Annotated in this window: 203 protein-coding genes, 3 tRNA genes and 2 pseudogenes (1 of these 208 cut by a window edge); 87 read left to right on the plus strand and 121 right to left on the minus strand. The window is 62.6% G+C overall.

Features of this window, described 5'->3' with window-relative positions; all coding sequences use genetic code 11:
- Positions 1-933, minus strand: the 5' portion of a protein-coding gene (locus ACR3EK_RS11270) for a Hint domain-containing protein (RefSeq protein ID WP_480633406.1). Its footprint begins 204 nt before the window's first position; only the first 933 of its 1,137 coding nucleotides appear in the window; its start codon is at positions 931-933; its stop codon lies beyond the left edge, outside the window.
- Between the two features lie 156 nt (positions 934-1,089).
- The gene (gene meaB, locus ACR3EK_RS11275) at positions 1,090-2,067 is read right to left on the minus strand and encodes a methylmalonyl Co-A mutase-associated GTPase MeaB (protein WP_480633407.1); all 978 of its coding nucleotides are present in this window, start codon (positions 2,065-2,067) and stop codon (positions 1,090-1,092) included.
- A 126-nt stretch (positions 2,068-2,193) separates the two neighbouring features.
- Between meaB and hrpB the strand changes: the two genes are divergently transcribed.
- Complete coding sequence (hrpB, locus tag ACR3EK_RS11280; protein ID WP_480633408.1) at positions 2,194-4,644, plus strand: ATP-dependent helicase HrpB; 2,451 nt, start codon at positions 2,194-2,196, stop codon at positions 4,642-4,644.
- A 71-nt stretch (positions 4,645-4,715) separates the two neighbouring features.
- The gene (locus ACR3EK_RS11285) at positions 4,716-5,171 is read left to right on the plus strand and encodes an NUDIX hydrolase (RefSeq protein WP_170366625.1); all 456 of its coding nucleotides are present in this window, start codon (positions 4,716-4,718) and stop codon (positions 5,169-5,171) included.
- On the opposite strand, the gene ACR3EK_RS11290 is transcribed toward ACR3EK_RS11285, so the two are convergent.
- The 3 genes from ACR3EK_RS11290 to ACR3EK_RS11300 form a co-directional block, all read right to left on the minus strand.
- The gene (locus ACR3EK_RS11290; protein ID WP_480633409.1) at positions 5,168-6,163 is read right to left on the minus strand and encodes a 2-dehydropantoate 2-reductase; all 996 of its coding nucleotides are present in this window, start codon (positions 6,161-6,163) and stop codon (positions 5,168-5,170) included. The genes ACR3EK_RS11285 and ACR3EK_RS11290 overlap by 4 nt on opposite strands.
- Before the next feature lie 78 nt (positions 6,164-6,241).
- Positions 6,242-7,204, minus strand: coding sequence for a pirin family protein (locus tag ACR3EK_RS11295; RefSeq protein WP_170417657.1), 963 nt, complete (start codon positions 7,202-7,204; stop codon positions 6,242-6,244).
- Between the two features lie 102 nt (positions 7,205-7,306).
- Positions 7,307-8,149 (minus strand): phytanoyl-CoA dioxygenase family protein, encoded by an 843-nt coding sequence (locus ACR3EK_RS11300; protein ID WP_480633410.1) that lies wholly within the window; start codon positions 8,147-8,149, stop codon positions 7,307-7,309.
- Between the two features lie 205 nt (positions 8,150-8,354).
- Between ACR3EK_RS11300 and ACR3EK_RS11305 the strand changes: the two genes are divergently transcribed.
- Together ACR3EK_RS11305 and ACR3EK_RS11310 are read left to right on the plus strand one after the other, a co-directional pair.
- A complete protein-coding gene (locus ACR3EK_RS11305) occupies positions 8,355-8,843 on the plus strand; it encodes a twin-arginine translocation pathway signal (protein WP_480633411.1) in 489 nt (162 codons plus the stop codon).
- Between the two features lie 5 nt (positions 8,844-8,848).
- Positions 8,849-9,454, plus strand: a complete 606-nt coding sequence (locus ACR3EK_RS11310; protein WP_480633412.1) for a ferric reductase-like transmembrane domain-containing protein — start codon at positions 8,849-8,851, stop codon at positions 9,452-9,454.
- A 14-nt stretch (positions 9,455-9,468) separates the two neighbouring features.
- On the opposite strand, the gene ACR3EK_RS11315 is transcribed toward ACR3EK_RS11310, so the two are convergent.
- The 3 genes from ACR3EK_RS11315 to ACR3EK_RS11325 form a co-directional block, all read right to left on the minus strand.
- Positions 9,469-9,813, minus strand: a complete 345-nt coding sequence (locus ACR3EK_RS11315) for a 5-carboxymethyl-2-hydroxymuconate Delta-isomerase (RefSeq protein WP_480633413.1) — start codon at positions 9,811-9,813, stop codon at positions 9,469-9,471.
- A gap of 57 nt (positions 9,814-9,870) precedes the next feature.
- Positions 9,871-10,797, minus strand: a complete 927-nt coding sequence (gene argF / locus ACR3EK_RS11320) for an ornithine carbamoyltransferase (protein WP_480633414.1) — start codon at positions 10,795-10,797, stop codon at positions 9,871-9,873.
- A 68-nt stretch (positions 10,798-10,865) separates the two neighbouring features.
- On the minus strand, positions 10,866-12,053 hold the full coding sequence (locus tag ACR3EK_RS11325; protein WP_480633415.1) for an acetylornithine transaminase: 1,188 nt from the start codon (positions 12,051-12,053) through the stop codon (positions 10,866-10,868).
- 306 nt (positions 12,054-12,359) lie between these two features.
- Between ACR3EK_RS11325 and ACR3EK_RS11330 the strand changes: the two genes are divergently transcribed.
- A complete protein-coding gene (locus ACR3EK_RS11330; RefSeq protein ID WP_480633416.1) occupies positions 12,360-13,244 on the plus strand; it encodes a DMT family transporter in 885 nt (294 codons plus the stop codon).
- Positions 13,245-13,351: 107 nt separating this feature from the next.
- A complete protein-coding gene (locus ACR3EK_RS11335) occupies positions 13,352-14,587 on the plus strand; it encodes an MFS transporter (protein WP_480633417.1) in 1,236 nt (411 codons plus the stop codon).
- Here the strand turns inward: ACR3EK_RS11335 and ACR3EK_RS11340 are convergent.
- Positions 14,584-15,387, minus strand: coding sequence for an ABC transporter permease (locus tag ACR3EK_RS11340; RefSeq protein ID WP_170435250.1), 804 nt, complete (start codon positions 15,385-15,387; stop codon positions 14,584-14,586). The two genes, ACR3EK_RS11335 and ACR3EK_RS11340, sit on opposite strands and share 4 nt — an antisense overlap.
- A 126-nt stretch (positions 15,388-15,513) precedes the next feature.
- Here ACR3EK_RS11340 and ACR3EK_RS11345 point away from each other — a divergent pair, with 126 nt between their 5' ends.
- Positions 15,514-16,092, plus strand: a complete 579-nt coding sequence (locus ACR3EK_RS11345; RefSeq protein ID WP_005977688.1) for a GcrA family cell cycle regulator — start codon at positions 15,514-15,516, stop codon at positions 16,090-16,092.
- Positions 16,093-16,097: 5 nt separating this feature from the next.
- Positions 16,098-16,742: an NUDIX hydrolase gene (locus ACR3EK_RS11350; protein ID WP_480633418.1), complete on the plus strand. Its 645-nt coding sequence runs from the start codon at positions 16,098-16,100 to the stop codon at positions 16,740-16,742.
- 3 nt (positions 16,743-16,745) lie between these two features.
- Here the strand turns inward: ACR3EK_RS11350 and ACR3EK_RS11355 are convergent, their stop codons facing one another.
- Together ACR3EK_RS11355 and ACR3EK_RS11360 are read right to left on the minus strand one after the other, a co-directional pair.
- Positions 16,746-17,825, minus strand: a complete 1,080-nt coding sequence (locus tag ACR3EK_RS11355; RefSeq protein ID WP_480633419.1) for a DUF2235 domain-containing protein — start codon at positions 17,823-17,825, stop codon at positions 16,746-16,748.
- Positions 17,803-20,094: a xanthine dehydrogenase family protein molybdopterin-binding subunit gene (locus ACR3EK_RS11360; RefSeq protein ID WP_480633420.1), complete on the minus strand. Its 2,292-nt coding sequence runs from the start codon at positions 20,092-20,094 to the stop codon at positions 17,803-17,805. Before ACR3EK_RS11360 ends, ACR3EK_RS11355 begins: the two co-directional genes overlap by 23 nt.
- Before the next feature lie 145 nt (positions 20,095-20,239).
- Here ACR3EK_RS11360 and ACR3EK_RS11365 point away from each other — a divergent pair, with 145 nt between their 5' ends.
- Together ACR3EK_RS11365 and ACR3EK_RS11370 are read left to right on the plus strand one after the other, a co-directional pair.
- Positions 20,240-23,401 (plus strand): valine--tRNA ligase, encoded by a 3,162-nt coding sequence (locus ACR3EK_RS11365; protein ID WP_480633421.1) that lies wholly within the window; start codon positions 20,240-20,242, stop codon positions 23,399-23,401.
- 125 nt (positions 23,402-23,526) lie between these two features.
- Entirely contained in the window at positions 23,527-24,693 is a 1,167-nt protein-coding gene (locus tag ACR3EK_RS11370) for a benzoate/H(+) symporter BenE family transporter (RefSeq protein WP_480633422.1), read from the plus strand.
- A 27-nt stretch (positions 24,694-24,720) separates the two neighbouring features.
- On the opposite strand, the gene ACR3EK_RS11375 is transcribed toward ACR3EK_RS11370, so the two are convergent.
- Positions 24,721-25,503, minus strand: a complete 783-nt coding sequence (locus tag ACR3EK_RS11375) for a crotonase/enoyl-CoA hydratase family protein (protein ID WP_480633423.1) — start codon at positions 25,501-25,503, stop codon at positions 24,721-24,723.
- Positions 25,504-25,647: 144 nt separating this feature from the next.
- Here ACR3EK_RS11375 and ACR3EK_RS11380 point away from each other — a divergent pair, with 144 nt between their 5' ends.
- Positions 25,648-26,757, plus strand: a complete 1,110-nt coding sequence (locus ACR3EK_RS11380) for a pyridoxal phosphate-dependent aminotransferase (RefSeq protein ID WP_170372072.1) — start codon at positions 25,648-25,650, stop codon at positions 26,755-26,757.
- On the opposite strand, the gene ACR3EK_RS11385 is transcribed toward ACR3EK_RS11380, so the two are convergent.
- The 6 genes from ACR3EK_RS11385 to ACR3EK_RS11410 form a co-directional block, all read right to left on the minus strand.
- On the minus strand, positions 26,754-27,944 hold the full coding sequence (locus tag ACR3EK_RS11385; protein WP_480633424.1) for a pyridoxal-phosphate-dependent aminotransferase family protein: 1,191 nt from the start codon (positions 27,942-27,944) through the stop codon (positions 26,754-26,756). The genes ACR3EK_RS11380 and ACR3EK_RS11385 overlap by 4 nt on opposite strands.
- Before the next feature lie 52 nt (positions 27,945-27,996).
- Positions 27,997-28,632 (minus strand): bifunctional 4-hydroxy-2-oxoglutarate aldolase/2-dehydro-3-deoxy-phosphogluconate aldolase, encoded by a 636-nt coding sequence (gene eda, locus ACR3EK_RS11390; RefSeq protein ID WP_170358240.1) that lies wholly within the window; start codon positions 28,630-28,632, stop codon positions 27,997-27,999.
- A gap of 4 nt (positions 28,633-28,636) precedes the next feature.
- Positions 28,637-30,442 carry a phosphogluconate dehydratase gene (gene edd / locus ACR3EK_RS11395; protein WP_170358238.1) on the minus strand — a complete coding sequence of 602 codons (1,806 nt, stop codon included), beginning with the start codon at positions 30,440-30,442 and terminating at the stop codon, positions 28,637-28,639.
- 1 nt (position 30,443) lies between these two features.
- Positions 30,444-31,889 (minus strand): glucose-6-phosphate dehydrogenase, encoded by a 1,446-nt coding sequence (gene zwf / locus ACR3EK_RS11400; protein ID WP_480633425.1) that lies wholly within the window; start codon positions 31,887-31,889, stop codon positions 30,444-30,446.
- Positions 31,890-32,035: 146 nt separating this feature from the next.
- Complete coding sequence (ptsP, locus tag ACR3EK_RS11405) at positions 32,036-34,279, minus strand: phosphoenolpyruvate--protein phosphotransferase (protein WP_093962727.1); 2,244 nt, start codon at positions 34,277-34,279, stop codon at positions 32,036-32,038.
- 46 nt (positions 34,280-34,325) lie between these two features.
- Positions 34,326-35,564 carry an aspartate kinase gene (locus ACR3EK_RS11410; RefSeq protein WP_170337962.1) on the minus strand — a complete coding sequence of 413 codons (1,239 nt, stop codon included), beginning with the start codon at positions 35,562-35,564 and terminating at the stop codon, positions 34,326-34,328.
- 166 nt (positions 35,565-35,730) lie between these two features.
- On the opposite strand from ACR3EK_RS11410, the gene ACR3EK_RS11415 reads away from it, so the two are divergent.
- The gene (locus ACR3EK_RS11415; protein WP_480633426.1) at positions 35,731-36,087 is read left to right on the plus strand and encodes a hypothetical protein; all 357 of its coding nucleotides are present in this window, start codon (positions 35,731-35,733) and stop codon (positions 36,085-36,087) included.
- Here ACR3EK_RS11415 and ACR3EK_RS11420 read toward each other — a convergent pair.
- The 5 genes from ACR3EK_RS11420 to ACR3EK_RS11440 all read right to left on the minus strand — a co-directional run bounded on the left by ACR3EK_RS11420 (position 36,081) and on the right by ACR3EK_RS11440 (position 39,127).
- Complete coding sequence (locus tag ACR3EK_RS11420) at positions 36,081-36,719, minus strand: SDR family oxidoreductase (RefSeq protein ID WP_480633427.1); 639 nt, start codon at positions 36,717-36,719, stop codon at positions 36,081-36,083. The genes ACR3EK_RS11415 and ACR3EK_RS11420 overlap by 7 nt on opposite strands.
- Before the next feature lie 3 nt (positions 36,720-36,722).
- Positions 36,723-37,178 carry a DUF1178 family protein gene (locus tag ACR3EK_RS11425; RefSeq protein ID WP_480633428.1) on the minus strand — a complete coding sequence of 152 codons (456 nt, stop codon included), beginning with the start codon at positions 37,176-37,178 and terminating at the stop codon, positions 36,723-36,725.
- Between the two features lie 72 nt (positions 37,179-37,250).
- The gene (locus ACR3EK_RS11430; protein WP_170443499.1) at positions 37,251-37,715 is read right to left on the minus strand and encodes an NUDIX hydrolase; all 465 of its coding nucleotides are present in this window, start codon (positions 37,713-37,715) and stop codon (positions 37,251-37,253) included.
- 113 nt (positions 37,716-37,828) lie between these two features.
- Entirely contained in the window at positions 37,829-38,578 is a 750-nt protein-coding gene (locus tag ACR3EK_RS11435) for an EcsC family protein (RefSeq protein WP_170337952.1), read from the minus strand.
- Positions 38,579-38,632: 54 nt separating this feature from the next.
- A complete protein-coding gene (locus tag ACR3EK_RS11440; RefSeq protein ID WP_480633429.1) occupies positions 38,633-39,127 on the minus strand; it encodes a GNAT family N-acetyltransferase in 495 nt (164 codons plus the stop codon).
- A gap of 72 nt (positions 39,128-39,199) precedes the next feature.
- Here ACR3EK_RS11440 and ACR3EK_RS11445 point away from each other — a divergent pair, with 72 nt between their 5' ends.
- On the plus strand, positions 39,200-39,805 hold the full coding sequence (locus ACR3EK_RS11445) for a flavin reductase family protein (protein ID WP_480633430.1): 606 nt from the start codon (positions 39,200-39,202) through the stop codon (positions 39,803-39,805).
- A gap of 57 nt (positions 39,806-39,862) precedes the next feature.
- Here ACR3EK_RS11445 and ACR3EK_RS11450 read toward each other — a convergent pair whose 3' ends face one another.
- Positions 39,863-41,497: a SulP family inorganic anion transporter gene (locus ACR3EK_RS11450; protein ID WP_480633431.1), complete on the minus strand. Its 1,635-nt coding sequence runs from the start codon at positions 41,495-41,497 to the stop codon at positions 39,863-39,865.
- Positions 41,498-41,713: 216 nt separating this feature from the next.
- On the opposite strand from ACR3EK_RS11450, the gene ACR3EK_RS11455 reads away from it, so the two are divergent.
- Both ACR3EK_RS11455 and ACR3EK_RS11460 read left to right on the plus strand, forming a co-directional pair.
- The gene (locus ACR3EK_RS11455; RefSeq protein WP_480633432.1) at positions 41,714-42,586 is read left to right on the plus strand and encodes an S-methyl-5'-thioadenosine phosphorylase; all 873 of its coding nucleotides are present in this window, start codon (positions 41,714-41,716) and stop codon (positions 42,584-42,586) included.
- Positions 42,587-42,647: 61 nt separating this feature from the next.
- Positions 42,648-43,277, plus strand: a complete 630-nt coding sequence (locus ACR3EK_RS11460; RefSeq protein ID WP_480633433.1) for a LysE family translocator — start codon at positions 42,648-42,650, stop codon at positions 43,275-43,277.
- A gap of 6 nt (positions 43,278-43,283) precedes the next feature.
- Here the strand turns inward: ACR3EK_RS11460 and ACR3EK_RS11465 are convergent, their stop codons facing one another.
- Positions 43,284-43,457 carry a hypothetical protein gene (locus ACR3EK_RS11465; RefSeq protein WP_222457049.1) on the minus strand — a complete coding sequence of 58 codons (174 nt, stop codon included), beginning with the start codon at positions 43,455-43,457 and terminating at the stop codon, positions 43,284-43,286.
- Between the two features lie 209 nt (positions 43,458-43,666).
- Here ACR3EK_RS11465 and ACR3EK_RS11470 point away from each other — a divergent pair, with 209 nt between their 5' ends.
- On the plus strand, positions 43,667-44,206 hold the full coding sequence (locus ACR3EK_RS11470; RefSeq protein WP_170337941.1) for an adenine phosphoribosyltransferase: 540 nt from the start codon (positions 43,667-43,669) through the stop codon (positions 44,204-44,206).
- 169 nt (positions 44,207-44,375) lie between these two features.
- The gene (locus ACR3EK_RS11475) at positions 44,376-44,858 is read left to right on the plus strand and encodes a fasciclin domain-containing protein (RefSeq protein WP_093962740.1); all 483 of its coding nucleotides are present in this window, start codon (positions 44,376-44,378) and stop codon (positions 44,856-44,858) included.
- A gap of 38 nt (positions 44,859-44,896) precedes the next feature.
- Here ACR3EK_RS11475 and ACR3EK_RS11480 read toward each other — a convergent pair whose 3' ends face one another.
- The 11 genes from ACR3EK_RS11480 to coxB form a co-directional block, all read right to left on the minus strand.
- Positions 44,897-46,315 (minus strand): FAD-binding oxidoreductase, encoded by a 1,419-nt coding sequence (locus ACR3EK_RS11480; protein ID WP_480633434.1) that lies wholly within the window; start codon positions 46,313-46,315, stop codon positions 44,897-44,899.
- 38 nt (positions 46,316-46,353) lie between these two features.
- Positions 46,354-47,172 (minus strand): MBL fold metallo-hydrolase, encoded by an 819-nt coding sequence (locus ACR3EK_RS11485; RefSeq protein WP_480633435.1) that lies wholly within the window; start codon positions 47,170-47,172, stop codon positions 46,354-46,356.
- Between the two features lie 91 nt (positions 47,173-47,263).
- Entirely contained in the window at positions 47,264-47,848 is a 585-nt protein-coding gene (locus ACR3EK_RS11490) for a GNAT family N-acetyltransferase (RefSeq protein WP_093962743.1), read from the minus strand.
- Positions 47,848-49,110 carry a M16 family metallopeptidase gene (locus tag ACR3EK_RS11495; protein WP_170599168.1) on the minus strand — a complete coding sequence of 421 codons (1,263 nt, stop codon included), beginning with the start codon at positions 49,108-49,110 and terminating at the stop codon, positions 47,848-47,850. The genes ACR3EK_RS11490 and ACR3EK_RS11495 overlap by 1 nt, the downstream gene beginning before the upstream one ends.
- Positions 49,107-50,495 carry a threonine synthase gene (gene thrC / locus ACR3EK_RS11500; RefSeq protein ID WP_480633436.1) on the minus strand — a complete coding sequence of 463 codons (1,389 nt, stop codon included), beginning with the start codon at positions 50,493-50,495 and terminating at the stop codon, positions 49,107-49,109. The genes ACR3EK_RS11495 and thrC overlap by 4 nt, the downstream gene beginning before the upstream one ends.
- Positions 50,492-51,169: an SURF1 family protein gene (locus tag ACR3EK_RS11505; RefSeq protein ID WP_480633437.1), complete on the minus strand. Its 678-nt coding sequence runs from the start codon at positions 51,167-51,169 to the stop codon at positions 50,492-50,494. The genes thrC and ACR3EK_RS11505 overlap by 4 nt, the downstream gene beginning before the upstream one ends.
- Positions 51,170-51,342: 173 nt before the next feature.
- Complete coding sequence (locus ACR3EK_RS11510) at positions 51,343-52,158, minus strand: cytochrome c oxidase subunit 3 (protein ID WP_093962747.1); 816 nt, start codon at positions 52,156-52,158, stop codon at positions 51,343-51,345.
- 22 nt (positions 52,159-52,180) lie between these two features.
- Positions 52,181-52,756 (minus strand): cytochrome c oxidase assembly protein, encoded by a 576-nt coding sequence (locus ACR3EK_RS11515; protein ID WP_093962748.1) that lies wholly within the window; start codon positions 52,754-52,756, stop codon positions 52,181-52,183.
- Positions 52,756-52,917, minus strand: a complete 162-nt coding sequence (locus tag ACR3EK_RS11520) for a hypothetical protein (RefSeq protein ID WP_170337538.1) — start codon at positions 52,915-52,917, stop codon at positions 52,756-52,758. The genes ACR3EK_RS11515 and ACR3EK_RS11520 overlap by 1 nt, the downstream gene beginning before the upstream one ends.
- The gene (cyoE, locus tag ACR3EK_RS11525; RefSeq protein ID WP_093962749.1) at positions 52,914-53,870 is read right to left on the minus strand and encodes a heme o synthase; all 957 of its coding nucleotides are present in this window, start codon (positions 53,868-53,870) and stop codon (positions 52,914-52,916) included. The genes ACR3EK_RS11520 and cyoE overlap by 4 nt, the downstream gene beginning before the upstream one ends.
- Positions 53,871-53,952: 82 nt before the next feature.
- Positions 53,953-54,864 (minus strand): cytochrome c oxidase subunit II, encoded by a 912-nt coding sequence (gene coxB / locus ACR3EK_RS11530; protein ID WP_480633438.1) that lies wholly within the window; start codon positions 54,862-54,864, stop codon positions 53,953-53,955.
- A 176-nt stretch (positions 54,865-55,040) separates the two neighbouring features.
- Here coxB and tldD point away from each other — a divergent pair, with 176 nt between their 5' ends.
- The 5 genes from tldD (at position 55,041) to ACR3EK_RS11555 (ending at position 62,031) form a co-directional block, all read left to right on the plus strand.
- Positions 55,041-56,462 (plus strand): metalloprotease TldD, encoded by a 1,422-nt coding sequence (gene tldD, locus ACR3EK_RS11535; protein ID WP_170358198.1) that lies wholly within the window; start codon positions 55,041-55,043, stop codon positions 56,460-56,462.
- A 228-nt stretch (positions 56,463-56,690) separates the two neighbouring features.
- The gene (dprA, locus tag ACR3EK_RS11540) at positions 56,691-57,821 is read left to right on the plus strand and encodes a DNA-processing protein DprA (RefSeq protein ID WP_480633439.1); all 1,131 of its coding nucleotides are present in this window, start codon (positions 56,691-56,693) and stop codon (positions 57,819-57,821) included.
- A gap of 149 nt (positions 57,822-57,970) precedes the next feature.
- Positions 57,971-60,586, plus strand: coding sequence for a type I DNA topoisomerase (gene topA / locus ACR3EK_RS11545; protein ID WP_480633440.1), 2,616 nt, complete (start codon positions 57,971-57,973; stop codon positions 60,584-60,586).
- 114 nt (positions 60,587-60,700) lie between these two features.
- Positions 60,701-61,405 carry a CoA transferase subunit A gene (locus ACR3EK_RS11550; protein WP_480633441.1) on the plus strand — a complete coding sequence of 235 codons (705 nt, stop codon included), beginning with the start codon at positions 60,701-60,703 and terminating at the stop codon, positions 61,403-61,405.
- Complete coding sequence (locus tag ACR3EK_RS11555; protein ID WP_170401756.1) at positions 61,405-62,031, plus strand: CoA transferase subunit B; 627 nt, start codon at positions 61,405-61,407, stop codon at positions 62,029-62,031. The genes ACR3EK_RS11550 and ACR3EK_RS11555 overlap by 1 nt, the downstream gene beginning before the upstream one ends.
- Positions 62,032-62,081: 50 nt before the next feature.
- Here ACR3EK_RS11555 and ACR3EK_RS11560 read toward each other — a convergent pair whose 3' ends face one another.
- The gene (locus tag ACR3EK_RS11560) at positions 62,082-62,948 is read right to left on the minus strand and encodes a lytic transglycosylase domain-containing protein (RefSeq protein ID WP_170371003.1); all 867 of its coding nucleotides are present in this window, start codon (positions 62,946-62,948) and stop codon (positions 62,082-62,084) included.
- Between the two features lie 353 nt (positions 62,949-63,301).
- On the opposite strand from ACR3EK_RS11560, the gene ACR3EK_RS11565 reads away from it, so the two are divergent.
- From ACR3EK_RS11565 to pdeM, 15 genes are all read left to right on the plus strand, one after another.
- Positions 63,302-63,532, plus strand: a complete 231-nt coding sequence (locus tag ACR3EK_RS11565) for a Flp family type IVb pilin (protein WP_170362941.1) — start codon at positions 63,302-63,304, stop codon at positions 63,530-63,532.
- 256 nt (positions 63,533-63,788) lie between these two features.
- Positions 63,789-64,034, plus strand: a complete 246-nt coding sequence (locus ACR3EK_RS11570) for a hypothetical protein (protein WP_480633442.1) — start codon at positions 63,789-63,791, stop codon at positions 64,032-64,034.
- Positions 64,035-64,312: 278 nt separating this feature from the next.
- The gene (gene cpaB / locus ACR3EK_RS11575; RefSeq protein WP_170337530.1) at positions 64,313-65,194 is read left to right on the plus strand and encodes a Flp pilus assembly protein CpaB; all 882 of its coding nucleotides are present in this window, start codon (positions 64,313-64,315) and stop codon (positions 65,192-65,194) included.
- 196 nt (positions 65,195-65,390) lie between these two features.
- Entirely contained in the window at positions 65,391-66,797 is a 1,407-nt protein-coding gene (locus ACR3EK_RS11580; protein ID WP_170362937.1) for a type II and III secretion system protein family protein, read from the plus strand.
- 16 nt (positions 66,798-66,813) lie between these two features.
- Complete coding sequence (locus tag ACR3EK_RS11585) at positions 66,814-67,443, plus strand: OmpA family protein (protein WP_170401745.1); 630 nt, start codon at positions 66,814-66,816, stop codon at positions 67,441-67,443.
- A gap of 197 nt (positions 67,444-67,640) precedes the next feature.
- Positions 67,641-68,876 (plus strand): CpaE/TadZ family protein, encoded by a 1,236-nt coding sequence (locus tag ACR3EK_RS11590; RefSeq protein ID WP_093962757.1) that lies wholly within the window; start codon positions 67,641-67,643, stop codon positions 68,874-68,876.
- Between the two features lie 27 nt (positions 68,877-68,903).
- The gene (locus tag ACR3EK_RS11595) at positions 68,904-70,355 is read left to right on the plus strand and encodes a TadA family conjugal transfer-associated ATPase (protein ID WP_170362933.1); all 1,452 of its coding nucleotides are present in this window, start codon (positions 68,904-68,906) and stop codon (positions 70,353-70,355) included.
- 11 nt (positions 70,356-70,366) lie between these two features.
- The gene (locus ACR3EK_RS11600) at positions 70,367-71,335 is read left to right on the plus strand and encodes a type II secretion system F family protein (protein ID WP_170362931.1); all 969 of its coding nucleotides are present in this window, start codon (positions 70,367-70,369) and stop codon (positions 71,333-71,335) included.
- A 10-nt stretch (positions 71,336-71,345) separates the two neighbouring features.
- Entirely contained in the window at positions 71,346-72,329 is a 984-nt protein-coding gene (locus tag ACR3EK_RS11605; RefSeq protein WP_480633443.1) for a type II secretion system F family protein, read from the plus strand.
- Between the two features lie 49 nt (positions 72,330-72,378).
- Positions 72,379-72,915: a tetratricopeptide repeat protein gene (locus ACR3EK_RS11610; protein WP_480633444.1), complete on the plus strand. Its 537-nt coding sequence runs from the start codon at positions 72,379-72,381 to the stop codon at positions 72,913-72,915.
- A 29-nt stretch (positions 72,916-72,944) separates the two neighbouring features.
- Positions 72,945-73,796: a tetratricopeptide repeat protein gene (locus tag ACR3EK_RS11615; protein ID WP_170358176.1), complete on the plus strand. Its 852-nt coding sequence runs from the start codon at positions 72,945-72,947 to the stop codon at positions 73,794-73,796.
- Positions 73,797-73,799: 3 nt separating this feature from the next.
- Complete coding sequence (locus tag ACR3EK_RS11620) at positions 73,800-74,345, plus strand: prepilin peptidase (RefSeq protein WP_170368829.1); 546 nt, start codon at positions 73,800-73,802, stop codon at positions 74,343-74,345.
- A 117-nt stretch (positions 74,346-74,462) separates the two neighbouring features.
- A complete protein-coding gene (locus ACR3EK_RS11625) occupies positions 74,463-75,770 on the plus strand; it encodes a P-loop NTPase family protein (RefSeq protein WP_093962764.1) in 1,308 nt (435 codons plus the stop codon).
- A gap of 52 nt (positions 75,771-75,822) precedes the next feature.
- Complete coding sequence (locus tag ACR3EK_RS11630) at positions 75,823-78,234, plus strand: ligase-associated DNA damage response DEXH box helicase (RefSeq protein WP_480633445.1); 2,412 nt, start codon at positions 75,823-75,825, stop codon at positions 78,232-78,234.
- A 44-nt stretch (positions 78,235-78,278) separates the two neighbouring features.
- Entirely contained in the window at positions 78,279-78,941 is a 663-nt protein-coding gene (pdeM, locus tag ACR3EK_RS11635) for a ligase-associated DNA damage response endonuclease PdeM (protein WP_480633446.1), read from the plus strand.
- Positions 78,942-78,953: 12 nt separating this feature from the next.
- Here the strand turns inward: pdeM and ACR3EK_RS11640 are convergent, their stop codons facing one another.
- The 18 genes from ACR3EK_RS11640 to ruvC all read right to left on the minus strand — a co-directional run bounded on the left by ACR3EK_RS11640 (position 78,954) and on the right by ruvC (position 95,352).
- Complete coding sequence (locus tag ACR3EK_RS11640) at positions 78,954-79,817, minus strand: LytTR family DNA-binding domain-containing protein (RefSeq protein WP_480633447.1); 864 nt, start codon at positions 79,815-79,817, stop codon at positions 78,954-78,956.
- A 79-nt stretch (positions 79,818-79,896) separates the two neighbouring features.
- Complete coding sequence (gene folD, locus ACR3EK_RS11645) at positions 79,897-80,787, minus strand: bifunctional methylenetetrahydrofolate dehydrogenase/methenyltetrahydrofolate cyclohydrolase FolD (protein WP_093962767.1); 891 nt, start codon at positions 80,785-80,787, stop codon at positions 79,897-79,899.
- A 53-nt stretch (positions 80,788-80,840) separates the two neighbouring features.
- Entirely contained in the window at positions 80,841-81,146 is a 306-nt protein-coding gene (locus tag ACR3EK_RS11650; RefSeq protein WP_170337522.1) for a chorismate mutase, read from the minus strand.
- Positions 81,147-81,203: 57 nt separating this feature from the next.
- The gene (locus ACR3EK_RS11655) at positions 81,204-82,880 is read right to left on the minus strand and encodes a formate--tetrahydrofolate ligase (RefSeq protein WP_170390652.1); all 1,677 of its coding nucleotides are present in this window, start codon (positions 82,878-82,880) and stop codon (positions 81,204-81,206) included.
- A gap of 144 nt (positions 82,881-83,024) precedes the next feature.
- A complete protein-coding gene (locus ACR3EK_RS11660) occupies positions 83,025-83,621 on the minus strand; it encodes an MOSC domain-containing protein (RefSeq protein ID WP_480633448.1) in 597 nt (198 codons plus the stop codon).
- A gap of 107 nt (positions 83,622-83,728) precedes the next feature.
- Entirely contained in the window at positions 83,729-85,645 is a 1,917-nt protein-coding gene (ftsH, locus tag ACR3EK_RS11665; RefSeq protein WP_093962771.1) for an ATP-dependent zinc metalloprotease FtsH, read from the minus strand.
- Between the two features lie 76 nt (positions 85,646-85,721).
- A complete protein-coding gene (gene tilS / locus ACR3EK_RS11670; protein ID WP_480633449.1) occupies positions 85,722-86,921 on the minus strand; it encodes a tRNA lysidine(34) synthetase TilS in 1,200 nt (399 codons plus the stop codon).
- A gap of 50 nt (positions 86,922-86,971) precedes the next feature.
- Complete coding sequence (gene ybgF / locus ACR3EK_RS11675) at positions 86,972-87,802, minus strand: tol-pal system protein YbgF (protein WP_480633450.1); 831 nt, start codon at positions 87,800-87,802, stop codon at positions 86,972-86,974.
- A 4-nt stretch (positions 87,803-87,806) separates the two neighbouring features.
- On the minus strand, positions 87,807-88,310 hold the full coding sequence (pal, locus tag ACR3EK_RS11680; protein ID WP_093962774.1) for a peptidoglycan-associated lipoprotein Pal: 504 nt from the start codon (positions 88,308-88,310) through the stop codon (positions 87,807-87,809).
- An 87-nt stretch (positions 88,311-88,397) separates the two neighbouring features.
- Positions 88,398-89,717 (minus strand): Tol-Pal system beta propeller repeat protein TolB, encoded by a 1,320-nt coding sequence (tolB, locus tag ACR3EK_RS11685; protein WP_093962775.1) that lies wholly within the window; start codon positions 89,715-89,717, stop codon positions 88,398-88,400.
- A complete protein-coding gene (locus ACR3EK_RS11690) occupies positions 89,714-90,805 on the minus strand; it encodes an energy transducer TonB (RefSeq protein ID WP_480633451.1) in 1,092 nt (363 codons plus the stop codon). Before ACR3EK_RS11690 ends, tolB begins: the two co-directional genes overlap by 4 nt.
- Positions 90,806-90,814: 9 nt before the next feature.
- On the minus strand, positions 90,815-91,291 hold the full coding sequence (gene tolR / locus ACR3EK_RS11695; protein WP_170337881.1) for a protein TolR: 477 nt from the start codon (positions 91,289-91,291) through the stop codon (positions 90,815-90,817).
- A gap of 1 nt (position 91,292) precedes the next feature.
- Positions 91,293-91,988 carry a protein TolQ gene (tolQ, locus tag ACR3EK_RS11700; RefSeq protein WP_093962778.1) on the minus strand — a complete coding sequence of 232 codons (696 nt, stop codon included), beginning with the start codon at positions 91,986-91,988 and terminating at the stop codon, positions 91,293-91,295.
- A gap of 108 nt (positions 91,989-92,096) precedes the next feature.
- Positions 92,097-92,480 carry a tol-pal system-associated acyl-CoA thioesterase gene (gene ybgC / locus ACR3EK_RS11705; protein ID WP_093962779.1) on the minus strand — a complete coding sequence of 128 codons (384 nt, stop codon included), beginning with the start codon at positions 92,478-92,480 and terminating at the stop codon, positions 92,097-92,099.
- On the minus strand, positions 92,477-93,100 hold the full coding sequence (locus ACR3EK_RS11710) for a hypothetical protein (protein ID WP_480633452.1): 624 nt from the start codon (positions 93,098-93,100) through the stop codon (positions 92,477-92,479). Before ACR3EK_RS11710 ends, ybgC begins: the two co-directional genes overlap by 4 nt.
- A gap of 62 nt (positions 93,101-93,162) precedes the next feature.
- Entirely contained in the window at positions 93,163-94,182 is a 1,020-nt protein-coding gene (ruvB, locus tag ACR3EK_RS11715; protein ID WP_149775762.1) for a Holliday junction branch migration DNA helicase RuvB, read from the minus strand.
- A gap of 4 nt (positions 94,183-94,186) precedes the next feature.
- Positions 94,187-94,858, minus strand: coding sequence for a Holliday junction branch migration protein RuvA (gene ruvA / locus ACR3EK_RS11720; RefSeq protein WP_170358156.1), 672 nt, complete (start codon positions 94,856-94,858; stop codon positions 94,187-94,189).
- Positions 94,855-95,352, minus strand: a complete 498-nt coding sequence (gene ruvC / locus ACR3EK_RS11725) for a crossover junction endodeoxyribonuclease RuvC (RefSeq protein ID WP_149775764.1) — start codon at positions 95,350-95,352, stop codon at positions 94,855-94,857. Before ruvC ends, ruvA begins: the two co-directional genes overlap by 4 nt.
- A gap of 333 nt (positions 95,353-95,685) precedes the next feature.
- On the opposite strand from ruvC, the gene ACR3EK_RS11730 reads away from it, so the two are divergent.
- On the plus strand, positions 95,686-95,907 hold the full coding sequence (locus ACR3EK_RS11730; protein WP_093962786.1) for a DUF1127 domain-containing protein: 222 nt from the start codon (positions 95,686-95,688) through the stop codon (positions 95,905-95,907).
- A gap of 106 nt (positions 95,908-96,013) precedes the next feature.
- Here ACR3EK_RS11730 and ACR3EK_RS11735 read toward each other — a convergent pair whose 3' ends face one another.
- The 4 genes from ACR3EK_RS11735 to ACR3EK_RS11750 form a co-directional block, all read right to left on the minus strand.
- Positions 96,014-96,358 (minus strand): hypothetical protein, encoded by a 345-nt coding sequence (locus tag ACR3EK_RS11735; protein WP_170366671.1) that lies wholly within the window; start codon positions 96,356-96,358, stop codon positions 96,014-96,016.
- Between the two features lie 98 nt (positions 96,359-96,456).
- Complete coding sequence (locus tag ACR3EK_RS11740; protein ID WP_480633453.1) at positions 96,457-97,335, minus strand: 50S ribosomal protein L11 methyltransferase; 879 nt, start codon at positions 97,333-97,335, stop codon at positions 96,457-96,459.
- Between the two features lie 68 nt (positions 97,336-97,403).
- The gene (locus ACR3EK_RS11745; protein WP_480633454.1) at positions 97,404-98,636 is read right to left on the minus strand and encodes an MFS transporter; all 1,233 of its coding nucleotides are present in this window, start codon (positions 98,634-98,636) and stop codon (positions 97,404-97,406) included.
- 77 nt (positions 98,637-98,713) lie between these two features.
- On the minus strand, positions 98,714-100,909 hold the full coding sequence (locus ACR3EK_RS11750) for a primosomal protein N' (RefSeq protein ID WP_480633455.1): 2,196 nt from the start codon (positions 100,907-100,909) through the stop codon (positions 98,714-98,716).
- 91 nt (positions 100,910-101,000) lie between these two features.
- Between ACR3EK_RS11750 and fsa the strand changes: the two genes are divergently transcribed.
- The 4 genes from fsa to ACR3EK_RS11770 all read left to right on the plus strand — a co-directional run bounded on the left by fsa (position 101,001) and on the right by ACR3EK_RS11770 (position 104,270).
- On the plus strand, positions 101,001-101,654 hold the full coding sequence (fsa, locus tag ACR3EK_RS11755) for a fructose-6-phosphate aldolase (protein WP_170337507.1): 654 nt from the start codon (positions 101,001-101,003) through the stop codon (positions 101,652-101,654).
- A 203-nt stretch (positions 101,655-101,857) separates the two neighbouring features.
- On the plus strand, positions 101,858-102,565 hold the full coding sequence (locus ACR3EK_RS11760) for a DUF484 family protein (protein ID WP_170358146.1): 708 nt from the start codon (positions 101,858-101,860) through the stop codon (positions 102,563-102,565).
- Positions 102,562-103,482, plus strand: coding sequence for a tyrosine recombinase XerC (locus tag ACR3EK_RS11765; RefSeq protein WP_170390661.1), 921 nt, complete (start codon positions 102,562-102,564; stop codon positions 103,480-103,482). The genes ACR3EK_RS11760 and ACR3EK_RS11765 overlap by 4 nt, the downstream gene beginning before the upstream one ends.
- Before the next feature lie 92 nt (positions 103,483-103,574).
- Complete coding sequence (locus ACR3EK_RS11770) at positions 103,575-104,270, plus strand: CDP-alcohol phosphatidyltransferase family protein (protein WP_093962794.1); 696 nt, start codon at positions 103,575-103,577, stop codon at positions 104,268-104,270.
- Between the two features lie 30 nt (positions 104,271-104,300).
- On the opposite strand, the gene ACR3EK_RS11775 is transcribed toward ACR3EK_RS11770, so the two are convergent.
- The 8 genes from ACR3EK_RS11775 to ACR3EK_RS11810 all read right to left on the minus strand — a co-directional run bounded on the left by ACR3EK_RS11775 (position 104,301) and on the right by ACR3EK_RS11810 (position 114,919).
- Positions 104,301-104,768 (minus strand): hypothetical protein, encoded by a 468-nt coding sequence (locus tag ACR3EK_RS11775; RefSeq protein ID WP_170337856.1) that lies wholly within the window; start codon positions 104,766-104,768, stop codon positions 104,301-104,303.
- Between the two features lie 76 nt (positions 104,769-104,844).
- On the minus strand, positions 104,845-105,300 hold the full coding sequence (locus ACR3EK_RS11780; protein WP_170435340.1) for a methylated-DNA--[protein]-cysteine S-methyltransferase: 456 nt from the start codon (positions 105,298-105,300) through the stop codon (positions 104,845-104,847).
- A gap of 83 nt (positions 105,301-105,383) precedes the next feature.
- Positions 105,384-108,302, minus strand: coding sequence for an isoleucine--tRNA ligase (ileS, locus tag ACR3EK_RS11785; protein ID WP_480633456.1), 2,919 nt, complete (start codon positions 108,300-108,302; stop codon positions 105,384-105,386).
- A gap of 166 nt (positions 108,303-108,468) precedes the next feature.
- Positions 108,469-111,195 (minus strand): DUF2339 domain-containing protein, encoded by a 2,727-nt coding sequence (locus ACR3EK_RS11790; RefSeq protein WP_480633457.1) that lies wholly within the window; start codon positions 111,193-111,195, stop codon positions 108,469-108,471.
- Positions 111,196-111,302: 107 nt separating this feature from the next.
- Positions 111,303-112,013 carry a VIT1/CCC1 transporter family protein gene (locus tag ACR3EK_RS11795; RefSeq protein ID WP_480633458.1) on the minus strand — a complete coding sequence of 237 codons (711 nt, stop codon included), beginning with the start codon at positions 112,011-112,013 and terminating at the stop codon, positions 111,303-111,305.
- Between the two features lie 60 nt (positions 112,014-112,073).
- Entirely contained in the window at positions 112,074-113,063 is a 990-nt protein-coding gene (locus tag ACR3EK_RS11800; protein ID WP_480633459.1) for a YcjF family protein, read from the minus strand.
- 3 nt (positions 113,064-113,066) lie between these two features.
- Positions 113,067-113,510, minus strand: coding sequence for an N-acetyltransferase family protein (locus tag ACR3EK_RS11805; RefSeq protein WP_480633460.1), 444 nt, complete (start codon positions 113,508-113,510; stop codon positions 113,067-113,069).
- Positions 113,507-114,919, minus strand: coding sequence for a YcjX family GTP-binding protein (locus tag ACR3EK_RS11810; RefSeq protein WP_480633461.1), 1,413 nt, complete (start codon positions 114,917-114,919; stop codon positions 113,507-113,509). The genes ACR3EK_RS11805 and ACR3EK_RS11810 overlap by 4 nt, the downstream gene beginning before the upstream one ends.
- Before the next feature lie 112 nt (positions 114,920-115,031).
- On the opposite strand from ACR3EK_RS11810, the gene truA reads away from it, so the two are divergent.
- A complete protein-coding gene (gene truA, locus ACR3EK_RS11815; protein ID WP_170358129.1) occupies positions 115,032-115,799 on the plus strand; it encodes a tRNA pseudouridine(38-40) synthase TruA in 768 nt (255 codons plus the stop codon).
- 2 nt (positions 115,800-115,801) lie between these two features.
- Here truA and ACR3EK_RS11820 read toward each other — a convergent pair whose 3' ends face one another.
- The 4 genes from ACR3EK_RS11820 to ACR3EK_RS11835 all read right to left on the minus strand — a co-directional run bounded on the left by ACR3EK_RS11820 (position 115,802) and on the right by ACR3EK_RS11835 (position 119,487).
- Positions 115,802-116,734 carry a nickel/cobalt transporter gene (locus ACR3EK_RS11820; protein ID WP_480633462.1) on the minus strand — a complete coding sequence of 311 codons (933 nt, stop codon included), beginning with the start codon at positions 116,732-116,734 and terminating at the stop codon, positions 115,802-115,804.
- Complete coding sequence (locus tag ACR3EK_RS11825) at positions 116,719-117,366, minus strand: DUF1007 family protein (protein ID WP_480633463.1); 648 nt, start codon at positions 117,364-117,366, stop codon at positions 116,719-116,721. The genes ACR3EK_RS11820 and ACR3EK_RS11825 overlap by 16 nt, the downstream gene beginning before the upstream one ends.
- Positions 117,367-117,434: 68 nt before the next feature.
- A complete protein-coding gene (locus ACR3EK_RS11830; RefSeq protein ID WP_254429346.1) occupies positions 117,435-118,250 on the minus strand; it encodes a thioesterase family protein in 816 nt (271 codons plus the stop codon).
- Position 118,251: 1 nt separating this feature from the next.
- Complete coding sequence (locus ACR3EK_RS11835) at positions 118,252-119,487, minus strand: acyl-CoA dehydrogenase family protein (RefSeq protein WP_480633464.1); 1,236 nt, start codon at positions 119,485-119,487, stop codon at positions 118,252-118,254.
- A gap of 129 nt (positions 119,488-119,616) precedes the next feature.
- On the opposite strand from ACR3EK_RS11835, the gene ACR3EK_RS11840 reads away from it, so the two are divergent.
- Entirely contained in the window at positions 119,617-120,552 is a 936-nt protein-coding gene (locus ACR3EK_RS11840; RefSeq protein WP_480633465.1) for a 2-hydroxyacid dehydrogenase, read from the plus strand.
- A 7-nt stretch (positions 120,553-120,559) separates the two neighbouring features.
- Here ACR3EK_RS11840 and ACR3EK_RS11845 read toward each other — a convergent pair whose 3' ends face one another.
- Positions 120,560-120,916: a hypothetical protein gene (locus ACR3EK_RS11845; RefSeq protein ID WP_480633466.1), complete on the minus strand. Its 357-nt coding sequence runs from the start codon at positions 120,914-120,916 to the stop codon at positions 120,560-120,562.
- Between the two features lie 177 nt (positions 120,917-121,093).
- On the opposite strand from ACR3EK_RS11845, the gene ACR3EK_RS11850 reads away from it, so the two are divergent.
- The 3 genes from ACR3EK_RS11850 to ACR3EK_RS11860 all read left to right on the plus strand — a co-directional run bounded on the left by ACR3EK_RS11850 (position 121,094) and on the right by ACR3EK_RS11860 (position 123,406).
- Entirely contained in the window at positions 121,094-121,927 is an 834-nt protein-coding gene (locus tag ACR3EK_RS11850) for a bifunctional allantoicase/(S)-ureidoglycine aminohydrolase (RefSeq protein ID WP_260063421.1), read from the plus strand.
- Between the two features lie 111 nt (positions 121,928-122,038).
- Positions 122,039-122,362 (plus strand): hypothetical protein, encoded by a 324-nt coding sequence (locus ACR3EK_RS11855; RefSeq protein WP_170337821.1) that lies wholly within the window; start codon positions 122,039-122,041, stop codon positions 122,360-122,362.
- A 54-nt stretch (positions 122,363-122,416) separates the two neighbouring features.
- The gene (locus ACR3EK_RS11860; protein WP_170435366.1) at positions 122,417-123,406 is read left to right on the plus strand and encodes a type I glyceraldehyde-3-phosphate dehydrogenase; all 990 of its coding nucleotides are present in this window, start codon (positions 122,417-122,419) and stop codon (positions 123,404-123,406) included.
- A gap of 40 nt (positions 123,407-123,446) precedes the next feature.
- Here ACR3EK_RS11860 and ACR3EK_RS11865 read toward each other — a convergent pair whose 3' ends face one another.
- The 3 genes from ACR3EK_RS11865 to puuE all read right to left on the minus strand — a co-directional run bounded on the left by ACR3EK_RS11865 (position 123,447) and on the right by puuE (position 126,844).
- Positions 123,447-124,874, minus strand: a complete 1,428-nt coding sequence (locus tag ACR3EK_RS11865) for a uracil-xanthine permease family protein (protein ID WP_480633467.1) — start codon at positions 124,872-124,874, stop codon at positions 123,447-123,449.
- A gap of 66 nt (positions 124,875-124,940) precedes the next feature.
- Positions 124,941-125,429 carry an ureidoglycolate lyase gene (locus ACR3EK_RS11870; RefSeq protein ID WP_480633468.1) on the minus strand — a complete coding sequence of 163 codons (489 nt, stop codon included), beginning with the start codon at positions 125,427-125,429 and terminating at the stop codon, positions 124,941-124,943.
- Positions 125,426-126,844, minus strand: a complete 1,419-nt coding sequence (gene puuE, locus ACR3EK_RS11875) for an allantoinase PuuE (RefSeq protein WP_480633469.1) — start codon at positions 126,842-126,844, stop codon at positions 125,426-125,428. Before puuE ends, ACR3EK_RS11870 begins: the two co-directional genes overlap by 4 nt.
- A gap of 202 nt (positions 126,845-127,046) precedes the next feature.
- On the opposite strand from puuE, the gene uraH reads away from it, so the two are divergent.
- On the plus strand, positions 127,047-127,403 hold the full coding sequence (uraH, locus tag ACR3EK_RS11880; RefSeq protein ID WP_170337485.1) for a hydroxyisourate hydrolase: 357 nt from the start codon (positions 127,047-127,049) through the stop codon (positions 127,401-127,403).
- 4 nt (positions 127,404-127,407) lie between these two features.
- On the opposite strand, the gene ACR3EK_RS11885 is transcribed toward uraH, so the two are convergent.
- Complete coding sequence (locus ACR3EK_RS11885) at positions 127,408-128,322, minus strand: LysR family transcriptional regulator (RefSeq protein WP_093963045.1); 915 nt, start codon at positions 128,320-128,322, stop codon at positions 127,408-127,410.
- 95 nt (positions 128,323-128,417) lie between these two features.
- Between ACR3EK_RS11885 and ACR3EK_RS11890 the strand changes: the two genes are divergently transcribed.
- From ACR3EK_RS11890 to ACR3EK_RS11900, 3 genes are all read left to right on the plus strand, one after another.
- Complete coding sequence (locus tag ACR3EK_RS11890) at positions 128,418-129,641, plus strand: urate hydroxylase PuuD (protein WP_170366689.1); 1,224 nt, start codon at positions 128,418-128,420, stop codon at positions 129,639-129,641.
- Between the two features lie 232 nt (positions 129,642-129,873).
- Positions 129,874-131,601 carry an autotransporter assembly complex protein TamA gene (locus ACR3EK_RS11895; protein WP_480633470.1) on the plus strand — a complete coding sequence of 576 codons (1,728 nt, stop codon included), beginning with the start codon at positions 129,874-129,876 and terminating at the stop codon, positions 131,599-131,601.
- Positions 131,598-135,689, plus strand: a complete 4,092-nt coding sequence (locus tag ACR3EK_RS11900; protein ID WP_480633471.1) for a translocation/assembly module TamB domain-containing protein — start codon at positions 131,598-131,600, stop codon at positions 135,687-135,689. The genes ACR3EK_RS11895 and ACR3EK_RS11900 overlap by 4 nt, the downstream gene beginning before the upstream one ends.
- A gap of 20 nt (positions 135,690-135,709) precedes the next feature.
- Here ACR3EK_RS11900 and dnaE read toward each other — a convergent pair whose 3' ends face one another.
- Positions 135,710-139,210, minus strand: a complete 3,501-nt coding sequence (gene dnaE, locus ACR3EK_RS11905; RefSeq protein WP_480633472.1) for a DNA polymerase III subunit alpha — start codon at positions 139,208-139,210, stop codon at positions 135,710-135,712.
- Between the two features lie 345 nt (positions 139,211-139,555).
- Here dnaE and xdhA point away from each other — a divergent pair, with 345 nt between their 5' ends.
- The 7 genes from xdhA (at position 139,556) to ACR3EK_RS11940 (ending at position 148,939) form a co-directional block, all read left to right on the plus strand.
- On the plus strand, positions 139,556-140,917 hold the full coding sequence (gene xdhA / locus ACR3EK_RS11910) for a xanthine dehydrogenase small subunit (protein WP_480633473.1): 1,362 nt from the start codon (positions 139,556-139,558) through the stop codon (positions 140,915-140,917).
- Positions 140,914-143,316: a xanthine dehydrogenase molybdopterin binding subunit gene (xdhB, locus tag ACR3EK_RS11915; RefSeq protein ID WP_480633474.1), complete on the plus strand. Its 2,403-nt coding sequence runs from the start codon at positions 140,914-140,916 to the stop codon at positions 143,314-143,316. The genes xdhA and xdhB overlap by 4 nt, the downstream gene beginning before the upstream one ends.
- Complete coding sequence (xdhC, locus tag ACR3EK_RS11920; protein ID WP_480633475.1) at positions 143,316-144,251, plus strand: xanthine dehydrogenase accessory protein XdhC; 936 nt, start codon at positions 143,316-143,318, stop codon at positions 144,249-144,251. Before xdhB ends, xdhC begins: the two co-directional genes overlap by 1 nt.
- Positions 144,248-145,765, plus strand: coding sequence for an ABC transporter ATP-binding protein (locus ACR3EK_RS11925; RefSeq protein ID WP_170370916.1), 1,518 nt, complete (start codon positions 144,248-144,250; stop codon positions 145,763-145,765). Before xdhC ends, ACR3EK_RS11925 begins: the two co-directional genes overlap by 4 nt.
- A gap of 62 nt (positions 145,766-145,827) precedes the next feature.
- Positions 145,828-146,910, plus strand: coding sequence for an ABC transporter permease (locus ACR3EK_RS11930; RefSeq protein ID WP_170337792.1), 1,083 nt, complete (start codon positions 145,828-145,830; stop codon positions 146,908-146,910).
- Between the two features lie 2 nt (positions 146,911-146,912).
- Positions 146,913-147,833 carry an ABC transporter permease gene (locus ACR3EK_RS11935; protein WP_170337474.1) on the plus strand — a complete coding sequence of 307 codons (921 nt, stop codon included), beginning with the start codon at positions 146,913-146,915 and terminating at the stop codon, positions 147,831-147,833.
- 32 nt (positions 147,834-147,865) lie between these two features.
- Positions 147,866-148,939: a BMP family ABC transporter substrate-binding protein gene (locus tag ACR3EK_RS11940; protein WP_170337473.1), complete on the plus strand. Its 1,074-nt coding sequence runs from the start codon at positions 147,866-147,868 to the stop codon at positions 148,937-148,939.
- A gap of 53 nt (positions 148,940-148,992) precedes the next feature.
- Here the strand turns inward: ACR3EK_RS11940 and ACR3EK_RS11945 are convergent, their stop codons facing one another.
- From ACR3EK_RS11945 to ACR3EK_RS11955, 3 genes are all read right to left on the minus strand, one after another.
- Positions 148,993-149,613, minus strand: a complete 621-nt coding sequence (locus tag ACR3EK_RS11945) for a CDP-alcohol phosphatidyltransferase family protein (RefSeq protein WP_170358096.1) — start codon at positions 149,611-149,613, stop codon at positions 148,993-148,995.
- 70 nt (positions 149,614-149,683) lie between these two features.
- On the minus strand, positions 149,684-150,916 hold the full coding sequence (locus ACR3EK_RS11950) for an HlyD family secretion protein (protein WP_480633476.1): 1,233 nt from the start codon (positions 150,914-150,916) through the stop codon (positions 149,684-149,686).
- 3 nt (positions 150,917-150,919) lie between these two features.
- Positions 150,920-151,321 carry a hypothetical protein gene (locus tag ACR3EK_RS11955; protein ID WP_409233602.1) on the minus strand — a complete coding sequence of 134 codons (402 nt, stop codon included), beginning with the start codon at positions 151,319-151,321 and terminating at the stop codon, positions 150,920-150,922.
- A 126-nt stretch (positions 151,322-151,447) separates the two neighbouring features.
- Here ACR3EK_RS11955 and ACR3EK_RS11960 point away from each other — a divergent pair, with 126 nt between their 5' ends.
- The 4 genes from ACR3EK_RS11960 to ACR3EK_RS11975 all read left to right on the plus strand — a co-directional run bounded on the left by ACR3EK_RS11960 (position 151,448) and on the right by ACR3EK_RS11975 (position 154,508).
- Positions 151,448-152,389 carry an aldo/keto reductase gene (locus ACR3EK_RS11960; RefSeq protein ID WP_260063433.1) on the plus strand — a complete coding sequence of 314 codons (942 nt, stop codon included), beginning with the start codon at positions 151,448-151,450 and terminating at the stop codon, positions 152,387-152,389.
- A complete protein-coding gene (locus tag ACR3EK_RS11965; protein ID WP_480633477.1) occupies positions 152,386-153,450 on the plus strand; it encodes an NAD(P)/FAD-dependent oxidoreductase in 1,065 nt (354 codons plus the stop codon). The genes ACR3EK_RS11960 and ACR3EK_RS11965 overlap by 4 nt, the downstream gene beginning before the upstream one ends.
- The gene (locus ACR3EK_RS11970; RefSeq protein WP_260063435.1) at positions 153,450-154,103 is read left to right on the plus strand and encodes a class I SAM-dependent methyltransferase; all 654 of its coding nucleotides are present in this window, start codon (positions 153,450-153,452) and stop codon (positions 154,101-154,103) included. The genes ACR3EK_RS11965 and ACR3EK_RS11970 overlap by 1 nt, the downstream gene beginning before the upstream one ends.
- Positions 154,104-154,172: 69 nt before the next feature.
- Positions 154,173-154,508 carry a carboxymuconolactone decarboxylase family protein gene (locus ACR3EK_RS11975; protein WP_170337780.1) on the plus strand — a complete coding sequence of 112 codons (336 nt, stop codon included), beginning with the start codon at positions 154,173-154,175 and terminating at the stop codon, positions 154,506-154,508.
- Between the two features lie 40 nt (positions 154,509-154,548).
- On the opposite strand, the gene ACR3EK_RS11980 is transcribed toward ACR3EK_RS11975, so the two are convergent.
- The 4 genes from ACR3EK_RS11980 to ACR3EK_RS11995 all read right to left on the minus strand — a co-directional run bounded on the left by ACR3EK_RS11980 (position 154,549) and on the right by ACR3EK_RS11995 (position 161,637).
- Positions 154,549-157,056: a GcvT family protein gene (locus tag ACR3EK_RS11980; protein ID WP_480633478.1), complete on the minus strand. Its 2,508-nt coding sequence runs from the start codon at positions 157,054-157,056 to the stop codon at positions 154,549-154,551.
- 176 nt (positions 157,057-157,232) lie between these two features.
- Entirely contained in the window at positions 157,233-158,630 is a 1,398-nt protein-coding gene (locus ACR3EK_RS11985) for an FAD-binding oxidoreductase (protein ID WP_480633479.1), read from the minus strand.
- 88 nt (positions 158,631-158,718) lie between these two features.
- Positions 158,719-160,512 carry a gamma-glutamyltransferase gene (gene ggt / locus ACR3EK_RS11990; RefSeq protein ID WP_480633480.1) on the minus strand — a complete coding sequence of 598 codons (1,794 nt, stop codon included), beginning with the start codon at positions 160,510-160,512 and terminating at the stop codon, positions 158,719-158,721.
- Between the two features lie 138 nt (positions 160,513-160,650).
- A complete protein-coding gene (locus ACR3EK_RS11995; RefSeq protein WP_170339979.1) occupies positions 160,651-161,637 on the minus strand; it encodes a 2-hydroxyacid dehydrogenase in 987 nt (328 codons plus the stop codon).
- Positions 161,638-161,819: 182 nt separating this feature from the next.
- Here ACR3EK_RS11995 and ACR3EK_RS12000 point away from each other — a divergent pair, with 182 nt between their 5' ends.
- Positions 161,820-162,293 (plus strand): SH3 domain-containing protein, encoded by a 474-nt coding sequence (locus tag ACR3EK_RS12000; RefSeq protein WP_260066315.1) that lies wholly within the window; start codon positions 161,820-161,822, stop codon positions 162,291-162,293.
- Between the two features lie 9 nt (positions 162,294-162,302).
- Here the strand turns inward: ACR3EK_RS12000 and ACR3EK_RS12005 are convergent, their stop codons facing one another.
- The gene (locus ACR3EK_RS12005; RefSeq protein WP_480633481.1) at positions 162,303-163,211 is read right to left on the minus strand and encodes a haloalkane dehalogenase; all 909 of its coding nucleotides are present in this window, start codon (positions 163,209-163,211) and stop codon (positions 162,303-162,305) included.
- Between the two features lie 89 nt (positions 163,212-163,300).
- On the opposite strand from ACR3EK_RS12005, the gene ACR3EK_RS12010 reads away from it, so the two are divergent.
- The 3 genes from ACR3EK_RS12010 to ACR3EK_RS12020 all read left to right on the plus strand — a co-directional run bounded on the left by ACR3EK_RS12010 (position 163,301) and on the right by ACR3EK_RS12020 (position 166,125).
- Complete coding sequence (locus ACR3EK_RS12010; RefSeq protein WP_480633482.1) at positions 163,301-164,290, plus strand: NADPH:quinone reductase; 990 nt, start codon at positions 163,301-163,303, stop codon at positions 164,288-164,290.
- A 91-nt stretch (positions 164,291-164,381) separates the two neighbouring features.
- Positions 164,382-164,456: transfer RNA gene (locus ACR3EK_RS12015), tRNA-Gln, on the plus strand.
- 238 nt (positions 164,457-164,694) lie between these two features.
- Entirely contained in the window at positions 164,695-166,125 is a 1,431-nt protein-coding gene (locus ACR3EK_RS12020) for a hypothetical protein (RefSeq protein ID WP_480633483.1), read from the plus strand.
- A gap of 4 nt (positions 166,126-166,129) precedes the next feature.
- On the opposite strand, the gene ACR3EK_RS12025 is transcribed toward ACR3EK_RS12020, so the two are convergent.
- Positions 166,130-167,479 (minus strand): exonuclease domain-containing protein, encoded by a 1,350-nt coding sequence (locus ACR3EK_RS12025; protein ID WP_480633484.1) that lies wholly within the window; start codon positions 167,477-167,479, stop codon positions 166,130-166,132.
- Between the two features lie 902 nt (positions 167,480-168,381).
- On the opposite strand from ACR3EK_RS12025, the gene ACR3EK_RS12030 reads away from it, so the two are divergent.
- The 3 genes from ACR3EK_RS12030 (at position 168,382) to ACR3EK_RS12040 (ending at position 171,925) form a co-directional block, all read left to right on the plus strand.
- The gene (locus ACR3EK_RS12030; protein WP_480633485.1) at positions 168,382-170,073 is read left to right on the plus strand and encodes a reverse transcriptase domain-containing protein; all 1,692 of its coding nucleotides are present in this window, start codon (positions 168,382-168,384) and stop codon (positions 170,071-170,073) included.
- 303 nt (positions 170,074-170,376) lie between these two features.
- Positions 170,377-170,568 carry a hypothetical protein gene (locus ACR3EK_RS12035; protein WP_480633486.1) on the plus strand — a complete coding sequence of 64 codons (192 nt, stop codon included), beginning with the start codon at positions 170,377-170,379 and terminating at the stop codon, positions 170,566-170,568.
- Positions 170,569-170,605: 37 nt separating this feature from the next.
- Positions 170,606-171,925 carry a DUF6538 domain-containing protein gene (locus ACR3EK_RS12040; RefSeq protein ID WP_480633487.1) on the plus strand — a complete coding sequence of 440 codons (1,320 nt, stop codon included), beginning with the start codon at positions 170,606-170,608 and terminating at the stop codon, positions 171,923-171,925.
- 351 nt (positions 171,926-172,276) lie between these two features.
- On the opposite strand, the gene ACR3EK_RS12045 is transcribed toward ACR3EK_RS12040, so the two are convergent.
- Entirely contained in the window at positions 172,277-174,382 is a 2,106-nt protein-coding gene (locus ACR3EK_RS12045; protein ID WP_480633488.1) for an alkyl/aryl-sulfatase, read from the minus strand.
- 798 nt (positions 174,383-175,180) lie between these two features.
- On the opposite strand from ACR3EK_RS12045, the gene ACR3EK_RS12050 reads away from it, so the two are divergent.
- On the plus strand, positions 175,181-175,534 hold the full coding sequence (locus tag ACR3EK_RS12050; RefSeq protein WP_480633489.1) for a hypothetical protein: 354 nt from the start codon (positions 175,181-175,183) through the stop codon (positions 175,532-175,534).
- Between the two features lie 888 nt (positions 175,535-176,422).
- Positions 176,423-176,575: pseudogene (locus ACR3EK_RS12055) on the plus strand (transposase); the annotation flags it as partial.
- Between the two features lie 175 nt (positions 176,576-176,750).
- Here ACR3EK_RS12055 and ACR3EK_RS12060 read toward each other — a convergent pair.
- Complete coding sequence (locus tag ACR3EK_RS12060; RefSeq protein ID WP_480633490.1) at positions 176,751-180,719, minus strand: AAA family ATPase; 3,969 nt, start codon at positions 180,717-180,719, stop codon at positions 176,751-176,753.
- 404 nt (positions 180,720-181,123) lie between these two features.
- Between ACR3EK_RS12060 and ACR3EK_RS12065 the strand changes: the two genes are divergently transcribed.
- Entirely contained in the window at positions 181,124-186,877 is a 5,754-nt protein-coding gene (locus ACR3EK_RS12065; RefSeq protein ID WP_480633491.1) for an alpha/beta fold hydrolase, read from the plus strand.
- A 548-nt stretch (positions 186,878-187,425) separates the two neighbouring features.
- Entirely contained in the window at positions 187,426-188,010 is a 585-nt protein-coding gene (locus tag ACR3EK_RS12070) for a site-specific integrase (RefSeq protein WP_480633492.1), read from the plus strand.
- On the opposite strand, the pseudogene ACR3EK_RS12075 reads toward ACR3EK_RS12070, so the two are convergent.
- The 7 genes and pseudogenes from ACR3EK_RS12075 to ACR3EK_RS12105 all read right to left on the minus strand — a co-directional run.
- A pseudogene (locus ACR3EK_RS12075) lies at positions 187,937-188,176 on the minus strand (DUF6538 domain-containing protein); the annotation flags it as partial. The gene ACR3EK_RS12070 and the pseudogene ACR3EK_RS12075 sit on opposite strands and share 74 nt — an antisense overlap.
- Before the next feature lie 97 nt (positions 188,177-188,273).
- Positions 188,274-188,348 (minus strand) — tRNA-Phe (locus ACR3EK_RS12080).
- 79 nt (positions 188,349-188,427) lie between these two features.
- Positions 188,428-188,610 carry a DNA gyrase inhibitor YacG gene (locus ACR3EK_RS12085; protein ID WP_170337460.1) on the minus strand — a complete coding sequence of 61 codons (183 nt, stop codon included), beginning with the start codon at positions 188,608-188,610 and terminating at the stop codon, positions 188,428-188,430.
- Positions 188,607-189,629: a ribonuclease E/G gene (locus ACR3EK_RS12090; protein ID WP_480633493.1), complete on the minus strand. Its 1,023-nt coding sequence runs from the start codon at positions 189,627-189,629 to the stop codon at positions 188,607-188,609. Before ACR3EK_RS12090 ends, ACR3EK_RS12085 begins: the two co-directional genes overlap by 4 nt.
- On the minus strand, positions 189,626-190,204 hold the full coding sequence (locus ACR3EK_RS12095; RefSeq protein ID WP_480633494.1) for a Maf family protein: 579 nt from the start codon (positions 190,202-190,204) through the stop codon (positions 189,626-189,628). Before ACR3EK_RS12095 ends, ACR3EK_RS12090 begins: the two co-directional genes overlap by 4 nt.
- A gap of 11 nt (positions 190,205-190,215) precedes the next feature.
- Complete coding sequence (infA, locus tag ACR3EK_RS12100) at positions 190,216-190,434, minus strand: translation initiation factor IF-1 (RefSeq protein ID WP_005978431.1); 219 nt, start codon at positions 190,432-190,434, stop codon at positions 190,216-190,218.
- A gap of 87 nt (positions 190,435-190,521) precedes the next feature.
- The gene (locus ACR3EK_RS12105; protein ID WP_480633495.1) at positions 190,522-191,397 is read right to left on the minus strand and encodes a carbon-nitrogen hydrolase family protein; all 876 of its coding nucleotides are present in this window, start codon (positions 191,395-191,397) and stop codon (positions 190,522-190,524) included.
- Positions 191,398-191,748: 351 nt separating this feature from the next.
- Here ACR3EK_RS12105 and ACR3EK_RS12110 point away from each other — a divergent pair, with 351 nt between their 5' ends.
- On the plus strand, positions 191,749-192,768 hold the full coding sequence (locus ACR3EK_RS12110; protein WP_480633496.1) for a S41 family peptidase: 1,020 nt from the start codon (positions 191,749-191,751) through the stop codon (positions 192,766-192,768).
- A gap of 55 nt (positions 192,769-192,823) precedes the next feature.
- On the opposite strand, the gene ACR3EK_RS12115 is transcribed toward ACR3EK_RS12110, so the two are convergent.
- The 10 genes from ACR3EK_RS12115 to ACR3EK_RS12160 form a co-directional block, all read right to left on the minus strand.
- On the minus strand, positions 192,824-193,417 hold the full coding sequence (locus ACR3EK_RS12115; RefSeq protein ID WP_480633497.1) for a GNAT family N-acetyltransferase: 594 nt from the start codon (positions 193,415-193,417) through the stop codon (positions 192,824-192,826).
- Entirely contained in the window at positions 193,410-193,808 is a 399-nt protein-coding gene (locus tag ACR3EK_RS12120; protein ID WP_480633498.1) for a ketosteroid isomerase-related protein, read from the minus strand. Before ACR3EK_RS12120 ends, ACR3EK_RS12115 begins: the two co-directional genes overlap by 8 nt.
- Positions 193,805-194,263, minus strand: a complete 459-nt coding sequence (locus ACR3EK_RS12125; RefSeq protein WP_480633499.1) for an arsenate-mycothiol transferase ArsC — start codon at positions 194,261-194,263, stop codon at positions 193,805-193,807. Before ACR3EK_RS12125 ends, ACR3EK_RS12120 begins: the two co-directional genes overlap by 4 nt.
- Positions 194,264-194,266: 3 nt before the next feature.
- Entirely contained in the window at positions 194,267-194,746 is a 480-nt protein-coding gene (locus ACR3EK_RS12130) for a UPF0262 family protein (protein WP_093962859.1), read from the minus strand.
- Positions 194,747-194,829: 83 nt separating this feature from the next.
- Complete coding sequence (locus tag ACR3EK_RS12135; protein ID WP_480633500.1) at positions 194,830-195,627, minus strand: glycosyltransferase family 32 protein; 798 nt, start codon at positions 195,625-195,627, stop codon at positions 194,830-194,832.
- Between the two features lie 128 nt (positions 195,628-195,755).
- Positions 195,756-197,057, minus strand: coding sequence for a histidinol dehydrogenase (hisD, locus tag ACR3EK_RS12140; RefSeq protein ID WP_480633501.1), 1,302 nt, complete (start codon positions 197,055-197,057; stop codon positions 195,756-195,758).
- A gap of 58 nt (positions 197,058-197,115) precedes the next feature.
- Positions 197,116-197,637, minus strand: coding sequence for a GNAT family N-acetyltransferase (locus tag ACR3EK_RS12145; RefSeq protein WP_480633502.1), 522 nt, complete (start codon positions 197,635-197,637; stop codon positions 197,116-197,118).
- A 1-nt stretch (position 197,638) separates the two neighbouring features.
- Complete coding sequence (locus ACR3EK_RS12150) at positions 197,639-198,115, minus strand: DUF2948 family protein (RefSeq protein ID WP_170362799.1); 477 nt, start codon at positions 198,113-198,115, stop codon at positions 197,639-197,641.
- Positions 198,115-199,380: a UDP-N-acetylglucosamine 1-carboxyvinyltransferase gene (gene murA / locus ACR3EK_RS12155; RefSeq protein WP_480633503.1), complete on the minus strand. Its 1,266-nt coding sequence runs from the start codon at positions 199,378-199,380 to the stop codon at positions 198,115-198,117. The genes ACR3EK_RS12150 and murA overlap by 1 nt, the downstream gene beginning before the upstream one ends.
- Positions 199,381-199,386: 6 nt before the next feature.
- The gene (locus ACR3EK_RS12160) at positions 199,387-199,542 is read right to left on the minus strand and encodes a hypothetical protein (protein WP_170337448.1); all 156 of its coding nucleotides are present in this window, start codon (positions 199,540-199,542) and stop codon (positions 199,387-199,389) included.
- 83 nt (positions 199,543-199,625) lie between these two features.
- Between ACR3EK_RS12160 and ACR3EK_RS12165 the strand changes: the two genes are divergently transcribed.
- Positions 199,626-199,700 (plus strand) — tRNA-Thr (locus ACR3EK_RS12165).
- A 275-nt stretch (positions 199,701-199,975) separates the two neighbouring features.
- Here the strand turns inward: ACR3EK_RS12165 and ACR3EK_RS12170 are convergent.
- From ACR3EK_RS12170 to ACR3EK_RS12190, 5 genes are all read right to left on the minus strand, one after another.
- On the minus strand, positions 199,976-200,221 hold the full coding sequence (locus ACR3EK_RS12170; RefSeq protein ID WP_040633350.1) for a MoaD/ThiS family protein: 246 nt from the start codon (positions 200,219-200,221) through the stop codon (positions 199,976-199,978).
- On the minus strand, positions 200,214-202,469 hold the full coding sequence (locus ACR3EK_RS12175; protein WP_480633504.1) for a xanthine dehydrogenase family protein molybdopterin-binding subunit: 2,256 nt from the start codon (positions 202,467-202,469) through the stop codon (positions 200,214-200,216). Before ACR3EK_RS12175 ends, ACR3EK_RS12170 begins: the two co-directional genes overlap by 8 nt.
- Complete coding sequence (locus ACR3EK_RS12180; protein WP_170392348.1) at positions 202,469-202,948, minus strand: (2Fe-2S)-binding protein; 480 nt, start codon at positions 202,946-202,948, stop codon at positions 202,469-202,471. The genes ACR3EK_RS12175 and ACR3EK_RS12180 overlap by 1 nt, the downstream gene beginning before the upstream one ends.
- Positions 202,945-203,811 carry an FAD binding domain-containing protein gene (locus tag ACR3EK_RS12185; protein WP_480633505.1) on the minus strand — a complete coding sequence of 289 codons (867 nt, stop codon included), beginning with the start codon at positions 203,809-203,811 and terminating at the stop codon, positions 202,945-202,947. Before ACR3EK_RS12185 ends, ACR3EK_RS12180 begins: the two co-directional genes overlap by 4 nt.
- 126 nt (positions 203,812-203,937) lie before the next feature.
- Entirely contained in the window at positions 203,938-207,150 is a 3,213-nt protein-coding gene (locus tag ACR3EK_RS12190) for a reductive dehalogenase (protein WP_480633506.1), read from the minus strand.
- 75 nt (positions 207,151-207,225) lie between these two features.
- Here ACR3EK_RS12190 and ACR3EK_RS12195 point away from each other — a divergent pair, with 75 nt between their 5' ends.
- Positions 207,226-208,128 carry a LysR family transcriptional regulator gene (locus tag ACR3EK_RS12195; RefSeq protein ID WP_480633507.1) on the plus strand — a complete coding sequence of 301 codons (903 nt, stop codon included), beginning with the start codon at positions 207,226-207,228 and terminating at the stop codon, positions 208,126-208,128.
- Here the strand turns inward: ACR3EK_RS12195 and ACR3EK_RS12200 are convergent.
- Positions 208,119-208,970 (minus strand): LysR substrate-binding domain-containing protein, encoded by an 852-nt coding sequence (locus ACR3EK_RS12200; protein ID WP_480633508.1) that lies wholly within the window; start codon positions 208,968-208,970, stop codon positions 208,119-208,121. The genes ACR3EK_RS12195 and ACR3EK_RS12200 overlap by 10 nt on opposite strands.
- Positions 208,971-209,074: 104 nt before the next feature.
- On the opposite strand from ACR3EK_RS12200, the gene ACR3EK_RS12205 reads away from it, so the two are divergent.
- A complete protein-coding gene (locus ACR3EK_RS12205; RefSeq protein WP_480633509.1) occupies positions 209,075-209,779 on the plus strand; it encodes an SDR family oxidoreductase in 705 nt (234 codons plus the stop codon).
- Positions 209,780-209,783: 4 nt separating this feature from the next.
- On the opposite strand, the gene ACR3EK_RS12210 is transcribed toward ACR3EK_RS12205, so the two are convergent.
- Genes ACR3EK_RS12210 through ACR3EK_RS12225 form a run of 4 tightly spaced genes read right to left on the minus strand, consistent with a single transcriptional unit; the run spans position 209,784 to position 215,506 of the window.
- The gene (locus tag ACR3EK_RS12210; protein WP_480633510.1) at positions 209,784-211,058 is read right to left on the minus strand and encodes an NAD(P)/FAD-dependent oxidoreductase; all 1,275 of its coding nucleotides are present in this window, start codon (positions 211,056-211,058) and stop codon (positions 209,784-209,786) included.
- 42 nt (positions 211,059-211,100) lie between these two features.
- Positions 211,101-212,135, minus strand: a complete 1,035-nt coding sequence (locus ACR3EK_RS12215) for an ACP S-malonyltransferase (protein ID WP_170522514.1) — start codon at positions 212,133-212,135, stop codon at positions 211,101-211,103.
- Entirely contained in the window at positions 212,132-214,321 is a 2,190-nt protein-coding gene (locus ACR3EK_RS12220) for a dehydrogenase E1 component subunit alpha/beta (protein ID WP_480633511.1), read from the minus strand. Before ACR3EK_RS12220 ends, ACR3EK_RS12215 begins: the two co-directional genes overlap by 4 nt.
- 18 nt (positions 214,322-214,339) lie before the next feature.
- Positions 214,340-215,506, minus strand: a complete 1,167-nt coding sequence (locus ACR3EK_RS12225; RefSeq protein ID WP_480633512.1) for a pyridoxal phosphate-dependent aminotransferase — start codon at positions 215,504-215,506, stop codon at positions 214,340-214,342.
- A 98-nt stretch (positions 215,507-215,604) separates the two neighbouring features.
- Between ACR3EK_RS12225 and ACR3EK_RS12230 the strand changes: the two genes are divergently transcribed.
- Complete coding sequence (locus ACR3EK_RS12230; RefSeq protein WP_480634024.1) at positions 215,605-216,489, plus strand: LysR substrate-binding domain-containing protein; 885 nt, start codon at positions 215,605-215,607, stop codon at positions 216,487-216,489.
- A 101-nt stretch (positions 216,490-216,590) separates the two neighbouring features.
- On the opposite strand, the gene ACR3EK_RS12235 is transcribed toward ACR3EK_RS12230, so the two are convergent.
- The 3 genes from ACR3EK_RS12235 to ACR3EK_RS12245 all read right to left on the minus strand — a co-directional run bounded on the left by ACR3EK_RS12235 (position 216,591) and on the right by ACR3EK_RS12245 (position 219,259).
- Positions 216,591-217,748 carry an acyl-CoA dehydrogenase family protein gene (locus ACR3EK_RS12235; protein WP_170337679.1) on the minus strand — a complete coding sequence of 386 codons (1,158 nt, stop codon included), beginning with the start codon at positions 217,746-217,748 and terminating at the stop codon, positions 216,591-216,593.
- Positions 217,749-217,856: 108 nt separating this feature from the next.
- The gene (locus ACR3EK_RS12240) at positions 217,857-218,648 is read right to left on the minus strand and encodes a TIGR03084 family metal-binding protein (protein ID WP_480633513.1); all 792 of its coding nucleotides are present in this window, start codon (positions 218,646-218,648) and stop codon (positions 217,857-217,859) included.
- Positions 218,649-218,695: 47 nt separating this feature from the next.
- Entirely contained in the window at positions 218,696-219,259 is a 564-nt protein-coding gene (locus ACR3EK_RS12245; RefSeq protein ID WP_170442315.1) for a TetR/AcrR family transcriptional regulator, read from the minus strand.
- A gap of 304 nt (positions 219,260-219,563) precedes the next feature.
- Between ACR3EK_RS12245 and ACR3EK_RS12250 the strand changes: the two genes are divergently transcribed.
- Genes ACR3EK_RS12250 through ACR3EK_RS12260 form a run of 3 tightly spaced genes read left to right on the plus strand, consistent with a single transcriptional unit; the run spans position 219,564 to position 220,952 of the window.
- Entirely contained in the window at positions 219,564-220,028 is a 465-nt protein-coding gene (locus tag ACR3EK_RS12250; RefSeq protein ID WP_170447033.1) for a nuclear transport factor 2 family protein, read from the plus strand.
- Positions 220,029-220,041: 13 nt separating this feature from the next.
- A complete protein-coding gene (locus ACR3EK_RS12255; RefSeq protein ID WP_480633514.1) occupies positions 220,042-220,656 on the plus strand; it encodes a pyridoxamine 5'-phosphate oxidase family protein in 615 nt (204 codons plus the stop codon).
- Between the two features lie 47 nt (positions 220,657-220,703).
- Positions 220,704-220,952 (plus strand): hypothetical protein, encoded by a 249-nt coding sequence (locus ACR3EK_RS12260; protein WP_480633515.1) that lies wholly within the window; start codon positions 220,704-220,706, stop codon positions 220,950-220,952.
- A gap of 51 nt (positions 220,953-221,003) precedes the next feature.
- On the opposite strand, the gene ACR3EK_RS12265 is transcribed toward ACR3EK_RS12260, so the two are convergent.
- Complete coding sequence (locus tag ACR3EK_RS12265; protein WP_480633516.1) at positions 221,004-221,678, minus strand: TetR/AcrR family transcriptional regulator; 675 nt, start codon at positions 221,676-221,678, stop codon at positions 221,004-221,006.
- A gap of 64 nt (positions 221,679-221,742) precedes the next feature.
- Here ACR3EK_RS12265 and ACR3EK_RS12270 point away from each other — a divergent pair, with 64 nt between their 5' ends.
- The 6 genes from ACR3EK_RS12270 (at position 221,743) to ACR3EK_RS12295 (ending at position 229,813) form a co-directional block, all read left to right on the plus strand.
- On the plus strand, positions 221,743-223,059 hold the full coding sequence (locus tag ACR3EK_RS12270) for a flavin-containing monooxygenase (RefSeq protein ID WP_480633517.1): 1,317 nt from the start codon (positions 221,743-221,745) through the stop codon (positions 223,057-223,059).
- Positions 223,056-223,958, plus strand: a complete 903-nt coding sequence (locus tag ACR3EK_RS12275; protein WP_170337661.1) for a bile acid:sodium symporter family protein — start codon at positions 223,056-223,058, stop codon at positions 223,956-223,958. The genes ACR3EK_RS12270 and ACR3EK_RS12275 overlap by 4 nt, the downstream gene beginning before the upstream one ends.
- A complete protein-coding gene (locus ACR3EK_RS12280; protein ID WP_480633518.1) occupies positions 223,955-224,887 on the plus strand; it encodes an SDR family oxidoreductase in 933 nt (310 codons plus the stop codon). Before ACR3EK_RS12275 ends, ACR3EK_RS12280 begins: the two co-directional genes overlap by 4 nt.
- Positions 224,884-225,642 carry an SDR family NAD(P)-dependent oxidoreductase gene (locus tag ACR3EK_RS12285; RefSeq protein WP_480633519.1) on the plus strand — a complete coding sequence of 253 codons (759 nt, stop codon included), beginning with the start codon at positions 224,884-224,886 and terminating at the stop codon, positions 225,640-225,642. The genes ACR3EK_RS12280 and ACR3EK_RS12285 overlap by 4 nt, the downstream gene beginning before the upstream one ends.
- Positions 225,643-225,775: 133 nt before the next feature.
- The gene (locus ACR3EK_RS12290; protein WP_260063491.1) at positions 225,776-226,648 is read left to right on the plus strand and encodes an NAD(P)-dependent oxidoreductase; all 873 of its coding nucleotides are present in this window, start codon (positions 225,776-225,778) and stop codon (positions 226,646-226,648) included.
- A 99-nt stretch (positions 226,649-226,747) separates the two neighbouring features.
- Positions 226,748-229,813: an aminotransferase class III-fold pyridoxal phosphate-dependent enzyme gene (locus ACR3EK_RS12295; RefSeq protein WP_480633520.1), complete on the plus strand. Its 3,066-nt coding sequence runs from the start codon at positions 226,748-226,750 to the stop codon at positions 229,811-229,813.
- Positions 229,814-229,856: 43 nt separating this feature from the next.
- On the opposite strand, the gene ACR3EK_RS12300 is transcribed toward ACR3EK_RS12295, so the two are convergent.
- Both ACR3EK_RS12300 and hemP read right to left on the minus strand, forming a co-directional pair.
- Positions 229,857-230,333 carry a hypothetical protein gene (locus ACR3EK_RS12300; RefSeq protein ID WP_170337651.1) on the minus strand — a complete coding sequence of 159 codons (477 nt, stop codon included), beginning with the start codon at positions 230,331-230,333 and terminating at the stop codon, positions 229,857-229,859.
- Positions 230,330-230,497, minus strand: a complete 168-nt coding sequence (gene hemP / locus ACR3EK_RS12305; protein ID WP_005978533.1) for a hemin uptake protein HemP — start codon at positions 230,495-230,497, stop codon at positions 230,330-230,332. Before hemP ends, ACR3EK_RS12300 begins: the two co-directional genes overlap by 4 nt.
- Between the last annotated feature and the right edge of the window lie 189 nt (positions 230,498-230,686).

Genomic DNA, 230,686 nt, shown 5'->3' on the forward strand with positions numbered 1-230,686 from the left:
CGCGGATTCGGCAAACAGGATCTCGTGCCGATCGAACAGCAGATGGAAGTACTCGATGCTGTCGACCGTACAATCTACGAAGATCCCCGGCAGCGCCGTCAGCTTGATCGCGGGAATCAGAACTTGATACTGGCCGAACATGCGTTGCGCGATGCGAGAACTGACCATCATACGGTGCTGGCGGGAAACCAACAGGTCCCGCGTGGGCAGCCCTGCCCCCAAAGCGCCGGCGCAAATACGAACGGGGCGCAGTTTCGGATTGGCCCTCAGATCAATCGCATCGAACCTGCGCCGACCGATCCAGCGGATGGATTGGTTGCCGCTCTGGGCCGTACAGATCAGGTCACCGGTGCACAGGTCTTGCACCTGTACCGGACCGCGGGCAGTCAGAATGTTCGTGCCAGCGGTAAAACACGGAACGCCGGATCCGTTTTCAAATGCGGAATAGGTGACCGTGATGCCCGACGGCAGGGTGAAACTGCCGCTGGTCAACGAATAGCTGGTGCCGGCGGACACGGTGAATGTCCCGAATGAGCTGTCGTTAACCACGGTTCCTGCGGGCAGGTTCAGCGTGTCGGTACCACTGCCACCGCGCACGTCGCCGGACACGCTGGTGCTGCGGAAGTTCAGAACATCATTTCCGCCGCCCAGACGGATATTACCAATGACCGAGCCTTGCAGCGTGACCGTGTCGTCGTCTGATCCGGCTCTTACCTGACCGCCGATCGTGCTGCCGATCACCGTGATCGTATCGATCCCGGCATTTCCACGGACACTGCCAGAGATGGTACTGTTGGTGACAGTGATGATGTCGTTGCCTCCGCGCGCGCGGATATCATCAATCGGCGTACCCTGAGTGGTGCCATTCAGCGTACCGTTGTCATTGGTGACATCGATATCGTCGTCGCCGTTTGCCCCAAAGATATCGGGCATAAGAGGCGGGTCCTGTCTCTCCGCTTGGTCACGGCAAGTCAGCTGCGCTCCGGTTTTTCTATGTGCTGGGCGCCACAACCAAGGATTTCACCTGCACTCAGGCTACAGAACTCTTGGGCGTTGCGCCAAGTTTTCCTGTCCGCGCGGGCAATGGTGTTACCCGGATGCAAGAGTCCGCAACATCCGCTCGGCCGCCACCGAGGGGCTGAGCCGCCCAGAACCGACCTCGGCGCCCAGCCGGTCCATCTCGGACCGGGCCTGCGGGGTCTCCAGTTTGGCCAGCAGCGCATGACGCACCTCCTGGTCGAACCAGTAGCGGGCCTGTTCGGCGCGGTTGGCGTCCCAATGGTCATTCTGTTTGCGCCAATCGGCCAAGGCCTGCATTTCGGCCCAGGCCTGGTCCAAGCCGTGTTCCTCGACCGCTGAAACGGTCATCGCCTTGGGAAAGCCCTCGGGGTCCTGCGGGCGTTTGCGCAGCAGGCGCAGCGCCCCGGCATAGTCGGCGCAGGTGCGGGTAGCGGTGGCTTTCAGGTCGCCGTCGGCCTTGTTCACAAGGATCATGTCGGCCATCTCCATGATGCCGCGCTTGACGCCCTGCAATTCATCCCCGCCGGCCGGGGCCAGCAGCAGCAGGAACAGGTCGGACATTTCCGACACCACGGTTTCCGACTGACCCACGCCCACGGTTTCAATCAGCACCACGTCGAACCCGGCCGCCTCGCACAGGGCGATGGCCTCGCGCGAGCGACGGGCGACGCCGCCCAGGTGGCTCTGGCTGGGTGAGGGGCGGATGAAGGCGTTCGGCTCGCGGCTGAGGCGTTCCATCCGGGTCTTGTCGCCCAGGATCGAGCCGCCCGACCGGGCCGAGCTGGGATCGACCGCCAGAACCGCCACCCGCAGCCCCTGCCCGATCAGCATCATGCCGAAGCTTTCGATGAAGGTGGATTTGCCCACCCCCGGCGTTCCCGACAACCCGATGCGCAGCGCCTGCCGCCCGGCACCCGACAGCGCCTCGAGCAGCTGCGCCGTCTGGGCGCGGTGATCGGCGCGGGTGCTTTCGACAAGGGTGATCGCGCGGGCCAGCGCCCGGCGGTCGCCTTTGAGGATCCTGTCGGCAAGCTCGGCTGTGGTCATGGGTGGGGTCCTTCGTCGAAATCTGCCCTAGATGACGGGGATGGGCCGGGTTTGTCCAGTACCGCCGGGCGCGGGATTTGACGCAGGCGTTCTGGACCTTGGCCGGGGCTTTGGCGATAAGACGGCATGACCCGTCTACCGATCGACGATGCCCTGCCCGACCTGATCGCCGCGCTGCGCGCGCGCGGCCGCGCCGTTCTGCAGGCTCCGCCCGGCGCCGGCAAGACCACGCGCGTGCCGCTCGCGATGTGCGACGCCGGCCTGTGCGACGGGCGCATCGTGATGCTGGAACCGCGGCGGCTGGCCGCCCGCGCCGCCGCCGAACGCATGGCCGAGACACTGGGCGAACCTGTTGGCCAGACCGTCGGCTATCGGGTGCGGGGCGAGGCGAAAGTGTCGAAATCCACCCGGATCGAGGTCGTGACCGAAGGCATCCTGACCCGGATGCTGCAATCCGAACCCGATCTGCCGGGCGTTGGGGCGGTAATTTTCGACGAATTCCACGAACGTTCTTTGAACGCCGATCTGGGGCTGGCCCTGTGCCTCGAGGTCGCCGGCGCGCTGCGCGACGACCTGATCCTGCTGGCGATGTCGGCCACGCTGGATGCCGATCCGGTGGCGCGGTTGATGGACGCGCCGCTGGTGACATCCGAGGGGCGCAGTTTTCCGGTTCAGACCCGCTGGCTGGACCGCCCGCTTGGCCTCCAGACGCGGCGGCTGAACGCGTTGATCGACCTGGTGGTTCAAGCCGAGCGCGAGACCCGCGCCACCGGCGGCGGCATTCTGGCGTTCCTGCCGGGCGAAGGCGAAATCCGCCGGGCCGAGGCCGCGCTGTCCGGGCGGCTGCCCGGCGATTGCGCGATCCGGCCCTTGTTCGGCGCCCTGCACTTTGCCGCCCAGCGCGCCGCCCTTGCGCCGGCTGAGACCGGGCGCAAGGTGGTGCTGGCCACCTCGATCGCCGAGACCTCGCTGACCATTCCGGACATTCGGGTGGTGGTGGACATGGGTCAGGCCCGCCGCGCGCGGTTCGATCCGGGCTCGGGCATGTCGCGGCTGGTGACCGAGCGCGTCACCCGCGCCGAGGCGACCCAGCGCGCGGGCCGCGCAGGCCGCGTGGCCGAAGGGCTGTGCTATCGCCTGTGGTCGAAGGGTGAGGAAGGCGCCCTGCCCGCCTTTCCGCCCGCCGAAATCGAAGCCGCCGACCTGACCGGCCTTGCGCTGGAACTGGCCCTGTGGGGGGCCGAGCCGCAGGATCTGGCCTTTCTGACACCCCCGCCCGAGGGGGCGCTGGCCGAGGCGCGCGCGCTGCTGCGGATGCTGGGCGCGCTGGACGGCAAGGGCCGGATCACCGACCATGGCCGCGCATTGGCTGGCCTGCCGCTGCATCCGCGGCTGGGGCACATGCTGGTCACGGCCGGCGCGCAGGCCGCCCCGCTTGCCGCCCTGATGGCAGAGCGCGACCCGTTGAAGGGCGCACCGGTGGACCTGTCGCTGCGGCTCGAGGCGCTGCGCGATCCGCGCGCCTATCAGCGCAACCGGGTTTGGCCCGCCAATCCCGGCGTTCTGGACCGGATCCGGTCCGAGGCGAAACGGCTACGCGGCCAGATCAAGACCGAAGGCGACCCGCTGAGCCCGGCGGCGATGGCCGCGCTGGCCTATCCCGACCGGGTCGGCCAGCGGCGAAAGGGCGACGCGCCACGCTATGTGCTGTCGGGCGGCAAGGGTGTGGTGATGGACCCCGGCGACCCGCTGGCCCCCGCGCCGTATCTGGTGGCCATCGACACGGACGGCAACCCGCGCGAGGCCCGGCTGCGCATGGCCGCGCAAATCTCTGAGGCCGAGATCCGGGCGTTGTTCGCCGACCAGATCGAATGGGGCGAGACCTGCGCCTGGTCGAAACGGGACCGTCGGGTGGTGGCCCGGCGGCAGGAACGGTTCGGGGTGCTGGTGCTGGATGACCGCATCTGGAAGGACGTGCCCGACGAGTCCGTGGCCCACGCGATGCTGGACGGCGTGCGCGATCTGGGCCTGCGGCTGGACGGCAAGGCCGCGCGATTTGCCGCGCGGGTCGAGCTGGTGCGGGCGGCGGGCGTCGACCTGCCGGACTTTTCAGAAAACGGGCTGATGGACACGCTTGAGGACTGGCTGCTGCCGATGCTGACCGGCGTTCGCACCGCTGAGGATTGGAAGCGGTTCGACCTGCTGCCCGCCCTTCAGGCGCGGCAGAGTTGGGACCAGATGCAGGAACTGGACCGCCGCGCGCCCCCGGCCTTCGTCACGCCGCTGGGGCGCAAGGTTCCGATCGACTATGGCAAGGCGGTGCCCGAGATCGCGGTTCGCCTGCAGGAGATGTTCGGGGTCACCCAGCACCCTATTGTGGGCGGCGAGCCGCTGAAGATCACCCTGCTGTCCCCTGCGCAACGCCCGATCCAGATCACCCGCGACTTGCCTGGGTTCTGGGCCGGGTCCTATGCCGATGTGCGCAAGGACATGCGCGCGCAATACCCCAAGCACCCCTGGCCCGAGGACCCGACCCAGGCCGACCCGACCCTGCGGGCCAAACGCAGGGGTGCTTGAATACCGTCTGTCAGATTGATATCTCTCGCCGTCTGGAAGGCAGAACAACAAAAAAACGGCAGGCACCCGCAATGACATGGCTGCACAAATTCTGGGAGGGGGTTCTGAAACCCCTGTTTCAGCGTCCGCGCCTCGTGCAGTTCGCGGCGCTGTGTACCCGTGGCGATGACCCCGATACGCAGGTGCTGCTGGTTACCAGCCGCGACACCGGGCGGTGGATCATCCCCAAGGGCTGGCCAATTGACGGGCTGAACGGGGCCCAAGCCGCAGCGCAGGAGGCCTGGGAAGAGGCCGGCGTGCGCACCGCCGAGGTCGATCCAGAGCCGGTCGGCAGCTACTGCTACGGCAAGGTCCGCAAAAGTGGCGTGATCGATCCGGTCTGCACCACGGTATATCGGCTGCGGGTCACCGAACTGGCCGATGAATTTCCCGAAATGCACGAACGCACCCGCGAGTGGGTCTCGCCGCAAGAGGCGTCCGAACGGGTCCATGAACCAGAGCTGAAAAAGCTGCTGTTGCGGATCTAACCGCCGGCACCGCTCAGCCCGGCACGGATCTGATCGGGGGTCAGCGGACCCGTCTCGCCCCGCGTGATCAGCGCTGCCAACCGGTCGCAGATCGGGGTCGGCGTGCCGGTTTCGCGGCCCAGGCGAATGATCTCACCCTGCAGGCTGTCAATTTCGGTCGGACGACCGGCATCCAGATCATAGGCCATCGAGGTGCGCGCGGCGGGGTCGATCGTCAGCATCCGCGCCGCGATGCGCGAAAACAGCGGCGTGGGCAGGCGCAGGATATGCGGCGTCATCCAGGCCGGCAGCGGCGTGGTCGAGGCCACGGGATGCCCGGAGGCGGCCAGAACCGCCAGCGCCTCGGCCATCTGATCGGCCATCAGGCGGCGCCAGTCGCGGTTCAATAGCTGTTCGCGCAGGGTCAGGCCCGACAGCGCGTTCAGAGCATTGTTGAGGTTGATGACCAGCTTGCCCCATTGCACCGCCTCGATCCCGTCGGTTTCGGTGACGGGCAGATCGGGCGAGGACAAGCGGCGGGCCAGCGCGCCGGGGCCGGACTGGATCACGATGTCGCCGGATGTCGCGCGATGCCAGGTGGCCGGACCGGCAGGCACCACGTTGAACGGCACCATCCCGGCGCGTACGTCCCGCCCAGGCAGCGCGGTGCGCAGGGTGCGCGCGTTTTCCATACCGTTCTGCCACGAAATGACCGGGGCCGCGGCCGGGGCGTGCGCGGCGATCAGGCGGGCCATCTCGGCGGTGGCGCCGGTTTTCACCGTGACCAGAACCAGATCGGCGTCGGACAGGCAGGCAGGGTCATCGGACAGGGTCAGACGGCCGGCGGGGATCGTTTTGCGCAGGCCCGAATAGTCCGTCGCGGTCAGCCCATTCTGCCGGATCGGATCCAGCACCCGCGCCCGGCCCAGCAGCGTAACGTCATGCCCGGCATCGGCCAGCAGGCCCCCGCAATAGCATCCGATGCTGCCCGCGCCCGCGATCACAAGTTTCATGCCGTCCCCTTCCCGTTTGCCGCCAAGGATCGCCGGGATCCCTCGGGCAGGCAAGCCGGGCGAGCGCTGACGTGACGTTCAGCGCGCGCGCCGGGGCTTGGTGCGTTCCAGTTCCGGGGTGATCGGAATGAACTCGTCCTCGTCCCCCGGCGGCAGGTGGAAGGCGCCGTTGGCCCAATCGGCGGATTTCCATTCGCGGATCGCCGTTTCGATCTTGTCCTTCGAAGACGAGACGAAGTTCCACCAGATATACCGATCCTCATTCATCGTGGCCCCGCCCAGCAGCATCAGCCGCGCCCCCGCCGGCCCGGCCGTCACCGACAGGCGGTCACCCGGGCGGAAGACCATCATGCGGCCTTCCTCGAACCGGTCACCCGCGATCTCGACCGAGCCCTGGGTGACGTAGACGCCCCGATCCTCGTGATCGTCGGGCAGCGGAAAGGCGGCGCCGGGGTCCAGTTGCACGTCCAGATAGAAGGTTTCCGACAGCATCGTGACCGGGCTGGTTTCCCCATAGGCCGAGCCAAGGATCAGCCGGGCGCTGACACCGGCATCCTGAATATGCGGCAACGCGGCCTGTTTGTGGTGTTCGAAATCGGGGGCCATGTCTTCGTGCGCTTCGGGCAGCGCGATCCAGGTCTGGATGCCGAACAGGCTGTGCCGCTTGGCGCGGGTTTCGGCGCTGGTGCGTTCGGAATGAGTGACGCCGCGGCCCGCGACCATCCAGTTGACCTCGCCGGGATAGATCATCTGATGAGTGCCGAGGCTGTCGCGATGTTCAAATTCGCCCTGGTACAGGTAAGTAACCGTGCCCAGCCCGATATGCGGATGCGGGCGAACGTCGATGCCGCCATCGGTGATGAACTCGGCCGGTCCCATCTGGTCGAAAAAGATGAAGGGCCCCACCAACTGGCGCTTGACCGAGGGCAGCGCGCGGCGCACCTCGAAGCCGCCCAGATCACGGGCGCGCGGGATGATCAGGGTTTCCAGCGCCGAACCTTCGCTGACGCATTCGGGGCTGTGGGTGGGGTTCCAGCTCATGTCGGCCTCCAATCCGGTGCGGCGGGATGTTCACCCTTGTCAATCTAGCGCAAAATACCAGCGGACAAAGTGCATCTACGCACAGACAGGCTGCGCCCCGGATCAGTCCTGTGCGCGGGGCCAGAGTTGCGGAAAAAACGGGCCGGCGATCCGGTCGCCCTCGGCATAGCCGGCGGCCTCAAATTGCGCCCGCTCCTCCTTGGCCCAATCGCCGCGATACCGGATCACCCCGTCCGGCCCGGTCATGCGCAGGGTGAAGCGGCGCACGGTTTCCGTGGGCGTGACCGAGGACAGCCCCCCGTGCAGCGTGCGCATGTCAAAATAGATGCAGTCGCCCAGATCCAAATCCCATTGCAGCAGGTCATAAGCGCCGGGATCGGCATTCACGTCCGGTGGCGGGTGATAGGTGCGGCCTGCAACCTGAGTGGGTTCATAACTGGGGTGCCCGTCGGCGAACCGCACCCGCATGAACAGCTTGTCCCACAGGTGCGAGCCGCGCACGAAAGCGATCCCGTTGTCCTTGCTGACCGGTTCAAGCGGCAGCCACAGCACGCACATCGAGCCTTCGAAATCGAAATAGGACAGGTCCTGATGGAATGGCGGGCGCGAGGTCGATCCGGCCTCGCGCAGGAACCAGTTGTCCATCACCAGATTGATCGACGCGGCGCCCAGCAATTCGGAAGCGATTGGCGCACAAGGCGAGTTGCGAACGAATTCCTCGAACTGGGGGATCTTGCTCCAGGCCCAGTAGTCCTCGAGATAGGCCGGCGCGTCCGGGTCCTTGGTGTGGCGGGTGAAGTTCTCGGTCGGGGTCCGCAGATCGGCGTCGATGCCCGCGCGCAGCAACTCGAGCCAGTCGGCGCTGAATTTCTGGCGCAGCACCACCGCACCATCGCGGCGGAAGGCGGAGATTTCATCCTTGGTCAGCAGGCTGGCATCTGTCATCGGCTCCCCCCTTGGTGACGCAGGGAAAAGGATCGCACCCGAATGGCGCAGGCGTCAAAGACTTTTGCGGCCTCGTTGCGTTTCACGCGCTTTTGTCCGCAGGTCGGCCGGATTTTGCCCGGAACGCTCGGAATGAACCGCGATCGTGCTATTCTTCCACTGTGGCGGTTGGAACAGCTGCCGGGTCAGCACAGGAGAGGTTTCGATGCCCGGAGATTCAGTGAACCGAAGAACCATGTTGGTGGCCGGTACCGCTCTGGTCGCCACGGCCGGCAGCGGCCTGATCCTGCCCGCGCGGGCCAGTGGGTTGGCGCCTACCCCGTCGATGCGGGGCGGATCGAACAACTACCGCCCGGGCGCGCCGATCGTGGACCGGATCGGCGGCGGCGGTTTCTGGATGACCGGCACAGTACGGCGGGCCGGCGACGGCGCGCCCCTGCCCGGTCAGCGCATCCAGGTCTGGGCGCACACAACCGAAGGCCACGAGCGCGACCCGCAAAGCCACGGCGCCACCCTGACCGATGCGAACGGAGAATTCCGGCTGGAGATGCCGCAGATCGTGCCGGCCTTTGGTCAGCCGCACGGACATCTGGCCTATGACAGCGGCGAATTCGAGACCGTCTTCCTGCGCCCGATCATGTCCAGTGCGCGCGACAAGACCCTCGCCGCGCATTTCGTTCTGCAACCGGTCTGAACCACGTGCCGCGCCCGGGCGTCCTTGCGGTCTGGCTGGCGCTGATCGCTGCCATCGCGGTTCCCGTGGTGGTGGCGGGGTTCAGCCCGTATCTGGCCTGGCGCAGCCCGATCTATATCGCTGCAGGCTTCGCCGGGATCATCGGGTTGGGATTGCTGCTGATACAGCCGCTGCTGGCTGCGCGCGTGTTGCCGGGACTGACCGCGATGAACAACCGTATAGTGCACCGCTGGGTCGGGATCACCCTGATCGCCATGATTGTCCTACATGTGGGCGGACTGTGGATCACGAGCCCCCCGGATGTGGTGGATGCCCTGCTGTTCCGGTCCCCCACCCCGTTCTCGGCCTGGGGCGTGGCGGCCATGTGGGCAGCGTTCGCCGCCGTTGTGTTGGCCGCGTTGCGCAGCCGGCTGGGATGGCGGTTCCGCCTTTGGCGGTTGGCCCATGCCAGTCTTGCGCTTGTGACCATCCTAGGCACGGTCGTTCATGCCCTGCTGATCGAGGGCGCAATGGAAACCGTCACCAAGGCCACATTGTGCGGGCTTGTATTATTCGCCTGCGTCGGGGCGTTGATCAGATTGCAGGTCTGGGTCGTGAAACCGCGGGGTTAAGCGACGGGCGCACGTCAGGTCGCCAGGCGCTTGGCGTAGGTGGCGCGGTTCATCTCTACATCCCGCACCGTGATGCTGCCCACCGTCGGCGCAGCGGCGGTCAAAACATCCAGAATGATCGCGTTCAATTCGGCTCGTGTCTGTTCATCCCGTCCCTGCATCAGCAACAGAGAGGCATGGATGAAGGTCTGCGGCTCGGTCCCGATGAAGGAATACGGGATCGGCATCGCGCGAATTTTCAGCGTTGGTGCGTCAAACTCCTGATGCGCGGCGAGGACCGTATAGAGTTCTTCGCATATGGCTTGAAAATCATGCGATTGCTCAAGTCCGGCTGAAAATTCCAAGACGACGTGCGGCATGAGAGCCTCCGGGATTGAAAGAGAACCAGAGGCTCCCGTTGGATTTCTGAGGGGGCTTCAGACGCCCAAACACCAGCGCATCACCGCCTTCTGCGCGTGCAGGCGGTTTTCGGCCTCGTCAAAGATCACCGAGTTCGGCCCGTCCATCACCTCGGAGGTCGCTTCCTCTTCGCGGTGGGCGGGCAGGCAGTGCATGAACAGGGCGTCGGGCTTGGCATGGGACATGAGTTCTGCGTTGACCTGATAGGGCCGCAGCAGGTTGTGCCGACGTTCCTTCGCGGATTGGGAATCGTGCATTGAAACCCAGGTGTCGGCCACAACCAGATCGGCGCCTTCGACGGCCTTGTACGGATCGCGCTCGATCACGATCTTCGAGCCCTTCTGGCGGGCGAAACCCATGAACTCTTCCTCGGGGTCGAACTGGGCGGGGCCGGTGAAGGTCAGGTCAAACGCGAACTGGCCCGCCGCGTGCAGGAACGAGGCGCAGACATTGTTGCCGTCCCCCGTCCAGACCACCTTTTTCCCGGCGATGGGGCCGCGGTGTTCTTCATAGGTCAGCACGTCGGCCATGATCTGGCAGGGATGGGTGCGGTCGGTCAGGCCGTTGATCACCGGCACGTCCGAGTATTCGGCCATCTCGGTCAGGATGGTTTCGTCGAAGGTGCGGATCATGATCATGTCGACATAGCGCGACAGCACGCGGGCGGTGTCGGCGATGGTTTCGCCATGGCCCAGCTGCATGTCCTTGCCTGACAGCACCATGGTCTGACCGCCCATCTGGCGCACGCCCACATCGAAAGAAACGCGGGTCCGGGTCGAAGGTTTTTCGAAGATCAGCGCCACCATGCGGCCGGCCAGCGGCTGTTCGTCGTCGGGCGCGGCCTTGGGACGGCCCAACCGGGCCTGCTTCATCGCGCCGGCCTGGTCGATCATCGACCGCAGCGCGGCGGCGTCGGTTTTGTGGATATCAAGGAAATGGTTCATGTCGGTTCGCTTTTTCACTGTCGGTTGCCGGGGGGCACCGCCCCCGGCGTATTCGGGAATAGGGGGCGTCAGGCCGAGGCGAGTTGGCCTTGAACCTGCCGGGCGGCTTTCTCGAGGCGTATCTGGGCCTGGGCAATGTCATCCTCGGTCAGGGTCAGCGGCGGCAGCAGGCGGATCACGTTGTCGGCCGCGGGCACGGTGATGACTTCGTTGTCATAACCGGCCGCGACAACATCGGTGTTGGGCGCTTTGCATTTCAAGCCCAGCATCAGGCCGGATCCGCGGACCTCTTCGAACACGTCGGGGTGATCGGCGACTAGGCCCTCGAGCTTTTGGCGTAGCAGACCCGCCTTTCGGTTGACGCCGTCCAGGAAGGCCGGGGTTGCCACGTGGTCCAGAACCGCGCAGCCCACCGCGCAGCCCAGCGGGTTGCCGCCATAGGTCGACCCATGGGTGCCCGCGGTCATGCCGCTGGCGGCCGCTTCGGTAGCCAGCACCGCACCTAACGGGAAGCCGCCACCGATACCCTTGGCCGCCATCATGATGTCGGGCGTGATGCCTGCCCATTCATGGGCAAAGAGTTTCCCGGTCCGGCCGACGCCGCACTGCACCTCGTCGAGGATCAGCAGCAGGCCGTTGTCGTCGCAGATCTGGCGCAGGGCCTTGAGTTCGACATCGGGGACGGGGCGGATGCCGCCCTCGCCCTGGATCGGCTCGATCATGATCGCGGCGGTCTTGTCGCTGATCGCGTTGGTCACACCGTCCAGATCGCCGAAGGCGACATGCACGAACCCCGGCAGCAGCGGGCCGAACCCCTTGGTCATTTTCTCGGACCCGGCAGCGGCGATGCCCGCTGAAGAACGCCCATGGAAAGACCCATCAAACGTGATGATCTCCACCCGCTCGGGTTGCCCCTGATCGTAGAAGTATTTGCGGGCCATCTTGACCGCCAATTCGCAGGACTCGGTGCCCGAATTGGTGAAGAACACCGTGTCGGCAAAGGTCAGATCCACCAGCTTGTCGGCCAGCGCCTGCTGCTGCGGGATCTGGTACAGGTTCGACACGTGCCACAGCGCGTGCGCCTGTTCAGTCAAGGCCCCGACCAGTGCCGGGTGGGCATGGCCCAGCGCATTCACCGCAATCCCCGCGCCTAGATCAAGGAAACGTCGGCCGTCCGCCTCGGTCAGCCAGGCGCCTTCGCCCTTAACGAAGGTCAGCGGAGCACGATTGTAGGTCGGCAGAACGGACGGGATCATCGGATCATCCTTTTTGGAAAACTTGAACCCAGTGACTGAAACACTGAGACCGGGTTCGTCAACAGATTTGGTGAGAGATGCGCGGATTTGGGTCGCGCGCGCAGGATCAAACGGGCCGGTTACGCGGTGATGCGTCGGCGTCGGAGCGGCAGGATATGCGCGAGTTTGATCATGGGTGCCCGTATAGCGGGGCCAACCCAGTGTGGAAAGGCAAAATGTATCCGCCCATGGATTTTTTGCAGGCGCGGGTCGGGCGCCTTGCAATTCGGGCTTGTCATTTCTCTTACGCTGGCGCACCGATGGCCCATGTTCTCACCACAAGCCCACAACCCTGCCCTGGCAGCCGTACTTATCTTCTGCGCCAGCGCTTTCATCGCGGGCACGACATTGCTGGCCAAAGCTCTGGGCACCGAGACACTGGGCCCGCCCCTGCACCCGATGCAGATCAGCCATGGCCGGTTCCTGTTCGCATTTGTGGTCATCGTGGCAGCGGTTGGCGTTCTGCGTCCCCAACTACGGCGTCCCCACTGGGGCCTGCATGTCGGACGCACCAGCTTCGGGTGGACTGGCATTACTCTGATGTTCGCGTCGGTCGCCTATATCCCCATAGCCGATGCCACGGCGATATCGTTTCTGAACCCTGTTTTCGCGATGGTTCTGGCCATTCCTCTGCTGAAAGAGACCGTAGGGCCTTGGCGCTGGTTGGCGGCGGCGGTGGCTTTGACGGGGGCCATCATCCTGCTGCGCCCGACCCCCGACAGCTTTCAACCCGCGGCTCTGCTGGCCTTGGCGGCGGCGGCAGTGATCGGGATGGAACTGATCTTCATCAAAAAGCTGTCTGGCCGCGAGAGCCCCATCCAGATCCTGCTCATCAACAATGCCATGGGCTTGACGATTGCCAGCATCGCGGTCGCAACCGTCTGGCAGCCACCATCGCCCGCTCAGTGGGCGGCTTTGGCCGGCATTGGTTTTCTGATGGCTTGCGCGCAGGCCTGCTTCGTCAATGGAATGGCCCGGGCAGATGCCTCGTTCGTAGCGCCAATCAGCTATGCAACGCTGATATTCGCCGCGCTTTATGACTTTGCGGTGTTCCGGGTCGTTCCGGATTGGGTCAGTTTGCTGGGCTCAGGGGTGATTCTAACCGGAGCGCTGATCCTTGTCTGGCGCGAGGCCCAAGCCAGACGCCGCTAGAATTTTTTTCTACGGCCTTGTCCGCAGGCGACCCCGATGTCGCAAACTCTCATGAAACCGACACCGCATGACGCACCCTGAATGCGGTTGGTTAGAGAGATTGCCCGATGCACGAACGCCGAATCCCGGAATGGGTCCGTCATGCGCCCGCGCCCTCCGTTCGCAAGTTCGGAATACTTGCCGGGTTCGAGGCCGTGGTTCGCGGCATCCTGATTTCCGTATTCCCCTTGGTGATGTACCGGGCCATGGGCGACGCCGGGTCCGTCTCGCTCGTTTACTTTCTGGTCGGCCTCGTTTCGTTATTGGCCGGACTGATGGTGCCGCTCCTGATCCGCTATGTTCCGCGGCGATGGGCCTACACAGCCGGCTGCGTTATGTTCATCACCGGCGCTCTGCTGGCCATCGACGGCAGCCCCGAGGCCGTGATCGGAGCACTTGCGCTGAACACCGTGGCCGCGGTGGTGACCTTTATCTGCTTCAACGCCTACGTTTTGGACTACATCAGCAAGATCGAGCTCGGCCGCTGCGAAACAAGCCGGATGTTCTACAGCGCGCTGGGTTGGACAGCGGGGCCTATGGCAGGTGTGATGTTGATGGAATTATGGGCGCCGGCCCCTTTCGTCATCAGCGCGGCCGCCGCCATTGGTATGCTGATCATGTTCTGGGCCATGCGCTTAGGGAACGGCAAACTGATTACCAAGGCCAGGAGGGCAACGAAAAATCCGCTGTCTTTTCTACCACGGTTCTTTGCCCAACCACGGCTGGTGGCCGGGTATCTGTTTGCCATGATCCGGTCGTGTGGCTGGTGGATCTATGTGGTCTACCTTCCGATTTTCGCCATCGAAAACGGGTTGGGTGAGCAATTGGGCGGCACGCTTTTGTCAGCCACGAACGCCATGCTGTTTGCTGCCCCCCTGATTCTGCGCTGGGTCCAAAACCGGTCTCTGCGCAGCGCCGTGCGAACGGGCTTCGCCGCCTGCGCCACATGTTTTCTGTTGGCTGCATTTCTCTCGGGCTGGCCGGTGGCATCGGTCGTCGCACTGGTCATGGGGTCAATCTGGTTGATCGTGCTGGACATTTGTGCCGGTCTGCCATTCCTGATGGCGGTGAAGCCGTCCGAGCGGACAGAGATGTCCGCAATCTATTCCAGCTATCGCGACGTTTCGGGAATTCTGACACCGGGCTTTGCCGCCTTGGTGTTGCTGGCGACACCGGTGGCTGGTGTTTTTGCAGCAGGTGGGTTTGCACTGCTGGGCGCCTGGTCCGTGGCCGCGCGACTGCATCCGCGGCTGGGACGCCCACGCGTGCCTCTACAGCCCGGTTCGTTGTCCGAAGCTGCCTAGGCCTTCAAACGGTAACCGGTCCGCAGCATTTGCCAGATGACGGCGCAGATCAGCAGGGTCGACAGCAAACAGACGGCCATCCCCAACATCGGGTTGCTGTCCGACACGCCGATCATGCCGTATCGCAATCCGTCGATCAGGTAGAAAACGGGGTTCATGTGGCTGATCCTGTTCAGCAACGGCGGCAACGCGTCGACCGAGTAGAAGGTGCCGGACAGAAACGCCAACGGAGTAACGATGAAGTTGGTGATGGCGGCCATCTGATCGAACTTGTTGGCGAAGACCCCTGCCAGTAGGCCCAGCGCGCCCATGAACGCACCCCCAAGAATGACGAAAACCAAGGCCAGCGCGGGATGCTGCGGCATCAGCCCCAAGCCAAGCGCCAGCGCAGCGGCCAGCATCAACGCGATCAGCACACCCCGTGCGATGCCGCCCGCCAGATAGCCCAGCAAAATCTCGAGCGGGGACAGCGGCGGCATCAGGGTATCGACGATGTTGCCCTGCACTTTCGAGATCACCATCGAGGACGAAGTGTTGGCGAAGGCGTTCTGAATCACCGTCATCATCATGATCCCGGGCGCCAGGAATGTCAGGAAGGGCACGCCCATGACATCCGGTCGCCCCGGGCCGACGGCAATGTTGAAGATCAGCAGGAACAGCCCCGCTGTGACCAGAGGCGCCAGCAGGGTCTGCGTCCAGACCGCCAGGAAGCGCAGGGTTTCGCGCTGGGCCAGTGTCCACAACCCCATCCAGTTGACCGCTCCGAAACGGCGCATGTCCTGATCCGCGAGATTCTGCATTCCTGCCCCCAATCTGATTCGATGACCGCTTGTAACTCGGCCCGCAGTGATTAGAATAGGGCGCTGAGACGAATTCCGAAGGCGGCCCGTGACCGAGGCCGCTTTCCCGCTTTTGAAAGGCTACCCATGTCCTGGACAGACGAGCGCGTTGAACTGCTCAAGAAAATGTGGGGCGAAGGCCAGTCGGCCAGCCAGATCGCCAAGGAACTGGGCGGGGTCACCCGCAATGCGGTGATCGGCAAGGTCCATCGCCTGGGCCTGTCGAACCGGACCGCCGGCGCCGCACCGGCCAAGGCCGAGCCCAAGGAAAAACCGGCCCCCGCACCCAAGGCCGAGGCCAAGCCCAAACCCGCCCCCAAGACCGAACCGGCTCGCCCTGCAGCAGCCGCGCCGGCCGCCGAGGCAAAGCCGGCCACGCCGCCGCGCCGCCAGATCATTCCGGCCGGCCAGCCGCTGCCGCCGCAGCCCTCGGCCAATGAGATCAGCCCCGAGGCACTGGCCAAGGTCAACGAGGTCGAGAAGAAGGCCAAGAAGCTGACCCTGATGGAACTGACCGAAAAGACCTGCAAATGGCCCGTGGGCGATCCGGCCACGGATGATTTCTGGTTCTGCGGTCTGCCGGCCGAGCCGGGCAAACCCTATTGCGAGGCGCATGTGGGCGTCGCCTTCCAACCCATGAGCTCGCGCCGCGACCGGCGTCGTTGAGGCCCATGCCCCAGGATCCGACAGCGATGGAGGATACCTGGCTGGCCCGGGCCAAACGGCTTTTGGCGCTGGCCGAAACCGGCCAGCATTTCACCACCGATCCGTTCGACCGCGAACGCTATGACGAGATCGCCGGAATGGCCCGCGCGATGCTGGCCGATCTGGGTCGGGTGCCTTTGTCACAGATCGAAATGGCGATGCCTGCCCACTCGGGCGGATACGCAACACCCAGCATCGACATCCGCGCCGCCGTAATTCGCAACGGCGGTATCCTGCTGGTACGGGAACGCAGCGACGGGTTGTGGGCGATGCCTGGCGGTTTTGCCGATATCGGCAGCTCTCCGTCGGAGAACATCGAACGCGAAGTCTTGGAGGAAGCCGGTCTGCGTGTCGCGGCGCAGACACTCTATGCCGTACGCCACAAGGCACGGCATCCCTACCCGGCAGATACACGGGATTTCTACAAACTGTTCTTCCTGTGTAGCCCTTTCGATGCCGCCACCCCGATACCGGGCCCCGAAACCAGCGAAGCGGCGTTTTTCGCCCCGGATGCGTTGCCGGACCTGTCCCTGACACGCAATCTGGAAAAAGACATCCACGATGCGTTTCAAGCGAACGGCAAGTCATCCAGCCCGGCGATGTTTGACTGACCGCTACTGCGCCGGGTGCGAATGTGGTCCTGCCGGCAGGTGCACCCATTTGGGCAGTTCGTCGGGCGAAACCGAGACATGCAGGCGTTCGGACGGGTCCTGACCTACGGTGCGATGCTTGCGCAGCAGGAAGATCTTGCCCCACCCCCGCCACGTCCCGACCGACGGTGCATGGGGATCAGTGGGAAAGCGGTTGCGCCAGTCTTCAGGCAGCGGCAGACCATGCAACTCGGCCTTGTCGAGCATCCACACCAGCGAAATGTTGGCCAGCGGTCGCGCGGGCTCGAACCCGCTGAGTTGCCCCCCGACGTCACCATGCGTGCCGCGGAACCAGACCTGTTCGCAGTGGCCGCGGAAATCCGGCGCGGTCGCCCAAAGAACTGGCGTGAAGACCTCTCGCGTTTCATCCAACGCCAGCGCATGATACCCGTGCCGGGTGGACGGCCCGAGGTGGTGGTTGTGAAATGAATGCCGCTCTTCGGCCATGCGCCACAGCAGCGGCAGGCGCAGTCCCAATGCCTTGACCGTGTCCCAGACGCCGATCATCTCAACTTCGACGCCGTCGTGGCAGAAATTCCGGCGAAAGTCCTGTGCGGCCTGCCCACCCGGGTTGCACTCATAATGCCGGTAGGCCTGCTTGATGTTGCGCTCGGTCGCATGCTCGGCCTGCAGCAGCCCGATCATATCGATGACGCCGGCAAGGCTGCGCACACCATAGGCGCCGCGGGAATAGCCGATGAAGTAGATCCGATCGCCGGGCTTGTACCGCGAGGCAAGATAGCCGTAGGCCCTGCGGATCTGGCGGTTGATCCCCCGCCCCATCATCACGTCCAGCGTGGATTTCCAGCTCTCCCATTGCACGCCCGCTTCATAGAAGACCGAGACCTGATTGCCCATTTCACAGCACAGCCGAAAGGTCTGGCCGGCATGGGTCTCGAACCCGGGCTCCAAGGTCGACATCGTTCCGTCCAGGATGATGACATGACTGATGGGTTCGCGGTGGCGCGTTTCGGCGGAATGCTCGGACCGCAGGGGGCGGCCGAGCCATCCAAGTATCTTCTTACCGAACCGCGACAGTACCATTCGACAACAATTCCCAAACCTTGACCGGAGTGAACGGCATGTCCGCCTGCCGCACCCCATGATCCCAGAGCGCATCCTGCACCGCATTTGCAACCGCGGCCAATGCGCCAACGGTGCCTGCCTCGCCGCATCCTTTCATTCCCATGGGGTTGGCGGTCGACGGAACCGGCGCCGAGGTAAACCTAATCATGGGTATGTCAGCGGCGCGCGGCAAGGCGTAATCCATGAACGTTGCCGTGAGCAACTGCCCCTCACCATCATGCACCACGTGCTCGCACAGCGCCTGGCCGATGCCCTGGGCCACCCCGCCATGCACCTGCCCTTCGGCCAGCATGGGGTTGATGAGATTGCCGAAATCATCGACGACCGTATAGCGGTCGACCGTCGTCGTGCCGGTTTCCGGGTCGATCACGATCTCGGCAACATGGGCGCCGTTGGGATAGCTGCGCGCCTTGAGCCGCGTGCGGGCCTCGTGCTGCAGTAGGTCGGTGCGGCCGTCAGCGCGGGCCATCTCGGCCGCTTCGATCAGCGTGGGCGTCAGGTTCGACCCCGGCGCGCGAAAGGTTTCATGGTCGAAGGTCACATCGCTTTCCTCGACCCCCATTTTATCCGCCAGATAGGGCCTGAATGCGGCAATCATCTGGTCAATCGTGACCAGCGTCGCCGCGCTTTGCACCGTGACCGAGCGTGACCCGCCGGTGCCGCCGCCCTGCGCCATGCGGTCGCTGTCACCCTGCACGACCCGGATCCGGTCGGTCGGAATTCCCGTCTGATCCGACAGGAACTGGGCATAGACCGTCTCATGGCCCTGCCCGTTCGATTGCGTCCCGACATAAAGGTTCACGGTTCCGTCCTGACAGAATTCGACTTTTGCGCCTTCGGAAGGGTCACCCAGAATGCTTTCGATATAATAACAGAGCCCCTGCCCCCGGATCAGGCCGCGTTCGGCGTCGGCGGCCTTGCGCGCGGCGAAACCGGCGGTCTGTTCGGCGGCGCGGGACAGAACCAATCCGAAATCGCCCACATCATAGGTTTCACCGGTGGCCGAGACATAGGGAAAAGCCTCGGGCCGGATGAAGTTACGGCGGCGCAGTTCCCACGGGTCGACGCCCAGTTCCCGCGCGGCGCGGTCCATCGCGCGTTCCAGCACATAGATCGCCTCGGGTCGGCCGGCACCGCGATAGGCATCGACCTGAGTGGTGTTGGTATAAAACCCCTCGACCCGCAGATAGGTTTTCTGCACGTCATAGACGCCGGGCAGCACGCATTTGAACAGGTTGGTCTGGATCGCCTGACCGAAATGGCTGTTGTAGGCGCCCAGGTTGCAGCGGCTGTGGACCCGGTAGGCGGTGATGCGAAGATCCTCGTCAAAGGCCAGCTCGGCCAGCGAGGTCAGGTCGCGCCCGTGGTGGTCGGACAACATCGCCTCGGTCCGGTCCGACATCCAGTGCACGGGCTGGCCCAGTTGCATCGCCGCCACCGCGACCGAGAAATACTCGGGATACGGCATCGCCTTCATGCCGAACCCGCCGCCTACGTCTGGCGTGGTGACATGGACGGCCTGCGGATCCAGCCGCAGCTTGTCGGCAAGCTGCGCCTTCATCCCCCAGACGCCCTGCCCGCCATAGCTGAAATGCAGCCGCCCATCGGACCAGACCGCATTGCAGCCGCGCGGCTCAATCGAGTTCACGATCACCCGGTTGTCGGCCACCTGCAGCGACACCACGTGGGCGGCGGCGTCAAAGGCGGCCTGGGTCGCGGCCTCGTCGCCCACGGCCCAGTCAAAGGCGCGGTTGTCGGGGGCCGCGGGGTGCAGCGGTTCACCACCCGGCGCAAGGTCCAGCTTGGCGGGGCGGTCGGCGGTGTCCATCCAGATCAGTTCGGCGGCGTCGCGGGCCTGCGCCGGGGTCTCTGCCACGACCATCGCCACCGGCTCGCCGACGAAGCGCACCCGGTCGCGGGCCAGCATGTGGCGCGGGGGATTGGCGGCACGGCCGCCGTCGCGGTTGACAAGGATCGTGGCGCTCAGCACCGGGTCGATTCCGGCGGCGATCAAGTCATCGATGGTCAGCACCAGCCGCACGCCGGGCGCGGCGCGGGCGGCGTCGAGGTCCAGCCCGGTGATGTCGCCATGCGCCACTGGGCTGCGAAAGAACACCGCGTGCAGCGCGCCGGGTGGCACTGTATCGTCCATGTAGCGCCCCTGCCCGGTCAGGAACCGCTGATCCTCGGTCCGGGTGACCGGTTGGCTCTTGCCGAACTTTTCCATGACGCGCCCCTTTCACTGCCTCAGACCGCGACCCTAGCCTTGATGCGGCGGATGTCCAGTGCGCGGGGTGCTTGGCCCTTTCCCTTCCCTCCACCATTCGCTATTGCAGGCGCTGACCCAAGATCGATGACGCAGGACGCACCCGATGGCGATGGACAAGACATTCAACGCGGCCGAGGCCGAGGCCCGGATCTACAAGGCCTGGGAACAGGCCGGAGCCTTTAAGGCAGGCGCGAACAAGTCGCGCGACGAAAGCTTTTGCATCATGATCCCGCCGCCGAACGTGACCGGCGCGCTGCATGTGGGGCATGCGTTCAACAACACCCTGCAGGACATTCTGACCCGCTGGCACCGGATGCGCGGGTTCGACACATTGTGGCAGCCCGGGCAGGACCATGCCGGCATCGCCACGCAGATGCAGGTCGAGAAGATGCTCGCCGCCACGCAACAACCCAGCCGGAACGAACTGGGCCGTGAGAAGTTCCTTGAGAAAGTCTGGGAGTGGAAGGGCGAATACGGCGGCACCATCATCGAGCAGCTGAAACGCCTCGGCTCTTCGTGCGACTGGTCGCGCAACGCCTTCACCATGGCCGGTGCGGCCGGCGACCCGCGCACGGGCCACGAAAACAGCCCCAACTTCCATGACGCGGTCATCAAGGTCTTTGTCGACATGTACGACAAGGGCCTGATCTACCGCGGCAAGCGGCTGGTCAACTGGGACCCGCATTTCGAGACCGCGATCTCGGATCTCGAGGTCGAGAATATCGAAGTCGCCGGCCATATGTGGCACTTCAAGTACCCGCTGGCCGGGGGCGAGACCTACACCTATGTCGAAAAGGACGAGGACGGGAACATCGTGCTCGAGGAAGAGCGCGATTATATCTCGATCGCCACGACCCGCCCCGAAACCATGCTGGGCGACGGCGCGGTTGCCGTGCACCCGTCGGACGAACGCTATGCGCCGATCGTCGGCAAGCTGTGCGAAATCCCGGTGGGCCCGAAAGAGCATCGCCGCCAGATCCCGATCATCACCGACGAATACCCCGACCCGAATTTCGGCTCGGGCGCGGTGAAGATCACCGGCGCGCATGACTTCAACGACTATCAGGTAGCCAAGCGCGGCAAGATCCCGATGTACCGCCTGATGGACACGCGCGGCCACATGCGGGCCGACGGCGCGCCCTACGCGGACGAAGCCGCCAAGGCCCAGGAATATGCCCGCGGGCGCGAATTCACCGAAAACGAGATCGACGCGATCAACCTGGTGCCCGACCATCTGCGCGGCCTGGACCGGTTCGAGGCGCGCGCCAAGGTGGTCGAAGAGATCACCGCCGAAGGCCTGGCCGTGATGACCCGCGCGGACGATCCGCGCCTGGGATCGAGCGCGCTGAAACCCGATGCCGAGGGCGCCGACGCGCTGGTGCCGCTGGTCGAGAGCAAACCGATCATGCAGCCCTTCGGCGACCGCTCGAAGGTGGTGATCGAGCCGATGCTGACCGATCAGTGGTTCGTTGAGACGTCAAAGATCGTGGGCCCCGCGCTGGACGCGGTGCGCGACGGCCGGGTCAAGATCATCCCGGAATCGGGCGAAAAGACCTATTACCACTGGCTGGAAAACATCGAGCCCTGGTGCATCAGCCGCCAGCTGTGGTGGGGGCATCAGATTCCGGTTTGGTACGGGCTGGACCTGTCGGCCGAGGATTTCAAGGATGACGAAAACGACGGCGAGCTGGACCTGGTCGAACTGGGCCGGTTGCTGAACGAAGGCGGCATGCTGCACCGGGGCGCGGTCATGGAGTGCGCCGCCAGCTTCGAAGACGTTACCGGAAAATTCCTGGATGACAATGCCGACATTCCCAGCCCGCTCAGCCACGCCACGGTGATCGAGGTGGCCGACAAGCACGAGGCGATCCACCGGTTCGCCGAAAGCCTGGCGCAATACGCGATCGACCGCGACCCGACCAAGCTGGTCTATCCGGTCTGGCGCGATCCGGATGTGCTGGACACCTGGTTCTCGTCCGGCCTGTGGCCCATCGGCACGCTGGGCTGGCCCGAACAGACCGAGGAGTTGCAGCGCTACTTCCCCACCGATGTCCTGATCACCGGGTTCGACATCCTATTCTTCTGGGTCGCCCGGATGATGATGATGCAGCTGGCCGTGGTGAACGAAATTCCGTTCCACACCGTCTATCTGCACCAGCTCGTCCGCGACGAGAAGGGCAAGAAGATGTCCAAGACCACCGGCAACGTCATCGACCCGCTGGAAATCGTGGACGAGTTCGGCGCCGACGCGCTGCGCTTTACCAACGCGTCGATGGCGGCCATCGGCGGCGTCCTGAAACTGTCGCGCGAGCGCATCACCGGCTATCGCAACTTTGGCACCAAGCTGTGGAACGCCGTCCGCTTTGCCGAGATGAACGAGGTCTTTACCGACGCCGTGCCGCAACTGGACGTGGCCGAGTTGCAGCCTAAGGCCGCCGTGAACCGCTGGATCATCGGCGAAACCGCCCGCGTCCGGGAAGAGGTCGACTCGGCGCTGGAGAGCTATCGCTTCAATGACGCGGCCAATGCGCTTTATGCCTTTGTCTGGGGAAAGGTCTGTGACTGGTACGTGGAATTGTCCAAACCGCTGCTGCAGGGCGACGATGCCGAGGCCCAGGCCGAGACCCGCGCCACCATGCGCTGGGTTCTGGACCAATGCCTGATCCTGCTGCACCCGATCATGCCCTTCATCACCGAAGAGCTGTGGGGCCTGACCGGCGCGCGACCCAAGATGCTGGTGCATGCCGACTGGCCAACCTATGCTGCCGCCGATCTGGTCGATTCCGACGCGGATCGCGAGATGAACTGGGTGATCTCGGTGATCGAGAACACCCGCTCGGCCCGCGCCCAGATGCGCGTTCCGGCGGGCCTGTACGTGCCGATGCTGGTGACCGAGATCGACGCCCACGGCCAGGCCGCCTGGGACCGGAACGAGGCGCTGATCAAGCGGCTGGCCCGGATCGACAGCCTGACCAAGGCCGATACACTGCCCAAGGGCACGATCTCGATCGCGGCGCCCGGCGCGTCCTTTGGCCTGCCGCTGGCCGACATCATCGACATCGTTGCCGAGAAGGAACGTCTGGAAAAAGCCAAGGGCAAACTGGCCAAGGAACTGGGCGGTCTGCGCGGGCGTCTCAACAACCCCAAATTCGTGGCGTCGGCCCCGGAAGAGGTGGTGGAAGAGGCCAAGGCCAACCTCGCCGCCCGCGAAGAGGAAGAGGCCCGCATCAACGAGGCGCTGGCCCGACTGGCCGAGATCGCCTGATTCGTCAGCCCTCCGCAGATTGACGAAACCCCGCCGCGCACGTCCGGCGGGGTTTTTTGCACCCGCCCCTGTTCACCGGGCCAAACGGTTGCTAGCAATCTCGGGACCAATCCACCGAGGCCTCCATGTCCAGACCCATTCCGCCGATGCAGACCGTTTCAACCGGGCTGGTCGTGGCCGTAGTCGGCTTTTTCAGTTCCTTTCCGATTGTCCTGCAGGGGCTGGACGCCATGGGCGCCTCGGGGCCGCAGGCGGCATCGGGGCTGATGATGGCCGCCCTTGCCATGGGGCTGGCGGCGATCGCACTCAGCCTGTGGTACCGCCAACCGATCAGCGTGGCCTGGTCCACGCCCGGTGCGGCGCTGCTGGCGGTTTCGGCCGCGCCGGCCGCGGGTTTCTCGGGTGCCATCGGCGCGTTCCTGTTTGCGGGTGCGCTGACCGTGCTGGCCGGAATGTGGCGCCCGCTGGGACGGTTGGCGGCGGCGATTCCCACCACGCTGGCGCAGGCGATGCTGGGCGGAGTGCTGCTGCCGCTGTGCATCGTCCCGTTTCAGGCCGCGGTCAAGATCCCCTGGCAGGCCCTGCCGGTGATCCTGACCTGGTTCATCGCCGGACATGTGCACAGACTGCTGGCGGTCCCCGCCGCCGTGCTGGCCGCCGCGCTGGTCGTCGTTCTGTTCTCTGACGGACCGTCTGTGCGCCCCGACCACCTGCTGGCCGCGCCGGTCTGGACCACGCCCACATTCTCGGTGGCGTCGATGATCGGCATCGGGGTGCCGCTGTTCGTGGTCACGATGGCCACGCAGAACATACCCGGCATCGCGGTGATGCGCAGCTTTGGCTATGCCCCGGTCGCAGGGCGGCTGTTCTCGGCCGTGGGCGGGGCCAGCATCCTGTCGGCCCCCTTCGGCGCGCCGGCGACCTGCCTTGCGGCCATCACCGCCGCCATGTGCTCGAACGAGGACAGCCACCCCGACCGGGATCAGCGCTATTGGTCCGCGGTCATGGCCGGAGTGTTCTATTGCCTGTTCGGGGTATTCGCCGTGGCCATCACCGGATTTGCCGCCCATGCCGATCCGATGCTGATGGGCACGTTGACCGGCGTCGCACTGATCGGGGTCATGGCCAATGCCACCTTCGCCGCGCTCGAGGTTCCGGCCGAGCGCGAAGCCGCGATCCTGACCTTTGCCATCACCGCCTCGGGCATCACCGTGTTTGGCCTGGGCGCGGCGGTCTGGGGTCTGCTGGCAGGCGGCATCGCCTACGGGGTGACGACGCGCCTGCGGGGCTGAGTTCGATCTGGCCGCGGCCCGCGAGGGTTACTTGAACTCGGGCTTGCGGCCCTGCATCTGGGCCATCACCACTTCCATCTGGTCGGGTTTGCCGATCAATTCGACCTGTTCGGCGGATTCGGCCAGCAGAACTTCGGCGCGCGACTTGGTTTCGGCCACCTCGATCAGGCGTTTGGCGGCGCGGATGGCCGAGGGGCTCCTGCCCGCGATATCCTCGGCCAGTGCGATGGCTTCGGTCAGCGGATCATCCGACAGGCTGGTGACCAGCCCCCAATCGGTGGCCTGGGCGGCACCGATGGGCCGCGCGGTATAGGTCAGCAGGCGCAGCACGTCGGACCGTACCAGTTTCGGCAACAGGACCATGCCGCCCATGTCGGGGACGATGCCCCATTTCATCTCCATCACGGCCAGCTTGGCATCGGGATGGGCAATGCGGATATCGGCACCCAGCGCGATCTGCAGTCCACCGCCATAGGCCACGCCCTGAATGGCGCAGATCACCGGCACCGGCACGCGGCGCCAGATCAGCGCCAGCTCCTGCATCTCATTCGCGTCGTCATGGCTGCGGGTCATCAGCCACTCGGTCGGGTCCTTGTGCGCCATGGCCGCGAAGCTGGCCATGTCGAGGCCCGCGCAGAAGCTTTTGCCCTCGCCCGACAGCACCACGGCACGGGCGTCCGAGGCAGCGACCTCTTGCCCCGCTGCCAAGATTGCCTTGATCATCGCATCATCCAGCGCGTTCATCTTGTCGCCGCGGGTCAGGGTGACATGGGCGATGTGGTTCCTGTATTCGACTGATACGCGCGCCATCTGGGCCTCCGGGTTTGATGTTCCGGGCAAACCATGCCCCGAAACCCGCAGCCGACGCCAGCCCGACGTGAGGGCAGATCGGCGCGGACGCCCCGGCCACATGCAAGGCTTGCCCCGGCCATGCCCTTGGGATTATCTGCGCCCATGACCGGACCCAGATACACCCCGCTTGCCCAATCCCTGCCCGCAACCGTGCCCTTCGTCGGCCCCGAGACGCAGGAGCGTCAGCGCGGCGCGCCCTTCGTGGCCCGGCTGGGCGCAAACGAGAGCGTGTTCGGCCCCTCGCCTCGCGCGATCGAGGCGATGCGGCAGGCCGCTGACGGCATCTGGATGTATGGCGACCCAGAGAACCACGATCTGCGCCATGCGCTGGCCGATCATCACGGGATCAGCCCCGACAACATCGTGGTCGGCGAAGGCATCGACGGGCTGCTGGGCTATCTGGTGCGCCTGATGGTCGGTCCGGGCGATGCGGTCGTGACCTCGGACGGGGCCTATCCCACCTTCAACTACCACGTCGCGGGCTATGGCGGGACGATCCACAAGGTGCCTTATGCCAACGATCACGAGGACCCGGCCGCCCTGTTCGCCAAGGCAGCCGAGGTCGGCGCCAAGCTGGTCTATCTGGCCAACCCGGACAACCCGATGGGCAGTTGGCATCGCGGCACGGACATCGTCGCGGCGATGGACGCTCTGCCGGACGGCTGTCTGCTGGTTTTGGACGAGGCTTACGTGGAATGCGCGCCCGTCGGCACCGCCGCGCCGGTCGCGGCGGATGATCCGCGCGTGATCCGGATGCGCACCTTTTCCAAGGTCTACGGCATGGCCGGCGCGCGGGTCGGCTATGCGATCGGAGCGCCCGGGTTGATCTCGGCCTTCAACAAGGTGCGCAACCATTTCGGCATGAACCGCATGGCGCAGGCCGGGGCGCTGGCCGCCCTGCACGATCAGGACTGGCTGACGCAGGTACAAGCACAGATCGCCTCGGCCTGCGACCGGATCGGCGCGATCGCGCGTGACAACGGGTTGGCCCCGCTGCCCTCGGCCACCAATTTCGTGGCGATCGACTGCGGGCGCGACGGAGCATTTGCCAAGGCGGTGCTGGATGCGCTGGTGGCGCAGGGGATCTTCGTGCGGATGCCATTTGCAGCCCCGCAGAACCGCTGCATCCGCGTCAGTTGCGGCACCGAAGCCGACCTGAACGCCTTTGCCGCCGCCCTGCCGCAGGCGCTGGCGGCCGCGCGCAGCGCCTAGCCCGCCAGAACCGCCGCAGCAGCCTCGAGCGCGCCGGACCCGCGCGGGATCTCCAACGCGGCCATGGCGGTTTCGATGCCGCCCAACAGGCCCATGACCATGTGACCGTTCAGATGGCCCATGTGGCCCAACCGGAAACACGACTCCTCGTCCGCCATGCCCAGCCCGATGCCCAGGGTCAGGCCCAGGTGCCGCTCGGTATAGCTGCGCAGGGGCGTGCCGCGACCCTCGGTCAGGCGCAGGGCGGTGACGGCATGGCTGCGATGCGCGCGATCGCCGACGTTCAGGTGCAGCGCCCCTCCCTCGGCCCAGACCTCGCAGGCGGCCCAGACGGCCTGTGCCAGCTGCGCATGGCGGGCCCAGACCTGCTCAATCCCCTCGGCATGGATCAGATCAAGGGCGGCGCGCAGGCCGTACAGGTGGTGCGTCGGCGCGGTGCCGCCGAAATATTGATAGAACCAGTCGGGCTCTGATCGCGGCTGCCAGTCCCAATAGCCCGAAACGCGCGGCATCGCGGCCCGTTTGGCCTTGGCCCGGTCGTTGAAGAACACGAAGGACATGCCCGCCGGGGTCATCAGCCCCTTTTGGCAGGCGGTGACCATGACATCGACGCCCCAGTCATCCATCTCGAACCGATCGCAGCCCAGCGAGGCGATGCAATCCGCCATCAGCAATGCCGGGTGGTTCAGATCGTCCAGCAACGCCCGCAGCGCCGGAATGTCGTTGCGGATCGAGCTGGACGTGTCCACGTGCACCGCAAGAACCGCCTTGATCCGGTGGTCGGCATCAGCCCGCAGGGCCTGCGCGATCCGGTCCATATCCCACGGGTCGGAGGGGCCGAAATCGATCAACTCGACCTTGACGCCCAGACGCTCGGCCATTTCCGCCCAGCCATGGGTGAACCGCCCCGAAGCCGGAGCCAGCACGGTTTCCCCCGGCGCCAGAACGTTGGACAGCGCCGCCTCCCACGCGCCGTGGCCGTTGGCGATGTAGATCGCCACCTCGTGCCGGGTACGGGCCACGCGGCGCAGGTCGGCCGTCAGGTCGGGCATCATCTCGACCAGTTCACCGGCATAGATATTGGGCGACGGGCGGTGCATCGCCTGCAGCACCGCGTCCGGAATCACGGAAGGGCCCGGAATGGCCAGATAATTTCGCCCTTGGGCGAAGGAAATACTGTCTGTCATGTGGATCAACCTGCCTGCAATGGCGCCCACCCTAGCGCCCGGCCCGGCAAGGTCAATCCATCAGGGCGGCCGCCTCACGTGCAAGGGCTTCGATCCCCGCCCAGTCGCCCTGCGCCACCATCTGTTTCGGCGCGACCCAACTGCCGCCCGCGCAGATCACGTTGGGCAGGGACAGGTAGTCGCGCGCGTTGGCGGGCGACACGCCGCCCGTCGGGCAGAAGGTTATCTGCGGCAGCGGCGCGCCGATCGCCTTGAGCGCAGGCGCCCCGCCCGAGGCTTCGGCCGGGAAGAACTTCAGCATGTCATAGCCCTGCTCGAGCAGGCGCATCGCCTCGGTCGCGGTGGCCGCGCCGGGCAGCAGCGGCAGGCCCTCGGCCTCGCAGGCGGCGATCAGGGCATCGGTGGCCCCGGGCGATACGCCGAACTGCGCGCCCGCCTCTTTTGCGGCGCGGACATCGTCGGGCGTGACCAGCGTGCCGGCCCCCACGACCCCGCCGGGCACCTGCACCATGGCGCGGATCGCGTCCAGCGCCGCGGGCGTGCGCAAGGTTACTTCGAGCGCAGGCAGGCCACCGGCCACCAGTGCCTCGGCCAGCGGGCGGGCATGGGCGGCGTCATCGACGACCAGAACCGGGACGATGGGCGCCAATGCGCAGATCTCGCGGGTACGTTGGGTTTTTGCGGACATAGGTTCAGGCTCCGAAAATGCTGGCACCGGCATCGGCCGAGCCGACGGCGTTGCGGAACGTGGTGAACAGGTCGCGGCCCACCCCGTATTGATGCGCCGAAAGATCGGCGGTGGCGACGGGGCGCTCCAGCACGCCGGGGGTCAGGATTTCAAGCTGGCCCCGCACCGCATCGACCCGCAGCAGGTCGCCATCGCGCAGCTTGGCGACCGGGCCACCATCCAGCGCCTCGGGGCAGACATGGATCGCCGCGGGCACTTTGCCCGAGGCCCCAGACATGCGGCCATCGGTCACCAGCGCCACCTTCTGCCCGCGCCCCTGCAGGATCGACAGGATCGGGGTCAGCGAGTGCAGTTCGGGCATACCATTGGCCTTGGGCCCCTGAAAGCGGACCACGACGATGACATCATCGGTGAACTCGCCCGCCTTGAACGCGGCCTTGACCTCGTCCTGGTCGTGGAAGACGCGAACCGGGGCCTCGACCACCTGGTGTTCGGGGGCCACGGCCGAGACCTTCATCACTCCGGTGCCCAGATTTCCGCTCAGGCGCGACAGGCCGCCGGTGGGCTGGAACGGGTCATTGGCCGGGCGCAGAATCTTTTCGTTCAGGCTGTGGCCTGCGCCGTCCTCCCAGATCAGCGCGCCATCGATCAGCTTGGGTTCTTGCGTGTAATGATGCAGCCCCTGCCCCGCCACGGTCAGCGTGTCGGGATGCAGCAGGCCTTCATCCAGCAACGTGCCGATGGTGTAGCCCAGTCCTCCCGCCGCATGGAAATGGTTCACGTCGGCCAGACCGTTGGGATAGACCCGCGCGACCAGGGGCACGACGCCCGAGATGTCCGAGAAATCCTGCCAGTCCAGCACGATGCCCCCGGCACGGGCCATGGCGATCAGGTGGATCAGCAGGTTGGTCGAGCCACCCGTGGCCATCAGCCCCACGATACCGTTCACGAAGGCGCGTTCGTCGAGGATCTGGCACACTGGCGTGTAATTGTTACCCAGCGCGCTGAGCGACAGGGCACGGCGGGCGCCCTCCTCGGTCAACGCATCGCGCAGGGGCGTGTTGGGGTTGACGAAGCTGGAGCCCGGCAGGTGCAGGCCCATGAACTCCATCAACATCTGGTTGGTGTTGGCGGTGCCGTAGAAGGTGCAGGTGCCCGGCCCATGATAGGCGGCCATCTCGGCGGCCATCAGTTCTTCGCGCGTGGCTTCGCCGGCGGCGAATTTCTGGCGCACCTTGGCCTTTTCGTCGTTGGACAGGCCGCTGGTCATCGGGCCGGCGGGCAGGAACACCGCCGGCAGGTGGCCAAAGCTCTGCGCCGCGATCACCAGCCCCGGCACGATCTTGTCGCAGACCCCCAGAAACACCGCCGCGTCAAAGGTATTGTGGCTGAGCGCCACCGCCGCCGCCAGCGCGATCACGTCGCGCGAGAACAGCGACAGCTCCATCCCGGCCTCGCCTTGCGTGACCCCGTCGCACATGGCCGGAACCCCGCCCGCGACCTGCGCGGTGCCGCCCGCGGCACGGGCCGCGCGGCGGATCAGTTCGGGATAGCGCTCGAACGGCTGATGCGCCGACAGCATGTCGTTATAGGCGGTGACGATGCCGAGATTGCCCACGCTGGTCGTGGCCATCGTCTGCTGATCGGCCCCTGCCCCGGCATAGGCATGGGCCTGTCCGCTGCACGACAAGTGCGCGCGCGCCGGCCCTTCGGACCGGGCCTGCTCCATCCGCTGCAGATAGGTACGGCGGGGATCGGCGCTGCGCTCGATTATCCTTTGGGTGACATCGGTGATGACGTTGTGAACCATCTCAACCTCCGATCTGGCGCCAGCGGCGCCCGTCGCGATGCATCAGCATCAATGCGTCTTCCGGGCCGGAACTGCCCTGATCATAGCGCGAGGGACGGTCGCCGCGCTCTTCCCAGCCCTTGATGATGGGATCGACCCAGGCCCAGGCGGCCTCGACCTCGTCGCCGCGCATGAACAGGGTCTGGTCGCCGCGGATCACGTCCATCACCAGCCGCTCATAGGCGTCCTGCGCGCGCACATCGGCACCCAGCGCCTCGGCAAAGCTCATGTCCAGCGCCACGTCCGTCAGGCGGAAGCCGCCCGGGCCGGGATCCTTGATCGTGGTGCGCAGGGTGATGCCCTCGTCAGGCTGCAGGCGGATCACCAGAACGTTGCCGTGCAGCGGGCCGACATTGGGAAAGATCGTGTGCGGCGGGTCGCGGAAAAACACCGCGATTTCGGATTCACGCGCGCGCAGACGCTTGCCCGTGCGCAGATAGAACGGAACCCCCGACCAGCGCCAGTTGCCCACGCGCACCTTCAGCGCGATGTAGCTTTCGGTCAGGCTGTGGGGGTTGCCCACATGATCGACATAGCCGTCGCCGCCCTTGTCCGCCCGGTACTGGCCGCGGGCGATGTCGGTCGGGGCGACAGGTTCCAGTGCCTCGATTACCTTGACCTTTTCACTGCGCACCGCGTTGGGTGAAAAAGTCGAGGGCGGCTCCATCGCGGTCAGGCACAAAAGCTGCACCAGGTGGTTCTGCACCATGTCCCGCATCGCGCCGGACTGGTCGTAATAGGCACCACGTCCTTCGACCCCGACGGTTTCGGCCACGGTGATCTGGACATGATCCACATGGGTCGCGTTCCACAGCGGTTCGAACAGCGAGTTGGCAAAGCGCAGCGCCATCAGGTTCTGCACCGTTTCCTTGCCCAGGTAATGGTCGATCCGATAGATCTGATGTTCTTCGAAACAGGCGCCGAGACCTTCGTTCAGCGCCTTGGCCGAGGCCAGATCATGGCCGAAAGGTTTCTCGACCACGATGCGGCTGTCGGGCGTGGCCAGCCCGTGATCATGCAGGCGCTGTGCGATGCCGGGAAACAGTTTCGGACCGACCGACAGATAAAAGGCGCGCACCACGTCGGAACGCAGCGATTTGGCCAGCTTGTCCCAGCCGTTTTCGCCCAGCGCATCCACGGGCACGTATTCGACCCGGGCCAGAAACCGGTCCAGCACGTCCTTTTTGAAGGACGGAGCGAATTCCTTCATCGACTTGCGCACCTGCGCGCGGAACCCGTCATCGTCCATATCCGATCGCGCGGTCCCGAAGATGCGCGCATCTTCGGGCATCTGCCCCACTTCGAAGCGATGGTAGAGGCCCGGCAGGATCTTGCGCTGGGCCAGATCTCCGGTCGCGCCGAACAGGACCAGGTCGAACGGATCTACCGGGATTACGCGTGAAACCATGGCTGGCTCCCTTCTTCGGACAATCCGGCGCGGTCTGCAGCCAGACACCCTGTTACCGCTAACATTCGTGGCTTGGATAGAAAGACCAAGCCCAAAAAGCAAGCCCGGATTTCGGAATCGGGCCTTTTTTCGCGGTCATCATGGCCTCAGCCGTTGTCGCGCAGATACTCCATGATCGCCGGGCGCACCGATTGTTCGCCGCGATGGCGCGCGTCGGCGATGATCTTGCGGACATCCTGCAGGTTGGACCGCAACAGCAGGCTTTTGACCGGGCCGATCGAGGCCGGGCGCATCGACAGGGTGCGGATACCCATCGCCGCCAGGCACAGTGCCTCGATCGGGCGGCCGGCATCCTCGCCGCAGAAACTCAGCGGCGTGTCGGAAATTCCGCACCGTTCGACGATGCGCTCGATCAGGCTGAGGAAGCTGACATTCAGCGTGTCATAGCGGCGGCGCACCAGCTCGTTTTCACGGTCGGCGGCGAAGAAGAACTGTTTCAGGTCGTTGCCGCCGATCGAGATGAAATCGACCTCGTCAAAGAACTTCTGGGGGGCGAAGGCCAATGATGGTGTTTCCAGCATCGCCCCAACTTCCAGCGTTTCCGGCAGGACATGACCCAGGCGCTTTTCGCGCTCCAGCGTCTTGTTCACTTCCCAACGGGCCTCGCGGTATTCGTCGGCCTGGGCGACAAACGGGAACATGACCGTCAGAGGACGGCCATCCGCCGCGCGCAACAGGGCCTGCAACTGCATCCGCATCACGCCGCGCTTGTCCAGGCCAACACGAATGGCGCGCCAACCCAGCGCCGGGTTGGGCTCGGCGACATGCTTCATGTAGGGCAGCACCTTGTCCGATCCGATATCCAGCGTACGGAATACCACGCGCTTGCCATCGGCCGAATCCAGAACGCGTTTGTACTGCGCCACCAGTTCCGACCGTTTGGGCATCTGGTTGCGGATCAGGAACTGCAATTCGGTGCGGAACAGGCCTACGCCCTCGGCCCCGGACGTCTTGAGCGACGGCAAGTCGGCCATCAGGCCGGCATTCATCACCAGATTGATCCGCTCGCCATCCTTGGTCACGGTCGGGGTTTCGCGGATCGAGGCATAGCGTTTCTGCGCCTCGGCCTGCATGGCCATCTTGTCGCGGAAGGCGCTGACGACGGTATCCTCGGGGCGCAGATGCACGACGCCCTCATCCCCGTCGACCAGAATATGGTCGCCGTTCAAAGCCTCGGTCGTGATCCGGCCCACATGTACCACCAGCGGGATGGCCAGAGCGCGGGCGACGATGGTGGCATGACTACCGACCGAGCCCTCCTCGAGCACGACACCTTTCAGCGAACGGCCATATTCCAGCAGGTCACCCGGGCCGATATTCCTCGCCACCAGGATCGGATCGGGCGGCAGTTCTTTACCGTTCGACCCGCCCTGCCCTGTCAGAATGCGCAGCAGACGGTTGGACAGATCGTCCAGATCCGCCAGACGCTCGCGCAGATAAGGGTCGGTGACCTGGCTCATCCGGGCGCGGGCCTGCGACTGCTCCTTTTCCACCGCCGCCTCGGCGCTGAGACCGCGAGCGATGTCCTCTTCCATCCGGCGCATCCAGCCCTTGGAATTGGCGAACATCCGGTAGGCTTCCAGAACCTGCAGCTGTTCCGTGTCGCCGCCCCGCGAGATTTCAAGCATCTTGTCGACGCCCACGCGCAGCTCTTCGACCGCCTCGTTCAGCCGCTCCAGCTCGCGATGTGGATCGTCGGCGATCGGGTTGGTGACGACGACACGCGGCTCATGCAGCCAGACATGCCCCTCGGCCGAGCCCTCCTGTGCCGGGCCACCGCGCAGCAATATGGATTGCTGATGCAACGGTGAAAGGGCGGCACCTTCGCCCACAAACGCACCCAATTCGGCCATTTCAGCAAGGACCATTGCCACGACTTCAAGCGCATAGACCTCATCCGCGGAAAATTCGCGTTGAGCGCGGGACTGGACCACAAGAACCCCAAGCTTCTGCCCCAGCCGCTGAATGGGCACGCCCAGGAACGACGAAAAACGCTCCTCGCCTGTTTCCGGCATGTACCGGAAACCTTTCTCGGAGGGCGCATCGGCGGCGTTGACGACCTTGCCGAACTTGGCCACCCGGCCAACGAGACCTTCCCCCAGACGCATGCGGGTCTGGTGCACGGCCTCGGGGGCAAGACCTTCGGTGGCACACAGCTCTAGGGTTTCGTCGTCGCGGAACAGATAGATCGAGCACACCTCGCACCGCATGCTGTCGGCGATCAGGTGAGTGATCCGGTCAAGACGCTCCTGACCGGCAGCCTCGCTTGCCATCTCCTCGCGCAGCCGCCCCAGCAGCTTGCGGGATTCTGTTTCCATTCCGTCTGCCATCGCCCGATCTACTCTGCGGTGTCAGGCGGGACCTTGGCCGAGATGCTCAGGCCGCCTTTTCCAGTTCAAAGGCATCATGCAGCGCCTGAACGGCAAGTTCCATGTATTTCCGGTCGACGAGGACGGAAATTTTGATCTCGGAGGTTGTAATGACCTTGATGTTGATCCCCTCATCCGAGAGTACCTTGAACATCTTGGCCGCCACGCCCGACTGCGAGCGCATGCCGATGCCCACCACCGAAACCTTGGCCACATCGGTGTCGGCGACCAGCTCGGCATAGTTCAACTCGCCACGCTCCTTGACTGCCAACAGCGCCTTTTCGGCGCGCGCCACCTGGTTGGTGGGGCAGGAAAAGGTCATGTCCGTGCGCCCCTCGTCCGAGATGTTTTGCACGATCATGTCGACGTTGATCCCCTCATCGCTGAGCGCGTTGAAGATGATCGCGGCGATGCCGGGGCGGTCGGCGACCGACACGACGGTCATCTTGGCCTCGTCCCGCGAATAGGCCACACCCGAGACTACATTGGATTCCATGATTTCCTCCTCGTCGACGACCAGGGTTCCGGCCTCGTCGGACTGTTCCTCGAAGCTTGAGAGAACACGCAGTTTCACCTTGTACCGCATCGCCAGCTCGACCGAGCGGGTCTGCAGCACCTTGGCCCCCAACGAGGCCAGTTCGAGCATTTCCTCGAACGAGATCTTGTCCAGCTTGCGCGCCTTCTCGCAGATGCGCGGATCGGTGGTATAGACGCCGTCCACATCCGTGTAGATGTCGCAGCGTTCGGCGTCGAAGGCGGCGGCAAAAGCCACGGCAGTGGTGTCCGAACCGCCCCGGCCCAACGTGGTGATCCGCCCCTCGGGGCTGAGACCCTGAAAGCCTGCCACCACCGCGACCTTCATGCCCTCGCCGAACTTCTGGTTGATGTTGTCGGTCGGAATATCAAGGATCCGCGCCGCCGAATGGGCGCCATCGGTCAGCAGCGGCACCTGCCAGCCCTGCCAGCTGCGGGCGGGGATCTCCATTTCCTGCAGCGTCAGCGCCATCAGACCGGCGGTGACATTCTCGCCCGAGGATACCACGGCATCATATTCGCGCGCGTCATACAGCGGCGAGATCTCGTCGACCCAGCCCACCAGCTCGTTGGTCTTGCCCGACATGGCCGACACGATGACGATGACGTCATAGCCCTTGGCCACTTCGACGCCGATGCGCTTGGCCGCGCGGCGGATGCGGTCCAGGTTGGCGACGGATGTGCCGCCGAATTTCATCACGAGTACGGGCATGGGGGCAAATGTCTCCGCGCCTTGGATTTCCGGTCCCGAGCGTCTTATGCGAGGCAACACACAAGAGCAAGGGCACATAGAACGGCAGGACACTGCAGCGCAACGCTTTACAAGGACCGGCAGCAATGTCAGCGTATCGTCAAGGATTTAAACCATGAGGAATACCATGCTGCGTTTTGTTTTCGCCTGTGCTCTGATGTCCAGCCCGGCTCTGGCCCAGGTGGCTTCACTGTCCGGAACGGACGGCCAGAACGCGTTGGGAACGGTCCCTTGTGCCGCGTTGGCGGGTCAGCCATTGAAAAATTGCCCTGCCGAGTTGCGGCGCAAGGATGATGGCACTGCAACCCTGGCGGTTCAGTTGGATACTGGGGAAGTACGCCGCATCTATTTCACCGATGGAAAGCCGGATTCCAGCAGCTCGACGTCGAAGATCACTTCGGAATCGCGGGGCGAAATTCTGGTGATCTTCATCGATCCCGGTGAAGTCTACGAGATCCCCAAGGCAGCGCTTGCCGCTCAGTAAGGATGTGCCTGCCCGTCCCAGGTTTCAAAGCAGCCGGTGGAGTCCAGGCTCAGTGCATCGAAACGCTCGGTCAACCCGGCAACGGCCTGTGACACGGTGATGTCGGCGGCCTGACCGCCCATGTCCGTCTGCACCCATCCCGGGTGATAGATGCCGACGGCGATGCCATCGTCCTTGAGATCCACCGCCAGGTTGCGCCCAAGGTTCAGCACAGCCGCCTTGGAGGCCCGATAGATATAGCTGCCTCCGGGCGCCCGCGTGTGCGAGGCCATCTGCGACGAGATGATCGCGATCTTGCCGCGCGCCGCACGCAGATTGGGCAACAAGGCCTGAATGGTCAGAAACACCCCGGTGACGTTGGCCGCAAAGGTCTGGTCCCACATCTCGGCCGGGTAGCCTTCGATTGTCTGGCCTTTGTCCAAGTAGACACCAGCATTGCAGATCAACAGATCTACGGGCTGGCCATCCAACTTGCGCGCCATCTGCGCCTGTTGCGCCGGGTCGGTAACGTCCAGACGAATATCGGTGGAATCGTCCCGTGCGGTGCCGGTGACAGTATCGCCTCGGCCACGATAGCACTCAGCAAGAGCACGCCCAATGCCGCGATTGGCGCCGGTGATAACAAGATGCACGGTTCAGTTCGTCTTTCGGCTTGGAATGAACGGTAGAGGGGCCACCGGAACCCCATCTTCGATCAGGGCCTTGGCCTCTTCCGGCTTGGCCTCGCCATAGATTGCACGCTCCGGGGCCTCGCCCAGATGTATCTTGCGGGCCTCGCGCGCAAATTCGCGGCCGACATAATCGGAATTCGCCTCGACCTTGGCGCGCAGGGCGTTCAGAACACGCTCTATCTCGGCCTTGGTCGGTTGGCGCTGGGCTTCGGGTCGATCACTGTTCTCCGCGCGCGGCATTGCAGCAGACGAGCGCGCAGACTGGACCCGCGGCGTCATGATCGCCTTTTCGACCTGGGTGCTGCCGCAAGTCGCGCAAGAGACCATTGCAGCCTTGGAAAGCTTGTCGTAAGCGTCCGCAGACTGGAACCAACTGTCAAACGCGTGACCATTGCAGCATTTCAGTGAATATTGAATCATCTGTCGCCCAAAATGTCGGTGGGCCAATAGATACTGACAGACATGGCAATATCAAGTCTTTACAGAGGCGGTTCAATGAGGATTGAGCGCATTTGACCGCAACAGCCCGGAAAGCCCGCCGATCGAAACCGCTTGTGCTGCTTTTTCCGGCAGCATCCATCTACGCCGCCGCTCGGCGACTTCGGGGAACCGATCCGCCGTCTTGGCAACAAGCAACGGGTAGACATCAACGACGCATGTCACCCGCCCCAGATCCCGGTGGTGTTTGTCGAAAGAGAACTGCCCGATACTGCGCGTCTCACAACGGCCTGTCACACCGGCCTCTTCCCAGGCCTCCTGCGCTGCGGTCTCAGACCCGCTTAGGCCGTCGATCATGCGGCCTTTGGGGATGATCCACCGCCCCGACCCCCGGGTCGTGATCAACAATATCTCAGGCACCCCGCGCCGAAGCCGGTAGCATAGAGCCGCAGACTGCGGCAGAACCGGAAATGCCCCGGTTTCGGACAGAATGTCTGGTGACAGCCCTGCGCTTTTCACGCTGCCCCGCCTCTTGTTTTGTTCTTCTTGCCTGTTTTCGGCCACTTATCTTGCGGGCCGATTGGGTGCAGGATACCACATCCTGCGGTTTTGTCCAATTTTGAAACTGAGGATCAGGCCAACATGCGACGTTGCAGACGCTGCACAAGCTCGTCATGCGGAATATCGGCATCGATCGCCAGACGCCGCAGGCCGAAATGCACACGGGCAATCTGCTGATAGTACCGGGCGTAGAGGTAGTTCGCGCCACCTCCGGCCAAGGCCCCCAATACCGGAACGGTCTGTGCCGCCAGTTTCTGCCCCAAAACGACCGACAACCTCGGAGCGACGGCGGCAATGATCTTTTGCAGAGCGGGGCCCGTCACGGTCAGTCGGACTGAAAAGAACCCCATGTCTGCGCCGTCGTCATGCGCCAAGGGACCTGCCGCCGACAAAACGCGGATGCAATCGAACTGCACGTTCCTTGCCGAGGGGTCAAAACCTTCACGCGATGCGGCACCCTGTATTGAGCGCAACAACATGGCCGTGGTCGCCGGAAGCTCGATCAACGCCGTCGTCAGGCCGCCAGCCCCACCCGCGGCGCCCATCGTGGTCGATATGGCGGTGTTGACCCACGGCTTCTGGTCGGGAACCGCGCGGCGCGATCCGTCAGCGGCACGAACTGCAAGCCACAAGGCCTGCTCGGTTGCACCGGTCAGCCCATCGCGCACCGAACCGGGCAGCTGTTCCAGCAGCGACTCAGCCGATCCACCCAGACGATTGAGCAACCTGATACCGCTGCCGCCCGCGCTGCGGTAGTGGCTTGCCAGCCGGTCCAACTCAGCGTCGGGGTCGATTTCTCCGACGAGAACGACGTCATTCATTCGGTGTCCTCCTGACCCTGAAACATTGGCATTTCACAACGCCGTTTCAATAGATCAGCGCGTCCAGCGGGTCACCGAACCACTCACTCCGTGCCATGCGCCGGTGGTCAAATCCAGCCCGAGAACCCGATCCGGGTTGGTTGGTGGGGGCATCTCAACACCCTCGAGCCGGGCAAACCCAAAGCGTGAATAATAGGGCGCGTCACCGACCAGCATGACCCGGTCCCACCCTTTGGCCCGCCCGGCTTCGATACCTTCGTGGATCAGAAAACCACCCAACCCTTCCCCCTGGTGGGTCGGGTGAACCGCAACGGGCCCCAGCAAGAGCGCATCGTGTGCGCCAACATGAACCGGCCAAAATCGGATGGCCCCAGCCAAGATGCCCTGCCCGTCACGGGCCACCATCGACAGGCCCGAAACTGGCGGAACATCGTCGCGCAAGCGGTAGGACGACAGCGCCTCGCGCCCCGGCGCAAAGCACAGGTCGTAGAGGGCTTCGACTTCCCACCAATCCTCCGGCTCTTCCGGCCTGATCCCGAACTGCTGCACCGCGGCCCTCTTTTCGACTCTGGCAATCGCCCTAGCACTTCGCTAGGCCTTGAGCAAACGCTTGGAGATCAGATGTTCTATCGCCCCGAAGACGGTCACGGTTTGCCGCACAACCCGTTCAACGCCATCATCACACCGCGCCCGATCGGGTGGATCTCGACCCGTGGCGCGGATGGGATCAACAATCTGGCGCCCTATTCGTTCTTCAACGGGGTCGCCTATACGCCGCCTCAGGTGATGTTTGCCTCAACCGGCACAAAACACGACCAGGACCGCGGAAAGGACAGCATCGCCAATATCGAGGCGACCGGCGTCTTTTGCGTCAACGTGGTGGCCCACGCCCATCGGGATGCGATGAACGCAAGCTCGGCCAGCCTTCCGAAAGAGGTGGACGAGTTCGCTCACGCCGGCCTTACACCGGTGGAATGCGAAACCATCCCATGCGCCCGCATCGAAGGCGCCCCCGCCGCGCTGGAATGCAAGTTGACCCAGATCGTCACGCTGCCCGGCGAAGCCAACCGGGTGGTTTTCGGAGAGGTCATCGGCGTGTACCTGCGCGATGATTGCCTGAAAGACGGCAAGTTCGACGTCACCACCTTTCAACCTTTGTCGCGGCTTGGCTATCGCGACTACTCGGTGGTGACGGATTTGTTTTCCCTCAATCGCCCAGACGATTGAGCCGGGTTTGGGGGCTCTGCCCCCGCCGCGCGGTGCGAGGCAGGGCCACGCATTGCTTCAGTGGCCGCCCAGAATGCCGGTTCGGACCGAATAGTCTACCGCAAGGCCGTAATCCGGGTCATCGTCGCTGTCGACCATCAGGTGACCTGCTTTCTTGAGCAGCTTGTGGCAATCCCGGCTGAGATGGCGCAGCATGACGCGCTTTCCTGCCGCCTCGTATTTCGCGGCGACGTTCTCGATCGCCTGCAGGGCCGATTGGTCGACCACGCGGCTGTCGGCAAAATCCACGATCACCGTTTCCGGGTCGTTTTGGACATCGAACAGTTCGACAAACCCCTCGGACGAGCCGAAGAACAGCGGCCCCTTGATCTCGTAGACCTTGGCGCCTTTCTCGGTTTCCGAGTCGCGGGTGACCGCGTGGATGCGCTTGGCGTTGTTCCAGGCATAGGCCAGCGCCGAAACGATCACGCCGACCACGACGGCCACAGCGAGGTCTTCCATCACGGTGACGACGGTGACCAGAACGATGACGAAGGCGTCGGTCAGCGGCACCTTGCGCAGGATGTTGAATGAGTTCCAGGCGAAGGTGCCGATCACCACCATGAACATCACGCCAACCAACGCAGCCAGCGGAATTTGTTCGATCAAAGGCGAGCCGACAAGGATGAACACCAGCAAGAACAGAGCCGCGGCGATCCCGGCTACTCGGGTGCGGCCGCCGGACTTCACGTTGATCATCGACTGCCCGATCATCGCACAGCCGCCCATGCCGCCAAAGAACCCGGTCACGACGTTGGCGGTACCCTGCGCGATGCATTCCTGCGAAGCGCCGCCACGCTTGCCGGTGATCTCGCCCACCAGGTTCAGGGTCAGCAGGGATTCGATCAGGCCGATGGCCGCCAGGATCACGGCGTAGGGCAGAATGATCTCAAACGTCTCCCAGGTCAGCGGAACCATGGGGATGTGGAATTTCGGCAGGCCGCCCTCGATCGAGGCCAGGTCTCCGACGCGCGGGACATCCAGCCCCATGCCGATCACCAGCGCAGCCACCACGACGATGCCCGCCAGCGGCGCTGGCACAATGCGCGTGATGCGCGGCATCACCCAGATCACCGCCATGGTCAGCGCGACCAGCCCCAGCATCGTATAGAGTTGCATCCCGGACAGCCATTCACCACCGCTCATGCCGTGGCCGGTGTTTTCCATGGTGCCCGGCACCTTGAACTGGCCCAGTTGCGCCAGAAAGATCACGATCGCCAGGCCGTTGACAAAACCCAGCATCACCGGATGCGGCACCAGGCGAATGAACCGGCCCCAATGCATGGCCCCCGCGACAATCTGCAGGATGCCCATCAAAACCACTGTGGCGAACAGGTATTCGACCCCGTGCTGCGCCACCAGCGCCACCATGACGACCGCCAGCGCACCGGTTGCGCCCGAGATCATACCCGGACGGCCCCCGATCAGCGCAGTGATCAGCCCAACGAGGAACGCCGCATACAGGCCTACCAGCGGGTGAACCCCGGCGACGAAGGCAAAGGCCACCGCTTCGGGCACCAGGGCCAGGGCGACGGTCAGGCCCGACAAAAGCTCGATCCGCAGGCGGGCGGGGGTCAGCTTTTCGTCCGGCATCCAGCTCAAATCGGGAATGGCGAGGCGATTGGCAAAGCTTGCCAGCAAGGCTCGGGGCATGAATTGGTCCTGTGGGTCAGAATGTTCGCGCGAAGGCGGTCGTATACCCGCCTTCGGCGCTGTCTGCTAGCCCATCGATGGCAGGCTGTCATGCAAAAACTGCAAGGCGACGCCCCTTGTGGCGCCTGTGCGGCGCAATAACACCGGCAAGCCTTGCCAAATGCCCGACAAGCCCGCAGAAATTCCCTCAGGCAGGTATCGCAGCGGAGAACGAACGTGGCCCAGACAAAAATTGCCGTCATCGGCGGATCGGGAATTTATGACATCGACGGGCTGGAAACGCCGCAATGGGTTACCGTGGAAACGCCTTGGGGCGCGCCGTCCGACCAGATCCTGACCGGGACACTGGACGGCATCGAGATGGCCTTTCTGCCCCGCCACGGGCGCGGGCATGTGCATTCGCCGACCGAGGTGCCCTATCGTGCCAATATCGACGCGCTGAAACGGCTGGGGGTGACCGATGTGATCTCGGTTTCGGCCTGCGGCTCCTTCCGCGAACACATGGCGCCGGGCGATTTCGTGGTCGTCGATCAGTTCATCGACCGCACCTTCGCCCGCGAGAAAAGCTTTTTCGGCACCGGCTGCGTCGCCCATGTCAGCGTGGCCCATCCGACCTGCCCGCGCGTGTGCGATGCCTGTGAATCCGCCGCCCGGGCGGCCGGCATCACCGTGCACCGTGGCGGCACCTATCTGGCGATGGAAGGGCCGCAATTCTCGACGCTGGCGGAATCGAAGATGTACCGCGAGCAGTGGGGCTGCGACGTGATCGGCATGACCAACATGCCCGAGGCCAAACTGGCCCGCGAGGCCGAGCTTTGCTATGCCTCGGTGGCGATGGTCACCGACTATGACAGCTGGCACCCCGATCACGGCGAAGTGGACGTGACCGCTATCATCGCGACGCTGACCGGCAACGCCGAGAAGGCGCGCGCCTTGGTCAAAGGCCTGCCCGCCATGCTGGGAGCGGACCGCGCGCCCTGCCCGCATGGCTGCGATCTTGCGCTGGACCACGCGATTTTGACGGCCCCGGAAAAGCGCGACCCGCAAGTGCTGGCCAAGCTGGATGCGGTGGCGGGCCGGGTATTGTAGGCGTCCTTGACGGCCTCGTGTTTTCTTAGGCTAGCTGCTGCGGATTTGACGGAGTTGGATGATGGATTTTGAACTTTGGCTGGCCTTTGTCGCAGCCTCGACCGCCCTTCTGCTGATCCCGGGACCGACGGTTCTGCTGGTGCTCAGCTATGCGCTGTCCAAAGGGCGCAGCGTGGCCGTGGCCTCGGCCACGGGGGTTGCGCTGGGGGACCTGATCGCTATGACCGCCTCGTTGCTGGGGCTTGGGGCGCTGGTGCTGGCGTCGGCCACGTTGTTTTCGGTGCTGAAATGGGTGGGCGCCGCCTATCTGGTCTGGCTGGGCATCAAGCTGCTGCGCAGTGCGCCGTCCGGCGGGATGCAGGCGGTGGCCACCGCGCGCGACGTTACCGCCCGCGGCGTATTCGGCCATGCGGCCGCTGTCACTGCGCTGAACCCGAAATCCATCGCCTTCTTCATCGCCTTCGTGCCGCAATTTCTGCGCCCGGCCGAGCCGCTGGGCCCGCAGTCCGCGATCCTGATTGCGACTTTCGTGGGATTGGCCGGGCTGAACGCGCTGGCCTATGCGCTACTGGCCGACCGGCTGCGCCGCGTAATCGGCCGCCCCGGCATCATCACCGGCATGACCCGTTTCGGAGGGTTGACCCTGATCGGAATGGGCGTGGCCACGGCGGTACTGCGTCGCCCGGCCTGAAGGCAGTCAGGTCCCGGCGTTCTCAGCCATGAATGCGCGAATGAACTTGCGGATCTCGCGCGCGGCCGAGGTGTCGAGATCGCGGCACAGCGCAACGAACGCGTCGCGTTCGTCCTTGTCCAGGCGCAGAACCAGCTGGCTGTTCTTTTTGGTGGATCCCTTGAGGTCGGCCTTGGCCACGGCTGTCATCCTTATTCTGGGCCTGCATCAGCGCGTGGCACCTTGTATAGACAAAGCGCATCGCTTGTCGATACCCGCAGCCCCCCAAGGGCGGGTGGTCCCGGCGCATCTGTTCCGCAGCAAATACGCTCAGGAAGGCAGCCGTGGCTTGCATGACTGGCCGTGATACGCCAAACACCGCCGTGTTTTGACGCAAGAAGGGTTGCCCCATGTCCAGAAGCAAAACGGTCAAGGATTACATTCGGACTATCGTCGATTTTCCCCACGAAGGGATCATGTTCCGCGACGTGACGACCCTGTTTGCGGATCCCCGCGGGTTTCGCATGGCCATCGACCAGATGCTGCACCCCTATGCCGGCGAGCGCATCGACAAGGTCGTGGGGCTTGAGGCGCGCGGTTTCATCCTGGGCGGCGCGATCGCTCACCAGCTGAGCGTGGGCTTCGTTCCGATCCGCAAGAAGGGCAAGCTGCCGGGCACCACGATCAGCGAGGAATACAAGCTGGAATACGGCGAGGCCATCGTCGAGATCCACGATGACGCGATCCAGCCCGGCGAGAAGGTTCTGGTGGTTGATGACCTGCTGGCCACCGGCGGCACTGCCGCGGCAGGCATCAAGCTGATCGAGCGTCTGGGCGGCGAGATCGTCAGCTGCGCCTTCATCATCGACCTGCCCGAGCTGGGTGGCCGGAAGGTGCTGGAGGAGATGGGCATGGACGTCCATGTCTTGTGCGAATTCGAAGGGCTGTGAACAGACAACAGTCACGATTTCGTGACTTGCCGCTGAAAACGCCGCGCGCTTAGCGCGGCGTCGTTCGTTTTCCAGTCGGTTTTTTGCCCCCGACGCATGATCTTTTCCCGGCGTGTCGCCGTATCGCCCCTGATGTCGCCGATGACATCCTCAACAAGGGAAGTAGATCATGTTTCGCAAATTCGCTGTTGCCGGTGTCGCCAGTATCCTGTTTTCGACCGCTGCCATGGCCGACGGCCACGGCAAGGACATTGTGGACACCGCTGTCGGGGCTGGCAGCTTCAACACTCTGGTCGCAGCCGTGCAGGCCGCCGAGTTGGTTGACACGCTGAAGGGCGAAGGTCCGTTTACCGTTTTCGCGCCTACCGATGAAGCCTTTGCCGCGCTGCCCGAAGGCACCGTGGAAACGCTGCTGAAGCCCGAGAACAAGGATCAACTTGTGGCGATCCTCACCTATCACGTGGTTCCGGGCAAGGTGATGTCGGGTGATCTGTCCGACGACATGACCGCCGCCACCGTACAGGGTGGAGAGATCACGATCGATCTCGACAACGGTGTCATGGTCAATGACGCAAATGTCGTTCAGGCAGATATCGAAACCAGCAATGGCGTGATCCACGTCATCGACAAGGTTATCCTGCCCGAGTCGTAAAGAACGCATCGCTGCGGCCCGGAGCGTCCGGGCCGCACTCACACATCTGACAGGACGGCGCCCGGGTTCATTATCCCGAGCGGGTCCAAAGCAGCCTTTATGGCGCGCATGGCCGACAGTTTGGCCGGATCACCATAGCGTTCCAGATCGCCGGTCTTCAAACGGCCCACCCCATGCTCGGCACTGACCGATCCTTCAAATTCATGCACCAGGTCATGAACCGCGCGCTTGATCGCGCCGCGCCGGTCATCGAACTCGCCCCGGTCGTGACCTTTGGGCGGGAAGACGTTGTAGTGCAGGTTGCCGTCCCCCAGATGACCAAAGCAGTTCACCCGGAACGGTCCGAGGGCCGCAATCGCCTTGCCGCCTTGCCGGATGAAGTCGGGGATCCGCGAAATCGGAACCGAGATATCGTGGCTGGACACCGAACCGATCAACCGGTTTGCCTCGGGGATGCGTTCGCGCACCGACCACAGCGCGTCGCGCTGCGCGGCGCTCTGGGCGATGACGCCGTCCGACACCAGACCACGCGCCTCCGCTGCCAAGAACAAGGATTCCAGCGCCGCCTCGGGCTCGTGCCCCGCCGCCAATCCCAGCTCGATCAGGACCGACCATTCCGGCGGTGTGTCAAAGGGTTGCCGCACGTCCGGCAAGACCTCTGCCAGAAAATCCAGCCCCTGTCTGTGGATCAGTTCGAATGCGCTGACGGTTTCGCCCAGATGGTCCCGGGCCAGGGCCAGCAGGTCGATCGCCGCTTCGGGACTGGCCACCTGAAAGATCGCCGTGCCCAGCCCGGCAGGACGCGGGAACAGTTTGAGCGAGGCGGCGGTGATAACCCCCAGCGTGCCCTCGGACCCGATCAGCAGGTTGCGCAGGTCATAACCGGTGTTGTCCTTGCGCAGCCGCCCCAGCCCGTGCCAGATCTCCCCGTTGGGCAGAACCGCCTCGAGCCCGAGGCACAGATCCCGCGCATTGCCATAGCGCAGGACGTTGACGCCCCCTGCATTGGTAGCCAGGTTTCCCCCGATCCGGCATGACCCCTGCGCCGCCAGCGACAACGGAAACAACCGATTGGCCGCCTCGGCCGCGGCCTGAATGTCGGCCAGCACCGCACCAGCCTCGGCGATCAGGATGTTTTCGGTCGGGTAGACGGCCCGGATCGCGCGCATCCGCTCGAGCGTCAGGATCAGGGGCGCGGGGCCATCCGCCATGACCTGCCCGCCCACAAGACCGGTGCCGCCACCGTATGGCACCACCGGGACGCGGGCCTCGGACGCCAATCGCACCAAGGCTGCGACCTGCTCAACCGTGCGGGGCAAGGCCAGCAGACCCGCCTGCCCGACAAAGCGGCGGCGCGGCTCGTCCAGATAGCGCGGCTCGACCGGGCGCAGTATATCGTCACCCAGGCGGGCGCGGATGGTTTCGGCAAAGGTTTCGTCGGCAGGGTTCAAATGCATGCCCTCTGCATGCCCAAGCCCGCGGCGCACGGCAAGGCTTATTCCAGTTCCATCAGGTATTGCGGCTCGAGCACTACCACCGTCGGGCGGTCCGGGAGGGTCCGCAGGGACACTTCGATCTCCGAAACCCCATCCCGGCGCACCGGGAAGTCGGATCGGATATCGGCCAGGAACCGGTCCAGCGAATAGCCCGAGAACCAGTGCATCGGAATGATGACCGAGCTTTTCAGCCGCTGCAGGACCGAGATCATCTCGGGCAAGGGCATGGTCGTGCCCCCGTCTACCGCCGCCATGACCACGTCCAGCCGCCCAAGGGCGGCGAATTGCGCGTCGGACGGCACATGGTGCAGATGTCCCAGATGGCCGATGCACAGGCCTTCGACCTCGAACACGAAGATCGAGTTTCCGCGTTCTTCCACTCCGCCGTATGCTGACCGGATATCGGTCGATACGTTGCGCACCAGCAATTCGCCCAGATCGAGGTAATGTTCGATGCCCTGCCCGAACTCACCCCACCCCGGCAGCACATGCGGGATGGCCGGATCGGGATAGGCGGTCCAATGGGTGTCATGGGCGTGGTTCATCGTCACGATGTCGGGAATCAGATCCGCGCCGCCGATGAAGCCGGTATAGTCGGTCACGGCATTCAGCCCGCCGGGTGTCTGGATCAGAAAGGACGCATGCGCGACATAGCTGATCCGCACCGAGAATTCGGGCACCGGATCCTGCCACGCCGCCTTGTGCACATATTCGATGCCGGGGGTGTTCTGAGCGATGGCGATGCAATGGCTCGGCCGACGCTCCTGCGCCGCCGCCGTCCCTGCCAGCAAGATCAGACCCGCCAAAACACTCCGCATGATCGGAAGTCTAGCGCATCGGCGCCTCGAGTCACGTCACTGGGCCCAAATTTCGGAAACAGTCCCGCCCACATCAGGTCCGAACGGCCGTCTAGCCCGCGTCCGTCCGCCCGCGCCGGTCCGAGCGCAGCGACGCATAGAGCACATGCGTACGCCACCGCCCGTTGATCTGCAGATAGGATTGCGCCACGCCCTCGTATTTGAACCCCGAGCTTTCCAACAGCCCGCGAGAGGCGGCGTTTTCCGGCAGGCAGGCGGCCTCGATCCGGCTCAGGTCCAGTCGGGTAAAGGCGTAATGCACCACGGCGCCGATGGCCTCGCGCATGTAACCCTGCCGGGCAAAGGCCTGCCCGGTCCAATAGCCCAGCGTTCCGGCCTGCGCCGGCCCCCGGCGGATGTTGTCCAGCGTAATGGCGCCCACCAGCATGTCATCCGTTCTGCGGAAGAGGAACAGCGGAACCGCCGTGCCATTGGCCACCGAGCGTTGCGCCCAGTAGACACGGTTGGTGAACGATTTGCGGGTCAGATGATCCTTGGCCCAGATCGGCTCCCACGGGGTCAGATACTCGCGCGAGGCCAGCCGCAGCGCGGCCCAGTCGTTGAAGTCGGAATGCACGGGCGGGCGCAAGCTCAACCGCTCGGTCTCGAGTTTCAGCCTGCGTCTGCCCAACAGCATCACGCCGCGCGCCTCTCCTGCAGCCTCTCCAGTGTCGGCGCACCACCCACAGGTCCGTAGAGCGCCAGTGCTGCCGGGGCCTGAACCGCCATCTTTTCGGCAAAGGCCCGGACGTCGGCGGTGCTGACCGCGTCGATCTTGGCCACGGTTTCCTCGAGCGGCGGAACACGGCCCCATATCTGCACCAGCCGGGCCAGACGTTCGGCCCGGTTCGAAGGGCTTTCCAGCCCCATCAGCATCCCGGCCTTCATCTGTGCGCGGGCGCGGGCAACCTCCTCGGGGCTCATGTCCTCGGCGGCGCGCTTCATCTCGTCGATGGTGATGGTGGCCAGCTCGCCCACCTGATCGGCCGAAGTGCCGGCATAGATCGTGGTCGTTCCCGTGTCGGCATAGGCGCCGGTCTGGGCAAAGATCGTATAGCACAGCCCGCGGGTCTCACGCACTTCCTGAAACAGGCGCGAGGACATGCCGCCGCCCAGCGCGGTCGAATAGATCTGCGCGGTATAGATCTCGTCATTACGATAGCCCGGGCTTTCCAGCGCCAGCGCGAAATGCGCTTGTTCCAGCGCCTTGTCCCGCCGCGCCTCGCCGCCGGTGAACCGCGCGGGATCCGGTAGCAGCCCCTTGCGGGGTTGCAGGTGTCCGAACATCTCTTCGGCCAGTTTCATCAACTGGTCATGATCGACGGCGCCTGCCGCCGACAGGATCATCTGGTCGGGCGCATAGTGCTCGGCCACGAAGGCCGACAGGTCGTCGCGCGAAAAGGCGCTGACTCTTTCGGTCGGCCCCAGAATCGTGCGGCCCAGCGGCTGATCGCGATAGCTCTGTTCCTGCAGCCAGTCAAAGATCACATCGTCGGGCGTGTCATGCGCCTGTCCGATTTCCTGCAGGATCACGCCGCGCTCAACCTCGATCTCGCGCGGGTCGAAGACGGGGTTCAGGACGATGTCGCCGATCACGTCCATCGCCAGCGCCACGTCATCCTTCAGCACCCGGGCGTAATAGGCCGTCACCTCGCGCGAGGTATAGGCGTTGATATAGCCGCCCACATCCTCGATCGCCTCGGCGATCTGCAAAGCAGAGCGCCGCTCGGTGCCCTTGAAGGCCATATGCTCGAGGAAATGCGCGATGCCGTTCTGTTCGATCCGCTCGTGCCGCCCGCCGGCGGTCACCCAGATGCCGATGGCGGCCGATTGCAGCCCCGGCATCTGTTCGCTGACGATCCGAAAGCCGTTTGTTAGTTGGTCCAGTCTGACAGTCACTCAGCAATATGCCTTTTGATATGATCCTCGATGGCGCCCAGATCGTTGGCGATGCGGGTCACCCGTTCCGGACGTTCATACAGATCGGACATGCGCGAGGGAAGAGGCGGATGCACACCGCTGGCCTGCTCGACCGCGGCGGGGAATTTCGCCGGGTGCGCGGTGGCCAGAGTAACCATGGGCACATCGGCGGCGCGGGTGTCTTCGGCCACCTTGATGCCCACGGCGGTATGCGGGCAGACCAGCTCGGCGCTGTGTTCCAGCGTGGACTTGATCGTGGCGAGCGTTTCCTCTTCGGACACACGGCCCGAGTCGAAGCTTTCGCGCAGGGCCTCCATCGCGCCCTGGCTGACGTGGAAGCCGCCCTGTTTCAGCTCGTCCATCAACTGCGCCACGGCCCGCCCGTCCTCGCCATAGGCATAGTACAGGGCGCGCTCGAAGTTCGAGCTGACCTGAATGTCCATCGACGGGCTGATCGAGGGGATGGTGTCGCCCTTGAAATAGCCCTGCCCCGACAGGCAGCGATGCAGGATGTCGTTCTGGTTGGTCGCCACCACCAGACGGTCGATGGGCAGACCCATCCGCTTGGCGATGTAGCCGGCGAAGATGTCGCCGAAATTGCCAGTGGGCACCGTGAAGCTGACCTTGCGATGCGGCGCGCCCAGGCTGGTCGCGGCCGAGAAATAATAGACCACCTGAGCCAACACGCGGGCAAAGTTGATCGAGTTCACTCCGGCCAGTTTCACGCCGTCGCGGAAGTCGAAATCGTTGAACATGTCCTTCACGGCGGCCTGACAGTCGTCGAAATCGCCATCGACGGCCAGCGCGTGCACGTTGCTGTCGGCGGGGGTGGTCATCTGGCGGCGCTGCACCTCGGAGACGCGGCCATGCGGGAAAAGGATGAACACATCGACCGCATCCAGCCCCCGGAAAGCCTCGATCGCGGCCGATCCGGTGTCGCCGCTGGTGGCGCCCACGATGGTAACACGTTCGCCCCGCCGCTTCAGCGCCACCTGGAACAGCTGGCCGATCAACTGCATGGCGAAATCCTTGAAGGCCAGCGTGGGCCCGTGGAACAGCTCCAGCAAAAAGTGGTTCTCGTTCAGCTGCTTCAAAGGCGCGCGAGCATTATGGCCGAACCCGGCATAGGCGCGGGCGATGATCTCTTTGAATTCGTCCCCGGCGAATGAGCCGCTGACATACGGCCACATGACGCGGAACGCGATCTCTTCATAGGGCAGCCCGGCAAGCGCGGCGATCTCGCCCTGACTCAGAACCGGAATCTCGGCAGGCAGGTACAGGCCGCCGTCGCGGGCCAGACCGGTCAGCATCGCCTCTTCAAAGCTCAGTTCGGGCGCCTGCCCGCGGGTCGAGATATATTTCATTGCGCGTCACTTTCTGATGGGGCGCGGCCGCGCCACAGGAAATATCCGGTCATTGCGGCCCAGACCAGCGCCAGGCCGAACCATGTCACCGCGTATTGCAGATGGTCGTTGGGAATACCCGCCGTATCCACCGGCAGCGGCGTGATGGCGGGATCGGTCTGGCTGCGGGCAACCAGTAGGATCGGTTCGGCCCCAAGCGCATCGGCCAGCGCGGGCACGTCGCGGGCAAACCAGATGTTGCCCGCCGGGTCCGGTTCGGGGGTATAGCCGTCGATCTCGTCCGGCCAATGCAGATTGCCGACAACCTTCATGGGGCCGATCTGGCGTTCGGCCTGTTTGGCCGTTGTGGGCACAAAGCCCCGATCCACCAGGATCATGCGGTCACCGGTTCGGAACGGCGCGATGATCCGATAGCCCGGCCCGACCTGTTTGACGGAAACCAGTACATGGATTTCGCCGGGCAGCATCTCGCCCGATACCTCTATGGGCAGATAGCGATCGGCTTCAGGGTCGACCGCCTCGGGCAGCGGCACCGGATCGGTGGCGATCCGGGCTTCGATGTCGGCCAGAATGCCCTCTTTCCAGGCCAGACGCTGAACCTGCCAAGTGCCCAGAGACACAAGAACCGCCAGCCCGGCGAGTCCAAAAATCAGCAGAAACAGGATGCGGCGCATGTCTGGCCCTTGTTGCGTATCATAGCGGCTCGGGGTCAAGCCGGCGTCTTGTTACGGTCTGTGCGCAAGGAAATGCAACCTTGCAATTGTACGGGGCGCAATCCCTTGCGCCCCTGATCGAGAAAAAGCCGCCCCGAGGGGCGGCTTTTGCAATTCGACAGCCTCGCGGGGCGTTACATCAGCGGTGCCTGACCCCAGATGTAGACTGCGAAGAACAGGAACAGCCAGACAACGTCGACAAAGTGCCAGTACCATGCGGCCGCCTCGAACCCGACGTGTTTCTCCGGGGTAAAGTCGCCACGAAGCGCGCGGATCAGACAGACAGTCAGGAAGATGGTGCCGATGATCACATGTGCGCCGTGGAAGCCGGTTGCCATGAAGAAGTTCGAGTAGAACTGATCGCCTCCGAACTCCCAGCCTTCGTGGGCCAGCAGTTCATAGTATTCGAAGGCCTGCAGGAAGGTGAAGGCGATACCCAGGACGATACCGATCGCGAGACCCTGAATCAGCGCCTTGCGGTCGTTGTCGTGGACCAGCGCGTGGTGCGCCCAAGTGATCGCACAGCCCGACAGCAACAGAACCAGAGTGTTGATCAGCGGCAGGTGGAACGGGTCCACCGCGTGGATGTCAGGCTGGATGTATTCGGTGCCGGCATAGTCGTACATCGGATACATGCGATGTTTGAAGAACGACCAGAACCAGGCGAAGAAGAACATCACCTCGGACATGACGAACAGGATGAACCCGTAGCGCAGCCCGATCCGGACCACCGGGGTGTGATCACCCGCGCGGCTTTCGGCCACGACCTCGGACCACCAGGCAAACATCGTGTAGAGAACCGCCACAAGACCACCCCAGAACACGAAGGAGGTCATGCCGTGCATCCACAAGACGGCTCCGAACAGCATGACGAAGCCACCGATCGCGCCGATCAGCGGCCAGATCGAAGGTGCCAGAATGTGGTAATCGTGGTTTTTTGCGTGTGCCATCAGCGTCCCTCACCTACAGGCGTTAGTTCGTGTTTGTTTCTGCCTGCGCATCCAGGGCGGCGTAGCCCTCGGGCAGGTCTATTTCATAGAATGTATACGACAGCGTGATCGTATGAACATACTGTGCTTCGGGGTCTTCCACCATTTCGGGGTCGACGAAGAAAGTTACGGGCATCTCGACGCGTTCGCCGGGCTCCAGAACCTGCTCCTCAAAGCAGAAACAGGCGATCTTCTGGAAGTATCCACCGGCGGAATAGGGCGTCACGTTGTACGATGCCTGTCCCGCAACCGGCTTGTCAGTCGGGTTGTATGCTTCGTAGAAGGCCAGACCGGTCTCACCGATGCGCACCTTCATCTCGCGCTCGACGGGTTTGAACTCCCACGGCATGTCCTTGGCCTTGGACGCGTCGAAGCGAACGGTCACCACCCGGTCGAGGATATCGTCGGGCGTGGCCTCGGCCACGCCAGTGGTGCCCCCGAATCCGGTGACCCGGCAGAACCAGTCGTAGAACGGCACGGCCGCCCAGGCCAGGCTGCCCATCAGAACAACCAGACCAACGGTCTGTGCAACGGTCTTCTGCGGTCCGCTCAAAGCCATCAGTTCTGAACCTCCTCGCTGGGCACGCCGAAATCGCTGCCCGAGACCTTGACGATGGTCAGGCCGAAAATGATCACGATGAACGCCGCCAACGTCAGCCCAACACCCAGGTTGCGGCCGAAACGACGCTGGTGCAGTTCATGGCTTTTACGCAGGCTCATGACCAGCCTCCCAACCCGTAGGGTTTCAGCAGCGCCTCGGCGAGGATCGCGCCAAAATGCAGGAACAGGTACAGCAGCGACAGCTTGAAAAAGCTGCGCTCGACCTTGAAATTGTCCGCCTCCGCGTCGTCCTCGGTGCGGCGCGAGATGGCCCATGCCCCCCGCAGGAACAGAGCGTTCAACACCACGGCCACAGCCAGGTAAATCGGCCCACCGATACCCGAGAACGCGGTGCCCACGGCCAGCAGAGCCAGCAATGCGGTATAGACCAGAATATGGGTCCGCGTGGCGCGGCGTCCATGCGTTACGGTCAGCATCGGCACGCCCGCGTCGTCATAATCCGAGCGCATGAACAGCGCCAGCGCCCAGAAATGCGGCGGTGTCCACATGAAGGTCAGGGCAAACATCAGCCACGGCTCGAGCGTCATCGAACCCGTGGCGGCAACCCAGCCGATTACCGGTGGGAAGGCGCCCGCAGCGCCACCTATCACGATGTTCTGCGGCGTCAGGCGCTTGAGCCACATCGTGTAGATCACGACATAGAAAAAGATGGTAAAGGCCAGAAACGCGCCCGCGAACCAGTTGGTCGCCAAACCCAGCATGATCACCGACAGACCCGACAGAGCCAAGCCCAGCGCCATCGCCTCGCCGGGCTCAACCTTGCCCGACGGGATCGGACGGCCCTTGGTGCGCTTCATCACCTTGTCGATATCCGCGTCCCACCACATGTTCAGCGCGCCCGAGGCGCCGCCGCCGATGGCGATGAACAGGATGGCGCAAAAGCCGACGAACGGATGTACCGGCACAGGTGCGGCCAGCAGACCTACCAACGCGGTGAATACGACAAGCGACATCACCCGCGGCTTGAGCAGGGCGAAATAATCGCCAAAGCCGGCCTCGTCCGCACGGGATTGTGCGGCAAGTGTGCTGGCATTGATGCTCGCGTCGGTCATGTCAGGTCCTTGTGGTGCGAAAGCTGCGCGAAACCCGCGCAGCCTGTCCTTGGTTTCGATCGGGCCTCAGGCCCCGGGATCGTCAGTTCGAGGCGATCTGGAACGGCGCCGGCTGGCCGGCATATTCGTCCAACGCGCCCTGCAGCCACTCCTGGTAGGCTTCTTCGCTGACAACTTTGACGGTGATCGGCATGTAGGCGTGGTCCTTGCCACACAGCTCGGAGCACTGGCCGAAGTAAATGCCTTCCTTGTCGGCCTGGAACCACAGCTCGGCCAGACGGCCCGGAACGCCGTCCTGCTTGACGCCAAACGCGGGGATCGTCCACGAGTGGATCACGTCAGCCGCGGTGACCTGCATCACAACCACCTTGTTGACGGGAACCACGACGGCGGTGTCGGTGGCCAGCAGCCACTCATCCTCGCTGTAGCCGGCATCGGCCAGCTTGGCGCGCATCGCATCGTCCAGAACGAACGGGGTAACATCCGCATCGGCGGGGCGTGCACCTTCGTCCAGGGTGGCCGGGTGACCCAGCAGGTAGCTGTCGAACGCAAAGTCGTGATCGACATACTCATAGGTCCAGTACCACTGGTTGCCGGTCACCTTGATGACGACATCACCCTCGGGGATTTCCTGCTGCTTGAACAGCACCGGCAGCGAGAACGCACCGATGAAAACCAGGATCAGGATCGGGCCGATGGTCCAGGCGATTTCGACCGGGGTGTAGTGCGAGAACCGCGCCGGGGTCGGGTTAACACGCTGGTTGTAGCGCACGATGCAGTATACCAGCAGGCCTGCGACCAGCAGACAGATCGCGGTGATGATAACCAGAATCATACCATCAAGGCGGTGGATCCCTTCGGCCAGGCTGGTGGCCGCCGGCTGGAAGCCCATGCCGCCGTCGACCGGCTTGCCGATGATCTCAAGATCCTGAGCCATGGCGGGAAGGCTGGAGAGGGCTGCGAACACCCCCGAAAGCATCAAAGCATTCTTCATTTTCTGTCCTGATCGTTTGATCTTTGCGTCTCTGGCGAACAGGTGTGAATCGGTCACACCTCTCCCGTTGTCTTTGGCCGCGTTAAAAACCATATTCCGGGAGGTAGATAAAGCAAAATGCTTGCGTCAAACAGACGCTATTTTTGATCTGGATCAAACGCGAAAGGCCGCAACCCATGACTCAAGCCCCGTTTCGCCCGTTCGAGACTGCATTGCCGCATGACGAGGCGCTGGCCGTACTGCGCTCGGCCACCGCTGGGGCCGAAGACGGCGAGCTGTTTGTAGAGCGTCGGAAATCCGAAACACTTGCCTTTGACGATGGGCGCCTGCGCACCGCATCTTACGATGCGTCCGAGGGATTCGGGCTGCGTGCCGTGCAGGGTGATGTGGCCGGTTATGCCCACTCGACCGATGTATCAATGCCCTCGCTGAAACGTGCTGCGGAAACCGCCCGGCTGGCGGTTGGCGACGGAGGAGGCACTTTGGCCGACGCGCCAAGGCGCACTAACAAACAGCTTTATACGGATGCAGACCCAATCGAATCCGCCAGCTTCCCGGTCAAGGTCGAGACTCTGCGCGAAATCGACGGATTTGCGCGCGATCTAGACCCAAGGGTGGTTCAAGTCAGCGCCGTGATCGCCGCGTCCGTGCAAGAGGTCGAGATCCTCCGCCCCGATGGCACCATGGTACGCGACGTTCGTCCGATGACGCGCCTCAACGTGTCGGTCATCGTCGAACAGAACGGCCGACGCGAAAGCGGATCGGCCGGAGGTGGTGGCCGCGTTGGTCTGGACGGCCTGATTGACCCGTCCGATTGGCAGGACAAGGTCCGAGAGGCGCTGCGCATTGCTTTGGTCAACCTTGACGCCGTTGCCGCTCCGGCCGGCGTGATGGAAGTCGCATTGGGCCCCGGCTGGCCCGGCATCCTGCTGCACGAGGCCATCGGGCATGGGTTGGAAGGAGACTTTAACCGCAAGGGGAGTTCGGCCTTTGCCGGGCTGATGGGGCAGCGGATCGCCTCCAAGGGCGTGACCGTGGTGGATGACGGGACGATCCCGGATCGTCGCGGATCGATCACCGTGGATGACGAGGGGACACCGAGCTCGCGCACCGTGCTGATCGAAGACGGCATCCTGACTGGCTACATGCAGGACCGGCAGAATGCGCGCCTGATGGGCGTGTCCCCCACCGGCAACGGGCGCCGGCAAAGCTATGCGCACAAACCGATGCCACGCATGACCAACACGATCATGCTGGGCGGCGATGCCAACCCGGCGGATCTGGTGGCCGAGATCAAGGACGGCATCTGGGCCGTGGGTTTCGGCGGCGGCCAGGTCGACATCACCAACGGCAAATTCGTGTTCAGCTGTACCGAGGCCTACCGGGTCGTGAACGGCAAAATCGGCGCGCCGGTCAAGGGCGCAACGCTGATCGGCGACGGTCCTTCAGCGTTGAAACGTATCCGGGGTCTGGGCAACGACATGGCCCTGGATCCCGGCATGGGAACCTGCGGCAAGGACGGTCAGTGGGTGCCCGTGGGTGTGGGTCAACCCACAGTGCTGATGGAGGGGCTGACGGTCGGAGGATCGGCCGCCTGATGCGAATCGCGCGCCTTCGGCCGGCACCATGGTTAATCCGTGCTGCCGGCCACAAAAGGAATGAACCGTAGCGCATCGAAATAGGCGGCCTGAGAAAAGTTATTACTTTCAAATATTTGCGCACCCATTCCGCGAAACCCACACTGGAACACGCTAAAATTTTCTGCGATTCACAAGCTGTTAACCCGTCACGCCGTAAACCAGTTCTGCAATCAGGCGGAGCGACGGATGACCGAAGAGCAGCTTTCTTCCAATCACCCCCCACTCCCACCCACCACGGAAGAGGACCGGTTTTCCTGGCTTCGCCTGTTGCGCTCGCGCAAAGTTGGCCCGGCAACGTTCCGGCGCCTGATGCACGAACATGGCTCGGCGCAGAATGCGCTGGCCGCATTGCCGGAATTGGCACGCGCTGCCGGAATTGAAGGGTATGAAATATGCCCGCCCGGCGTCATCGAGGCGGAACTCAAGGCCGCAAAAACCGCCAAAGCGCGGCTTTTGTGCCTTGGGGCCGCCGACTATCCTATGGCACTGACCGATCTGAACGATGCCCCTCCTCTGCTTTGGGCAATAGGCGACGTTTCGGTGCTTCAGCGCCCGATGATCTCGCTTGTCGGCGCCCGCAACTGTTCGTCCTTGGGAACCAGGATGGCGCGGGCTCTGGCAGGTGGTCTGGGTGAGAGTGGCTATATAGTCGTCTCCGGACTGGCCCGCGGCGTCGACACCGCCGCGCATCTGGCCACGCTGCAAACGGGAACCGTTGCGGTCATGGCAGGTGGCGTCGACATCATCTATCCGGCGGAAAACAAGGAACTGGCGCGCGACGTCGCAACCAGAGGGCTGCGCATCTCCGAACAACCAATGGGCGTGACCCCGCAGGCCCGCCACTTTCCTCGCCGCAACCGGATCATATCAGGGCTGTCTCAGGCCGTCGTCGTCGTCGAGGCTGCCGCCAAGTCCGGCAGCCTCATCACGGCGCGCGACGCACTGGACCAGGGACGCGAGGTTCTTGCCGTGCCCGGCCATCCGTTCGACGCCCGCGCCGCCGGCTGTAATCTTCTGATCCGCGAAGGCGCCACACTTGTGCGCTGCGTGCAGGATGTAATCGACGCCCTGCCCCCGCAGCCGCGCAGAGCGCCCGAACCTGTCCCCGACACGGCGCCCGTCGCGCAGACAATCACTCCTCCCGAGGCGCTCCACGCCCGAATCCTGGAACGGTTGGGGCCTTCGCCCTTGGCCGAGGACCAATTGATCCGAGATGTCGAGGCGCCTGCCAGCGTGATCGGCCCCGCTTTGGTCGATCTGGAGCTGGATGGTTTGATCCGTCGCCAACCGGGCGGGTTGCTGAGCCTCGCCGTTTGATCTGCCGAGGTGGTTCCCACCCGGGCAAACGGTCTCAATTAGGCCGGATTTCGGGCCTTTCAGACTGTGCATTGACAAATCCATCTTGCCCTACACATTTTGCACGGCCATAGAAGGCGCCCAATCCGTCGAGCGAGGTTTTTAACTAAATGCCTGTAGTTGTTGTAGAATCCCCGGCCAAAGCAAAAACGATCAATAAATACCTTGGCCCCGACTACACGGTCCTGGCCTCGTACGGCCATGTTCGCGACCTGCCTCCGAAGGATGGATCGGTGGATCCCGACCACGAGTTTTCGATGACTTGGGAGGTCGGCACGGACAGCCGCAAACACGTCAAGGCCATCGCCGACGCGCTCAAGGACGACAACGCGCTGATCCTGGCAACCGACCCCGACCGCGAGGGCGAGGCAATCAGTTGGCACCTGCAGGAGGCGCTTACCAAACGCCGCTCGATCAAGAAGGATACGGCCGTCAGCCGCGTGACGTTCAACGCCATCACCAAGGATGCGGTGACCAAGGCGATGCAGAACCCGCGCGAGGTGGACATGCCGCTGGTCGAGGCGTATCTGGCCCGGCGCGCATTGGATTATCTGGTCGGCTTCAACCTGTCGCCGGTTCTGTGGCGCAAGCTGCCCGGCGCGAAATCGGCCGGACGCGTGCAATCGGTCTGCCTGCGCCTGATCGTCGAGCGCGAGATGGAGATCGAGGCGTTCAAGCCCGTCGAATACTGGTCGGTCAAGGCGCTGTTCGAAACGCCGCGCGGCCAGACCTATGAGGCACGGCTGGTCACGCTGGCCGGCAAAAAGCTGGACAAGCATGACATCGCCAACGCCACCCAGGCCGAACTGGCGGTACAGGCGATCACCAGCCGCGCGCTGAGCGTGACCTCGGTCGAAGCGAAGCCGGCCGCGCGGAACCCCAGCGCGCCGTTCATGACCTCGACCCTGCAGCAGGAAGCCAGCCGCAAGTTCGGCATGGGCGCCCGCCACGCGATGCAGGTGGCGCAGCGTTTGTATGAGGCCGGGCACATAACATACATGCGAACCGACGGCATCGACATGGCCCCCGAGGCCGTCGCCGCCACGCGGGACGCGATCAAGGACCGGTTCGGTACCGAATACGTGCCGGACAGCCCGCGCATGTACAAGAACAAGGCCAAGAATGCGCAGGAAGCGCACGAATGCATCCGGCCCACGGACATGACCAAGGATGCGGCCGCCCTGAAACTGTCGGATGACGATCAGCGCAAGCTGTACGATCTGATCTGGAAACGTACGATCGCCTGCCAGATGGCCGCTGCGCGGCTGGAACGCACGACCGTCGAAATCGGCAGCGATGACGGTCAGGTGGGGCTGCGCGCCACCGGTCAGGTCGTGCTGTTCGACGGATTCATGCGCGTCTACGAGGAAGGCCGCGACGATGTCGAGGACGAAGATGACAAGCGCCTGCCCCAGATCATGCAGGGTGATCCGGCGCGCTTTGCCAAGACCACGCTGAAGGATCAGTTTGACAAGGCCACCGCCGACGGCGCGGACAAGAAGGCCATCCTGTCGGAAAACCAGGCGGTTCTGGCGCTGCAACACCACACCCAGCCGCCGCCGCGCTATACCGAGGCGACCCTGGTCAAACGGATGGAGGAGTTGGGCATCGGGCGACCCTCGACCTATGCCTCGATCGTCACCACGATTCAGGACCGCGGTTACGTCCGCAAGGACAAGAATCGCCTGATCCCCGAGGAAAAGGGCCGGATCGTCACGATCTTCCTGCTGAATTTCTTCCGTCAGTATGTGGGTTACGAATTCACCGCCAACCTCGAAGAGCAGCTGGACGAGGTGAGCGCCGGCGCCCGCGACTACAAGGACCTGCTGTCCAAGTTCTGGCGCGATTTCTCGGCCGCGATCGCCGAGACGTCCGAGCTGCGGATCTCGGAAGTGCTCGACAAACTGGACGAGGCGTTGGCCCCGCAGCTGTACCCCCCGCGCGAGGATGGCTCGGATCCGCGCATCTGCCCCAAATGCGGGGTCGGACGGCTGCATCTGAAGACCTCGCGGACCGGCGGATTCGTGGGCTGCGGGAACTATCCCGAATGCACCTATACCCGCCCCATCGCCGGCGAAGGCGCCGAGGGCGAGGAACGTCTGCTGGGCATGGATGGCGAGGATGAGATCTGGCTGAAATCCGGGCGCTTCGGCCCCTATGTCCAGCGCGGCGAAGCCACGCCCGAGAACAAGAAACCGCCGCGCGCCTCTTTGCCCAAGGGCTGGAACAAGGATGACATGGACCTTGAGAAGGCGCTGACCCTTCTGAGCCTGCCGCGCGAGATTGGCGAACACCCCGAGGGCGGTATGATCAGCGCCAATTTCGGGCGCTTCGGTCCCTATATAATGCATCAGCTGCCGGATGAGGCGAAGCCGGTCTATGCCAACCTCAAGGATCCCAACGACGTGTTCGAAATCGGCATGAACCGCGCCGTCGAACTGTTGGCGGAAAAGCGCGCCAATCCCGGGCGGCGTGGACGGGCTGCGGCCAAACCGCTGAAGGAACTGGGCGAGCATCCCGATGGCGGCGCGATCCAGGTTCTGGATGGGCGTTATGGGCCTTATGTGAAGTGGGAAAAGGTCAACGCGACCCTGCCCAAGGACATCAAGCCCGAGGACGTAACGCCCGAAATGGCGGTGGAACTTGTCAATGAGAAGGCGGCCAAGAAAGGCACCCGCAAAAAGGCCGCGCCCAAGAAGAAAGCCACCAAGAAGAAAGCCGGCTGATCCCGGCCCCCGCGGGCGGTTAGGTAGAAATACCACCCGCCCGCAGGTTTCATTGACTTCCCAATGACGTGGCGGCACAACCTGCCCATCACCATGTCATTGGGGGAGTTTTCCATGAAGAAAGTCTATGCCAATGCCACCGAGGCCCTCGATGGGATACTTCGGGATGGCATGCTGATCGCGGCCGGCGGGTTCGGCCTGTGCGGCATTCCCGAATTGCTGCTGCAGGCGATCAAGGAATCTGGCGTGAAGGATCTGACCTTTGCCTCGAACAACGCAGGCGTCGACGACTTCGGCATCGGCATCCTGCTGCAGACGCGGCAGGTCAAGAAGATGATCAGCTCGTATGTCGGCGAGAACGCCGAGTTCATGCGCCAGTACCTGTCGGGCGAGCTTGAGCTGGAATTCACCCCGCAAGGCACCCTGGCCGAGCGCATGCGCGCCGGCGGCGCGGGCATCCCGGGCTTCTACACCAAGACCGGCGTCGGCACCGTGATCGCCGAGGGCAAAGAGCACAAGGAGTTCAACGGCGAGACCCACATCCTCGAGGAAGGGATCTTTGCCGATCTGGCCATCGTCAAGGCATGGAAGGCCGACGACACCGGCAACCTGGTGTTCCGCAAGACCGCCCGCAACTTCAACGTGCCGGCCGCGACCTGCGGTAAGATCTGTGTGGCCGAGGTCGAAGAGATCGTGCCGCGCGGTTCGCTGGACCCCGACTGCATCCACCTGCCCGGCATCTATGTGCACCGGGTCATTCAAGGTCAGCACGAGAAGCGCATCGAACAGCGCACCACCCGCAAGAAGGAGGAAGCGTAATGCCCTGGGACCGCAATCAGATGGCCGCGCGTGCGGCCGAGGAACTGGAAGACGGCATGTATGTGAACCTCGGCATCGGGATTCCGACGCTGGTGGCGAACTATGTGGGCGACAAGGACATCACCCTGCAATCGGAAAACGGCATGCTGGGCATGGGCCCCTTCCCCTATGAGGGCGAAGAGGACCCCGACCTGATCAACGCCGGCAAGCAGACCATCACCGAACTGCCCCGCACCGCCTATTTCGACAGCGCCACGTCCTTTGCCATGATCCGCGGCGGCAAGATTGCGGCGGCGATCCTTGGCGCGATGGAGGTCGACGAGAAAGGCGATCTGGCCAACTGGATGATTCCGGGCAAGCTGGTCAAGGGCATGGGCGGCGCCATGGACCTGGTGGCCGGGGTCGGACGGGTCATCGTGGTGATGGACCACACCAACAAGCACGGCGACAGCAAGGTGCTGAAGGAATGCACCCTGCCGCTGACCGGCAAGGGCGTGGTTGACCGCATCATCACCAACCTGGGCGTGCTGGACGTGGTCGAAGGCGGGTTGAAGATCGTCGAACTGGCCGATGGCGTCAGCGAAGAAGAGATGCGCGCGGCGACCGAGGCGACCATCGTCGGCTGACTTCTGAGCAAACAGAGAAACCGAAAGGCCCGCCAATCGGCGGGCCTTTTTTAATTCATGGACTGAAAGACGCACCCGTCGGAAATCAGCATCGGCGGAGTGGCACACAACGCTCGGGCCACCTGGAAGGCGGCAAGAACCTTGGGGACATAGTCGCGCGTTTCAGCATAAGGCGGAACGCCATTGTGCTTTCGCACCGCGCCTTCACCGGCGTTGTATCCCGCCAGGACGAGAATCGGGTCGTCGTTGAACTCACCCATCAGCCAGTCCAGGTATTTCACGCCGCCGGCGATGTTCTGTTCCGGCAACATGCTGTCGGTCACGCCGAACCGCTTGGCCGTGGCAGGCATCAGCTGCATCAAACCCTGTGCTCCGGCCGAGCTGACGGCAGTGGGGCGACCGCCTGATTCAACGGACATGACCGCAAGGACCAGCGCTGGCGACACTTTTGTTCCCACAGTCGTACGGAGAATATCGACCCCGCGCTGCTCGACGATCTTCTGAAGGTTCTGCAGCCGCGGAGATGAAATCTGGGTCGCCGCCAAAGCCTGCAGGGCTTCGTCAAGGCGGCCGGGGCCGGCTCGGGTCATATCCGGCGATACCTTGTCCCAGAACGCCTTGTACGCGCCCACGGGGGTCTTTTTCTTCATTATGTCCGGAAAGGCCGCCGGAGGGACTTTGGTCCGGGCTATGATATCGGGCACGACCAAATCGGGGCCCGTGCTGGGCGCTGAAGGTGTTGATGCGTGTTCTTGCGGACTGATCTGTACCGTCACTCGCGGGCGTTCCCCCGCTTTGGGAGCCTTGATCCGTTTGTAAACGCCGCGTGGCTCGATATCCGCAGCAGGTGCCGGAGCCGCCACGGCAACCAGCAACGCCAAAACGCCGGCGCATGTCAGTGCGTCCCGGAAAATCATTTCTGCCTGCCTCATCTGTTCTTTTGAGTTGATTTGATACGCGAATCTTCCCGCAAGGCCAGAAAAACAAAGCGAATTGGGGCGGTTTTGCCTCATTTGGCACAATTTTGCACCGCCGAAACAGCGTGGCGGGTTGGTGTGGAAAAATTTTTATTATTTATTTCAATAAGTTAACATATTGGTGACCAAAAAGTTAAGCCTGAGGCAAAAAATTCGTTGTTTGGCCCAATTCCTGCCACGCACGAGGGGCAAACATAGTGCCATACCGAGACGGTCATGAGCCGACTGAGAGATGAAGCTCTGAAAGACCCCGAGGTTTTATTGACTTTTTGATCCTTTAGGAGGGACGTAACATGATCAAGTTCATCAAGAACTTCCGCAAAGACGAAGACGGCGCCGTAACTGTTGACTGGGTCGTTCTGACCGCAGCCGTTGTTGGCCTGGCAGCCGTTGCTTACCAGCAGATCGAAGGCGGCGCAGTTGGCCTGGCAACCGACGTGAACACCGCTCTGTCGGGCGCGACGATCAGCACCGGCGACAGCGGCACCACGGCAGGCGGCATCACCGCGGCTGGCACCAACTAAGCTGACTACATCCCAATCGGGATATGAGGCCGCGCCCACGGGCGCGGCCTTTTCCTTTTCAGGACAACACACCCTACCCGTCAGATTTCAAGCATCAGGCTTAGCATAGCCCACCTTTGGCCCAAATTCCGCCACGGAGACCGCATTTAAATTTTTGGAAATAGGCTATTAGGTGCCCGCAAGAATTTTGGTCGCTATCGGAAACCGAAAATGAGCGGATTCACTCTGTGAGAAGGGACGCGAAATGATCGAGTTCATGAGGAACTTCAAAAAAGATGAAAACGGTGCGATCACCGTCGATTGGGTTGTTCTGACTGCGGCCGTTACTGGCTTGGCAGTTATTGCCTACGCTTTGATCCAGGGCGGGACCGAGAGCTTGGCTGACGATGTCGAGGCGGCCCTTTCCGACTCGGCGATCAACATCAGCACCGGCGACAGCAACACGGCAGTTGGCGGCATAATCACCGGCGGATCCAGCGGCAGCGGGTCCGGCGGCAACTAAGTTATTGAAACTTAGTCAGCCGGTCTTCTGACAACCGCGCCGGCCGGGCGCGGTTGTTCGCGTTTGCACCCTACCCTTCTCCGCACCGCACAACCCATGCTGGGATACAGCAGACGCCACGTCACGAGATGCTGGTTCGCAACGTTCTGTGCCAATAAAACAACGAAAAATATCCATTTGTCCCACATTTCGACACAATTCCGATTTAGGAAATATGCTGTTTCAATGTCCTGCCCGGACCGGTACAGGTCCGGCCAGAGCAATAAAGAGGTATACGCATGCGAGCTGTATTTGGTCTTGTCCTGATCGTCGGGGTCGCCCTGGCTGGCGGTGCGGTCTATATGGCCCGCAACTATATTGCCGAGTATCAGAACGCCCTGGCGCGTGAACGGCAGATGGCCGAAGAGGCCCTTGCCAACGCCAAGGTCGACGTCGTTCCAACCGTCGGCGTGATCGTATCTGAACGTCCGCTGAAATACGGCGAGCGCCTGACCCAGGAAGATGTGCGCGTCGTGGAATGGCCTGAGAATGCGGTTCCGGAAGGTTCGTTCACCGATATGACGGCTCTGTTCCCGGAAACCGGCAACAATGAACGCTTTGTTCTGCGCACCATGGAAAAGGACGAGGCCATCATGGAGGTCAAGATCACCCGGCCGGGTGAGCTGGCCGGCCTGACCTCGCGTCTCGAAAAAGGTATGCGCGCATTCGCCATCAGTGTTGATGTTGCCTCGGGCGTTTCGGGCTTTCTTCGCCCCGGCGACGTTGTTGATGTGTACTGGACCGGATCGCTGCGCAGCGCGGTCGAAGGGGCAAACGGGGAAATCACCCGCTTGATCCAGACCAATATCGAGTTGATCGCTGTCGATCAGACGGCGGGATCGGATGTGACCGGCACGACCATTGCCCGGACCGTCACCGTTGCCGCCACGCCGGAACAGATCGCGGCCCTAGCGCAGGCGCAAAACACCGGACGCCTGTCTCTGGCCTTGGTCGGGGTTCAGGATGAAACCATCGCAAGTGCGATTGAGGTTGACCAACGCAAACTGTTGGGAATCGAAGAAGCAGCCCCCGCACCGAAGAAAGAGGCAGAGAAGGTCTGCACCATCCGGACTCGCCGCGGCGACCAGATCGTTGAGACCCCGATCCCCTGCACAAACTGACGCCCATTCAGAGCGTTACCATGCCCGAGCCGCGCATAATGCGCGGCTCGTTTCGTTTGGGTTGTTGCGCATTGTCCACATAAGGAAAATTCCAGAAACCCTTGATTATTGCAATAAATCCGGAATTCGCGCAAAGTTCCTCACCATAGGGCATAAGACCCAAAAAAATAGAGTGGTGATCGGAGAGGCAGGTCACATGACAATACGTTCCTTGATTGGTTCGACCCTTTTGGGGTTGGCCCTAGTTCTGAGCCCGGTCGGCGATTCCGCCTGGGCCCAAAATCTTCGCGTGGTCAAAAAAGGCACGGCGGAAACGCTGGATGTGCCCATGAACCGCGCCATCGTGGTTGAAAGCGAACAGCCGTTTGCAGAGCTCAGCATCGCGAATGCCGGCATTGCGGACATCTCGTCGCTTTCGGACCGCACAATCTACGTCTTGGGCAAGGCACCAGGCATGACGACGCTGACACTGTTTGACGGCGCCGGAAACCTGATCACGAACGTCCGCGTTCGCGTTGCGCCCGATGTGACCGAATTCAAAGAGCGCCTGCGCCAGATTCTGCCAAATGAGCGAATCGAAGTGCGTACCGCCAATGACGGCATCGTTCTCTCGGGCACGGTCTCCAGCGCAGCCAAACTGGCACGTGCTCTGGAACTGGCCGAACGCTATGCGCCCGAGCGTGTGTCGAACCTGATGAATGTCGGCGGCGTACAGCAGGTCATGCTGAAGGTCCGTTTTGCCGAGATGAACCGGTCGGTCGCCAAGAACCTGTCCGCCTCGCTTGGTTTTTCCGGCGGTGACGCGACCGGTGGTATCAACACGCTGAACAACCAGTTGTCCCTGAGCAACGCGTTGGCCAACAACATCCCGGCGGTTCAGTCGAATACTGGCGCGATTCTGTTCGGCTTTGGCGCAGGCTCCACCCAGGTCCGGCTGCTGCTGGAAGCGCTGGAAGCCAAGGGTCTGGCCCGTAGCCTGGCCGAGCCCAACTTGTCGGCACTGTCCGGGCAGGAAGCAACCTTCCTCGCCGGTGGTGAAGTGCCGATTCCGGTTCCCCAGGATGACGGTGTGGTTGCCATTGAATACAAGGCCTTCGGTGTGGAAATCGACTTCGTTCCGCGCGTTGTCGACGGTGACCTGATCAACCTTGAGATGGCGGCGGCGGTGTCCAACATCGACACCAGTTCGAACTTCACCATCAACGGTGACACGGTCCCCAGCTTCATCACGCGCCAGACCAGCACAACGGTCGAACTGCGAGATGGTGAGAGCTTTGCGATCGCCGGCCTGATTCAGGACGATTTCAGAGACCTGAACAACCAAATCCCGTGGTTGGGTGACGTACCTGTTCTGGGTGCATTGTTCCGCAGCGCGGAGTACCAGCGCGAGCAGAGCGAACTGGTGATCATCATCACCGCGCATCTGGTTTCCCCGACCCGCGGCGAAGCCTTGGCGCTGCCGACCGACCGTGTGAAGCCGCCCAGCGAATTCGACCTGTTCATGAACGGCAGAACTGCCCGGACGGAACGGGTTGGCAATGGAGCCGCATCGGAAGTCGCCAAGCAGGACTTTGGCAATTCCTACGGCTACGTCCTGGATTGATAGGGAGGACAGACCAATGCAGAAGTGGATCATCACACTGGGTCTTACAGTCGCTGTCGCCAGCTGTACCCGTGAGGCCGGTTACGAAGTGGACCAGGGCGCATTCGGCAACGCAACGCTGAACAACATCCAGGTCATGAACGGCGAGTTGACCTATGGCCAGATCCTAGCGCAGCGATTCGCTGCCGAGGTTCCGACCCAGATCAACTTTGCTTTCGACAGTGCGCAGCTGGATTCGGCAGCACGCCAGATTCTGTTGTATCAGGCGAACTGGATCAAACAGTTCCCCGAAGCACGTTTCCGCGTGTACGGCCACACCGACGCCGTCGGATCCCAGTCCTACAACAACAGTCTAGGTCTGCGCCGCGCGCAAGCAGTCGTCAACTTCTTCGCGCAACAGGGTATCTCCCGCTCGCGCCTGGAAGCTCTTGTTTCGTATGGCAAAACGCAGCCACTGGTGGCCACTCCCAATCGGGATCGCCGCAACCGCCGCACCGTTACCGAGGTGTCGGGGCTGGTCGATCGCCACCCCAACATCCTGGATGGCAAGTATGCTGACGTCGTTTATCGCGAGTACATCGAAAGCGCGACATTCAAGAGCCAGCTGCGCCGCGAAACGAACATCGGCGACACCAGCGAACAATAATCAGAAATTGGGCGGCATCGTCGCCCAATTCCCTACAATTGGTTTTTTTGCGCCCAATTCTTGCCCCACTTCCACGCAACATTGTGAACAATTGGGTGACCTGCGGCCAGAATTGACCGCTTAGGGCGACAGCAAGCTGAAACACGGACTGGTATTGTATCGACGTTTGCTGCGCTCTCACGACGAGGATTGTGTTAATGACGAGCGCAACGCCGCAAAACGACGACACCGGCATTCTGGCCTGTACCATCAGCCGAGATGTCCAGAACTTCGACCTGTTGATCGAAGACATGGAAGCCGCTTTGGGCGAGCGCTGGGGTGACCTTGGCTTTGCCGAGGCCCTTGCCTTTTTCAGCCAGCCCGAAGCTGAGTCACTTCAATTCGTGGCCCTGGCGATCGACGGTGAGGACGAGGATAATCTGACCTTGATGGGTGAGATCATCACCCAGGCCAAGGAAAAGAAGATCAAAGTCGTCCTGATTGCCGAGGACGTGACCCCCGCCGCTCTTCATCAGTTGCTGCGCAAGGGGGCCGATGAATTCGTCCCCTACCCTCTTCCCGAGAACGAACTGCAGGAAGCGATCGACCGCATGAATGCGCCCGAACCTGTCGTGACTCCGCAACAGGTTTCCGTCCCGCTGGCCTCAGGAGCTTCGAAAGAAGGCGCTTTGTTTGTTGTTCAGGGCTTGGCCGGCGGCGTCGGTGCAACGACTCTGGCCGTGAACCTGGCTTGGGAATTGGCCACCGTATCGCAAAAGGATGCACCCAAGGTCTGCCTGATCGATCTGGATCTGCAATACGGAACCATCTCGACCTATCTGGACCTGCCCCGCCGTGAAACCGTGTTCGAAATGCTGTCGGACACCGTGGCCATGGATGACGAAGTGTTTGGGCAGGCTCTGCAGACATTCGACGAAAAGCTGGATGTTCTGACGGCCCCGACCGACATGGTGCCTCTGGATATTCTCACGCACGAAGATATCCAGCGGGTGATCGACATGGCCCGCAAGCACTACGACTATGTCGTGGTCGACATGCCGAAAACGCTGGTGCACTGGTCCGAGACCGTTTTGCAGGCCGCGCATGTCTATTTTGCTCTGATCGAACTGGATATGCGGTCCGCTCAGAACGCGTTGCGTCTGAAACGCGCCCTTCAGGCCGAGGAATTGCCGTTCAACAAGCTTCGCTTTGCGTTGAACCGCGCACCCAAGTTCACGGACCTGAGCGGCAAAAGCCGCGTCAAGCGCATGGGTGAAAGCCTGGGAATCTCGATTGACCTGCAGCTGCCGGATGGCGGCAAGCCGGTCATGCAAAGCGGCGACCATGGTCTGCCTTTGGCCAGCTCGGCCGGCAAGAACCCTCTTCGCCGCGAAATCGCAAAGCTGGCTCAATCCTTGCACAGCCTCGGCAGCAACAGCGCCGAAGCGGCATAACGAAGGCTATTAGGGGGAGAAACCGCCGTGTTCTCACGTTACAAAAAACCATCAGGTGCGCAGCCGGTTGCGACCCCTGCGCAAGCCCCCAAGGCCGCCGAAGCCCCGGCTGCTCCGGCAGCGGCACCGTCGTCGTCCACCGCGATTGCCCGCAAACCGGTGGCCAAAACCGCCGCGGAAGCCAAGGGCAACGACCGCGAACGCAAGCGCAAGGAACGGCTGAGTGAAATCAAGATCGAGCTGCATCGGGAACTTCTGGAAAACCTGAACCTGGCGGCTCTGGAAAACGCAGCCGAAGCCGAACTGCGCACCGAAATCAGCGCGATTGCGAGCGAGGTTCTGGAAGCTAAGAACATCGTTCTGAATCGCGAAGACCGGACCCAGTTGAACAAGGAATTGTACGACGAAGTCACCGGTCTGGGTCCGCTTGAAACACTGCTTCAAGACGACTCGGTCAGCGATATTCTGGTCAACGGCCCGCATCAGATCTTTGTTGAACGCTTCGGCAAGCTCGAATTGAGCGACGTATCGTTCAAAGACGAAAAGCACCTGATGCGGATCATCGACAAGATCGTGTCCGCCGTTGGTCGCCGGGTCGATGAATCCAACCCCTATGTTGACGCCCGTCTGCGCGACGGGTCTCGTTTCAACGCCATGGTTCCGCCGATCGCGGTGGACGGGTCCCTGGTTTCCATCCGGAAATTCAAGAAAGACAAGCTCGGCATCGACGACTTGGTCAATTTCGGTGCGTTTACCGAAGAAATGGCCGCGTATCTTCAGGCCGCCGTCTCCACTCGTCTGAACATCATCGTGTCTGGTGGTACGGGCTCGGGTAAGACGACCACGCTCAACGCGCTGTCCAGCTTCATCGATGACGCAGAACGCATTCTGACCATCGAGGACACGGCGGAACTGCAGCTGCAGCAGACCCATGTGGGCCGGATGGAAAGCCGCCCGCCCAACGTGGAAGGCAAAGGCGAAGTCAGCCCGCGCGACTGTCTGAAGAACGCCCTGCGGATGCGCCCTGACCGCATCATCGTGGGCGAAACGCGCGGCGCCGAGGTGATCGACATGCTGCAGGCCATGAACACTGGCCATGACGGCTCGATGACCACGATCCACGCCAACTCGGCCCGTGACGGTATCTCGCGTCTTGAAAACATGATCGCGATGGCCGGGATCGAAATGCCGATCAAGGCCGTACGCAGCCAGATCGCAAGCGCTGTGAACCTGATCGTCCAGGCCAGCCGTCTGCAGGATGGTTCGCGCCGTATGACCTCGATCACCGAGATCACGGGCATGGAAGGTGACGTAATCTCGATGCAGGAAATCTTTAAATTCCAACGAGTTGGCCTGACGCCCGACAACAAGATCATTGGTCATTTCACGGCCACCGGCGTTCGCAGCCACTATTCCGAACGGTTCCGTCTGTGGGGGTATGACCTGCCCGCATCGATTTACGAACCGACGACAATGTAGGAGATCAGGGCATGCAACTGCCAACCGAGGCGCTCATCTATGTCGCGATCTTCGTCGGGGTTCTGGCGCTGGTCGAAGGTATCTACCTGGTGGCTTTCGGCAAATCCATCAGCCTGAACAGCCGCGTCAATCGTCGTCTGGACATGATCGACAAAGGCGTCGGGCGCGAACAGGTTCTGGAGCAGCTGCGCAAGGAAATGCAGCAGCACATGAAGTCGCAGAGCATTCCGCTCTACTCGCTGTTGGCCGACAAGGCCCAGAAGGCGGCGATTGCCTTCAGCCCGCGGCAACTGGTCATGATCATGGCGCTGGTGTCCATGGTCGCGTTCATGGGCCTGAGCATCGGCACCAGAACCGACACCATCCTACGTGCGGCTCTGTCGATCGCAATCGGTGTCGGCGCTGTCTATGCCTGGGTCAATCACAAGGCCAAGAAGCGGATGGGCATGCTTGAGGAGCAGTTGCCCGATGCAGTGGAACTGATGGTGCGCTCACTTCGGGTCGGCAACCCTTTCGTTTCGACGATCCAGATCGTCGCGAACGAGGTGCAGGATCCGCTTGCGACCGAATTCGGCGTGATTGCCGACGAATGCGCCTATGGCCGTGACGTGGGCGAGGCGTTGAAGGACATGGCCGAACGTCTGGACATGCAGGATTTGCGCTTTCTCGCGGTCGCCGTTGGCATCCAGCAGCAGTCGGGCGGCAACTTGGCCGAGATCCTTGATGGGCTTGCCAAGGTGATCCGTGCACGGTTCCGTCTGTTCCGCAGGGTCAAGGCGATCACGGCCGAGGCGCAGTGGTCGGGCAAGTTCCTGTCGGGGTTCCCACTGTTTTGCCTGGTTTTCATTCTGGTCAAGGACCCCGGGTATTATGACTCGGTTCTGGACCACAAATGGTTCATTCCTGCCTGTTTTGTCGTGGGGATCATGCTGACGCTGAACCTGATCGTCATGCGCATTCTCACCAACATCAAGGTCTGAGGGCACGACCATGGAATTTCTGACCCAAATCAACGACATGCTGACGGATCAATTGGGCGAGTTCGGCCCGCTGATCGTCGTCGGCGTGCTGGGATTGTTCATGGTTCTGGTGACCATTCCGATCCTTTTGAACCAGCCGGAAGATCCCTTGAAAAAGCTGCAGCGTGCAAATGCTGCGCCCAAAAAGGAAAAGCGCGGCAAGAAGGATCAGTTGCGCAACTCGGGCCGGAACGAACAGCTTGAAAAGTTCGCGACATTCCTCGAGCCGAAAGATGAAGAAGAATACTCGGCCATGGAGCTCAAGCTGCGCCAGGCCGGTTACCGCTCGAAAGACTCCGTTCGGTTCTTCCACTTTGCGCAATTTGCGTTGGGGATCATCGGGATCGTATTGGGTGTTCTCCTGGTGACCGTGTTTTCAAACGGGCAGGAATTCACCGGTCAGCAAATGATGATCCGCGTTCTGGTACCGGGTGCCATTGGATACTACATCCCCAAATACTGGATCACGCGCCGGATCGAAGAGCGCAAGGAGAACATTACCGCGGGCTTTCCCGACACGCTTGACCTGATGCTGGTCTGTGTGGAAGCCGGTCAGTCTCTGGACCAGGCGATCGTGCGTGTGGCCGGCGAGATGAAGGCCTCCTACCCCGATATTGCCCAGGAATTCGAGATCGTCGCCTATGAGATGAAGGCCGGCAAAGAGAAGGATCAAGTTCTGCGCGATTTCGGGACGCGGTGCGGCGTCCAGGATGTGAGCTCTTTCGTGACGGTGATGATCCAATCGGCCACATTCGGTACGTCGATTGCCGACGCCCTGCGGGTTTATGCCGGCGAGATGCGCGACAAACGCGTCATGCGCGCCGAAGAAGCCGCGAACAAGTTGCCAACGAAAATGACCCTTGCCACAATGATGCTGACGGTGCCCCCGCTGCTGATCATTCTGGTTGGTCCCTCGGCAAAAGGCATCATGGACTTCAGTAACAGAGGCCAATAAGCCCATGCCCTCACGCAACCGGTGCGCCCGCTTTGGGCTCCACCGCCTAATGATAGCCACCGCGGTTCTTGCCGTGGTGGCTTCGTGTACGGACCCAAGTCTTTCGAACGGGCCTTTTGCCCCCGGCGTCGACCCCAAAGGTGGACCGATTGACGAAATTGCTGTCGGGAACCGATTGATGGCAGCCGGAGAATACGAGCTGGCCATGGAATCGTTCACCCGCGCGGCCCTGACAGAGGGGATGACCCCGGAAATCCTGACCTCGATCGGAACCGCCAATCTCGGCCTCAGGCGGCTGGGACAAGCCGAACCCCTCTTGCGACAAGCAGTCGAAGAAGACCCGGATTGGTCGGTTGCGTGGAACAATCTCGGCGTTCTGCTGATGGAAAAAGGTAAGTATGCCGAGGCCGCGCAGGTCTTCCAAAGGGCCTATGCGCTGGACAATGGCGAAAGTGACGCAATCCGTGACAATCTTCGCTTAGCGCTCGCAAAAATGGAAAATCCTGTTAATAATACACCACAAGAACAAGAATATACGCTGGAGCAGCAAGGGAACGGAGCTTTCCTGCTGCGGAAGAACCAGTAACAGAGGCAAGAGCAGTAAGGGACGCAAAAATGCGCCAACAATTCCTGATTCCGACAGTCGTCGTGTGCGGGCTGATCCTGTCTGCATGCGCAAAAGAAACCGAAGAGGAAAAGGTCGAACGCACGTTCCAGGAAGTGAACGTCATCGATGAGACGAACCTCAACGACGTGATGCTCAATGCGGCTGACCCGAACGAGGCAGTGACCTATTTCCGTGGAGCAGCCGGCAAGAATCCAGATCGGATCGATTTGCAGCGCGGCCTTGCCATTTCGCTGACTCGCGCCAAGCGCAGCACCGAAGCATCGGCCGCCTGGAAACGCGTGACCGCGATGTCCGGTGCAACGAACGCGGATCGCGTCGATTATGCGGACTCGTTGGTCCGCAGTGGTGATTGGAAGGCGGCAAAGGCAGCGCTGGACCAGATCCCCCCGACCTACGAGACGTTCAAACGCTATCGGCTTGAAGCCTTGGTGGCAGACGCCAGCAAGGATTGGAAGCGTGCGGACCAGTTCTATGAAACCGCGATCGGGCTGACCACACGGCCGGCTGGCGTGATGAACAACTGGGGGTATTCCAAGTTGACCCGCGGCCAATATTCCGAGGCCGAGCGCCTGTTCACCGAAGCCATCCGACAGGACAGTTCATTGTTCACGGCGAAGAACAACCTGGTTCTTGCCCGCTCGGCGCAGGGGAATTATTCCATGCCGGTGATCCCGATGTCCCAGACCGAACGTGCGGAACTATTGAACACGATGGGCATCTCGGCCGTGAAGCGCGGTGACATCAACACTGCCAAGAACCTGTTCCGGGAAGCCATCGCCACCCATCCGCAGCATTTCGACGAAGCGGTTCGGTCGCTCCGCGCGCTCGAGGAAGCATAAGGCATGGCAATTCCTGCAGTGGCAGCCCTGTGGTTTCTACCATTTGTGCTGCCCATCTGTTTCTATGTCGCGTTCACCGACATGCGGGAAATGAAGATCAAGAACCATGCGGTCACAGCTCTGGCGCTGGTTTTTGTGGTGGTCGGGCTGATTGTGCTGCCACCTTGGTCGGGCGAATGGGTTGGGGCCAGCATCGGGCCCTTGCAGTTTTCTCTGCCGGTCTATGCCTGGCAGCTGTTCCATCTGGTGGTCGTGCTGTTTTTTGGCATTCTTCTCAATGCCGCAGGCGCCATGGGTGCGGGCGACGCCAAGTTCTGCGCGGCTGCGGCTCCGTTCGTATGGGTTGGTGATTTCTTGCTGGTGATGGTGATTCTGATGGTCACGACGCTGGCCGCGTTTGCCACCCATCGGCTGGCCAAATACTCTCGCCTGCGCCAGATCGCTCCGAACTGGGAAAGCTGGGATCAGGGCAAGAAATTCCCCATGGGGCTGGCCTTGGGTGCGAGTCTTGGCATCTATTTGATTTTGGGCGCAATTAACGGCTCGTAAACCATCATGTCTGCGCCTTGCCCGCGCCTTGGTCCTGCCACAAAGCTGCGCCAGATTTTCCGCAAGTGGTCCCTTTCGGGACACAAGGATTGACAACTGGATATACGAGCCGCGCTCATGAACATGCAGACCTCATCCGTTATGGCTCCTCCTGCCCCGAAGGGTCTGGGGGAAATGCAGCTTCCGCTTGTTATGATGCGGGACATCCTTCTGAAGACCGTTTTCCGCAAGAATGTGGACACGGTGAGCGAGATCGCCGCCTCGATCTGTCTGCCGAGTTCGGTGACGCAGGAATTGGTCGACATCGCCCGCGAACAGAAGCTGCTTGAGGCGACTGGGACATTGAACGCCAACAGCGGCAACGAAATGGGCTATCAACTGACCGACGCCGGCAAGGCACGGGCGTTGGACGCGCTGAGCCAGTCCGAATACTTTGGCGCCATGCCCGTTCCGCTGGAAGTCTACCGCGAGCAGGTCAAACGACAGTCGATCCGGAACATCCAAGTCACGCGCGATCAGCTGACCGGCGCCATGGGGCACCTTGTCCTGCCGGACAGCCTGCTTGACCACCTGGGCCCTGCGGTCAGCGCCGGTCGCTCGATCCTGATGTACGGCCCGCCGGGCAACGGTAAGTCTTCGATTTCAAACGGAATTCGGGATGCGTTGGGTGACAACGTCTTTGTTCCGTATGCCATCGAATATGCCGGTCAGGTGATCACCGTGTACGACCCGATCGTGCACACAGCGATCGAGCAAGAGGCTGACGACCCGAACAGCCTGCGCCGCCGCAAGCGGTTCGACACGCGGTACGTCCAGTGTGAACGCCCCACGGTGGTCACGGGTGGTGAACTGTCGCTGAGCATGCTGGACCTGGTCTACAACCCCACGGCGCGCACCTATCAGGCGCCGCTGCAGCTGAAATCGACCGGCGGCATCTTCATCGTGGACGACCTTGGCCGCCAGGCCGAGCCGCCGCAGGCCCTGATCAACCGGTGGATTGTTCCGCTGGAAGAGGGCAAGGACATTCTGGGCCTTCAGTCGGGTGAAAAGTTCGAAGTTCCCTTCGACACGCTGGTCATCTTCTCGACCAACTTCCACCCGAACGAGATCTTCGACCAGGCCGCGCTTCGCCGGATCTTCTTCAAGATCAAGATCGACGGCCCGAACCAGGAAAACTTCCTGAAGATCTTCGCCATGGTGGCCCGCAAGCGCGGCATTCCGTTGGACGAAGCCGCACTGGTACATCTGTTGAAGGTCAAATACCCGACCATCAACAATGTCTATGCGAACTATCAGCCGATCTTCCTGATCGATCAGATGATCTCGATCTGCGAATTCGAGGGCATCCCCTATCAAATGAGCCCGGAATTGATCGACCGCGCCTGGGCGAACATGTTCGTCAAGGACGAGGAAATCGTTAAGTAAGACGGGCCCAAACCGCATTCCGCTTTGTCACCGGGCGGGCTAGTCTGCGCATATGACGCAGATTCCCGCCCGGATTGACACCTGGTTTACCGCCAGAGGTTGGTCCATCCACCCGCATCAACAGGCCATGATCGACCGGGCGCGGGCCCCGGCGACGCTGTTGATCGCGCCCACGGGCGGCGGCAAGACGATGGCCGGGTTCCTGCCCTCGCTGATCGAACTGGCCGAGGGGCGGCACGCGGGGCTGCATACGATCTATGTCTCGCCGCTCAAAGCGCTGGCCGCCGACATCAAGCGCAACCTGCGCGGCCCGGCCGACGAGATGGGCTTGCCGATCCGGATCGAGGATCGCACCGGCGACACCACCCCCACACAGAAGAAACGCCAGCGCGTGGACCCGCCGCATATCCTGCTGACGACTCCGGAAAGCCTGGCGCTGCTGACGTCCTACGAAGATGCACCACGCATGTTTCACGGCGTCCAACGCGTGATCGTGGACGAGATACACGCGCTGGCCGAAAGCAAGCGGGGCGACCAGTTGATGCTGGCCCTTGCGCGCCTGCAGACCCTGTGCCCCGATCTGCGGCGCGTGGGCCTGTCGGCGACGGTCGAGGACCCGGACGCAATCGCGCGCTTTCTGGCCCGCCACCCCGACCCTTGCGACATCGTTCTGGCCGACCCCGGCCCCGACCCCGATATCGCCATGCTGCAAACGGCCGAAATGCCGCCTTGGGCCGGGGGCGGCGCGGCCTATGCCATCCCGGCGGTGCTGGAGCAGGTCCGGCAGCACAAGACGACGCTGATCTTCCACAACACCCGCGCTCAGGCCGAGATCTTCTTTCACAACCTGTGGCTGGCCAATGACGAAGGCCTGCCCATCGGCATCCACCATGGCAGCCTCGACCGGCAACAGCGCGAACGGGTCGAGGCGGCAATGGTCCGTGGCGACCTGCGCGCCATCGTCTGCACCGGCAGCCTTGATCTGGGAATCGATTGGGGCGACGTGGACCTTGTGATCCAGATCGGCGCCCCCAAAAACGTCAAGCGCCTGGTCCAGCGGATCGGGCGGGCCAACCACCGCTACAACGCGCCGTCCAAGGCCCTGCTGGTGCCTGCCAACAGGTTCGAGGTGGTCGAATGCGTCGCCGCGCTGGAGGCCGCGCGCGCGCACGATCTGGACGGCGAGCCGCGCGGCCCCGGCCCGCGTGACGTTTTGTGCCAACACATCCTGATCGCGGCCTGCGCCGGACCGTTCGATGCCGATGCCCTGTATGCCGAGGTCACCTCGGCCGGTCCCTATGCCGATCTGTCCCGCGCGGCCTTCGATGCCTGTCTGGAGTTCTGCGCAACTGGTGGCTATGCGCTGCGGGCCTATGACCGCTGGCAGCGCCTGCAACAGCGCCCCGACGGGTTGTGGCAGCTGCGTGACCCGCGCGCGGCGCAACGCATCCGCATGAATCTGGGCACGATCCAGGACAGCGATACCCTGAAGGTCCGGCTGAAACGCAACCGGGGCGGCAAACCCCTGGGCGAGGTCGAAGAGGCCTTTGCCGCATCGCTGACCCCCGGCGACACCTTCCTGATCGGCGGTCAGATCGTGCGCTATGAAGGGCTGCGCGAAACGGTTGTCGAGGTCACGCGCCGTGCGGACAAAAAGCCCAAGATCGCCACCTTCTCGGGCACCAAGTTCGCCACTTCGACCCAGCTGAGCGACCGCATCCTGCGGATGTTCGCACAGCCCGGCTGGCCGCAACTGCCCGAACATACGGGTGAATGGCTGGAACTGCAGCGCCGGATGTCGCGGCTGCCCGGGCGTGACCGGCTGTTGATCGAGAGCTTTCCCAATGACGGCCGCGAAAACCTGTGCGTCTACGGCTTTGCCGGACGCAACGCACAACAGACGCTGGGTCTGCTGCTGACCAAACGGATGGAGGAAACCGGGCTGGCCCCGCTGGGCTTTGTCGCGACCGACTATGCCACGCTGATCTGGGGACTGGACGCGGTCACCGATCCCAGCCCCCTGTTCCAGATCGAGGCCCTGCGCGACGGGTTGGACAACTGGCTGGCGGGCAACGCGGTGATGAAACGGACCTTCCGCGCTTCGGCCACCATCGCCGGGCTGATCGAGCGCAACACAGGTGGCCAACGCAAAAGCGGGCGGCAGGCGACCTTTTCGTCGGACATCCTGTACGACACGCTGCAGAAATACGACCCCGACCACCTGCTGATGCAGATCACCCGCGAAGAAGCCATGCGCGGGCTGGTCGATTTCGGACGGATCGAGGCCATGATCGCGCGCATCGGCGACCGGATCGACCTGATCCGGCTGGACCGGGTGTCACCACTGGCGGCGCCCTTGCTGCTCGAGGTGGGAAAGGTTCCGGTCAAGGGCGCGGCCGAAGAGCGGCTGCTGGCGGAAGAAAGCGCCCGTCTGTTGCGCGACGCTGGCCTGGAACCCGCATGAAGAAACGACTTGCAAATCACGGCCCGACAGGCAAAGAACGGACCATGAACAGCCTTGAATTTTCGTTTGCGGGTGCCCGGCTGCACGCCATGGGATCGGGCGCGCTTTGGTGGCCGGCGCACGGTCTTCTTTGTGTTTCGGACCTGCACTTGGGCAAGTCATCTCGGATCGTTCGGCGGGGCGGACCGGCCCTTCCCCCTTATGACAACCGAGAGACACTGTCCCGGCTGGCCGCCGATCTGGACACGACCGGCGCCAAGACGGTGGTATGCTTGGGGGACAGTTTCGATGATCTCGAAGCCTCGGAAACGCTGAGCGATGCAGATCGGCTCGAGATTTCTGCGCTGCAGGCCGGGCGGCTGTGGATCTGGATAGAGGGCAACCATGATCCGGGTCCCGTCGCGCTGAGCGGCACCCATCTGGCCGAGTGGAGCCAAGACGTGCTGGTCTTCCGCCATATAGCGGAACCCGACGCGCAAGGCGAAGTTTCAGGGCATTTTCACCCCAAGGTCCGGCTCAATGCGCCGGGCCGCATGATCTCGCGCCCGGCATTTTTGTTTGACCGGTGTCGGGTGATCATGCCGGCTTATGGGACATATACCGGAGGGCTGCGCAGCTCGGATACCGCGTTGTCTCAGTTGATGCAGCCGGACGCCCGTGCCATTCTGACGGGCCCGCAGCCACAGCTGACGGTGATGCCGCGTTAGCCGACAGCTGGTTCAGATCACACCGTCTTCTTCCAGTTTGGGTTTGTATTTGCGGCTGACGGGAACCAGATCATCGTTCCGAAGGCGCAGGTAGGTTTTGCCGTTGTTTTTCTGAATTTCCAGAATGGCCGCGTCCGTAACCCAATGGGATCTGTGGGTACAATGGCCCGAAATCGGCTCCATCTCAGCAATCGCGTCAGTAAAGCGCGACCGGATCGTATAGGTTCCGCTGGTGGTCACCACATCAACGTAGTGATCCCGGACCGCAAGCCGCAGGATATCACCACGAAACCCGTCCGGCAGGCGGCTCACCAAACGGGGTTGGGGTGCTTCGATGACTTCGTCATTTTCAGGCGGGGCTTCGCCTTTGCTGACCAGAACCAGACCTGTGCTAAACAGCGCACCGTAGGTGCCAACCGCCAGCAAACCGGGGGCATCGTGGCCGCTGGCAGCGCACAGGATCCACGTCAGGATCCACAACGCAGGCGTGAACAATACAAGGATCACCAAGGCAAACGCCACGTCCCGGACCGTCAGTCCGACATGGTCCAGACGATCCTTCACCAACTGCCGAGACCCCCACGTTGCCACAACCGCCAGAATCATCACTCCTGCCCAGAACGCCAGACGTACGGAGAAGGGTAGATCCATTTCTCGGAACGGTGGAAAAGTATAGGAGAGCAACGGGACGAACAGAATACCGGCGACCACCCTCTGAGGCGTGCATTCTGCAATGAATGGGCTCAGTTTTGACAACATATCAAAATCAATGAGCAGCCTTTCGGGACCCAGCCCTTGTCCCTCAGACGCCCACTTATTCACTTCGTAACCGGCTGGAAACTCAAGCTTATCACGAAATGTCAGACAATCAAACACGTTTGCGGCGTGCTAGTGGGGGTCGTTTCATCCCCACGTTGGCCCCGGGGCGGACGCTCCGCCCCAGGGCCGCCAGTGGTCAGGCCGTCAGGCCTTCGGGCTCGGGCAGGCCGTTCGACCGGCAACAGGCCGTCAGAGTGTTGGCCAACAGGCAGGCGATGGTCATCGGGCCAACACCACCGGGAACCGGTGTAATAGCGCCTGCGCGCTCGGCCGCGCTTGCATAGTCCACGTCGCCGACCAGCTTGGTTTTTCCATCACGCTCGATCCGGTTGATGCCAACGTCGATGACGGTGGCACCCTCCTTGATCCAGTCGCCAGGTACCATCTCGGGGCGGCCCACCGCGGCCACGACGATATCGGCGCGACGCACGACATCGGGCAAGTCTTTGGTACGGCTGTGCGCGATGGTCACGGTGCAGCTGTCGCCCAGCAATAATTGGGCCATCGGCTTACCCACGATGTTCGACCGGCCGATCACCACCGCATCCATGCCGGACAACGAGCCATGATGATCGCGCAACATCATCAGGCAGCCCAACGGCGTGCAGGGAACCATGGACTTCTGACCGGTGCCCAACAGACCAACGTTCGAGATGTGGAACCCGTCGACATCCTTGGCCGGGTCGATCGAGTTGATTACCAGGTCCTCATTCAGATGTTTGGGCAGCGGAAGCTGGACCAGAATGCCATGCACCGCGGGATCGTTGTTCAGCTTCTCGATCAAGGCCAGCAGATCTGCCTCGGACGTGTCGGCATCCAGCTTGTGCTCGTATGAGTTCATGCCCACTTCGACAGTCATCTTGCCCTTGGAGCGGACATAGACCTGGCTGGCCGGATCTTCACCGACCAGAACCACTGCCAGACCGGGGGTGATGCCGTTTTCTTCCTTGAGTTTTGCAACCTGGTCGGCGACTTGCGCGCGGACCTTGGCCGCAAAGGCCTTGCCGTCGATGACTTGAGCTACCATCCTTTGATCCCTTCTTTCAAAAAGCGGATCGGGCGCGAAGGGCGCCCGGTCATTCAGTCGGGGCCGAGCACGTTCTCCTCGCGCGCAATCGACCAATCAATCAAGATGCGCCAAAGCCTTTCGGTCAGATCGGGGTCCATGCCCACCTCAACCGAGTTCGAACGCACCTTTTGCACCACATCCTCGACACGCTCGGGTATACGGGCCGGCAGGCCCTCGCCCGGTTTCAATTCGGACGCGCGATCGATGTAGGTTGCGCGCGTCGCCAACAGTTCGATCAGTTGGCGGTCCAGCTTGTCGATCTGAACCCGCAATTCCTGCATGGAATGACAGTCCTGCGGCAGTGTCAGAGTGGGCATCGCAATCTCCTCATGGCCCGGGGATTCCCCGGACCACGAGATGTCTTATTCAGCGGCTTAGAACAAGCCCTCGATCTGCCCTTCGTCGTTGAGGCGGATTGTCTCAGCCGCCGGTTTGCGGGGCAGACCGGGCATGGTCATGATCTCACCGCAGACCACCACGATAAAGCCGGCACCCGCCGACAGGCGCACCTCGCGCACCGGAACCGAGTGGCCGGTGGGCGCGCCGCGCAGCGACGGATCGGTCGAGAAGGAATACTGTGTCTTGGCCATGCAGACCGGCAGATTGCGGTATCCGGCGGCTTCCCATTCCTTCAACTGGTTGCGGATCTTGGCATCGGCCAGAACCTCGTCGGCGCGGTAGATGCGCTTGGCGATGGTCTCGATCTTCTCGAACAGGGACATTTCGTCAGGGTAGATCGGCGCAAAATTCGCGGTACCGGCATCTGCCAGTTCAACGACTTTTTTTGCCAGATCTGCAGATCCTTCCGAGCCCAGTTCCCAATGCCGCGACAGAACCGCCTCAACCCCATGTTCGGCGCAGTAGTCCTTGACCGCCTGAACCTCGGCATCGGTATCGGTGACAAAGTGGTTGATCGCCACGACGACCGGCACGCCGAAGGATTTCACGTTCTCGATATGGCGGCCCAGGTTGGCACAGCCCGACTTTACCGCGTCGACGTTTTCCGCGCCCAGATCGGCCTTGGCCACGCCGCCATTCATCTTCATCGCGCGAACCGTTGCAACCAGCACCACGGCCGACGGCGCAATGCCTGCCTTGCGGCACTTGATGTTCATGAACTTCTCCGCGCCCAGATCGGCCCCGAAACCGGCCTCGGTCACGACATAGTCGGCTACCTTCAGCGCGGTCTTGGTCGCGATGACCGAGTTGCAGCCATGCGCGATGTTGGCAAACGGGCCGCCATGCACGAAGGCCGGGTTGTTTTCCAGCGTCTGCACCAGGTTGGGCTGCATCGCGTCTTTCAGAAGAACGGTCATCGCGCCTTCGGCCTTGATGTCGCGGCAATAAACCGGGGTCTTGTCACGGCGGTAGGCCACGATGATGTCGCCCAGGCGCTTTTCAAGATCCTTCAGGTCGTTGGCCAGGCACAGGATCGCCATGACCTCGGACGCAACGGTAATGTCGAAACCTGCTTCACGCGGGAAACCGTTCGACACGCCCCCCAAAGAGGCCGTGATCTGGCGCAGGGCGCGGTCGTTCATGTCGACGACCCGGCGCCAAACGACGCGGCGGGTATCGATTTCCAGCTCGTTGCCCCAATAGATGTGGTTGTCGATCATCGCCGACAGCAGCGAGTGGGCCGAGGTGATGGCGTGGAAGTCACCGGTGAAGTGCAGGTTCATCTCTTCCATCGGAACGACCTGCGCATAGCCACCGCCCGCGGCCCCCCCCTTCATGCCGAAGTTCGGACCAAGCGAGGCCTCGCGGATACAGATCATCGCATTCTTGCCGATCCGGTTCAGGCCATCACCCAAACCGACGGTTGTGGTGGTCTTGCCCTCGCCCGCGGGCGTCGGGTTGATTGCAGTCACAAGGATCAGCTTGCCATCTTCGCGGTCCTGGACCGAGTTGATGAAATTCTGGCTTACCTTGGCCTTGTCATGGCCGTATGGCAGCAGGTCGTCGCTCGAGATGCCGATTTTTGCACCAATCTCCTGGATTGGCTTCTTGTTCGCCTCGCGAGCGATTTCAATGTCGGATTTGTAGCTCATTGGGCAAGATCCCTGATTGAATTCCGTGCAAAACCGACGCCGCGCGTCGGTGCTGTCAAATCCATACCGTTGTGTACGGTTTGAATGGATGTGGATTCCGACATTTTCAGGCCGCGAAACGGCGTAGGCCTTGTTCGGACGTATCTAATCGGAAACCGCCGTCTGTTTTGGGTTCCATGCGCGCTGATCGGGGACGAACAGGGTCAGACTGTCTCCGAGCCTCAGAAGCCCCGGCCGTTCGATCCAAGCGGTCACCCCGCGCCGGCCCTGTGCGGCCGGTTTGAAGCGGGCGCCGTGCCCCGGTGACTCTGCTTCGATTTCACGTCCGGGCAGGATACAAGGGCGGTTCTCCATATCGACGGTCAGGGTCAATCCCGTATCCGCCTGCAGCCGAGACGAGGGCGGAACATGCGTGAAATCCGGAATGCCCTCGACAACGATACTTGCACCCAAAAGGGCCGGATCCAGCCGGTCCACGCCCATGTCAGAAGCAATGGCCGCCATTTCCTCGGCAGCCAGGATCGTCAGCTGTCGCACGTTACGGATTTCGGTGCCTTCCGGGTACAGGTTCTTGACCCGCACGCAGGATGGTCGATTGAGTCCTTCATGACGCGCGCCAATGTCGCCCGAGAACCCAAGGTCGAGCTGCGGCACCGGCTGAGCCCGCAGGGATTGCCCGGCGGGAACGTGGCCCAACCAGACGACCCGGGCCTTGAATTCGGTTTCACGCAGGACAGGCATGCCATTTCCTTTCGACAGCGGATCAAAGTTCGCTGCAGCCTAACGCTCGCTGCCCTGATGAAAAGGCCGAAAAGAAAAGACCCGGCTCTGGGGCCGGGTCTCTTGCGTCATGCCGAAGGTTCAGGCTCCATCCCGCCCTCGGGCGGGGTCTTCTTGACCTTGGTCTTGGGAATCGCCGTCACGCTCGCGGCATTGCCGTGATCGGACTTGTCGCTTTCGTCGTCACTCTCATTCGGCGGTTCGCCATTCATGACGCGCTTGATTTCGTCACCCGTCAGAGTTTCGTATTCAAGCAGACCCTGAGCCAGACGCTCCCATTCTTCCTTGTGTTCGGTCAGGATCTGATGGGCGCGGTCATATCCCTGCTGGATCAGCCGTTTGACCTCTTCCTCGATCAGTTCCTTGGTATGGGCCGAAACCGAGAACCCGGCCGTGTTGCCCTGATAGCCCTCATGCGCCTCGGCATAGTCGATGTTGCCGACCTTGTCGGACATGCCCCAACGCATCACCATGGCCCGCGCCAATTGGCTGGCCTGCATGATGTCGCCGGCCGGGCCGTTCGAGACGTGGTCTTCACCGTATTTGATGACCTCGGCCGCCTTGCCCGCCATGGTCATGGCCAGCTTCTGCTCACATTCGTCCCTGTGATAGTTCAGCTGGTCCATTTCAGGCAGGCTTACCACCATGCCCAGCGCGCCGCCGCGCGGGATGATCGTGGCCTTGTAGACCGGATCGCACAACGGCAGGGTCATGCCGACCACGGCATGGCCGGCCTCGTGATAGGCGGTCTTTTCCTTCTGGTCCTGGGTCAGCACCATCGAGCGGCGCTCGGCCCCCATCATCACCTTGTCCTTGGCGTTCTCGAAGTCTTCCATGGTGACAAAGCGCCGACCGACACGTGCGGCCATCAGCGCGGCTTCGTTAACAAGGTTGGCAAGGTCAGCCCCCGAGAAGCCGGGTGTGCCGCGCGCGATTATGCGCAGATCAACATCCGGACCCAAAGGCGTCTTGCGGGCGTGAACACCCAAAATCTTCTCGCGGCCCTTGATGTCCGGGTTGCCGACGGTCACCTGACGGTCAAAGCGGCCAGGGCGCAGAAGCGCCGGGTCCAGCACATCCTTGCGGTTGGTTGCAGCCAGGATGATGACGCCCTCGTTTGCCTCGAACCCGTCCATTTCGACCAGCAGCTGGTTCAGGGTCTGTTCGCGTTCGTCGTTGCCCCCGCCATATCCGGCGCCACGGTGGCGACCCACCGCGTCGATCTCGTCGATGAAGACGATGCAGGGCGCGTTTTTCTTGGCCTGTTCGAACATGTCGCGCACGCGGGACGCACCCACACCGACGAACATTTCCACGAAGTCCGAACCCGAGATGGTGAAGAAGGGCACGCCGGCCTCACCCGCAATCGCGCGGGCCAGCAGCGTCTTACCAGTACCCGGAGGGCCAACCAGCAGCGCACCTTTCGGGATCTTGCCGCCAAGGCGCGAGAATTTCTGCGGGTTGCGCAGGAATTCGACGATCTCTTCCAGCTCTTCCTTGGCCTCGTCGATGCCCGCCACGTCGTCAAAGGTGACGCGGCCGTGCTTTTCGGTCAGCATCTTGGCCTTGGACTTGCCAAAGCCCATGGCACCGCCTTTGCCACCGCCCTGCATCCGGTTCATGAAATAGACCCAGACACCGATCAACAGCAGGAACGGCAGCAGCGTAATCAGGAAAGACTGGAAACCCGATTGCTGTTGCTTTTCCGCCCGCACGGGGATGTCTTTCTCGATCAGCAGCTTGGTGACTTCGGCATCACCGGGCTTGATCGTGACGAAATTCCCGCCGGAACTGGTTGTGTAACGGATCTGCTCACCATCCAGCGTCACGCCTTTTACGTCGCCTGCTTCGACGGCGCTTACGAAATCCGAATAGGTTTTTTCATTGCTCTGGAGGGTTCCTCCCGGTCCGCTGAACAGATTGAACAGTGCAAGGATCAACAGGAAGAGAACGACCCAGAAGGCTATATTGCGAGCGTTGCCCAAGAAAATTCTCCCAAAAGACATCGGCAGATGAGGCGCTGCCGGGTTGCCTCTTAAAATAGAGATGATTGAAGCAGGTTCAATGCGATAAAAAAGAAGCCGAAAGCTCGGGGAATTTCGGGTCCATTTCAAACGTCCATCCGTTCAAAAAACCGGCAAATGGCGCGGACACGATTTGGTCGCCCAGCCAAACGGCGGGCGTGGCCATCAGCACCATGCGCGGCACCCCTGTCGCGCGCCAGTCGGGTACTTGTGGCAACCCGGTCTCGCCAAGCGCACGGATCTGTGCTCCGGGCGTGTCCGGCCCTGTCGCGATCCAACGCTCGTCCCAGAGTTCGGCTGGTCGGGCCACGCATGCCGAAACGGCGGTCAGCTCTCTGCAAAACCACGAACTATTCCCGTCCGTCAGGATTTGACAACCGCTCAGCGTCGACGAACGTCCCGCAATAACGGCCTGTACGACCTGCTCGACTTTGCATTGCCGCGGCGGGTACCCCGGACCCGTGATCCGCTGGAGGATCCCGACAACAAGCCGGCGCTGTATTTCTTCAGGCAGCGCGCCAAAACCGGCGCGATCCACACGCACCGCACAGGCTTTCTCTTTCGCAACGCGGCGGGCGGATTCCTGCGCAAAATGCTCAAGCGCCCGGTTCGCACGCCCGAGGTTCGCGGCAACGCGGGACAAACGTTCAGCCGTGATCCCCAAGCCGGACAGATGGCCCAACGCCTCGCGGGCCTTGATCCGGTCAAAGCGCAAGTCCTGATTCGAAGGGTCTTCGATCCATCGCACCCCCTCAGCCTGTAGGTAGTCCCGCAAGGCGGTGCGCATTTCGCCCAGCAAAGGTCGCCAAAGCGTGACACCCTCCAGTTCGCGCGCGAAAGACATGGCCGACAATCCGCGCACGCCAGCGGCGCGCCCTAGACGCATCAACACGGTTTCCGCCTGATCATCTGCGGTATGGCCCAGAGCGACCGCAGGAATGTCCTGCGACACCGCCCAGTCCCGCAGCAAACCGTAGCGCGCCTGCCGAGCCTGATCCTGCAGGTTTCCCGACCGGTCCCATCCCGTCCATTTCAGAGTGACATGGGACACGCCCAAATGTGCACATGTCTCGGAAACACTGGCGGCCTCGGCGGCCGCATCCGGCCTCAGGCCGTGATCGACAGTCGCCGCAAACAGCCGAACATCTTCATCCCGGGCGATCCGGACCAAAAGATGCAGCAATGCAAGCGAGTCGCTTCCACCGGACACGGCCACGCCCAGTCGCGACGGAAGCATTTCAGGCAACACCGCCCTGACGCGCTCCGGAAGGGTGTCGGCTGGTGAGTTCAAGAACAGCTCAGCGACGCCATTTCCTCGGTTGCCGTGGCCACAAAGGCCGACGACGGGAACCGGACGCCGACTTCTCCAAGCGTGATACAAGCCTGCTCAACCTGGCCCAACCGACCCAATGCTGCCCCAAGTTCGTACAACGCCTCGGGGGCCACCGGCCCTTCGGAATCGCCAGTAAAGCTGGCAAGGAAGGCCCGGGCCGCTTCGCGGGTATCACCCAGCCCTTCCAGGGCCTGCCCTCGCCTCAGGTTGGCTTCGGGGGCCAGCGGGCTGCCGGGATACGCGCTGTCAAATTTCGCAAAAAGATCGGCCGCCGTCTGGAAATCTCCGTCCGCAAGGGCTTGCGACGCGGCATCAAAATCGGCTTGTTCAACTACGGCCAGTTCGACCTGGTCGCCGTCGGCGGCATCGCCGGGCGTCGTCACCGGAGCGGTGATGGCCGCTGTGTCGCTATCTCCACCCAATGTCGGTGTGTCTTCGCCGGTGAACTCGCAACCGGGTTCCAGCTCGCAGAGACGGAACTCCAGATCTCCGATCCGGTTGGTTCCGTCCGTCACGACATTCTGAACACGCTGATTCAGCTGCTCAGTCTGCCGGGTCAGCCTCTGCAACTCGGCCTCGATGGCGTCAACGCGTTCCAGAATCGAACTGCCGGACAGGTTCGGCGCGGGCGAGCCTGTCGTGGAAAACTCGCGCTTGAGCCGTTGGATCTCGACATGCAGCACCGTCAGTTCCTGGCGAATATCGGCCAGAGTCTGCTGATCCTGCGCTTGCGCGCCGCTGGCAAGGGTCAAAGCCGCCGCCAGAACCAATCCCGCAATTCTCATCCTGTTACCCCGTTGTGGAACCGGTCAGCACGGTGACCGCGCGGCGGTTCTTGGAATAGCATTCCTCGGTGCTGCAGATTTCGATCGGGCGCTCCTTGCCATAGCTGATCGTCTGCAGACGGTTTCCGGCCACACCGCGGGAAATCAGGTATTCCCGCGCGGCATTTGCCCGGCGGGCGCCCAGCGCAAGGTTGTATTCCCGCGTGCCCTGTTCATCCGCGTGACCTTCGATCGTGGCGACGTAGTCGGTATTGGCCAACAGCCACTGGGCCTGCCCCTGAAGGATCGTCTGCGCCTCGGGCGAGAGCGTGGACTGATCCACGGCAAACAGGACCCGGTCACCGATCGCCTGCTGGAAATAGGCGGGCGAACGTGGGTCGCTGGGAGAACCCGGGACGATTGCGCCGTTGCCGCCGGCGCCACCGCCCAAAGCCGAGGGATCGTTGTTGGTACATGCGGCCACCAGCGCCAGCGCGCCCAGAGCCGCAAACTTGCTCAATACGTTCATTTCTGTTGCCTCTTGTCCCGTTTGTTTATTGACGTCTGTCTATCACAGCCAGCCTGCCTTGTGAACTTCGGCGCGACCGGCGGTCTCTTAATTCAACAGTGGCCCCCAGGACGGGTCACTGCCACCGTCCGGGGTGCGTACGGGGCGCAGGTTTCGGCCCGAAATGTCGACCGAGTACAGGGTCGAACGCCCGCTGGCGCCCTGGGTTTCCCGCGCAAACATGATGACCCGGCCATTGGGCGACCATGTGGGCCCCTCGTCCAGGAACGAGGCGGTCAACAGCCGCTCCTCGCTACCGTCCAGTCGCATCACGCCGATATGGAACCGGCCCTTGTTCTGCTTGGTAAAGGCCACCAGATCTCCGCGTGGTGACCAGACGGGCGTCCCATAGCGCCCTTGGCCAAAGCTGATGCGGGTCGCCTCACCGCCATTTGCCGGCATGATATACAACTGAGGGCTGCCTGACCGGTCGCTCTCGAAGACGATCCGCGATCCGTCAGGCGAATAGCTGGGCGCGGTTTCAATTGCGGGCGTGTTGGTCAGGCGCACGCTTTGGCCGGATGCCAGATCCATTTTCCACAGATCCGTATTGCCGCCCTGCGTCAGCGAATAGACGATCGAGCGGCCATCCGGCGAAAAGCGCGGCGAGAAACTCATCGTACCTTCCTGAGTCTGCAATTCCTGCCGCTTGACCCGGCCAACATCCAGAACGTAGATCCGCGGGCGGCCGCTTTCATAGCTGGTGTAGAGCAACCGGTCGCCCGTTGGCGAAAAGCGCGGGGCCAGAACGATCGCGGCACTGTCGGTCAGGTACTGAACATTCGCCCCGTCATAATCCATGATGGCCAGCCGCTTGCGGCGCTGATCCTTTGGGCCGGTTTCCGAGACAAAAGCCACTCGGCTGTCGAAATAGCCTCCCTCACCAGTAATGCGGCTGTAGACCTGATCAGCCACCTTGTGCGCCATTCGACGCCAGCCCTCGGTTGTACCGGCAAATTGCAGGCCGTTGCCCAATTCCTGACCCGAGAATACATCCCAGACCCGGAACCGGACGGACAGGGTATTGCCCGAGACATTCACCGCGCCGGTGACCAGCGCATCGGCATTGATCGCCTTCCAATCCGCAAATTGGACCGGCGCTTCGAAACTGCTGACACGGCTGATGAATGCATCCGGCGAAATCTCACGGAACAGGCCGGTTCCGGTCAGGTCCTCGGCGATGACGCGGCTGATGTCAGCCGCAAACTGGCTGGCCGCCGGACTGTCCGGTACAAAGCTGGGCACCGCAAATGGCAAAGGTTCGATGATGCCTTCATCCAATTCCAGCCGAAGTGGGCCGGTTTGCGCAGACACGGGGGCCGACAGAAGGGTCAGGCCAACGAAGAGGCTGGTCAGAAGTTTCATCATTTGATCCGCATCCTCTCGGGATTGAAGGTGATCTCAATATCCTTCCAATGCTCGTATTTGTCAGCAGGAAGGTCATATCCTTTTGCTCCACAGCGCAAAATCGCACGCCGGGCGGCCTCGTATGCCTGTTTTGCGGCCCCGTCCGAGCCACCGGAGCTGTCCAGAAGCTGCAGACTGCCGGGAACGATCGAGCCGTCGCGGTTCAGCGAGAAACCGACCACCACAACGGTCTTGAGCGCATCGGTCGACAACGAGCCCACGTTCCAGCACCGCGAAACTGCCAGACGCATCGCATCCTTTTCACCGCCGGTGAGAGGCGGACCGGACGGCTCGGACGCCCCGCCTAAGGCCTCGGCCAGCGCGTCATTGATCGCGGCCTCGTCGGGTTCCGCAGCCTGTTCGACAGGCTCGGCGGTCGCGGTCTGTTCGGTTTCCGGAGGCTTGGGCCGATTGGGCCGAACCCGGGGACGCGGCGAGCTTTGTGGCGACAGGTCCTTGGCCTCTTCCGCCTCGGTCACGATCTGGTCCGTGGCTTCCTCGGGCGCGGTCTGGTCTTGCTGCTCCTGCTGGATCTCAGCCCCTTCATCCAGCGAAACCGCCGGTGTTTCGATATCGTCCGGCTTTGCATCCAGTGGCGGCGGAGCGATGGGTTCGGGGGCCACCTTGTCCGCCGGGCGGGGCTGGGACTCGGGCAGCGCCGGCAAAACCGCAACCTCGGGTTCCGGTTCATCCAGTACCGGAGGCTGCTCGATCACGTCGGGTTCGGGTGGAGTCTCAACTGCCTCGGGTTGCGGCTCGGGCTCCGGTTCAGGTGGCGTGACCGGCTCGGGGCGCGGCTGTTCTTCGACCGACGGCTCCGGCACTTCGGGTGCCGGGGGTTGTACGATCGGATCTTCCAATGCGTTGGGGGGCGTCGGAACTTCGGGCGCATCGCTTTGCGCCGTCAGGGCAGCGAATTGCTCAGCCGAAACCACCGACACCTCCTGCACTGCAAAAGGCAGCGGCTCGGATCGGAACGTGCCGCCGAACAGGGCCCATCCGATCAATGTCACATGGGCAATCGCCGAAATCTTGGTGCCGGTATCCACCGCGCAGCCTCACTCTCCGCCCGCGTCCAGCGCCGGCCCGCCAGTATCGGTGACAAGGCCCACATTCGAAAACCCGCCGGCATTCAACGCACCCATGACCTGCATGACCTGCGCATAAGGAATGGCGCCATCGGCCCGCAGGTAGACGCGGTCGCTGCTGCGCTCGGCAGCAATGGCGCGCAGCTTACCGATCAACTCGTCGCGGGACACCTCGGTGGTCTGTATCTGAACCCGCCCTTCGGCTGTCAGCGTGACGGTCAGCGGTTCCTCGTTGTCGCCGGGCAGAGCGCTGGCGGCAGTTTTGGGTAGATCAACCTCGACCCCCACGGTCATCAGCGGAGCCGCGACCATGAAGATGATCAGCAGCACCAGCATCACGTCGACAAAGGGTGTGACGTTGATTTCACCCATCGGCTGCGCACGCCCGCGCCGCCGTCCTCGGCGTCGTCCGTTGCCGCCAGACGATTGCTGGATCGCCGCACCCATGTCAGCTGTCCAACTGGCGGGACAGAATGGTTGCGAATTCGTCGGCAAAAGCCTCGTACCCGCCAACGATGCGATCGCTGTCCGCGCTAAGTTTGTTGTAGAAGATTACGGCCGGAATTGCGGCCAGCAGGCCAAGACCGGTCGCCAGCAAAGCTTCGGCGATTCCCGGCGCCACGACGGCCAGGTTTGTGTTCTGCTGTTCGGCGATTTCGATGAAGGCGTTCATGATGCCCCAAACCGTACCGAACAGGCCGATGAACGGCGCGGTCGAACCCACGGTCGCAAGGATCGAAAGCCCCTTTTGCAAGCCTTCGGCCTCTTTTGCGATGGCCACATCCATCGAACGATCGATCCGGGCCTGTGCGCCGGCTATGAGTCCACCGTCGGCGCGGTGCGAGCGGCGCCACTCGATCATGCCGGCTGCGAAGATCTTTTCGGAACTGCCATCCGGCTGCGTTCCGATCTGTTCAAACAACTCGTCCAGCGGGTTGCCCGACCAGAACGCCTCGTCGAACACCTGCGCTTCGCGTCGCGCGCTGCGATAGGTGATGAGCTTTTGAATGATGATCGACCATGACCAGAAGGATGCGACCACAAGGATCAGCATCACCACTTTCACGATGAATGTCGCACGGGCGAACAGCCCCCACATGGAGAAATCGATCTCCTGCGCCAGCGCCAGCGTTTCAGCTTCCATGAACCTGCTCTTTGTTTTGCCTGACAGCCGTTGATTGGCCTTGTTTTGCCAAACGCTAGCGTAGTTAGGGGCAAATTGCCAACAGAACCACAGGGGCTGAGCAAATTGTTACAGCAATGCGCGAATCTCTGCCGGGAGCCGGATCGGCCGACCATCCTGATTGACGCAAACGGCCGTCACGGTCGCGCGGAAGACTTCGGTCTCGCCGCGCCGTATGAGTTGAGCCATGGTCAGTCGCACGCCGGAAATCGCGACGACCTCGGTTTCGACCAGCAACTCGTCGTCGAACCGCGCAGACGCCAGATAGTCGGCCTCGACCCTTCGCACGACCCAGATGATACCAGCCTCGCGCATTGCGTTCTGGTCATTGCCCAGGTTGCGCACCCAATCCGACCGGGCGCGCTCGATATAGCGCAAATAGTTGGCGTGATAGACCACACCCCCCATGTCGGTGTCCTCATAATAGACGCGGACGGGAAAGACGTGTTTCATTGCGGACACTCCATCCGGGCAAACAGGCGCAGAGCGTGCGAAGGGTCCTGCGCCGCCGCCGGCAGAACCGGATCATAGGCGGCGCGGATCAGCCCGGCAATGTCGGGCCGAAGGATCGTCGTCTCGCCTGCCACGGCCAGGGGCGAGCGGTCGCGGAATGCCGTGTCGGACCACAGCAAAATGGTCTGAACGACCTGCGACAGGGCCAGGGTTTCAGCCGGCAACTTCGACAACTCGCGATCCATCCGCAGAAAGACGAAAGCCGCTCGGATCGCGCCGTCTTCGTCGAAGCGGAAAATCCGGTACTGGTTCGCCCCGGAGCCCTCCAACCGCGCAACTAGCGGGACAAGATCGGGTATCAGACGATCCAGGTCGGGGACCTCGGGCAACTCGCCCCACTCTCGAAAGAAGAACACCATGCAGTTCGCGCCCAATTCGGGGTCGGTCTCGGCCATCTTGTGATCGGCCAGCGCAACCACCGCCTCGAACGCGCCTTTGACCGTGGCCAGGGTTCCATCCTCGACCCCGAACACGATAGGCACGATCGGACGGCCCCAACGCGCAAACAGGAACGCGCCATCGGATCGGATAAACAGCGCCTGGATCTTTTCGGGTGTCACGCCCTGCCCTTCGTCTTTTGAAAATTCTCTCGCCCCAGCCTTAAGGTCTGAGGCCGGCGGCTTCAACCAAACAGGTCGCTCTGTCCCTTGGGCGCGGCCATGCCCAAATGCGTCCAGGCCTTCTGCGCCAGCATCCGGCCGCGCGGCGTGCGTTGGATCAGGCCCTGTTGCAGCAGATAGGGCTCGATCACTTCCTCCAGCGAGTCGCGGCTCTCGGACAAGGCGGCCGACAAGGTCTCGATCCCTACCGGGCCACCGCCATAATTTTCGGCGATCAGTTTCAGATAGCGGCGGTCGGCGCCGTCCAAGCCCAGATTATCGACGCCCAACCGCGTCAGCGCGCCATCGGCCAATTCGCGCGTGATGCGGCCGTCGCCCTCGACGATGGCGAAATCCACGACCCGCCGCAGCAGCCGCCCGGCGATACGGGGGGTGCCCCGCGACCGGCGCGCGATCTCGCGCGCCCCGTCGTCATCGGCCGGCGCGCCCAGCTTGCGGGCGTTGCGGGTGACGATCTCATGCAGTTCGTCCACGGTGTAGAATTGCAGCCGGGTGGGAATGCCGAACCGGTCGCGCAGCGGGGTGGTCAACAGGCCCATCCGCGTGGTCGCCCCGACCAGGGTAAAGGGCTGCAGTTCGATCCGCACGGTACGGGCCGCGGGGCCCTCGCCGATCACCAGATCCAGCTCGAAATCCTCCATCGCCGGGTACAGCACCTCTTCCACCGCCGGGTTCAGGCGGTGAATTTCGTCGATGAACAGCACGTCGCGCTCTTCGAGGTTGGTCAGGATCGCCGCAAGATCCCCGGCCTTGGCCAGAACCGGCCCCGAGGTCATGCGGAAGTTCACCCCAAGCTCGCGCGCCATGATCTGCGCCAGCGTCGTCTTGCCCAAGCCCGGAGGGCCGTGGAACAGCGTGTGGTCCATCGCCTCGTTCCGCTGGCGGGCCGACTGGATGAAGATGCGCAGATTGGCCCGCGCCTCGGCCTGGCCGATGAATTCGTCCAGCCCCTGCGGGCGCAAGGCGCGATCGTTGTCCTCGGGCAGAGGCTGCGGGCGCAGGGTCGGGTCGGCATCAACCATTCATTCAGCCTTTCGGAGCCAGCAGTTTCAACGCCGCGCGGATCAATTCGGCCTCGCCGGCATCGGGCAGGTTGGCGGCGGCCTCGGCCACGGCCGATGCGGCCTCGGACGGGCCATAGCCCAGGTTCGACAGCGCCGACAAAGCACCCGCCGACGCCGCACCCGCACCGGGTTTCGAGGCCCGCACCCGGACCGGCGCCGGGTCTGCGGGTTCAACTACCTCGGCCACGGGGCCGTCCATCGCCTCGGTCACCGTGCCGCCCATCGCCATGACGCCGGGCGCCTTGTCTTTCAGGTCCAGCACGATGCGCTGCGCGGTCTTGGGCCCGACGCCCTTGGCCGCCTTTACCGCGCCCCAATCGCCCAGCGCGATGGCCCGGCTGACCCCGTCCGGCCCCAGCGCGCCCAGAATGGCCAGCGACACCTTGGCCCCCACCCCCTGAACCGAGCAGAGCAGCCGGTGCCATTCTTTCTCGACCAGCGACAGAAAGCCATAAAGCTGCATCAGGTCCTCGCGCACAACCAGATCGGTGTACAGCGAGACCGCCTCGCCCACCCCGGGCAGGGCCGCCATGGTCCGGTCCGAGCAATAGACGATGTAACCGACCCCGCGCACGTCGATCAGAAGATGATCCGCCGCGCGATAGTCGATGCGTCCGGTCAGCTTGCCGATCATGTGGCCACCTGTTTGATGCGGGCCTGCGGCGTCGCCCCGTAGAACGCATGGCAAATCGCGATCGCCAGCGCATCCGCGGCGTCGGCCCCCTTGGGCTGGCATCCCGGCAGTTGAAGTTTGACCATGTGCAGAATCTGTTCCTTCTCGGCGTGCCCCACGCCCACCACGGTTTTCTTGACCCGGTTGGGCGCGTATTCGCCCACCGGCAACCCAGCCTGCGCCAAGGTCAGCAACGCCACTCCGCGCGCCTGACCCAGCTTCAGCGTCCCGGCGCCGTCCTTGTTGACAAAGGTCTGTTCGATGGCTGCCTGGTCGGGCTGATGTTCGGCGATCACCTCGACGATCTGGTTGTGCAGCGACAAAAGCCGCTCGCCCAGATCATCCCCGTCGGATTTGCACAGGCCGTTGGCAACATGGCTCAGTCGGCTGCCATGTGATTCGATGACGCCCCACCCCAGGGTTCGCAGCCCCGGATCAATGCCCAGAATTCGCATGTTGTGCCTCGGCCTGCTCGGGTTTTCATTGTCTTTTCTCTCGATTAGCACGAAGCGTGAACATTTTCCAAGAAAATTGATCCGGCACCCAAATGCGACACGCCTGTTCCGTCCGCGACAACTCGGACGCATTGCGACCCTAGAAAGTCTGAAACCGACACATTCCCAAAGCAGTTTTCACCAATAATTTAAGGGACTTTCATCATTTTCGAAGCATTGCAAAAACTGCATAGGACACATGCAGTTTCAGCACTTGCAAGGTCAATCCGACATCACTAACTGGCCCGGGAATTCGACATTCAAACGTCAACACTGAACAGAAGGAAGCAGGATATGGCTGCAATTGACACAACCCGCGCCTCGATTGGCTCGTTTGGCCTTGTCGGCCGTATCGGCGCCTTTCTGGCATCCGTCGTGAACGCCGTTGTCGCCTGGAACGACGCACGCGTGACGCGCAATGCATTGAACGGTCTGAGCAACCGTGAACTGGAAGATATCGGCCTGTGCCGCGGTGACATCGACGAGGTCGCTGCTGGCCGCCGCCGTCTGTACTGAAACCACCCGCTCTCGCCCCTATCCTCCCTCGGGGCAGCACAGAAACACCGCGGACCGAGAGGTACGCGGTGTTTTTGTCTTTTGAAGGCTCTTTAGGAGAGAGAGTTCAGTAGAGAATCTTGTTCAGCTGTGTCGAAATGGCCTGCGACAATGGATCGATCTGCATGATCCACGCGCCCGCCTGTTCAACCGATGTCCCTTCGTTCAGGGCATCCACCCGATACTGGTATCCGGTCGGACCGAGATTGGATAGCAGGAACGCTTTGAAAGCAAAAAATCCGCACAGGCACAGCAACAGAACCTTGGCCGGAACCGCCGAGCGTACCCGCTGGGGTTTCATGACGACCAGACCATCTTTGCGCATGGTCGCGCGATAGCCACGGCTCATCTTGTTGTGTTTCTTTGTCAGCCGATGAACGCGCTGATCGAATTCAAGTTGTTTTCCTGTCATGGCAGCCTCCAAAAACCGCCCCCCAAATTCATTGGATGACGGTAGAAAGAGAATGCGTCAAAACCGTGGCAAAAATCCACAAAACTCCTGCAAATGGTCTAATTTGCGCCCTGTTTGGTTAAGACTAGCGTCGTCCATTCACCAATCATTGACCGGTCCATCGTATTGAACCCGTTTCGTGAATAAACTGATTCCACTTCGTCGGCCTGCTCGTTGAGGATTCCCGACAGGATCGCATGTCCGCCTCCGCGCAGATTCTGCGCGATTTCCGGGGCAAGGGCCACCAGCGGTCCTTTCAGAATGTTGGCGAAAATCAGATCGTAAGGCGCCGCCGCATGGAGGTCAGGATGGTCAAATCCGGCAGCCTCGACACAACGGACGGCTCCGGCCATGCCGTTGGCCTTCAGGTTGGCCTCGGCTACGTCGACGGCGACCTGATCAATGTCGCTGGCCAGAATGTCACCGTCCCAGACCCGCGCCGCCGCCATCGCCAACACCGCCGTACCGCAGCCGATATCGGCGACCTTGCTGGCCTCGAACCCATTCTCAATCAGCTTGTCCAGCGCCCGCAGACACCCCAGCGTCGTTCCGTGGTGCCCAGTGCCAAAGGCCATCGCTGCCTCGATCAGCAGCGGAATACGCCCCTCGGGCAGCTTGTCGGCATCGTGGCTGCCATAGACGAAAAACCGCCCGGCCTCGACCGGGGCCAGCTCGCGCCGGACATGGGCGACCCAGTCAGTTTCCGGCAGTTCCGACACCACGAAGGGCTTGGCTTCGAAGGCCGCCGCCAGCAGGGCCAGGGCGGCCTCGTCGGGGCTTTCGGTGAAATAGCCGCCGACCTCCCACAGGCCCGAGCCGTCCTCGACCTCGAAAACACCCACGCCGGTGGGTTCGGGCTCCAGACGCTCCATCGCTTCGCCCAGGCTGTCGGCCGCGGCTTTGCCTTTCAGGGTGGTCAGGGCGGTGAATGTGGGCATGGGAACCTCCTGCAGAAACCGCCTTTGCGCCTAGGGCCGTCAGCCGCCGAGGTCAAGCGTCGCGCGTGTCATTCGGCCGGTGCGGGCGCGTATTTCGAAAAGATGGTCTCGTTCCCCGGTTCGGGGTGGCGCGGGATCAGCAGCGACAGCGCCAGAGAGATCAGCGCCATACCCGCCGCCAGGCCGAACACCGCCCCCGGCGACACGACCCACAACAGGCCAAGCAGTGCCGGCAGGAACACCGCCGCAATATGGTTGATGGTAAAGGCCACCGCCGCGGTGGGGGCAATATCGGCCGGATCGGCGATTTTCTGGAAATAGGTCTTGAGCGCCAGAGCCAGCGCGAACAGCACGTGGTCGATGACGTAGAGAATGGCCGCCAGCAGCACACCCCAGCCGAACCAGTAGATGCCACCATAGGCCGCAAATACGATGGCAAGGCCCAAATATTCGAAGATCAGCGTACGCCGCTCGCCAAACACCGCGACGGCCTTGCCCAGCAGAGGGGCGGCGGCCATGTTGATGATCAGGTTGATGAGGTACAGGCTGGTCAAGTGATGCACTTCGAAGCCGAAGCGCTCGACCATCATGAACCCGGCGAACACGACAAAGATCTGCCGCCGCGCGCCCGCCATGAACTGCAGCGCGTAATACAGCCAGTAGCGGCGGCGCAGCACGATCTTCTTGGTCTGCGGTGTCGGCGCATCGAATTGCGGATAGGCGATCAGGCAGAACAGCGCCAGCACCGCGGTCAGCGCACCAGCCGCCATGAAGACCGTGTTGTAGGACAGATCGAACCGATCCCAGGTCAGCACGATCAGCCCATAGACCACCAGCGTCGAGGCCGACCCCATCGCCACCAGCCAGCCCAGCACCTGCGGGGCGCGGTCCTTGGGCAGCCATTGCAGCTGAAGCGACTGATTCACCGTTTCGTAGTAATGAAACCCGATCGAGCTGAACAGGGTCACGAACAGCAGCCCGCCGAGGCTGGGAAACCAGGCCGTCACCGCCGTGGCGATGCCCAGCAGCATCAGCGAAATCATGGCCAGCACCTGCTCGCGCACGAAAATTATCACCGCGATCACGCCCACGGCCAGAAAGCCCGGGATTTCTCGCACCGTGTGTAGCAGGCCGATGTCTGCCCCGTCGAAATCCGCGACTTCGATCACGAAGTTGTTCAGCAGTGCGCTCCATGCGTTGAAGGCGATCGGCATGGTCAGCGCCATCACGAACAGCAACGTGACGGGGCGGCGCCAGAACGGCAGGCTCTGGGCCTGGGACAGGGGCATCGATTTCAGCATGAGAGTTCTCTACGCCCAATCCGCCCGACTGGCGAGAGAAAATCCCCCGTGCACATCGGGTCTGCGCTGATGCAGGGTCAGTAGAAGCTCTGCGGGTCGATATCGACGGTCAGGCGGATGTCGCCCTTCAGGCGCAGCGGCGCGATCCAACGGGCGATGGCGTCCTGGATCGGTGCCCCCTTGGGCGCCTTGACCAGCAGCCGCACCCGGTGGCGTCCGCGGATACGGGCGATCGGCGCCGGAGCTGGCCCAAAGACCTGTGCCCCGATCTGCCGCAGCGGCGCGTCATTGCGCGCCAATACGTTGCCGATGTCAAAGACGGGCCCGACCTCGGGGCCGGACAGCACGATCCCCGCCATCCGGCCATAAGGCGGCACCCCGGCCGCCTGACGCCCGGCGGCCTCGGCACGCCAGAACCCTTCCTCATCCCCCGACAGGATCGCGCGGATCACCGGGTGTTCGGGCTGAAAAGTCTGCAGCAGCGCCGTCCCCGGCTTGTCGGCCCGCCCGGCCCGGCCCGCCACCTGCCGCATCAGTTGAAAGGTCCGCTCGGCAGCGCGCAGGTCGGACCCGTGCAGGCCCAGATCCGAGTCGATCACCCCGACCAGCGTCAGGTTCGGGAAATTGTGCCCCTTGGCCACCAGCTGCGTGCCGATGACGATATCTGCGTCACCCTCGGCAATCTCTTCGATCTTGGCCTTCAGCGCCCGGGCCGAGCCGAACAGGTCGGAACTGAGCATGGCGATGCGGGCGTCGGGAAAGGTCGCCTCGGCCTCTTCGGCCAGACGTTCGATGCCGGGGCCGACCGGGGCCAGCTTGCCCTCGACCCCGCAGGCGGGGCAGGCTTCGGGCATGGGCTTGGTCTCGCCGCACTGGTGGCACATCAGACGTTTGAGGAACCGGTGTTCGACCATGCGCGCATCGCAGTGGTCGCAGGCGATCTGTTCGCCGCAGGCCCGGCACAGCGTCACCGGCGCATATCCCCGGCGGTTGATGAACAGCAGCGACTGTTCGCCCTTCTCGATCCGCGCCTGCACCGCTTGGCGCAGACTGGGGGAAATCCAGGTGCCCGGCTGCATCTTCTCGGCACGCATGTCGATGGTCTTCATGTCCGGCAACACCGCCGCCCCAAAGCGCGAGGTCAGGTCCAACCGGTCGTACTTGCCGGCTTCGGCATTGGCCCAGCTTTCCAGCGAGGGCGTGGCGCTGGCCAAGATCACCCGCGACCCGCAGATCGCCGCCCGCAGAACCGCCATGTCGCGCGCATTGTAATGCACGCCGTCTTCCTGCTTGTACGAGGTGTCGTGTTCCTCATCCACCACGATCAGGCCCAGATCGCGGAACGGCAGAAACAGCGCCGACCGCGCGCCGACCACCATCTGCGCATCGCCCTGCCCGACCATGCGCCAGACCCGCCGGCGTTCAGTCATCGTGGCACCGGAATGCCATTCGGCCGGGCGCGCGCCGAACCGCTCCTCGACCCGTGTCAGAAACTCGGCGGTCAGCGCGATCTCGGGCAGCAGCACCAGCGCCTGCCGGCCCATGCGCAGTGCTTCGGCCACCGCTTCAAGGTAAACCTCGGTCTTGCCCGACCCGGTCACGCCCTTCAGCAGCGTTGTGCCATAGGTTCCGCTGCGCAGTGCCGCCCGCAACGTGTCTGCGGCTGCGGTCTGGTCTGGGGTCAGCGCCTTGCCCGGCCGGTCCGGGTCCAGGGTCGGATAAGGCAGGTCGCGGGGGCTGTCCTCCTCGCGCACGGCGCCCTGCTTGACCAATCCTTTGACGACCGACGAAGTGACCCCGGCCATCTCGGCCAGTTCCTTCAGGGTAAAGGCCAGCCCGCCATACTCACGCAGCACCTCCAGCACCCGGGCCCGGGCATCGGTCATGCGGTCGGGCGTGCCGCTGCCCAGCCGATAGATCTTGCGCATCGACAGCGGGTCGCCCAGCCCGGGCGCGCGGGTGGCCAGCCGCAGCATGGCCGGCATCGGCGTCAGCGTGTAGTCGGCCGCGCGCTGCAGAAACAGGCGCATCTCTTCGCGCATGGGCGCCACGTCCAGCACCCGGATGACCGAGCGGATCTTGCTGCGGTCGAAATCGCCGCGCCCAGCGCCCCAAACCACGCCCAGAACCTTGCGCGGGCCCAGCGGCACCTCGACGAAGGCCCCCAGGAAACACCCCCCCTCGGGCGCCTTGTAATCCAACGTCCGGTCCAGAGGCTGGGTCGTCAGAACCGCCACCAGCTCACCTTGGTCGAATTGCACCGGGTCGCTCAATGCGCGCCTTTCTTCAGCAGGGGTTTCAGCACGGGTCTCTTTGAGGTAAAGGCATCCGCGAGCAAGGCCAACCCATCAAAGGACTGCCCCGATGAAATTCTTCGTAGACACAGCCGAAATCGACGCCATCGCCGAGTTGAACGACCTGGGCATGGTGGACGGTGTCACCACCAACCCCTCGCTGATCCTGAAATCGGGTCGCGACATTCTGGAAGTGACCAAGGAAATCTGCGACCTGGTCGATGGCCCGGTTTCCGCCGAAGTCGTCGCCACCGAAGCCGAGGACATGATCGCCGAAGGCCGCAAGCTGGCGCAGATCGCACCGAACATCGCCGTCAAGGTGCCGCTGACCTGGGCCGGTCTGAAAACCTGCAAGACGCTCAGCGACGAAGGCCAGATGGTCAACGTCACCCTGTGCTTCTCAGTCAATCAGGCGCTTCTGGCGGCCAAGGCGGGCGCGACCTTCATCTCGCCCTTCATCGGACGTCTGGACGACATCAACCTCGACGGCATGGACCTGATCGCAGACATCCGTCAGGTCTATGACAATTACGGGTTCGAAACTGAAATCCTCGCCGCCTCGATCCGCAGCGTGAACCATGTGGCTGACAGCGCCCGCATTGGCGCCGACGTGATCACCGCCCCGCCTGCCGTGATCAAAAAGCTGGCTGATCACCCGCTGACTGACAAGGGGCTCGAGGCCTTCCTGTCGGATTGGGCCAAGACCGGCCAGAAGATTCTGTGATCCATTGATCCCAAGTACAACCGCGCGGCCCGCCTGGGGCCGCGCCTGGCCCAACTGCAGTGGGCCTGATCTTTGATCAGAAGCCTGCAGGCGGGAGCCACGCCCCCACACACGGCGCCTAATCCACCTAAACGTGCATTTTTCCCAAGGTATTTCCGGGCACCCGTGCTATAACGCCCCTAACAAAAAAGACCGGACAGGATATGAGCAGCAATCCCAAACTCGAGGACAACCTCCGCGCCGCGATTCTGGCCGAGCCGGACGCCGTGCTGGACGACAAGGATCTGATGCAGGCGCTGGTCGCCGCGAACGAACGCGCCCGCGGAGACAACATCATCGACCTGCGCGGAATCGCCATGCAGCGGCTTGAGGCACGGCTGGACCGGCTGGAGGATACACATCGCTCGGTCATCGCAGCCGCCTACGAGAACCTAGCCGGAACCAACCAGGTTCACCGCGCCATCCTGCGCCTACTCGAGCCAACGGAATTCGAGGATTTCCTGCGCGTGCTGGGTACGGAAGTTGCCGAAATCCTCCGCGTCGACCGCATCACGCTGGTCCTGGAAACCACGATGGTCCAGCAGGACCCAAGCATCGACCGGCTGGACGGTGTTCTGGCCGTGGCGGAACCGGGTTTCGTGCAATCCTACATGGACAACGCACCGAACCACCCCGCGCGCGAGGTTGTCCTGCGCGAAATTCGCCAGCCCAACCGCAGAGTGCACGGGGATCAGCTGGACCAACTGCAATCTGAGGCATGTATGCAGCTGGATCTCGGCAAAGGGCGTCTGCCGGGCATGATTGTCATGGGCGCGCGCGACCCAAGGCACTTCTCGCCTCAATTGGGCACTGATCTGCTGGCCTTTTTTGCAGGCGTATTCGAACGGTCGATGCGCCACTGGCTGTCGTGAGCCTGATCTCTCCAGCCTGCCGCGATGCGTTGCAGTTGTGGCTGGAGGGGTTGACCGCTTTGGCGGGCCGTTCGGAAAACACCATCAACGCCTATCGCGGGGATGTCTCGGATTTCCTGTCTTTCATGACTTTGCATCACAGCGAACGGCAGGGGCTGGCGGCGCTCGAGCGCATCACCGTTTCGGATATGCGGGCCTGGATGGCACAGCAACGCGAATCCGGCGTCGGGGCGCGGTCACTGGCGCGAAAACTGTCCGCCGTCAAAAGCTTCTATCGCTGGCTGGCCGAACGCGAGGGGTTCGAGCCCACCGCCGTACTGTCCACCCGCGCCCCGAAATACACCAAGAAACTGCCGCGCCCGCTGGCCGAAGACGCCGCCCGCGCCATGATCGAGACGGTCGAGCTGCAATCCGGATCAGATTGGGTTGCCGCCCGCGATGTTGCCGTCGTGACCCTGCTGTATGGCTGCGGCCTTCGCATTTCCGAAGCCCTGTCCCTGACCGGCGCGGATGCCCCCCTGCCCAACACGCTGAGAATTGTCGGCAAGGGTGACAAGGAAAGGATCGTTCCGGTCATCCCCGCCGCGCGCCAGGCGGTCGACCGATACCTTGAGTTGTGCCCACATCCCCATTGCCCGACCGCCCCATTGTTCCGCGGCGTACGGGGCAAGGCCCTGAGTCCAAGGGCAATTCAGGGCGTCATGGCCAAAGCGCGTATGCAACTGGGTCTTCCGGCAACGGCCACTCCACACGCGATGCGGCACAGCTTTGCCACCCATCTTCTGTCGGCTGGCGGAGACCTCCGGGCCATTCAGGAACTGCTGGGTCACGCGTCCCTTTCGACCACACAGGCCTATACCGCCGTCGACACCGCGCGCCTCATGGAGGTGTACAACCGCGCGCACCCCAAAGCCTGAGACGCGGCGGAATTGCAGCAACCGCATTTCGGCGCCGATACCGGGGGCTTTTTGCTTTGCATCTCGGGCGCGCATCGTACATGACACGGGTCATGACACTCAGATTCAAAGCCTTAGCCGTTCACCTGTTCACCGCGACCGGAGCCGTATTTGCGATGCTGGCCATGCTGGCCGCGGTCGAGGAAAAGTGGAGCCTGATGTTTCTGTGGCTGGTCGTTTCGTTCATCGTCGACGGAATCGACGGCCCCTTGGCCCGGCACTATCACGTCAAAAAGAACGCCCCCGAGTTCGACGGTGTTCTGCTGGATCTGATCATCGACTATCTGACCTACGTCTTCATTCCGGCCTATGCGCTGTTCAAATCCGGTCTGATGGACGGCTGGACCGGCTGGTTCGCGATCATCGTCATCACATTCGCCAGCGCGATGTATTTCGCTGACACGCGGATGAAGACCAAGGACAATTCCTTTTCCGGTTTTCCGGGCTGCTGGAACATGGTCGTGGTGGTGATCTTTGCGCTGAAGCCCGACTTCTGGTTCAGCCTCGTCCTTGTGGCGTTGCTGGCCGTTGCAATGTTTCTGCCCCTGAAATTCATTCACCCCGTGCGCACCGAACGCTGGCGCAACCTGTCCCTGCCCATGGCCTTCGCCTGGACTTTTTTTGCCGGATGGGCCGCTTGGGTGGATTTTCACCCGCAAAGCTGGGCGCATTGGGGTCTGGTGGTGACCAGCCTGTATCTGGTCTCGGCGGGGATCGCCCAGCAAATCATGCCGCCGAGCCGCGATTGAGACGCGGCCCGAACGGGCGAAAATCACAGATCAGAGAATTTCCCGAATCTCGAACTCGGTGCCATTATGGGTGAAGACGTCGCCCTTGCGCATTCCGGCCATGGCCAGATAGATCGGGCTTTGGGTTGAAATCCCCATATATGTTTCGCCATCCACGTCGAACTTGGTGGTCGACACGCAGACGACGAAATGCCGATCGCCCAGCCAGACTACGGCGCCCGGCTGCACTGTATCCGTCAGGCTGAAATCGGTGTTTTCGATCACGTCAATCTTGGCATGATGCGCATGCACCGGCCCGTCAAACGCGGCGGCCAGATCTGCGCTTTCGCGCGATGCCGCGATATCATCCTTGTCGTGGCCTTCCCGGTCATCCAATTGGGACTCTTTCTGAAAGGCATCGTGGTGCGCCTGCGCCGTCGCCAACTCCTGTGCCTCCAACGCCATCAATTGGTCAATGATGGCCTTCTTCCGGGCGGCGGGGTCAATTTTCGCAGTCATGAATTGCAGTCCTTCGGGTTCGAAAACTGTCTCAGGTTGGGACGCTTTGCGAAAGATTGCAACCGGATTCCGGCGGTCAGATCAGCAGACTGGCAGCGCCCTCGTGACGCAACAGGGCAACCTTGCCCTCAACCCCGCCCTGCCCCGAGAACCCGCCAAGGCCGCTTGCCGCCAGAACGCGGTGACAGGGAATGATCACCGGAATCGGGTTGGCACCACAGGCCTGCCCGACAGCTTGCGCCGGACATCCAAGATCCTGCGCGATATCACCGTAAGTCCGCGTGTCACCGAAAGGAATCGCGGACATCAAGCCGCAGACCTGTTTCTGGAATTCGGACCCAACGACACGCAGTGGCAAGTCGAACTTTTGCAACCGGCCCTCGGCATAGGCCCTGATCTGTGATGCCGCTTCGATCAGCAGCGGGGTCGTCTCACCCGTTGTGTGACCGTCCCACACCAGACTGGTGATGGCACCGTCCTCTTCTTCGACCCCGAGGCATCCGAACTGGGTTTCCACTGCAATCATCGGCATGGGCGCAGAGTTTCAGATTGGCGGGTGCGTCGCAAGCCGCAAGAAAAACCCCCGCGCGATGGCGGGGGTTTCAGGGATCATTTTCAGCTCAGCGCCGTATCGCATCGGCCACAGACGCCGGGGTGGGCGTGGCGTCCCACATCCGGCAGGATCTTCCAGCAGCGCTGGCACTTGGCCCCTTCGGCCTTTTCGAACACGACACCGACGCCCTCGATCTCGGGCAGGCGGAACGCCTCGGCCGGGGCCGGGTCGGCGGTGACGGTCAGGCCCGAGGTGATGCACAGGTCATCCACGTCGAAAGTGGCCAGCAGGTCGCGGGTTTCGGCATCCTCGACATGCACGATCGGCGCGGCTTCGAGGCTGGAGCCGATGACCTTGTCGCGGCGCTGTACTTCCAGCGCGGCGGTCACCGCACGGCGTACACGGCGGATCTTGGCCATGTTCGCCTCGAGTTCGGTGTCGCGCCAATCGGCAGGCGTGTCGGGGAAGTCGACCAGATGCACCGAGCTGTCCTCGCCCGGGAACCGCTCGAGCCAGACCTCTTCCATCGTGAAGACCAGAACCGGCGCCAGCCAGGTGGTCAGTCGGTGGAACAGGATGTCCAGCACCGTGCGCGCGGCGCGGCGGCGCGGGGTGTCCCCGTCGCAATACAGCGCATCCTTGCGCACGTCGAAATAGAAGGCCGACAGGTCAACGGTGGCAAAGTTAAACACAGCGCTGAACACGCCCTGGAAGTCGAACGCGGCATAGCCCTTGCGGACCTGCTCGTCCAACTCGGCCAGGCGGCTGAGCACCCAGCGTTCCAGACGCGGCATCTCGGCCGGGTCGATCCGGTCGGCCTCGGTGAAATCGGCCAGCGAACCCAGCATGAAGCGCATCGTATTGCGCAGCCGGCGATAGCTGTCGGCGACCCCTTTCAGAATTTCCGGCCCGATCCGCTGGTCGGCGGTATAGTCGGTCTGGGCCACCCAAAGGCGCAGGATGTCGGCACCGTATTGCTTGACGACCTCTTCCGGCACGATGGTATTGCCGAGCGATTTGGACATCTTGTTGCCCTTCTCGTCCAGCGTGAACCCGTGCGTGACCACGTTGCGATACGGCGCGCGGCCGATCGTGCCACAGGCCTGCAACATCGAGGAATGGAACCATCCGCGGTGTTGGTCGGTGCCCTCCATGTAGACATCGGCAATGCCGTCGTCGGTGCCATCTTCACGGTCGCGCAGAACGAACGCATGGGTCGAGCCCGAGTCGAACCACACGTCCAGAACGTCGAACACCTGGTCATAATCGTCGGGGTTCACGATGCCATCCAGCACCTGCTGTTTGAACCCGTCGGTGTACCAGACATCGGCACCGTGTTCTTCGAACGCGGCCTTGATGCGGGTGTTCACATCCGCGTTGCGCAGCAGATAGTCCGCGTCGGTGGGCAGAGCGCCCTTCTTGGTGAAGCACGTGAGTGGCACACCCCAGGCACGCTGGCGCGACAGAACCCAGTCGGGGCGCGCCTCGATCATCGAATACAGGCGGTTGCGGCCCGAGGGCGGCGTCCATTTCACCAACTCGTCGATCGAGCGCAGGGCGCGTTCGCGGATAGTGCCACCCATTTCGTCCATGCCGTCGTCCAGCTTGCGATCGACGGACACGAACCATTGCGGCGTGTTGCGATAGATGATCGGCGCCTTGGACCGCCACGAATGCGGATAGCTGTGCTTGATCTTGCCACGCGCCAGCAACCCGCCGACCTCGGCCAGCTTGTCGATCACGGCCTTGTTCGCATCGCCCTCGCCGCCCTTGCGCGACAGGATGTACTTGCCGCCGAAGAACGGCATGTCAGCGCGGAAGCTGCCGTCGTCCATCACGTTGTAGGTGATGACCTGTTCCAGCATGCCCAGATCGCGGTACAGCTCGAATTCCTCCATCCCGTGCGAGGGCGCGCAATGAACGAAGCCGGTGCCTTCGGTATCGGTCACGAAATCGGCCGCGCGGAAATCGCGAATGTCGTCCCATTCGCCGTTGGACCCTTCGGCCCCTGCCAGCGGGTGCTGCAGCTGGATCTTGGCCAGATCGTCTTGGGTGACGTCACACAGGCGGCGGTACATGGTGTCGTCCAGCCGCGCGCGGGCGAACACGTCGGCGGCCAGGTTGTCGGCCAGCAGGTACCGGTCACCGATCCGTGCCCAGCATTCCTCGGGGCGGCCGGTCACTTCGTACAGCCCGTACGAGATGTCCTTGCCATAGACCACGGCCTTGTTCGACGGCATGGTCCAAGGCGTCGTGGTCCAGATCACCACATAGGCGTTGTCCAGCGTGGTGTCGCCGGTGTTCACCACCTTGAACTTCACCCAGATGGTGAAGCTTTCCTTGTCGTGATACTCGACCTCGGCCTCGGCCAGGGCAGTCTTCTCGATCGGCGACCACATCACCGGTTTCGAGCCTTGATACAGCGTGCCGTTCATCAGGAACTTCATGAACTCGTCCGCGATCACCGCCTCGGCGTGATAGTCCATGGTGACGTAGGGATCGGCCCAGTTTCCGGTGATGCCCAGACGCTTGAACTCCTCGCGCTGGATGTCGATCCAGCCTTCAGCGAACTTGCGGCACTCCTGGCGGAAGTCGATAACCGGAACCTCGTCCTTGTTCTTGCCCTTCTTGCGGTACTGTTCCTCGATCTTCCATTCGATCGGCAGGCCGTGGCAGTCCCAGCCGGGCACATAGCGCGCGTCAAAGCCCATCATCTGGTGGCTGCGCACGATCATGTCCTTGATCGTCTTGTTCAGCGCGTGGCCGATATGCAGATGCCCGTTGGCATAGGGCGGGCCGTCATGCAGCGTGAAGGGCTTGCGACCCTGTTTGTCGCGCAGGCGGTCATAGACGCCGATCTTTTCCCAGCGGTCCAGCCATGCGGGCTCGCGCTTGGGCAGGCCGGCGCGCATGGGGAATTCGGTTCGGGGCAGATTCAGCGTGTCTTTGTAGTCGGGTGTCTGGGTCGTGTCGGCGCACATGGAGAGGCGTCCCTTGGATGATCTTGGCGTGTTTGGATCGAAGCGGTCGGTGCGATGAACTCAAGCACCTTTGCCCGGCGTCTCGGAAACTCAGAGCGCCGGGGAAATAATTCGAATGATAATGGCCAAAACGTCTTGCATGGCCGGGCTTATAGGCCGGTTGCGCCTATTGGTCCAGAGCTTCCGGCCCCTGCGGCGAATGGCGCAGCTTGGCCCAGCGGTTCAGCCAGGCCAGACCCGCCAGCGCCAGCCCCAAGGCCAGCAACGAAAACACCCGGATCAGACCGCCCAGCCCCGAGATGTCGATCAGGAACACCTTGGCCACCGCCAGCCCGATCACCGCCAGCCCGGCCTTGCGCATCACGTCCGACCGACGCGCCAGCGACTGATAGAACAGCGCCGCGCCGATCACCAGCAGGGCGAGCGTATAGGTATAAAGCTCGGGCTGGGATACGCCGTTGCCTTCATACATGCCTGCCGCGCCCTGCCAGAAATGCCGGATTGTCAGGCCCAGCCACAAGGCGCCCAGCGCGACGGCCAGCCCCCGGCAGGTCAGCCGCAACTGCGCCGACATCTTGGGGATCCGCCACGCGGACAGGCCGATGACAAGACCCGGCAGCAGATAGGCAATGGCAAGCGTGTTAACCACCGGAGGCCCCAGAACAGGATCTGCCCCAAACCGCAAAACAGGGTTGGCCACTGTCGCAGCCAGCGCCAGCCACAACAGGCCATGCGCGGCAAAGAACACGCCCAGTGCGACCCGAACCCAGTTCAGTCGCCCGCCCAGCGCAAACCGCTGCACCTGCGCAAAGGCCAGCAGCAGCCAAATGGCCGACAGCAGGCCCAGCCCCCAATGGCTGTCGTCGGCACCGCTTTCGCCGAGCCCTTCCAACCAGCGCAACAGCAGCAGAGACACCAGAACGCCGCCCGTCGCCCAAGCCGCGCTGTCCAACATGACATTGGCGACCGGGCGGTCCAGGGGGCGCAGCATCCACCATGCGGCAAGATAGCCTGCAACCGCAGCTCCATAGACCAGAGACATTTCCGCAACCGGTGCTTCCAGCGCCCAGTCCAGACCCGGGTTCAGGATCAGCCGGAACGTGACGGTGGCAACGCCGGCCCAGATGAACCAGCTCATCGGCGGCAGGTTGAACCGCCGGTCCAGCGCGGCCGCCGCGATGATCGTGACCACGAAAGCGATGGTCAGCGCCGCCGAACTGAGCACGATCACGCAGCCGAAGGTCAAGCAGGACAAGGCCGACAGCGTGGCCAAAGCCTGACGCATCCGGGTCTCGCCATCCACGCGGGCAAAGCGCTCGGCCAGTACCACCATCAGCGCCGCAAGCGCGACCGCATGCAAGGCCCAGGGGTAGGCTCCGATCACGCTGGCCGGGCGCCAGCCAAGCTCAAGCGCGATGGCCAGCGCCGGGGCGTACAGCGCAGCGGCTCCGGCCCAGACCAACGGGTACCGCCCGCCCCGGAAAGACCGCCATGCCGCCAGAAGAGAGATCACCGCGCCCAGCGCAACCAGCCAGGTCACGGCCAACGGAAAATCGGCCTCGGGCGTTTCGGAATAGGTCTGCCAGAACCCACGCGCCACCGCGCCGTCATCAAATCCATGCGTGAATACGAAACCACCCAGCCCCAAGGCAGGCAGCGCGGTCATGTCCTGCAGGGCCGGCGCGTCCTTTGCCCAGATCAGCAGGGCGAAAGTCAGCCCCGCCAGTAGGATCACAGCCAGCCAGAACTCACCGCTCGTATCGGCCCATTGCAGCGCCAGAATGGCCGAGCTTGCCAGCACCGCCCCAAAGGCCAGGCGCGTCGGAAATTCGGGCCACGGACCACTGGTTTTTCTGACTAGGAGTTCGCTGAACATCGCGCCGTCATGATCGGGCCAGATCCGCCGCGCGGGAATGGCAATGGCGATCACGGCAACGGCGGCCACGTAGACGAGGAAAGCCGGTTCGGTGATCGGCGAACCCGTCACCAGCAAAAGGCCCGCCACATAGGCGCCCACCAGAGACAGCACCGAAACCCAGGCCCAGCGCCGCACCGTGTCGATCCCAAGCCCCAACCCGGCGATCACGAAGAAATACCCGTACAGCCAGGACGGCTCAGCCGAGTCCCCGCCCACGACAAAAGGCGCGGCAAAGGCTCCGATCAACCCGATCGCCGCCAGCAGCGGGCCGTGGAACCAACCAAGAACCAGCCCGACAAGAGCGATGGCGATCATGCCCGCCAAGGCCGCCTCGGGGCCGATCAGGTCATAGAGCTGGCGCGCCGCCAGAACGCCGCCAAACAGCGTGACCAGCCCCGCGCCGGAGAACACCGAAGGCAGGTAGGCGGTGGCCGACGACTCGTCATCGCCGTATCGGCGCCGCACAATTTCACCCGCCACGATCAGCAGCGCGCCGAAGCCCAGGGCCGCCAGCACGCGCGCTGTGGGCGGCAGCAACCCGTTCTCGACTCCGTATTGCACCAGGAAAATCCCCGCCAGCGCCAGCGACAGAGCGGATACGGCATAGAACCAGTTCTCGCGCAGCCACGCGCCCAGGTCGTCGAACCGCTCGGCGCGGAACACCACTGCAGCCGGAGGCGATGCACTCTCAGAAACAGTTGCCGATTCTTCAGGGTCAGGCCGTTGGTCCGGCGTCGGTGGGCTTTCCTGTTTCGGCGGGCCCCAAGGGGCCGGTCGCGGTTCAGGCGTCGGCGCTTCGATCGGCGCGGACTGCGTCTTTGGTGGCCGCTCCGCGTCCGGCTGCGGCTCGGCACCCAACCTGATTTCCAACTGCTCGACCCGCCGCCGCAGACGGGCATGACCGACCAACAAAACGACAATAGATACCGGCATCGCCAAAACGACCAAGCCAACAAGAACAAGCAGAGATTCCAAACCGCACCTCCGGGCAAATCTGCATTACAGGCTATCCTGTGCAGGTGCGGTAAGACAGTCTGGAAATCCCGAATGGTTTCAGCCTGTTGCGATCTGATGCCAGTGATCTAGGGATGGAATAGTGACCCGACGAGATAGGCGATTGCCGCCGCCGCTCCACCAATCGCCAGCGTTTCAAGCCCCGAGCGCCACCAGGGCGCCAGCGACCACCGGCTTTTCATCGCGCCGATGGCAAAGAACACCCCCAGCGTCATCAGGACCGAGGCCGAAAACGCGCCCTCAACCCCCAACAGGAACGGCACAAGCGGCACCATGCCGGCCACGACAAAGGCCGCGAACGTGGCCGCAGCGGCCTTGAGCGGATGCGGATCGACGCTGCCCAGCCCGTACTCGCCCTCGATCATCAGGTTGATCCAGGTATCCCGATCGGCGGTGATCGCATCGGTTGCCTGTTCCAGCACCCGGCCCGACAAGCCCTTGCGGGACAGGATCTCCAGCACCTCGCCGCGCTCGCCGTCGGGGTAGAGGCGAATGTGGCGCTCTTCGATGGCGCGGATCCGACGGATATTGTCCAGCTCGGCCTTGGTCCCCGAGTAGTTGCCCGCCGCCATCGAGAATCCGTCGGCCAGCACGTTGGCCAGGCCCAAGGCCACGATGACGAAGGGCGACAGCCCGGCCCCGGCCACGCCCGCCACGATGGCCAGCGTGGTCACCGATCCGTCGATCCCGCCATAGACCACGTCGCGCAGGACCCCGCGCCCGGGCGGGGCGTCGATCCGGTCTGCGATTTCCTGTTGGCTGTGGCCGTGATCCGCCATGGCTGGTCTCCCTTCCGGAAGATTGTGCCCCGCGCGGCGGCCCGTTGGCTTTGCGGCAGATCAACCCTTGGAAAACAGCCCGCCCAGCGCGCGAGAGACCATGCCGCGGGTCGACGGCCTGTGCCGGTCCGAGAAGGGCAGCGGACGGCAGACCTCCATCGCGGCCACGCCGACGCGGGCGCTGAGGGCACCGTTGACCAGCCCCTCACCAAAGCGGCGCGACAGCTTGCTGAGGACCGACCCGCCCAGAACCGGTTCGAGCAGGTCGTCACCCACGGCCACCGCACCGGTGGCCACCAGGTGAACGAACACCGCTCGGGTCAATCGCCAGCCCCCCAGGAATCCGGCCCGCCCGCCATAGATTTCGGCAATCCGGCGGATCATCCGCAAAGAGGCCAGCAGCGCCGTCGCCACATCGGCCAACGCCAGCGGCACCAGCGCCGTCACCGTCGCGACCTGGCGCGCGGCGGCCTCGACCTCGCGGCTGGCGGCGGCGTCGAGCGGGGCCAGCAATTCATCCTCGACCAGTCCCAGCAGGCCCGAAGCGTCGAACTGGTCCTCGATCCGTTCGACCAGACGGTCGCGGCCCCAGCGCGTATCCTCGCGCCCGCGATAGAACGCTATCAGGCGCTGCGTCACGGCCCGGGCCTGTGCCAGATCGGCATCGGCCAGCGCGGCATCGGCGGCGCGGCGCATCCCGTCCACCCGCGACAGCCGGCCCAGCGCGGCCAGTTCGCGCAGCGCGATCAGCAGGGCCACCAGCACCAGCGCGCAGATCAGGCCGGTCACGATCCAGCCCAGCACTGGCACGCTGGCGATCAACGAGGTGGCGAAATTCCATGCGACGACAGAGACCGCCGCCCCCACGACCGCAACCGCCAGCCCCCAGAACCACCGCCCAAGAACCGACGGCTTGCGCGCGGCCAGCCGGGCCGCGGCCTGCATCGCCTGCCCCTGGGGCGGCGCGATATCCGGTACCGGCGCGGCCTTCGACACGTCGGCGGCCGGGGCATCCTCGTCAAGCTCGATCAGAACCGGACCCTTGGCCATGCGTCACTCCTTTTTCCGCCATACGAACCGAATGTCCGGCAGTTGTTCATCATTGTCGGCCCCGTCGCTGCGGGCCACTTCTATAAAGCCGTGCCGTTCGTAGAACCGGCACGCGCCCGTGTTGGCCTGAAACGCATACAGCGCCAGTTCTCGGCGACCTGCCTTGGCGCTGTCCAGCAGTTCTGTGCCGATCCCCTGATTCCGCGCAGGGGGACTCAGGTACAGGCAATGAACCTCGGTTCCGTCCATGGCCAAAAAGCCTGCGGCCTTGCCGCCCTGTTCGGCAACCGTGACCCATCCTTTGTCGATCATCTGCCCACAAAAAGCGATGGCTTCAGCCCCCGAATGCAGCTCGGGCATCCAGTCGTTTTCGCGTGCAAAGCCGTGCAGGATCTCTCCGACCGCCCCAGCGTCGAGGCTGCGCGCGGGCCTGAGGGTGACGGTCACAGCCGGTCTCCGATCAGAAACTGCGCGGCGCGGTCCAGCCGGATATGCGGCGGGCCGTCACCGGGGCGCAGCGACAGATGCGCGGGGGCAAAGGTCATGAACCCGTAATCCTCGCCCAGCCAGGTGTCGGCCCCCTTACGCGCAGGATTAAGCAGATGGGCGGGGTCTTCGGGCAGCTCTCCGGGGTAGAAGGCCGCCTGTTTTCCATTCTCCAAACTACCGCGCACGCAGGGCAGTTCGACGCCGTCGTGGGTGCGGATTTCTTCGGTCGTCACGCGCAGCGCAGCGATGGACATGGCGGCGGTTTCGGCCCCGGCGAACCTGGCGCGGTCGCGCGCCTCGCGCGTCAGAGCCTCCATGATCGCGGTCAGGCGCGGGTGCTGCAGGTGGTGCAGGTGATCGGCCTTGGTGGCCGCGAACAGGATGCGTTCGACCCGCTTGCCCAGCAGCAGCTGGCTGAGCCACGCATTGCGGCCGGGCCGGAAGGCCGAAAGGATGTCGCCCATGGCGCGGCGCATGTCCTCGACCGCCTGCGGGCCCTTGTGGATCGCGCCCAGCGCATCCACCAGCACCACCTGCCGGTCGATCCGGGCGAAATGATCCCGAAAAAAGGGCTTCACCACCTGCGCCTTGTAAGCCTCGAACCGGCGCTCCATCTCGCGGTGCAGGCTGCGGCGGCGTGAGGCGCTCTCGACCGGCAACGGCGCAAAGGTCAGCACCGGCGACCCGGCCAGATCGCCCGGCAGCAGGAATCGGCCCGGCGTGCAGTCATAAAACCCCGCATCCCGCGCGGCGGTCAGATAGTCGGCAAAGCCCCGCGCCAGGGCCTGCGCGGTAGGTTCATCATGGGGGTCGGCCGGATCAACGGCTTTGATCTGAGCCAGGAAATCGACCGCGGCCGGACGCTGCGCGATCCGCTCCAGCGTTTCGCGTGACCAGTCGTCATAGGACTTATCAAGCAGTGCCAGATCCAGCAGCCACTCGCCGGGATAGTCGACGATGTCCAGATGCACGGTGCGTGGCCCCTGCAGGCCAGCCAGCAGCCCGGCAGGGCGGACCTTGAACGACAGGCGCAGCTCGGACACGGCGCGGGTGCTGTCGGGCCAATGGGGCTGAGGCCCGGTCAGGGCCGACAGGTGCGATTCATAATCGAACCGGGGCACTGTGTCGTCGGGCTGCGGCTGCAGGTAGGCGGCGTTGATGCGCCCCTCCTGTTGGGCGACCAGGCCGGGCATCCTCCCCCGGTCCAGCAGGTTGGCCACCAGCGACGTGATGAACACCGTCTTGCCCGACCGCGCAAGACCGGTGACGCCCAGCCGCACGACCGGTTCGAAAAACGTCTCGGACACGCGGTCGCCGACGGATTCGACGCCGCGCACAAGACTGTCTGCCAGTGATGAGATGACCAAACCGCCGCCCCGCATTTCTTGTTTGTCCCAAGATAGGTAGCCGCTGCCCCGGTTGCCAGCGCTTTTGCCGCCTGCCCTTGCCCGGGCGCCTCCGGCAGGGTACCAGCAGCCCATGCCCAGATACGCGTTGAAAGTCGAATACCAAGGTGAGCCGTTTGCCGGATGGCAGCGGCAGAAGGATCTGCCCTCGGTCCAGGGCGCCATCGAGGCGGCGTTGTCGAAACTACAGCCCGGGTCACACACGATCGCGGCCGCCGGGCGCACGGATGCGGGCGTTCACGCGCTGGGGCAAGTGGCCCATTGCGACCTGGAAAAGGATTGGGACCCGTTCCGCCTATCCGAGGCGCTGAACTATCACCTCAAGCCGTTGCCGGTGGCGATTCTCAAGGCCGCGCGGGTGGCGGATGACTGGCATGCGCGGTTCTCGGCCATCGAGCGGCAGTACCTGTTCCGCATACTGATCCGCCGTGCGCCCGCGACCCATGACAAGGGCCAGGTCTGGCAGATCGGGCATCCGCTGGATGTCGCCGCGATGCAGGCTGGGGCCGACATGTTGATCGGGCGGCACGATTTCACCACCTTCCGGTCCTCGATCTGCCAGGCGGCCAGCCCGGTCAAGACGCTGGACGAGCTGCGCGTCGAACAGGTTCCGGGCTTTTCCGGCCCCGAGGTGCATTTCCACGTCCGCGCCCGGTCCTTCCTGCACAACCAGGTGCGCAGTTTCGTCGGCACGCTCGAACGGGTCGGCGCGGGCGCCTGGACACCGCAGGACGTGCGCGATGCGCTCGAGGCTGCCGACCGCGCGGCCTGCGGGCCGGTCTGCCCTCCGCAAGGTTTGTACCTGGCGCGGGTGGGCTACCCCGATCCTGTTTTCGACTGACGTCAGAGCGCGCGCAGCAGCAATCCACCGGCGATCACCGCGATCAGCAGCCCGGCCACCAGTTCGATCGTGGGCGCCAGCACGGCCGCGAACCGCGTGGCCGAGGCCGAGGCCAGCAACCCGCCCCGCAACCCGAACGACGTCCAGCCAACCAGGGTGGTGACGGTCGCGGTGCCCAGCGCCATGGCAAAGGCCCCGGCGATACCGACCATCGCGATGCCCATCTGCCAGGTCAGGATCAGCACGAACAAAGCTCCGGTACAGGGTCGCGCGGCGATGCCGGCGATCAGAATCAGCGCCTCGCGCAGGCTGCCGATCTGGGCCACCTCTTCGGCGGTGGGGCCATGACGATGCCCGCAATCGGAACAAACCTCACCGTCGTGATCGTGGTGCCCGTGATCATGATGATGGTGATGGTCATGCGGGGCACTGTCCGCACGACCGCGCCGGGCGAAACTGCGCAGCGACCGCAGAACCAGCCACAGCCCGATGGCCGCGATCGCGCCATAGCTGACCGGGGCCATGATCTGCTCGGTGGCGCCGACCAGGCTTTGCCGCGACATCTGGAACACCAGAACGCCTGCATAAACCAGAACGATGGCCGTCACGGCCTGCCCCAGCGAGGACAGCACGCTGATCGCCGACAGGCGCAGAAATGCGACATTGCGGCCCAGCCCGTACCCTCCGATCAGCACCTTACCATGCCCCGGCCCCACCGCATGGAAGAACCCATAGGCAAAACAGACGGCCAGCAGCGTGGCCACGGCCTCGGGCTGTTCGGCCCGCGCGGCCCGAAGGGCTCGGGCGATCTGGTTCTGAAATTCCCGCTGCTCGCCCGCGGCCCAGGACGCGAGGCTGTCAAAGCCTCCGCTGCCCCAGAACCACAGCAGCAGCGCTATTGCCAGGCCGACCGGCAGGATCAGGTAGCGGGACATGAAACGCGGATCTCGGTGGCAAAGCGTTCACCGACCAGCGGGATGTCGTTCTCCTCGAGGTCATAGTCGGCGTCCAGGGTCAGCAGAAAGGCCTGCATCTGGGCCAGTTCGCCGTCGATATCCGGCTCGAACCTGTCGACCCGGCAGGTTTCAGGCCCGGAAACGGTGACCGGGCGCGTCACTTCGTAGGCGGTATAGAATGTCTCGTCATAGGGTTTGGCAGACAGCGCAAGGGCGGGTACTGGCTCGCCCTCGACCTTGCGCAGATGGGTGGTCACGATGCGGCCATCCTCGGTCGTGGCGCGCGGTTCCAGCGGGCCGGACAAGACAACCGGCTGATCGGAGGCCACGATGACCAGATCGCCGTTGTATCCTTCGACCCACTGCGCGTCGAAACCGGCGAGGCGCTGCTCCTCCGCCTCGGACAGCACGCCGTCGCCGTCCTGATCCAACCTCATGTCTTCAAGCACCAGCAGCGAGTAGAACTCGTCATAGGCCCAAGTGACGCGGACATGCGTCAGGTTGCCCGACTCGTCCACGATGAATTCCAACCCGGTGTCGATGAAGACATGCGGGTGCGCCACCGCGGAAAACGGCAGGCAACAGGCGAACAAGGTGGGTATCCAGCGCATGAACGCGAAGATAGGGTGCCCGACCGGCGCTGGCAACGCGGTTCGACGGTAAGCACGGATTTTGCCGCTCATTTCGGCGGAAACAGGACCAGCGTCTGCAGCGCCGTGCCGATTGGGCCTTGGGTATCGTACAGAACCGACTGCGACATCCCGATGCCGCTGGGCTGCCAGTGCGACACGGAGTCCGAGGCGAGCCAGTCGGAGGTCGGCTCGCGGTGGATCTGCACCGTCAGGTCGGTGTTCATGAACCCCATTTCCGAGGTCGGCGCATTCCACGAAATTCCGTTGCCGCAATCGGCCAGCGGGCACAACGACTGGATCGGCGAGGGGGTTTCGCCCTCGAGCAGAGGCGGGGTGCGCATCCAGATGGTTTTCGGCCCCGCCCCCTGGTTGCCGCCTTTGGGATAGGCCACCTCGGAATGATGGGCAAAGCCGGGCAGGTCATGCCGCATTTCGCCGATGGGAAACGGGCCGTCTTCGATCTGCGACAGGTCGGGGCCTTGGATCGCCACATTCGGCACCGGCCCCAGATCCCGGCGCGCCAGATGCATCGTGGTGGCGGTCGCGCACAGCGTATCGTCCAGGTCATGCACCGTGACGCGCGTGGTGGCCAGCGTCTTGGTGTGGCGCACGGTCTCGGCGGCCACGCGAAGACCGGACAGAGGCAGCGGGCGCAGCAGATCGACGGTCAGGCGGGTCAGCATCTTGTCGGGGCCGACCTCGATCTCGGCCGCGCGCACGATCAGGCCCGCAACCGGGCCGGCATGACAGTGGTCAGCCGACCACGGCCCGCGCGCCGGGTCATTTCCGACAAAGGCCCCGTCGGGCGCGACCCGGAAATAAGCGGTCTTACCCACCACTGGCTGCATCGCCGCGTCCTGCATGTCAGATCTTTTCCTGGGTATGCTTTTTCAGTTCGGCCCGCGCAACCTGACGGCGATGCACCGCATCCGGGCCATCGGCCAGCCGCAGCGTGCGCACATGCGTCCAGGCGGTGGCCAGCGGCGTATCCTGGCTGACGCCCTGCCCGCCGAACATCTGCACCGCCTCGTCGATTACCTTCAGCGCAACGCGCGGTGCCACGACCTTGATCTGGCTGATCCACGGGGCCGCCGCGCGCGCATCGCCCTGATCCATGTACCACGCGGCCTTCAGACACAGCAGGCGGGCCATCTCGATCTCCATCCGGCACTCGGCGATGATGTCGAAATTGGCACCCAGTTGCGCCAGCTTCTTGCCGAAGGCTTCGCGCTGCAGGGCGCGTTTGCACATCTGCTCCAGCGCCATCTCGGCCTGGCCGATCGCGCGCATGCAGTGATGGATACGACCGGGCCCGAGGCGCCCCTGCGCGATTTCGAACCCGCGGCCCTCGCCCAGCAGGATGTTCTCGGCCGGCACCCGGACATCGGTAAACCGAATATGCATGTGCCCGTGCGGCGCGTCGTCATGGCCGTACACTTCCATCGGGCGCAGGATCTCGATCCCGGGCGTGTCGGCGGGCACCACGATCATCGACTGGCGCTTGTGCTTGGGCAGGTCGTCGCCGCCGGTCTTGACCATCACGATGTAGACCTTGCAGCGCGGATCGCCCGCGCCGGACGACCACCATTTCTCGCCATTCAGAACATAGTCATCCCCGTCCCGCACGCAGGACATCGAGATATTCGTGGCATCCGACGAGGCCACGTCGGGCTCGGTCATCAGATAGGCCGAGCGGATCTCGCCCTCGAGCAGCGGCCTGAGCCACTGTTCTTTCATCTTCTCGGTGCCGTAGCGCTCGAACACCTCCATGTTGCCGGTGTCGGGGGCGGAACAGTTGAACACCTCGGCGCCCAGCGGGGTCTTGCCCATCTCTTCGGCGAAATAGGCGTATTCGACCGTGGTCAAGCCGAACCCCTTGTCGCTGTCGGTCAGCCAGAAATTCCACAGACCGGCCGCCTTGGCCTTGGCCTTCAACCCCTCCAGGATCTCGGCCTGGCGTTCGGTGTACTGCCAGCGGTCGCCCTTGTTGATCTCGGCCTGGTATTCCTCTTCCAGGGGCATGATTTCGTTGCGGATCATGTCGCGGACCCGCTCCAGCAGCGCCCCGTTCTCCTCGCGCAAAACGAATGACATGTTCATGAAGAATCCTCCGTAGATCCCGGAACCGGGCTTTACCTTTGCGCCGAGGATGGCTTAGCTGCGGCAACTGTGTCCAGCCGCGTGACGGCACGTCACTTGCAATCAATTTGAAACGGAAGAGGGGCGCAGATGGCGTTGTTGATCGATACCGGCCTGTCCGACTGGATGAGCGATGCCGAGATTGCCGAAGAGGTACGGCGACATGCACCAACGGCCGATGTGCGCACGCCAAGCACCATTGGCGACCCGGCCGAGGTCACAATGGTGGCGGTTGTCGGCCTGCGAGACGATCACGCGAGCCGCGTACCCAATCTGCAGCTGGTGCAAAAGTTGGGCGCCGGGGTCGAGACAATCGTGTCGAACCCCGCCCTGCCCGCGCATGTCCGCGTGGCCCGCCTGAAGCCGGACGCCCCGGCGCAAGGCATCGCAGAGTGGTTTCTGGCCTATATCCTGTACGCTCACCGGAACATGGGCTTTCACGCGGACGCTCAGCGGCGGGCCGAGTGGCGGCCGAAAGCGCCGGTGCTGACATCTGACACCGTAGTCGGAGTTCTGGGGCTGGGCCATATCGGCAGCCGTACCGCCCTCATGCTGCGCGATGTCGGGTTCCAGGTCATCGGCTGGAGCCGGTCGCCCAAGCAAATCGAAGATGTGACCTGTCTGCACGGGCAGGATGCTTTGCCGGGAATGCTGCGCTGTTGCGACCATGTCTGCGCGATCCTGCCCTCGACCCCCGAAACCATCGGCTTGTTTGACGCAGAAATGCTCGGCGCGATGAAGGACGGCAGCCAGTTGTTGAATGCGGGACGTGGCGACCTGATCGACGAGGAAGCCTTGATCGAGGCACTTGACCGGGGTCGTCTTGGGCACGCGGTTCTCGATGTGACCGCACAAGAGCCGTTGCCCAAAGACAGCCCCTTATGGCGGCACCCGGCGGTCACGATCACACCGCATGTGTCGGGATGGCATCTGGGTGATGCGTTGGCGGATGTCGCCCAGAACTATCTGCGGCTGAGCGCAGGTCAGCCCCTGCTGCACGAGGTTGATCGCAGCCGCGGTTACTGAGCCGCGATTACGGCGTCAGAACCCAATTACCGCTGGCATCCTTACACTGGCGAGTGCGGATTTCCGGGTTGGGCGCCGCCCCGGACGGCTGCACAAAGTGCTGGAAGTGAACGCAGTTATCCTTCACGTCCCGTATCCTAACCGTGCCTTTGGTGCCCGTTTTCTCGTTGACCCAGTTGCGCTCCTGCCCGACGCTTGGGGTTCCGCCTGACAGCATCGAAGACGTCGTCGCGTCCAGAACCTGATAGTCGTCCGGGCTCAGCCCCATTTCGGCGATGATCCGGGACAGAGGCTTGGCATCGACCGCCCCCACGACACCCGACAAAAACAGCGCAAACAGGGCAGCAGGCAACCGGACAGTCATGCGAAACTCGCTTTCGTTAAAATTTATCTGCACCAAGAATATACATCCATGCAATCAGGGCCAAGCCCCCGCGGCCGGACCTTCAAATAATGCCGAACAAACCTATCGGACTGCCGGCGCTATCGGCCCGCCGCTGATGCGACCATAGTAATCGCAAACCAAGCTTGAGGCACAGGAATGGCTCATCAAAACTACTACGCGCCCACCGGCGGGCTTCCGGACCAGACTCAGCTGCTGACCGACCGCGCCATGTTCACTGACGCCTATGCCGTCATCCCTAAAGGCACGATGCGCGACATCGTGACCAGCTTTCTGCCGTTTTGGGAACAGACCCGACTGTGGGTCCTTTCGCGCCCCCTCAGCGGGTTTGCCGAGACGTTTTCGCAATACATCATGGAGGTCCAGCCGGGCGGCGGCAGCGACAGGCCCGAGACGGACCCGGAGGCTCAAGGCGTGGTCTTCGTCGTCGAAGGGTCGGTTACCCTGACCCTTGCGGGGCAGGTCCACGTGCTGGACACAGGGGGCTATGCCTACATTCCGCCCGGGTCCGATTGGACCCTGCACAACCGCTCTGACGCCGTGGCCCGGTTCCATTGGGTACGCAAGGCCTATGAGGCCGTACCCGGATTGCCGGCCCCCGATCCGATCATCACCAACGAACGCGACGTCGCCCCAACCCCAATGCCCGGCACCGAAGGTCGGTGGGCCACCACGCGCTTCGCGGATCCAAGTGATCTGCGCCATGACATGCATGTGAACATTGTCACGTTTGAACCAGGTGGGGTCATCCCCTTTGCCGAAACGCATGTCATGGAGCACGGGCTTTATGTGCTTGAGGGCAAGGCCGTCTATCGACTGAACCAGGATTGGGTCGAGGTCGAGGCCGGTGACTACATGTGGTTGCGCGCGTTCTGTCCTCAAGCCTGCTACGCGGGTGGGCCGGGGCGATTCCGGTACCTACTGTACAAGGACGTCAATCGGCACATGCCGTTGAAACTGTCCACACGATGACCTGCAAAAGGTCCTGAAAACGGGCTTTTGCGTCGGCAGGGGTTCACAGGGGCGGCGGAATTTGCTGAAATCAGAGGTGATTTCGCTTTGTTCATTCGTGGAGATTGGTCGATGAAACTGCGCGCCCCTCTGACGGCACTGGCCATGATCGGCCTCATGGTCGCCGTCGACACCGCCCCGGTCGTGGCAAAGGAAGCGACCAAAACCGTATCCGTCATGAGCCGCACATGGGCTGTGACGCAGGTTGCGGATGCCCCTGTCGTGTATCGTGCGACCCGCGACAACAACAACCTCAACCCGTTCGGCCCGCCACCGCGCCTGCGCACGGTTCAGGCCATTGCGGCCATCCAGCAGGCAACCGGGTGCAAGGTGATCCGGTCAAGCATGTACCAGAATATTTCGGGCCAGTTCTTCTCGCAGGTCAGCTGCGGATAGCGGCGACGCCATACGGGCATTGAGGTCGGTCAAACTGCCTGCCATAGCTTGCGCATGAAACTCGCAATCAACGGATTCGGCCGCATCGGCCGCACGATCCTGCGGCAGGTCATGGCCCTGCCAGCGGGTTCGGATGTTCAAGTGGTGCTGATCAACGACATCGCACCGCTGGAGACCTGTGCCTATCTGTTCAAGTACGACAGCACGTTCGGCCCCTATGCCGGTTCGGTCGAAACCAGCGCCGGGGCCTTGCAGGTAGATGGACATTCGATTCCACTGAGCCACAGCGACGACCTTGCCGATGTCGATCTGTCCGGCGTGGACGTGATGCTGGATTGCACGGGTATCGCGCGCAGTTCGGATGTCGCAATCCGGGGCCTGCAGGCAGGGGCTGGCAAGGTGCTGATTTCCGGCCCGTCCCCGGCCGCCGAAACAACGATCGTTTTGGGTGCCAACGAAGACATGCTGGGCAGTGCCCGGATTGTGTCGAACGCGTCCTGCACCACCAACGCGCTGGCGCCGCTGGCCAAGGTGATCGACGAGATCGGGGGCATCGCCTCAGCGCACATGACCACGATTCACTGCTACACAAACAGCCAGCCGATGGTGGACGCCCCGCGCGGCGACCTGGCGCGGTCGCGGGCCGGGGCCTTGTCGATGGTACCCACAACGTCAAGCGCGACCCATCTGATCGACGAGGTTCTGCCCCATCTGGCCGGACGTATTTCCGGTGCGGCGGTGCGGGTGCCCACTGCCAGCGTCTCGGCCATCGATCTGGTCGTGACCCTGCAAAATGGAATGGATCCGGAGCTGTTCTCTGCCGAATTGAGCCGCGCCGTCGAGGCATCAAAGGTGCTCGGCTGGACCGACTTGCCGCTGGTCTCGTCCGATCTGCGTGCGCGACCGGAATCGCTGGTGATTGCCGGACCGGAAACACGTGTCGTCGGGCAAAATCAGGTCCGGGTTTTCGGATGGTATGACAATGAGTGGGGTTTTTCGGCCCGTATGCTCGATGTCGCCGGGATGATGGCTCAGACGGAATAGCCCGCAGCGCGCTTGGCGCTGCAGGGCTGAGTTACAGGTTTCAGTCGTGCGGCAAACTGCCAGCGCCGTGACCGGCCATTCCGCCCGAGACCTCTTCGGTCGATTCCTCGGCCAGTTCATGCGGCAGAATGAGGTTCAGCACGATGGCGATCAGCGCTGCGGGCAGCAGTCCGCTTGTCATCAGGATGCGGATTGTGTCCGGCAAGTGCTGAACCGCGCCGGGCTCCAGCTGCAAGCCGAGCCCGATCGACAGCGAGATGGCGAAGATCACCATGTTGCGGCGGTTCCAGTCCACGTCGGACAACATCGAAATGCCGGCAGCCACCACCATGCCGAACATGACGATCACACCGCCCCCCAGAACTTCGATCGGAACAGTGCGTATGATGGCGCCGACCTTCGGAACAAGTCCGCATAGGATCAGGAAGAGCGCACCAATCGTGACGACATGGCGGCTCATGACACCGGTCATCGCGATCAGACCAACGTTCTGACTGAACGAGGTATTCGGCAAACCGCCAAAGATACCGGCGACAGCCGTGCCAACACCATCTGCGTAGGTCGCTCCCGCGATCTCTTTGTCCGTGGCCTCGCGACCCGCGCCACCTTTGGTAATGCCCGAAACGTCACCGACGGTCTCGACCGCTGACACGAAAGCCATGAGGCAGAACCCGATCACCGCCGCCAGCGAGAATTCGAACCCATATTTGAAGGGCACCGGCAGCGCGAAACCAGCGGCCCGCGACCAGCTTGTTCCAATGGCTTCGAACGTCACCATTCCGACCATCAGGGCGTAGACATAGCCGACAGCCAATCCGACCAGAACCGCAGACACCGACAGCATTCCGCGGGCAAAGAACTTGAGGCCCAGCGTGACGATCACGACGACCAGTGCCGCAGACCAGTTGAGCAGCGATCCGTATTCCGGCGTACCGATCGCAAGGACACCACCCGCCGCATATTGGATGCCGACCTTGACCAGTGCCAATCCGATCATCGTCACAACAAGGCCGGTGACCAATGGCGGCAGAGCGAAGCGGATCTTGCCAATGAACATCCCAAGGCAGGCGTGAAAGATACCGCCGATCAGAACGCCTCCGAACAGCGCGGCAAGGGCTTCAACGCCCTTGCCAGCCACCAATGGGATCATGATGGGCAGGAACGCAAAGCTTGTTCCCTGAACGATGGGCAATGCCGCACCAACCGGGCCCAGCGTGATGGTCTGCAACAAGGTCGCCAACCCTGCAAACAGCATCGACATCTGGATCAGATACAGCAGCTCGGGAAAATCGGGCGAGTTCGACCCGAAGCCAAACCCGGCCGCACCGGCCACGATGATGGCGGGGGTCACGTTTGACACAAACATTGCCAGAACGTGCTGAATCCCAAGTGGTATCGCCTTGTGCAGCGCAGGCGTGTAATTCGGATCCCGAAGCTGATCGGGTGTTCCTATCGAAGTTTCGGCCATGATCTCAACTGTCTCCCTGTTTTCTCATGGGGGTCTTGCCGCTTCTCCGGCGGCTTCAAAATTGGCTTAGCGTTCAACCACCTCGTAAGGGGTGTCGAACCAGTGCTCCTCGAGGTTTGCGCCTGAACCGATACGGTCGACTACCGCGAAAAGGCCTGGCGCGTGCAGCGGCGTCAGCACGCCGTGCCACGTGCCGCGATGATAGTTTACCCCCTGCCCCGGTTGCGTCACGAAGGCCAGCGGCCGGCCGGGAACGCCATCCTCATCCGGCGCGACGATCACCAGGAACGGCTGGTGGGACATGGGAATGAAGGCCTGGCTGCCCAGAGGGTGACGTTCGACCATGTCCAGTTGATAGGGCAATGTCCGTGGGTTGGCGTCGAACAGGCTGATCCCCGCGCGCCCGTCCGCAAAGTCCAGAACCGCTCGGTCGTGATACCGCCCGCACTGACCCTGGTTGATGATCTTGTCCGGTGCGCCCGAAACCTCGAGCACGTCGCCGAACGGCGCAAAGGCTTGGGCCGTAAGCGGCGCGATAGGAATGACCCGCGTCATGAGGGCAGCACGTCGCGCAGCCGGAACTCGGCGATGCGCTCGACCTGGCGGCAGGCTTCGGCGAGTTCGGCCTCGCGGTCATTCTCGATGCGTCGCTGGAACGCCTGCAGGATCGAGGCCTTGTCGTGGTCGCGCACCGCGATGATGAAGGGAAAGCCGAATTTCTGCGTATAACGCGTATTCAGATCGGTAAAGGCATCGCGCTCGGCGTCGGTCAGGGCGTCCAACCCGGCCGAGGCCTGCTCGGACGTGCTTTCGGCCGTCAGGCGTTTGGCCTGCGCCAGCTTGCCCGCCAGATCCGGATGCGCGGTCAGAACGCCCAGGCGTTCCTCGGGCGAGGCCGAACGGAACACCCGCGCCAGCGCGTTGTGCAGCCCGCCCGCCGTATCGTGCGCCGGACCCAGTTCCAGCGCCCAGGCGCGCTCGGCGATCCAGGGTGAATGTTCGAAAATGCCGCCATAGGCCGCCACGAAGGCGTCGCGGTCCATCTGCGAGGGGCGTGGGCGATCCTGCGGCGGATGATGCGCGGCCCAGTGTTCGGCAATCTGCAACCGAGTCGCGAACCACACATCAGAGAAGCCGCGCGCATAGTCCAGGAACCGCTTCAGCGCCATCACCCGGCCCGGCCGACCGATCAGGCGGCAATGCAGACCGATCGACAACATCTTGGGCGCGCCCGCCTGCCCCTCGGCATAGAGCGCATCGAAGCTGTCGCGGAGATACGCAAAGAACTGTTCGCCCGAGTTGAACCCCTGCGGCGTGGCAAAGCGCATGTCGTTGCAGTCCAACGTATAGGGCACGATCAGCTGGTCGCGCCCGCCGGTGTGCACCCAATAAGGCAGATCGTCGGCGTACGTGTCGGCCACATAGGCAAACCCGCCTTCCTCGGCCACCAGCCGCACGGTGTTGTCCGAACATCGCCCCGTGTACCAGCCGCGCGGACGGTCTCCGACCACCTCGGTATGCAGGCGGATCGCCTCGGCGATCTGGGCGCGCTCTTCGTCTTCGGGCATGTCCTTGTGTTCGACCCATTTCAGGCCGTGGCTGGCGATCTCCCACCCGGCGGACTTCATCGCCGCCACCTGATCGGGCGAGCGCGCCAGCGCGGTGGCCACGCCATAGACGGTCACCGGCAGGTCGGCCATCAGGCGATGCAGCCGCCAGAACCCGGCGCGGGCGCCGTATTCATAGATGGATTCCATGTTCCAATGTCGCTGGCCCGGCCAAGGCGCGGCGCCGACGATTTCGGACAGAAACGCCTCGGACGCGGCGTCGCCATGCAACACGCAGTTTTCGCCGCCCTCTTCGTAGTTCAGCACGATCTGCACCGCTAGCTTGGCCCCACCCGGCCACTGGGCTTCTGGCGGGTTGGCTCCGTATCCAATCATGTCGCGGGGGTATCGGGGGGGCTGCATTCTGCTTTCCGTCTTCAATTTCAGGCTTCCATTCGGTTTATCCCATAAAACCGTGATGGATTATCAAATCAATCCGAACGCTGTTTCCGGTTGTTTCAGCGTTCCCTGTGCCATGGCCTTTGCCGCAAGATGGGCAATGCAAACCGGATTGCCTAAAATGGCATCCGAAGACGAAACGTGCAGACAACAGCAGGAGCAACTCGTGGCAGGTTATCTGACGACCCACGTTCTGGACACGGCGCGCGGATGTCCGGCCGACGGGCTGAAAATCGCGTTGTACCGGGTGTCCGGCAATTCGCACCGGAAACTGGTTGAGATGGAAACCAACGCGGACGGGCGCACCGACAGTCCCATCCTGCCGGAAAAGACTTTCAAGACCGGTATCTACGAGTTGATCTTCTTTGCGGGGGACTACCTACGTGCCTCCGGACAAGCCGTTGAAGACCCTCTTTTCCTTGATCAAATACCGATCCGGTTTGGCATGTCCGACCCCGAGGCGCATTACCACGTGCCGCTTTTACTGTCGCCATTCGGGTATTCGACCTACCGGGGCAGCTGACCCCTCAGACCTGCGACGTCCGCACCACGTCGCCGATCCGCGAGATCATGAAATCCATGAACAGGCGCGCCTTGGGGTCCTGATGACGCCGATGCGTGTAGAGACACGCCATCTGGACCGAAACCGGTGGCGTGTCGACGGCAACGGGCACCAATCGCCCGGCCTTGAGATGCTCGGCCACTTCAAAAACGGGTTTCATCGCGATCCCCTGCCCAGCCAGCGCCCAATCAGTCAGAACATCGCCATCGTCGCACTCGAACCGCCCGGACACCGCAAACCGTTTGGGTCCTTCGGCTGTCTGCAGCAGCCATTGGAACTCGGTTGCTCCGGGGAATCGCAGGTTCAGACATTCGTGCCGGTCCGAGATCAGGTCCGCCCCGGTCCGGGGCATGCCCCGGCGCGCAACATAGTCTGGCGCAGCACACAAGACGCGCTGGCAATCCGCGATTTTGCGGATTCGCAAAGTGCTGTCTTCGGGTTGACCGATGAAGAACGCCAGATCCAGCCCTTCGGTCGTGAGATCAACAGACCTGTCCGTCAGACGCAGCCGCACGTCAATCTCGGGGTAGTCGGCAAGAAATTCAGGCACTTGAGGCGCCAACAGCCGTCGCCCGACCCCCAGTGGAGCCGCTACGAAAAGCGATCCCCGGGGAGCTTCGGTCAGGTGCACGACCTGCGCCTCGGCCTCGTTCACGGCATCCAGAACCGCAACCGCACCGGGGTAGAACGCCCGGCCCTGCTCGGTCGGGCTGAGGTTTCGGGTCGTACGCTGGAACAATCGCACACCCAAATGATCTTCGAGCTGGGAAATCCGCGCCGAAGTCACCGCTGGCGAGATTCGCAGATCGCGCCCGGCCGCGGACATGCTGCCAAGATCATAGACCCGGACAAAGGTACGGATATTGTCGAGATAGGACATCTTTTCGTTTTTTTTGATACAGTTTGACAATATACGGGAATACCGAAGAAAATCCCGTTTGCCTAGTGTGTCGGCAAGCAATCGGAGAGCTTTGCATGTATGAATTCGCCGTGTTCTGGGACTGGATGGCATTTGCGGTGCGGTGGCTGCATGTCATCACGGCAATCGCCTGGATCGGATCGTCATTCTATTTCATCGCGCTGGACCTCGGCCTGAACCGCGACATCCCCGGTCCTGCGGATGGCGAGGAATGGCAGGTGCATGGCGGCGGCTTCTACCATATTCAGAAATACCTTGTGGCGCCCGAGCGGATGCCCGACCACCTGACCTGGTTCAAATGGGAAAGCTATGCAACCTGGCTCAGCGGTGCGGCCTTGTTGATGATCGTCTATTGGGTGGGCGGCGAGCTGTATCTGATCGACGCACAGAAGGCCGATCTGGCGCTTTGGCAGGGCATCCTGATCTCGGCGGCGTCGCTGACCGTGGGCTGGCTGATCTATGACTTCCTGTGCAAATCTGGCCTGGGTGAGCGTCCGACCCTGCTGATGCTGCTACTGTTCGTTCTGCTTGTGGCGATGGGTTGGGGATACAACCAGATCTTCACTGGCCGCGCGATGATGCTGCATCTGGGCGCTTTCACCGCCACGATCATGACGGCCAATGTGTTTTTTATCATCATGCCCAACCAACGGATCGTGGTGGATGACCTGAAAAACGGCCGCACCCCGGACCCGAAATACGGCAAGATCGCCAAGCTGCGCTCGACCCACAACAACTATCTGACTTTGCCGGTGGTCTTCCTGATGCTGTCGAACCATTACCCGCTGGCCTTTGCGACCGAATACAACTGGATCATCGCGGCGCTGGTGTTCCTGATGGGTGTCACCATCCGGCACTACTTCAATACGCGCCACGCCCGGGCCGGCAACCCGACCTGGACCTGGCTTGTGACGGCCCTGCTGTTCATCGCCATCATGTGGCTGTCCACTGCGCCGATGTACAAACCGCTGGAAGAGGCCGAGGCGCAGCCTCTGACCCAGTTCGAGGAGCGCTTTGTGCAGGCCAGCGGCTTTGAAGAAGCCCATGACGTAGTCTTGGGGCGCTGTTCCATGTGCCACGCGCGCGAGCCCGTCTGGGACGGAATCCTCTGGGCCCCCAAGGGTGTTCTTCTGGAGACCGAAGGTGACATCGCGCGCAATGCCGAGCAAATCTATCTGCAGGCTGGAGTCAGCCACGCGATGCCGCCGGCCAACGTCACCTATATGGAACCCGAAGACCGCGAGGCCATTATCCGCTGGTTCCGAAACGCGGGCCTGTAGCGGCAGCTTTTCCACAACTTCGCATGGGAACTGGGAAAACCGCGTTTATTTCTTTGCCTGAGCGGTTTGAGATGGTCTAACTGTTTTCCAAGGGATCGCGGCGCCGCGACAAGCAGCGCAAATCAATGCGGCCCGGGACAGGTGGAGCCATTTGATGCAGGCGAGCAGACGTAGGGGCGGTCTGAAGAACTGGTGTGCGGGTGTGTTTTTTGCCCTCGCCCCGACGTGTGCGATGGCACTGGAAACATCGCTTGCAGCGCCAGGATTGTCGGACGACTTGAAAAAGCAGATTGAGGAAACGTCCTCGGTCATGACTGCCGACAACCGGGGGCTGGACACGCCGCTTGAAGTTCTGTCAGCCGCGTTGTCGGATTACCGAACGATCGTGCAAATTCTCTATGATGCAGGATATTTCGGCCCGTCGGTCAGCATCAAGCTGGACGGGAAAGAAGCGGCAGATCTCAGCTCGCTGAGCGTTCCTGCGCAGATCAATCGGGCAACGATCACCATTCGCCCCGGCAAAGCGTACAATTTCGGAACCGCAGTCGTTCAGCCTTTGGCCCCCGATACCGAATTGCCCGAAGAGTTTGCCCCCGGCAAGCTGGCCACGACCGGCGCCATTCAACAGGCGACTTCGGCCGGGATTCAGGCCTGGAAGGACGCGGGCCACGCCAAAGCGAAACTGCGCGATCAGCAGATCATCGCCCGGCACGCACAGGCCCAGCTGGACGCCCGGATCGACCTGGACCAGGGGCCGCGCCTGAAGTTCGGCAAGATGTATATCGAAGGCGGCACCGATGTCCGCCACAGTTCGATCGAGAAAATCGCCGGTTTCCCGTCGGGCGAGGTCTACTCGCCCGAAAAGTTGCAAAAGGTCGGCACACGGCTGCGGCGGACTGGTACGTTCAGCACCGTCTCGATCCAGGAACGGGACACGCCGAACCCGGACGGCACGCTGGATTTCGACGCCACCTTCGAGGACTTGCCCAAACGCCGCCTGACGTTTGGGGCCGAACTGGCCTCGCGCGATGGCTTGGACCTGACCGCGACCTGGACCCACCGCAACGTGTTCCGGCGCGCCCAGCGGCTACGCTTTGAGGCCGCCATCCGAAATATCGGCGGGTCAGAGGATATCGACGGGCGGTTGGGTCTGCGTCTGGATCAGCCTGACCGATTGGGCCCCGACGACAACACCTTCTGGAGCGCGCTGCTCGAGCGCCGAAATACCGACAATTACAGCGTGTCGGTTGCCTCGCTGACCTATGGTGCACGGCGGACATTCTCGGACGAGTTGTATGCCGAGGCGGCTGTGGGCTTTTCCTTCTCGAACGCTGACGACGCCTATGGTGACGGCCGCAAGTTCCGGTATTTCATCATTCCGTTCCGGTCCGAGTGGGACAAACGCGACAGCAAGGTCAGCGCCACCCGCGGGTATTACCTGGACAGCCAGTTCATGCCCTTTGTCGGCATCTCGGGCACGGATACCGGGCTGCGCCTGTTTTTCGACGGTCGCGCCTATACCAGCCTGGGCACTGGCGGCCGGATCGTGCTGGCCGGGCGGGTGCAACTTGGATCGATACTCGGCCCCCCGGCGGATGGTGTCACACCGGATTTCCTGTTCTTCTCCGGCGGCGCGGGCACCGTTCGCGGTCAGCCCTATGAAAGCCTTGGTGTCCCCGTCGGCACGGGCATTGCCGGCGGCAAGTCCTTTCTTGGCCTGTCGGGCGAGGTGCGCGGCAAGGTCACTGAAAAGCTGTCTCTTGTTGGGTTTTACGACTACGGTATCGTGGACACGTCTTCGTTCATTGGCAGTGGCGCCGAGTACCACGCGGGCGCGGGCCTTGGCGTTCGGTACGATCTGGGCGGCTTCGGCCCGCTAAGGCTGGACCTGGCGGTGCCTGTGCAAGGTGACACGGGCAACGGGCTGCAGTTCTATATCGGGATCGGGCAAGCATTTTGAGGCGCTACCTTTCATATCCTCTGGCGGTCGGGGCAACCGCCTTTGCCCTGTCCGGCCCCGTGGCCGCGCAAGAGGAAGAGAGTGGCGGTCTGCTGACCGATTTCCTGCAGAACACGTTATCCGGGGACAACCGCAATATCCGGGTCATCGGGCTGGAGGGCGCGCTGAGCTCTCGCGCACGCATCCAGGAGATCACGGTGGCCGACGACGAAGGAGTCTGGCTGACCATCAAAAACGCCGAGCTGGATTGGAACCGGCTGGCCCTGATCCGCGGCCGGTTTTCCGTGAACGCCCTGACCGCCGAAGAAATCGACATCGCACGCGCACCCGGCAAGACCACCACAGACGAACCGGCCGCCACCGCCGAGACCGAACCCTTTCAACTGCCCGAACTGCCCGTGGCGATCGAGATCGGTGAACTGCGCGTCAACGAGTTGTCCCTGGGCGAACCGCTGATAGGCGTTGCAGCAGACCTTTCAGTGGACGGAAACCTGAATCTGGCCGATGGCGCGCTGGACACCAAGCTGGACATCAACCGGTTGGACCGGGCCGGAGATCAGATAAATCTTGTGGCTGGTTTCCAGAACGAAAGCCGACAAATCGACCTGGACCTGACCGTCTCCGAGGCGTCAGGCGGGTTGATTTCGACCGCATTGAAAATACCGGACAGCCCACCCATCGGCCTGACGGCCAAAGGGTCCGGTCCGATCACCGATTTCACGGCGGATATCGGGCTGAGCAGTGACAATGTCGACCGTGTCTCGGGCCAGGTGCGCCTGCGCGGGATAGAAAAGACGGAAGGGGCGGCAGACGAAGGCATTGCCTTTACCGCCGACTTGGGCGGCGACCTGACCCCATTTTTGGCCGCCAACATGGATACCTTCTTCGGTACGGATACACGTCTGTATGTCGATGGCCGTACCGGAGCCGAAGGTGCGCTGGAGATTACCGAGGCGGACATCACGTCCGAAGCTTTGAAACTGGAAGCGCAGCTCAGCCTTGGAACAGGCGGGGCGCTGCAACTGGCAGCCGTCCAGGCACGGATATCGCCGCCGGCCGGGGACGACGTCGTCCTGCCATTCGGTGGAGGAGACACATCCGTCAAGGCCGCACAGCTCTCTGCCCTGTTCGACCACGAAAACGGCAATCATTGGGATCTGAGCCTGACGACCGAGAATGTTGTCACACCCCAAGTCCAGATTGCGCACACGCGGTTGACCGCACAGGGCACCCTGACTCAGATCGGCGGTCTGGACCTGACCGGAGATCTTCAAGCCTCTCTGGACGGTTTGGACTTGGCTGACCCTGCCCTGAACACAGCGGTGGGCGATCGCGTCACCTTGGATGGCCTGTTCGAATACGGACGGGACAAATCGCTCCGACTCTCGGGTTTCGAACTTGGGGGAACCGACTATTCAGCGACCGCCGATGCGGTCGTCAACGGGCTGGAAAGCGGTCTGAAAATTGACGGATCGGCAACGGTGGAGGCGTCAGATCTGTCTCGTTTCTCGGAGGTCGCCAAATTGGATCTGGGCGGCCGGGCGTCGGTCCGGGTCGAGGGGGCGGGCTCGCCGTTGGAGGGCAGTTTTGACGGCAAGCTGGCCGTTTCCGGACAAAACCTGTCCACTGGTCGGGGCGACATCGACCCCATCATCGCGGGCGGGACGGACATCACGCTGGACGCCAAGCGGGATGCAAACGGCATCCTGATCCGCGCTTTCACCATCGACGGCGAAACATTGAACGCACAGGCGGATGGCGCTGTCACCACTCCGAACGGCAATTTGACCATCGACGGCCAGGCCCGCGTGAATGCCTCGGACCTCTCAGTATTCTCCGGCCTCGCCAAGCGCGATCTTGCGGGGGCCGTTCAGGCCCAGGTGGATGGCAAGGGCACCGTGCAGACCCTTGAGTTTGATGGCACTGCGCAGGTGACGACTACAGACCTGCAAACCGGGCTGGATCAGGTGGATCCGCTTGTGACCGGGCGCGTTGTCCTGAACTTCGACGGGGCCCGCACCGGTGACCGGATCGAAATTCGAAAAGCAACCGTTGACGCAGCCGCGCTGAATGCCCAAGTCGCTGCAACCATCGACGATCCGACCGGAAACCTGGCTTTTGACGGTCAGGCGCAGGTAGATGCCCCCGACCTGTCCGTCTTTTCCGGACTGGCAGGCCGTACGTTGGCGGGCGCGGTCACAGCGGATGTGACCGGTCGAGGGGCCCGTGGCAGCAAAGTCTTCGACGTGCAGGGCAAAATCAATGCAGAGGACATCCTGACCGGAATCGAAGCGGTGGATGCGCTGATCCCCGGACAGACGACGCTGACAGTCGACGCATCGAACGGCGATGAAGGGTTGAACATCCGAAACTTCCGGCTTGCAGGGACAGCCTTGTCCGCCAACGCATCCGGCATCTTGAGCCGCGAAAGCGGCGGGCTGAGCTTCTCCGCCGCGTTGGACGACCTCGCCCGGGTTTCACAGACCCTGACTGGACCGCTGAAGGTGAATGGGAATGTGGCCCCCACATCCAGCGGTGTCGAGGGCACGGTCAGAGTGACCGGCCCGGAGACGTCCTACGCCAATCTTGTAGGCAGCGTGAATACGGATGGCTCGGCCGACCTGGACTTTGACGCCAAGTTCGATCGGGTCGAACGTTTTGCGCCCGAGTTTCCGGGCAGCTTGACGGCGAAAGGCAATGCAACGCGCCAGAACGGCGTGTGGACCATTGATGCCGACGCCGCCGGACCGGCCGAGATCAGCAGTGCAGTCAAAGGAACCTACGACGAAGCCTCGGGCAATGCCGACATCTCCGCAAAGGGCGGCGTCAATTTGGGCATTGCAAACATCTTCATCACGCCCAACAAGATCGACGGATCGGCCCGGTTCGACCTGGCGTTGAAGGGCAAGCCGGCGCTGGAGTCACTGAGTGGTCAGATCACCACCTCAGGGACGTCGATGGCGATCCCCAGCGTTGGGCAGACCATCACCGATATCGGAGGAACTGTAGACCTTGCCAACAGCCGCGCAACGATTTCGATGCGCGGCGGCATGCGCGCCGGAGGCGGATTCACGGTCAGTGGCCCGGTCGACCTTACACCGCCGTTCAACGCGCAGATCACAACTGCAATCAACAATCTCGTCCTGACGGACAATCTTCTGTACGAGACCACGTTGAACGGCCAGATCGCAATGACGGGCGCCTTGGCAGGGAACAGTTCGCTGGTCGGGCAGATCACGTTTGGCGAGACCAACATCAACCTGGCCGCGGCATCTGGCGCGGTGGGGGCCGCGCCGATCCCGAAGATCGAACACGTGAACGAAAGCAATGCCAGCTACGTCACTCGGGAACGGGCGCAGTTGGTTGAAAAAGAGGAAACGTCGCAATCGGACTCTCGCATCTCTCTCGACATCAGCCTGTTGGCCCCCAAGGCGGTTTTCGTGCGGGGCCGCGGTGTGAATGCTGAATTGGGCGGTGCGATCTTCATCAAGGGCACCACCAAATCCGTCATCCCATCGGGCCAGATCGAACTGATCCGCGGTAATCTGGACATCCTTGGCCGGAGGCTGGCGCTGACCAAGGGCGTGGTCAGCCTGCAGGGCGACCTGACGCCGTATATCGAGTTCGAATCCTCGGCCAGCACTTCGGATGGAACCGCGACGTTGGAAATCGCGGGCCCGCTGGATTCTCCGACAGTCGATGTGTTCTCGGACCCCGAACGCCCCGCCGAAGAGGCGCTGGCCATGCTGCTGTTCGGCAACCGCTTTTCCGAACTGTCCCCGTTTGTCATTGCCCAGATGGCCGCGTCGCTGGCCCAGCTGAGCGGTGCCGGTGGCGATGCCACCAAGGGCGTTCGGGACGCCACGGGCGTAGATACCGTCGACGTCGGCGCGACCGAGGGCGGCGGCGGGCGTCTGGGCGCCGGCGCTTATCTGAGTGACAACCTGTACACCGATTTCACCGTGAACACCGAAGGCGACACCGAGGTGAACCTGAACCTGGACGTCAGCGACAGCGTGACAGTGCGCGGCACCGTAGATGGGCGCGGCGATACCGGCATCGGGATTTTCTTCGAGCGTGACTACTAGGGTTGGGCGGGACCGCCACCCTAGACCTCTTCGACGGACAAGACCCCATCCAGTGATTTGATGGCACCCTTGATCTGGGGATTGATCGGGAACTCCTGCCCCAGGTCCATTTCGACCTCGCCCGGCAAACCCGGATCCAGCAGACACAAATGGATCGGCCCTTTCGAGGCGTTTTTGGCCGCCCCTGCAGCATCCGCGAGAACGCTGGCGACCGTCGACAGCGCCTGTGGTTGGTCCAGAAAGATACGAAGCCCGGTCGCGCCGGCCTCGGCCACGACTGAATCCGCCGGCCCGACCGAGCGCGCCAGCAGCTTCAGTTGGTCAGCCTCCATCGTGGCTTCGGCCGTCAGCACGACCTGCGCGCCGGTTTCCAGGTATTCGCGTGATTTCTCCAGGGTTTCCGAGAACAGCGTCACCTCGTACGCCCCCGTCGGGTCCGACAGCTGTGCAAAGGCGAACCGGTTGCCCTTGGCCGATTTCCGCTCCTGTCGCCCGGCGACCACACCGGCCATCTTGGCGATCAACGGACCCGAGCGTGCCTTTTCGGTGACCTCGTCGAGTGTCATCACCTGCTTGCGTTTCAGGGCCGGCATGTAGTCGTCCAGCGGGTGGCCGGACAGGTAGAAGCCGATCGCCTTGAATTCTTCGCTCAGCCGTTCGGCGGGCAGCCAGTCGGGCGATTTCGACAGGCGCGGTTCAGGCAGATCGTCGCCCGCCTCGCCGAACAGCGACACCTGGTTCGAGTTCTTCTGTTCGTGGATCGCCGCCGAATACTGCACCAGCTGTTCCAGGCTTTCGAAGACCCGGCGGCGGTTCTTGTCCAGCTCGTCAAAGGCCCCCGCGCGGGCCAGCATCTCCAGCGGCCGTTTGCCGACCTTCTTCAGATCGACCCGGCGGGCAAAGTCAAACAGGTTGACGAACGGCTTGTCGCCCCTGCCCTGCACCACGAGGTTCATCGCCTCGACGCCCACGTTCTTGAGCGCGCCCAGCGCATAGACCAGTTTGCCATCCACCACATCAAACGTCGCCTGCGACCGGTTTATGCAAGGCGGCACATAGGGCAGTTCCAAACCCTTGCGGACCTCTTCGAAATAGATCGCCAGCTTGTCGGTCAGATGGATATCGCAGTTCATGACACCGGCCATGAATTCGACCGGGTGGTTCGCCTTCAGCCAGCCGGTCTGATAGCTGACCACCGCGTAGGCCGCCGCGTGAGATTTGTTGAAGCCGTAGTTGGCGAATTTCTCCAGCAGGTCGAACACCTCGGACGCCTTCTTGGCATCTACCCCGTTCGCGGCTGCCCCGGCCTCGAATTTCGGGCGCTCGGCGTCCATCGCCTCTTTGATTTTTTTACCCATCGCGCGGCGCAGCAGGTCGGCGCCGCCGAGGCTGTAGCCCGCCATGACCTGCGCGATCTGCATCACCTGCTCCTGGTAGACGATGATGCCTTGCGTTTCTTCCAGAATGTGGTCGATCAGCGGGTGAACGGATTCGATCTTGCGCTGGCCGTTCTTGACCTCGCAATAGGTCGGGATGTTCTCCATCGGGCCGGGACGATACAGCGCCACGAGCGCCACGATGTCCTCGATGCAGGTGGGTTTCATGCGCTTGAGCGCATCCATCATGCCCGAGCTTTCAACCTGGAACACCGCCACGGTCTTGGCCGCGGAATAAAGCTTGTAAGTGGCCGGGTCATCCAGCGGAATGGCATTGATCTGGTTCTCGGCCCCCTCGGCCGGCTCATAAAGCTGCCGACCGTCGGCCGCCACGTGCAATGGCCGGCCGGACTTGAAGATCAGGTCCATGGCGTTCTGGATGACCGTCAGAGTCTTGAGGCCTAGAAAGTCGAATTTCACCAGACCGGCCTGTTCCACCCACTTCATGTTGAACTGGGTGGCAGGCATGTCCGAGCGGGGGTCCTGATAGAGCGGTACCAGCTCGTCCAGCGGCCGGTCGCCGATCACCACACCGGCGGCGTGGGTCGAAGCATTGCGCAGCAGCCCCTCGACCTGCTGGCCGTAAGTCAGAAGGCGGTCGACCACCTCTTCGTTGCGGGCCTCTTCGCGCAGGCGCGGTTCGTCTTTCAGGGCCTTCTCGATCGACACCGGCTTGACGCCTTCGACCGGGATCATCTTGGACAGGCGGTCCACCTGGCCGTAGGGCATCTGCAGCACCCGCCCGATGTCGCGCACCGCAGCCTTGGACAAGAGCGCGCCGAAGGTGATGATCTGGCCAACCTTGTCGCGGCCGTATTTCTGCTGAACATACCGAATCACCTCTTCGCGGCGGTCCATGCAGAAGTCGATGTCAAAGTCGGGCATCGACACCCGTTCGGGATTCAGGAAGCGTTCGAACAGCAGGCTGTAGCGCAGCGGATCAAGGTCGGTAATCGTCAGCGCATAGGCCACCAGCGAGCCCGCGCCCGAGCCACGGCCCGGACCGACGGGGATGTCATGATCCTTAGCCCATTTGATGAAATCCGCAACGATCAGGAAGTAACCGGGGAACCCCATGCCCTCGATGATGTCCAATTCGAAATCCAGACGCTTCTGGTATTCCTCGGGTGGGACAGCGTGCGGGATCACCGCCAGTCGGGCCTGCAGACCTTCGTTGGCCTGGCGGCGTAGCTCCTCGACCTCGTCATCGGCGAATTTCGGCAGGATCGGATCCCGCTTGTAGGCCATGAAGGCGCAACGTCTGGCAATCTCGACCGTATTTTCGATCGCCTCGGGCAGATCGGCAAAGAGCGTGACCATTTCCTGCGGCGATTTGAAGTAATGCTGCGCGGTCAGGCGGCGGCGGCCCTCTTGCTGGTCGACATAGGCACCCTCGGCAATGCAGATCAGCGCATCATGCGCCTCATACATATCTGAGGTTGGGAAATAGACGTCATTCGTGGCCACCAGAGGCAGGTTCTTGGCATAGGCCATTTCCACCTGGCCGCGCTCAGTCAGGCGCTCGGCCTCGGGCTGGCCATCTTCGCCGGGATGACGTTGCAGTTCGACATAAAGGCGATCGGGGAACATCGCGGCCAACCGATCGACCAGCAGCTCGGCCGCCGGACGCTGGCCCTGCTGCAACAGGCGGCCAACGGGGCCGTCCGGTCCGCCGGTCAAGCAGATCAGCCCATCGGAATGCGCAGCCAACTCCTCAAGCGTGACCTGCGGCAACTGCCCGCCCTTGTCCACATACAGGCACGAGCTGAGCTTCATCAGATGCTCGTACCCCGTCTCAGATTGTGCCAGCAGTACGATCGGCGCAGGGGGCTTGGGTTTTTCCCCCGGCTGCGCCTGAATATACGCCAGATCAACCTGGCAGCCCATGATCGGCTGCACACCCGCACCACTTGCGGTAACCGAGAATTCCAGCGCTGCGAACATGTTGTTGGTGTCCGTCACCGCAACTGCGGGCATGTCCATCTGCTCGCACAGCGTTGGCAGTTTTTTCAGGCGCACCGCCCCCTCAAGAAGGGAATATTCGGTGTGAACTCGGAGGTGGATGAATCGAGGAGTACTGCTCATACGAGGCAGGCTATCGCACTCGCGACCCGGGAAAAAGCCGGAACAGTTAAGGGTGATTGCTGAAAAAATAGCCGCACATTATTCGGAGATTCCAGAAGGTGCTTCAGCCGACGCCGCCGGCGTTTCACCAAAATCTCTTTCAATTCAGATGCCTAGATAATAATGACGTGGTGCATATCAAGGCATGGGATCGGGAATGGTACATTCGGCAGGCAGTTTTTCTTGCCAGCGCGCACAGGCTGTTTCTAACATCTTCAGGCAAGCTACAAGCCCGCTTCTTTCTCTACGTCGCATCGAGACAGGAGCACCCATGGGCGCAACCGGGTAAGGCGACGGGTTTCAAGAATGAATATCACGTTTCTTCTGAACGGAGAGACAGTGGAGCTGGCGGATGTCGATCCGACGGCCACATTGCTGGATTGGCTGCGCGAGGATCGCTGCCTGACCGGCACGAAGGAAGGCTGCAACGAGGGCGATTGCGGGGCCTGCACCGTCATGGTTACGGATGAGGCCGGTGCCAAGGCGCTGAATTCCTGCATTCTTTTTCTGCCTCAACTGCACGGCAAGGCTGTGCGCACGGTCGAGGGGGCGAGCGGGCCCGACGGCGAGCCCCATCCGGTGCAGCAGGCGATGGTGGATCTTCATGGCTCGCAATGTGGATTCTGCACACCCGGTTTCGTGATGTCGATGGTGGCGAGCCATGCAAATGGCGCGACGGATCATGACACGCAACTGGCCGGCAACCTGTGCCGCTGCACCGGCTATGCGCCGATCATCCTCGCGGCAAAGGCCGTTGAAGACCAGCCAGTGCCGGTCTGGGTCAAGGACAAACCGGTTGCGGCCAAGCCGGCCTCACCCCTTCTGCCGAAGTCATCAGACGAACTGGCCAAAGTCTTTGCCGCCCATCCCGGTGCAACTTTGATCGCGGGTGCTACCGATGTCGGCCTTTGGGTCACCAAGCAGCTGCGGAACCTAGACCCGGTGATCTTTCTGGGCGGCTGCGACGATCTGAAGGAGATCTCGATCACCGAAGACGGGGTGTACATCGGCGCGATGGTGGACATGAACCGCATGGGCGCGGCGATGGCCGATCTGCATCCGTCCTATGCCGAGATGATCCGGCGCTATGCCAGCGTGCAGGTGCGCCACGCGGCTACGGTGGGCGGCAATATCGCGAACGGCTCGCCCATCGGGGACAACCCGCCCGCGCTGATCGCGCTGGGGGCCACGCTGCATCTGCGCAAGGGCGACGAGCGCCGGTCGATCCCTATCGAAGATTTCTTTATTGACTATGGACAGCAGGATCGCGAGCCCGGCGAGTTCGTGGAAGCGGTCAGCTTTCTGCGTCAACCCGACCGGCTGAAATGCTACAAGCTGAGCAAACGGTTCGATCAGGATATCTCGGCCGTATGCGGCTGTTTCAACATAATCGTTTCGGACGGCGTCGTCTCGCAAGCCCGGATCGCCTTTGGCGGAATGGCCGGTGTGCCGAAACGCGCGACTCGGGTTGAGGCCGCGCTGACCGGTCGCCCATGGACGGCGGAAACCGTTCAAAGCGCTTGGCCGGCCTTTGCCGAGGACTATTCCCCGATGAGCGACATGCGTGCCTCGGCCCGCTACCGACTGGAGACCGCAAAGGCCATGCTCGAACGCTATTTCCTAGAAGATCAGGGCGAGCTGACCAATGTGCTGGAGGTGTCGGCATGAGCGTGACCAAGCCGCTGCCCCATGACGCCGCACCCCTGCATGTGTCGGGAACCGCCCGCTATGTTGACGACATTCCGACCCCCAAGGGCACGCTGCATCTGGCGTTCGGCCTAAGCCCGATCGCCAAGGGCCGGATCACGGCGATGGACCTGTCAGATGTCCGCGCGGCCCCGGGGGTCGTGATGGTGATGACCGCTGAGGACCTGCCCTTTGCCAATGACGTCTCGCCCTCGATCCATGACGAACCATTGCTGTCCGACGGCACCGTGAATTACGTGGGCCAGCCCGTGTTTCTGGTTGTCGCCACCAGCCATCTGGCGGCGCGCAAGGCCGCCCGGCTGGGCAAGATCGACTATGCCGAAGAAACGCCGATCCTGACGATCGAGGAGGCCTTGGCCGCAGACAGCCGGTTCGAGGACGGCCCCCGCATCTATGCGAAAGGCGATGCAGAAGCCGCCATCGCGCAGGCGGCGCATGTGGTCGAAGGCACGTTCGAGATCGGCGGGCAGGAGCATTTCTACCTGGAAGGTCAGGCCGCGCTGGCGGTGCCGAATGAAGGCAGCGACATGCTGGTGCATTCCTCGACCCAGCACCCGACCGAGATTCAACACAAGGTGGCCGACGCTTTGGGCGTTCCCATGCACGCGGTGCGGGTCGAAACCCGGCGGATGGGCGGCGGGTTCGGTGGCAAGGAAAGCCAGGGCAACGCGCTGGCCGTGGCCTGCGCAGTTGCGGCACGGGCAACCGGTCGAGCCTGCAAGATGCGCTATGACCGGGATGATGACATGACCATCACCGGCAAGCGCCACGCCTTCCGCATCAGCTACAAAGCCGGCTTTGACGAAAACGGCCACATTCAGGGTGTTTCCTTCCTGCACTACGCCATCTGCGGTTGGGCGCAGGACCTGTCGCTGCCGGTCGCCGACCGCGCGATGCTGCATTCCGACAATGCGTACCTTCTGCCCAACGCGCGGATCGAGAGCCATAGGCTGAAGACCAACACACAGTCCGCAACCGCCTATCGCGGCTTTGGTGGACCGCAGGGCATGGTGGGGATCGAGCGGGTGATGGATCACGCCGCGCATGTGCTGGGTCTGGACCCGGTCGAACTGCGGCGGCGGAACTACTATGAACCGGCGCATGCAGGCGTTGAAGAACCGGTGCGGGACAAGCCGCTGGGCCACCCGGATCCGCATGAGGATCTGACCAGCCGCGGCGCCGTCGAAACCGGCCGCTCGGTGGTGCGGCCATTGCCCGCGGGTGGGAACACCACCCCGTATGGCATGGAAGTCACCGATTTCGAGCTGCATCCCATGACCGAAGCCTTGCTGGAGTCCTGCGATTACGCAACCCGCAAGGCGGCGGTCGAGAAGTGGAATGCCGAAAACCGCGTGATCAAGAAGGGCATCGCCTTTTCACCGGTCAAGTTCGGGATTTCCTTCACTCTCACCCACCTGAATCAGGCCGGGGCGCTGGTGCATGTCTATCAGGACGGCTCGGTCCACCTGAACCATGGCGGCACCGAGATGGGTCAGGGCCTGTTCCAGAAAGTGGCGCAGGTGGCGGCCGCGCGGTTCGGCATTCCGCTGGAGATGGTGAAGATCACCGCGACCGATACCGCCAAAGTGCCCAACACCTCGGCCACGGCGGCCTCGTCCGGCAGCGATCTGAACGGGATGGCGGTCAAGGCCGCCTGCGACACGATCCGCGACCGGATGGCCGCCTATCTGGCCGAGCGGCATCAGACCGATCCATCGGCGGTCGTCTTTGCCGATGGCCGGGTCAGTGTGGGCGAGGAAAGCTACAGCTTTGCCGAAGCCGCGGCGCTGGCCTATCAGGGGCGTGTCAGCCTGTCGGCAACCGGGTTCTACAAGACCCCCAAGATCGAGTGGGACCGGATCGCCGGACGCGGGCGCCCGTTCTTCTATTTCGCCTATGGAGCTTCGGTGACCGAAGTCGCCGTGGACACTCTGACCGGCGAGAACCGCATCCTTCGGACGGATATCCTGCATGATGCGGGTGCTTCGCTGAACCCTGCGCTGGATATCGGGCAGGTCGAGGGCGGCTATGTGCAAGGTGCGGGCTGGCTGACGACCGAGGAACTGGTCTGGGACGACAAAGGCCGGCTGCGCACCCATGCGCCGTCGACCTACAAGATCCCCGCCTGTTCGGACCGACCGGGCGTGTTCAACGTTGCGCTTTGGGATGGTCAGAACCGCGAAGACACCATCTATCGCTCAAAAGCGGTGGGCGAGCCGCCCTTCATGTTGGGTATCTCGGCCTGGCTGGCCCTGTCGAACGCGGTTGCGGCCTGCGGTGACGGGTATCCGGCGATCAATGCCCCAGCCACCGCCGAAGAGGTCTGGACCGCCGTTCAACGCATGCGTGGAGGCACCTGATGGGATTTGACCGGGAGACTTTGAGGGAGGCGGTCAAAACGCATGGCAAGGTGACTCGCGTGGTCATTGCCGCAATCCGAGGCTCGTCCCCGCGCGAGGTCGGCGCCGCGATGCTGGTCTGGAAGGGCGGGCAATCCGGCACGATCGGGGGCGGCACGCTGGAGTATCAGGCGGCTGAGGCCGCCCGGGTTCAGCAAAGCCCAACCCGCCTGTCCCGCCATGCGCTGGGTCCCGACCTCGGGCAATGCTGCGGCGGTGCCGTAACGCTGCTGAGCGAGGTCTATGACCTGAAGTCCGTCGAAGCCTTGGACGACACCGTCATCGCACGCCCGACTGCCGGTGATGACATTCCATTGTCGGTCAAGCGGCAGCTGGCAACCGCACGCGCACAGGGTATTGCGCCTGAACCGCAATTGCTTGACGGCTGGATGATCGAGCCGGTGCACACACCGACCCGCCAATTGTGGATCTGGGGGGCCGGTCATGTCGGACGGGCGCTGGTGGATGTGCTGTCGCCTCTCCCCGATCTTGCCATCACTTGGGTAGACACCGCAGCCGACCGGTTTCCGGCTGACATCCCAGCAGGTGTAACCGTGGTTCCGGCAGCGAACCCGGCCGACCTCGTGCACCACGCACCGGTTCACGCCGAGCACCTAGTGCTGACTTATTCACACAATCTGGATCTGGAACTGTGCAACCGGCTATTGACGCACGGTTTTCACTTTGCCGGGCTGATCGGCTCGGCTACGAAATGGGCGCGATTCCGCTCGCGCCTGGCTGCGCTGGGTCACTCACCGGCTCAGATCGCCCGGATCACCTGCCCGATCGGTGACCCATCGTTGGGCAAGCACCCGCAGATGATCGCAGTTGGTGTGGCAGCGCAAATCCTGCGCCCCGCCCGACAGAACGACTTGAAGAAGGACCAGAGCGCGTGACCACTCCACTACTGAGCTTGCAGGGGCTGACCAAGGCCTATCCCGGCGTCGTGGCCAACGACCACGTGTCCTTTGACATCGGTGAGGGCGAAGTTCACGCCCTGCTGGGCGAAAACGGCGCAGGAAAATCCACGCTGGTGAAGATGATCTACGGGCTGGTCAAGCCGGACAGCGGCACGATGCTGTTGCGCGGCCAACCCTATGCGCCGGCCGAGCCGCGCGCGGCCCGTGCCGACGGCATTGCCATGGTGTTCCAGCATTTTTCGCTGTTCGACGCGCTCAACGTGGCCGAAAACATCGCCCTGGGCATGGAAAGCCCGCCGCCGATGGGTGATCTGGCATCGCGTATTCGCGAGGTCTCGGAGACCTATGGCCTGCCGCTGGATCCGTATCGTCGGGTTGGTGACCTGTCCGCCGGTGAACGCCAGCGAGTTGAGATCATCCGCTGCCTGCTGCAGGACCCAAAGCTGCTGATCATGGACGAACCGACCTCGGTCCTGACCCCGCAGGAGGTAGATATCCTGTTCGAAACACTGAAAAAACTGCGGTCGGAAGGAACTTCGATCCTGTACATCTCGCACAAACTGGAGGAAATCCGCACGCTGTGCGACCACGCCACCATTCTGCGGCTGGGCAAGAACGTGGGTGAATGCACACCCAGCGAAACATCCGCCCGCGACATGGCAGAAATGATGGTGGGATCAGCCCTTCAGACTCCTGAACGGTCCGGGCGCGAGTTCGGACCCGTCGCGCTGGATGTTTCCGGGCTTTCGGTTCCGTCCCCTTCCGAATTCGGGACCGCGCTGAAGAACGTGCACCTGACCGTCCGCAAGGGCGAAGTCCTTGGCATCGGCGGCGTGGCCGGCAACGGTCAGGACGAACTGCTGGGCGTTCTGTCCGGTGAAATCCTGACGGACGCGGATGCGATCCGCTTCAACGGCCAGCCGATCGGCAAACTGGGCCCGACGGCCCGGCGCAGACTGGGTGTGCTGACGGCCCCAGAAGAGCGGTTGGGACATGCCGCGGCGCCGGACATGAGCCTGACGGAAAACGCTCTGCTGACCGGCTCGGTGCGCGAGTCTCTGGAGAAGAATGGTTTTTTGAAATGGGCCGACACCCGCGTGTTTGCGGAGAAGATCATTCAGGCATTCGACGTGCGGACCCCGGGGCCGGAAAACGCCGCGCGGTCGCTGTCGGGCGGCAACCTGCAGAAATTCGTCATCGGCCGGGAAGTCCTGCAAAACCCCGAAGTGCTGGTCGTGAACCAGCCGACCTGGGGCGTCGACGCCGCCGCAGCCGCTGCAATCCGTCAGGCCATTCTGGACCTTGCGGCCAAGGGAACGGCGGTAGTCTGCATCAGCCAGGATCTGGATGAACTTATGGAGATTTCCGACAGTTTCGCCGCCTTGAACGAAGGGCGCCTCAGCGCTCCGCGTCCCACAACGGGCCTGACCGTCGAAGAGATCGGTCTGATGATGGGCGGCGCGCATGGGATGGAGGTGGCCCATGTGTAACCTACGGTGCCGCCTCTGGCGCAAGAATCCAAAAAAGACGAAGACTTTGGGGGGATGAGCAAATGATAGTGTTGGAGAAACGGCCACAGCCGTCCAAGGCGTGGTCTTATGCCACCCCTCTGGTCGCAGTGCTGGCGACCATGGTCTTCGGCGGGTTGCTGTTTGCAATTCTGGGCAAGAACCCGGTCGAAGCCATCGGAACCATCTTTTGGGAACCCCTGTTCGGCGAGTTCTCATTCTACTACCGACCGCAACTGCTGGTGAAGGGCGCACCGTTGGTTCTGATCGCCATCGGTCTGTCGCTGGGCTTCCGCGCCGGTATCTGGAATATCGGTGCCGAGGGCCAGTACATCATGGGCGCTATCTTCGGCGCCGCGGCCGGCCTTGCCTTCTACCCTCTGGACGCGTGGTACGTCTTTCCAATCATGGTGATCGCCGGCGCGTTCGGCGGCTGGATCTGGGCGATGATCCCTGCCCTGCTCAAGGTTCGGTTTGGAACCAACGAGATTCTCGTTTCCCTGATGTTGGTTTACGTGGCCGAGCAGTTTCTGGCCTCGATGTCGCTGGGTCTGCTGAAAAACCCTGAGGGGTTCGGGTTTCCCGGCTCGCGCAACCTGCAGTCCTATGAAAGTGCCCACAATGCCGAACTGTTTGCCGGAACCGGCATGCACTGGGGCGTCGTCGCGGCCTTTATCGCGGTGATCTTTGCCTATGTCCTGCTGAACCGGCACATGCTGGGATTTCACATCCGCCTTACAGGCGAAGCTCCGCGCGCGGCACGATTTGCCGGCGTGAATCCCCCGCGGCTGATACTGTTTTGCCTGGGGCTGTCGGGCGCGTTGGCCGGTCTTGCCGGTATGTTCGAGGTCTCGGGCCCGTCCGGCGTGGTCAGCATCGACTTCAACGTGGGTTACGGCTTTACCGCGATCATCGTGGCGTTTCTGGGCCGTCTGCACCCGGTGGGCATCCTGCTGGCCGGCGGCCTGATGGCGCTGACCTATATCGGTGGCGAAATCGCACAATCCCAGCTGGGGCTGCCCGCTGCGGCCATCCAGGTGTTCCAGGGAATGCTTCTGTTCTTCCTGCTGGCCTTCGATCTTTTGACCAACTACCGCATCCGTGCGGCCCGTAGCGAGGTGGCGTGACCATGGACCTTGGAGAAATCAATCCCGTTCTTTTGCTGGCCTCCTTGATGGTTGCTGCAACCCCGCTTCTGCTCGCGGCGATCGGAGAGCTTGTCGTCGAAAAGGCCGGCGTTCTGAACCTCGGCGTCGAAGGCATGATGATCGTGGGCGCAATCAGCGGATTTGCGATCTCGGTCGAAACAGGCTCGCCATGGTTGGGTTTTGTCGCGGCGGCCGTTGGCGGTGCGCTGTTGTCGCTGCTGTTCGTTCTGCTGACCCAGTTCGCGCTGGCGAACCAGGTGGCCAGCGGTCTTGCGCTGACGCTGTTTGGCTTGGGCTTCAGTGCACTTCTGGGCCAAAGCTATGTGGGCATCAAACCGCCCAGCATGGGGGACATCCATATCCCGCTGCTCAGCGATATTCCGGTCATCGGCCCGATCCTGTTCCAACATGATCCGATCCTCTATGTCGGGATCGCGTTGACGGCAGCGGTATGGGCCACTCTGAAATACACCCGCGTCGGGCTGATCCTTCGTGCGGTGGGTGAGAACCACGATGCCGCGCATGCTCTCGGCTACAAGGTCATCAAGATCCGCATTATGGCGATCCTGTTCGGCGGGGCCTGTGCGGGGCTTGGCGGTGCATATATCAGCCTGATCCGGGTCCCTCAGTGGACCGAAGGCATGACCGCCGGAGTCGGCTGGATTGCTCTGGCTCTGGTGGTGTTTGCCAGCTGGAAACCGTGGCGTGCCTTGCTGGGTGCCTATTTGTTTGGCGGAATCACGGTCTTGCAGCTTAATCTACAGGCAGCGGGCGTTGCCATACCTGTCGAGTATCTGGCAATGTCGCCCTACATCATCACGATCCTTGTGCTTGTGATCCTTTCGGCCGACAAGAGCAGCGCACCTGCCTCACTGGGCCGGACCTTCCACGCCTCGCACTAGGGGCCAACTGTACCAACTTGGGGAGTAACTAAATGAAATTCACTTCACTTCTGGCAAGCGCCGCCATGGCACTTGGCCTTGCCACGGGCGCCGTGGCCGAGGACAAGACAAAGGTCGGTTTCGTCTATGTCGGCCCGGTGGGCGATGGCGGCTGGACCTATGAACACGACAAGGGCCGTCAGGCCGTCGAAAAGCACTTTGGCGACAAGGTCGAAACCGTGTACGTGGAATCGGTGCCCGAAGGCCCGGATGCCGAGCGCGTCATGACCCAGATGGCGCTGGAAGGCGCTGACCTGATCTTCACCACCTCGTTCGGCTACATGGACCCGACCATCAACGTGGCCAAGAAATTCCCGGACGTGAAATTTGAACACGCCACGGGCTACAAGACCGCCGACAACGTGTCGGTCTACTCGGCGCGTTTCTATGAGGGTCGCGCTGTCCAAGGTCATATCGCCGGCAAGATGACCAAGTCGAACATCATCGGTTACATCGGCTCGTACCCGATCCCCGAAGTGATCCGCGGCATCAACTCGGCCTTCATCCACGCCAAGAAGGTGAACCCGGATGTCGAGTTCAAGATCGTCTGGGCCTACACCTGGTTCGATCCGGCGAAAGAGGCCGATGCGGCGAAGGTTCTGATCGAACAGGGCGCAGACGTGATCCTGCAGCACACGGACTCGACCGCACCGCAGGCGGCCGCACAAGAAGCCGGCAACGTGATCACTTTCGGCCAGGCCTCGGACATGAGCGAATATGCTCCGATGCCGCGCGTCAGCTCGATCATCGACAACTGGGCGCCCTACTACATCGCGCGCACCCAGGCCGTGATGGACGGCACCTGGGAGTCGGTGAACACATGGGACGGCATCAAGGAAGGCATGGTTGAAATCGGCGAGATTTCCGACGCCGTTCCGGCCGACGTCAAGGAAGAGGCGCTGGCCCTGAAAGCCGCGATTGCAGATGGCAGCTATCACCCGTTCACCGGGCCGCTGAACAAGCAAGACGGCAGCGCCTGGCTGGCCGAGGGTGAAGTGGCCGATGACGGCACTCTGGCCGGCATGAACTTCTATGTCGAAGGGCTGGAAGGCGACATCCCGCAATAAGCGGGAAATGTACTGTCAGCAAACCCAAAGCCCGCCGGAAACGGCGGGCTTTTTCAGTTCCCGGAACGGTTGCCGAAACTGCGCGCTGCCAACACGATCCGGGATGTGGCAGTCAGGAAACACAAGCTGCCGAATATCCACGCCAAAGCGGCAAACGCATCTGGCACCAGACACAAAAGAACAAGGAAACCGATCGTTTCGGCCCCCTCCAGCAAACCACCGGAAAAATACAGGGCCTTCTGCCCTCTTGCGTCGGTCTTCAATCCGTGCCGGTCGGCCAGCAGCGAAAAGCCCAGAAAACTGGTGCCGTTGAAATAGAAGGACAGCAGGAGGAAAGCACCGGCCACGCCATTGGAGGCCGGGTCAGCCAGAATAAATGCGAAGGGGATGGCGCCGTAGAACAGAAAGTCGCAGGTGATATCCAGATAGCCGCCGAAATCGGTGCCGCCCCGGGCACGCGCAACAGCACCGTCCAGCCCATCCGCGAGGCGCGACAGCAGTAACGGCACCAGCGCCCAGTACGTCGCGCCGGCCACGATCAGGCCCGCTGCGACCAAACCAAGAGCCAGCCCTATCAGCGTCACCTGGTTTGCCGTAAAGCCCAACCGCGCGAGAAAACGGCCCTGTGCGTTCAGGGCCGGGTCGATAATCGGGCGGATTTGCGCATCAAACATGTGCGGCAGTTAACCGGGGACAGGCGCCATTTCCAGACACAATAGCGCGAGAGCACTCACGTTCCCGCCATCAGTGACCGCTTAGAACCAGCGTGTTCACCGGCATCAGGATCAGACGCAATCGCAAGCCTGCCGCATGAACCACACCGATCGTGTCCACGACATGCAGGAATGCCCTTTCCCAGAACCCCAAATCTTCGTGTTCAAGCCTGTCGTGATTGTCGGTGTAGACATTGGCAAGACAGTTGCTGCCCGGGGGGACCTTGTCGGCCAGCCCTTCGTAAAGCGGCTCGAGGTACACGAGGATTGATCCGGGGGTTGTGTTCTGTTGAACGTCGCGCAATTCGTCGGTGGGCCGGATCTGTCCCGAAGGGATCACATCCTGCACCTGGACCACAACGACCGGAATCACCGTGAATGGCCGTGTCATACAGCCCAGCTCTCCGATCATTCCCGGTTTGATCACCTGCGCAGACATCTGGTTGAAAGCCGCCTGAAACCGGTCGCGGCCGGAATCCGTCGGAACCAGAATTCCTGCCGGGCGCATCAGCGGGCTGACAAAATCGCCGACCCGCAGCCCGAACTGCTCGACCCGGCCCGTCACACCTGCGCTGATTGTCGTCTTGTCCAATTCGGCCAGTGCGGCATCCAGCTGCGCCTCGGCGCTGGCCAACTGGGCAGGGATCAGTTCTTCGATCTTCTGAACAACGGCCGCCTTTTGGGATTGCGCGGCCAGAACCTTGGCCTCGCGCTCGGCGACAAGGTTCTCCAGTCGCTCGATCTCGGTCAGGCGGACTGCGCTGGATCCCTGATCGCGCAGGGTGGTGTTGCGCTCCAATTCCTCGAGCGCCTGCGCCAGCGCCGCCTGCGCGCCTGCAATGCCGGCTTCGGCCTCGGCCAGATCCGTTTGCGCAACCTTCAGCGAGGCCTGTATCTGAGCAATCTGGGCATGTGCGGCTTCGACCTGCGCGCGCTGGGTGAAATCCTCGATACGAAAGATCGGCTGGCCCGCGGTGACCATCTGGTTGTTGGTCACATAGACCTCGGACACGCGCCCACCCAGTTGCGGAAGAATCGTTACGGTCCGGAAATAGGACGCCGCCGTTTTGCTTGCCGGGTGGAAGTAGAACAGCGTGGTAATCACCGTCAGCGCAAGGATCGCGCAGGCGGTCAGCCCCCAGCGCAGTTCGTACCACATGGTGAACAGCGTGATTTCGTGACCAATCCGTTTTCCCTGAACGAAGCGTCGGAACAGAAAGTCGGGCAGAACGGTAACCAGTGCGCACAGAAATGTTTCGATCATGCGTCAGTGCTCCTGCGGAGCGGTGGGCTCAGGGTCCGGCTCGGCGGGCGGAGGAGACGCCCCGGGTGCCAGCGACCGAATTGCATCTGCAATCGCGCGCAGGGGCGCAGCAAAGTCAGGAAACTGAAAACCTGCAACCAGGATGGCGGCAACCCAGAATAACCCGTTGTGCGTAAACAGGGCCAACAACGCCAGGATGCCAACCAACTGAAACTGCGGGTGGTTGTTCTCATGGGCCATCTTCTCGGGGATCGAATGCAACGTAAAATACGCGACACCGATCAGCAGGATCAGACCAACTGTGAAGATCACCATGAAATTGAAGAGAAAATCGCTGCCATCCGCCTGGGTCACATATGACGGAATGTGCCCTGTGGCCATTGGGTGTAGGTCTGCTGTGGTCACCCTGCCCTCCTGCGTTTTTGGTTGTGAATGTTTGGAAGGGTTGATGCTCAAATTCAACCCTGATTAAAACTTGGGACGACAATTGATCAAAGTCCCCCGTTCGCCGGGCTCATTTCAGGCACTCTCATGACACTCAGGCTTTCCAATCCCGACGGCACTGACATTGGCCGTTTCACTTTTGGCACGATGCAGTTCGGGGGCCGCGCCGATGCCGAACAAAGCCGGGCCATGTTCGACGCCTGTCGCGCGGCCGGCATCACGCATTTCGATACAGCTTATGTCTATACCGACGGTGCGTCGGAAACGTTGCTGGGCCAGATGATCGCGTCTCAGCGCCAGCAACTGACGATCGCCACCAAAGCGGGCTACACAGGCGGCGCCGGCGCGGCCAACATCCGTGCGCAGTTCGACATGTCCCGCAAACGTCTGGGTCAGGACATGGTCGACCTGCTGTACCTGCACCGGTTCGATCCGGACACCGATCTTGCCGAAACGATGGAGTGTTTTGCCCAGCTCAAAGATGCGGGCAAGATCCGCTATGTCGGCTTGTCCAACTTTGCAGCCTGGCAAGTGATGAAAGCCGTGCGCGTCGCCGCGGATTTCGACCTGACCATCGACGCGCTGCAACCGATGTACAACCTCGTCAAGCGGCAGGCCGAGGTCGAGATCCTGCCAATGTGTGCGGATCAAGGTATCTCGGTTTTTGCCTACTCGCCGCTGGGTGGCGGGTTGCTGACCGGAAAGTACACCGATGGCAGTGCAGCCGGCCGACTGTCCGAAGATGACCGATACGCCAGCCGCTATGGGGCTGAATGGATGGCCGAAACAGCTGCCGAGTTGGCCCTCTTGGGGCATCAGACCGGTGTGGATCCGGCGACGCTTGCCGTCGCTTGGGTTGCTGCCAGCCCGTTTGCCCCGTCGCCGATCATATCGGCCAGATCTGCCGAACAGCTGGCACCGTCGCTGGCTGCGCTGACGTTCGACCTTCCGGCCGAGCTCTATGCCCGCATCACGGCGCTCAGCCAGACACCGCCACCGGCGACGGACCGGCTGGAGGAGGTCCAGTGATTGATTTTCTAATCATCGGCGGCGGCATTGCCGGCCTAAGCGCCGGCGCGCGTCTGTCCGAGCATGGATCGGTGACCGTACTCGAGGCCGAGGACGCGCTGGGCTATCACGCCTCGGGGCGATCGGCGGCATTGTTCGAAGAAGGTTATGGCCCGCCTTCGGTCGTGGCTCTGAACAAGGCCAGCGCCGAGTTCTTTTTTACGAACGACTATCTGACCCCGCGCGGGCTGATGCTGGTGGCCAAAAGTGATCAGGCCGACCAGTTCCGCAAAGACCTGAGCGAGCTGGGAATGGCCGAAATCTCGGTCGCCGATGCGTTGGTGCGTGTTCCGGTCCTGAACCCGGAAACCGTCGCATACGCGGCGCTGAGTGGGCGCGCGTATGACATCGACACCGACCGAGTGCTGCAGGATTTTGCCCGCATCATTCGCGCCAATGCGGGATCGGTACTGACCCGCCAGAAAGTGACGCGGATCCGCAAGGACGGCCATTGGCTGGTGGAGGCGGCCGAGGTCTTTCAAGCGCGCACCATCGTCAATGCCGCTGGTGCCTGGGCCGACGAGGTCGCAAGGATGGCCGGGATCGCACCGATCGGAATCACGCCGCGCCGCCGTTCCATGGCCCGGCTGCCGACACCCGGGGGCCATGATGTGAAAAATTGGCCGATGATGCTGGGCGCGGGTGAGACCTGGTACGCCAAACCGGATGCCGGCAAGCTGTTGGTGTCACCGTCCGAGGCCGACCCGGTCGAACCGCATGACGCCTATGCCGACGATATGGTGCTGGCCAAGGGCCTGGCCCGGTACGAAGAAATGGTGACCAGCCCGGTCACCCGTGTCGAGACCAATTGGGCCGGGCTGCGCAGCTTTGCCCCGGATGGCACGCTTGTTCTGGGTCCCGACCCGTCGGATGAAAGTTTTGTCTGGTCTGCCGGTCAGGGAGGGTACGGGTTTCAAACCGCCCCGGCCGCGTCGCGATTGGTTGCTGATCTTGCGCTGGGCCGCGCGCCCGAGTTGGATGCCGCGATGGTCTCCGCGCTGGCCGTGTCCCGGTTACGCTGATGGGCGGGCGGAAACTGCCTCCGACGGCAAGCGTCGCCTCTCAGGGTGACGGCGCGAAGATGATCGCTCCTGCGGCCAGCCGAAATACGGACGCCCTGTGCGCGTTGCTGGCCGAGATGCCCATCGCAACTGGAAACGCATTGGAACTGGCCAGCGGCACGGGCCAACACGTCGCCGCATTTGCCCGTATCTTTCCCGACCTCACTTGGCAGCCGAGCGAGATCGATCCCGCCCGCCGGGCCAGCATCGACGCCTATGGGGAGGACCTGCCAAACATCATTCCCGCCGTCGAGCTGGACGCAACCCTGCCCGGGTGGCACCACAACTTTGGCAACCAGAACCTTATCATTCTGATCAACCTCCTGCATTTGATCAGCTGGAAAGAAGCCCGGAATGTTCTGTCCGAGGCCGCATTGGCCCTTGGCCCCGGGGGGCGGTTCGTTCTCTACGGACCGTTCATGCGCCAGGGCAAGCTGATCAGCGACGGCGACCGACGCTTTCATGCCGACCTGACCCGGCGAGACCCCGAGATAGGCTACAAGGACGACAGCCAGATCAGCAACTATCTGGAACGCACAGGGCTGCGAGTTGTCGGAGTGGTTCCAATGCCTGCGAACAATCTGGCTTTTGTCGCAGAAAAGCCCTCGATCTGATCAAGATCAAAGCCGTTCCGACGCCGCCGATACATATGCAAGATGCAATATGTAAAAGAGGCACAAGACATGACCTGGTCAGACAAGCTTGCTGAAACGCGCAGCGGATTGCGCAACCTGAACGGAGCCATACCAGATACCGCCCGCGCTTTCGGCGCGCTCGGGAAATCGGTCAAGGAAGGCGGAGCACTGGACTTCAAGACCAAGGAGTTCATCGCCTTGGGCATGTCCATCGCAGTACGGTGCGAACCCTGCATTTCGTTGCACACCGAAACACTGGTCAAGGCGGGCGCTTCGCGTGAGGAATTCTCGGACGTTCTGGCCATGGCGATCCAAATGGGTGGCGGTCCGTCGATGATGTACGCAGCCAAGGCGCTGGAGTGCTTCGACGAACTCAGCGCATAGCCAAAAAAAGGCCCCGGAGTTGTCCGGGGCCTCTGTCCGATCAACCGTCCTTGCGGATGGTCTCGTTCTTGGGGTCATAGGGACTGTCGCACGTCACGACCGCATCCCACAGCTGGTCCAGCATTTTGACCTTCAGTTTGGTACCTTCCACGGCCAGTTCGGGCTTTACATAGCCCATGCCGATGGATTTCTCGAAAGCCACCGAATACCCGCCCGAGGTCAGACGCCCCACGCGCTCACCTTCCGGAGTATACAGCGCCTCGCGGCCCCAGGGGTCGGCATCTTCGGGCCCGTCGATCAGCAACGTGCAGCATTTCACGCGCACACCGGTTTCGATCAGCTTGTCCTTGCCGTGGAACTCCTTGTCCAGATCGACGAAACGCGGCAGGTCGGCCTCGAGCGGGGTGGCGTCGCGGCCCAGTTCGGTGCCGAAGGCGCGATAGGATTTCTCCTGACGCAGCCAGTTCTGGGCGCGGGCACCTACCAGCTTCATGCCGTGCTTCTCGCCGGCCGTCTCCAGAAGGTCGAACAAGTAGTTCTGCATCTCAATCGGATGATGCAGTTCCCAGCCCAGCTCGCCGGTATAGGCCACGCGGATCGCGTTGACCGGGCACATGCCCAGTTCGATCTGACGTGCCGACAGCCACGGGAAGCGCTTGTTCGACAGGGCGGTTTCCGGCTCGGCGTCCTTGATGACCTCTTTCAGCACATCGCGCGATTTCGGTCCGGCGATGGCAAAGACGCCCCACTGGGTGGTCACGTCCTGGATCTCGATGTAGCCGAACTCGTCCATCTTGTCCTCGGCCGCCTTGCGCAGGAAGTCGGCGTCATACTCGGTCCAGGCACCGGCCGAGACGAGGTAGTACTCGTTCTCTTTCAGCCGCACGATGGTGTATTCGGTGCGGGTGGTGCCGTGGTCTGTCAGCGCATAGGTCAGGTTGATGCGGCCGACCTTGGGCAGCTTGTTGCAGGTGAACCAGTCGAGGAACTGCGTGGCGCCGGGGCCCTTGACGACATGCTTGGTGAAGGCTGACGCGTCGATCAGGCCGACACCGTTGCGGATCGCATTGGCTTCTTCGACGGCATACTGCCACCATCCACCACGGCGGAAACTGCGGCTTTCTTTGTCGAAGTTGTCGGAGGCATCGACCGGGCCAAAATAGTTGGGGCGTTCCCAACCGTTAACCCACCCAAACTGCGCGCCACGGGCTTTCTGACGATCATAAGCCGGAACGGTGCGCAGCGGACGGCAGGCCTCGCGCTCTTCGTCCGGGTGGTGCAGAATGTAGACGTGCTCGTAGCACTCTTCATTCTTGCGCGCGGCGAATTCGGTGGTCATCCAGTTGGACGAATAGCGTTTGGGGTCCAGCGAAGCCATGTCGATCTCGGCTTCGCCATCGACCATCATCTGCGCCAGATAATAGCCGGTGCCGCCGGCGGCGGTGATGCCAAAGCTGAACCCTTCGGCCAGCCACATATTTCGCAGGCCCGGCGCCGGGCCGACCAGCGGGTTGCCATCAGGCGTATAGCAGATGGGACCGTTGAAATCGTCCTTCAGGCCGGACTCGGCACAGGACGGGACACGCTCGGCCATGGCCATGTACTGATCGGCGATCCGGTCCAGATCCAGAGGGAACAGGTCAGCGCGGAAACTGTCGGGCACACCGTATTCGAAGCGTGCCGGGGCACCGTGCTCGTAGATGCCGAGGATCCAGCCGCCGCGCTCCTCACGTGCGTAGGATTCGTTGTCGGCGTCGCGCACGACCGGGTGTTCCGGATTGCCGGCTTCACGCCATTTCACCAGTTCCGGATCCTTGTCCATGACAATGAAGGTATGCTCGACCGGGATCGCGGGCATCTTGATGCCCAGCAGCTTGGCGGTACGCTGGGCATGGTTTCCCGAAGCGGTCACCACGTGCTCGGCGGTGATGACTTCCTGCTCGTCGCTGGGGACAAGGTTGCCACCCTTTTCGACCATCTTGGTGCAGGTGACTTCCCAATGGGTTCCGTTCCAATGGAAGGCATCGGCCTGCATCTTGCGCACGATCTCGACACCGCGCTGGCGGGCGCCCTTGGCCATCGCCTGGGTCACGTCGGCCGGATTGATGTAACCGTCCTCGGTATGGTAAAGCGCGCCCTTCAGATCCGAGGTTTCGATCAGCGGCCAGCGCTCCTTGATCTGCTCGGGCGTCAACCATTCATATTTGACGTCGCAGGTCTCGGCAGTCGAGGCATAGAGCATGAACTCATCCATGCGGTCCTGCGTCTGCGCCATGCGCAGGTTTCCAACCACCGCGAACCCCGCGTTCAGGCCGGTTTCCTCTTCCAGCGTCTTGTAGAAATCCACCGAGTATTTGTGGATATGGGTCGTCGCATAGGACATGTTGAACAGCGGAAGCAAACCCGCAGCGTGCCAGGTCGAGCCCGAGGTCAACTCGTCCCTCTCGATCAGCATGACATCATCCCAGCCCGCCTTGGCCAGGTGATAGGCTATCGAGGTCCCAACGGCGCCGCCGCCAACGACCAGTGCTTTGACTTGGGTTTTCATACGCCCGCTCTCCGGATTGAGTCTGTTTGGCAAGGTTTATGCCGAACAAGACCAATCAGCGCCAAGTCCATCCGACGCAAAACGGTGCAAAACCGACCTGCCGTACACGTTGGGACGCGAATCCGCGAACAGGTACGCACCAACAGCCGATGGTTGCGTGCGCTTTCCCGGCCTGGTCAGACGATCTTGCCGGGGTTCATGATGTTGTCAGGATCCAGTGCGGCCTTGATCGCCGCCATGTACCGGGTCGCATCCCCAAGTTCCCGTACCAGATACGGTTTCTTGCCCTGCCCGATTCCATGCTCACCCGTGCAGGTCCCGTCCATCGAGATCGCCAGATCATTGAGCCATCCGACAAACTGACTGGCCCGCGCCACTTCGTCGGCATCGTCCATGTCGATCAGCACCAGCGTGTGGAAGTTTCCGTCACCGACATGACCGACGACCGGGGCCAGCAGGTCCAACTCGGCTGCTTTGTCCTGAGCCATGGTGACGCATTCGGCCAGGCGCGAGATCGGGACGCAGACATCCGTCGAGATTCCACGCGCTCCGGGCCGAAGCTGGAGGGACGCCCAATACATGTCGTGCCGCGCCTGCCAGAGCTTGGACCTTTCTTCCGTGCTGGCCGTAGCGACAAAGCCGGTGCCGCCAAAATCCTCGGCGATTTCGCCAAAGGTTTCGGCCTGCTCCGCTGCGCCGGCCTCCGAGCCATGAAACTCGAGCAGAAGCAACGGCGTTTCCGGCAGCTTCAGCCCGGAATACGCGTTGGCCGCCTTGACCGACATCGCGTCCAGCAGTTCGATCCGGGCAACCGGAACGCCGAATTGTATGGTCGTCATCACGGCCTGACAGGCCGCATCAACCGTCGAGAAAGAACACCGGGCCGAGGTAATCGCCTCGGGGATGCCGTGCAGTTTCAAAGTCAGCTCCGTGATGATGCCCAGCGTGCCCTCGGCACCGACAAGCAAGCGGGTGAGATCGTAGCCTGCCGACGATTTTTTGGCCCGGTGGCCTGTGCGGATGATTTTGCCATCGGGCATAACCGCCTCGAGGCTCAGGACATTGTCCTTCATCGTTCCATAGCGAACCGCATTGGTACCCGACGCCCGGGTCGCCGCCATCCCGCCCAATGAGGCATTGGCTCCGGGATCAATCGGAAAGAACAGGCCCTTGTCGCGCAGATGGGTATTCAAGTCCTCGCGGGTGACCCCGGGCTGCACGATGCAATCCAGATCACCTTCGTTCACGGCCAAGACCCGGTTCATCTGGCCAAGATCGATGCAAACGCCGCCGGCCGGCGCGTTCACGTGGCCTTCCAGCGACGTTCCGGTGCCGAAAGGGATCACGGGAACCTTGTGCGCCGCACAGGTCTTGACGATGTCCGAGACCTCTTCGGTCGAATTGGGAAAGACCACCGCATCCGGGCTTTGGTTTTCGATCCAGGTCGTTGTGTGTCCGTGCTGCTCGCGGACCGAGGCGCCGGTCTGCAACCGGTCCCCGAACCGCTGTTTCAGAATGCTGATGGCGGTGTCGATCCCCGCCGCATTGCGGAACAATGCTGTCGCTTCAACCATGGCAACCCTCCCTTGGTGCAGTGGCGCAGGCCCAGACAATGACTAGAAGGCCCACGCCACAGGGGCAATACCCATCGCTGCGACGTGATCACTCGCCCAGTGCGATCCCTTCTCGACGGGGATCAGCTCCGCCGTGCAGACCGTCGCGGATTTCGATGGCATGAAGGCCCGAGGTCAGATCCCGCGCGTTCACTTCAAAGCCCAGCTCGCCCAACATGTCCGCAAAGCCTTCGGCGCTTGTGCCGACTTCGACATCATAGGTCCCGAAACGGTTCACCAGATGAGGAAGGGCGACCGCCTGCTGGACGTCCATACCCCAGTCCGCCCAGGCAATGATTGATTTTGCAACATAACCGATGATCCGGCTGCCACCCGGAGACCCGATCGCCAGAACCGGAGACCCGTCCTGCATGACAATCGTCGGACTCATTGAGGAACGGGGGCGTTTGCCCGGTTCGATCCGGTTGGCAATCGGAACCCCGTCCCTGTGGGTCCGGAAGGAAAAGTCGGTCAGTTCGTTGTTCAGCAGAAAGCCGTTGGTCATCAGACGCGAACCAAAACCGTTCTCGATTGTCGTGGTCATCGAAAGCACGTTTCCATAGGCGTCCACGATCGAAATATGGGACGTCGACGGCAGCTCGATCGACGCATCGTCTGCCCAGTTCAGCGCGTGGTCAAACTCAGGATTTCCCGGCGCAACCTCGGTCAACGCCCCCGCGTCATTCAGCAACGCGGCACGCTCGGCCAGGTAGGCCGGATCGATCAGGCCTTGTGTCGGCATCGGAATGAAATCACTGTCGGCCATGTAGCGACCGCGATCCGCGAAGGCCAGGCGCGAGGCATCGCCGATCAGCCGCCACGCTTCGGCGCTTTCGGGACCCATCGCCGCCAAATCGTAATTGTCGAGAATGCCAAGGATCTGTCCAACCGTCAGCGCACCCGAGGACGGCGGACCCATCCCGCAGACCTTATAGCTGCGATAGGTGGCACAGATCGGCTCGCGTTCGATCACCTGATACAGCGCCAGATCAACTCCGGACAGAACCCCCGGGTTGCCCGGAGCGTTTCGGACAGTCCGCACGATGTCCGCCGCGATCTCTCCTCCATAAAAGCCCGCAGCCCCTTCGGACGCCAGAACGCGCAGGGTTTCGGCATATTCTGGGTTGGTGAGGCGCTGGCCCTGGGCCAACGGCTCGCCGTCCGGCAGAAAGTAGTTGGCCGTGTCAGGGAAGCGTGCCAGACGTTCAGCGTCGGCCTGAATCAAGCCCGCCAGCCGCGGCGAAACGACAAACCCCTCGTCGGCCAGGCGGATACCATCCTCGAACAGACCGGGCCAGGGGCTGCGCCCCCAGCGCCGATGGGCTTCCTCCAACAATGCAGGCGTACCGGGTGTCCCGACCGAAAGCCCGCCAACAACCGCGTCAAAAAATTTGAGCGGCTCGCCGCTTTCGTCCAGAAACAGGGTCGGGCTTGCCTCTCTCGGCGCGGTTTCTCGCCCATCCAGGGTGGTCAGGCGTCCGCTGGCCGCGTCGTACCAGACCAGAAAGGCACCCCCACCCAGTCCCGAGGACTGCGGTTCGACCAAGCCCAAGACAACCTGAACGGCGACCATTGCATCCGCTGCCGTTCCGCCGGCAGCCAGAACCTTGGCACCCGCCTCGACGGCCAGCGGGTTGGCCGCCGCAACCATCCAGGTTTCAGCTTTGACAGGCACGCCGTCGGCCTTGGCCTTCAGCGCGGCGATCACCTCGCCGGTCAAGGCCTGAACTTGGCCGTCGGATGCACCCTCGGGCGCGACCTCATCGGCGGTTTGCTGGGCAAACACTGGGCTCGCCAGGGTCAGCGCGCAGGCCACAACAGTAGGGAACCAATTTGAGCACATAAAAAACCTCCTTATCCAAATACTGAATCTGACAGTGCACGGCACCGTGCTGCCCCGCAACCATGTGCGGGGACGACCGCCAAAGACGGCAAAGCTCTGCCTTGCAAACAGCAGGAGCACGTATGCCTTGGCGTTTTCTTACAACATCGCGGGAACGACCTGATCAGGCGGCCGGTGCCCGTCTTCAAACGTCTTGATATTGATGATGACCTTTTCGCCCATCTCGATGCGCCCCTCGAGCGTTGCTGACCCCATATGCGGCAGCAGCACGACATTCGGCAGCTGCCGAAGTCGAGGATTCACGTCGGTGCCGTGCTCGTAGACGTCCAGCCCGGCCCCGGCGATCTCGCCCGCCCGGATCATCCGCGTCAACGCGTTTTCGTCCAACACCTCGCCCCGCGACGTGTTCACGATGACCGCCGTCGGCTTCATCAACTTAAGACGTCGCGCGTTCATCAGATGAAATGACGACGGCGTTGATGGGCAGTTGATCGAGATCACGTCCATACGCGCCACCATCTGATCGAGGCTTTCCCAATAGGTTGCCTCAAGATCCTGTTCTATTTCGGGACGCAACCGGCGACGGTTGTGGTAGTGGACCTGCATTCCGAAGGCCCGGGCGCGGCGCGCGACGGCCTGTCCGATCCGCCCCATACCCAGAATGCCCAGACGCCGGCCTCCTATCCGCCCGCCAAGGAATGCCGTCGGCGCCCAGCCGGTCCAGTCCCCCTTTTGCATAACCGACAGACCCTCGGGAATCCGGCGGGTTACGGCAAGGATCAACGCCATCGTCATGTCGGCGGTATCGTCGGTCAGAACACCCGGCGTGTTCGAGACCAGGATGCCGCGCTGACGCGCCGTCGCGACATCGATATGGTCGACACCGGCACCATAATTCGCAATCAGCCTCAGCCGCTCTCCGGCCTGGCCCAAAATACCCGCGTCGATCGTGTCCGTGATCGTCGGAACCAGAACATCGGCCTGTTTGACCGCCTCGACCAACTCGTCGCGCGTCATCGGTGTGTCGGTGTCCCGCAAACGGACGTCGAACAACTCGCTCAGACGTGTCTCGACCACTTCGGGCAACCGTCGCGTTACAACAACACTCAGACGTTCTCTTGGCACTTCAGCCCTCCTACCGCTTGGCATTTCGATGCGCGTCATGGCATCGTGGCGCAGGATCAGCCGGGGCACAAGAACCCCATGGGCATCGCTCCAACCTTTTTTGAAACACGGCAGACAGGCAAATCAGCGGGCAGGCAGTGAGTGCTTTCTTGAGGGCGAAACGCCCAGTTCTGGCATTTCTAATCACGCTTCTGTTCCTGACAGGCGCAATCGCGCACGCGCAGGAAAAACGCGGGCAGGTGACGAACCTGCCTTTGCCACGCTACGTGTCGATGAAGGCGGCCGAGGCGAACGTACGCCGCGGCCCTTCGCTGACCCATCGTGTTGACTGGGTGTTCAAGCGTCGCGGCATGCCACTTCAGGTGACGGCCGAATACGGCAACTGGCGCAAGGTCCAGGATCGCGACGGGGCCGGCGGATGGGTCCACTACGCTTTGTTGTCAGGTGTCCGCACGGTTCTGATTGAATCGGACATGCTGCCGGTCTATGCCAGCCCCGATCCCAAATCCCCGGTCAACGCGCATTTCGAGACGGGCGTCGTGGCCCGCTTGGGCACCTGCACGGTGGATTGGTGCCGCATTTCGGCCGGTGGCTATCGCGGCTGGACCCTCAAAAGCAATCTTTGGGGCGTGGAGCCCGACGAAATCCGGGAGTGAGACCCCTGCTCAGGCCGTCTCGCGGATGAAGGCCAGAACCGTTTCCGCAAGTTCCTGGGGCACGTCCTCCTGAAGGAAGTGACCGGCTTTCGGCAGCACAACATGGTTCTGTCCCGCCGCACCAGGACAAAGCTTCCGAAAAACCCCATCCACCCCGGCCATGATCCTGTCCTCAGTGCCAAAAGCCGTCAGGACAGGAGTTTGCAGACCGCGGATAACGTTCCAAGCCTGGCGGTTCGGTTCCGACTCGGGGTCGTCGGGGCGGTCAGGCACCAGCATCGGAAACTGTCGTGCCCCGGCCTTGTAACGATCGTCAGGGAACGGCGCGTCATAGGCGGCGACCTCGGCCTCGGTCAGCTTTGAAACCGTTCCGCCGTAGACGATGCGCCCGGCGCGGAAGTCCGGCACCTCCTGGCTGAACTGTCGCCAGGCAGCAAACGCCTCGCCCAAGGGCTGGTCCCCGGTTGGCAAGGCCGTGTTGGCGACAACGACCCGGGCGAACCTGTCCGGCATCTCGGCCCATAGGCGCAACCCGATCAATCCGCCCCAATCCTGACAGACCAGGGTGATTTCCTGCAGATCGAGTTGACGCAGGACCTCACCCATCCAGAAGACATGCCGCGCATAGGTATAGTCGTCGCGGTCGACGGGTTTGTCGGATCTACCGAAACCCACAAGGTCCGGAGCGATGACCCGGTGGCCTGCAGCGGCGACTGGCGGGATCATGTGACGGTACAGATAAGACCAACTGGGCTCGCCGTGCATCATCAGTACTGGAGCTGCCGCGCGCGGCCCCTCATCCAGATAATGGACCCGCAACGCGCCGCCTTCAGTATCATCCACCTCAAGGTAGTTGGGTGCGAAATCATAGTCGGGCAGATTTTGGAACCGTTCGTCCGGTGTGCGCAACGCCTTCATCGTCTGATCTCCCATGGTTTGTTGACAGGCTAGCATTCCTGGCCCGCGACGATAGGGTGAACGTCACGACGCGACAAACCGGAGCCGCCATGAAAGCCGTCACCTACCAGTCATTTGGACCCGCCGCCGATGTTCTGTCCATTCAAGAACTGCCGGACACACACCCGGGCCCGGGCGAAGTGACCGTTGCGCTGGCTTATTCCGGAGTGAACCCTTCGGACGTGAAGGCACGTGCGGGGGCACGGCCCGGGATCACCAAGCCGCCTTTCCCGGTAATCGTGCCGCACAGCGACGGTTCAGGTGTTATCTCTGCTGTCGGACTAGGCGTTCCGGACTCGCGGGTAGGTCAAAGGGTCTGGATCTGGAACGGCCAGTGGGGCCGTGCTTTCGGGACGGCCGCAACCCAAATCACCCTGCCCTCGGCACAGGCGGTTCACATGCCCGACTCGGTCGCGCAGCAAACCGGTGCCGTCCTTGGCATTCCCGGTCTGACCGCCAGCCACACCGTGTTTTCCGGAGGCCCGGTATCGGGTAAAACCCTGCTTGTTCACGGCGGTGCAGGGACGGTCGGATTCCTTGCCGTCCAGTTGGCCAAATGGGGCGGAGCAAAGGTGCTGGCCACAGCCAGTCCACGCAACTTCGAACGTGTGACAAAGGCTGGAGCCGATGCGGTACTGAATTACACGGCGCCTGATTTGCCGGCACAGATCCTAGACGCCAATCAAGGGCTTCCGGTCGATCGCATCGTCGATGTGGAGTTTGGCCAAAACGTCGAAACCAACGTGGCAGTTATCGCCGAAAGCGGCAGAATCAATGCGTATGGCTCGGCCCAGAATATGACGCCGACGCTTCCGTTTTACCCGCTCATGTTCAAATCGGTGACGTTGGAAATGGTTCTGGTGTATCTGCTGCCGGCCGAACTGCGCAACGAAGCGGTCGCGAACCTGCACCAAGCGCTGACCGATGGCGCGCTGAAATGCCCGATCCAAAAGGTCTACTTGATGGAAGAATGCGCCGCCGCACACCGTGCGGTCGAGGCCGGAAACCGAACCGGAGCGGTGCTGTTGGAGACCAAATAGATCGCCCGCAAAAAAATTTTCACGGGTTTCGATTTTTTGCGGGAAAGCACTTGAACACCGTCACCAACAATCGTAGATAGCCGCTCACCGTTGGGGTGTAGCCAAGTGGTAAGGCAGCGGTTTTTGGTACCGTGTATCGTAGGTTCGAATCCTACCACCCCAGCCAGCTCATCAGAACATGGAACGACTGTAGGCGCTTGGAGCTAAACCCTCCGAGAATTGCCCCCGTTTATGCCCCACTGATTTCGGGTGTTCTGACGTCCTCTGACCTCTCCTCTTTCCTGACCTCTAGCGGGGGTTCTATGGGTGTGGGGAATAGGTATAAGTAATGAATAGAAACCGGAGGATAGAGAGACCCGAGTATCCTCGTTCCTGAGAATAATACGTAGAGGGAGGAGGAGGTTATGGGGGAGATAGAGGACCCATGGCACTCGCGACCGATCGACGTTCACCGCTGGTCAGATCACCTAGAGGTCGCCGCCTTGGTCGACCGCATCTGGGACGACTATCTGCCGAGTGATAAGACCTCCGGACCGAAGCCGAAGACTGCTTTCAGACATCAACTCCGGGTGCTGGTTCTGGACCTTTATGTCGCTTGGCTGGAAGACCCGGAACTGTCTATCGGCGTCTCCATGTCCTCGAACTACTGGGACACCAGTTCCCGCTATAACGCGATCCATATATCCAAGAAGATCATCCCGATCATTCACACTCTAATCGAAGCAGGACTATTGGATGTTGCCAAGGGCAGCTACTCGGGTCCTCTGGCTCGGGGGAACAGAACGACGAGGATACGAGCCTCAGAGGTGATGCAGGGATGGTTCGCCGAAGTGGCATTCCGACGAGATGACGTGGGTAGGGTCCAAGGTGAAGAAATCATCATTCTCAGAGGGGATAGTGCTGAGTCACTGGTCGAGTACGAGGATACCGACGAGATCATCAGAATGCGGGCTGAGCTTGAGCGCTATAACCAAGTAATTGGTGATGCTTTCATTGATATCCCAGTTTTGGAAGAACCGAAGGTCGATGATGTCAGCACCGATCATCATCATAAATTCACCCGCCGGATATTCAGTCGCTCTGACTTCAACCTGAATGGGCGCTTTCATGGCGGCTGGTGGCAGCAGATCAACAGTGACTGGAGGTCGAAGATATTCATCAATGATACGCCGGTCGTTGAGGTGGACTTTCGCAGTCTCCATGTCTCCCTCCTCAGTCTGGAGGCAGGGAAGGAACTCGCTGGTGACCCCTATGATCTGCCTGACAGACTTATAGCTGGTGCGCCTCCACCGCTTCAGCGCAAGTTTATCAAACGACTGATACTGACTGCTATCAACGCCGGGTCCAAAGACGCGGCCTTCAGAGCGTTCCGAGATGGGTTCCCGACTGGTCATGCTGGGAAGACACTGACGAACGAGCAACTGGAGACACTGCTGACGGGCTTTCTGGAAAAGACTCCTCACATCAAAGACTATCTGTTCGCGGATCAAGGTATCCGGTTGATGCATCTCGATAGCCTGATAGCCGAACGCGTCCATCGTCACTTCTGCCACCAAGCCGTACCAGTCCTGTCAGTGCATGACAGTTACATCATCGACTATACCCGAGTTGGAGAGTTGAAGCGGGTGATGGCTGAGGCTTCGGAGGAAGTGGCCGGTGCACCTTTGCCGACGTCGAACCAGTTCTATGGGCTGGACGAACAGGCCAACCCCAATGCCGACCATGTGAAAGACTATGTGATTTGGCGTCAGACGGCCCGGTCAGAGGGATATCTTCAACGGTTGGCGGAACACGAGAGGAGAACGAGGAGAGAGGTGGTGCCGTTTGGTGGGTAGAAATTTACCTCCTCCGTTCATCGTAATATGCCCTTAGCTCTCTCAGATGTTGATCACCTAATTCGCCGGCCTGCTCAATTTCCTCTATCTGGCGATCTACTACGGCAAAAGTCGTCCATGGTGCATTCTCTGCGTGCCAGCGTCCGATCAGTTCATTGGCAATCCTATCACGCAATTCTTCTTTGAGCAGGTTCGGTTGATTTGCAAAGACAATCCGGCGCCCCAATTGGAAGAATTTTTGATCCTCAAACTTGGAAAGGATTTCCATCCGGCCGACCCAATTTGCAGTTTGAAACTGCCTCAGCCATTGTTGATCAGCTTCAGAGGCAAACCCGCTATAAATCTGTTCTTCGACATACTCCGGTTCGGGACGATCTGCGAACCGATTTGCAAGCGCTACACCGACTCTTTGATGGAATTCTCTCATCTCAGACAAAGCTCTAGCGCGGTTCACCACTTCATCTGGCAAATCGGCGACCTCGAATAATGCGGGATAGCCGTTTATTTTAATCGAGCGGATCAATTTTGGACTTTGCGAAACCGCGCGGGCGACTGCTTCATCGTCGGCATCAGCAAGAACTGCAGGTTCTACTGCGGATAAATCCATAAACCCCACTATATTGGTGTTCTCGGGGTTTCGACCGGCAAACGCACCAAAGTAGCTTCTTGGGGGGCCACCGAACCGCTCCACGAGCCCGAAGGGTCGACCGCTCTCAAACATAGCATTGATGTTTTGCTTTGTTCTGTTTCTGAGCCCTTGCTCCCATATCGCAGGAGCCTCTTGGCGGATGAGGTTGGCGATAAAAATAGTAGCCTCGACATCGCCCAGAGCATCATGTGCATCGTGCTGTTCAAAGCCGTTTTCCGGTGCCAGTTGATCGAGTTTAAACGAGGTTTGCCCTCGGTCATTTTGAGGCCATTCGAGGGCTTCTGGAGCCAACGCTGACACCGCGTAGACAAGTTTCAGAATGTCCATGCGATCGTTGCCAGCACTTTGGGTAAGATAAATTTGCGAGTGCAGGTTTTGGTATAACGCCTGACGCATCATTTCCTCGTCAAACGCAATCGAGTTATATCCGACCCACGTCGCTGGCCTCCATCGGGCAATCAAGTCTGCGATGGTCTGCATAAACTCGAAGAGAGTTGGAAGCTCTAGATCGTTTAACGATGCGGGATTTATGCCGGTGACTGCCAGAGCCCACGGAGCAGGCAAGATATGCGGAGCCAAGCGACACCTGATGTTTACGCGTTCAATTGGTTGAAGGTATTCATCTGTCAAGATTGCTGCGAACTGCAGTGGCTGATCGAATGCAGGACTCGTCCCGGTCGTTTCCAAGTCATAAAATACAAACAAATCAAAGCTCTTTCATAGCTGCTTCGGTCCGGAGGTCTTATCACTCGGCAGATAGTCGTCCCAGATGCGGTCGACCAAGGCGGCGACCTCTAGGTGATCTGACCAGCGGTGAACGTCGATCGGTCGCGAGTGCCATGGGTCCTCTATCTCCCCCATAACCTCCTCCTCCCTCTACGTATTATTCTCAGGAACGAGGATACTCGGGTCTCTCTATCCTCCGGTTTCTATTAATTACTTATACCTATTCCCCACACCCATAGAACCCCCGCTAGAGGTCAGGAAAGAGGAGAGGTCAGAGGACGTCAGAACACCCGAAATCAGTGGGGCATAAACGGGGGCAATTCTCGGAGGGTTTAGCTCCAAGCGCCTACAGTCGTTCCATGTTCTGATGAGCTGGCTGGGGTGGTAGGAATCCTTGCCGCCCGATGATTGTTATAGGCTTTTCCAACCGGTGGCCGAAACTGGGGCGGTTTCGGGGGCAATTCTGACCGCTAGAGAGGCCGTTGGAGGGTGCCAGCAGGTGCTGACGAGACCGCTAGAGGACCGTCCACTGGCGCTGAGACGACCGCTGACGATCGATTCCGGGTGCTGACGGGTGGTCCTGGTGTTGGCGGGTTGGCTATGTCTATTTGTTTTGGACGAAAGACTAAGCTGAAATAACGACTTTGTGTGACAGTGGCCCGCTGGAGACTTATGACGCTAGTTCGGCGTCTCCTAGTGTTGAGCCGACGTAAGTTATATTCCGAACAAAAGCTCATCACGTATCTGCCTGCTGCAACATGTCTTTCCCGTATTGTTAAACAGAAAAAACAGATGGTTGACCCCAATGAAATACTTTGGTTACGTCCGGCCATGGCGCGACGCCTAGGTGAGGCGCGACCTACCCGGCTCTTATGGAGTCGATGACGACCTTTCTGGGAAACTGGATTGGCGACAGTGGTTCGAAAGAGCTACTGGACGGTATCGGCAAACATGCGTTGTCGGTTCCCCTTACTCTATGCGCCTCACCGAATTATCTGAGAGAGATTATGCGAAACGAGTTAAGAGCAGAAATTAAGCGACTTAGTAAAAGAGCCTTTGAGAAAGAACGCAAGCAACTAGAAAAAGAAGAAAAATACCGAGAAAAGTTTGAACGCCGTACAGGTTTGGTCGCGGCAAGACCCGCCGTAAGGACGAGAACGCCGCTACACCGCCACTTCGATGCCAAGCACTGCAAGCGGAATGCAAATGTAATTGCGACGGCGATTTGGCATAAAATACTCAGGTTCGAGTACGACCCGGAGCCTGCAGTCTTATTTCAGATACCCAAGCCGGACGGTTCGAAACGAGAAGTAACGGCATTCTGTATACCTGATGCTGCGGTGGCCAACGTTCTTCTTCGCAGAACCCTGAACCGCAACAAGAAACGGCTCTCCCCTCACTCCTACGCTTATAATCCTGATAAGAATGTTTTCGATGCGATACTGGCTCTCCGAGATTTCGACAAGGATGGGAAGCTATTCGCTGTTCAGGTCGACTTCGAAAAGTACTTCGACAATATTCCTGCGAACTACTTGAAGAAGAAAATTGCGGACCGTTCCACAGTAAGCTTAACCCCACATGAGCGGCACGTCTTTCAAGCTTTTTTGCATCATCGATTGGGCAGCGCAGAAGCTCATCGTTCCGGCACCTTCAAACGCAAAATCAAAGGGACCCCTCAAGGATCCTCTGCTTCCCTGATTTTGGCCAATCTCGCCAACCATGATTTAGATCGGAAGCTTTCTGCAGAGTCAGGAAAGTTTGTTCGCTTTGCCGATGACGTGGTGGCTATTTGCGGCAGTTATGAAGAAGCTCAAAGATTGGAGCGGTGTTTTGACAGGCATTGCGCAGAAAGCGGCCTTATAGTGAACCGAAAGAAGTCACCGGGTATTGCTGTCATTTCTGAACATCTCCAAGAAATTCGCACCATAAATGACTTTACGTACCTCGGTTACGCTTTCAAAGACTCGGGCCTTTCGATGCCTGAAAAAACAAAGAAAAAACTGGAGCAGAAAGTATCTCGCCTAATCAATATCTATTTGATCAACGGTTTAAAGCACGGTTTCAATATACGCCGCGCAAGTGGCAGGCGAGGTTATGACTGGGACTTGCTCGGCCTAATATACGAGCTTCGTAGGGGCTTCTATGGAGGGCTAAGGGAACAGGACATACAGGACTTCTTGTACCATCAGGGGAAGCTTAAAAACATGCGAGGTCTTATGGGCTTCTACTGCCTAATTGAAGACCCAGCCATGCTAAAAGAACTTGATGGGTGGGTGCTTAATACCGTCCGGCGTGCATGCGTGGAGCGCAGAAGAATTTTGTGGAGCAGATACCGCAAAACCTGTCCAACCCCATCTAACGAACAGCTAATTTCAGGCGATTGGCTTAGTCCGTCAGCATGGCGCGAAGACGAGGACGAGCTAGACGGCATCGAAGTACAGTTTCCCAGTCTGGTGCGTGGCTGGAGGGCCGCCCGGAAACACTTCTTCACATTCGGCCTCGAAGGGGTGCAGGCACCGGGTTACGACTCCTCATCCGACGTATCTTCATTGTTCGATGTTTTTGATTACTAATGATGCTGATGCTTGATTTCCCAAACACAAGGGCGGCCCAACTCAACTAAATTGGCTTGGCAATAATGTGCCCCGCATGCCCAAAACCGAGCAACTTCCTGCATCTAAATAAAGAAGCAACTGCAGGAGTTTGATCCATGAAGTACCTGTCTGCCCTCGGCGTTCTCGTCGGGGGTTTTCTTTTGCACCCACCGCCCAAGGCTGTCCTGACGACGATGCTCTGGGTGGTCGCTCGGTCTCATCCCGCTGTCTCAGCGCTGGTTCTGCTGGCGGTCCTCTGGACATGGAAGCACGGAGGCGATGATGACTGAGCTGGAACTGAACCCCGGTGACGTCGTGGTCGTCCGCGCCTTCGATGACGTCCCTGAGCATCACTTCCGTGTGGAAGAGGTGTTCGGAGACTGCGTGACCGGCTTTGCGGTGACCGGCCCGCTGGCTGGGTCTTACGGCGAACCGGCACTCGAGATGATCCTGCGGATCGTCCCAATCAACTGAACCCATCCCACATTCCAGACTTGAAAGGAGGAGACCTATGTCTGCTCACATTCGCTATGCCTATCTGAAGGGCCATACGTGGCTCTATAGACGTAACTATCCCGTTGACGTGGCTCTCGCGCTGGGCGTTCAGGCCCTGAAGCAGAGCCTCAAGACTGGAGATCGCAACACCGCCCGCGTCCGAGCCGCTGAAGTCAATGCGCGGTTCGAGACACTGGTGGAACAGGTGCGGTCGCAGGCAGAAGAGTCACTGTCTGCACCGGAGAACGCCGCTGACGTTCCTGAATGGGTTGACCAACCGGAGTCGTCTCTCGTCCGTCTCCGGGCCACTCTGGAGGACTCTGGATGCAATCTGGAACGGTCTAAGTTCATCAGACCAACAGCGCCAGTGAAGGTGCCGGTTCGTGACCTGAGCTGTGCCTATCTGAACAAGCGCAGTAACGAGCTACGACCCAGCGGATTCAAATCGGTCCGATACTCTGTTGGGTTGTTCTCCAGTCGATTTGGTGACCAGTCGGTTTGCAGCCTGACCAGAACGGACGGGCGGGAGTTCCTGACCGCAATAGCCCAACTGTCTCCAATGATCGGCAAGTCAGAGCGGACCCGTGGTTTAACCCTGGACCAGCTGGTCGCGTACTCGTCACGAGGGTCTGTGGCCATAACAGCCAGAACCCAGCGGCGTATCTGGTCTCAGGTCAATCACTTCCTGGACTGGGTGGTCTATGAAGGGCATCTTGAGGTTAATCCGTTCAGGACTGTTCTCTTCGACCGAAAGGTGCGTCCTCAACCCTATGCCGTTCCGACTGACGATGAAGTCGTGCGGCTGCTCGGAGCCAAAGACCGAGACCTGCATCCGGTTCTGCTGACCTGCCTGTTGACAGGAATGCGAGCGGGAGAAGCGGTTGGGTTACTCCGGGAAGACCTCGTGACCAAGGGCAATCTCGGTTGCTTCGTTCATGTCCAGCCCAATGAACTGAGACTGCTGAAGACCGACGCGGCGGAGAGACTGGTCCCGGTTCACCCGGTGCTGGATGAGACGTTCCGGCAACTGCCTAGCCATGGCCCTCTGTTCCCTGACCTGACCGTGGCGCACGTCACCAAGGGGTTTGCGAGACTGAGACGGCGGTTGGGTCTGGAACGACCGGGACTGGTGTTCCATTCGACCCGCAAGTGGTTTGTGACCCAGTGCGAGAGAACAGGTGTCCCTGAGCACTTCACGGCTTCTCTGGTCGGCCACCAATCGGCGCGGTCGGAGAACGGGATCACCTACGGCATCTACTCGGCTGGGATCAGTGACGAACAACGTCGGTCCATCGTCGACCAGATAAGACTCCCGCTAGGGACGGTCGCCTCATGAGTTTCCCGGACATTGATGCGTTTGAGGAACGGGCTGCTATCGCTGAATACGATGGTGGATGCACCCGTAAAGCTGCTGAAGATCTGGCTGCTCGAGCTCAGGGGTTCCGGGATGCGGAAGCCTACTGGCAATGGCTGGCGGACTATGTCGTCAACCGTAGACCACCCTGACAACTAACCCTCGGCGGCCCTTAGCGGGTTGCCGGGGGTACTAACTTTGATTTCTTTTTTCGAATTCGACGTTGGGTGAGGGCTGGCTGAATGACCGTTCTGCGGGCAAAGCTGCCAAACAATGCTTCATGGTGTAGGCAATGTACCTGCCCACACCAAAGATCCGCTTCGACATTGCGGTTTATTCAATTGCAGGTAGCCCGGTGACCGCCTCGAACGCGTCCGAATGCGGCTCCACATGATGAGGTTCTCGTGTCCCGGGCAACACTTCAAAAAACGGATCGAAATCGACCATTGCCTGAGCGAGGATACCGAGCACGGTGGGGTCGCCCTCTATTTGAGCTGATCCATCCGAAAGTTGCGCATCCAGTGTTTTCTCACCGGCCATTGTCAACTCCAAGTCGGCACGGTTGATTGTCAAAGTCAGGTCGGGCGCATCTGCAGTGAACCCTTCGACATTTGTCAACGTCGCGTTGCGCAACTCCACGAGGAACTTCTCACCATTGTCGGGGGTCACCAAGTTCATAGTGAACTCGTGCCCTTCGACTTTGCGGCTGTCCATCTTGATGGCAAGGAAGTTCAGGAACAGTTCCGTCGACATAGCTCGAATAACGTCCGGACTCGAAGTGTCTGGAATGTCGCCCCCCGGGATACCCGAACGCAATTCAAATGCTCCGGACAGGAAGGAATTACGAAGTCCCGGGTTTTCTTGCTGATAGCCGAGTTGTTCGTACACATCTGCCAGCAGGTTCCGGGCCGACATGTTATACGGTTCCGCTTGCACCAGCTTGTTCAGAATCTCGCTGGCCAGAAGGTATTCACCGGTGTCATGCAATTCGACTCCTCGAGCCATGATTGCGTCTGAGCCGCCCATCATTTCTACATAGAGAGGCGCTGAGTCCTCTGGCGAGTGCGGGATCAACGTTGCCGGGTTGCAGTCCCAGAAGCCAATGTAACGCTGTACAACACCTCGGCTGTTGTGCTGGGGTGAACCGTGATAGCCGCGACAGTGCCACTTGTCTTGAAGGCTTTGCGGCAGGCTATAGACGTTGTGAATCTGGTTGATCGTCACGCCTTTGTTGACGAAATGCAGCACCTGATTGTTCATGTGTGCATAAAGGTCTCGCTGATCGCGCAAAATCGCTTGGACTCGGTCGTTGCCCCAACGTGGCCAGTGGTGCGAATAGAACATCACGTCTGCTTCTTCACCATAGAGATGAAGCGCGCGGCTGATATACTTCGACCAACGCAACGGATCACGTACAGGTGCACCGCGCAGCGTGTAAATATTGTGTAACGTCGCCGTCACGTTTTCCGCCATCCACAAAGCCTTCATGTCGGGCAAGTAGGTGTTCATATTCGAAGGTGCCTCTGTCCCCGGTGTGTTCTGGAAAATCATCCTGACACCGTCCACCTCAAACTCTTCGATGTCCTCTTCAACTATTCGGGTCGGCGCAATCAGTCCGACAGCACCGGCTGACACACCCTGTCCAAGACCCTGTCCGACATAACCATGAGGGCTTGCAGGCAGGAGTAGTCCATACTGGTAAAACAGGCGGCGATTCATGGCGTTGCCAGCATATACATTCTCGGAAATTGTATGCTCCATGAAATCGCGGGGTGCGATAATTTCAACTTTTCCTGCGCGGACATCGGCCTCATCAACGACACCGCGCACACCCCCCCAATGGTCGCCGTGGGAATGCGAATATATCACCGCTGTTACGGGTAATCCCTCGCCCACATGCTGCTGGAACAACTCCAGAGCAGCGCGAGCAGGTTCCGCAGAGATAAGAGGATCAATAACAATCCACCCAATCTTGCCGCGCACGAAAGTGACATCGGAGAGGTCAAACCCACGCACTTGGTAAATGCCGGGAATAACTTCGTAGAGACCATAGTTCTGGTTCAATCGGGAAATGCGCTGCAGGGATGGATGAATACTGTCAAAGTCAGTATCGCTGTTCAGAAAATCAAATCGCTTCTTGTCCCACGCGACGTGACCGGCATCAGCCATGATCTGCTTGTCCTGCATCTCAGCAATGAGGCCGCGCTGCTGTTCTTCGAAGTCCTGGACATCAGAGAATGGAAGGGTACGCTTCGCTTCGTCCAGAATTTCCAGTGTATATTTGGACGGTGCCTTCCCTTTCGGATGGAAATGCCCTTCAAGTGGCGGTGCGGAAGCCGAGCTCTGTGCAGCTGCTTCGTCTAACAGAGCGGCGGACGAAACAGCAAATGCCGTTCCGACGGTTGGAATTGCCTTCAATACATCGCGTCTAGTGGTCATAAGTTCCCCCTCCCAAATCTTCAAACCGTGACTATGTTTGCGATGATAGCAGGCGAGAAGCTTTGATGCATGATAAACAAATTCATTTCTTGTGATGTCTTCTCGGAGTTCTCAGGCCAGCCATTCGAAGCACTAGGCTCGAGCGACCGCCCCACCAGCCCCACCAACCCGCCAACACCAGGACCACCCGTCAGCACCCGGAATCGATCGTCAGCGGTCGTCTCAGCGCCAGTGGACGGTCCTCTAGCGGTCTCGTCAGCACCTGCTGGCACCCTCCAACGGCCTCTCTAGCGGTCAGAATTGCCCCCGAAACCGCCCCAGTTTCGGCCACCGGTTGGAAAAGCCTATAACAATCATCGGGCGGCAAGGATTCCTACCACCCCAGCCATTTTCCATGAAAAGTCGAGAAAATAAGAGCTCTAGCAAGCTTGCCTTAAGCAGTGTGTCTAAGTCGAACGAAACTGTGACGCACAGTGAAACGCAATGGGTTGTGCACTTTCCGCGCAAACGCCCAGACTCACACCTTAGAAAAACCCAAACACTGCGCCGGCCCTTACCTCATGCGAAGCGCCCCGGATTTCTATTTCCGCAAACGCCTTCCCTGGGCGCTATCAAATTCACAATCAAGCTCACTTCTCTGCCGTTCCCTGCGCACCGACCCCACGCCCGACACCGTGAAACGAGCCGCCAGGCTACTCAAGGCCTACGAGCAGATGGAGAAACAAATCGTGAGAGCCTTTAACGCGCAAGACTTGCGCCCTGCGGGCCTAAGTCCTCCGGGCGGAATTGGCACGGATCTTGGCAGAACAAAGCTGTATGGGTAGCTTAATCGAGTACGACGCTGATAAGCGCATTGAAGAGATTGGAGCAGAGAACCACAGGCTTCGCCGCGCTGCCCGGTTCGAGAACTGGATGGAAGTTTGGAAATTGCTGGAAAAGACCAGCAGCATGATCGGTCTTTGCCTGCCCAGTCCGCTTTCCTCGGATCTTGGTTGCCAAGTCACTACACTCAAACGTCGCATCAACGTTATCGCCAGCGATGTGACCGAAGGAGACGAAATCCTCACGGCATGCGGCCCGCTGCTCAACGATCACGAGATCAAAGACTTCGGCAAATACGTGCGGGGACCCATCCTGCATTCGCGGGGCTAGTCAACCGTGCCGAACATGGAAAAACTGAAGACAGCAGAGGTGTCATCCCGATTCCACAGCTTCTTTTGAACCTGAGTGTCGTCGGATTGGTCCACGCTCTGCGCGAAGATCACGGCGTTCCACAGTTCGCGAAAGCAGTGAAATGATCTTCAAACGGAGACGCGGCCAATACTTTCGGCAAGCATCTCCGGCGTGTTTTCGACCACTTCGGCCTCGGAGATTTCGACGCAGACTTCTACGCCATACGCGAGACCTTTTCGAGCATGCTTCGCGGCACACAAGTCAAAGACGACTACGCGATGCCGTTTCCGTGCGCAAACACTGCGACGTGCTGAATATCCACTAGACAGCTCACCAAAAAAGGTCTGGAAGCGGCAGTTGACAAGACGGCTCAAAGCTCGAAATCGGTAGATGCCGATAATACGGTTTCATAGTGATCAAAAAGTGCGCTCTCGAGAAGTCATCCGCTTTGGATGTTGGGGCAATTCTAAACGACCACTCGGAAACCGACAGCATTATCATCGGTGACAAGCAGTTGGTGAACCCTTTTTCAAATATGATCTAAGTATACGAAAAATTCAGCAAACCAGAAACGCGCCACGCGACGATTGCAAGACGTCATTGCTAAGCGACCACTCAGTTTCCCCAAAAACACTCTGAAAATAGCTGCGTTTGAGCACCTCATGGCATTGACATCACGTATCCTCAAGAAAGCCGTGTCAAAGGCTCGTCTATTACAACCAGTTGCACTCTGCTCTAATAGATTTAGGTGTTTCTAAGGGTCAGGACCCAATCGATTTCCGTTTAACCGCATGATTCAGGACTCAAAAACGACTGGTGAACATATCTGATCTTTTCTAAGGGACGTATGCGCACAAGGTGCGTCTTATGTCCTTCTTTCTGGAGTCCTAAGGCAAGCAACACGTTGATGACCGTCGCGTTTTGAGTGTGGTTATTTTCATCAATCGCAATGGCTTGCGCTGGCATGACGCGCCAAAAGATTACGGCCCGTGGCAGGTCAGAACCAACCGGTGCCGGCGAAACGCGCTTTCCGCGCAGGATAGCCACAGAAAGCGCCCGTACGCGAGGAAGACAGTAGAGTCGCGCCTCTGTGGCCGCCAGCAGAACTAGTTTGGCGTTTTTCAGCTTGGTGTTCGTGCTGGAGGGTCGGGCGCATCGGAACCCGCGCGCCGTCGCGGACGCGGCTACCGTCGCCCTACCGGAACACCTCGCGATGGCGAATCTCGGCGGCGATAAGTGTCCGGTCCTTGTTCAGGCCAAGCGCCGTGGCCGTCTGTTCCGCCTCGTGCCAAAGCGCCATGGCCTTGACGTGCCGACCGTCCAGCCAGTCCCGCAGACCAACCCACAGGCCCAGTTGCGCCCTCCCCACGACGAAAGCCCTGCTGTATTCGCGCAGCTTCCTGAGGGCACTGTCCTCCCAGTCGCGCCAATCCTCGTAACGCTCTGAGAGACCGGCCTCGCGGCCGCGCAACAGCACTTCGAGCACGCTGGAGATACCGACGATAACGCTGTGCGACGAGGGCCGACTCATCCGATCCAACAGCTCCATAGTCTGCATCATTTGGTCGAGGCTCTCTTGCTGTCGCCCGATCCGCGAAAGCGCCAGCGACAACGCCCCGGTCGCCGATATCTGCGCGGCCAGATCCACCGACCCCGTCATCGAAGAGGTGGTCAGATTTAGGATGTCCACCGCCTCACGTGGCCGGTCCGTATGTAGAAAGCACAATGCCTTGCATCGCAGGGCCCAGATCTCCTGCTGCAGGTTGCCGGCATTCTGCGCCCGCAGCAGCAGCAACCGCGAGGTGTCTTCCAACTGGCCCAGCATGCCGCGATAGTATTGCGACCAGAACCGCATACCCTGCGCATTGCACCAGCGCAGCTGGTCACCGGCCTGCCGCGCCAGATCCTGCGCCTGGTCCAGCCGCCGGTCCACCCCGGGCCACTCGCACTGGCCGAGCTGCCAAAGCGCGTCAAGATTGCAGACATGCGAGTAGATCGAAGGATCTTGCAGCGCGATTGCAAACCGCTCGGCCCGGTTCATCAGCCGTGCGTTCATCGACCGCCAACCCATCATACCGAGGCCCGCCGCAAGCTGACAGTTCGACAGGACTGAATCGGCGGAGACACCGGTGCGTTCCGACCGAAGAACCGCGCCCAGCAAGTTGCACATACCCCGGGTGAATCGCAATTCGAAGTAGTCGACCGTTGCCGCTTGGTTCAAGCATCGCGAAATCTCAGCGTCCCAATCGGCGCTCGGCCTCGGCGCGGGCATGTCATCTTCAGGCTTCAGGGCGTGCATTAGCAGCAGCCGCAGCGCCCGTGTAACCAGACGCGCGTATATGGATGTTGAATACTCTGGCACCCGTTGGCCCGCTACGCTCAGAGCCTCTCGGATCGCGATGCCCTGTGCCTGCACGTCGCCTCGCCCGTAATGCGCTTCGGCGAGTTGCCGGCGCCAGCGTACTGATCGCCTCTTGCCTGCAACGTCGCCGGCGCGGCTGGCATATTCGTTGTCAAGGCATATACGGATGAAGGCCTCGACCTCGCGGTAGGCCCCCGTGCGCAACGCTTCGGTGGCGGCGAGGTCTGCATAGGAGACCGCCTTGTCGAGCTCGCCGGCTGCTTCGAAGTGCCGCACTAGAACGGCAGTGTCGCCCCCGGGGGCTCCCGGGTGCGTGGCCTGGGTTTCGTACCATAGGGCAAGCCTACCGTGCAGGGCGCGCTTCTGATCGCTCTGGATCGAGTTGTATACCACGTCACGTATCTGATCGTGGCGAAAGGCAAAGCGGCAGGGGTCGTCGCTGGCATGCAGCAGTTGTGCATCCACCAATCCCGCCACCGCCGCATCCAACGGGCCGCCATGCAGCGACGCCAGCGGGCGCGTGTCAAAGGACCGCCCGATCACCGAGGCTGCACGAAGAACCGATTGGGCGGTCAGGTCCAGCCGGTCAACCCGTTCGCGGATCACCTTCTCGATGCCCTCGAAGAACAGAAGGCTGTCCAATGGGCGGATCGATTGCCAACAGCCGTCGCGCAGCGCGATCAACCCCTCGTTTCGAAGTGATTGCGAAATTTCTTCTAAGAAGAACGGGTTGCCACCGGCAAGCTGCGCGATGCGCCGGGCCACGCTCTCGTCCACCGGCTTGTGGTCCAGCGTGCGGCCGATCAACTTGATCACCGATTTCTCATCCAGTTCGGTTAGGTCGATCGCGCGGAAATGCCGGGCCAAGTCCCGTTCGGGGGTATCGCCCTCGTGCATACGGGTTTCAGCGCGTTGCCGCAACACCCGCAGCTGATCTGGAATCTCGTCGGACCGGACACACAGAACCACCAGCACCGCATCCAGCGAGCCGAACACCCATTCCACCAACCGCCACGATGCCGAGTCCAGCCATTGGCTGTCTTCAAGAACCAGCACGAAAGGGCGTGGCGCCAGCAGGCCAATCACCTCCGAAATGGCGCGCATGGTGGCGTCAGCCCGGTGTGCTCCCTCCAAGTGAACGGTGCGTTCCGTTTGATCGATATCGATGGCCAGCACGTCACCCAACAGGGGCAGGCTGCCTTCCAACTCGGACCCGGCCGGAATCCTGTTGAGGATCGCCTGATACACGCGGTTACCGTCGCCGTTGGCCCGGACGCCAACCAATGCTTCGAGTACCCGCCGCCAGGCCAGCATCGCAGTCCGATGGTCGTCGCGCTGCGCGCTCACGTAGGTAGCCGGAACACCCCTGCCGTGCAACTCGTCGACGAAGGACATGGCCAAGGTCGTCTTGCCGATCCCGGATTCGCCCAGAACGGCGACCAGTCGCTTGGAATGCGCCCGTGTTTCGGCAAACGCCTTGCGCAATTTCCGCAGTTCGGCGTCGCGGCCGATCATCGTGGCGCCTTGCGAAACCACCTGTTCGGCTCCAATCGGGCGGAACACCGGCACCGCATCCCCAAGGCCGGGCAGTTGCAGAACGCCCTGTTGCTCGAAGGCCAGAAGGCCCCGCGCGGCATGTTCAGTCGACGGGTCGCAGATCACCCCTTGATTGGCCTGGGTCATCAGGCGCGCCGCTCGGTTGACTGGCTGGCCAAGCAGCATCAATTCGCAATGCGGGCCGCTCCCTACAAGATGGCTGAGCGCATCGCCCGTGGCCACTCCTACCGTTGCCAGCAGCTCCAGCTTCTCGGCCTCGGCGCAGATCACCTGCCCCGCGCGGATGGCTCGCGACGCGTCGTCGTGGTGGAACACACCTGACGCCCCGAAGGCGGCGAGGCAGACAAGGCCTGAATCGTCAAAGAAAAAATCACCCGAAGGGCCATCATGGCTGCGCAATATGCGCTGTATCTCTGTGCTAACGCGCTGCACCTGCCACAGGGAGTCGCCGGGACCCAGAGACAGACCTTCGACCCGCGCGAACAGAACCGAGGTCGGGCGGATGTCGGACAACCCCGCCTGCCGCTTCCTCGCCGTGCCGTCGCCGCCGTTTCGCAGCCCGCCCATAACCTGCCGCATTTGGGCGGATAGGAAACCATCCAGCCAGTCCGAGTCGGCCCGCAGCTGGACGGCGCCGTCCGATCTGCCCCGTCGCATGCGCCCGCCCGTGGCAAGTGCCAACTGCGACTGGGCGCTCGCAGACAGTATGTACTGGCCGGCATCGGCGCGCGAAAGGGCCCGCATCGCCTGTTGAAAGGCCGGTCCGCCTGCGACGATGTTCCAGGTCGGATTGCCCCCGATCGCGCCAATGCAGAACCGTCCCGCGCCGATACCTGCGTGGAATGCCGGTCGCCCATTCCCGTTCGAGCCGATAGTACTACTACCAACCGGTAGCTCGCAGATGGCTCGCGCGCAATCCAGCGCGGCCTGCACGGGTGTGTCGGCCACGTCCGGCCAGAAGGCAAGGATGGAGTCGCCCGAGAACCTTACCACCTCGCCCCCGGTTGCAACAATTTGGTCGACACAGGAATCATAGGCAAGGCCCAGCAGGCGTGGAATCTCCTCCAGACCGGCCTGCCCTCTGCGCGACATCGATTCGACAAGCGCGGTGAACCGCGACACGTCGACAACAAGAACCGCCCCGGCCAGCTCGGCCGCGGCAGGGCGTGTGCCATCATCCCCATGCAAAACCCCCATCAGGCGCATGGGCAGGTAGGTTCGAACTTGAGACCGGGGGGTCTGCATGGTTGTCCTCCACCGTTCCTACGTTCTCGGTCGCATCGGGCTTTAGCCGGGGCGCTTGGCCTGCCCTTTTTCCACTATTCTGCGCTGTGAGCAGAAACGCGGCTGCGGCTGCGCCTTCTAGTCCAGGTTTCCTGCGTCTCCCCCTCACAGCGTACGCCGCTCAAAAACGGCGTTGTGGCTGCGCCCTTAATCGAATCGCCGACTTGACGTATGGTCAATATAGCACATCGGGCGTGGACGCCCGTCACACTGCATTCGTCCGCCTTTCGATTTCTTCGGCGTCCACCAGCCCCGAAAGCCATGCTATTCGGCGAATGCCACGCGATCCAACCACGCCCATTGCCTCGCTTGGATCGTCCTTGTTTCCCGCCGCAGCATGTCTGCAGACCGCAAGGAGCAAGAGGATGGACTTGGATCTGGACACTAAGTCACGCACGGCGTGGATTTCGCAAGGTTTCGAGCGCCTCGCCAAACGGGTCGCGGATGCGCCGGACGCGGATCATTTCGACGTGTTAATCATCGGCAGCGGCTACGGCGGAGCGATGGCGGCCGACATGTTTGCCGGCCAGGTGAACCAGCAGGGTAAAGCGATCTCAGTAGCGGTGCTGGAACGCGGCAGTGAGTATCTGCCCGGGGCTTTTCCCACCGGCTTGGCCGAGTTGCCGCGGCATGTACGCCGCGAAGGCAACCGGCAGGGCCTGTTCGATATCCGCCCGAGCTCTGAGGTAATCACCGTTCTGGCCAACGGTGTCGGGGGCGGCTCCCTAATCAATGCAGGAGTGATGGAAAGAGCTAAACCCTCGGTCTTCGCCGAGGGCTGGCCTGCTGAACTGGCGGATGGCTCCAAGCTGAACGATTTCTACAACGACGCCGCGCAAAAGCTTGGCGCCACTATCGGCGGGCTGCCCAACACCATTGCGGCGCATCCCGATGGTCTGCCGCAGAAACACGTGGCCCTAAGGAGGATTGCGCCCGAGGACAGCCGCTTCCGGGCTGCAGCGATAACCGTGGCGATGGATGATCGCGTCAACAGCGCGAATGTCAGGTTGAACCGGTGCGTACGCTGCGGCGATTGCGCCACTGGCTGCAATTTCGGCGCCAAGGACTCGCTGGATGTCGGACTTCTGGCGCGTGCCCACCAGAAGGGTGCCGAGATATTCAGCGGCGCCACTGTTCTGCATGTCCAGAAGGACGGCCCAAATTGGGTGGTGCATACTGTCTTCACCAATGCAACGCTGCGTAAGCGCGAAGGCCGCGTCACAAGGATCAGGGCGCGCAAAGTCATCATCGCCGCCGGCACGCTTGGATCGAACGAGATCATCCATCGCAGCAAGATTGCCGGCCTGCCGGTGTCCGGGATGGTCGGACGCCGCTGTTCAACCAATGGCGACATGCTGGCCACCGACTATGATACGCGGCAGGTGATCAATAACATCTCGAACGAGGGTGTCAAACCTTCGAACCGGGCGATTGGCCCGACGATCACCGGTGTCATCGACCTGCGCGACCAAAAGGGGGTCCTGATCGAAGAGATATCGGTGCCCGCATCGCTGAGGGTCGCCTTCACGCAGGTCTTCGCATCAGTCAACGCGCTGCACGGGCTAGAGCGGATCGACTGGCGCCAGCATGACCGCGGCTTTCCTCAAAACGACTTGCATGCCGCGCCGGACGGCAAGCTTCTGAACACTGCGGTTTATGCGATCATGGGCGATGACGGCGCGCAGGGAACCATCGATTACAACATCGCCGACCCCGGCGCCGATCAGGACGGCGTCGCCGTTATGCGCTGGCCAACAGACCACACGGCGCCGATCTTCGACGTCGGAATGCACACCCTAGCGGATTTGACCGAGGCAAGCGGCGGTCACCTGATGGCGAACCCGGCTTGGCGGCTGCTGCCGGAGGATCTGGGCTTTCTGCTGAACAACCAGACCGGGCCGGTCGCCACCGTGCACCCGCTCGGCGGCCTTGTAATGGCCGACACTGCCGACATGGGCGCGGTCAACCACATGGGCCAACTGTTCACTGGCGCGGACGATACGACGGTGCATACGGGGCTGGCGGTGCTGGACGGCTCCATAGTCCCAACGGCGATTGGCACCAACCCGGCGTTGACTATCGCCGCATTGGCCTTGCGCGGGGCCAAGGCGCTGGCGAAACAATGGTTCGCGATCGACTCCGAGGCACCCATTCCGCCCGGGCCACCCGTGAAACGGCCGCGATTCCGACAAACCGACAATGCACGCACCCCTTCGCCCACCAAGGTCGAGGTGGTTGAACGGCTGTCCGGCCCGGTCGTTCTGAACCTGCCAGGGGAGGCGGGCAAACCCTGCATCGTGGAACTGACCTTGCGGTTCAAACCCAAGGACCTGACCGCGCTGAAGCCCGAGGGGGGCGACTGCATCTTGCTGATCGATACGCAGCAGGACGACATTCTGGCCCGCAGCCGCATCCGGGTGTTCGACCGCGAGCAATGGCAAGAACTCGACCGTACATGGAGCGCTGCAAGCATCCGGGAACAAGCCCTTGATGCCATCGCGCTATACAATGCGCCGCTGGCCGGCAGCTTGAAAGTGCTGGAACGCCAGCGCAGCGGCTTTGTCTCGCGGGTCGCGCGCGCAGGTTGGGCCTGGCTGTGGAACCGTGGCATGCGGGACGTGTACCAGACCATGGGCGCCACCATTAACAACAGCAGCAGCGGCGGCGGCAACCTGTTGTCTCGAATCAAGTCAGGCATCGCCATCGCCAGCCGGGCAGGCGAAATCCGCGCGCTGGTCTACGACCTTCAGATCGGCAAGCCGCTGCAAGGCGCAAGCATCTCGCTGCCAAGCGGCCCGATCCGCGGGCACAAGCGGTTCACATATGACCGGCGGTGCAACCCTTGGCGCCAGTTAATGGAAGTGACACTGGATGAATTCCCGGCCGTGACAGGCGCCACGGCCCCAGTCCTGAAACTGGATCTCGGCTATTTGGCGCGGATCGGCGTGCCGCTGTTCCGCATCACCGACATGGCCGATGGTGTCACCGCCCTGTCGGACGTTGGCGCCTTCATGGGCTACTTCGTGCGGCTGTTGCTTGGCATTCATATCTGGAGCTTCCGCGCCCCGGACACCGTCCCGGAAGACCAGAAGAAAGACCCGATCTTCCGCCCGCCGACTGAATTACCCACGCAAAGCGACCCGATCAGCGCAGAAGAGTTCGTGGTCCCGATTGCAAAGGAAAGACCGGACCTAGCCACCGGCGATCAGGTCGTCCCCGTCCCCGGCTGTATACACCTGACCCGCTATGACGGAACCAAAGGCAACAACCCCAGAAACCCGGTGCTAATGCTGCACGGCTACAGCGCCGGCGGGACCACCTTTGCCCACCACGCGGTGAACCCTAACCTGGCCAGCCACCTCGCCGATACCGGCCGCGATGTTTGGATCGCCGACCTGCGCACCAGCCCGTTTTTCGGCGAAACCACGGCTCCGCTGCCTTGGAGTTTCGACCAGATCGGCCGGGTCGATGTGCCGACCGCGGTCCAAACGATTCTCGAGAAAACCGGGGCGGCCAAGATCGACGTGGTCGCGCATTGCATGGGCACGATCGTGTTCAGTATCGCGGTCCTGTCCGGTACGAAGGTGAATGGAACCCCGCTGAATGAAGCGATCGAGCGCGTGGCCTTCACGCAGGTCGGCCCGCTGGTGGTATTTTCGCCGGTAAACCTACTACGCGGCTACATAATGCGGTATCTGATCGAGTTCCTTCCGTCGACCTATTCGTTCAACCCGAAGCATCCGACCCTCGCTGACGACCTGCTGGACAGGGTGCTGACCACGCTGCCCTATCCGAAGGAAGAATTCGACATCGAAAACCCGGTCACTCCATGGAAAACCACGCCATGGACCCGGACTCGTCACCGCATGGATGCGCTCTATGGCCGGGATTTCAGCGCAAGGAACATGGACGACGAGGTGCTGCGCCACATCGACGAGCACTTCGGGGCGCTCAACCTGCGGACCGTTGGCACGACAAGACACTTCGCGAAAACCGCGGTCATGACCGACCACCACGGCCGCAACCGGCTGGTATCACGAAAGAACCTCGACACCTACTGGAAGTTCGACACCTTCAGCCTTCACGGCGAAGAAAACGGCCTGTCGGACATAGCCACGCTGGACCGGATGGCAGGGGTCATGGGGGACGCCGGCGTCAAGTATCATCCGCCCTTTATCAACCCCAAGGCCGGGCATCAGGACTCGCTGATAGGGAAGACCCGGGAAACCGCCTTTGCTGCGATTGCCAAGTTTCTGAACGATGACCCGCCGAAGCAGAAGGGTGTGGTCGGCACCCGAAAGTCCGCCTTTCCACCGTGGATCGGGCCAGTTCTTTCCGAGGACGGGGCTCGGCGCCTCGTGCGCCTTGGTGCCGTGCCGTCGCACCGGGCACCCGAAGGTGTCGTCATGCTGCGGGTCACGGTCAAAAACGAGTCGATCCTGCGACCGGACGACCCAATGCTGCCATGGGACGCGGCTTATGTCGAAAACGCCATCTCAGTCTTCCAGTCGCAGAACCTGAAGCTATTGGGCTGGGATATCTTCGCGCTGCCCGAGCCCGGGGTTCTGTCAGGAAATCCGGCACAGCCAGTGGGCAACGCCACCTTGCTGCTGGTGGTCTATGACGAGATGCCCGGCTTGAGTCTGGGATCCGAAGAAGGGCAGTATGTTCGGCTTCGTAACGGCGCGCTTGAACGGTTCGATCCCGATGGCGGCCGCGTCGACGCCCCCCCCGACGCGATCGAAGTCGAAGATTTCATCAAGATGGGCCGGGCTACATCGCAGTTGTTGAACCTTCCCGGCCGTACATTGGTCAGCGACGAAAAACCGGACCGTGGTTATCTTTACCAGCGCTCGACACGCGGGGCCGATGTTATGACCCGAGATACCCGAGAACGCCAAGAGTCCCAGGGGCGGTTATTCTTTGGCGCCGACGCCGAGGTCAGCGAAGCGACCCTGCACAACATCGAAGAGCAGGACTACACCCTGTCCGACGGGATCGTCCCCGACCGCCCTGACCCCGCGCCACAAGGTCAAACGCGGTTCAGCCTTGCGTCCTGCCAGTATCCTGCCGGCCTGCTGGATGGTCCTGTGTCCTATCGCTCGTATGGGCGACTGTTGGACATGCTGCGCGGCGCAGATGCGGAGCGCCCCCGGTTTATGCTGTTCGTCGGTGACCAGGTCTATGTCGACCCGACCGCCGGCCTGTTCGACCCGGCCGATACCGACGACCGATACCGCATCCCATATGAAAACTGGTTGGGCGAACCCCGCGTGCGCAGCTGCCTGCGCCGGGTTCCGTCATTCATGCTGCTGGACGATCACGAGATCATCGACAACTGGGAACCTTCGGCCGACCCGGACACTCCCGAGAACCAGAAGCTTAGAAATGATGGTCTTGCCGCCTTCCACAAGTACCAGTCAGGCGAGCACACGAACCGCTCCTCGGTGGAACGGTTCGGCCTCAAGCGCTTCGAGAAAGACGGCTTCCCTTTCTACCTGCTGAACACGCGAACAAACCGCACACACCGCAGCGTGGACAAAATCGGCGCGGCCGAGCTTGTCGACCACCAACTGCTGGACGTTTTGCTTGACGAAATCGCGGCCAAGCCAGGGCCCAAGTTTCTAGCCACCCCGTCGATGTTCCTGCCCCGCCATCGCCGCGCTGTGCAACGCGACCGCACCACCGGAACCGGCAATCTCAGCGCGCTGCACTCCGACGGTTGGGACGGCTACCCGGCTACCCAGGCGCTGGTGCTACGCGGCATTGTCGAAAAGGGTATCGAACACCTGGTCTTGCTGTCGGGCGACGAACACCGGGGCTGTATCGCATCCGGCCACATTTACGATGCCAACGGCGCATTGGTCGGTCGGTTCCACTCCATCCACACTGCCGGTCTGTCTACCCCCTACCCGTTCGCCAACGCAATTGACGAAGAAACGCTCGACCAGGAGATCATCACGTTCCAAAGCGGCGGGGCGAACTTCTTCTGCCATGTCGACACGACCCGCCCGCCAGCCGGTGACGGGCCGACCATCCTGTCCGTGCGTCGTGACAATGGCCTGTGGACCCTGACCTGTGAATTCGTCCGGGGGAGCAAACACGATATCGTCTTGTAGGCGGTGACTGCTCCGTTCCTCTAAAATTGGATCGTTCGCGGCTGGAGTGTTCCGCTAAAATTCCCTGCATGGGAGAGGAGCGGAGGCGCCTGCAGGCATTGAGTCTCACGGTCGCGCAGAAGGCCTTCATCGTGAAGTAGGGCGAGCAAGGAACGCCCGGCGCGGAGATCTGCCGCGAGACTGGGTCAGTCATGCGGCCTACTTCAATTGGAAGAAGAAGTACGGCGGCTTGTTGCCGGTGACCATTCCCAACAGGTAAGCGACTGTTTCCCCTGGAGCTTGGACTGCCGCTGACCAAAGGCGTAGTAAATGCCGGAGAACAGAACCGTTCCATTCTAATTTGTAAGCGCACGGGTCTTCTACTCTACACGGCGGCTCCCGAAGGACCTCAATCACCACTACGCCACAGGAAAAAGCCTTTCTTACTGTAGAAAAGATCAGCAGCGGTCGCAAAGTCCCGAGCGCAAAGAGCTACTCAGCGACCGGACGCACACTGGTATCACCTACGCATCCAAGACGTTGACCTACCGGGCAAACATCTTCTGAGGATGGGAGCTGCGGTCGACTTTGGGTCTTCGTCGCAGTGTCCCAATCACGCCAACGTCGACGTGGTAAAGCTCTCCGAAGCCGTGTCAGTCTATCTGCAGCTGAAAGGGCAAGGACGTCCAATCACCTTAGACAGGGCTGCTGAGCGGTCGTGTGGCTATGTCTTGGATGTCTGCGGGGACAAAGACATCAGAAGCTCTACAATTGCGGATGCCAATGCGTTTCGCGAAGAGCTGGTGAAGCGAGAATTGGCGGGTAGCAGTATCACTCGCATCTTTGGGACCATCAGGTCAGTCATCAACTTCGCTGCCTTTGAAGCCGGTATCACACTGACCAACCCATTCGCTGGTGTGTATTACGACAGGAGTGCTGGTGTCGAAGATCGAGAATCTATGCCAATCGAAGCGATCCGCTCTCTGCAATCTCAATGCCTGTCCCTTGATGACGACTTGCGATGGCTGGTTGTTCTGGTCTCGGACACAGGGATGCGGCTTGCAGAAGCTGAGGGTTTGCTCAAAGAGGATTTCGAGCTGAATGACGCAGTGCCAGTCGAAGCATGTGTTTGCCCGGTAGCTCGCTGTCCTTGACCCGAAGGTGATACCAATACTCGTCAAGCTGTTGTGCAGCTCTTGTAGCCCGTGATGCTGCAACTGAAGCTGATCTGGTTCTCAGTGAGTATGAGATTTTAGACGACGTGTAGTGCTGCTTCAGGTCCTTCGGGACTCGTCTCACAAAGTAGAAAACGCCGTCTTTGACAAATGAGTGGGATGCAGTTTTGTTCTACGCCATGTTCTACGGTAGCTCCATCAAATGATAAAGCTGAGGGCTTACAATGGCTTAGCGGATGCTATGGTGCCCGGGGGCGGAATCGAACCACCGACACGAGGATTTTCAATCCACTGCTCTACCCCTGAGCTACCCGGGCACGGGAACGGCGTTTGCCGTTGGGTGCAGGCCTTCTATGACTTGCCAAACGCGGTGTCCAGAGGCTTTTTCAGATTTTTTCAGTGCGGGCGATCCTTGATTTCGACAGCATCCTGAATCTCATCATCAAGGTCATCCTCGCGCTGCGACGGAACCGCATAGGAGCCGTTCAGCCACTTGGCCAGATCGATATCGGCGCAGCGTTTCGAGCAAAACGGACGAAACTGTTTGACCGTATCTTCTCCGCAGATCGGGCAGCTCATCTCAGGACCTCCGACAATGGGATACGGCCGCGTTTTCGCTGCAATTCGAAATGCCCCAGCGGCGTCCAGCCGGCGAGGATCGTTTCTTCGCTGTCAGCCCTGAAGGCAGCGCGGAGTGCGGATTCGAATCCGCGCCGGTCTTTTTTGGGCATCGGCGCAAGGTCGAGCGTGATCTGCCCGCCCAGCCCGCGCACGCGCAGGGCGCGCGGCAGTTCCTTGGCGCAGGCGAAATTGGCCTTTGTTCCCGCAGCCAGCGAGCCATCCGAACCAGTGTTCACATCCACGGCCACCAACGCCCGGGTGGGTTCGATATACATATGCGCCCCACCCGCCAAAGGATGGGATGCGCCACGTGCGGCGTCCAGCGCCTCGAGCACGCCATGGTCCGCGAACCCGCCCGCCTGGGTCGAGACCTCGGCCGGCTCCACCCATTCGCGCCAGGCGAGGACATGCGGTCCGTCGCCCTCGGACAGCGTTTCCGGTGCGTCTCCGGTGTCGTTCACGACCTGCTCGGCCAGCGCCCGCATGGCGGCGATGTCTTCGGCAATTTCATCGGCATCCGCGCCCCAGCAACCGGAGCGCAGGATCAGACCGAAGGGGCTGCCGTCCATCTGCTCATGGGCAATCACCAGCAGCCGGTCGCGCTCCTCGTCATCGCGGATCGAGCGGGAGATGTTCAGCCCGGGCGCGTCCGGCGTGACGATGGCATAGCGGCTTTTGAACAGGATGCGGTTCGTCACTGGCAGGGCTTTGCCCGGTTCGGCATAACCCGTGACCTGCACCAACAGCATCTCACCCTGCGCCAACCCTTTGACCTGCCGAAGGAAAGCCGGACCATCCGGCGTTGTCAGGAACATCCCGCCCTGCCCCTTGATCGCCCGCTCGGCCCGGGCCCGGTAGATGGTTCCGGGGGCGGGCGCATCGGCAGAGATCAGGAAATCATCCAGTTTGCCATCCACCATCAGGGCCGCGGCTTCGCGGCCTTGAATGTGATCCAGAATGATCGTTCGACCTTTCATGATGCCTCGCGATACAGGGGGTAACCGATGCCTTGCAACAGTCCTGCGGTTTCAGACAAAGGCAGCCCGACGATACCGGTGAACGAGCCCGAGATCCACGGAATGAAGGCGCCCGCGGGCCCTTGGATGGCATAGGCACCGGCTTTGCCCTGCCAATCGCCGGTAGCGAGATAGGCGTTGATTTCCACGTCCGAAAGTCGCTTGACCTTAACCTGGCTGACCACGTCACGCTGCAACATCCGATCGCCGCGACGCACCGCGACCGAGGTGATCACACGGTGGCGACGTCCTGAAAGGGCATGCAGAAATTCGGCTGCCTGTCCCGCACCCTCGGGCTTGCCCAATATGCGTCGACCCAGCGCAACCGTCGTGTCGGCGCACAGGACGATATCGTCCGGGGCCGCGTTCACGGCATGCACCTTCTCGCGGGCAATGCGCGCGCAATACGGCAGCGGAAGCTCGCCCCTTTGGGGGTCTTCGTCAATGTCAGGGGCAGAAATGGCGTCGGGCTGCACGCCAAGCTGAGCCAGCAGGTCCAGCCGTCTGGGGCTGCCCGATCCTAGAATGAACGCCATTGCGGCAGGCGTTACTTGAAGCGGTAGTTGATCCGACCCTTGGTCAGATCATAGGGGGTCATCTCGACCTGAACCTTGTCGCCGGCCAGAACACGGATGCGGTTTTTGCGCATCTTGCCTGCCGTATGTGCGATGATCTCATGGCCGTTTTCCAGCTCGACCCGAAACGTCGCATTAGGCAGGAGTTCCTTCACGACACCGGGAAATTCGAGCGTATCTTCCTTGGCCATGTTGTCTCCATCTTTGCGTTGCCCTGCAGAATCCGCAGGTGGCGCTTAAATGAGCCTATTTCGGCCTTATTTCAAGGGTGGAATCACTTAAAGGCGCGACATTGTGACCGATTCGACTCGGGGCGTCTGCTCGGTCCAGTGGGATCGGTTCAGGACATGGCCATCCGCCCGAACCTCGGCGATCGCCGACAGATCGACGTCTGCGTAGATCCAGCCGGGCTGGTTGAGCACGCCTTCCGACAGCACCCCGGTTTGCGGAAAGCCCTTGTCCGGCGGGCCAAAAACACCTCCGGCCCCGGTGTTTGCGTCCACGGACTGGGACCATTCATTGTTACCCACCAGCGACGCCATGACCGTAACGCATTGATTCTCCAACGCACGCGCCATCGCGCCAATGCGGACCCGCCAATAGCCCGACAGGGCCTCGGTGCAGGACGGCACAAGGATCACGTCGGTCTCTGACAGGGCACGGCCAAACAGGGGAAACTCGCTGTCATAGCAGATCAGAACGCCGATCCGGCCCAGCGCCGTCTCGAAGATCTTCAACGGACCGCCCGGTGCGATGTCCCAATCTTCGCGCTCGAACCGGGTCATGATTTGCTTGTCCTGATGATCCTGCGCGCCTGAGGGGGCGTAGAATTCAGCGCGGTTCACCGGGCGGCCTGGGCCGGCCTGAACCGGGGCGGATGCGCCCAGAATGTACAAATTGTACTCGGCCGAGAGGCGTCGATGCAGGATTTGTACATCTTCCATCCGCTCGGATACCGCCTGGATCGAGCGTTCGAGATCCCCCGCAACCTCGGCCCCGGCCAGCGTCGAAAGCTCCATCGCGCCGTACTCGGGAAACACCAGCAGTTCAGCCCCCTGCCCTGCGGCCTGCGAAACCCAAGCGTCCAGCTTGTCTTCGTACTGCGCCCAGCTGTCGAGCCAGTCCAGATTGTAGGCGGCGGTGGCGATTTTCATGATGCGCGTTCCAATGCTGTTCTTGCGAAGAAGTAAATAGCCGTTGTTGCCCGGTGTACAGGCCAATCGGGCTGTGCGCTGCAACAGAAACTTTTGGTTCGATGCTTAGCCTTTCAAAGCAAGGGTCCGGGCCGGGAGAGCGCCGGACTCGCACCCAATCTGGACATTGCCGATCGTCCATGCGCACTGTGACCCATGTCGCTGATCGATGACCTGGAGCTCATTCTGGAGACTGTTCTGCCAAACGACCCCAGCTTTCGGCGGATCGAAAGGGCGGCGATAGACAGCTGTGTCAGTGACAGTCGGCGATGCGCGCTTGAGGGCTTGGTCGAGGCATTTCTGCTGTCGGCGATGCGCCTTCTGGCACTTCCCAGCAACGGGCACACAAGGCTGATCCCGAATGATGCCATCTCGGTGTTGCCTCTGCGGTTTGTGAGCGTGGGGCGTTCCGTCCAAGTCCTTGGGTCGGCATCGGGGGTGATCGCCCCACAAGGCAAGCTGCTGGCAGTCAATTGCGCAGCTGTAAGCGAAATCGAGGCCGCGGCGGACAAATTTCTGGCGGGAACGCGCCAAAGGAAACGGGTCATCGGTCCGATTATTCTGGCTTGGCCGCACGCGTTGGAACGGCTGGGATTTTCGTCCAACGACGGTACGACCGAGTATCATGTGCAGGACGAGAACGGGCAGACAACCAACCTGAAAGTAGCAAATGGAAACACCGTTCCTGCGTCGACGCTCTACCCAAGAAACGAGCACGGCAAACCCGATCCAGCATGGGAACCCGAGAGCTTTGTGGAGATTGAGGATTGGCAGGCACTTGGGCTTTCAATTCAACTGCCGAGTTTCTTTGACCCGGGCAGAGATGCGCTGCGCAAAGCCATATCCGAGGCAGCGGATCGTGTGCGCGCTTGCTCTAACAAAACGCTTTTGATTGACGTTCGCGGAAACACCGGCGGTGATTTTCTTCTGACGATGCCTTTGATCGACGCAATCGCGCAAAGCGCAAATCAGCGGGTCGTCGTACTTGTCGATAAATTCACGTTTTCCGCCGCGGTCGTGTTTGTCGCCATCCTCAAGCATCGCTTGGGTGACAGGCTCAAACTCATCGGGGAAGAAATGGGAGACGGACTGACGTTCTTTGCCGAGGGTGGGTTGCTTGACTTGCCAGCGAGCGGAGCGGTCGCTCGATACTCTTCCGCCTTTCACGATTGGAAGACGGGAACGTCTGACGAAACGACACCGCCCGAAATCGCGCGGCAAATCGTGCCCGTGGGAGAATTGAACCTGGATCGGGAATGTGTCGCAGGACCCTTGGGCGCTGGAACACGAGGAGCGTTCTATCGACGGATCCTCGAAGATTTTCGCGGCTAGACGAACGGCTGTCGGCGCGCGTGCCAGCGGGCACACACAACGCGTTGCGGCGGCTTCACAAATCCCTGATCCAGAACTGCAACGGCTTGAGGGTTTCCGAGGCCTCGCCCAGATCCTTCCACGAGAACTGGGCGATTACGCCGGGCAAGGGCGCATAGCCCCGCGCGCGCCAGAACGGGTCGAGCGGCCGATAGTCCGCCGGCCGCATCGGATGATCCGCCGGACGCTGCACGCCGCAAAAGGCGCATTTGGCAAAGCCCAAGTCCCGCGCGTGACCCTCGCGTAGATCAAAGAACGCATGTCCGACGCCCTGCCCCCGATAGTCGGGCAGGAGTACGGATTCGGCGCAATAGAAGATCTGCGACAGGTCCAGCCCCGTGCCGTCGAAAGCGGCGGCGAAATCCTCGGCATGGTCGGCCAGCGGCGCGCCGGTCGCGGCCCCGACCAGTCGGCCGCCGTCAAAGGCGCCGACCACGATCGCCCGGTCGCTGTCGCGGTAGGATTGCAGGTATCCGCGCTCGTAGTCCAGATCGCCGTCATAGAGGTAGGGCCAGTCGCGGAACACCGAAATGCGCAGGCGCGCCACGTCGTCCAGCGCCGCCTCGAGCGCCGGCCCCGTCAGCGCGCGGACCTGCGTGACCTCAGCCACCTGACACCTGTTTCACCCAGTCAGCCAGATTGTAATAGGTGGTCACGCGAGTGATCGTGCCGTCCTTGAGGTCAAAGAACGACCCGGCGGGCAGGCGGTAGGACTGGCCCGAGGCCGCGGGCAGGCCGGCATCGGTTTCCAGATAGGTGCCGTTTACGATGTATTCAGCTGCGGCGCGGGTGCCGCCCTGGGCCTCGAAGATCACCATGTCGGTCAGGGTCTCGCGATAGCAGCGGTTCATATGCGCGCAGAATTCAGCGAATTTCTCTTTGCCGACGCGGATCTGGCCTTCGTTCACGTGATGGGCCACGTCGTCGGACAGGCAGGCCAGCATGCCGGCCACGTCCTCGGCGTTGAAGGCGTCGAAATAGGCCTGGATGGTCTGGGTCATGCGATCTCCGTAGGTTCCCCCCAGCGATCCTTCAGGTGTTTGATGATCTGATCGCGGGTCTGACGGTAGTGGTGTAGCTTTTCCTCGCGCGTCTCGCCCAGTCCGGTAGGGTCCATTATTGGCCAATAATCGACATCGAGGTGAAAAACCCGCGTCAGCTCCAGCGCTTTGCGCTGGCTGGCAGGCGACAGGGCCACGATCAGGTCGAATGATCCCAGGTCATCCCCCCATTCCTGCATCTCGTCGAACGACCGCGACCGGTGGCGTGACAGTTCCACGTCGATCTCTTGGCAGACGGCGATGCTGAACCCGTCGATTTCCAGGTCGGTGTGTACCCCGGCCGACTGCACATATGTGCCCGTGCCGTAGAATTTCTTCATGATGCCTTCGGCCATGGGCGAGCGCACCGCGTTGTGGTCGCAGCAGAACAGGACCGAATGCGGCAGAGGCTTCACCTTTCAGCCTCCGAAATGCAACACGCAGATCAGCGTGAACAGGCGGCGGGCGGTATCGGTGTCGATCTCGGCCTTGCCCTCGAGCCGTTCCTGCAGGACCCGGCTGCCCTCGTTGTGGATGCCGCGCCGGGCCATGTCGATGGTTTCGATCTGGCTGGGCGGCAGGGTCTTGACCGCATCGAAGTAGCTTTCGCAGATCTGGAAGTAGTCTTTGACCACCTGCCGGAACGGACCCAGTGACAGATGGAACTCGGCGGCTTTCTGGCTGTCTTCGGTGGTGACGTCGAACACCAGCCGCTTGTCGCGGATCGACAGTTGCACGTGATAGGGGCCGTCGGGCACCAGCCGGTCGTCACGTTTGGGCAGGGCAAACGAATTTTCCTCGAGCAGGTCATAGATCGCAACCTTGCGCTCCTGCTCGATCTCGGGCGTGGGCGGCGGCAGGTTTCGATCGTCCAGTTCGATATGCGAAATGCGGGTCATGGTCATCGACTTCCGTTCAGGTCAGGCCAGACCTAGCGCACCTATGCCCGCGGGACAACGCGGGAAACGGGCCGGACGCAAGGTCAGATGGGGTGATCGTCGGGATCGATCCCGTGCTTGCGCAGCAAGGTGTCAACAAGCGAACCGGGATTGATAGCGCGGTCTTTGAATATCTTGCGGAACCAGGACCCGTAGAAATGGATCGAGGTCTGGTTCTGCCAGTCCAGGAACTCAAGCTTGTCCCGATCCGACTCGTTCCACAGCGTCCGGTGGCGCAGCGGAATGGCATATAGCGATTTCCGCGAGACGGCCCTGGCATGTTCCGGCGTCGGAAACAGGTAGTGAAACAACATCGGCGGGCCAAAGCAGAAGATCGGCAGGCTCCAATAGGTCGAACGCCCGAAGATCTGAAGATAGGCGCGCTGCTGGTCCTCGGGCCACCAGGGCGGCACCAGATCGCTGTCAAAGGCAAAGGCGCACATTTCGGCCAAGGCCGGACTGTCGCTCGGCAGGGCAAGAACGCCATTCATGATGCGTTGCCGCCTGCGGTTGGCCGCCGGAAACAAATAGCCCTGATCGGTCTGAAAAGGCTTGACCGCATAGGCATCCGCATCCACCCATATCTGATCGGTCTGTTGAAGAAGCTTCAGGCGGAACAGGTCCGCATGTACGGCGACCGACCGCGTGATCGGATCGCGATAAATCTCGGGCGCGTCGAATACCTCGCGCGCATCGCGGGCCTCGACATAGCCCGGAATGTCCTGCAGATCGCCATAGTGATAGACGATCGGCTTCTGTTCCAAATCCGCAAAGGATTTCAGGCACAGATGCTCCAGAAAGCTGAAGCGCTCTCCGATCCAGAGGGTTGCGACACGTTCCAAATTCGGCTCCGGGTTTGTCCTAAGACGTCACCGGTTAAAACGCACGGGTCAGACGACCACCGCAAGTGGTTTTGCACGCGCCGCGGCAGTCCCAAGCCGGATGTGACCCCGCCGCCATGATGCCAAGGTCAACCGTTCAGCCGCTTGAGCCGTGCACCCACCGATAGCCCGTGCGCCTCCAGGCTTTCCGACCGCGCCAGCTGCTCGGCCGCCGGGCCGATGGCTCGCAGAGCCTCGGGGGTCATGTGGCTGAGCGTGGTGCGTTTGAGGAAATCCATCACGCTGAGCCCCGACGAAAACCGGGCCGAGCGTGCGGTGGGCAGAACATGGTTCGGGCCGCCGACATAGTCGCCGATGGCCTCGGGCGTGTACTGGCCCAGAAAGATCGCGCCGGCATGGGTAGTCTTGCGGCTCAGCGCCACCGGATCGGCCACGCACAGTTCCAGGTGTTCCGGAGCGATGCGGTTCGACAGCCCGGCGGCCTCGTCCAGGTCGCGCACGGTGATCACCGCACCATAGTCGCGCCAGCTCGCCCCGGCGATCGCGCGCCGTTCGAGCGTCTCCAGCCGTTTTTCCACCGCCTCGGCCACCGCGCGGCCGAAACCGGCGTCATCGGTGATCAGAATCGACTGGGCGCTTTCGTCATGCTCGGCCTGGCTGAGCAGGTCCAGCGCGATCCAGTCGGGGTCGTTGTCCTTGTCGGCGATCACCAGAATTTCGGAGGGGCCGGCAATCATGTCGATGCCCACCTTGCCGAACACCCGCCGTTTGGCCGCCGCCACGAAGGCGTTGCCCGGTCCAGTGATCTTGTCCACCGGCGCTATGGTTTCCGTGCCATAGGCCAGCGCCGCAATCGCCTGCGCGCCGCCGATACGATAGATCTCGTCGACGCCCGACAGGCGCGCGGCCAGCAGCACCAGCGGGTTGACCTGCCCGTCCGGCGTGGGCACCACGATGGCCAGCCGCTCGACCCCGGCCACCTTGGCGGGAATGGCATTCATCAGCACCGAGGACGGATAGGAAGCCAGCCCGCCGGGAACGTAAAGCCCCGCGGCAGAGACCGCCGACCAGCGCCAGCCCAGCGTGGCGCCCGCCTCGTCGGTCCATTCCTGATCCTGCGGCATCTGGCGCTCGTGATAGGCGCGGATGCGCGCGGCGGCCAGTTCCAGCGCCGCGCGGTCATCGTCGCTGACGGTCGCGATGGCCTGCGTCACCTCGGCGGCGCTGAAGGCCAGCGTGTCCGGCGTCAGCTGCAACCGGTCGAATTTCGCCGTCAACTCGATCACCGCAGCATCGCCGCGCGACCGCACGTCGGCGATGATCTGCGCCACGACGGCGTCGACATCGGGGCTGTCTTCGCGTTTGGCGGACAGAAGGGCTTGGAAACCGGTTTCGAAATCGGCGGATGTCGTGTCGAGGAAAACGGGCATTTGCGTACTCCGGGGCGTTTGAACGGGTCTTATCGCCCGCCGGGGCGGGCCTCAACCCTCAGCCCGGGGGGTGCAGCGATTTGCGCAGGGGGAATTGGGGCATACCGTTCCAGTCCGCGGGCTCCCCTGCAGCGACCCAGCCATACCGGCGATAGAAGCCCAACGCGGTCCGGGTGGACATCAAATGGGCCACGGGGGCCCCTGATGTGGCCAGTTCGGCCTCGAGCCGGGACAGCAACGCGGCACCGACCCCCTGCCCTGCGTGGCCCGGATCGACATAAAGCAGCGAAATCTCGGCCGGTGCGCGCAGCCCACCCACGGCGGCCACATGCCCGTTCCGCTCGGCCAGCCAGATCTGGGCGCCCGACGTGATCCAGTTGCGAACGGTCTGCGGGTCCTTGTTGGCAGTCCACGCTGCGATCTTGTCTGGTCGATTTCCGTGGTCGGCCTCACACAGTCGGGTGATGGAGCGGACCAGAACCTGACTCAACCCGAACACGTCGAACACGGTGGCCCGGCGCAGCGACACGCCGGCCTGCCCCGGAGCCAGCGCCTGCGAAATGCCACGCTTGTTCTGCATGTCAGTCCGGGTGCCGAGGCGCCTTGCCCGAAGGCGCACGATAGGGGCGCGTCACATCCTTGAGCGTTGCATCAACCGCTTCCACCGTCAGTCGGATCGCGCCATCCCCGGCCAGCACAAGCAGCACCTCGCCCGTGCCATCATCCGAAGGGTGGAACTCGATATCAAGAACCGAGAGGATCAGGTCCTTGTCGGATCGATTAACCCCTTGGCTGGACACCGACAGGACCGAGTCGAATACCAGCAGCGACTGCACCCGCTCGAATTCCCGACCACGGCGCTCGGCTGCTTCCTTGTCCTCCCACCGGAACCGGTTGAGCAGCAAGGCAAAGCGGCGGCGGGTTGGTTGCCAGGTCATTTCGCTGACCGGAAAAACCGCATCCTGCGTCAGCGTTGCGATCACCTTGAGGTCCTCGGCATCCAATGCGCCAAGGTTCAGCGGCGCCTCGCGCCCGTCTTCGAATGTTGCGTCTGCCATCAGCCCTTGATCCGTTCTATTTTCGCGCCCACGCCTTCCAGCTTGCGGACCACATGCTCATATCCGCGGTCCAGATGATAGACCCGGCTGACGGTTGTTTCGCCCTCGGCCGCCAACCCGGCCAGGATCAGCGAGACCGAGGCCCGCAGATCGGTGGCCATGACTGGTGCACCCTTAAGACGCTCGACCCCGGTCACCGTCGCGGTGCCGCCATGCACCTCGATCTGCGCGCCCATGCGCACCAGTTCAGGGGCGTGCATGAAGCGGTTCTCGAAAATCCGCTCCTCCAGCACCGAGGTTCCCTCGGCCGTGCACATCAGCGCCATCATTTGCGCCTGCAGATCGGTAGGAAAGCCCGGGAACGGCTCGGTCACCACGTCCACGGCGCGCACCCGGCCATTCCTGCGAGAGACCTTCAGACCCTGTTTCGTCTCGGCGACATCCACCCCGGCGGCCGTCAGCTTCTCGACGAAGGATTCGACCAGTGACAGGCGGCCGCCCAGCAGTTCGACCTCACCGCCGCAAACGGCGGGGGCCAGCATGTAGGTACCCAGCTCGATCCGATCGGTGACCACCTGGTGCGTGGCCCCGTGCAGGCGGTCGACACCCTGGATCTCGATGGTCGAGGTGCCCTCGCCGTCAATCTGCGCGCCCATGCTGCGCAGGCATTGAATCAGATCCACGATCTCGGGCTCGCGTGCGGCGTTTTTCAGAACCGTGGTGCCCTTGGCCAGCGTCGCGGCCATGACGATGTTCTCGGTGGCACCCACTGAGGCAAAGCGCATTTCATGCACGGCGCCCTTCAATCCACCTGGCGCCTTGGCGTGCAGGTAGCCGTCCTTCAACTCGATTTCGGCACCCAGTGCTTCCAGCCCCTCGACATGCAGGTCCATCGGCCGCGCCCCGATGGCACAGCCGCCCGGCAGCGACACCACGGCCTGCCCGAAACGCGCCAATAGCGGCCCCAGAACAAGGTTCGAGGCCCGCATTTTGCGCACGATCTCGTAATCGGCGGTGTGGCTGGTCAGGTCGTGGCTGGACATCGCCAGAACCTGCCCGTCCTGCAGGGCCGACACCTCGGCCCCCAGCGACTGCAGCAGCGCGGTCATGGTCTTGATGTCACTCAGACGCGGCGCGTTGGTCAGCGTCAGCGGATCTTCGCTGAGCAACGTGGCCGGCATCAGCGTCAGACAGGCATTTTTGGCCCCCGCGATCGGAATTTGGCCGTGAAGCGGCCCGTTGCCCGTTACCAGAATCGAATCCATCTGCTCTTAGTCCTTGTGCTGTCCCGGCCGGTCATCCTGTGCGCTGCGCGCCTTGGCCTGCGCCTTGCGCCGCGCCAGGTTTGCCTTGAGGGCAGCCTTGAGCCGATCTTCGCGCGCGGATCCGGATTGTCCGTGTTTTTTGGGTGATTTTTTCTCTGCCATGATCTTTCTCTACAGGAGGCGAAAAAAACCGTCCAGAGACCCTTGCGCCCCGTTTCGTTTGAGTCTAATCACCCGCCCACAGCGCTGCTGTAGCTCAGAGGTAGAGCACTCCCTTGGTAAGGGAGAGGTCGAGAGTTCAATTCTCTCCAGCAGCACCATATTCCAGTTTTTACCCGGATTCCGCTGCACGACGCCTCGATATCTTTGCAGGCGCAACTTCCCCGACGTCAACCACGCATGGCCGGAAATCACACACATCTGACACCTTCCCGCAATACTAATGCCAATATTGCAATACATAGCGGATCAATCCTGCCGATCCGTTTGATGGTGTTTTTTTTAACGAGGGGGTACTTCGGTAGGACCAGGGGTGAGGCCGAAGCGCCGAATTCAAGACCGGGGCTTCCGGTCCTCCCCCGCCGATTTCACGGGGCTACCCGCCCCGCAACCTCTGCATCAGATAGACTTCGGCACCTTCGGGAATGGGTTCGGACAGACCCGCTGCAATGATCCGGCCATTGACGGCAACGGACACGCCCGCGTCGATCGGCGCCTGCAGTTGCGGATGAAGGCGCACCAGTTCGCGCAGCAGCTCGCCGGTTGTCGCAGCCTGAACCTGCACCACTTCCTGGCCCCCGGTCAGCGACCGGAGACCGGACCAGAGATGGACCTCAACCATTGCCCTTGAGGGCGGCCAGAATGCGCGGCGGCGACATCGGCAGTTGTCGCATCCGCACGCCCGCTGCGTTCGAAACCGCATTCGCGATGGCCGCCAGCGGTGGCACGATGCCGGTTTCGCCCACGCCACGCACGCCGAACGGGTGGCCGGGGTTGGGCACCTCGACGATCACCGTGTCGATCATTGGCAGGTCGCTGGCCACAGGGATACGGTAGTCGAGGAACACCGGATTCTGCAGCCGGCCATCCTCGCCGTAGATGTATTCCTCGTTCAGCGCCCAGCCGATGCCCTGCGCCGCACCGCCCTGGAACTGGCCCTCGACATAGGCGGGGTGGATCGCCTTGCCCGCGTCCTGAATGACGGTGTAACGGGTGATCGAGGTCTTGCCGGTTTCGGGATCGACCTCGGCATCGACGATATGGGTGCCGAAGGACACGCCCGCGCCTTCGGGGGTCGCCTCGAAATGGCCCGAAATCGGGCCGCCGGTGCGCCCCATGTCGGCAGTGATCTCGGCCAGCGGCAGCGGGTCGAAATCGCCCGCGTTGGGGCCGGACGGCACCGCGCAGCCGTTTTCCCATTTCACCGCGTCCACGGGGATGCCCCATTTGGTCGCCGCGCGTTCGCACAGTTTCTCGACCGCGTGCTGCGCCGCCTTGATCGTCGCCAGACCGCTGGCATAGGTCACGCGCGAGCCGTGGCTGACGTCGTTGTAACCCAGCGTGGCGGTGTCGGCGATGGTCACGCGGATGTTCTCGTATGGGATGCCCAGCACCTCGGCCGCCATCAGCGCCATCGACGCGCGCGAGCCGCCGATATCGGGCGTACCGACCATCAGCTGCGCTGAGCCGTCCTCGGACAGGGCCAGCGACACCGACGTCTCGCCCCCGTGGTTGAACCAGAACCCGCAGGCGATGCCCCGTCCCTGCCCCGGCTTCAGCGGCGCGGAATAATGCGGGTGGGCTTTGGCGGCTTCGAGCGTCTCGACTAGGCCGATCCGGTCATAGGTGGGGCCATAGCTGGCCTTGATGCCCTCGCGCGCGGCGTTCTTCAGGCGTACATCGACCGGGTCGAGACCCAGTTTCTTGCACAGCTCGTCGATGACGGACTCCACCGCAAACGCCCCCATCGGCGCGCCTGGCGCGCGATAGGCCGCCTGTTTCGGGCGGTTGGACATGACGTCATACCCCACCTGCCGCACGTTGGTCAGGTTGTAGGGCGCAAAGGCGCACATCGCGGTCATGTCGCCCGGCGCGCCCGGAAAGGCACCGCCCTGCAGGCGGAACACGCCCTGGGCGGCGGTGATGGTGCCGTCTTTCTTCATGCCGATCTTGACGTCCATCGAGGCCGAGGCGGTCGGCCCCGTGGCCCGCAGAACCTCGGACCGGGACATCACGATCTTGACCGGACGGTTGGCCTTGCGCGACAGCGCCAGCGCCACCGGTTCGATGAACACGGTGGTCTTGCCGCCGAAACCGCCACCGATTTCCGATGCGGTCACGCGCAGCTGCGCGGTTTCGATCCCCAGCAATGCCGCGCAGGTTTTCTGCACGATCCAGTGGCCCTGGGTGCAGCACCATAGCTCGCCCTTGCCGTCAGCGCCCAGCGAGGCAAGGCAGGCGTGCGGTTCGATATAGCCCTGGTGGGTGGCCTCGGTGACGAAGTGATCCTCGATCACCAGATCGGCCTCGGCAAAACCCGCCTCGACATCGCCATGCCCGCTTTCGTGATAGCGCACGACGTTGGGGTGCATCCCCTCGGGCACCGAATAATCGGCCGCGCCTTCGCGGATCACCGGGGCGTCGGGCGCCATCGCCTTGTCCACGTCGGTGACATGAGGCAGCACCTCGTATTCGACCTCGATCAGCTTGAGCGCATCCCGCGCCGCCAGCGCCGAGCTGGCCGCAACCGCCGCCACCGCGTGCCCGTCATAAAGCGCCTTTTCCCCGGCCATGACGTTTTCCAGAACGCTCCAGAACTCGCCCTCGAGCCCGGGCTTGAACGGGACATCGGCAAAATCGGCGCGGGTGACCACGGCTTTCACGTCCCGATGCGCCTCGGCCTTCGAGGTGTCGATCCGAACGATCCGCGCATGGGCGTGGGGCGAGCGCAGGATGGCGCCGAACAGCATGCCCGGCGCGGTCACGTCGGCCCCGAACCGGGCGCGGCCGGTGACCTTGTCCAGCCCGTCGGGACGGTTCGGGCGGGTGCCCACGAAGGTGAAATGCGACTTGCGATCGTCGAGTGCCATTACGAAGCCTCCCGCAGCTCGGCGGCCGTCTCCAGAACGGCGCGGATGATCTTGTCATAACCCGTGCAGCGGCACAGGTTGCCGGCCAGCCAATAGCGGGCCTCTTCCTCGGTCGGGTCGGGGTTCTTTTCCAGCAGCGCCTTGGCGGCGACCAGAACGCCCGGTGTGCAGACCCCGCATTGCAGCGCGGCATGGTCGATGAACTTGCGCTGCAACGGGTGCAGGGTTTCGCCCCGGGCCATGCCTTCGATGGTTTCGATCTTCTTGCCCTCGGCCTCGACCCCCAGCACCAGGCAGGAACAGACGAGCCGCCCGTCCAGCGTGACCGAGCAGGCCCCGCAATCGCCGGTGCCGCAGCCTTCCTTGGCGCCGGTCAGGTTTAGCTTGTCGCGCAGACAGTCCAGCAGGGTTTCGCGCGCGTCGCACAGGTATTCGACCGTGTCGCCGTTGACGGTGGTGGTGACGTGATGCTTGGTCATGCGGTCTCTCCCTTGGCGCGGGCATAGGCGATTTTCGCGGCGCGTTTTGCCAGAACGCCGGCCACTTCGGTTCGAAATTCGATCGTGCCGCGCTTGTCGTCGATGGGTTTGCAGGCCGCCGAGGCGGCGGCGGCCAGTGCCGTCAGCGCGGTATCGTCCAGCGTGGTGCCGATCAGCGCACGGGCGCAGTCTTCGACCAGCAGGACAGTGGGCGCCACGGCCCCCAATGCAACGCGGGCCTCGGTGATCGTGTCACCATCGACGCGCAGGTTCACGCCCACGCCGACCACGGCGATGTCCATCTCGGTGCGCGGAATGAAACGCAGATAGGCGTCGCCGCCATTCGCGCCCCGCGCCGGGATGTGCAGAGCCGAGATCAGCTCGCCCTGCGCCAGCGAGGTCTTGCCGGGGCCGGTCGGGATGCCCTCGACCGCCACGACCCGATCGCCGTTCGGGCCGGTCACCGTCGCCGTAACCCCTGCGGCCACCATGGCCGGAACCGAGTCGGCTGCAGGCGAGCCGTTGCACAAGTTGCCTGTCAGCGTGGCACGGCCCTGAACCTGGGTCGAGCCGATCAGGTCCATCGCCTCGACTACACCGGGCCACTCGCGGCCCAACTGGGGGTGTTCGCTCATCTCGGCGCCGGTGACGGCCACGCCCAGCGTCCAGCTGCCGTCGGCGTGGCGGGTGATGTCGCGCACCCCGTCGATGGCCTTGATGTCGATCAGGGTGTCGGGGGTCACGATCTCGGACCGCAGTTGCACCAGAACGTCGGTGCCGCCGGCCAGAAACCGCGTGATGCCCGTAGCATGGGCAGCCAGATCCGAAGCTTCGGCAAAGCTGGCGGGGCGGTGATATTGCATGATTGTACCTCGCGCCTGTTGGTCAGGGTTCACTGGGTTTGGGGCGACGTTAGAGCAGCCGCGCGGCGGCGTCCATGGCCCGCGCGACCTATTTTTTCGCCTGAAAATGTCGCTTTCCGACCGGGGTCAGAGGTCGATCTCGACCACCCCGCCCGGCTCGGCCGCGCGGCTCTGGCACAGAATCAGTGCCGATTCCCGCTGTTTGCGCGACAGGACGAAATCGCGATGCTCGACCTCGCCCGCAATCAGCCCGCATTTGCAGACGCCGCAGATGCCGTCGGCGCATTTCACGTCGACATGGATGCCGGCCTCGTTCAGCACCTGCGCCGCGTCTTTGTCGACGGGCACCTCAAGGTCACGCCCTGACCGTGCCAGCCGCAGGGTGAACGGGTGGTTTTCAAAATCGGGCTGCTCGGGCACCGAGAAATACTCCAGATGCCGGGCCTCCTCGGGCCAGCCCTGACATTCGGCAGCCTGCATCACCGCCTCCATGTAGCGGTCCGGGCCGCAGGTATAGACATGCCAGCTGTCGCGATAGCCCGCCAGGATCGCGCCCAGATCGGCGCGGGTGCCCTCGTCCGAGACATGCAAATGCACGCGGTCCGCCCAGGGCGCTGCGGCCAGATCGGCCAGATACCCGGCCTTTTCCCGTGAGGGGATGGAATAGTGCAGGTCGAAATCACGGCCCAGCGCGTGCAGGCGTTGCGCGAAGGCGATCATCGGGGTAATCCCGATGCCGCCGCCCATCAACAGAGTGCGGGAGGCGGTCTCATCCAGTTCGAAATGGTTGATCGGCTTTGACACGAACACCTTGCGGCCCAGCGTGAAGATCCGGTGCAGCAGGGCCGATCCGCCGCGGCCCTGATCCTCGCGCAGGACCCCGATCTGATAGGTCATGCGGTCGGCCGGGTCTCCGGACATCGAGTATTGCCGCAGGAATTCCGGCGCCACCAGCACATCCAGATGCGCGCCGGCCGTCCAATCCGGCAAGGGCGTACTATCTGGTGTGGAGAACTCGTATTTGGTGACGTCTGCCGTCATCTTCTCGACCTTCGACAGCACCAGCTGCATCACCGGCGCATCGCCCGAGATCGTGTAGCGATGCACCACCGACATGTCTCCGGCGGCCAGACGGGTCTTGTACTCCTCGGCCGTGACCATGGCCTGATAGGCGGCGATCCCGGCCTCGCGGTCCATCGCGAAGGGATAGGGCCAGGGGTGCGGGGCCAGTGGGGCCGGATAGACGGCCAGCGTCTGATCCTCGTATTTCAGGTCCAGATCCTTTTGCAGATCGCGCCGGTTCAGCGGGTGCGTGGTGGGGCGATAGCCGCCGTCGGGCTGCAGCTCCAGATCCCACCACCATTTCTTGGTGTCGTTCAGCCCGCCATTGCCCAGCGCATCGTCCAGTTTCGCCAGCGCGGGCGCGGCGACGGGAATGGTCATCGCAGCCCAGCGGAAGGGGCGTTCGGCGAACAGCCCTTCCAGGTTCCACGGGCAGGTCTTCATGCAGCGCCCGCACATCGCCCCGCCCGGCGTGGTGATCCGGTAGGTGGCGCATTTCTGGCTGTCGGATTTCCAGATCTCGTAGCCGTTGAACATCAGCTTGGGCCCGGCGGTGATCGCCCCCGAGGGGCATTCGCGGGCGCATTTGTTGCAGCTTTCGCAGAATCGCTGCAGGCCAAAATCGATGGGCTTGTCATGCGCCATCGGCATGTCGGTGGTCACCACGCCCGATTTCAGGCGCGGGCCCAGGAACGGGTTCAGAATGACTTCGCCGATGCGGCTGACCTCGCCCAGCCCCGACAGCAACAGCAGCGGCGGCTGCAGCACTTCGCCATCCATAACCGTATGCGCCTTAGCCTTGTAGCCCAGGTTGCGGATCTGCCGGGCCAGCACCCCACCCAGCAGCGAGAACCGCAGATAGGCGCGCATCGACTGGGCGACGCTGATCCAGTCATCGCCGGATGCGCCCTCCATCGTCTCATAGCCCTGGTCGATGATCATGCTGATGGCCTGATCGTGGGGCGGCACGATTTCCTCGCCGGTGGCGTCGTGGGAATACCACGCCCATTCGGGGCAGCGGCTGAGGCCCACGGCGTCAACGCCCAGGAAATAGCTGGCCGCCTTCAGGTTGGCGGCGTTGCGATCTGCGTCCTTGGGTTTGGGGCCATCGGCGCTGTCGCCGTCCTGCAGCAGGACGAACGCCCCCAGCGCGCGACGTTGCGCAAAGCTGGGCGCCGATTTTCGGACGTAGTGCCCGCCCTTGGCCGCGTCCTGCAGCGGTTTGCCCATGTCGCCGAACTGCGCCCGCGCAAACATGTCGGCGCGTTTGGGCACGCGGGCCACGTTCGCTTCGTCGATATAGGTGGTCGGGCTGTCCACGCGTTTGAGCGTCTCGAACGGGTGCGCGCCATCGACATAGCGGCGGTGGGCGAAAGGGTCGCGGTTCAGCGCACTTTTGGCAAAACCCGCGCCCAGCCACCACGCGGGGCCTTGGGTGCGGAACCACGGCTGCCGGTCGCGCGGGGCCAGCGGTCGATCATGGGCGATTTCCATCTCGGTGGTCACGGCGGCCAGCCCGAACCGGCGCCCCAGCCAAGGGGCCACGGCGGTGCCATCCTCGGCCCAGACCAGCCCGGCTGCGGCGGCAAGGCGCGGCAGGTCCACGTCCGAGGACATCACCGAATGCGCCCGCGCGTCATACCCCAAAAGCCGGATGTAATTGGCGATCACCACCGCGTTTTCGGTGGCCAGCAGGCAGGCGCGGTGGTCCTGCGCATCCAGGATCCACTCGGCGCCGGGCTCGGACAGATCGGGGTCGCGATGATGTTCGTACAGGAACACGATGGCATGGCGATGGGCGGTGATCGGCCCCGGCTGGGCCGCGACGCTGTCGCGCAGGTCGGCCATGATCACGTCGATCCCCGAGGCCAGGGTCTTCGTCTGCCGGGTCTGCAGCGCATGGGCCAACCGGTCGATATCAGGGTTGCGCCGGGGCTGGTCCAGCAGCGCCTGCGGCGGCAGAGGCCCGCAGCCCATCATCGATGCATCGTTGAAATAGCCGAATGCCTTCAGGTGGTTGGCGCGTTCAGCCGGATCGTGAGGCATCTCGGCCCGGGCCGGATTGACGAAACCATCGCGGATGGTGTCCAGCATCGCCTGAAACTCGCCCATTGCGTTGACGATGCTGTGGGGCTTTTCGGGGCGGTCGAAACTCAGCACCGGCATGGGCGCCAGCGCCGACAGATCGGGCAGCGCATCCTGTCGCCGCAGCCGCTCAAGCGGATAAGGACCCATGTGAACGGGTCGGTTCTTGTCCGAGAAAAAGCGGATCCCCATCGCGTGCCTCCTGTTGCCAAGCTTCCCCTAGCGCGGCATGAACAGCAACACCATTCATGGCGGATCATAAACGGTATGAAGAAAATTGATTTTACGGATCTGGACGGCAAGGTCCTGCGCACCTTCCTGACGATCCTCGAGGAAAACTCGGTGTCCAAGGCCGCCGACCGGCTGGGTGTCACGCAATCGGCCATCAGCCACACGCTGGCCAAGCTGCGGCAAGTGCTGGGCGATCCGCTGTTCGTGCGGTCGGGCCAGGGGCTGCGCGCAACCGAGCGGGCGCTGGCACTGAAAGACCCGGTGCAGAGGGTGCTGGACGGGATGCGCGCCCTGACCGACGAGCGGCCCTTTGACCCGCTGTCAGAAGAGATCACCGTCCAGATCGCCACCAACGATATGCCGCGCGAGCTGATCTTTCCGCAGTTGCTGCGCAGGGCGCGGGCCGATGGGGTGCGGCTGCGGCTGGGGTTCATGCCCTCGGGCGTGCCCGACCCTGAACTGCTGCGCAGCGACCGGTGCCAGCTAATGCTGACCCCGCTGCCGCCGGACGGCCCCGACATCTTTCAAAAGCTGCTGGTGAGCAGCCCCCTGATAGTGTTCTACGACGCCGAACGCCGCGACCCGCCCGCCGACTGGGCCGCCTATTGCACCTCGGACCATGTCGAGGTGCGGTTTCCCGACGGGCGCAACGCGCGGGCGGTGATGCGCGGCGTGGATCAAAGCCAGATCCGCCCGCCCACCGTGACGCTGCCGCATTTCAACGCGATCCCGGCCTTCGTGAAGGGCAGCGACCTGATCTCGACCGACACGGCGCTGATGAAACAAGGGCCTTTGGCGGCGCTGGACTGTGCGCCCCTGCCCTTCAATTGCCAGCCGGTGTCGATCTACATGGTCTGGCACCAGCGGTTCGCGAACGATCCCGCCCATCGCTGGCTGCGGGGCCAGATCGCGGCGATTGCCGCCACGCTTCAAGACTGAGCCCGCAGCCAGTCGCGCATCAGCACCACCAGATCCGGCTGCCGTGGCTTGCGCGGGGTGACGATATGGAACCCCAGATCATCCAGCAGCACCTGCGCCAGCGGCTGCACCAACCGTCCCGTCGTCAGCTCGGCCGCGACCAGTGGCGCATTGGCCAGCGCAAAGCCCTGCCCGGCCACGGCGGCGTCGATGGCCAGGCTGGTCTGGCTGAAATTCATCATCCTCGGGCGCCCCTGAACGCCGGCGCGTTCCAGAAACAGGGGCCACAGGCCGTGTGAATCGCTCAGGAGCACATGCGCCAGCAGGTCCTGCGCCGATGTCACCTGCGCGGCCAGGTCAGGGCTGCCGACGACGACGAATTCGGTGGGGAACAGCGGCTCGGCCACCAGACCGTCGCCAAATGGCGCGCGGCCCTGCCGCACCGCGATGTCCACCCCGTCCGTCTGGAAATCGGCCAGCCGCTCGCGCGCATCGACCTGCACCGAGACATCCGGGTGGCGCGCGGTGAAATCGCCCAGCCGCGGCACCAGCCATTTCGAAGCAAAGCTGGGCGTGACCGACAGGGTGATCTGACGCTGGCCGGACAGGTCTTCGACCGCCTCTTCGATCAGACGGAAAGCGCGGCGCAGGGGCGCGTGGAACCGCCGTCCGGCCTCGGTCAGCCGCAGGCCGCGCGGCAGGCGGTCGAACAACGGGGTGCCCAGCCGCGCCTCGAGGCCGCGGACCTGCTGCGCCACCGCCCCTTGGGTGACACCCATTTCCTGCGCCGCCAGCCTGAAGTTCAGGTGGCGGGCCGAAGCCTCGAAGGCGCGCAGGGCGTTCAGCGGTGGAAGGGCAGCCATGGCGTCCACACAATAGATTTTCTACAGCCATAGGGCAGAAGAACTGATTGGTCAAACGGCCGGCCGCGCGTCATCTTGGCAACAGATGGAAACGGAGAACGAAGATGACGGAAAAAGTGGCTCTGATCACCGCCGGCGGCAGCGGCATGGGCGCGGATGCGGCGCGGCGGCTGGCGGCGGACGGGTTCAAGGTGGGCGTCCTGTCCTCGTCGGGCAAGGGCGAGGCGCTGGCCGCCGAGCTGGGCGGCGTGGGTGTGACCGGTTCGAACCAGTCGAATGACGACCTGCAGAGGCTGGTCGATGCGGCGATGGCCCATTGGGGGCGGATCGACGTGCTGGTAAACTCGGCCGGGCATGGCCCGCGCGCGCCGGTGCTGGAGCTGACCGATGAGGACTGGCATCAGGGAATGGAGGTCTATTTCCTGAACGCGGTGCGCCCCACAAGGCTGGTGACGCCGATCATGCAGGCGCAGGGCGGCGGGGCGATCATCAACATCTCGACCTTCGCGGCGTTTGAGCCGGACCCAGTATTTCCAACCTCGGGCGTGTTCCGGGCGGGGCTGGCGGCGTTCACCAAGCTGTTCGCCGACAGATATGCCGCCGAGAACATCCGCATGAACAACGTCCTGCCCGGCTTCATCGACAGTCTGCCGGAAAAGGAGGAGTTCAAGGCCAAGATCCCCATGGGCCGCTACGGGCGCAGCTATGACGAGATCGCCTCGGTCATCGCGTTCCTGGCCTCCGAGGGCGGCGGCTATATCACCGGGCAGAACATCCGGGTGGATGGCGGGATCACCCGCTCGGTCTGATCGGTCAAACCCTTGCCTTGATCAGATGCGTCAGCGCCGCGCCGGTTTCAAAAAATGCGCGGCGCAGGCCTGTCCAGCTTTCGATGTGCTCAGGCAACGGCGGCAGCGGCAGGCGGGCGGGGTCGCCCGCCAGCAGACTGTCGGCCATCATGCGGCCGAACACCGTGCCAGGCCCGATCCCGCGCCCGGAATAGCCATGCGCCGACAGCGCGTTTGGCCCGATCTGCACCAGCTTCGGGATATGGTCCGAGGTCATGGCGATGCGCCCATGCCAGCCGTCCTTCAGCGGCTGATCGGCCAGAGCGGGGAAGATCTGCGCCAGTTTGCGCGTGATCCAGCCGCGATGAGCGAAACTGCCCGCGTGGCCCAGATCGCCCATCGCCCCGATCACCAGCCGCCCGGCCTGATCCATGCGGAACGAGGTCATGATCAGCCCGGTATCCCAACAGCCCTCGCCCCCCGGCAGCAGGGTGGCGCAGATGTCCTCGGGCAGCGGGTCGGTGGCGTATTGGAAGTAGTAGACCGGTACATAGGCCTGTCGGGTGTCGGGCAGCCCCGCGTGATAGGCGTTGGTGGCTTGGATCAGCGCCTTGGCGCGCACAGAACCCAGCGGTGTGTCCAGATGCCAGACATCGCCATCATGGCGCAGGGTCTGCACCGGGCTGTTGGCGTGGATCGCGGCCCCGGCCTGCCGCGCGGCGCGGGCGAGGCCCTGCACATAGGCCAGAGGCTGGATCGTCCCGGCGCGCGGGTCGAAGATGGCGCCGTGAAAGGCCTCGCTGCCGGTGCGGCGGGCGGTTTCCTGCGCCGACAGCAGTTCGACCGGCGCGCCGTCGGCTGACAACTGTTGGCGGCGGGTTTGGAGGTCGCGCAGGCCCTTGGGCGAATGGGCCAGGTGCAGGGTTCCGGCCTGCACCGGCTCGCAATCGATGGCGTGGTCACGGATCAGGCGGAACACTTCGGCCGGGGCCTGCGCCAGCAGGGTGATCAGCCGGTCGCCGGCCTCGTGGCCCAGGTGGGCGCGGATCTCGGCCGGGGGCAGCCACAGCCCGGCATTGGCCAGCCCGACATTGCGGCCCGACCCGCCATGGCCGATCTCAAGCGCCTCGAGCAGGCAGACCGAAGCCCCCGCCTGCGCCGCGTGCAGCGCCGCCGAGCAGCCCGTATAGCCGCCGCCGATCACGGCAAGGTCCACCGTGACAGGCCCGGTCAGGGGCGGGGCATCCACCCGCTCGCGGCTGGTCTTGGTCCACAGGCTGATTTCCGGGTCGGTGGTCATGGGCGGGATGTCCTTGAATGCGCGCGCAGATTCCCCGAGCGCTTAGCCGATGGCAAGAGGTCTTTGATCCTCGCGCCCCAAAGCGATCAGGAACGGGTCCTGCGCCTGCAGGGCCTGAAAGCTCTCTTTGTCGGACATGCCGCGCCAGTTGGCCAGCACCAGCGATTGCGCCACCGCGCCGCCTAATGTCGCGCCAGGGCCGGTGACGATGAACAGATCGGGTGCGAATTCACGGGCGGCGGTCTGCACCGCGCGGGTGAAATCGTAGGGCTCGGTCACCTGATGGCCCAGCGTGTAATCCCACAGCGCGCCCGTGTCGGTTGCCCCCGGCCACCAGATCTTGCCGCGCCCGTCGATCATCGGCAGGTCGGGCTGGGTGAACAGCGTGGCGGGCAGTTGGCGGCGACCCTCCTGCGCCACGGGGGCCTGCAGGCGCGTGTGAAAGGCCGCGTGATTGGCCAGCCGCATCGGGAACCGTTGCTGCACCACGGGCTGCGCGGCCTCGAACGCCTTGAGCCCGGCCTCATTGCCGGCCAGAACCAGCATCCCGCCCAGGTCGATCGACAGGGCGAGGTCATGTTCCGGCAGAGAGTCGATGCGCGCCACCTCGGCCAAGAGCTCGGCCTTTCGGGCCGGGTCGTCGCGCCAGTCGTCACCGGTGAAGGGATAGACCAGTTGCCCGCCGATCAGGTGGGTCTGCATCAGCGCGCCCATGGTGTTGACCACCCGGAACCCGTTTTCCGGCGACAGCGCGCCAGCAGCGGCCAGCGCGATATACCAGCCCATCGAGTTGCCGGTGACGGCCACCACCTCGATATCCTCGGCCAGCGCCTGCGCATCGGCCAGCGCCGCGGCGTAGATCAGCGGCGAGGCCACGTCGCCGCGGGAATACTTGCTGACCGAGAATCGCGACGCGCCGTCCAGTGCGGTCACCGCCTCCTGGCCCGTCTCGGCGCGGATCGCGTCGAATTCGCGGAACAGTTCCATGCGGTTCGAATGGTGACGGTGCAGATAGCCCAGCTCGGGCTTGTTGTAGGTGCCCCGGCCGGGGCAGATCACGACGGCGGTGCGGGTCATTTTGCGGCTCCGGTCAGGGTCAGGGCGGCGGCCACGATGCCATCCTTCGAAGGCAGCGGCGCGGCATAGGCGGGGCCGGTGGCGATGAAGCAATCCTCGGCCACCACGCGGGCCGTGGGCAGGTCGGTCTGTTCGGCAAAGAGCGTCATCAGCGCCTCGGACTGGCTGCCGGTCCGGCGGCATTCATCGACGATCACGACGTGTTTGCAGCCTTTGGTCGCCTCAAGCAGTGCTTGTTCGGGCAGCGGCGCCAGCCAGCGCATGTCGATGATGCGGGTGTTTAGCCCGGCACCCTGCAGTTCGGGCAGGGCCTGTTTCGACAGGTAATGGCCGTTGCCGTAGGTCACGATCGCCAGATCGGTGCCGTCGCCATGCACGCCCACCTCGCCCAGCGCGATGCGTTCGTCGGACGCGGGATAGCGGGTCATCCACGCGCCGTCCTGCCCTTCGTGCAGGTCGCGCATCGGGTAGAGTGCGATGGGTTCAAGGAACACCACCACCCGCTGCTCCTCGCGCGCAAGGCGCACGCATTCGCGCAGCATCCGCGCCGCGTCCGCCCCGGTCGAGGGGCAGGCGATGATGACGCCCGGAATGTCGCGCAGCACCGCCAGCGAGTTGTCGTTGTGGAAATGCCCGCCAAAGCCCTTCTGGTATCCCAGCCCGGCGATCCGCACGACCATCGGGTTGGTGAACTGCCCGTTCGAGAAGAAGGGCAGCGTGGCGGCCTCGCCCCGGATCTGGTCCTCGGCATTGTGCAGATAGGCGAAGAACTGGATCTCGGGGATCGGGACAAAGCCGTTGTGGGCCATGCCGATGGCAAGGCCAAGGATGGACTGTTCGTCCAGCAGCGTGTCGATCACCCGGTCGGGGCCGAAGCGCTGCTGCAGCTTCTGCGTCACGCCATAGACGCCGCCCTTGCGGCCCACGTCCTCGCCCATGCAGACGATCTCGCCATGTTCCAGCATCAGGTCGGTCAGCGCCCAGTTGATCAGGCGGGGCATCGGCTGCGGGTCGTCCATCGCGCGCAGGTCGCTGCCGAAGGCGGCGGCGCGGGCCTCGGCGCTGGGACCGTTGGTAGGCTTGCAGGGGCGTTTCGGCGGGATCAGGCTGGCCGCGACCTCGGCGGCGGTGGCCAGATGCGGGCGGGTGGCGGCCTTGGCCGCGATGCGGTCAGTGCGGGCGCAGGTCTGCTCATAGATCTTCAGCGCCTGATCGGGCGACAGTGCCCCGGCCTGATCCAGCAAACGCACCGAATGCAGCAGCGGATCATTGGCCTCGTCGGCCTCGACCTCGGCGCGGCTGAGATAGGTGGTGGGCACATCCGCCCCCGCGTGGCCGTAAAGGCGCACGGTTTTCAGGTGCAGGAAGGCCGGTTTGCGCCGGGTGCGAACATAGTCGGCCGCCTGCTGCGCCACCGCGAAGGTCTCATAGATGTCCAGCCCGTTGGCCTCGAAATACCTGATGCCCGGGCGATGCTCCATCGACGCCTGAATCCAGCCCTTGGGTGTCTTGACCGAGATGCCGATGCCGTTGTCCTCGCACACGAACAAGAGCGGCAGCGGGATCGATTGCACGCTGGTCCAGCCAGCGGTGTTGATCGCCCCCTGCGCGGTGGAGTGGTTGGCCGAAGCGTCGCCAAAGGAACACATGGCTATGCCGTCCTCGGGCAGTTGCCGGTGTTCGGGATCGTGCCGCCGCGCCGCGCCCAGGCTATAGGCCGCGCCCACCGCCTTGGGCAGGTGGCTGGCGATGGTCGAGGTCTGCGGCGGGATCATCAGCGCCTTGGAGCCTAGCACCTTGTGCCGCCCGCCCGAGGTCGGGTCCTCTTTGGAGCAGGCAAAGCTCAGCAGCATGTCCCAGGCGATCTGCTGGCCGGGCACCTGCTCGGCCCGGGCGATCTGAAAGGCGGCGTCGCGATAGTGCAGAAAGGCGATGTCGGTCGGGCGCAGGGCATGGGCCACGGCGGCCATGCCTTCGTGCCCTGACGAGCCGATGGTATAGAACCCCTGCCCCGCCTTCTGCATCGCCCGGCTGGTGCGGTCCAGGGCGCGGCTGAGCACCTGCGAGCGGAACAGCGAAACCGCCTCGGGCGCAGTCAGGCCCGGGCGCGGCGGCGCGCCTGCGGGCAGGTCGCGACTGGCGACGCGGGTCAGGAAGTTTTCGTGAACGATCTGGGCGCGATCCATCTGGGTTCCCCGGTCAGGTCAAAGTTGGGCGGTTGCGTCGGTGATCCGCCGCAGGCCTTGGGTCAGGCTATCGGTGTCATAGGCAAAGGAAAGCCGAAAATGCCCCGGCATTCCGAAGGCCCGCCCTGGCACCACCGCAACGCCCGCCTGATCCAGCAGATGTTGGCAGAACTCGGGGTCCGAGGGCATCGCAGCGGGCGTCTGCGGAAAGACGTAGAAGGCGCCGTCGGGCACCGCGCAGTTCAAACTGGCGGCGTTCAGGCCACCCACGACCAGATCGCGGCGCGCACGCATCGCCTCGCGGCGTTCGGCCAACAGGTCCTGCGGGCCGGTCAGCGCGGCCAGCGCCGCCGCCTGCGCAATGGAACAGGCGCCCGAGGTGATCTGCCCCTGCACCGCCGCCATCGCCTTGATCAGCAGCGCGGGGCCGATGCCCCAGCCGATGCGCCAGCCGGTCATCGAATAGGCCTTGGACACGCCATTCACCGTCAGCGTGCGGTCTGCCAGCGCCGGAACCGCCCGGGTAAAGGGCGTGAAGGGCACATAGGCAAGGTGCTGATAGATCTCGTCCGAGATCACCCAGACCTGCGGGTGCTGCTCCAGCACGTCGCCCAACGCTCGCAATTCGCTTTCGGTGTAAACCGCCCCGGTCGGGTTCGAGGGCGTGTTCAGCAGCAGCCAGCGGGTGCGCGGGCTGATCGCGGCATCGAGCTGTTCGGGGGTCAGCTTGAAACCCTGTTCACGCGGGCAGTCCAGCACCACCGGAGTGCCGCCCGCCAGTTTCACCATGTCGGCATAGCTGGTCCAGAAAGGCGCGGTGGTGATGACCTCATCGCCCGAATCGAGCGTCGCGAGGAACGCGCCGGCCAGCACCTGCTTGGCCCCGGTCGAGACGATGACCTGCGCCGGCTCGACCCCGGCCTGTTCCGCGATGGCGGCACGCAGGGCCGGCGTTCCGGCGGTGGCGGGGTATCGGGTCTGGCCTTCCAGCGCCGCCTTGTGGGCGGCCTCGACCACATGCGGCGGGGTCGGAAAGTCGGGCTCGCCGGTGCTGAGCGCGATCACGTCCACACCCTGCGCACGCAACTGCGCGGCCCGTTCCGAGATTTGGACGATCTCGGACAATTCGATCCCGTCGAGTCTCCCTGCCCGCCGAAATCCGCTCGAACTGTTCTGAATGGTCATGATCGCCCCGCTGCACTTTTCTACCGCTGCGCCTTTTTGCTATTGGGTTGGAGGATCCACCAGTGATATTCCCTCCAAAAGCCATGAGGAAAAATCATATGCTGGCGCCGCGTCGATTTCTGCCGTCTATTTCTTCCCTGTTGGCGCTCGAAGCCGTCGACCGCCTGGGCAGCGCCTCGGCAGCTGCCGATGAGCTCTCGCTGACCCAAAGCGCGGTCAGTCGCCAGTTGAAGGCCGTCGAAGAACAGCTGGGCGTCGCACTGATCCAACGCGACCAAATGCGCCTGCAACTCACACCCGCTGGCAAGGAATACGTGGAAACTGCCCGAACGGCGCTGCAGCAACTGGCGCAGGCCTCACTGAAGCTGAAGGCCAACCCTTCCGGCGGCTCTTTGCAACTGTCGATCCTGCCCGCCTTCGGTATGCACTGGCTGGCGCCACGGCTTCAGGATTTCGCGCAGCGCCACCCCGAAGTGACGATGAACCTGAGCACACGGCTCAAGCCTTTCGACTTCGGCACCGAACCTTTCGACGCGGCTATCCATTTCGGCCAGCGAGACTGGACCGGGGTGAACTATCTGCCGATCATGCGCGAAGAGGTTCTGCCGGTCTGCGCGCCAGCACTGCTGCCAGCCGAAACCCCAAAGGTTGAATGGCTGGTCGACGCACCACTGCTGCATCTGGATACCCGGCCCGATGCGTGGGAACGCTGGTTCGCCGCGCAAGGCACCCCTGTCGAGGGCGTCCGAGGCATGCTGTTCGACCAGTTTTCGACCATGATCCAAGCCACGATCCATGGGCTGGGCGTTGCACTGCTGCCCAGCTATCTCATCTCAGCCGAGCTCGAGGCCGGCCGGTTGGTTCCGGCCTGCGCAGCTCCGCCGGTCAGTCTGGGCGACTACTATCTTGTCTGGCCGCAAAGTCGCACGGAACCGGCCCCGCTTGTCTCGTTCCGCGCATGGCTGCACGGGCAGCTGACATAGCCGATCCGCTACCGCCGCGTCCGAGCAACGCTCGGGCGCGGCCGGGCCCAACCTGAGGAGGCGGCCTGCAAGGGCCGTTGACGACGGGCGGGAGCGACCGGTCAGACGTCGATCGAGCGGGCGATGAGTTCCTTCATCACCTCGTTGGTACCGCCATAGATCATCTGCACCCGCGCATCCGCGTAAAGCCGCGCGATCGGGTATTCCATCATGAATCCATAGCCACCGAACAGCTGCAGGCATTCATGCATGATCTCGTTTTGCACCTCGGACCCCCAGTATTTCACCATCGAGGCGGTGGCCGCATCCAGCTGCCCGGCCTCCAGCTTGGCGATGCAGTCATTGACGAAGCTGCGCAGCACCTCGGCCTTGGTCTTGCATTCCGCCAGCTTGAAGCGGGTGTTCTGGAAATCCATCACCCGTTGGCCGAACGCCTTGCGCTCTTGGGTGTATTTCACCGTTTCAGCGATGGCGAAGTCGATCGCGCCCAGCGCCATGATGCCAATTGTCAGACGTTCCCACGGAAGTTGCTTCATCAACTGATAGAAGCCCTGCCCTTCCTCGGAGCCCAGAAGGTTGGTCATCGGCACCTTGACGTCCTCGAAGAACAGCTCGGCCGTGTCATTGGCCTTCATGCCCAACTTCTTGAGGTTGCGCCCCCGGCGGAAGCCCTCGGCCCCCTCGGTCTCGACCGCGATCAGCGACACGCCCTTGGAACCCAGCGACTTGTCGGTCTTGGCGGCCACGATGATCAGGTCGGCGGTCTGGCCATTGGTGATGAAGATCTTGGACCCGTTCATCCGGTAGGAATTGCCATCCTTCTCGGCGGTGGTGCGGATCGCCTGAACGTCCGAGCCTGTGCCCGGTTCGGTCATGGCCAGCGCGCCGACCATCTCGCCGGAGGCCAACTTGGGCAGCCATTTGCTCTTTTGATCCTCGCTGCCATAAGCGGTGATGTAGTGGGTCACGATCGACTGGATGCCATAGCCCCAGCCCGCATCCCCCCGCGAGGTCTGCTCATAGATCGTGACCGCGTCAAAACCCATGCCGCCACCGACACCGCCGAATTCCTCGGGGATGGCCCCGGCCATCAGCCCGGTTTCCCCGGCCTTCCGCCAGAAATCACGATCGACCACGCCCTGCTCGGCCCAGGCTTCGATGTTGGGCACCAGTTCATCATCCATGAACCGTCCGGCCATTTCGGCAAACATGCGGTGTTCGTCAGTGACCCAAGGGGCGGTCGAAGTAAAAAGGGACATGATTGGTTCTCCGGAATTCTGTTGGCGAAAAGGGTAGCTTTCGCCGCCGATTCCGCCAATCCGGGTGACGCCGCGTCGGTTTGCGCTGCTACGCAACGTCCTTTGGCGTCAATGTCCTACGCGGTGCCGGGCGCCGGGCGGCGGCGGCGATTCCGGGGCGCCGGCGAAACACTGGGCGATGGCCATCCACTCCTGCGCGACCGACCCCTGCACCGACAGGCCGGTGTCCGCCACGTTTCGGGTCTGGGTCACCACGCGGGCGAAGTCGACGGCCAGCCCTTCGATCAGGTCGGCACCGGGCGCGCCGAATTCCCACAGCGCTCCCGACGGCGCGGTCAGGCGCAGATGGGGTGCCACCGGAGGAACCGGGCGGCCATGCACCGTGAAGGTCCAGCCAAAGGTGTTCACGCCCAGCACGACGATGTTGCGGATCCGGTCGGTCTCGGGCCGGGTCAGGCCAAGAATGTCGAATACCTCCTGCCCATGCGCCCAAGTCTCCATCTGCCGGGCGGTCATCGAGGACCGCACTGACATGTCCGGCCCCACCCATTTGACCCGCGACTTGGGGTCCAGCCCCGACCAGTCGCGGCCCATTCGGCTGCATAGATCAGACCATGCGGCGTGCAGATCATGTCCACGCTCAGTGATTGCAGCGTTTTCCATGGCGCGAAAGCCCTCGGCCTGAGTGCGCGGCATCACCTGCTGCACCCTTGCATCGAACGCATTCGGGTCGCGCTGTGACAGGTCGGCCATCTGGTTCCAGAAATGCAGGTGCACCAGCACATCGTCGATCGTCCAGTCTTTGAACTGGGTCACGATCTGCCAGTCCGCGGCACCCAGCCCCGTCAGTGCGTCATCAAGAACCTGACATTCTTCCAGAAAATCCGAAGCCTGCTGCATATACCCCCCTTTTACCTGCTTCAGGGACTAAAGCGGGTTTTCATGGGTCAAGCCAGCGCGTTTTTCAGCAAGACGACAGCCGCCTCCTTGGCGTCGCGCGCGGGATCGCCGTTGCGAAGCAGCACGGCGGTGACGATCGCGCCCTCTTTCAGCAGCAGCAGCTGGCAGGCCAGCTTGTCCGGGTCCCGCGCGCCAGCCTTGCGACACAGGTCGGTGAAATATTCCAGCAGCAGGCGCTTGTGCTCCCCCGCCTGCACATGGATCGGGTGGTCGGGATCCTGGTATTCGGCCCCCGCCTTGATGAACATGCAGCCGCGGAAATTGTCCTCGCGGAACCATTCGCCCAGCGCATCGAACGCGGCCAGCAATTGATCGGCGGGGGTGTCGGCCAGCTCCTCGATCCGGCGCACGAACCAGTTGCGGAAATTCTCGTCCCGCAGTCGCAGCACCGCCAGGATCAGCTCCTCCTTGGTGCGGAAATGCTTGTACATCGAGGTCTTGGACACGCCGGTTTCGACCACCAGCCGGTCCATTCCGGTGGCGTGAAACCCGTCGCGGTAAAACACCTGCAGTGCTTTGCGGACCAGCTCGTCCCGTTTGTTCGGACGCATGATTCGGCTCCCTCATGTACAGATCAGTACATAATGCCTTTGCCGCGCAGGTGCAATTCACGCCGATGAAGCCACTGTTTTTAGGTCTTATTTTCCATGACGAAGGCCAGAACGAAAAACTTTTTTTGACCCAAGGGCTGAAATAGTTGACCGATCTGTACACCTTATCAGCACAGTTTACTGATCTGTACACCCAAAGGATTTGACCGATGCGACGCCGCGCCAGCCCATTTCCCGCAAGCTATGTTCCCTTCCTTCTGACCGTGGCCCTACTGGCCGCCACCCTCGCCTGAAGGCCCTGACCATGCCGCGCCCTCCCCTGCCCCCGTTCACGACGCAGACCGCCATCGAAAAGGTCCGCAAGGCCGAAGACGCCTGGAACAGCCGCAACCCCGACGTCGTGACCCCGGCCTATACCCCGGACAGCCAGTGGCGGAACCGGTCCGAGTTCCTGACCGGCCACGCCCAGATCCACGCCTTTCTGACCCGCAAATGGCGCACGGAACTGGACTATCGCCTGATCAAGGAGCTGTGGGCCTGTGACGGGAACCGCATCGCGGTGCGCTATGCCTATGAGTGGCATGACGACAGCGGCCAGTGGTTCCGCTCCTACGGTAACGAGAACTGGGAGTTCGCCGCCGATGGCCGGATGGCCCAGCGACATACGTCCTTGAACGATCTGCCGATCACCGACGCCCAGCGCCTGTTTCACTGGCCCTTGGGGCCACGGCCCGCCGACCATCCCGGCCTGTCCGATCTGAACCTGTGAAAGGAGGCACCCCATGCCCCGCGCCTTTTCCGAACTGACCTTCACTCCCGCCGTCCGCGCCCATCAAGAGCGGATGGGGTCCGCCGCCTCCTACGCCAAGTTCATCGACGGCGGCCCGCAGCAGGGTCACCTGATCGGCCCCACCGAGCAGGCCTTCATCGAGGCGCGCGACGGGTTCTATCAATCCACCGTGTCCGAGACCGGATGGCCCTATGTCCAGTATCGCGGCGGCCCGGCGGGGTTTCTGAAGGTGCTGGACGACCGGACCATCGGCTATGCCGATTTCACGGGCAACAAACAGTATATCTCGCGCGGGAATCTGGACGGCAATGACCGGATCGCGCTGATGCTTATGGACTATGCCAACCAGCGCAGGCTCAAGATCCTGGGCCGTGTGGACTTTCGCGAAGGGGCCGAGGCCGCGCGCGACCTTTTCCCTGACGCGGCCGAGGCCGAACGCGCGGCGATCATCCATGTCGCGGCGCTGGACTGGAACTGCCCGCGCCACATCACCCCTCGCTTCACCGAGGCCGAGCTGCGCCCGCATCTGAACGCGCTTGGCCGCCAATTGGCCCAGCTGCAGGCCGAGAACGACCAACTGAAGCAGGCCGTGGCCCGAAAGGCCTGAGCCACCCCCAAGACCCCGAACCCGTCAGCAACAGGAGTATCAATGCCATGCTACGCGCGATTACCAACACCCTCGCCACCCTGACCGCCGGATCGGTCTTTGCCGTTTCGGTCGTGACCGTCGGCTTCTACCTCTCGCCCGAGGCCGTGCGCGCCGCCGATCCCGACCCGTTTCAGACCCAGTTCCGGGCACAGACCATCGAAGCGATGCAGAGCGCTTATCCCGTGCTCACCCCCTACACAGAATCCAAGGCGCAACCAAAGCCCGAGTCTTCACCCAAGCTGCCGACAAACTGACAATTGAGGACCGAAATCTTGAATCTCCGCGCGTCTCGGGCACCGCCCGCGCTATCGACTGAGCCGAGCGCGGCCCGAGTGCACCATTGCCTCGATCCCCGCGGCGCAGAATTCGACCAATTGGTCGATCCCGGACAGATCGCCGCCCTGTGACAGCGCCTGCACCCGCCAGGCGCTGTTGAGATGCGCCAGCATCGCCGAAACCGAATAGACCTGGCCCGTGGCCAACAGCGCCGGGTCGGCCTGCGGATACAGAGCGGCGATCTCACGGATGAAGAACTGGGCGGTGGGGTCGAAACACTCGGCGGCAATATGGCGCCAGCGCGGATCGACCGACACATGCGCCACCAGCCGCCCGTAGGCCATCCAGCCCGGGCCGCCGGATTCGGCAAGACTGACATAGGGGCGGATGAAACAGTCCAAAATACCTCGCAGGGTCAGAGGGCCTTGCGCACGTTGATCCTCCAGCGCCTGCATCCGGATCCGGGCAAGCTCGTCGGCGCGGCGTGCGACGGTCTGGAAGAACAGCTCTTCCTTGCCGCCGCCATGATGGTGGACCAGACCCACCTGCACCCCGGCCCGCGCGGCGATGTCGCGGATCGAGGCGCCCTCGAATCCCCGCTCGGCAAACAGCGCCTCGGCCGCGTCCAGAATCCGCGCCTTGGTTTCCAGCGACCGGGCCGATGGCGCCCTTTGCCTTTGTTTTTCAATGTATTTCGCGCTCATGTTTTTCATCTTGCCTTATTTTGGACGATCGTTCAAGTTAAGCGCCACGAGCAGGGGAGGGTTCATGACACAGGCGCGCAAGGCATATGCCTTGATCGGCGCAGGTCCGATGGGGCTGGCGGCGGCCAAGGTGCTGAAGGAACAGGGCATCCCGTTCCAGGGATTCGAGCTGCATTCCGATGTGGGCGGGCTGTGGGATATCGATGCGCCACGGTCGACCATGTACGAATCCGCGCATCTGATCTCGTCCAAGACGATGACCGAATTTGCCGATTTTCCGATGGGCGACGACGTGGCCGAATACCCGTCGCACCGGCAGATGCGCGACTATTTTCGGGCCTTTGCCGATCATTTCGGACTGCGCGATCACTACAGGTTCAATGCCGAGGTGATCGACGCGTCGCCGCTGGGTGCGCCGGGCGATGGTTGGCGGCTGACCTGGCGGGACGACCAGGGAACGCATAGCGGTGAGTTTGCCGGGGTGCTGATCGCGAACGGTACCCTGTCGGAGCCCAACATGCCCGATTTTCCCGGCAAGTTCGACGGCGAGTTGATCCACGCCTCGCAGTACCGCTATCCCAGCCAGTTCGACGGCAAGCGGGTGCTGGTCGTGGGCGCGGGCAATTCCGGGTGCGACATTGCGGTGGACGCCATCCATCACGCCGCGCGGTGCGACCTGTCGATGCGGCGCGGATACTATTTCGTGCCGAAATACGTCTTTGGCAAACCCGCCGACACGCTGGGCGGGATGATCCGCCTGCCGATGTGGCTAAAGCGCCGGATCGACGGGATGATCCTGCGCTGGTTCGTGGGCGACCCGCAGAAATACGGCTTTCCCAAGCCTGACTACAAACTGTACGAAAGCCACCCGGTGGTGAATTCGCTGGTCCTGTACCACGCAGGCCACGGCGACCTGCGCATTCGCCCCGATATCGACCGGATCGAGGGCCGCACCGTTCACTTCAAGGACGGCAGCGCCAGCGACTATGACATGATCCTGGCCGCGACCGGGTACAAGCTGCATTACCCGTTCATCGACCCCAACCTGCTGAACTGGCAGGGCGACGCGCCGCATCTGTACCTGAACGCCATGCATCCCGAACGTGACGACCTGTTCGTGCTGGGCATGATCGAGGCCACCGGGCTGGGCTGGCAAGGTCGCCACGAGCAGGCCGAAATGGTGGCGCGCTATATCAAGGGTCTTCAGTCCGGCTGCCCCGTGGCCGCGGCGCTGAAGGCGGAAAAACAAGAAGACTATCAGCGCGCCACCGGAGGCATGCAGTACCTGAACCTGCCCCGCATGGCCTATTACGTCGACAAGGCGACCTATCGCAAGGCGGTGACGGATTGGATAGCGCGGTTCCGGAAAGCCCGCGCATGACCGGCATCGACGAGATCACGCTGAATTTCAGCCCCGGCTCGCTGACCCTGCTGAACGCGATTCTGGCGATCGTGATGTTCTCGATCGCCATCGACCTGTCGCCACGCGACTTCGACCGGCTGCGGCGCGCGCCCAAGCCAGTGGTGGTGGGACTAGCCTCGCAATTCCTGGTGCTGCCGGCGCTGACCTTCCTGCTGGTCTGGCTGACCGAGCCGCGCCCGTCGATCGCCTTGGGGCTGATCCTGGTCGCGGCCTGCCCGGGGGGCAACATCTCGAATTTCATCACCCATCGGGCGGGCGGAAACGCGGCGCTTTCGGTGTCGATGACCGCCTTCGCCACCATCGGGGCCATCGTGATGACCCCGTTCAACATCGCGCTGTGGGGCGGGCTGTATCCGCCGACCCGCGCCATTCTGCAGCAGACCCAGATCGACCCCGTGCAGATCGCCATCATCGTCGGGCTGATGCTGATCCTGCCGCTGGTTCTGGGCGTGACCCTGAACCAGAAGCGCCCCGCCCTGACGGCGCGGCTGCGCGGGCCGCTGCAGATCCTGTCCATGGCCATTTTCGTGGCTTTCATCGTGCTCGCCCTGGCGGCCAACTGGAGTTTCTTCCTGGGCTACGCCGGGGCGGTCGCCGGGCTTGTGATCGCTCACAACGCACTGGCACTGGGGGGCGGTTGGGTTGTGGCCACTCTGACCCGGCTGTCCCCCTTTGACCGGCGTGCAATCACGATCGAGACCGGCATCCAGAATTCGGGCCTTGGACTGGTGCTGATCTTCGCCTTTTTCAACGGCTTGGGCGGCATGGCCGTGGTGGCCGCCTTCTGGGGGATCTGGCATGCCATCTCGGGGCTGGCGCTGGCGCAGCTGATGGCCCGGACCGAGGCCGCCCGATGACCCGCATCCTGATCACCGGCGCTGCGGGTTTGGTCGGCCGCGCCCTGCTGGACGAGCTGAGCGACCATGAGGTGTTTGCCACCGACCTGCGCCGCCCGGACACGCTGCCGGACGAGGTTCCGTTTCTGCGCATGGATGTCACCACGGGCGACCCCGCCCGGGTTATTGCCAAGGTGAAGCCCGAGGTGATCGTGCATCTGGCCTCGATCGTCACGCCGCCACCGGGCATGTCACGGGCCGCAGCCCATGCGGTGGATGTGGGCGGCACGCGCAAGGTGGTCGACGCCGCGCTGACCCATGGCGTACGGCGGCTGGTCGTCACCTCGTCGGGAGCGGCCTATGGCTATCACGCGGACAACCCGGTGCCGCTGCGCGAAACCGATCCGGTGCGCGGCAACCCCGAGTTTCCCTATTCCGACCACAAGCGGCAGGTCGAGGAATTGCTGGCCGAGGCCCGAACGGCCGCGCCGCAGCTGGAACAGGTGGTGCTTCGGGTGGGCACGGTGCTGGGCGACGGCACCGACAACCAGATCACCGCCCTGTTCCGCAAGCCCCGCCTGCTGGCGGTGGCGGGCAGCGACAGCCCCTTCGTGTTCATCTGGACCCGCGATCTGGCCCACATCCTGAAACGCGCGGCCACCGACGGGCCGCCGGGAGTGTACAACGTCGCCGGAGACGGCGCGCTGAGCGTCGACGATCTGGCCCGCGCGTTGGACAAACCCGTGCTGCGCCTGCCGGCCTGGGCGCTCAAGGCGGCGCTGGCCGTGGCCCGACCCTTGCGCCTGTCGCGCTACGGGCCCGAACAGGTGCGGTTCCTGCAATACCGACCGGTTCTTGACAATACCGCGCTGAAAACCGTGTTCGGCTATATTCCGCAGAAGGCCAGCGCCGAGGTGTTCGACCTTTGGAAAAGGAGTGTGGGCCTATGAAAACCGCAGTGATCTCGGGCGGGGCCGGCGGGCTGGGTCAGGCGCTCTCGGCCGCGCTGCAAGAGCGTGGATGGCGCGTGGTCCTGCTGGATCTGAAGGTGGATGGGGTGCAGGACAGCGCCACGCAGATGGCGATTGCCTGTGATCTGACCGATCCGGCGCAACTGGCGCGGGCCGTGGACGATACGCTTGCGCATTGCGGCAGCATCGATCTGGTCATTTACAACGCCGGGATCACCCAGATCTGCGGGTTCGATCAGTCCGACGACACCAGCCACCGCAAGGTGTTCGAGATCAACTATTTCGCGGCCGTCTCGATGGCCCGCGCCTTTCTGCCCGCGCTGCGCCAGTCGCGTGGGGCTCATCTGGCGATCTCGTCGGTGGCGGGGTTTGCGCCGCTGTATCACCGCACGGCCTATGCGGCCTCGAAACACGCGCTGGAAGGTTTCTTCAAATCACTGCGGTCCGAAGAACGGCCCCATGGCGTGCGGGTGCATATCGCGGCGCCCTCATTCGTGGCGACCAACCCGGGCCAGGCCGAGCGGCAGCCCGACGGCACCGCACGCCCCGGATCGGCCAGCGACGGCATGGACGAGATGACCCCCGAGGCGGCCGCCCGCGTGATCCTGCAAGGGCTGGATCGCGGGCGGCCCGTCATCCCGGTGGGCCGGGTGGCGCGGCTGGCCTGGTGGCTGAACCGGCTGGCCCCAGGCCTGTACCAGCGCCTGATGGAGCGCAATATCAGCGGCGCGTGACGCGCGGCCATTATTTGCGGCCCGTTTCCCGGTGCGGGGTTGCCCTTTGGCCGCGGCTTTGCTTTGTCTCTGGCAAGCATTCCGGCCAGTGGGCGTTTCATGTCCCGGACCGGTCACAGGGAGGATCTCGAAAATGGCGAAAGTTGCATTCCTTGGCCTGGGCGTCATGGGCTATCCGATGGCCGGGCATCTGCAGGCGGCCGGGCATGAGGTGACCGTCTACAACCGCACCGCGGCCAAGGCGGAGAAATGGGTGTCGCAGCATGGTGGCCAGATGGCGACCACGCCGCGCGGTGCCGCCGAGGGGGCCGAGTTCGTGATGGCCTGCGTCGGCAACGACGACGATCTGCGCATGGTCTGCACCGGCGAGGATGGCGCGTTCGGCGGCATGGCGGAAGGCTCGGTTTTCGTTGACCACACCACCGTTTCGGCCAAGGTCACGCGCGAGCTGTATGCGGCGGCAAAGGCGCGCGGGATCTCTTTTGTCGATGCGCCGATCTCGGGCGGTCAGGCCGGGGCCGAGAACGGGGTTCTGTCGATCATGTGCGGCGGCGATCAGGCTGCCTATGACCGGGCCGAGCCGGTGATGCAGGTTTATGCCAAGATCTGCCGCCGCATTGGAGACAGCGGCGCGGGCCAGATGACCAAGATGTGCAATCAGATCGCCATCGCAGGGCTGGTGCAGGGCCTGAGCGAAGCGCTGCATTTCGCCGAGAAGGCCGGGCTGGACGGGCGCGCGGTGGTCGAGGTAATCAGCCAGGGGGCCGCCGGAAGCTGGCAGATGTCGAACCGTTACGAGACCATGCTGGATGACCATTTCGACCACGGCTTTGCTGTGGACTGGATGCGCAAGGACCTTGGCATCTGCCTGGACACGGCGGACGAGACCGGGGCATCACTGCCGGTGACCGCGCTGGTCGATCAGTTCTACAAGGATGTACAGAAGATGGGCGGCGCCCGCTGGGACACCTCGTCACTGATCAAACGCCTGCGGGCATTGGGATAAAACGGGGGGCCGTCTGCCCCCATCGCGCCAAGACGCGATTCCCCGAGAATTTTTTGGCCAGATGAAGAGGGCTCCGGCGCGCGCGGGGCGGAAGTTCGAATGAATGATGTCAGTGATTTTTGGGCGGCCGCGTTGCGGCGGGTCTGGGGGCTGGACGCCCGGCTCTCGCGGCTGGATGGCGAGTATGACCTGAATTTCCTGGTGCAAGCCACCAATGGGCAGGATTATGTTCTGAAGGTCATGCGGGCCGGGTGTGACTCGCAGTTGGTGGATCTGCAGATCAAGGCGTTGGAGCATATCGCGGCCGAGGCCCCCGGGCTGCCGTTTCCCAAGGTGATCCCCGGGCTGGACGGCGGTTTGCTGCCGCAGATCGACGACGACGCGGGGCGGCCGCGGCTGGCGTGGCTGTTGGAGCGGCTGCCGGGCCGGTGCTATGCCAAGGCGGCGCCGAAATCCGAGGACCTGATCCTGAAACTGGGCCGGGTCTTGGGAGCAACCGATCGGGCGCTGGAGCGGTTTTCGCATCCCGGCCTGGAGCGGCCGGATTTCAAATGGGACCTGACCCAGGCCGGCTGGATCGCTGACAAGCTGGATGCGGTTGCCGTCCCCGATCGCGCGGCCCTTCTGCGCGAGATTTGTGCGCAGTTCGATGCCGTCTCGGACACGCTGGCCGAGCTGCCCCGGCAAGCCATCCACAATGACGTGAATGACTACAACATCCTCGTCGAAGGTGAGCTGTCGGAGCGCCGGCAGGTTTCGGGCCTGATCGACCTGGGCGACATGTGCGCCGCACCGCGGGTGTGCGAACTGGCGATCGCCGGGGCATATGTGGTGCTGGATCACCCCCGCCCCGAACAGGCACTGGCCGCGCTGGTGCGGGGCTATCACGCTGTAAACCGGCTGCGCCCGCAGGAAGTGGATTTGATCTGGCCTCTGCTGCGGATGCGGCTGGCGGTGTCCGTCGTCAACTCCACGCTGATGGCCGCCGAAAACCCCGACGATCCGTATGTGACCATCAGCCAGGCACCGGCCTGGCGGTTCCTCGAAGATGGTTCGGTCAATGGCGAGCTGATGCCCGCGCGGCTGCGGGCGGCCTGCGGGCTGCCCGTCACCGACGGAGCCGAGCGCATTCACGCGTACCTGTCAGAACATCGCGGGCAGTTTGCGCAGTTGTTGGGACAGGACCTGTCGGACGTTCCGATGGGTTCGCTGTCGGTCGAAAACTCGACCTGGCCGCAGAACCCGTTCCACATGCCGCTGGACGAGGCCGCGCGGGTTGGCGCGGAGTTCGGGGACGGGTTGTGGCTGGGCTACTACAACGAACCGCGCCTGATCTATGCAGAGCCGACGTTCCGCAAGGGTCCGTGGAAGGCGTCGGACCGGCGCACGGTGCACCTGGCGGTGGATGTGTTCGCGCCGGCGGGGACGCCTTTGCTGGCGCCGCTGAGCGGGCGGGTCGAGGCGGTCGAGAACCGGGCGAACCATCTGGACTATGGCGGCGTGGTGATCCTGCATCACGAAACCCCTGAGGGTGACGCGTTCTATACGCTGTACGGGCATCTGGACCCCGAGGTCTGTGACCGGTTGAAACCCGGAGACCCTGTGGCGCAGGGGGCGGCATTCGCCCGGCTGGGCGATGCCGACCAGAACGGCGGCTGGGCGCCGCATGTGCATTTCCAGCTGGCCCTGACCACGGACGGCATGCAGGCCGACTGGCCGGGCGTCGCCGACCCGGACGAGCTGGACCTGTGGCACGCGGTCTGCCCGAACCCGGCGGCCCTGCTGAACCTGCCCGACGAGAAGGTCTTCTATCGCCCGAGCGACAAGGCCGAAATCCTGAACAAACGGCGGGCGCATTTTGGCGGCAACCTGAGCCTGACCTATGACGACCCGGTAATGCTGGTGCGTGGGTGGAAACATCACCTGTTCGACGAATGGGGGCGGCCCTATCTGGACGCCTACAACAACGTGCCGCATGTGGGGCACGCGCATCCGCGCATTCAGGCGGTGGCGGCGGATCAGTTGAAGCGGATGAACTCGAACACCCGCTATCTGCATCCCGCGCAGGTGGAGTTTGCCGACAAGTTGCTGTCGAAGCTGCCCGAACACCTGCAGGTGTGCTTCTTCGTCAACTCGGGCACCGAGGCCAACGAGCTGGCCCTGCGCCTGGCGCGGGCGCATAGCGGGGCCAAGGGCATGGTGACGCCCGATCACGGCTATCACGGCAACACCAATGCGGCGGTGGCCATTTCGGCTTACAAATTCAACAAGCCCGGCGGCGTGGGCCAGGCCGATTGGGTGGAACTGGTCGAGGTGGCCGACGATTATCGCGGCCGGTTCAAACGTGACGACCCCGACCGCGCGCAGAAATATGCCGACCTGGTCGACGACGCGATTGCAGCCCTGCAGCGCAAGGGGCATGGGGTGGCCGGATTCATCGCCGAGACCTTCCCCTCGGTCGGGGGTCAGATCATCCCGCCAAAAGGCTATCTGCCAGCGGTTTACGAAAAGATCCGCGCCGCCGGCGGCGTCTGCATCGCCGACGAGGTGCAGACGGGCCTGGGCCGGCTGGGCGAGTACTATTTCGGCTTCGAACATCAGGGCGCGTCCCCTGATATCGTGGTTCTGGGCAAACCCATCGGCAACGGCCACCCCCTGGGCGTGCTGGTCACCACGCGCGATATCGCCGACAGTTTCGACAACGGGATCGAGTTCTTCTCGACCTTCGGCGGCTCGACCCTGTCCTGCCGGATCGGCAAAGAGGTGCTGGACATCGTCGATGACGAGGGCCTGCAGGAGAATGCCCGCGTGATGGGCGCACGGCTGATGGATGGTCTGCGCGCGATCGAAGCCGAGTTCGCCTGCGTGGGCGACGTGCGGGGGATGGGCCTGTTTCTTGGGGTCGAACTGATCAACCCCGACGGCTCGGAAGGCACCGAGATCTGCCGGTACGTCAAGAACCGGATGCGGGACCACCGCATCCTGATCGGCAGCGAGGGGCCGAAGGACAACATCCTGAAGATCCGCCCGCCTTTGACCATCGAGGCCGAAGATGTGGACATGATCCTGTGGGCGCTGCGGTCTGTGTTGGCCGAGGTGGGCGACTATGCCCCTGCCCCGGTGTGCGACCACAGCCATCACCATGACGGGTGCGGCTGCTGCTGAGAAACGCCCCGGCCGAATTCGGCCGGGGCACTGAACCGCGCTGTCAGTGCAGCACGGCCGAGGGGGTCTGATGGCCGGTGGTCGGCAGTGGAACGGCGGAGGTCATGCGCCGCAGGGCCAGCCCGAACTCTTCGGACAGTGACGCCAGCGCGGGCGCGAAATCGGGGCGTACGATCAAGGCGGCCAGCATCATCGCATCCTCGCGCGCCCCTTCCGAGGCCGCAGCGATCATCTGCGCGAAACAGCTTTCGTCCGCGCCCAGACAGGCGCAGCCCAGCCCGTGCCGGATCAAGGGGCGGCGGGCGTGATGGGCGCACAGGCTGCACAGACGATCCAGCGCCAGCATGGCCAGCTGCCCATGATCGGCGCCCAGCGCGATGTCGAAGTCATGTGCGGCGTCGGCACGGCCGGCGGCCCCGTCACTCCACATCCGCAGGTACATGACGGCGCCAGCCTCGATCGGGGTCAGATCGGCCAGCCGTCCGACCGGGGCGCCGCCCCGGGTCGATGCGCCGCTCATTTTGTCAGGATCAATTTACCCGCGCGGGTGATGCGCAGGGTATACAGCTGGTCGCCCAGTTCGATATGGGCCAGGTTGCCGCCCTGCGTCAGGTCCTCGGCCTTGTGGGCCGGCAGCATCGAAACGGCATAGGCTTGGGTCGGATTCGGGTTCTGCGCGTTCATCGGGTCATCTCCGGTTGTGTTCAGGCAAAGCGCCTTTTCCGTTCAACTTTCATGGATCTGGCTGGCCCGGAACCGGGTTGGCTGCGTGTCTTCATGCTTAATCTGATAAAAATACTAAGGTATGTCAAGTGCCGGTTTCCTGCTATTCGCACACCGAACCATTGCGCCCTTGCGGCAGGCCCGTTAGGC

The organism is Ruegeria sp. BC8 (assembly GCF_056535705.1).

Coding starts and splice junctions, on each gene's coding strand:
- meaB (WP_480633407.1), bottom strand. CDS start 2,067: ATGACCACAGCCGAGCTTGCCGACAGGATCCTCAAAGGCGACCGCCGG.
- hrpB (WP_480633408.1), top strand. CDS start 2,194: ATGACCCGTCTACCGATCGACGATGCCCTGCCCGACCTGATCGCCGCG.
- ACR3EK_RS11285 (WP_170366625.1), top strand. CDS start 4,716: ATGACATGGCTGCACAAATTCTGGGAGGGGGTTCTGAAACCCCTGTTT.
- ACR3EK_RS11290 (WP_480633409.1), bottom strand. CDS start 6,163: ATGAAACTTGTGATCGCGGGCGCGGGCAGCATCGGATGCTATTGCGGG.
- ACR3EK_RS11295 (WP_170417657.1), bottom strand. CDS start 7,204: ATGAGCTGGAACCCCACCCACAGCCCCGAATGCGTCAGCGAAGGTTCG.
- ACR3EK_RS11300 (WP_480633410.1), bottom strand. CDS start 8,149: ATGACAGATGCCAGCCTGCTGACCAAGGATGAAATCTCCGCCTTCCGC.
- ACR3EK_RS11305 (WP_480633411.1), top strand. CDS start 8,355: ATGCCCGGAGATTCAGTGAACCGAAGAACCATGTTGGTGGCCGGTACC.
- ACR3EK_RS11315 (WP_480633413.1), bottom strand. CDS start 9,813: ATGCCGCACGTCGTCTTGGAATTTTCAGCCGGACTTGAGCAATCGCAT.
- argF (WP_480633414.1), bottom strand. CDS start 10,797: ATGAACCATTTCCTTGATATCCACAAAACCGACGCCGCCGCGCTGCGG.
- ACR3EK_RS11325 (WP_480633415.1), bottom strand. CDS start 12,053: ATGATCCCGTCCGTTCTGCCGACCTACAATCGTGCTCCGCTGACCTTC.
- ACR3EK_RS11330 (WP_480633416.1), top strand. CDS start 12,360: ATGTTCTCACCACAAGCCCACAACCCTGCCCTGGCAGCCGTACTTATC.
- ACR3EK_RS11335 (WP_480633417.1), top strand. CDS start 13,352: ATGCACGAACGCCGAATCCCGGAATGGGTCCGTCATGCGCCCGCGCCC.
- ACR3EK_RS11340 (WP_170435250.1), bottom strand. CDS start 15,387: ATGCAGAATCTCGCGGATCAGGACATGCGCCGTTTCGGAGCGGTCAAC.
- ACR3EK_RS11345 (WP_005977688.1), top strand. CDS start 15,514: ATGTCCTGGACAGACGAGCGCGTTGAACTGCTCAAGAAAATGTGGGGC.
- ACR3EK_RS11350 (WP_480633418.1), top strand. CDS start 16,098: ATGCCCCAGGATCCGACAGCGATGGAGGATACCTGGCTGGCCCGGGCC.
- ACR3EK_RS11355 (WP_480633419.1), bottom strand. CDS start 17,825: ATGGTACTGTCGCGGTTCGGTAAGAAGATACTTGGATGGCTCGGCCGC.
- ACR3EK_RS11360 (WP_480633420.1), bottom strand. CDS start 20,094: ATGGAAAAGTTCGGCAAGAGCCAACCGGTCACCCGGACCGAGGATCAG.
- ACR3EK_RS11365 (WP_480633421.1), top strand. CDS start 20,240: ATGGCGATGGACAAGACATTCAACGCGGCCGAGGCCGAGGCCCGGATC.
- ACR3EK_RS11370 (WP_480633422.1), top strand. CDS start 23,527: ATGTCCAGACCCATTCCGCCGATGCAGACCGTTTCAACCGGGCTGGTC.
- ACR3EK_RS11375 (WP_480633423.1), bottom strand. CDS start 25,503: ATGGCGCGCGTATCAGTCGAATACAGGAACCACATCGCCCATGTCACC.
- ACR3EK_RS11380 (WP_170372072.1), top strand. CDS start 25,648: ATGACCGGACCCAGATACACCCCGCTTGCCCAATCCCTGCCCGCAACC.
- ACR3EK_RS11385 (WP_480633424.1), bottom strand. CDS start 27,944: ATGACAGACAGTATTTCCTTCGCCCAAGGGCGAAATTATCTGGCCATT.
- eda (WP_170358240.1), bottom strand. CDS start 28,632: ATGTCCGCAAAAACCCAACGTACCCGCGAGATCTGCGCATTGGCGCCC.
- edd (WP_170358238.1), bottom strand. CDS start 30,442: ATGGTTCACAACGTCATCACCGATGTCACCCAAAGGATAATCGAGCGC.
- zwf (WP_480633425.1), bottom strand. CDS start 31,889: ATGGTTTCACGCGTAATCCCGGTAGATCCGTTCGACCTGGTCCTGTTC.
- ptsP (WP_093962727.1), bottom strand. CDS start 34,279: ATGGCAGACGGAATGGAAACAGAATCCCGCAAGCTGCTGGGGCGGCTG.
- ACR3EK_RS11410 (WP_170337962.1), bottom strand. CDS start 35,564: ATGCCCGTACTCGTGATGAAATTCGGCGGCACATCCGTCGCCAACCTG.
- ACR3EK_RS11415 (WP_480633426.1), top strand. CDS start 35,731: ATGCTGCGTTTTGTTTTCGCCTGTGCTCTGATGTCCAGCCCGGCTCTG.
- ACR3EK_RS11425 (WP_480633428.1), bottom strand. CDS start 37,178: ATGATTCAATATTCACTGAAATGCTGCAATGGTCACGCGTTTGACAGT.
- ACR3EK_RS11435 (WP_170337952.1), bottom strand. CDS start 38,578: ATGAATGACGTCGTTCTCGTCGGAGAAATCGACCCCGACGCTGAGTTG.
- ACR3EK_RS11445 (WP_480633430.1), top strand. CDS start 39,200: ATGTTCTATCGCCCCGAAGACGGTCACGGTTTGCCGCACAACCCGTTC.
- ACR3EK_RS11450 (WP_480633431.1), bottom strand. CDS start 41,497: ATGCCCCGAGCCTTGCTGGCAAGCTTTGCCAATCGCCTCGCCATTCCC.
- ACR3EK_RS11460 (WP_480633433.1), top strand. CDS start 42,648: ATGGATTTTGAACTTTGGCTGGCCTTTGTCGCAGCCTCGACCGCCCTT.
- ACR3EK_RS11470 (WP_170337941.1), top strand. CDS start 43,667: ATGTCCAGAAGCAAAACGGTCAAGGATTACATTCGGACTATCGTCGAT.
- ACR3EK_RS11475 (WP_093962740.1), top strand. CDS start 44,376: ATGTTTCGCAAATTCGCTGTTGCCGGTGTCGCCAGTATCCTGTTTTCG.
- ACR3EK_RS11480 (WP_480633434.1), bottom strand. CDS start 46,315: ATGCATTTGAACCCTGCCGACGAAACCTTTGCCGAAACCATCCGCGCC.
- ACR3EK_RS11485 (WP_480633435.1), bottom strand. CDS start 47,172: ATGCGGAGTGTTTTGGCGGGTCTGATCTTGCTGGCAGGGACGGCGGCG.
- ACR3EK_RS11490 (WP_093962743.1), bottom strand. CDS start 47,848: ATGCTGTTGGGCAGACGCAGGCTGAAACTCGAGACCGAGCGGTTGAGC.
- thrC (WP_480633436.1), bottom strand. CDS start 50,495: ATGAAATATATCTCGACCCGCGGGCAGGCGCCCGAACTGAGCTTTGAA.
- ACR3EK_RS11505 (WP_480633437.1), bottom strand. CDS start 51,169: ATGCGCCGCATCCTGTTTCTGCTGATTTTTGGACTCGCCGGGCTGGCG.
- ACR3EK_RS11510 (WP_093962747.1), bottom strand. CDS start 52,158: ATGGCACACGCAAAAAACCACGATTACCACATTCTGGCACCTTCGATC.
- ACR3EK_RS11515 (WP_093962748.1), bottom strand. CDS start 52,756: ATGGCTTTGAGCGGACCGCAGAAGACCGTTGCACAGACCGTTGGTCTG.
- ACR3EK_RS11520 (WP_170337538.1), bottom strand. CDS start 52,917: ATGAGCCTGCGTAAAAGCCATGAACTGCACCAGCGTCGTTTCGGCCGC.
- cyoE (WP_093962749.1), bottom strand. CDS start 53,870: ATGACCGACGCGAGCATCAATGCCAGCACACTTGCCGCACAATCCCGT.
- coxB (WP_480633438.1), bottom strand. CDS start 54,864: ATGAAGAATGCTTTGATGCTTTCGGGGGTGTTCGCAGCCCTCTCCAGC.
- tldD (WP_170358198.1), top strand. CDS start 55,041: ATGACTCAAGCCCCGTTTCGCCCGTTCGAGACTGCATTGCCGCATGAC.
- dprA (WP_480633439.1), top strand. CDS start 56,691: ATGACCGAAGAGCAGCTTTCTTCCAATCACCCCCCACTCCCACCCACC.
- topA (WP_480633440.1), top strand. CDS start 57,971: ATGCCTGTAGTTGTTGTAGAATCCCCGGCCAAAGCAAAAACGATCAAT.
- ACR3EK_RS11550 (WP_480633441.1), top strand. CDS start 60,701: ATGAAGAAAGTCTATGCCAATGCCACCGAGGCCCTCGATGGGATACTT.
- ACR3EK_RS11555 (WP_170401756.1), top strand. CDS start 61,405: ATGCCCTGGGACCGCAATCAGATGGCCGCGCGTGCGGCCGAGGAACTG.
- ACR3EK_RS11560 (WP_170371003.1), bottom strand. CDS start 62,948: ATGATTTTCCGGGACGCACTGACATGCGCCGGCGTTTTGGCGTTGCTG.
- ACR3EK_RS11565 (WP_170362941.1), top strand. CDS start 63,302: ATGATCAAGTTCATCAAGAACTTCCGCAAAGACGAAGACGGCGCCGTA.
- ACR3EK_RS11570 (WP_480633442.1), top strand. CDS start 63,789: ATGAGGAACTTCAAAAAAGATGAAAACGGTGCGATCACCGTCGATTGG.
- cpaB (WP_170337530.1), top strand. CDS start 64,313: ATGCGAGCTGTATTTGGTCTTGTCCTGATCGTCGGGGTCGCCCTGGCT.
- ACR3EK_RS11580 (WP_170362937.1), top strand. CDS start 65,391: ATGACAATACGTTCCTTGATTGGTTCGACCCTTTTGGGGTTGGCCCTA.
- ACR3EK_RS11585 (WP_170401745.1), top strand. CDS start 66,814: ATGCAGAAGTGGATCATCACACTGGGTCTTACAGTCGCTGTCGCCAGC.
- ACR3EK_RS11590 (WP_093962757.1), top strand. CDS start 67,641: ATGACGAGCGCAACGCCGCAAAACGACGACACCGGCATTCTGGCCTGT.
- ACR3EK_RS11600 (WP_170362931.1), top strand. CDS start 70,367: ATGCAACTGCCAACCGAGGCGCTCATCTATGTCGCGATCTTCGTCGGG.
- ACR3EK_RS11605 (WP_480633443.1), top strand. CDS start 71,346: ATGGAATTTCTGACCCAAATCAACGACATGCTGACGGATCAATTGGGC.
- ACR3EK_RS11610 (WP_480633444.1), top strand. CDS start 72,379: ATGATAGCCACCGCGGTTCTTGCCGTGGTGGCTTCGTGTACGGACCCA.
- ACR3EK_RS11615 (WP_170358176.1), top strand. CDS start 72,945: ATGCGCCAACAATTCCTGATTCCGACAGTCGTCGTGTGCGGGCTGATC.
- ACR3EK_RS11620 (WP_170368829.1), top strand. CDS start 73,800: ATGGCAATTCCTGCAGTGGCAGCCCTGTGGTTTCTACCATTTGTGCTG.
- ACR3EK_RS11625 (WP_093962764.1), top strand. CDS start 74,463: ATGAACATGCAGACCTCATCCGTTATGGCTCCTCCTGCCCCGAAGGGT.
- ACR3EK_RS11630 (WP_480633445.1), top strand. CDS start 75,823: ATGACGCAGATTCCCGCCCGGATTGACACCTGGTTTACCGCCAGAGGT.
- pdeM (WP_480633446.1), top strand. CDS start 78,279: ATGAACAGCCTTGAATTTTCGTTTGCGGGTGCCCGGCTGCACGCCATG.
- folD (WP_093962767.1), bottom strand. CDS start 80,787: ATGGTAGCTCAAGTCATCGACGGCAAGGCCTTTGCGGCCAAGGTCCGC.
- ACR3EK_RS11650 (WP_170337522.1), bottom strand. CDS start 81,146: ATGCCCACTCTGACACTGCCGCAGGACTGTCATTCCATGCAGGAATTG.
- ACR3EK_RS11655 (WP_170390652.1), bottom strand. CDS start 82,880: ATGAGCTACAAATCCGACATTGAAATCGCTCGCGAGGCGAACAAGAAG.
- ACR3EK_RS11660 (WP_480633448.1), bottom strand. CDS start 83,621: ATGCCTGTCCTGCGTGAAACCGAATTCAAGGCCCGGGTCGTCTGGTTG.
- tilS (WP_480633449.1), bottom strand. CDS start 86,921: ATGCTTCCGTCGCGACTGGGCGTGGCCGTGTCCGGTGGAAGCGACTCG.
- ybgF (WP_480633450.1), bottom strand. CDS start 87,802: ATGAGAATTGCGGGATTGGTTCTGGCGGCGGCTTTGACCCTTGCCAGC.
- pal (WP_093962774.1), bottom strand. CDS start 88,310: ATGAACGTATTGAGCAAGTTTGCGGCTCTGGGCGCGCTGGCGCTGGTG.
- tolB (WP_093962775.1), bottom strand. CDS start 89,717: ATGATGAAACTTCTGACCAGCCTCTTCGTTGGCCTGACCCTTCTGTCG.
- tolR (WP_170337881.1), bottom strand. CDS start 91,291: ATGGGTGCGGCGATCCAGCAATCGTCTGGCGGCAACGGACGACGCCGA.
- tolQ (WP_093962778.1), bottom strand. CDS start 91,988: ATGGAAGCTGAAACGCTGGCGCTGGCGCAGGAGATCGATTTCTCCATG.
- ybgC (WP_093962779.1), bottom strand. CDS start 92,480: ATGAAACACGTCTTTCCCGTCCGCGTCTATTATGAGGACACCGACATG.
- ruvB (WP_149775762.1), bottom strand. CDS start 94,182: ATGGTTGATGCCGACCCGACCCTGCGCCCGCAGCCTCTGCCCGAGGAC.
- ruvA (WP_170358156.1), bottom strand. CDS start 94,858: ATGATCGGCAAGCTGACCGGACGCATCGACTATCGCGCGGCGGATCAT.
- ruvC (WP_149775764.1), bottom strand. CDS start 95,352: ATGCGAATTCTGGGCATTGATCCGGGGCTGCGAACCCTGGGGTGGGGC.
- ACR3EK_RS11730 (WP_093962786.1), top strand. CDS start 95,686: ATGGCTGCAATTGACACAACCCGCGCCTCGATTGGCTCGTTTGGCCTT.
- ACR3EK_RS11735 (WP_170366671.1), bottom strand. CDS start 96,358: ATGACAGGAAAACAACTTGAATTCGATCAGCGCGTTCATCGGCTGACA.
- ACR3EK_RS11740 (WP_480633453.1), bottom strand. CDS start 97,335: ATGCCCACATTCACCGCCCTGACCACCCTGAAAGGCAAAGCCGCGGCC.
- ACR3EK_RS11745 (WP_480633454.1), bottom strand. CDS start 98,636: ATGCTGAAATCGATGCCCCTGTCCCAGGCCCAGAGCCTGCCGTTCTGG.
- fsa (WP_170337507.1), top strand. CDS start 101,001: ATGAAATTCTTCGTAGACACAGCCGAAATCGACGCCATCGCCGAGTTG.
- ACR3EK_RS11760 (WP_170358146.1), top strand. CDS start 101,858: ATGAGCAGCAATCCCAAACTCGAGGACAACCTCCGCGCCGCGATTCTG.
- ACR3EK_RS11770 (WP_093962794.1), top strand. CDS start 103,575: ATGACACTCAGATTCAAAGCCTTAGCCGTTCACCTGTTCACCGCGACC.
- ACR3EK_RS11775 (WP_170337856.1), bottom strand. CDS start 104,768: ATGACTGCGAAAATTGACCCCGCCGCCCGGAAGAAGGCCATCATTGAC.
- ACR3EK_RS11780 (WP_170435340.1), bottom strand. CDS start 105,300: ATGCCGATGATTGCAGTGGAAACCCAGTTCGGATGCCTCGGGGTCGAA.
- ileS (WP_480633456.1), bottom strand. CDS start 108,302: ATGTGCGCCGACACGACCCAGACACCCGACTACAAAGACACGCTGAAT.
- ACR3EK_RS11795 (WP_480633458.1), bottom strand. CDS start 112,013: ATGGCGGATCACGGCCACAGCCAACAGGAAATCGCAGACCGGATCGAC.
- ACR3EK_RS11800 (WP_480633459.1), bottom strand. CDS start 113,063: ATGGCCAAGGGTCCGGTTCTGATCGAGCTTGACGAGGATGCCCCGGCC.
- truA (WP_170358129.1), top strand. CDS start 115,032: ATGCCCAGATACGCGTTGAAAGTCGAATACCAAGGTGAGCCGTTTGCC.
- ACR3EK_RS11820 (WP_480633462.1), bottom strand. CDS start 116,734: ATGTCCCGCTACCTGATCCTGCCGGTCGGCCTGGCAATAGCGCTGCTG.
- ACR3EK_RS11825 (WP_480633463.1), bottom strand. CDS start 117,366: ATGCGCTGGATACCCACCTTGTTCGCCTGTTGCCTGCCGTTTTCCGCG.
- ACR3EK_RS11830 (WP_254429346.1), bottom strand. CDS start 118,250: ATGCAGGACGCGGCGATGCAGCCAGTGGTGGGTAAGACCGCTTATTTC.
- ACR3EK_RS11835 (WP_480633464.1), bottom strand. CDS start 119,487: ATGAACATGTCATTCGTTTTGCGCGAGGAGAACGGGGCGCTGCTGGAG.
- ACR3EK_RS11840 (WP_480633465.1), top strand. CDS start 119,617: ATGGCGTTGTTGATCGATACCGGCCTGTCCGACTGGATGAGCGATGCC.
- ACR3EK_RS11845 (WP_480633466.1), bottom strand. CDS start 120,916: ATGACTGTCCGGTTGCCTGCTGCCCTGTTTGCGCTGTTTTTGTCGGGT.
- ACR3EK_RS11850 (WP_260063421.1), top strand. CDS start 121,094: ATGGCTCATCAAAACTACTACGCGCCCACCGGCGGGCTTCCGGACCAG.
- ACR3EK_RS11855 (WP_170337821.1), top strand. CDS start 122,039: ATGAAACTGCGCGCCCCTCTGACGGCACTGGCCATGATCGGCCTCATG.
- ACR3EK_RS11860 (WP_170435366.1), top strand. CDS start 122,417: ATGAAACTCGCAATCAACGGATTCGGCCGCATCGGCCGCACGATCCTG.
- ACR3EK_RS11865 (WP_480633467.1), bottom strand. CDS start 124,874: ATGGCCGAAACTTCGATAGGAACACCCGATCAGCTTCGGGATCCGAAT.
- ACR3EK_RS11870 (WP_480633468.1), bottom strand. CDS start 125,429: ATGACGCGGGTCATTCCTATCGCGCCGCTTACGGCCCAAGCCTTTGCG.
- puuE (WP_480633469.1), bottom strand. CDS start 126,844: ATGCAGCCCCCCCGATACCCCCGCGACATGATTGGATACGGAGCCAAC.
- ACR3EK_RS11885 (WP_093963045.1), bottom strand. CDS start 128,322: ATGTCCTATCTCGACAATATCCGTACCTTTGTCCGGGTCTATGATCTT.
- ACR3EK_RS11890 (WP_170366689.1), top strand. CDS start 128,418: ATGTATGAATTCGCCGTGTTCTGGGACTGGATGGCATTTGCGGTGCGG.
- ACR3EK_RS11895 (WP_480633470.1), top strand. CDS start 129,874: ATGGCACTGGAAACATCGCTTGCAGCGCCAGGATTGTCGGACGACTTG.
- dnaE (WP_480633472.1), bottom strand. CDS start 139,210: ATGAGCAGTACTCCTCGATTCATCCACCTCCGAGTTCACACCGAATAT.
- xdhA (WP_480633473.1), top strand. CDS start 139,556: ATGAATATCACGTTTCTTCTGAACGGAGAGACAGTGGAGCTGGCGGAT.
- xdhB (WP_480633474.1), top strand. CDS start 140,914: ATGAGCGTGACCAAGCCGCTGCCCCATGACGCCGCACCCCTGCATGTG.
- xdhC (WP_480633475.1), top strand. CDS start 143,316: ATGGGATTTGACCGGGAGACTTTGAGGGAGGCGGTCAAAACGCATGGC.
- ACR3EK_RS11930 (WP_170337792.1), top strand. CDS start 145,828: ATGATAGTGTTGGAGAAACGGCCACAGCCGTCCAAGGCGTGGTCTTAT.
- ACR3EK_RS11935 (WP_170337474.1), top strand. CDS start 146,913: ATGGACCTTGGAGAAATCAATCCCGTTCTTTTGCTGGCCTCCTTGATG.
- ACR3EK_RS11940 (WP_170337473.1), top strand. CDS start 147,866: ATGAAATTCACTTCACTTCTGGCAAGCGCCGCCATGGCACTTGGCCTT.
- ACR3EK_RS11945 (WP_170358096.1), bottom strand. CDS start 149,613: ATGTTTGATGCGCAAATCCGCCCGATTATCGACCCGGCCCTGAACGCA.
- ACR3EK_RS11950 (WP_480633476.1), bottom strand. CDS start 150,916: ATGATCGAAACATTTCTGTGCGCACTGGTTACCGTTCTGCCCGACTTT.
- ACR3EK_RS11960 (WP_260063433.1), top strand. CDS start 151,448: ATGACACTCAGGCTTTCCAATCCCGACGGCACTGACATTGGCCGTTTC.
- ACR3EK_RS11970 (WP_260063435.1), top strand. CDS start 153,450: ATGGGCGGGCGGAAACTGCCTCCGACGGCAAGCGTCGCCTCTCAGGGT.
- ACR3EK_RS11975 (WP_170337780.1), top strand. CDS start 154,173: ATGACCTGGTCAGACAAGCTTGCTGAAACGCGCAGCGGATTGCGCAAC.
- ACR3EK_RS11980 (WP_480633478.1), bottom strand. CDS start 157,056: ATGAAAACCCAAGTCAAAGCACTGGTCGTTGGCGGCGGCGCCGTTGGG.
- ACR3EK_RS11985 (WP_480633479.1), bottom strand. CDS start 158,630: ATGGTTGAAGCGACAGCATTGTTCCGCAATGCGGCGGGGATCGACACC.
- ggt (WP_480633480.1), bottom strand. CDS start 160,512: ATGTGCTCAAATTGGTTCCCTACTGTTGTGGCCTGCGCGCTGACCCTG.
- ACR3EK_RS12005 (WP_480633481.1), bottom strand. CDS start 163,211: ATGAAGGCGTTGCGCACACCGGACGAACGGTTCCAAAATCTGCCCGAC.
- ACR3EK_RS12010 (WP_480633482.1), top strand. CDS start 163,301: ATGAAAGCCGTCACCTACCAGTCATTTGGACCCGCCGCCGATGTTCTG.
- ACR3EK_RS12020 (WP_480633483.1), top strand. CDS start 164,695: ATGGGGGAGATAGAGGACCCATGGCACTCGCGACCGATCGACGTTCAC.
- ACR3EK_RS12030 (WP_480633485.1), top strand. CDS start 168,382: ATGACGACCTTTCTGGGAAACTGGATTGGCGACAGTGGTTCGAAAGAG.
- ACR3EK_RS12035 (WP_480633486.1), top strand. CDS start 170,377: ATGACTGAGCTGGAACTGAACCCCGGTGACGTCGTGGTCGTCCGCGCC.
- ACR3EK_RS12040 (WP_480633487.1), top strand. CDS start 170,606: ATGTCTGCTCACATTCGCTATGCCTATCTGAAGGGCCATACGTGGCTC.
- ACR3EK_RS12045 (WP_480633488.1), bottom strand. CDS start 174,382: ATGACCACTAGACGCGATGTATTGAAGGCAATTCCAACCGTCGGAACG.
- ACR3EK_RS12060 (WP_480633490.1), bottom strand. CDS start 180,719: ATGCAGACCCCCCGGTCTCAAGTTCGAACCTACCTGCCCATGCGCCTG.
- ACR3EK_RS12065 (WP_480633491.1), top strand. CDS start 181,124: ATGGACTTGGATCTGGACACTAAGTCACGCACGGCGTGGATTTCGCAA.
- ACR3EK_RS12070 (WP_480633492.1), top strand. CDS start 187,426: ATGGGAGCTGCGGTCGACTTTGGGTCTTCGTCGCAGTGTCCCAATCAC.
- ACR3EK_RS12085 (WP_170337460.1), bottom strand. CDS start 188,610: ATGAGCTGCCCGATCTGCGGAGAAGATACGGTCAAACAGTTTCGTCCG.
- ACR3EK_RS12090 (WP_480633493.1), bottom strand. CDS start 189,629: ATGAAAGGTCGAACGATCATTCTGGATCACATTCAAGGCCGCGAAGCC.
- ACR3EK_RS12095 (WP_480633494.1), bottom strand. CDS start 190,204: ATGGCGTTCATTCTAGGATCGGGCAGCCCCAGACGGCTGGACCTGCTG.
- infA (WP_005978431.1), bottom strand. CDS start 190,434: ATGGCCAAGGAAGATACGCTCGAATTTCCCGGTGTCGTGAAGGAACTC.
- ACR3EK_RS12105 (WP_480633495.1), bottom strand. CDS start 191,397: ATGAAAATCGCCACCGCCGCCTACAATCTGGACTGGCTCGACAGCTGG.
- ACR3EK_RS12110 (WP_480633496.1), top strand. CDS start 191,749: ATGCGCCTTCTGGCACTTCCCAGCAACGGGCACACAAGGCTGATCCCG.
- ACR3EK_RS12120 (WP_480633498.1), bottom strand. CDS start 193,808: ATGACCCAGACCATCCAGGCCTATTTCGACGCCTTCAACGCCGAGGAC.
- ACR3EK_RS12130 (WP_093962859.1), bottom strand. CDS start 194,746: ATGACCCGCATTTCGCATATCGAACTGGACGATCGAAACCTGCCGCCG.
- hisD (WP_480633501.1), bottom strand. CDS start 197,057: ATGCCCGTTTTCCTCGACACGACATCCGCCGATTTCGAAACCGGTTTC.
- ACR3EK_RS12145 (WP_480633502.1), bottom strand. CDS start 197,637: ATGCAGAACAAGCGTGGCATTTCGCAGGCGCTGGCTCCGGGGCAGGCC.
- ACR3EK_RS12150 (WP_170362799.1), bottom strand. CDS start 198,115: ATGGCAGACGCAACATTCGAAGACGGGCGCGAGGCGCCGCTGAACCTT.
- murA (WP_480633503.1), bottom strand. CDS start 199,380: ATGGATTCGATTCTGGTAACGGGCAACGGGCCGCTTCACGGCCAAATT.
- ACR3EK_RS12160 (WP_170337448.1), bottom strand. CDS start 199,542: ATGGCAGAGAAAAAATCACCCAAAAAACACGGACAATCCGGATCCGCG.
- ACR3EK_RS12170 (WP_040633350.1), bottom strand. CDS start 200,221: ATGGTTGAGGTCCATCTCTGGTCCGGTCTCCGGTCGCTGACCGGGGGC.
- ACR3EK_RS12175 (WP_480633504.1), bottom strand. CDS start 202,469: ATGGCACTCGACGATCGCAAGTCGCATTTCACCTTCGTGGGCACCCGC.
- ACR3EK_RS12180 (WP_170392348.1), bottom strand. CDS start 202,948: ATGACCAAGCATCACGTCACCACCACCGTCAACGGCGACACGGTCGAA.
- ACR3EK_RS12185 (WP_480633505.1), bottom strand. CDS start 203,811: ATGCAATATCACCGCCCCGCCAGCTTTGCCGAAGCTTCGGATCTGGCT.
- ACR3EK_RS12190 (WP_480633506.1), bottom strand. CDS start 207,150: ATGGGGATCCGCTTTTTCTCGGACAAGAACCGACCCGTTCACATGGGT.
- ACR3EK_RS12195 (WP_480633507.1), top strand. CDS start 207,226: ATGAAGAAAATTGATTTTACGGATCTGGACGGCAAGGTCCTGCGCACC.
- ACR3EK_RS12200 (WP_480633508.1), bottom strand. CDS start 208,970: ATGGCTGCCCTTCCACCGCTGAACGCCCTGCGCGCCTTCGAGGCTTCG.
- ACR3EK_RS12205 (WP_480633509.1), top strand. CDS start 209,075: ATGACGGAAAAAGTGGCTCTGATCACCGCCGGCGGCAGCGGCATGGGC.
- ACR3EK_RS12210 (WP_480633510.1), bottom strand. CDS start 211,058: ATGACCACCGACCCGGAAATCAGCCTGTGGACCAAGACCAGCCGCGAG.
- ACR3EK_RS12215 (WP_170522514.1), bottom strand. CDS start 212,135: ATGACCCGCACCGCCGTCGTGATCTGCCCCGGCCGGGGCACCTACAAC.
- ACR3EK_RS12220 (WP_480633511.1), bottom strand. CDS start 214,321: ATGGATCGCGCCCAGATCGTTCACGAAAACTTCCTGACCCGCGTCGCC.
- ACR3EK_RS12225 (WP_480633512.1), bottom strand. CDS start 215,506: ATGACCATTCAGAACAGTTCGAGCGGATTTCGGCGGGCAGGGAGACTC.
- ACR3EK_RS12230 (WP_480634024.1), top strand. CDS start 215,605: ATGCTGGCGCCGCGTCGATTTCTGCCGTCTATTTCTTCCCTGTTGGCG.
- ACR3EK_RS12235 (WP_170337679.1), bottom strand. CDS start 217,748: ATGTCCCTTTTTACTTCGACCGCCCCTTGGGTCACTGACGAACACCGC.
- ACR3EK_RS12240 (WP_480633513.1), bottom strand. CDS start 218,648: ATGCAGCAGGCTTCGGATTTTCTGGAAGAATGTCAGGTTCTTGATGAC.
- ACR3EK_RS12245 (WP_170442315.1), bottom strand. CDS start 219,259: ATGCGTCCGAACAAACGGGACGAGCTGGTCCGCAAAGCACTGCAGGTG.
- ACR3EK_RS12250 (WP_170447033.1), top strand. CDS start 219,564: ATGCCGCGCCCTCCCCTGCCCCCGTTCACGACGCAGACCGCCATCGAA.
- ACR3EK_RS12255 (WP_480633514.1), top strand. CDS start 220,042: ATGCCCCGCGCCTTTTCCGAACTGACCTTCACTCCCGCCGTCCGCGCC.
- ACR3EK_RS12260 (WP_480633515.1), top strand. CDS start 220,704: ATGCTACGCGCGATTACCAACACCCTCGCCACCCTGACCGCCGGATCG.
- ACR3EK_RS12265 (WP_480633516.1), bottom strand. CDS start 221,678: ATGAGCGCGAAATACATTGAAAAACAAAGGCAAAGGGCGCCATCGGCC.
- ACR3EK_RS12270 (WP_480633517.1), top strand. CDS start 221,743: ATGACACAGGCGCGCAAGGCATATGCCTTGATCGGCGCAGGTCCGATG.
- ACR3EK_RS12275 (WP_170337661.1), top strand. CDS start 223,056: ATGACCGGCATCGACGAGATCACGCTGAATTTCAGCCCCGGCTCGCTG.
- ACR3EK_RS12280 (WP_480633518.1), top strand. CDS start 223,955: ATGACCCGCATCCTGATCACCGGCGCTGCGGGTTTGGTCGGCCGCGCC.
- ACR3EK_RS12285 (WP_480633519.1), top strand. CDS start 224,884: ATGAAAACCGCAGTGATCTCGGGCGGGGCCGGCGGGCTGGGTCAGGCG.
- ACR3EK_RS12290 (WP_260063491.1), top strand. CDS start 225,776: ATGGCGAAAGTTGCATTCCTTGGCCTGGGCGTCATGGGCTATCCGATG.
- ACR3EK_RS12295 (WP_480633520.1), top strand. CDS start 226,748: ATGAATGATGTCAGTGATTTTTGGGCGGCCGCGTTGCGGCGGGTCTGG.
- ACR3EK_RS12300 (WP_170337651.1), bottom strand. CDS start 230,333: ATGAGCGGCGCATCGACCCGGGGCGGCGCCCCGGTCGGACGGCTGGCC.
- hemP (WP_005978533.1), bottom strand. CDS start 230,497: ATGAACGCGCAGAACCCGAATCCGACCCAAGCCTATGCCGTTTCGATG.